230 protein-coding genes, 7 tRNA genes, 1 pseudogene, 1 riboswitch and 1 other annotated feature (2 of these 240 cut by a window edge) are annotated in these 225,773 nt (G+C 47.5%); of the genes and pseudogenes, 127 read left to right on the forward strand and 111 right to left on the reverse strand.

The window, feature by feature from the left end:
* Positions 1-536, reverse strand: partial view of a beta-ketoacyl-ACP synthase III gene (locus tag NIES2104_RS19365; protein ID WP_339375158.1) — the 5' portion only. It extends 475 nt beyond the left edge of the window; the window shows 536 of its 1,011 coding nt (coding positions 1-536); the start codon lies at positions 534-536; its stop codon lies beyond the left edge, outside the window.
* A 15-nt stretch (positions 537-551) separates the two neighbouring features.
* Positions 552-1,583: a phosphate acyltransferase PlsX gene (gene plsX, locus NIES2104_RS19370; protein ID WP_058999899.1), complete on the reverse strand. Its 1,032-nt coding sequence runs from the start codon at positions 1,581-1,583 to the stop codon at positions 552-554.
* A gap of 668 nt (positions 1,584-2,251) precedes the next feature.
* Here plsX and NIES2104_RS19375 point away from each other — a divergent pair.
* On the forward strand, positions 2,252-2,797 hold the full coding sequence (locus NIES2104_RS19375) for an FHA domain-containing protein (RefSeq protein ID WP_059001912.1): 546 nt from the start codon (positions 2,252-2,254) through the stop codon (positions 2,795-2,797).
* Here NIES2104_RS19375 and NIES2104_RS19380 read toward each other — a convergent pair.
* On the reverse strand, positions 2,794-3,450 hold the full coding sequence (locus NIES2104_RS19380) for a Uma2 family endonuclease (protein ID WP_058999900.1): 657 nt from the start codon (positions 3,448-3,450) through the stop codon (positions 2,794-2,796). The genes NIES2104_RS19375 and NIES2104_RS19380 overlap by 4 nt on opposite strands.
* A 66-nt stretch (positions 3,451-3,516) precedes the next feature.
* Positions 3,517-4,479 carry a tetratricopeptide repeat protein gene (locus NIES2104_RS19385; protein WP_058999901.1) on the reverse strand — a complete coding sequence of 321 codons (963 nt, stop codon included), beginning with the start codon at positions 4,477-4,479 and terminating at the stop codon, positions 3,517-3,519.
* 166 nt (positions 4,480-4,645) lie between these two features.
* Here NIES2104_RS19385 and NIES2104_RS19390 point away from each other — a divergent pair, with 166 nt between their 5' ends.
* The 7 genes from NIES2104_RS19390 (at position 4,646) to NIES2104_RS19420 (ending at position 9,068) form a co-directional block, all read left to right on the forward strand.
* Positions 4,646-5,086: a cobalamin biosynthesis protein gene (locus NIES2104_RS19390; protein WP_058999902.1), complete on the forward strand. Its 441-nt coding sequence runs from the start codon at positions 4,646-4,648 to the stop codon at positions 5,084-5,086.
* The gene (locus NIES2104_RS19395) at positions 5,046-5,564 is read left to right on the forward strand and encodes a pentapeptide repeat-containing protein (protein ID WP_058999903.1); all 519 of its coding nucleotides are present in this window, start codon (positions 5,046-5,048) and stop codon (positions 5,562-5,564) included. Before NIES2104_RS19390 ends, NIES2104_RS19395 begins: the two co-directional genes overlap by 41 nt.
* A gap of 9 nt (positions 5,565-5,573) precedes the next feature.
* The gene (locus NIES2104_RS19400; protein WP_058999904.1) at positions 5,574-6,674 is read left to right on the forward strand and encodes a 5-(carboxyamino)imidazole ribonucleotide synthase; all 1,101 of its coding nucleotides are present in this window, start codon (positions 5,574-5,576) and stop codon (positions 6,672-6,674) included.
* Between the two features lie 13 nt (positions 6,675-6,687).
* Complete coding sequence (locus NIES2104_RS19405) at positions 6,688-6,951, forward strand: hypothetical protein (protein WP_058999905.1); 264 nt, start codon at positions 6,688-6,690, stop codon at positions 6,949-6,951.
* Positions 6,935-7,291: a type II toxin-antitoxin system RelE/ParE family toxin gene (locus NIES2104_RS19410; RefSeq protein ID WP_058999906.1), complete on the forward strand. Its 357-nt coding sequence runs from the start codon at positions 6,935-6,937 to the stop codon at positions 7,289-7,291. The genes NIES2104_RS19405 and NIES2104_RS19410 overlap by 17 nt, the downstream gene beginning before the upstream one ends.
* A gap of 290 nt (positions 7,292-7,581) precedes the next feature.
* Positions 7,582-8,061, forward strand: coding sequence for an N-acetyltransferase (locus NIES2104_RS19415; RefSeq protein WP_058999907.1), 480 nt, complete (start codon positions 7,582-7,584; stop codon positions 8,059-8,061).
* A 236-nt stretch (positions 8,062-8,297) separates the two neighbouring features.
* Positions 8,298-9,068: an Rpn family recombination-promoting nuclease/putative transposase gene (locus NIES2104_RS19420; RefSeq protein ID WP_058999908.1), complete on the forward strand. Its 771-nt coding sequence runs from the start codon at positions 8,298-8,300 to the stop codon at positions 9,066-9,068.
* A gap of 53 nt (positions 9,069-9,121) precedes the next feature.
* Here NIES2104_RS19420 and NIES2104_RS19425 read toward each other — a convergent pair whose 3' ends face one another.
* Complete coding sequence (locus tag NIES2104_RS19425) at positions 9,122-10,708, reverse strand: NAD(P)H-quinone oxidoreductase subunit N (RefSeq protein WP_058999909.1); 1,587 nt, start codon at positions 10,706-10,708, stop codon at positions 9,122-9,124.
* Between the two features lie 489 nt (positions 10,709-11,197).
* On the opposite strand from NIES2104_RS19425, the gene topA reads away from it, so the two are divergent.
* Both topA and NIES2104_RS19435 read left to right on the forward strand, forming a co-directional pair.
* Positions 11,198-13,918 carry a type I DNA topoisomerase gene (gene topA / locus NIES2104_RS19430; protein ID WP_058999910.1) on the forward strand — a complete coding sequence of 907 codons (2,721 nt, stop codon included), beginning with the start codon at positions 11,198-11,200 and terminating at the stop codon, positions 13,916-13,918.
* Positions 13,919-13,933: 15 nt separating this feature from the next.
* Positions 13,934-14,164: an addiction module protein gene (locus NIES2104_RS19435; RefSeq protein ID WP_058999911.1), complete on the forward strand. Its 231-nt coding sequence runs from the start codon at positions 13,934-13,936 to the stop codon at positions 14,162-14,164.
* Positions 14,165-14,174: 10 nt separating this feature from the next.
* Here NIES2104_RS19435 and NIES2104_RS19440 read toward each other — a convergent pair whose 3' ends face one another.
* On the reverse strand, positions 14,175-15,086 hold the full coding sequence (locus NIES2104_RS19440; protein WP_058999912.1) for a YihY/virulence factor BrkB family protein: 912 nt from the start codon (positions 15,084-15,086) through the stop codon (positions 14,175-14,177).
* Between the two features lie 127 nt (positions 15,087-15,213).
* Between NIES2104_RS19440 and NIES2104_RS19445 the strand changes: the two genes are divergently transcribed.
* Positions 15,214-15,867, forward strand: a complete 654-nt coding sequence (locus NIES2104_RS19445) for a Uma2 family endonuclease (protein ID WP_058999913.1) — start codon at positions 15,214-15,216, stop codon at positions 15,865-15,867.
* Here the strand turns inward: NIES2104_RS19445 and NIES2104_RS19450 are convergent.
* Positions 15,844-17,373, reverse strand: a complete 1,530-nt coding sequence (locus NIES2104_RS19450) for a CPBP family intramembrane glutamic endopeptidase (protein WP_263970996.1) — start codon at positions 17,371-17,373, stop codon at positions 15,844-15,846. The genes NIES2104_RS19445 and NIES2104_RS19450 overlap by 24 nt on opposite strands.
* 135 nt (positions 17,374-17,508) lie before the next feature.
* Here NIES2104_RS19450 and NIES2104_RS19455 point away from each other — a divergent pair, with 135 nt between their 5' ends.
* Positions 17,509-18,834 carry a histidine phosphatase family protein gene (locus tag NIES2104_RS19455; protein ID WP_058999914.1) on the forward strand — a complete coding sequence of 442 codons (1,326 nt, stop codon included), beginning with the start codon at positions 17,509-17,511 and terminating at the stop codon, positions 18,832-18,834.
* 39 nt (positions 18,835-18,873) lie between these two features.
* Here the strand turns inward: NIES2104_RS19455 and NIES2104_RS19460 are convergent, their stop codons facing one another.
* Both NIES2104_RS19460 and NIES2104_RS19465 read right to left on the reverse strand, forming a co-directional pair.
* Positions 18,874-19,938, reverse strand: a complete 1,065-nt coding sequence (locus tag NIES2104_RS19460; RefSeq protein ID WP_058999915.1) for an anthranilate phosphoribosyltransferase family protein — start codon at positions 19,936-19,938, stop codon at positions 18,874-18,876.
* A 60-nt stretch (positions 19,939-19,998) separates the two neighbouring features.
* Entirely contained in the window at positions 19,999-20,925 is a 927-nt protein-coding gene (locus tag NIES2104_RS19465) for a LysR family transcriptional regulator (protein ID WP_058999916.1), read from the reverse strand.
* Positions 20,926-21,153: 228 nt separating this feature from the next.
* On the opposite strand from NIES2104_RS19465, the gene acnB reads away from it, so the two are divergent.
* The 4 genes from acnB (at position 21,154) to argJ (ending at position 25,989) form a co-directional block, all read left to right on the forward strand.
* Positions 21,154-23,748: a bifunctional aconitate hydratase 2/2-methylisocitrate dehydratase gene (gene acnB, locus NIES2104_RS19470; protein ID WP_058999917.1), complete on the forward strand. Its 2,595-nt coding sequence runs from the start codon at positions 21,154-21,156 to the stop codon at positions 23,746-23,748.
* 56 nt (positions 23,749-23,804) lie between these two features.
* The gene (locus tag NIES2104_RS19475; RefSeq protein WP_058999918.1) at positions 23,805-24,065 is read left to right on the forward strand and encodes a DUF4258 domain-containing protein; all 261 of its coding nucleotides are present in this window, start codon (positions 23,805-23,807) and stop codon (positions 24,063-24,065) included.
* A complete protein-coding gene (locus NIES2104_RS19480) occupies positions 24,062-24,274 on the forward strand; it encodes a DUF2283 domain-containing protein (protein WP_058999919.1) in 213 nt (70 codons plus the stop codon). Before NIES2104_RS19475 ends, NIES2104_RS19480 begins: the two co-directional genes overlap by 4 nt.
* A 458-nt stretch (positions 24,275-24,732) precedes the next feature.
* The gene (gene argJ, locus NIES2104_RS19485; protein ID WP_058999920.1) at positions 24,733-25,989 is read left to right on the forward strand and encodes a bifunctional ornithine acetyltransferase/N-acetylglutamate synthase; all 1,257 of its coding nucleotides are present in this window, start codon (positions 24,733-24,735) and stop codon (positions 25,987-25,989) included.
* 21 nt (positions 25,990-26,010) lie between these two features.
* Here the strand turns inward: argJ and NIES2104_RS19490 are convergent, their stop codons facing one another.
* The 3 genes from NIES2104_RS19490 to NIES2104_RS19500 all read right to left on the reverse strand — a co-directional run bounded on the left by NIES2104_RS19490 (position 26,011) and on the right by NIES2104_RS19500 (position 31,899).
* The gene (locus NIES2104_RS19490; RefSeq protein ID WP_058999921.1) at positions 26,011-26,628 is read right to left on the reverse strand and encodes a Uma2 family endonuclease; all 618 of its coding nucleotides are present in this window, start codon (positions 26,626-26,628) and stop codon (positions 26,011-26,013) included.
* Between the two features lie 5 nt (positions 26,629-26,633).
* Positions 26,634-29,381, reverse strand: coding sequence for a zinc-dependent metalloprotease (locus NIES2104_RS19495; protein ID WP_225895266.1), 2,748 nt, complete (start codon positions 29,379-29,381; stop codon positions 26,634-26,636).
* Positions 29,382-29,544: 163 nt separating this feature from the next.
* Complete coding sequence (locus NIES2104_RS19500; protein WP_058999922.1) at positions 29,545-31,899, reverse strand: GH116 family glycosyl hydrolase; 2,355 nt, start codon at positions 31,897-31,899, stop codon at positions 29,545-29,547.
* An 86-nt stretch (positions 31,900-31,985) separates the two neighbouring features.
* Between NIES2104_RS19500 and NIES2104_RS19505 the strand changes: the two genes are divergently transcribed.
* Positions 31,986-32,501, forward strand: coding sequence for a GIY-YIG nuclease family protein (locus tag NIES2104_RS19505; RefSeq protein WP_202815093.1), 516 nt, complete (start codon positions 31,986-31,988; stop codon positions 32,499-32,501).
* 1 nt (position 32,502) lies between these two features.
* On the opposite strand, the gene NIES2104_RS19510 is transcribed toward NIES2104_RS19505, so the two are convergent.
* The 4 genes from NIES2104_RS19510 to NIES2104_RS19525 all read right to left on the reverse strand — a co-directional run bounded on the left by NIES2104_RS19510 (position 32,503) and on the right by NIES2104_RS19525 (position 37,383).
* Complete coding sequence (locus NIES2104_RS19510; protein WP_058999923.1) at positions 32,503-33,144, reverse strand: Uma2 family endonuclease; 642 nt, start codon at positions 33,142-33,144, stop codon at positions 32,503-32,505.
* A gap of 78 nt (positions 33,145-33,222) precedes the next feature.
* Positions 33,223-33,639 (reverse strand): hypothetical protein, encoded by a 417-nt coding sequence (locus NIES2104_RS19515; protein WP_156427001.1) that lies wholly within the window; start codon positions 33,637-33,639, stop codon positions 33,223-33,225.
* 114 nt (positions 33,640-33,753) lie between these two features.
* Positions 33,754-34,062 (reverse strand): DUF6679 family protein, encoded by a 309-nt coding sequence (locus NIES2104_RS19520; RefSeq protein ID WP_058999925.1) that lies wholly within the window; start codon positions 34,060-34,062, stop codon positions 33,754-33,756.
* A gap of 558 nt (positions 34,063-34,620) precedes the next feature.
* Complete coding sequence (locus NIES2104_RS19525) at positions 34,621-37,383, reverse strand: pitrilysin family protein (protein WP_058999926.1); 2,763 nt, start codon at positions 37,381-37,383, stop codon at positions 34,621-34,623.
* A gap of 166 nt (positions 37,384-37,549) precedes the next feature.
* Here NIES2104_RS19525 and NIES2104_RS19530 point away from each other — a divergent pair, with 166 nt between their 5' ends.
* Complete coding sequence (locus tag NIES2104_RS19530) at positions 37,550-38,044, forward strand: glutathione peroxidase (protein ID WP_058999927.1); 495 nt, start codon at positions 37,550-37,552, stop codon at positions 38,042-38,044.
* A 132-nt stretch (positions 38,045-38,176) separates the two neighbouring features.
* On the opposite strand, the gene NIES2104_RS19535 is transcribed toward NIES2104_RS19530, so the two are convergent.
* From NIES2104_RS19535 to cbiM, 4 genes are read right to left on the reverse strand one after another with little or no spacing between them, the layout of a single operon-like run.
* Positions 38,177-38,938, reverse strand: coding sequence for an energy-coupling factor ABC transporter ATP-binding protein (locus NIES2104_RS19535; protein WP_058999928.1), 762 nt, complete (start codon positions 38,936-38,938; stop codon positions 38,177-38,179).
* Positions 38,928-39,713 carry a cobalt ECF transporter T component CbiQ gene (gene cbiQ, locus NIES2104_RS19540; protein WP_058999929.1) on the reverse strand — a complete coding sequence of 262 codons (786 nt, stop codon included), beginning with the start codon at positions 39,711-39,713 and terminating at the stop codon, positions 38,928-38,930. The genes NIES2104_RS19535 and cbiQ overlap by 11 nt, the downstream gene beginning before the upstream one ends.
* Complete coding sequence (locus NIES2104_RS19545) at positions 39,710-40,039, reverse strand: PDGLE domain-containing protein (protein WP_058999930.1); 330 nt, start codon at positions 40,037-40,039, stop codon at positions 39,710-39,712. The genes cbiQ and NIES2104_RS19545 overlap by 4 nt, the downstream gene beginning before the upstream one ends.
* Before the next feature lie 12 nt (positions 40,040-40,051).
* Complete coding sequence (gene cbiM, locus NIES2104_RS19550; RefSeq protein WP_058999931.1) at positions 40,052-40,759, reverse strand: cobalt transporter CbiM; 708 nt, start codon at positions 40,757-40,759, stop codon at positions 40,052-40,054.
* A 227-nt stretch (positions 40,760-40,986) separates the two neighbouring features.
* Here cbiM and rplS point away from each other — a divergent pair, with 227 nt between their 5' ends.
* The 8 genes from rplS to rplL all read left to right on the forward strand — a co-directional run bounded on the left by rplS (position 40,987) and on the right by rplL (position 44,827).
* The gene (rplS, locus tag NIES2104_RS19555) at positions 40,987-41,352 is read left to right on the forward strand and encodes a 50S ribosomal protein L19 (RefSeq protein WP_058999932.1); all 366 of its coding nucleotides are present in this window, start codon (positions 40,987-40,989) and stop codon (positions 41,350-41,352) included.
* A 77-nt stretch (positions 41,353-41,429) separates the two neighbouring features.
* Positions 41,430-41,502 (forward strand) — tRNA-Trp (locus NIES2104_RS19560).
* Positions 41,503-41,616: 114 nt separating this feature from the next.
* Positions 41,617-41,829 (forward strand): preprotein translocase subunit SecE, encoded by a 213-nt coding sequence (secE, locus tag NIES2104_RS19565; RefSeq protein WP_058999933.1) that lies wholly within the window; start codon positions 41,617-41,619, stop codon positions 41,827-41,829.
* Complete coding sequence (gene nusG / locus NIES2104_RS19570) at positions 41,826-42,452, forward strand: transcription termination/antitermination protein NusG (RefSeq protein ID WP_058999934.1); 627 nt, start codon at positions 41,826-41,828, stop codon at positions 42,450-42,452. Before secE ends, nusG begins: the two co-directional genes overlap by 4 nt.
* A 26-nt stretch (positions 42,453-42,478) precedes the next feature.
* A complete protein-coding gene (gene rplK, locus NIES2104_RS19575; protein WP_058999935.1) occupies positions 42,479-42,904 on the forward strand; it encodes a 50S ribosomal protein L11 in 426 nt (141 codons plus the stop codon).
* Between the two features lie 47 nt (positions 42,905-42,951).
* On the forward strand, positions 42,952-43,668 hold the full coding sequence (gene rplA / locus NIES2104_RS19580; protein ID WP_058999936.1) for a 50S ribosomal protein L1: 717 nt from the start codon (positions 42,952-42,954) through the stop codon (positions 43,666-43,668).
* Positions 43,669-43,678: 10 nt separating this feature from the next.
* Positions 43,679-43,829, forward strand: a sequence feature (ribosomal protein L10 leader region).
* A gap of 35 nt (positions 43,830-43,864) precedes the next feature.
* Positions 43,865-44,398: a 50S ribosomal protein L10 gene (rplJ, locus tag NIES2104_RS19585; RefSeq protein WP_058999937.1), complete on the forward strand. Its 534-nt coding sequence runs from the start codon at positions 43,865-43,867 to the stop codon at positions 44,396-44,398.
* Between the two features lie 33 nt (positions 44,399-44,431).
* Positions 44,432-44,827: a 50S ribosomal protein L7/L12 gene (gene rplL / locus NIES2104_RS19590; protein ID WP_058999938.1), complete on the forward strand. Its 396-nt coding sequence runs from the start codon at positions 44,432-44,434 to the stop codon at positions 44,825-44,827.
* A gap of 53 nt (positions 44,828-44,880) precedes the next feature.
* Here the strand turns inward: rplL and NIES2104_RS19595 are convergent, their stop codons facing one another.
* From NIES2104_RS19595 to NIES2104_RS19610, 4 genes are all read right to left on the reverse strand, one after another.
* Positions 44,881-45,165 carry a hypothetical protein gene (locus NIES2104_RS19595; RefSeq protein WP_058999939.1) on the reverse strand — a complete coding sequence of 95 codons (285 nt, stop codon included), beginning with the start codon at positions 45,163-45,165 and terminating at the stop codon, positions 44,881-44,883.
* Positions 45,162-45,704, reverse strand: a complete 543-nt coding sequence (locus NIES2104_RS31325; RefSeq protein WP_058999940.1) for a hypothetical protein — start codon at positions 45,702-45,704, stop codon at positions 45,162-45,164. Before NIES2104_RS31325 ends, NIES2104_RS19595 begins: the two co-directional genes overlap by 4 nt.
* Complete coding sequence (locus tag NIES2104_RS19605; RefSeq protein WP_058999941.1) at positions 45,701-48,643, reverse strand: tetratricopeptide repeat protein; 2,943 nt, start codon at positions 48,641-48,643, stop codon at positions 45,701-45,703. The genes NIES2104_RS31325 and NIES2104_RS19605 overlap by 4 nt, the downstream gene beginning before the upstream one ends.
* 71 nt (positions 48,644-48,714) lie before the next feature.
* A complete protein-coding gene (locus NIES2104_RS19610) occupies positions 48,715-48,984 on the reverse strand; it encodes a UPF0175 family protein (RefSeq protein ID WP_058999942.1) in 270 nt (89 codons plus the stop codon).
* A gap of 178 nt (positions 48,985-49,162) precedes the next feature.
* Between NIES2104_RS19610 and NIES2104_RS19615 the strand changes: the two genes are divergently transcribed.
* The 4 genes from NIES2104_RS19615 (at position 49,163) to NIES2104_RS19630 (ending at position 51,760) form a co-directional block, all read left to right on the forward strand.
* Positions 49,163-49,414 carry a DUF433 domain-containing protein gene (locus NIES2104_RS19615; RefSeq protein ID WP_058999943.1) on the forward strand — a complete coding sequence of 84 codons (252 nt, stop codon included), beginning with the start codon at positions 49,163-49,165 and terminating at the stop codon, positions 49,412-49,414.
* A complete protein-coding gene (locus NIES2104_RS19620; RefSeq protein ID WP_058999944.1) occupies positions 49,398-49,757 on the forward strand; it encodes a DUF5615 family PIN-like protein in 360 nt (119 codons plus the stop codon). The genes NIES2104_RS19615 and NIES2104_RS19620 overlap by 17 nt, the downstream gene beginning before the upstream one ends.
* 93 nt (positions 49,758-49,850) lie before the next feature.
* Positions 49,851-50,609: a tetratricopeptide repeat protein gene (locus tag NIES2104_RS19625; protein ID WP_058999945.1), complete on the forward strand. Its 759-nt coding sequence runs from the start codon at positions 49,851-49,853 to the stop codon at positions 50,607-50,609.
* Complete coding sequence (locus tag NIES2104_RS19630) at positions 50,582-51,760, forward strand: saccharopine dehydrogenase family protein (protein ID WP_225895320.1); 1,179 nt, start codon at positions 50,582-50,584, stop codon at positions 51,758-51,760. The genes NIES2104_RS19625 and NIES2104_RS19630 overlap by 28 nt, the downstream gene beginning before the upstream one ends.
* Here NIES2104_RS19630 and NIES2104_RS19635 read toward each other — a convergent pair.
* The 3 genes from NIES2104_RS19635 to NIES2104_RS19645 are packed head-to-tail and all read right to left on the reverse strand — an operon-like array spanning position 51,749 to position 53,428.
* Positions 51,749-52,564 carry a TlyA family RNA methyltransferase gene (locus tag NIES2104_RS19635; RefSeq protein ID WP_058999947.1) on the reverse strand — a complete coding sequence of 272 codons (816 nt, stop codon included), beginning with the start codon at positions 52,562-52,564 and terminating at the stop codon, positions 51,749-51,751. The genes NIES2104_RS19630 and NIES2104_RS19635 overlap by 12 nt on opposite strands.
* Positions 52,565-52,566: 2 nt before the next feature.
* Complete coding sequence (locus NIES2104_RS19640) at positions 52,567-53,244, reverse strand: class I SAM-dependent methyltransferase (RefSeq protein ID WP_058999948.1); 678 nt, start codon at positions 53,242-53,244, stop codon at positions 52,567-52,569.
* Between the two features lie 4 nt (positions 53,245-53,248).
* Positions 53,249-53,428: a hypothetical protein gene (locus NIES2104_RS19645; RefSeq protein ID WP_058999949.1), complete on the reverse strand. Its 180-nt coding sequence runs from the start codon at positions 53,426-53,428 to the stop codon at positions 53,249-53,251.
* A 165-nt stretch (positions 53,429-53,593) separates the two neighbouring features.
* Between NIES2104_RS19645 and NIES2104_RS19650 the strand changes: the two genes are divergently transcribed.
* The 3 genes from NIES2104_RS19650 (at position 53,594) to NIES2104_RS19660 (ending at position 57,867) form a co-directional block, all read left to right on the forward strand.
* Complete coding sequence (locus NIES2104_RS19650) at positions 53,594-56,137, forward strand: mannose-1-phosphate guanyltransferase (RefSeq protein WP_058999950.1); 2,544 nt, start codon at positions 53,594-53,596, stop codon at positions 56,135-56,137.
* A 76-nt stretch (positions 56,138-56,213) separates the two neighbouring features.
* Positions 56,214-56,672 (forward strand): single-stranded DNA-binding protein, encoded by a 459-nt coding sequence (locus NIES2104_RS19655; protein WP_058999951.1) that lies wholly within the window; start codon positions 56,214-56,216, stop codon positions 56,670-56,672.
* Between the two features lie 31 nt (positions 56,673-56,703).
* A complete protein-coding gene (locus NIES2104_RS19660) occupies positions 56,704-57,867 on the forward strand; it encodes an AGE family epimerase/isomerase (protein WP_058999952.1) in 1,164 nt (387 codons plus the stop codon).
* Between the two features lie 4 nt (positions 57,868-57,871).
* Here the strand turns inward: NIES2104_RS19660 and NIES2104_RS19665 are convergent, their stop codons facing one another.
* From NIES2104_RS19665 to NIES2104_RS19675, 3 genes are read right to left on the reverse strand one after another with little or no spacing between them, the layout of a single operon-like run.
* Positions 57,872-58,318, reverse strand: a complete 447-nt coding sequence (locus NIES2104_RS19665; RefSeq protein WP_072218101.1) for a hypothetical protein — start codon at positions 58,316-58,318, stop codon at positions 57,872-57,874.
* Positions 58,319-58,364: 46 nt separating this feature from the next.
* On the reverse strand, positions 58,365-59,480 hold the full coding sequence (locus NIES2104_RS19670; RefSeq protein WP_058999954.1) for an anhydro-N-acetylmuramic acid kinase: 1,116 nt from the start codon (positions 59,478-59,480) through the stop codon (positions 58,365-58,367).
* Positions 59,481-59,484: 4 nt separating this feature from the next.
* The gene (locus NIES2104_RS19675; protein ID WP_072218102.1) at positions 59,485-60,480 is read right to left on the reverse strand and encodes an aspartate carbamoyltransferase catalytic subunit; all 996 of its coding nucleotides are present in this window, start codon (positions 60,478-60,480) and stop codon (positions 59,485-59,487) included.
* Between the two features lie 170 nt (positions 60,481-60,650).
* Here NIES2104_RS19675 and NIES2104_RS19680 point away from each other — a divergent pair.
* Positions 60,651-60,737, forward strand: a tRNA-Ser gene (locus NIES2104_RS19680).
* A 176-nt stretch (positions 60,738-60,913) separates the two neighbouring features.
* Here NIES2104_RS19680 and NIES2104_RS19685 read toward each other — a convergent pair.
* Positions 60,914-60,986 (reverse strand) — tRNA-Val (locus NIES2104_RS19685).
* A 69-nt stretch (positions 60,987-61,055) separates the two neighbouring features.
* On the opposite strand from NIES2104_RS19685, the gene NIES2104_RS19690 reads away from it, so the two are divergent.
* The 3 genes from NIES2104_RS19690 (at position 61,056) to NIES2104_RS19700 (ending at position 63,323) form a co-directional block, all read left to right on the forward strand.
* A complete protein-coding gene (locus NIES2104_RS19690) occupies positions 61,056-61,604 on the forward strand; it encodes a metal-binding protein (RefSeq protein ID WP_058999956.1) in 549 nt (182 codons plus the stop codon).
* Between the two features lie 29 nt (positions 61,605-61,633).
* Complete coding sequence (gene mazG / locus NIES2104_RS19695) at positions 61,634-62,443, forward strand: nucleoside triphosphate pyrophosphohydrolase (protein WP_058999957.1); 810 nt, start codon at positions 61,634-61,636, stop codon at positions 62,441-62,443.
* Between the two features lie 232 nt (positions 62,444-62,675).
* Complete coding sequence (locus NIES2104_RS19700; RefSeq protein WP_058999958.1) at positions 62,676-63,323, forward strand: TMEM165/GDT1 family protein; 648 nt, start codon at positions 62,676-62,678, stop codon at positions 63,321-63,323.
* Between the two features lie 9 nt (positions 63,324-63,332).
* Here NIES2104_RS19700 and NIES2104_RS19705 read toward each other — a convergent pair.
* From NIES2104_RS19705 to clpS, 6 genes are all read right to left on the reverse strand, one after another.
* A tRNA-Val gene (locus NIES2104_RS19705) sits at positions 63,333-63,404 on the reverse strand.
* Between the two features lie 82 nt (positions 63,405-63,486).
* Entirely contained in the window at positions 63,487-63,888 is a 402-nt protein-coding gene (locus NIES2104_RS19710; protein WP_058999959.1) for a hypothetical protein, read from the reverse strand.
* A gap of 23 nt (positions 63,889-63,911) precedes the next feature.
* The gene (locus tag NIES2104_RS19715; protein WP_058999960.1) at positions 63,912-64,262 is read right to left on the reverse strand and encodes a DUF86 domain-containing protein; all 351 of its coding nucleotides are present in this window, start codon (positions 64,260-64,262) and stop codon (positions 63,912-63,914) included.
* Positions 64,252-64,542: a nucleotidyltransferase family protein gene (locus NIES2104_RS19720; protein WP_058999961.1), complete on the reverse strand. Its 291-nt coding sequence runs from the start codon at positions 64,540-64,542 to the stop codon at positions 64,252-64,254. The genes NIES2104_RS19715 and NIES2104_RS19720 overlap by 11 nt, the downstream gene beginning before the upstream one ends.
* A gap of 1 nt (position 64,543) precedes the next feature.
* Complete coding sequence (locus tag NIES2104_RS19725; protein ID WP_058999962.1) at positions 64,544-65,383, reverse strand: CPBP family intramembrane glutamic endopeptidase; 840 nt, start codon at positions 65,381-65,383, stop codon at positions 64,544-64,546.
* A 14-nt stretch (positions 65,384-65,397) separates the two neighbouring features.
* Entirely contained in the window at positions 65,398-65,679 is a 282-nt protein-coding gene (clpS, locus tag NIES2104_RS19730) for an ATP-dependent Clp protease adapter ClpS (protein ID WP_058999963.1), read from the reverse strand.
* Between the two features lie 276 nt (positions 65,680-65,955).
* On the opposite strand from clpS, the gene NIES2104_RS19735 reads away from it, so the two are divergent.
* The 7 genes from NIES2104_RS19735 (at position 65,956) to NIES2104_RS19765 (ending at position 73,224) form a co-directional block, all read left to right on the forward strand.
* Positions 65,956-66,339, forward strand: a complete 384-nt coding sequence (locus tag NIES2104_RS19735) for a hypothetical protein (RefSeq protein WP_058999964.1) — start codon at positions 65,956-65,958, stop codon at positions 66,337-66,339.
* A gap of 235 nt (positions 66,340-66,574) precedes the next feature.
* Positions 66,575-66,910 carry an STAS domain-containing protein gene (locus NIES2104_RS19740; RefSeq protein WP_058999965.1) on the forward strand — a complete coding sequence of 112 codons (336 nt, stop codon included), beginning with the start codon at positions 66,575-66,577 and terminating at the stop codon, positions 66,908-66,910.
* Between the two features lie 82 nt (positions 66,911-66,992).
* Complete coding sequence (locus tag NIES2104_RS19745; RefSeq protein ID WP_058999966.1) at positions 66,993-69,554, forward strand: TIGR03960 family B12-binding radical SAM protein; 2,562 nt, start codon at positions 66,993-66,995, stop codon at positions 69,552-69,554.
* Between the two features lie 405 nt (positions 69,555-69,959).
* Positions 69,960-72,086: an Rne/Rng family ribonuclease gene (locus NIES2104_RS19750; RefSeq protein WP_058999967.1), complete on the forward strand. Its 2,127-nt coding sequence runs from the start codon at positions 69,960-69,962 to the stop codon at positions 72,084-72,086.
* A 1-nt stretch (position 72,087) separates the two neighbouring features.
* Positions 72,088-72,723 carry a ribonuclease HII gene (locus NIES2104_RS19755; RefSeq protein ID WP_058999968.1) on the forward strand — a complete coding sequence of 212 codons (636 nt, stop codon included), beginning with the start codon at positions 72,088-72,090 and terminating at the stop codon, positions 72,721-72,723.
* A 40-nt stretch (positions 72,724-72,763) separates the two neighbouring features.
* Entirely contained in the window at positions 72,764-72,952 is a 189-nt protein-coding gene (locus NIES2104_RS19760; protein ID WP_058999969.1) for a hypothetical protein, read from the forward strand.
* The gene (locus tag NIES2104_RS19765; protein WP_058999970.1) at positions 72,949-73,224 is read left to right on the forward strand and encodes a type II toxin-antitoxin system RelE/ParE family toxin; all 276 of its coding nucleotides are present in this window, start codon (positions 72,949-72,951) and stop codon (positions 73,222-73,224) included. The genes NIES2104_RS19760 and NIES2104_RS19765 overlap by 4 nt, the downstream gene beginning before the upstream one ends.
* 4 nt (positions 73,225-73,228) lie before the next feature.
* On the opposite strand, the gene NIES2104_RS19770 is transcribed toward NIES2104_RS19765, so the two are convergent.
* Complete coding sequence (locus NIES2104_RS19770) at positions 73,229-73,807, reverse strand: DUF1997 domain-containing protein (RefSeq protein WP_058999971.1); 579 nt, start codon at positions 73,805-73,807, stop codon at positions 73,229-73,231.
* A 175-nt stretch (positions 73,808-73,982) separates the two neighbouring features.
* On the opposite strand from NIES2104_RS19770, the gene pheA reads away from it, so the two are divergent.
* Positions 73,983-74,837 (forward strand): prephenate dehydratase, encoded by an 855-nt coding sequence (gene pheA / locus NIES2104_RS19775; protein WP_058999972.1) that lies wholly within the window; start codon positions 73,983-73,985, stop codon positions 74,835-74,837.
* Here the strand turns inward: pheA and NIES2104_RS19780 are convergent.
* The 3 genes from NIES2104_RS19780 to NIES2104_RS19790 all read right to left on the reverse strand — a co-directional run bounded on the left by NIES2104_RS19780 (position 74,801) and on the right by NIES2104_RS19790 (position 78,858).
* Entirely contained in the window at positions 74,801-76,417 is a 1,617-nt protein-coding gene (locus NIES2104_RS19780; RefSeq protein ID WP_058999973.1) for a DUF697 domain-containing protein, read from the reverse strand. The genes pheA and NIES2104_RS19780 overlap by 37 nt on opposite strands.
* Before the next feature lie 134 nt (positions 76,418-76,551).
* Complete coding sequence (psbA, locus tag NIES2104_RS19785; RefSeq protein WP_058999974.1) at positions 76,552-77,634, reverse strand: photosystem II q(b) protein; 1,083 nt, start codon at positions 77,632-77,634, stop codon at positions 76,552-76,554.
* A 186-nt stretch (positions 77,635-77,820) separates the two neighbouring features.
* A complete protein-coding gene (locus tag NIES2104_RS19790; RefSeq protein ID WP_058999975.1) occupies positions 77,821-78,858 on the reverse strand; it encodes a hypothetical protein in 1,038 nt (345 codons plus the stop codon).
* 400 nt (positions 78,859-79,258) lie between these two features.
* Between NIES2104_RS19790 and NIES2104_RS19795 the strand changes: the two genes are divergently transcribed.
* On the forward strand, positions 79,259-79,939 hold the full coding sequence (locus tag NIES2104_RS19795; RefSeq protein WP_058999976.1) for a helix-turn-helix transcriptional regulator: 681 nt from the start codon (positions 79,259-79,261) through the stop codon (positions 79,937-79,939).
* Positions 79,940-79,960: 21 nt separating this feature from the next.
* The gene (cofG, locus tag NIES2104_RS19800; RefSeq protein ID WP_058999977.1) at positions 79,961-80,920 is read left to right on the forward strand and encodes a 7,8-didemethyl-8-hydroxy-5-deazariboflavin synthase subunit CofG; all 960 of its coding nucleotides are present in this window, start codon (positions 79,961-79,963) and stop codon (positions 80,918-80,920) included.
* Here the strand turns inward: cofG and NIES2104_RS19805 are convergent.
* The 7 genes from NIES2104_RS19805 to NIES2104_RS19835 all read right to left on the reverse strand — a co-directional run bounded on the left by NIES2104_RS19805 (position 80,872) and on the right by NIES2104_RS19835 (position 87,590).
* Positions 80,872-81,726: an alpha/beta fold hydrolase gene (locus NIES2104_RS19805; RefSeq protein ID WP_058999978.1), complete on the reverse strand. Its 855-nt coding sequence runs from the start codon at positions 81,724-81,726 to the stop codon at positions 80,872-80,874. The genes cofG and NIES2104_RS19805 overlap by 49 nt on opposite strands.
* 65 nt (positions 81,727-81,791) lie before the next feature.
* Positions 81,792-83,129 carry an ATP-dependent protease ATP-binding subunit ClpX gene (clpX, locus tag NIES2104_RS19810; RefSeq protein ID WP_058999979.1) on the reverse strand — a complete coding sequence of 446 codons (1,338 nt, stop codon included), beginning with the start codon at positions 83,127-83,129 and terminating at the stop codon, positions 81,792-81,794.
* 9 nt (positions 83,130-83,138) lie between these two features.
* Entirely contained in the window at positions 83,139-83,834 is a 696-nt protein-coding gene (gene clpP, locus NIES2104_RS19815; RefSeq protein ID WP_058999980.1) for an ATP-dependent Clp endopeptidase proteolytic subunit ClpP, read from the reverse strand.
* A gap of 142 nt (positions 83,835-83,976) precedes the next feature.
* Positions 83,977-85,380: a trigger factor gene (gene tig, locus NIES2104_RS19820; protein WP_058999981.1), complete on the reverse strand. Its 1,404-nt coding sequence runs from the start codon at positions 85,378-85,380 to the stop codon at positions 83,977-83,979.
* Between the two features lie 188 nt (positions 85,381-85,568).
* On the reverse strand, positions 85,569-86,012 hold the full coding sequence (locus NIES2104_RS19825; protein WP_058999982.1) for a type II toxin-antitoxin system VapC family toxin: 444 nt from the start codon (positions 86,010-86,012) through the stop codon (positions 85,569-85,571).
* Entirely contained in the window at positions 86,009-87,226 is a 1,218-nt protein-coding gene (locus NIES2104_RS19830) for a HigA family addiction module antitoxin (RefSeq protein WP_072218103.1), read from the reverse strand. The genes NIES2104_RS19825 and NIES2104_RS19830 overlap by 4 nt, the downstream gene beginning before the upstream one ends.
* A 19-nt stretch (positions 87,227-87,245) precedes the next feature.
* Positions 87,246-87,590 carry a type II toxin-antitoxin system RelE/ParE family toxin gene (locus tag NIES2104_RS19835; protein WP_156427002.1) on the reverse strand — a complete coding sequence of 115 codons (345 nt, stop codon included), beginning with the start codon at positions 87,588-87,590 and terminating at the stop codon, positions 87,246-87,248.
* 569 nt (positions 87,591-88,159) lie between these two features.
* On the opposite strand from NIES2104_RS19835, the gene NIES2104_RS19840 reads away from it, so the two are divergent.
* From NIES2104_RS19840 to NIES2104_RS19875, 8 genes are all read left to right on the forward strand, one after another.
* Positions 88,160-89,200 carry an aspartate-semialdehyde dehydrogenase gene (locus NIES2104_RS19840; RefSeq protein WP_059001922.1) on the forward strand — a complete coding sequence of 347 codons (1,041 nt, stop codon included), beginning with the start codon at positions 88,160-88,162 and terminating at the stop codon, positions 89,198-89,200.
* A 45-nt stretch (positions 89,201-89,245) separates the two neighbouring features.
* The gene (gene dapA, locus NIES2104_RS19845; RefSeq protein ID WP_339375160.1) at positions 89,246-90,121 is read left to right on the forward strand and encodes a 4-hydroxy-tetrahydrodipicolinate synthase; all 876 of its coding nucleotides are present in this window, start codon (positions 89,246-89,248) and stop codon (positions 90,119-90,121) included.
* An 89-nt stretch (positions 90,122-90,210) separates the two neighbouring features.
* On the forward strand, positions 90,211-91,971 hold the full coding sequence (locus NIES2104_RS19850; protein WP_058999985.1) for a ribonuclease J: 1,761 nt from the start codon (positions 90,211-90,213) through the stop codon (positions 91,969-91,971).
* Positions 91,972-92,100: 129 nt separating this feature from the next.
* Positions 92,101-92,173 (forward strand) — tRNA-Arg (locus NIES2104_RS19855).
* Positions 92,174-92,237: 64 nt separating this feature from the next.
* The gene (locus tag NIES2104_RS19860; protein ID WP_058999986.1) at positions 92,238-92,423 is read left to right on the forward strand and encodes a type II toxin-antitoxin system HicB family antitoxin; all 186 of its coding nucleotides are present in this window, start codon (positions 92,238-92,240) and stop codon (positions 92,421-92,423) included.
* 52 nt (positions 92,424-92,475) lie between these two features.
* Positions 92,476-93,192: an abortive infection family protein gene (locus NIES2104_RS19865; RefSeq protein ID WP_202815095.1), complete on the forward strand. Its 717-nt coding sequence runs from the start codon at positions 92,476-92,478 to the stop codon at positions 93,190-93,192.
* 345 nt (positions 93,193-93,537) lie between these two features.
* Entirely contained in the window at positions 93,538-93,765 is a 228-nt protein-coding gene (locus tag NIES2104_RS19870) for a hypothetical protein (protein WP_059001923.1), read from the forward strand.
* Positions 93,755-94,144: a type II toxin-antitoxin system VapC family toxin gene (locus NIES2104_RS19875; RefSeq protein WP_058999987.1), complete on the forward strand. Its 390-nt coding sequence runs from the start codon at positions 93,755-93,757 to the stop codon at positions 94,142-94,144. The genes NIES2104_RS19870 and NIES2104_RS19875 overlap by 11 nt, the downstream gene beginning before the upstream one ends.
* 12 nt (positions 94,145-94,156) lie before the next feature.
* Here NIES2104_RS19875 and NIES2104_RS19880 read toward each other — a convergent pair whose 3' ends face one another.
* Positions 94,157-94,648, reverse strand: coding sequence for a DUF29 domain-containing protein (locus NIES2104_RS19880; protein WP_058999988.1), 492 nt, complete (start codon positions 94,646-94,648; stop codon positions 94,157-94,159).
* Positions 94,649-94,753: 105 nt separating this feature from the next.
* Complete coding sequence (gene gltB, locus NIES2104_RS19885) at positions 94,754-99,382, reverse strand: glutamate synthase large subunit (protein WP_156427003.1); 4,629 nt, start codon at positions 99,380-99,382, stop codon at positions 94,754-94,756.
* Between the two features lie 573 nt (positions 99,383-99,955).
* Between gltB and NIES2104_RS19890 the strand changes: the two genes are divergently transcribed.
* The 9 genes from NIES2104_RS19890 to NIES2104_RS19930 all read left to right on the forward strand — a co-directional run bounded on the left by NIES2104_RS19890 (position 99,956) and on the right by NIES2104_RS19930 (position 108,953).
* Positions 99,956-101,743, forward strand: coding sequence for a phosphodiester glycosidase family protein (locus tag NIES2104_RS19890; RefSeq protein WP_058999989.1), 1,788 nt, complete (start codon positions 99,956-99,958; stop codon positions 101,741-101,743).
* A gap of 161 nt (positions 101,744-101,904) precedes the next feature.
* Entirely contained in the window at positions 101,905-102,315 is a 411-nt protein-coding gene (locus NIES2104_RS19895) for a phosphomannose isomerase type II C-terminal cupin domain (RefSeq protein ID WP_059001926.1), read from the forward strand.
* A gap of 105 nt (positions 102,316-102,420) precedes the next feature.
* Positions 102,421-103,560 (forward strand): acyltransferase, encoded by a 1,140-nt coding sequence (locus tag NIES2104_RS19900; RefSeq protein WP_082690039.1) that lies wholly within the window; start codon positions 102,421-102,423, stop codon positions 103,558-103,560.
* A gap of 34 nt (positions 103,561-103,594) precedes the next feature.
* Positions 103,595-103,927 (forward strand): iron-sulfur cluster assembly accessory protein, encoded by a 333-nt coding sequence (locus tag NIES2104_RS19905; protein ID WP_058999991.1) that lies wholly within the window; start codon positions 103,595-103,597, stop codon positions 103,925-103,927.
* Between the two features lie 135 nt (positions 103,928-104,062).
* Entirely contained in the window at positions 104,063-104,449 is a 387-nt protein-coding gene (gene rpsL, locus NIES2104_RS19910) for a 30S ribosomal protein S12 (RefSeq protein ID WP_058999992.1), read from the forward strand.
* A gap of 179 nt (positions 104,450-104,628) precedes the next feature.
* Positions 104,629-105,099, forward strand: coding sequence for a 30S ribosomal protein S7 (gene rpsG, locus NIES2104_RS19915; protein ID WP_058999993.1), 471 nt, complete (start codon positions 104,629-104,631; stop codon positions 105,097-105,099).
* A gap of 67 nt (positions 105,100-105,166) precedes the next feature.
* Complete coding sequence (gene fusA, locus NIES2104_RS19920) at positions 105,167-107,302, forward strand: elongation factor G (RefSeq protein WP_058999994.1); 2,136 nt, start codon at positions 105,167-105,169, stop codon at positions 107,300-107,302.
* A 21-nt stretch (positions 107,303-107,323) separates the two neighbouring features.
* A complete protein-coding gene (gene tuf, locus NIES2104_RS19925) occupies positions 107,324-108,553 on the forward strand; it encodes an elongation factor Tu (protein ID WP_058999995.1) in 1,230 nt (409 codons plus the stop codon).
* A 148-nt stretch (positions 108,554-108,701) separates the two neighbouring features.
* Positions 108,702-108,953, forward strand: a complete 252-nt coding sequence (locus NIES2104_RS19930; RefSeq protein ID WP_058999996.1) for a DnaJ domain-containing protein — start codon at positions 108,702-108,704, stop codon at positions 108,951-108,953.
* Between the two features lie 8 nt (positions 108,954-108,961).
* Here the strand turns inward: NIES2104_RS19930 and NIES2104_RS19935 are convergent, their stop codons facing one another.
* The 4 genes from NIES2104_RS19935 to NIES2104_RS32445 form a co-directional block, all read right to left on the reverse strand.
* Positions 108,962-110,104 carry an IS4 family transposase gene (locus NIES2104_RS19935; protein WP_058995868.1) on the reverse strand — a complete coding sequence of 381 codons (1,143 nt, stop codon included), beginning with the start codon at positions 110,102-110,104 and terminating at the stop codon, positions 108,962-108,964.
* A 269-nt stretch (positions 110,105-110,373) separates the two neighbouring features.
* A complete protein-coding gene (locus NIES2104_RS19940; protein ID WP_058999997.1) occupies positions 110,374-110,766 on the reverse strand; it encodes a clan AA aspartic protease in 393 nt (130 codons plus the stop codon).
* 3 nt (positions 110,767-110,769) lie between these two features.
* Positions 110,770-111,036 carry a hypothetical protein gene (locus tag NIES2104_RS19945; protein ID WP_058999998.1) on the reverse strand — a complete coding sequence of 89 codons (267 nt, stop codon included), beginning with the start codon at positions 111,034-111,036 and terminating at the stop codon, positions 110,770-110,772.
* 28 nt (positions 111,037-111,064) lie between these two features.
* Positions 111,065-111,238 (reverse strand): hypothetical protein, encoded by a 174-nt coding sequence (locus NIES2104_RS32445; RefSeq protein ID WP_192843610.1) that lies wholly within the window; start codon positions 111,236-111,238, stop codon positions 111,065-111,067.
* A 115-nt stretch (positions 111,239-111,353) separates the two neighbouring features.
* Between NIES2104_RS32445 and NIES2104_RS19950 the strand changes: the two genes are divergently transcribed.
* From NIES2104_RS19950 to NIES2104_RS19970, 5 genes are all read left to right on the forward strand, one after another.
* Entirely contained in the window at positions 111,354-111,578 is a 225-nt protein-coding gene (locus NIES2104_RS19950) for a type II toxin-antitoxin system HicB family antitoxin (protein ID WP_058999999.1), read from the forward strand.
* 130 nt (positions 111,579-111,708) lie between these two features.
* Entirely contained in the window at positions 111,709-112,017 is a 309-nt protein-coding gene (gene rpsJ, locus NIES2104_RS19955; protein WP_239741349.1) for a 30S ribosomal protein S10, read from the forward strand.
* Between the two features lie 104 nt (positions 112,018-112,121).
* The gene (locus tag NIES2104_RS19960; protein WP_059000000.1) at positions 112,122-112,769 is read left to right on the forward strand and encodes an LON peptidase substrate-binding domain-containing protein; all 648 of its coding nucleotides are present in this window, start codon (positions 112,122-112,124) and stop codon (positions 112,767-112,769) included.
* A 105-nt stretch (positions 112,770-112,874) separates the two neighbouring features.
* Positions 112,875-113,111 carry a DUF4160 domain-containing protein gene (locus NIES2104_RS19965; RefSeq protein WP_059000001.1) on the forward strand — a complete coding sequence of 79 codons (237 nt, stop codon included), beginning with the start codon at positions 112,875-112,877 and terminating at the stop codon, positions 113,109-113,111.
* The gene (locus tag NIES2104_RS19970; RefSeq protein WP_059000002.1) at positions 113,092-113,397 is read left to right on the forward strand and encodes a DUF2442 domain-containing protein; all 306 of its coding nucleotides are present in this window, start codon (positions 113,092-113,094) and stop codon (positions 113,395-113,397) included. Before NIES2104_RS19965 ends, NIES2104_RS19970 begins: the two co-directional genes overlap by 20 nt.
* 18 nt (positions 113,398-113,415) lie before the next feature.
* Here the strand turns inward: NIES2104_RS19970 and NIES2104_RS19975 are convergent, their stop codons facing one another.
* The 3 genes from NIES2104_RS19975 to rpmG all read right to left on the reverse strand — a co-directional run bounded on the left by NIES2104_RS19975 (position 113,416) and on the right by rpmG (position 116,031).
* Complete coding sequence (locus NIES2104_RS19975; protein ID WP_059000003.1) at positions 113,416-115,434, reverse strand: ribonuclease catalytic domain-containing protein; 2,019 nt, start codon at positions 115,432-115,434, stop codon at positions 113,416-113,418.
* A gap of 106 nt (positions 115,435-115,540) precedes the next feature.
* Positions 115,541-115,756 carry a 30S ribosomal protein S18 gene (rpsR, locus tag NIES2104_RS19980; RefSeq protein WP_059000004.1) on the reverse strand — a complete coding sequence of 72 codons (216 nt, stop codon included), beginning with the start codon at positions 115,754-115,756 and terminating at the stop codon, positions 115,541-115,543.
* 80 nt (positions 115,757-115,836) lie between these two features.
* The gene (gene rpmG / locus NIES2104_RS30930) at positions 115,837-116,031 is read right to left on the reverse strand and encodes a 50S ribosomal protein L33 (protein WP_072218104.1); all 195 of its coding nucleotides are present in this window, start codon (positions 116,029-116,031) and stop codon (positions 115,837-115,839) included.
* Positions 116,032-116,271: 240 nt separating this feature from the next.
* Here rpmG and NIES2104_RS19985 point away from each other — a divergent pair, with 240 nt between their 5' ends.
* The 7 genes from NIES2104_RS19985 to nadC all read left to right on the forward strand — a co-directional run bounded on the left by NIES2104_RS19985 (position 116,272) and on the right by nadC (position 120,204).
* Complete coding sequence (locus NIES2104_RS19985; protein ID WP_202815096.1) at positions 116,272-116,556, forward strand: BrnT family toxin; 285 nt, start codon at positions 116,272-116,274, stop codon at positions 116,554-116,556.
* On the forward strand, positions 116,553-116,771 hold the full coding sequence (locus NIES2104_RS19990; protein ID WP_059000006.1) for a BrnA antitoxin family protein: 219 nt from the start codon (positions 116,553-116,555) through the stop codon (positions 116,769-116,771). The genes NIES2104_RS19985 and NIES2104_RS19990 overlap by 4 nt, the downstream gene beginning before the upstream one ends.
* Positions 116,772-116,929: 158 nt before the next feature.
* Positions 116,930-117,490, forward strand: a complete 561-nt coding sequence (locus NIES2104_RS19995; protein ID WP_059000007.1) for a histidine phosphatase family protein — start codon at positions 116,930-116,932, stop codon at positions 117,488-117,490.
* A 150-nt stretch (positions 117,491-117,640) separates the two neighbouring features.
* A complete protein-coding gene (locus NIES2104_RS33510) occupies positions 117,641-117,895 on the forward strand; it encodes a hypothetical protein (protein ID WP_059000008.1) in 255 nt (84 codons plus the stop codon).
* A gap of 68 nt (positions 117,896-117,963) precedes the next feature.
* Positions 117,964-118,287: a helix-turn-helix transcriptional regulator gene (locus NIES2104_RS20005; RefSeq protein WP_059000009.1), complete on the forward strand. Its 324-nt coding sequence runs from the start codon at positions 117,964-117,966 to the stop codon at positions 118,285-118,287.
* On the forward strand, positions 118,284-119,219 hold the full coding sequence (locus tag NIES2104_RS31330; protein WP_082690040.1) for an SRPBCC domain-containing protein: 936 nt from the start codon (positions 118,284-118,286) through the stop codon (positions 119,217-119,219). The genes NIES2104_RS20005 and NIES2104_RS31330 overlap by 4 nt, the downstream gene beginning before the upstream one ends.
* Positions 119,220-119,343: 124 nt before the next feature.
* Positions 119,344-120,204 carry a carboxylating nicotinate-nucleotide diphosphorylase gene (nadC, locus tag NIES2104_RS20015; protein WP_202815097.1) on the forward strand — a complete coding sequence of 287 codons (861 nt, stop codon included), beginning with the start codon at positions 119,344-119,346 and terminating at the stop codon, positions 120,202-120,204.
* 77 nt (positions 120,205-120,281) lie between these two features.
* On the opposite strand, the gene NIES2104_RS33515 is transcribed toward nadC, so the two are convergent.
* From NIES2104_RS33515 to NIES2104_RS20045, 7 genes are read right to left on the reverse strand one after another with little or no spacing between them, the layout of a single operon-like run.
* The gene (locus NIES2104_RS33515; RefSeq protein ID WP_263970997.1) at positions 120,282-120,416 is read right to left on the reverse strand and encodes a hypothetical protein; all 135 of its coding nucleotides are present in this window, start codon (positions 120,414-120,416) and stop codon (positions 120,282-120,284) included.
* A gap of 7 nt (positions 120,417-120,423) precedes the next feature.
* On the reverse strand, positions 120,424-120,693 hold the full coding sequence (locus NIES2104_RS20020; RefSeq protein WP_263970998.1) for a type II toxin-antitoxin system VapC family toxin: 270 nt from the start codon (positions 120,691-120,693) through the stop codon (positions 120,424-120,426).
* Positions 120,690-120,950: a hypothetical protein gene (locus NIES2104_RS20025; RefSeq protein WP_059000011.1), complete on the reverse strand. Its 261-nt coding sequence runs from the start codon at positions 120,948-120,950 to the stop codon at positions 120,690-120,692. Before NIES2104_RS20025 ends, NIES2104_RS20020 begins: the two co-directional genes overlap by 4 nt.
* A gap of 32 nt (positions 120,951-120,982) precedes the next feature.
* The gene (locus tag NIES2104_RS20030) at positions 120,983-122,710 is read right to left on the reverse strand and encodes a succinate dehydrogenase/fumarate reductase flavoprotein subunit (protein ID WP_059000012.1); all 1,728 of its coding nucleotides are present in this window, start codon (positions 122,708-122,710) and stop codon (positions 120,983-120,985) included.
* A gap of 56 nt (positions 122,711-122,766) precedes the next feature.
* On the reverse strand, positions 122,767-123,288 hold the full coding sequence (locus tag NIES2104_RS20035; RefSeq protein WP_225895267.1) for a hypothetical protein: 522 nt from the start codon (positions 123,286-123,288) through the stop codon (positions 122,767-122,769).
* A 22-nt stretch (positions 123,289-123,310) separates the two neighbouring features.
* Positions 123,311-124,519: a sulfite exporter TauE/SafE family protein gene (locus NIES2104_RS20040; protein WP_059000014.1), complete on the reverse strand. Its 1,209-nt coding sequence runs from the start codon at positions 124,517-124,519 to the stop codon at positions 123,311-123,313.
* 2 nt (positions 124,520-124,521) lie between these two features.
* Positions 124,522-125,295: a class II glutamine amidotransferase gene (locus NIES2104_RS20045; protein WP_059000015.1), complete on the reverse strand. Its 774-nt coding sequence runs from the start codon at positions 125,293-125,295 to the stop codon at positions 124,522-124,524.
* An 87-nt stretch (positions 125,296-125,382) separates the two neighbouring features.
* Between NIES2104_RS20045 and NIES2104_RS20050 the strand changes: the two genes are divergently transcribed.
* The 4 genes from NIES2104_RS20050 (at position 125,383) to NIES2104_RS20065 (ending at position 128,727) form a co-directional block, all read left to right on the forward strand.
* Positions 125,383-126,459 (forward strand): sensor histidine kinase KdpD, encoded by a 1,077-nt coding sequence (locus NIES2104_RS20050; RefSeq protein ID WP_059000016.1) that lies wholly within the window; start codon positions 125,383-125,385, stop codon positions 126,457-126,459.
* Positions 126,460-126,467: 8 nt separating this feature from the next.
* Entirely contained in the window at positions 126,468-127,127 is a 660-nt protein-coding gene (locus NIES2104_RS20055) for a response regulator transcription factor (RefSeq protein WP_059000017.1), read from the forward strand.
* Between the two features lie 80 nt (positions 127,128-127,207).
* A complete protein-coding gene (crtA, locus tag NIES2104_RS20060; RefSeq protein WP_059000018.1) occupies positions 127,208-128,047 on the forward strand; it encodes a cyanoexosortase A in 840 nt (279 codons plus the stop codon).
* Positions 128,044-128,727, forward strand: a complete 684-nt coding sequence (locus tag NIES2104_RS20065; RefSeq protein WP_059000019.1) for a cyanoexosortase A system-associated protein — start codon at positions 128,044-128,046, stop codon at positions 128,725-128,727. The genes crtA and NIES2104_RS20065 overlap by 4 nt, the downstream gene beginning before the upstream one ends.
* A 44-nt stretch (positions 128,728-128,771) precedes the next feature.
* Here the strand turns inward: NIES2104_RS20065 and NIES2104_RS20070 are convergent, their stop codons facing one another.
* A complete protein-coding gene (locus NIES2104_RS20070) occupies positions 128,772-129,809 on the reverse strand; it encodes a PEP-CTERM sorting domain-containing protein (protein WP_059000020.1) in 1,038 nt (345 codons plus the stop codon).
* Positions 129,810-130,347: 538 nt separating this feature from the next.
* Between NIES2104_RS20070 and NIES2104_RS20075 the strand changes: the two genes are divergently transcribed.
* From NIES2104_RS20075 to NIES2104_RS20085, 3 genes are read left to right on the forward strand one after another with little or no spacing between them, the layout of a single operon-like run.
* The gene (locus NIES2104_RS20075) at positions 130,348-131,313 is read left to right on the forward strand and encodes an ABC transporter ATP-binding protein (RefSeq protein WP_059000021.1); all 966 of its coding nucleotides are present in this window, start codon (positions 130,348-130,350) and stop codon (positions 131,311-131,313) included.
* Positions 131,310-132,110, forward strand: a complete 801-nt coding sequence (locus tag NIES2104_RS20080; RefSeq protein WP_059000022.1) for an ABC transporter permease — start codon at positions 131,310-131,312, stop codon at positions 132,108-132,110. The genes NIES2104_RS20075 and NIES2104_RS20080 overlap by 4 nt, the downstream gene beginning before the upstream one ends.
* Before the next feature lie 4 nt (positions 132,111-132,114).
* On the forward strand, positions 132,115-133,728 hold the full coding sequence (locus NIES2104_RS20085) for a Gldg family protein (RefSeq protein ID WP_059000023.1): 1,614 nt from the start codon (positions 132,115-132,117) through the stop codon (positions 133,726-133,728).
* A gap of 55 nt (positions 133,729-133,783) precedes the next feature.
* Here the strand turns inward: NIES2104_RS20085 and NIES2104_RS20090 are convergent, their stop codons facing one another.
* Positions 133,784-133,924, reverse strand: coding sequence for a hypothetical protein (locus NIES2104_RS20090; protein ID WP_059000024.1), 141 nt, complete (start codon positions 133,922-133,924; stop codon positions 133,784-133,786).
* 150 nt (positions 133,925-134,074) lie between these two features.
* Here NIES2104_RS20090 and NIES2104_RS20095 point away from each other — a divergent pair, with 150 nt between their 5' ends.
* Entirely contained in the window at positions 134,075-134,683 is a 609-nt protein-coding gene (locus tag NIES2104_RS20095; protein ID WP_059000025.1) for a Uma2 family endonuclease, read from the forward strand.
* A 60-nt stretch (positions 134,684-134,743) separates the two neighbouring features.
* Here the strand turns inward: NIES2104_RS20095 and trxB are convergent, their stop codons facing one another.
* Complete coding sequence (trxB, locus tag NIES2104_RS20100; protein ID WP_059000026.1) at positions 134,744-136,111, reverse strand: thioredoxin-disulfide reductase; 1,368 nt, start codon at positions 136,109-136,111, stop codon at positions 134,744-134,746.
* A 103-nt stretch (positions 136,112-136,214) separates the two neighbouring features.
* On the opposite strand from trxB, the gene NIES2104_RS20105 reads away from it, so the two are divergent.
* From NIES2104_RS20105 to NIES2104_RS20135, 7 genes are all read left to right on the forward strand, one after another.
* Positions 136,215-136,793 (forward strand): Uma2 family endonuclease, encoded by a 579-nt coding sequence (locus tag NIES2104_RS20105; RefSeq protein WP_059000027.1) that lies wholly within the window; start codon positions 136,215-136,217, stop codon positions 136,791-136,793.
* A gap of 87 nt (positions 136,794-136,880) precedes the next feature.
* Positions 136,881-137,393, forward strand: coding sequence for a pentapeptide repeat-containing protein (locus NIES2104_RS20110; protein ID WP_059000028.1), 513 nt, complete (start codon positions 136,881-136,883; stop codon positions 137,391-137,393).
* Positions 137,394-137,547: 154 nt separating this feature from the next.
* Positions 137,548-138,318 carry an Rpn family recombination-promoting nuclease/putative transposase gene (locus NIES2104_RS20115; RefSeq protein ID WP_059000029.1) on the forward strand — a complete coding sequence of 257 codons (771 nt, stop codon included), beginning with the start codon at positions 137,548-137,550 and terminating at the stop codon, positions 138,316-138,318.
* Positions 138,319-138,500: 182 nt separating this feature from the next.
* Positions 138,501-139,010, forward strand: a complete 510-nt coding sequence (locus NIES2104_RS20120) for an Hsp20/alpha crystallin family protein (RefSeq protein ID WP_072218105.1) — start codon at positions 138,501-138,503, stop codon at positions 139,008-139,010.
* Positions 139,011-139,256: 246 nt separating this feature from the next.
* Positions 139,257-141,170 carry a molecular chaperone DnaK gene (gene dnaK, locus NIES2104_RS20125; RefSeq protein WP_059000030.1) on the forward strand — a complete coding sequence of 638 codons (1,914 nt, stop codon included), beginning with the start codon at positions 139,257-139,259 and terminating at the stop codon, positions 141,168-141,170.
* Positions 141,171-141,335: 165 nt separating this feature from the next.
* Positions 141,336-142,349, forward strand: a complete 1,014-nt coding sequence (locus NIES2104_RS20130; protein ID WP_059000031.1) for a phosphotransferase enzyme family protein — start codon at positions 141,336-141,338, stop codon at positions 142,347-142,349.
* A 229-nt stretch (positions 142,350-142,578) separates the two neighbouring features.
* The gene (locus tag NIES2104_RS20135; protein WP_059000032.1) at positions 142,579-143,553 is read left to right on the forward strand and encodes an AMIN domain-containing protein; all 975 of its coding nucleotides are present in this window, start codon (positions 142,579-142,581) and stop codon (positions 143,551-143,553) included.
* Between the two features lie 13 nt (positions 143,554-143,566).
* On the opposite strand, the gene NIES2104_RS20140 is transcribed toward NIES2104_RS20135, so the two are convergent.
* The 5 genes from NIES2104_RS20140 to NIES2104_RS20160 form a co-directional block, all read right to left on the reverse strand.
* Complete coding sequence (locus NIES2104_RS20140) at positions 143,567-145,798, reverse strand: heavy metal translocating P-type ATPase (RefSeq protein WP_059000033.1); 2,232 nt, start codon at positions 145,796-145,798, stop codon at positions 143,567-143,569.
* 7 nt (positions 145,799-145,805) lie between these two features.
* Positions 145,806-146,000: a heavy-metal-associated domain-containing protein gene (locus NIES2104_RS20145; RefSeq protein ID WP_059000034.1), complete on the reverse strand. Its 195-nt coding sequence runs from the start codon at positions 145,998-146,000 to the stop codon at positions 145,806-145,808.
* A gap of 474 nt (positions 146,001-146,474) precedes the next feature.
* Positions 146,475-146,711: a hypothetical protein gene (locus tag NIES2104_RS20150; protein ID WP_156427004.1), complete on the reverse strand. Its 237-nt coding sequence runs from the start codon at positions 146,709-146,711 to the stop codon at positions 146,475-146,477.
* A gap of 13 nt (positions 146,712-146,724) precedes the next feature.
* Complete coding sequence (locus NIES2104_RS20155; protein WP_059000036.1) at positions 146,725-147,792, reverse strand: tocopherol cyclase family protein; 1,068 nt, start codon at positions 147,790-147,792, stop codon at positions 146,725-146,727.
* Positions 147,776-148,075, reverse strand: coding sequence for a DUF6464 family protein (locus NIES2104_RS20160; protein ID WP_059000037.1), 300 nt, complete (start codon positions 148,073-148,075; stop codon positions 147,776-147,778). Before NIES2104_RS20160 ends, NIES2104_RS20155 begins: the two co-directional genes overlap by 17 nt.
* Before the next feature lie 161 nt (positions 148,076-148,236).
* Between NIES2104_RS20160 and NIES2104_RS20165 the strand changes: the two genes are divergently transcribed.
* Both NIES2104_RS20165 and NIES2104_RS20170 read left to right on the forward strand, forming a co-directional pair.
* Positions 148,237-149,124 (forward strand): MbnP family copper-binding protein, encoded by an 888-nt coding sequence (locus NIES2104_RS20165; RefSeq protein ID WP_059000038.1) that lies wholly within the window; start codon positions 148,237-148,239, stop codon positions 149,122-149,124.
* Positions 149,121-150,290 carry a methanobactin export MATE transporter MbnM gene (locus NIES2104_RS20170; protein WP_059000039.1) on the forward strand — a complete coding sequence of 390 codons (1,170 nt, stop codon included), beginning with the start codon at positions 149,121-149,123 and terminating at the stop codon, positions 150,288-150,290. Before NIES2104_RS20165 ends, NIES2104_RS20170 begins: the two co-directional genes overlap by 4 nt.
* Here the strand turns inward: NIES2104_RS20170 and NIES2104_RS20175 are convergent.
* The 7 genes from NIES2104_RS20175 to NIES2104_RS20205 form a co-directional block, all read right to left on the reverse strand.
* On the reverse strand, positions 150,274-150,519 hold the full coding sequence (locus tag NIES2104_RS20175) for a hypothetical protein (RefSeq protein ID WP_059000040.1): 246 nt from the start codon (positions 150,517-150,519) through the stop codon (positions 150,274-150,276). The genes NIES2104_RS20170 and NIES2104_RS20175 overlap by 17 nt on opposite strands.
* Before the next feature lie 104 nt (positions 150,520-150,623).
* The gene (locus NIES2104_RS20180; protein WP_059000041.1) at positions 150,624-150,830 is read right to left on the reverse strand and encodes a hypothetical protein; all 207 of its coding nucleotides are present in this window, start codon (positions 150,828-150,830) and stop codon (positions 150,624-150,626) included.
* Positions 150,831-151,451: 621 nt separating this feature from the next.
* Positions 151,452-151,874: a M48 family metallopeptidase gene (locus NIES2104_RS20185; RefSeq protein WP_059000042.1), complete on the reverse strand. Its 423-nt coding sequence runs from the start codon at positions 151,872-151,874 to the stop codon at positions 151,452-151,454.
* A gap of 27 nt (positions 151,875-151,901) precedes the next feature.
* Positions 151,902-152,279 (reverse strand): hypothetical protein, encoded by a 378-nt coding sequence (locus NIES2104_RS20190; RefSeq protein WP_059000043.1) that lies wholly within the window; start codon positions 152,277-152,279, stop codon positions 151,902-151,904.
* A gap of 45 nt (positions 152,280-152,324) precedes the next feature.
* Positions 152,325-153,134, reverse strand: a complete 810-nt coding sequence (locus tag NIES2104_RS20195; RefSeq protein ID WP_059000044.1) for a RodZ family helix-turn-helix domain-containing protein — start codon at positions 153,132-153,134, stop codon at positions 152,325-152,327.
* A 143-nt stretch (positions 153,135-153,277) separates the two neighbouring features.
* Entirely contained in the window at positions 153,278-153,556 is a 279-nt protein-coding gene (locus NIES2104_RS20200) for a 4a-hydroxytetrahydrobiopterin dehydratase (RefSeq protein WP_059001931.1), read from the reverse strand.
* Positions 153,557-153,693: 137 nt separating this feature from the next.
* Positions 153,694-154,977, reverse strand: a complete 1,284-nt coding sequence (locus NIES2104_RS20205; RefSeq protein WP_059000045.1) for a glycosyltransferase — start codon at positions 154,975-154,977, stop codon at positions 153,694-153,696.
* Between the two features lie 385 nt (positions 154,978-155,362).
* Between NIES2104_RS20205 and NIES2104_RS20210 the strand changes: the two genes are divergently transcribed.
* Together NIES2104_RS20210 and NIES2104_RS20215 are read left to right on the forward strand one after the other, a co-directional pair.
* Positions 155,363-157,744 carry a glycoside hydrolase family 9 protein gene (locus tag NIES2104_RS20210; protein WP_059000046.1) on the forward strand — a complete coding sequence of 794 codons (2,382 nt, stop codon included), beginning with the start codon at positions 155,363-155,365 and terminating at the stop codon, positions 157,742-157,744.
* A gap of 1 nt (position 157,745) precedes the next feature.
* On the forward strand, positions 157,746-159,128 hold the full coding sequence (locus NIES2104_RS20215; RefSeq protein ID WP_059000047.1) for an oligosaccharide flippase family protein: 1,383 nt from the start codon (positions 157,746-157,748) through the stop codon (positions 159,126-159,128).
* Between the two features lie 3 nt (positions 159,129-159,131).
* Here the strand turns inward: NIES2104_RS20215 and NIES2104_RS20220 are convergent, their stop codons facing one another.
* On the reverse strand, positions 159,132-160,319 hold the full coding sequence (locus NIES2104_RS20220) for a glycosyltransferase family 4 protein (RefSeq protein ID WP_059000048.1): 1,188 nt from the start codon (positions 160,317-160,319) through the stop codon (positions 159,132-159,134).
* A gap of 348 nt (positions 160,320-160,667) precedes the next feature.
* On the opposite strand from NIES2104_RS20220, the gene NIES2104_RS20225 reads away from it, so the two are divergent.
* Entirely contained in the window at positions 160,668-161,213 is a 546-nt protein-coding gene (locus tag NIES2104_RS20225) for a late competence development ComFB family protein (RefSeq protein ID WP_059000049.1), read from the forward strand.
* A gap of 349 nt (positions 161,214-161,562) precedes the next feature.
* Here the strand turns inward: NIES2104_RS20225 and ilvB are convergent, their stop codons facing one another.
* Positions 161,563-163,401, reverse strand: coding sequence for a biosynthetic-type acetolactate synthase large subunit (gene ilvB, locus NIES2104_RS20230; protein ID WP_059000050.1), 1,839 nt, complete (start codon positions 163,399-163,401; stop codon positions 161,563-161,565).
* 287 nt (positions 163,402-163,688) lie between these two features.
* On the reverse strand, positions 163,689-164,192 hold the full coding sequence (locus tag NIES2104_RS20235) for a hypothetical protein (protein WP_059000051.1): 504 nt from the start codon (positions 164,190-164,192) through the stop codon (positions 163,689-163,691).
* Between the two features lie 97 nt (positions 164,193-164,289).
* Between NIES2104_RS20235 and NIES2104_RS20240 the strand changes: the two genes are divergently transcribed.
* The 4 genes from NIES2104_RS20240 (at position 164,290) to NIES2104_RS20255 (ending at position 167,184) form a co-directional block, all read left to right on the forward strand.
* A complete protein-coding gene (locus NIES2104_RS20240; protein ID WP_059000052.1) occupies positions 164,290-165,447 on the forward strand; it encodes a ferrochelatase in 1,158 nt (385 codons plus the stop codon).
* A gap of 92 nt (positions 165,448-165,539) precedes the next feature.
* Positions 165,540-166,439 (forward strand): ADP-ribosylglycohydrolase family protein, encoded by a 900-nt coding sequence (locus NIES2104_RS20245; RefSeq protein WP_059000053.1) that lies wholly within the window; start codon positions 165,540-165,542, stop codon positions 166,437-166,439.
* 70 nt (positions 166,440-166,509) lie between these two features.
* Positions 166,510-166,583 (forward strand) — tRNA-Pro (locus NIES2104_RS20250).
* 61 nt (positions 166,584-166,644) lie between these two features.
* A complete protein-coding gene (locus NIES2104_RS20255) occupies positions 166,645-167,184 on the forward strand; it encodes a CAP domain-containing protein (RefSeq protein WP_072218106.1) in 540 nt (179 codons plus the stop codon).
* Between the two features lies 1 nt (position 167,185).
* On the opposite strand, the gene NIES2104_RS20260 is transcribed toward NIES2104_RS20255, so the two are convergent.
* The 4 genes from NIES2104_RS20260 to NIES2104_RS20270 form a co-directional block, all read right to left on the reverse strand.
* On the reverse strand, positions 167,186-168,571 hold the full coding sequence (locus NIES2104_RS20260) for a serine/threonine-protein kinase (RefSeq protein WP_059000054.1): 1,386 nt from the start codon (positions 168,569-168,571) through the stop codon (positions 167,186-167,188).
* A gap of 71 nt (positions 168,572-168,642) precedes the next feature.
* Positions 168,643-168,786, reverse strand: a complete 144-nt coding sequence (locus NIES2104_RS31900) for a hypothetical protein (protein ID WP_156427005.1) — start codon at positions 168,784-168,786, stop codon at positions 168,643-168,645.
* Between the two features lie 260 nt (positions 168,787-169,046).
* Entirely contained in the window at positions 169,047-170,171 is a 1,125-nt protein-coding gene (locus NIES2104_RS20265; protein WP_059000055.1) for a cell wall metabolism sensor histidine kinase WalK, read from the reverse strand.
* On the reverse strand, positions 170,168-170,872 hold the full coding sequence (locus NIES2104_RS20270) for a response regulator transcription factor (protein ID WP_059000056.1): 705 nt from the start codon (positions 170,870-170,872) through the stop codon (positions 170,168-170,170). Before NIES2104_RS20270 ends, NIES2104_RS20265 begins: the two co-directional genes overlap by 4 nt.
* A gap of 222 nt (positions 170,873-171,094) precedes the next feature.
* Here NIES2104_RS20270 and psb30 point away from each other — a divergent pair, with 222 nt between their 5' ends.
* Positions 171,095-171,223 (forward strand): photosystem II reaction center protein Ycf12/Psb30, encoded by a 129-nt coding sequence (gene psb30, locus NIES2104_RS20275; protein WP_059000057.1) that lies wholly within the window; start codon positions 171,095-171,097, stop codon positions 171,221-171,223.
* 148 nt (positions 171,224-171,371) lie between these two features.
* Positions 171,372-171,968: a Uma2 family endonuclease gene (locus NIES2104_RS20280; RefSeq protein WP_059000058.1), complete on the forward strand. Its 597-nt coding sequence runs from the start codon at positions 171,372-171,374 to the stop codon at positions 171,966-171,968.
* 105 nt (positions 171,969-172,073) lie between these two features.
* On the opposite strand, the gene NIES2104_RS20285 is transcribed toward NIES2104_RS20280, so the two are convergent.
* On the reverse strand, positions 172,074-172,730 hold the full coding sequence (locus NIES2104_RS20285; protein ID WP_059000059.1) for a DUF4230 domain-containing protein: 657 nt from the start codon (positions 172,728-172,730) through the stop codon (positions 172,074-172,076).
* Between the two features lie 148 nt (positions 172,731-172,878).
* Here NIES2104_RS20285 and NIES2104_RS20290 point away from each other — a divergent pair, with 148 nt between their 5' ends.
* Positions 172,879-173,847 carry a TIGR03885 family FMN-dependent LLM class oxidoreductase gene (locus NIES2104_RS20290; protein ID WP_059001934.1) on the forward strand — a complete coding sequence of 323 codons (969 nt, stop codon included), beginning with the start codon at positions 172,879-172,881 and terminating at the stop codon, positions 173,845-173,847.
* Positions 173,848-173,889: 42 nt separating this feature from the next.
* Here NIES2104_RS20290 and NIES2104_RS20295 read toward each other — a convergent pair whose 3' ends face one another.
* From NIES2104_RS20295 to NIES2104_RS20305, 3 genes are read right to left on the reverse strand one after another with little or no spacing between them, the layout of a single operon-like run.
* A complete protein-coding gene (locus NIES2104_RS20295) occupies positions 173,890-174,378 on the reverse strand; it encodes a Spy/CpxP family protein refolding chaperone (protein WP_059000060.1) in 489 nt (162 codons plus the stop codon).
* Positions 174,379-174,390: 12 nt separating this feature from the next.
* On the reverse strand, positions 174,391-174,717 hold the full coding sequence (locus NIES2104_RS20300) for a hypothetical protein (RefSeq protein ID WP_059000061.1): 327 nt from the start codon (positions 174,715-174,717) through the stop codon (positions 174,391-174,393).
* Positions 174,714-175,325 (reverse strand): sigma-70 family RNA polymerase sigma factor, encoded by a 612-nt coding sequence (locus NIES2104_RS20305; protein WP_263970999.1) that lies wholly within the window; start codon positions 175,323-175,325, stop codon positions 174,714-174,716. The genes NIES2104_RS20300 and NIES2104_RS20305 overlap by 4 nt, the downstream gene beginning before the upstream one ends.
* Before the next feature lie 115 nt (positions 175,326-175,440).
* On the opposite strand from NIES2104_RS20305, the gene NIES2104_RS20310 reads away from it, so the two are divergent.
* The 6 genes and pseudogenes from NIES2104_RS20310 (at position 175,441) to NIES2104_RS20335 (ending at position 180,044) form a co-directional block, all read left to right on the forward strand.
* Positions 175,441-175,695 (forward strand): type II toxin-antitoxin system Phd/YefM family antitoxin, encoded by a 255-nt coding sequence (locus NIES2104_RS20310; RefSeq protein ID WP_059000062.1) that lies wholly within the window; start codon positions 175,441-175,443, stop codon positions 175,693-175,695.
* On the forward strand, positions 175,688-175,954 hold the full coding sequence (locus NIES2104_RS20315) for a Txe/YoeB family addiction module toxin (protein ID WP_059000063.1): 267 nt from the start codon (positions 175,688-175,690) through the stop codon (positions 175,952-175,954). The genes NIES2104_RS20310 and NIES2104_RS20315 overlap by 8 nt, the downstream gene beginning before the upstream one ends.
* Before the next feature lie 114 nt (positions 175,955-176,068).
* Positions 176,069-176,412, forward strand: a pseudogene (locus NIES2104_RS33830) (DUF6334 family protein).
* 63 nt (positions 176,413-176,475) lie between these two features.
* A complete protein-coding gene (locus NIES2104_RS20325) occupies positions 176,476-177,372 on the forward strand; it encodes an SDR family oxidoreductase (RefSeq protein WP_059000065.1) in 897 nt (298 codons plus the stop codon).
* Positions 177,288-178,553, forward strand: coding sequence for a succinate--CoA ligase subunit beta (locus NIES2104_RS20330; protein WP_263971000.1), 1,266 nt, complete (start codon positions 177,288-177,290; stop codon positions 178,551-178,553). The genes NIES2104_RS20325 and NIES2104_RS20330 overlap by 85 nt, the downstream gene beginning before the upstream one ends.
* A gap of 582 nt (positions 178,554-179,135) precedes the next feature.
* The gene (locus NIES2104_RS20335; protein WP_059000067.1) at positions 179,136-180,044 is read left to right on the forward strand and encodes a succinate--CoA ligase subunit alpha; all 909 of its coding nucleotides are present in this window, start codon (positions 179,136-179,138) and stop codon (positions 180,042-180,044) included.
* A 33-nt stretch (positions 180,045-180,077) separates the two neighbouring features.
* Here the strand turns inward: NIES2104_RS20335 and NIES2104_RS20340 are convergent, their stop codons facing one another.
* Positions 180,078-180,560 carry a DUF4383 domain-containing protein gene (locus NIES2104_RS20340; RefSeq protein ID WP_059000068.1) on the reverse strand — a complete coding sequence of 161 codons (483 nt, stop codon included), beginning with the start codon at positions 180,558-180,560 and terminating at the stop codon, positions 180,078-180,080.
* 193 nt (positions 180,561-180,753) lie between these two features.
* On the opposite strand from NIES2104_RS20340, the gene NIES2104_RS20345 reads away from it, so the two are divergent.
* Complete coding sequence (locus NIES2104_RS20345; RefSeq protein ID WP_059000069.1) at positions 180,754-181,797, forward strand: bifunctional heptose 7-phosphate kinase/heptose 1-phosphate adenyltransferase; 1,044 nt, start codon at positions 180,754-180,756, stop codon at positions 181,795-181,797.
* Positions 181,798-182,098: 301 nt separating this feature from the next.
* On the opposite strand, the gene NIES2104_RS20350 is transcribed toward NIES2104_RS20345, so the two are convergent.
* From NIES2104_RS20350 to NIES2104_RS20365, 5 genes are all read right to left on the reverse strand, one after another.
* Entirely contained in the window at positions 182,099-182,644 is a 546-nt protein-coding gene (locus tag NIES2104_RS20350) for a DoxX family protein (RefSeq protein WP_059000070.1), read from the reverse strand.
* Positions 182,645-183,034: 390 nt separating this feature from the next.
* Positions 183,035-184,636 (reverse strand): TROVE domain-containing protein, encoded by a 1,602-nt coding sequence (locus tag NIES2104_RS20355; RefSeq protein WP_059000071.1) that lies wholly within the window; start codon positions 184,634-184,636, stop codon positions 183,035-183,037.
* 168 nt (positions 184,637-184,804) lie between these two features.
* Positions 184,805-184,933 (reverse strand) — tRNA-OTHER (locus tag NIES2104_RS31905).
* A gap of 87 nt (positions 184,934-185,020) precedes the next feature.
* Positions 185,021-186,202, reverse strand: a complete 1,182-nt coding sequence (locus tag NIES2104_RS20360; RefSeq protein WP_059000072.1) for an RtcB family protein — start codon at positions 186,200-186,202, stop codon at positions 185,021-185,023.
* Positions 186,203-186,406: 204 nt separating this feature from the next.
* Positions 186,407-186,790 carry a DUF4278 domain-containing protein gene (locus tag NIES2104_RS20365; protein WP_059000073.1) on the reverse strand — a complete coding sequence of 128 codons (384 nt, stop codon included), beginning with the start codon at positions 186,788-186,790 and terminating at the stop codon, positions 186,407-186,409.
* A gap of 35 nt (positions 186,791-186,825) precedes the next feature.
* Positions 186,826-186,886: riboswitch (Glutamine riboswitch) on the reverse strand.
* Positions 186,887-186,998: 112 nt separating this feature from the next.
* Here NIES2104_RS20365 and NIES2104_RS20370 point away from each other — a divergent pair.
* Both NIES2104_RS20370 and NIES2104_RS20375 read left to right on the forward strand, forming a co-directional pair.
* Positions 186,999-188,432 (forward strand): glycoside hydrolase family 13 protein, encoded by a 1,434-nt coding sequence (locus NIES2104_RS20370; RefSeq protein WP_059000074.1) that lies wholly within the window; start codon positions 186,999-187,001, stop codon positions 188,430-188,432.
* Between the two features lie 142 nt (positions 188,433-188,574).
* The gene (locus NIES2104_RS20375) at positions 188,575-189,486 is read left to right on the forward strand and encodes a histone deacetylase (protein WP_059000075.1); all 912 of its coding nucleotides are present in this window, start codon (positions 188,575-188,577) and stop codon (positions 189,484-189,486) included.
* Between the two features lie 215 nt (positions 189,487-189,701).
* On the opposite strand, the gene NIES2104_RS20380 is transcribed toward NIES2104_RS20375, so the two are convergent.
* Positions 189,702-191,618 carry a cyanophycin synthetase gene (locus tag NIES2104_RS20380; protein ID WP_059000076.1) on the reverse strand — a complete coding sequence of 639 codons (1,917 nt, stop codon included), beginning with the start codon at positions 191,616-191,618 and terminating at the stop codon, positions 189,702-189,704.
* A 164-nt stretch (positions 191,619-191,782) separates the two neighbouring features.
* Here NIES2104_RS20380 and NIES2104_RS20385 point away from each other — a divergent pair, with 164 nt between their 5' ends.
* A complete protein-coding gene (locus NIES2104_RS20385; RefSeq protein ID WP_059000077.1) occupies positions 191,783-192,058 on the forward strand; it encodes a hypothetical protein in 276 nt (91 codons plus the stop codon).
* A gap of 115 nt (positions 192,059-192,173) precedes the next feature.
* The gene (locus NIES2104_RS20390; RefSeq protein ID WP_082690044.1) at positions 192,174-193,034 is read left to right on the forward strand and encodes a cyanophycinase; all 861 of its coding nucleotides are present in this window, start codon (positions 192,174-192,176) and stop codon (positions 193,032-193,034) included.
* A 17-nt stretch (positions 193,035-193,051) separates the two neighbouring features.
* On the opposite strand, the gene NIES2104_RS20395 is transcribed toward NIES2104_RS20390, so the two are convergent.
* Entirely contained in the window at positions 193,052-193,486 is a 435-nt protein-coding gene (locus NIES2104_RS20395; protein ID WP_059000078.1) for a protein tyrosine phosphatase family protein, read from the reverse strand.
* 1 nt (position 193,487) lies between these two features.
* Complete coding sequence (gloB, locus tag NIES2104_RS20400; protein WP_059000079.1) at positions 193,488-194,252, reverse strand: hydroxyacylglutathione hydrolase; 765 nt, start codon at positions 194,250-194,252, stop codon at positions 193,488-193,490.
* A 192-nt stretch (positions 194,253-194,444) separates the two neighbouring features.
* Between gloB and NIES2104_RS20405 the strand changes: the two genes are divergently transcribed.
* From NIES2104_RS20405 to NIES2104_RS20440, 8 genes are all read left to right on the forward strand, one after another.
* Positions 194,445-194,711 (forward strand): hypothetical protein, encoded by a 267-nt coding sequence (locus NIES2104_RS20405; protein ID WP_225895268.1) that lies wholly within the window; start codon positions 194,445-194,447, stop codon positions 194,709-194,711.
* Positions 194,708-195,991 carry a glycosyltransferase gene (locus tag NIES2104_RS20410; protein WP_059000080.1) on the forward strand — a complete coding sequence of 428 codons (1,284 nt, stop codon included), beginning with the start codon at positions 194,708-194,710 and terminating at the stop codon, positions 195,989-195,991. Before NIES2104_RS20405 ends, NIES2104_RS20410 begins: the two co-directional genes overlap by 4 nt.
* Positions 195,992-196,047: 56 nt before the next feature.
* Positions 196,048-197,223: a glycosyltransferase family 4 protein gene (locus tag NIES2104_RS20415; RefSeq protein ID WP_059001941.1), complete on the forward strand. Its 1,176-nt coding sequence runs from the start codon at positions 196,048-196,050 to the stop codon at positions 197,221-197,223.
* Between the two features lie 70 nt (positions 197,224-197,293).
* Positions 197,294-199,096 carry an ABC transporter ATP-binding protein gene (locus tag NIES2104_RS20420; RefSeq protein WP_059000081.1) on the forward strand — a complete coding sequence of 601 codons (1,803 nt, stop codon included), beginning with the start codon at positions 197,294-197,296 and terminating at the stop codon, positions 199,094-199,096.
* A 12-nt stretch (positions 199,097-199,108) separates the two neighbouring features.
* The gene (locus tag NIES2104_RS20425; RefSeq protein WP_059000082.1) at positions 199,109-200,056 is read left to right on the forward strand and encodes an Npun_R2821/Npun_R2822 family protein; all 948 of its coding nucleotides are present in this window, start codon (positions 199,109-199,111) and stop codon (positions 200,054-200,056) included.
* The gene (locus NIES2104_RS20430) at positions 200,053-200,928 is read left to right on the forward strand and encodes an Npun_R2821/Npun_R2822 family protein (protein WP_059000083.1); all 876 of its coding nucleotides are present in this window, start codon (positions 200,053-200,055) and stop codon (positions 200,926-200,928) included. The genes NIES2104_RS20425 and NIES2104_RS20430 overlap by 4 nt, the downstream gene beginning before the upstream one ends.
* Positions 200,929-200,943: 15 nt before the next feature.
* Positions 200,944-201,975 carry an Npun_R2821/Npun_R2822 family protein gene (locus NIES2104_RS20435; RefSeq protein ID WP_059000084.1) on the forward strand — a complete coding sequence of 344 codons (1,032 nt, stop codon included), beginning with the start codon at positions 200,944-200,946 and terminating at the stop codon, positions 201,973-201,975.
* A gap of 72 nt (positions 201,976-202,047) precedes the next feature.
* Positions 202,048-202,998, forward strand: coding sequence for an NAD-dependent epimerase/dehydratase family protein (locus NIES2104_RS20440; RefSeq protein WP_059000085.1), 951 nt, complete (start codon positions 202,048-202,050; stop codon positions 202,996-202,998).
* A 98-nt stretch (positions 202,999-203,096) separates the two neighbouring features.
* Here the strand turns inward: NIES2104_RS20440 and NIES2104_RS20445 are convergent, their stop codons facing one another.
* Both NIES2104_RS20445 and NIES2104_RS20450 read right to left on the reverse strand, forming a co-directional pair.
* Positions 203,097-203,690, reverse strand: coding sequence for a hypothetical protein (locus NIES2104_RS20445; RefSeq protein WP_059000086.1), 594 nt, complete (start codon positions 203,688-203,690; stop codon positions 203,097-203,099).
* Positions 203,691-203,952: 262 nt separating this feature from the next.
* Positions 203,953-205,005, reverse strand: a complete 1,053-nt coding sequence (locus NIES2104_RS20450) for an ABC transporter ATP-binding protein (RefSeq protein WP_059000087.1) — start codon at positions 205,003-205,005, stop codon at positions 203,953-203,955.
* Positions 205,006-205,125: 120 nt separating this feature from the next.
* Here NIES2104_RS20450 and NIES2104_RS20455 point away from each other — a divergent pair, with 120 nt between their 5' ends.
* Positions 205,126-205,530, forward strand: a complete 405-nt coding sequence (locus NIES2104_RS20455) for a response regulator (protein WP_059000088.1) — start codon at positions 205,126-205,128, stop codon at positions 205,528-205,530.
* Position 205,531: 1 nt separating this feature from the next.
* On the opposite strand, the gene panB is transcribed toward NIES2104_RS20455, so the two are convergent.
* On the reverse strand, positions 205,532-206,311 hold the full coding sequence (panB, locus tag NIES2104_RS20460) for a 3-methyl-2-oxobutanoate hydroxymethyltransferase (RefSeq protein ID WP_059000089.1): 780 nt from the start codon (positions 206,309-206,311) through the stop codon (positions 205,532-205,534).
* Positions 206,312-206,353: 42 nt separating this feature from the next.
* Positions 206,354-207,313 (reverse strand): two-component regulator propeller domain-containing protein, encoded by a 960-nt coding sequence (locus NIES2104_RS20465; RefSeq protein WP_059001943.1) that lies wholly within the window; start codon positions 207,311-207,313, stop codon positions 206,354-206,356.
* Between the two features lie 228 nt (positions 207,314-207,541).
* On the opposite strand from NIES2104_RS20465, the gene NIES2104_RS20470 reads away from it, so the two are divergent.
* The 3 genes from NIES2104_RS20470 to NIES2104_RS20480 all read left to right on the forward strand — a co-directional run bounded on the left by NIES2104_RS20470 (position 207,542) and on the right by NIES2104_RS20480 (position 212,056).
* Positions 207,542-209,620, forward strand: a complete 2,079-nt coding sequence (locus tag NIES2104_RS20470) for a PP2C family serine/threonine-protein phosphatase (RefSeq protein ID WP_059000090.1) — start codon at positions 207,542-207,544, stop codon at positions 209,618-209,620.
* Between the two features lie 40 nt (positions 209,621-209,660).
* A complete protein-coding gene (locus NIES2104_RS20475; RefSeq protein WP_059000091.1) occupies positions 209,661-211,286 on the forward strand; it encodes a CHAT domain-containing protein in 1,626 nt (541 codons plus the stop codon).
* A 146-nt stretch (positions 211,287-211,432) separates the two neighbouring features.
* Entirely contained in the window at positions 211,433-212,056 is a 624-nt protein-coding gene (locus tag NIES2104_RS20480; protein WP_082690046.1) for a hypothetical protein, read from the forward strand.
* A 175-nt stretch (positions 212,057-212,231) separates the two neighbouring features.
* Here the strand turns inward: NIES2104_RS20480 and NIES2104_RS20485 are convergent, their stop codons facing one another.
* From NIES2104_RS20485 to NIES2104_RS20495, 3 genes are all read right to left on the reverse strand, one after another.
* Positions 212,232-212,996 carry a hypothetical protein gene (locus tag NIES2104_RS20485; protein WP_059000092.1) on the reverse strand — a complete coding sequence of 255 codons (765 nt, stop codon included), beginning with the start codon at positions 212,994-212,996 and terminating at the stop codon, positions 212,232-212,234.
* Between the two features lie 499 nt (positions 212,997-213,495).
* Positions 213,496-213,867 carry a Mo-dependent nitrogenase C-terminal domain-containing protein gene (locus tag NIES2104_RS20490; protein ID WP_059000093.1) on the reverse strand — a complete coding sequence of 124 codons (372 nt, stop codon included), beginning with the start codon at positions 213,865-213,867 and terminating at the stop codon, positions 213,496-213,498.
* Positions 213,868-214,318: 451 nt separating this feature from the next.
* Entirely contained in the window at positions 214,319-214,801 is a 483-nt protein-coding gene (locus NIES2104_RS20495) for a hypothetical protein (protein WP_059000094.1), read from the reverse strand.
* A 163-nt stretch (positions 214,802-214,964) separates the two neighbouring features.
* Here NIES2104_RS20495 and NIES2104_RS20500 point away from each other — a divergent pair, with 163 nt between their 5' ends.
* Positions 214,965-216,617 (forward strand): AarF/ABC1/UbiB kinase family protein, encoded by a 1,653-nt coding sequence (locus NIES2104_RS20500; RefSeq protein WP_059000095.1) that lies wholly within the window; start codon positions 214,965-214,967, stop codon positions 216,615-216,617.
* Between the two features lie 638 nt (positions 216,618-217,255).
* On the opposite strand, the gene NIES2104_RS20505 is transcribed toward NIES2104_RS20500, so the two are convergent.
* The 5 genes from NIES2104_RS20505 to NIES2104_RS20525 form a co-directional block, all read right to left on the reverse strand.
* Entirely contained in the window at positions 217,256-219,232 is a 1,977-nt protein-coding gene (locus tag NIES2104_RS20505; protein ID WP_059000096.1) for a TnsD family Tn7-like transposition protein, read from the reverse strand.
* 96 nt (positions 219,233-219,328) lie between these two features.
* The gene (locus NIES2104_RS20510; RefSeq protein WP_059000097.1) at positions 219,329-220,849 is read right to left on the reverse strand and encodes an ATP-binding protein; all 1,521 of its coding nucleotides are present in this window, start codon (positions 220,847-220,849) and stop codon (positions 219,329-219,331) included.
* Positions 220,850-220,851: 2 nt separating this feature from the next.
* A complete protein-coding gene (locus NIES2104_RS20515; RefSeq protein WP_059000098.1) occupies positions 220,852-223,056 on the reverse strand; it encodes a hypothetical protein in 2,205 nt (734 codons plus the stop codon).
* Positions 223,057-223,061: 5 nt separating this feature from the next.
* Entirely contained in the window at positions 223,062-223,874 is an 813-nt protein-coding gene (locus NIES2104_RS20520) for a heteromeric transposase endonuclease subunit TnsA (RefSeq protein WP_059000099.1), read from the reverse strand.
* Positions 223,875-224,127: 253 nt separating this feature from the next.
* Positions 224,128-225,773, reverse strand: partial view of a TnsD family Tn7-like transposition protein gene (locus NIES2104_RS20525; protein WP_059000100.1) — the 3' portion only. The gene runs 361 nt beyond the window's last position; 1,646 of the gene's 2,007 nt are visible here — the last part of the coding sequence; its start codon lies beyond the right edge, outside the window — the gene reads right to left on this strand; it ends in the stop codon at positions 224,128-224,130.

Below are 225,773 nucleotides of genomic sequence, written 5' to 3' on the forward strand. Positions count from 1 at the left end.
ACTTCATTTGCCTGAATCACCACCGCACCCGCGCCATCTCCAAACAAGACACAAGTTCTACGATCGCTCCAATCCACCCACCGCGACAAGATATCTGCCCCAATCAGCAACACATTCCGGTAAGTCCCTGTGCGAATATACTGCGCTGCGGTCACCATTCCGAACACAAAGCCTGAACAAGCCGCCGTTAGATCAAACGCTACCGCTTGAGAAGCTCCTAATGCGGCTTGAACTTTACATGCACTGCCGAACATATCATCGGGGGTCGAAGTCGCCAGCAGGATTAAATCAATCTCGATCGCATCGAGTCCCGACATCTCGATCGCTTTCTTTGCCGCCTCAGTCGCAAGCTGTACCAGCGAACCATCTGGATCACTTAATCGCCGCTGTCGAATACCTGTTCGAGACGCAATCCACTCATCGGAAGTGTCCATCACCTCACTAAGTCGATCATTGTCGATCGCTTTTTGCGGTGCGGCTGATCCGCATCCAGTGACAGCGATTCCGATCCCTGAGTAATCCACCAAAATCTTCAACTCCGTGGTATTGGGTTAGCTATTCGATCGAACTGCCACTGTTGGATCGTAGCTAGAGCGAATCCGGTCTAAAACGTTGTTGTCGATCGCGTCTTTTGCCAATCGAGCCGCATTAAAGATCGTCGGAGCCTGAGAACTTCCATGACTGATGATGCACACACCATCCACCCCAAGCAGCAATCCGCCACCATGTTCCGCGTGATCCATCCGCTGCTTGATCCGCTTCAGATTCGGTTTGAGTAAAGTCACACCTGCTTTACCATGCAATCCACGCGGTAATTCTTCGCGCAAGATTTGGAGCGCCACTTCTCCGACCGCTTCCGCAAATTTCAGCAAGACATTCCCCGAAAATCCATCGCAAACAATCACATCAAAGTCACCCGACAGCACATCGCGCCCTTCTGCATTGCCAATGAATGGAATTAATGAATTCTCAGTCAGCAATTGATGCGTCTGAATCGCTAATTCATTGCCCTTATTCGGCTCTTCTCCGATGTTGAGCAAGCCGACTTTCGGTTCAGAATTGCCCAAAACATACTGAGAATAGATTGTTCCCATCAAAGCAAATTGCTCCAGGAACTTCGGGCGACAATCTACGTTTGCGCCAACATCTAGGATTAACACAGGCTTGCCCGCGATCATCGTCGGAAGAACAGCCCCGATCGCAGGTCGATCGATTCCCTTCAACCGTCCTAATCGCAACAACGCCGCCGCCATCGCAGCCCCAGAGTGACCCGCCGAGACGACCGCATCCGCCTCTTTTTTCTTCACCAAATCCATCGCCACATTAATCGAGGCTTTCGGCTTGCGGCGCAGTCCCACCAGCGGTTCTTCTTCCATTTCGACCGTGCCTTCCGACGGCACAATCTCGATATCTGCCGATTGCGAATGCTGTTTTAGGGCAGTTTCCACCTGTTGCGGATCACCCACCAAGACGACATCGACATCGAGTTCAGCCTGTGCCCGTACTGCACCCGCGACGATTTCATCGGGAGCATTGTCTCCACCCATTGCATCAATAGCAATTCGTACCCGCGTTGATCCCATTGGCTCTTAAAGTTGAAAAACCTTCCAAATTTTATCAGAAGCGGATGATGCCCTCACCCCGTCTTTTGATTGCTCTATTCTGCCTTAGAAGGGGGACATCTTGAGAAGTCTAGAACAATACCTTTGCGGGAAACATCGCTTCGTATTGTTAGATTCACTGGGATTGTGCAAGTTTCTGAACCGCTGAAAATTTTGTTGATGTGTTTTCCTAGAACATTTATACTCTATCGCTCGGTAGAGATTGACCCACAATTTCAAAAACCGTCCTGATCCGCTCTGATGCTCGGTGTAGAGGAAGGCAGTGTTCCCAGATTGTATCGTTATATCCGTAAATACCGAAACATCGATATCAATACTGGATGCGAAATGATGCTGAGAGTTCACAAAAGTTTAAAGAACCCTTTCCGTAGCCGAATCCGTATAAAGGTTGTAAGAAGAGCGATCCCAAACCATTGCACCTGGTGGAAATGTAGTGTTTATTCTACGTAGTTCCGTGCATCTCACCCCTAGGGGTGATTGTTTATTTCCAAACTTCTGAATTCACCCGCACTGGCGAATTGCAGTTAATTTGCGACCCGTTGTGGCTGAGTCGGAGTTTCGAGAAGCGTCAAATCGTCACAGATAATTTCCACATCCTTCAACGGTTTATTGCTCGGACACCAGTGACTATGCTAAATTTTCCGCCATCAAATAACAGTGGCGATCGTGCACTCCAATTTTTGAAAAGCTATCCTGCGATTTCTCGATCGCTGCTGCTCGATTGCGGTCACGACATAGACAAAATTTCTACCCTCGTTGAGCCGATTCTGGATGCTCCGAAGCGTTGTGCTGCGTCCTACTATATTCAAGCGGTGACAACCGGACGAACTGCCTTTCTCACCACGAATCTACCGAACCCAAATCAGTCACAATTAACCGCGATCGCGTCTACTTGGTTAATCGGCAGAAGTCGAAATTGCGCGATCGAGTTTCCCCATCCTTCTGTGTCGCGCTGTCATGCGGTGATCGGTCACAGTCCGGCTGAAGGCTTCTATTTGATGGATGTGGGCAGTAGTAATGGAACTTTCTTAAACGGTGAGCAGTTGCCTGTTTTGGAACGTCGATCGCTCTGTGATGGAGACTCGATCGCGCTGAGCCATCTGCCTGTCGAATTTTTCGTAGTCAGCATGAAAGATGGCTTTACCGATTGGGGTGAGCCGACTTGTGCGGGTTAATCCGGGAGTTCACCGAAGCGCTCTCGGTATCGTGCCAGTTCTGCTGCAAGTTCTTCAGCCCGTTGGCGTTCGGTTTCTAGCGCAACCACTAACTCATCGGGAATGAGAAGTTTTTCGCCCGTGTCTAAACGGTAGAACGCAATGAGTTTTTCTTCTACGGTCAGTCGCAGCTTTAAGGGTTCGCTTTGACAGTCCATAATTGGCTCATAGATTTCACCTTGCAGTCTGTATCCGCGTAGTTTCTCTGGTATCCATTCGCCTCTAGGGTCGAACTGCCAGTATTCTTGGACTCCTAACTGTTCGTACAGCGTTTTCTTAAAGCCTTCATCCTGGCTTCTGGTTCCGGGTGAAGTCATTTCAAAAATCACCGCTGGAACTTGTCCTTCTTCCCAGATTTTGTAGTTGTCGCGTCCGCCCGGTTCGACATCGAAAATCACCATGACATCTGGGGCAGTTCTCAGTTTTGGAAAGCCCTGAGCGTAGTAGAGAAATTGATTGCCTAAAACGGTTGCTTGCTGACCGGATAGATATTGTCGTAAGACTTCGATCGCGATCAAAATCGCATAAAAATGATCAAACGTTTCCGCCACGGGTTCACCGTCACCAGTCGGGTAGAAGATTTCTGCGGTTTGCGAAGGAGAACAGGTAGTCACGATCGTTACTCCAGTGCATCTGTTCTGAAATTATCGCAGTCAGAGCAGAAATCTTCAAGTCTGGGATTATCTCAGGGCGATTCTTTGACTGGATTTTTGAGCGAGTTGTTTTGCCCGCTGTAAATTTCTCTGAGCGGCTTCATAGTTGAGGTCAGCATCTACGGCTTTCTCAAATTGAGCGATCGCTTCTTTCATTTTCCCCTGACGTTGCAAGACTGCTCCCAATCCGTTGAGCGCGATCGCATGACTATTTCCTAGGTTGCTTCTCCGTTCACTCGGCTGGCTCAAAACTTGTCGATAGGCTGCGATCGCGTCTTCTAACTGATTCTGATTCGCCAACGCATGACCGAGAAAAATCTGCGCCCACGTATTTTCTGGTGCGACTTCGGTGGCTTTACGGAAAAGCTGAAGAGCTTCGTCATCGCGTCCCTGAGTCTGAAGTGCTCGACCTAATCCGACGTAAGCGATCGCTTGTGCGGTTTCGGTCTGTTCTGGAGCATTCAAGGCTTTTTGATAAGATTCGATCGCTTCAGGAGTTTTCCTTTGCTGTGCCAAGACGTTCCCTAATCCAGCATAGGCGTTCATCTGTTGAGGATTGATTCGGATTGAACGGCGGTAGGCAGCGATCGCTTCTTCGAGTCGTCTGCGATCGGCAAGTGCGTTTCCGAGTCCGGTATAGGCTTTGGCGTTTTGAGGATTGATTTCGATCGAGCGGCGATAGGATGCGATCGCTTCTTCGGTGCGGCGTTGGGCGGCGAGAACTTCACCCATTCCGGTATACGCATCGGAATTTTCTAAATCGAGCACGATCGCTTTTCGGTAAACGGCGATCGCTTCGTCATATTTGCGACTCTGTTGCAGTTCGTTCCCTAGATTTACGTAAAAGGCTGGATCGCCCAGTGCAAGATCAGTTTTAATTTCAGGTGTTGAAGCGCGAACGGCATCGTAACCATCATCACATCCCGTGGTGAGTGCCGCAGCAGCTAGAGTCAGAAGAATTGGAAGAACTGAGTGCTTGGATACTTGCATACTTGGGTGCCTTAATACGTGGATGACAAGTCGTAATTCGGTATCTACCGCACCCTGATCTGTTTCATTCTGTACTAACTGAGTGCCAGTACGGAAGAGTATTCTCTAAATTGCTGATTAACTCCTAAGTTTTATCATGTTTTTGTAAAGAGTTCATTTTTGATCAGTGCAATTACTTTGGGTAGGCATTGGATGTCGTCGTGGAACTTCAAGAGAACTGATCGAAAGTGCGATCGCTCAAGTTCTCAATCAATACGGACTTTGTGAAAATCAAATCGTTGGAGTCGCTACGGTCGATCGTAAGTCTGACGAAACCGGACTATTAGAATACTGTGAAGCGCATCAGTTCCCGTTATCGCTGTTTTCCGTAGAAGAACTTTCTGCGATCGTGGTTCCAAATCCTTCTATCGATCGCATCGGAACACCGAGTGTGGCGGAAGCAGCGGCGATTTTGGCAACCGGATCAAATCGATTAATCGTTCCAAAACTGGTGATTGAGAATCGAGTAACGATTGCGATCGCTCCAATTCTCGATAAGCTGAAAAGTATTGATTTGGCGGCAGAGCATGAAGCGAATTGCGATCGGTTTACTGACTTTAATCTGTAGCGTTTGGATGATGTCGAGTGCGATGGCTGATCCGATCACCGGAAAACGCTACGACCAGCAGTATCGTCCACCACTGTCTTACAGTAATGCAGATGTGCGTGGACAAGATTTTTCGGGTCAACCGTTGAGATTTGCCGAATTTACAAACGCGAATCTGACCGATGCGAATTTCTCGAATGCAGATTTGTCCGGGGCGGCGATGAGTGCCTCGAATATGACCGAGACGAATCTACACGGTGCGAACTTACAGCAGGCGATGGTCGATCAAGTTCCGATGGTGCGCGTGGATTTGAGCGATGCCAATCTCACCGATGCGATGCTGCTAAGAAGTGCGTTTTTGGATGTTAATATCACGGGGGCAGATTTTACTGGGGCGATTCTCGATCGCGCTCAGATCCGCGAATTGTGTCAGGTGGCGCAAGGCACAAATTCCAAAACGGGAGCAGACACGCGGAAATCGCTCGGATGTCCTTCTTAGGAGAAAGGTATGCGGGTTGGGGTCATTGGGGGCGGACAATTAGCCTGGATGATGGTCGATGCGGCGAAAAAATTGGGGATTGAGTTGGTGATTCAAACGCCGAATTCAGATGATCCAGCAGTGTCGATCGCGAAAGAAACCCTCTTTGCTCCGGTCAATGATGCGAATGCTACTCAGGAATTGAGCGATCGCGTCGATGTGATCACGTTTGAAAACGAATTCGTTGATCTTGATGCGCTGTCAAAAATTCAAGCTTGCTTTCGTCCAAGTCTGTCCGCGCTCAAACCGCTTTTAGATAAATACGATCAGCGATCGTTTCTCAAAGCGAACCATCTCCCCACTCCGAATTTTTGGCTTCCCGGAGAGCAACCTGTTTCATTTCCGATCGTCGTTAAAACTCGTCGCTTAGGTTATGACGGTCAGGGAACTTTGATTATTCGAGATCAAGCGAGTTGGAATGAGGCGATCGCAAAACTCGAATCAGTTCCGATCGTGATTGAAGAATTCGTTCCGTTCGATCGCGAATTAGCAGTTATGGTAGCCCGATCAACGAAGGGCGAAATCGTCGTTTATCCGGTAGTCGAAACTCAGCAAGAAAATCAGGTTTGTCGTCGAGTGATTGCGCCTGCTGAAGTTTCAGAATCGGTTGAGCGAGAAATTTCTGCGATCGCTCATACGCTTCTCGATCGTTTAGAAGTGGTTGGAATCTACGGCATTGAGTTCTTTTTAACGAAAGACGATCGCGTTTTAGTCAATGAGATTGCACCTCGGACTCATAATTCGGGACATTACACGATCGAAGCTTGCGAAACTTCTCAATTTGAACAACAGCTTCGAGCCGTGAGCGGTTTGCTGTTAGGAAGTTCAGCATTGCTCAGTCATGGAGCGTTGATGGTGAATCTGTTGGGATTTGAGCGGGCGGAGAGTGATTATTTGGAGAAGCGGGAAGCGATCGCGAAACTACCCAATTCTTTCGTTCACTGGTACGGCAAATCAGAATCGCGTCCGGGTCGCAAGTTAGGGCACGTTACGGCTTTACTAGATTCGGGCGATTCGGCTTTGGAATTAGCGAATACGATAGAATCCATCTGGTATCCAGAAAACATTTAACTCTAATAAATTTATGCTTAAAACGATCGAAGGCATTTATCAAAATGGTCGGATTGAAATCACTGACCTGCCGCAAGACGTTAGCGATCGCACTCAAGTTCTGATTACTTTTCTAGATCCTGATAAGGTTGACCCAGTTAAACTTCGCCAATTAATTGATCAATTAGAAACCATTGCAGGGATTCAGCAAGGTTTTGAAGAAGTGAATGCTGGACAAACGCGCCCAATTGAGGATTTTGTCCAAGAGATGCAGCAAAAGTATGACATTTCAGGTTGAAATTACGTCGATCGCGGAAGCTCAAATCGAGCAAGCTTATCAGTGGTATCGCGATCGTAATTCTGAGTTTGCCGATCGCTGGTTTCGGGGGTTAATGAATGCGATCGCAACGCTACAAGAGAAACCTCAACGCTGTAGTTTAGCCGTCGAACATGAAATTTTCTCAAAGGAAGTACGGCAGCTTCTTTACGGGAAAACAAAAAACATACACCGAGTGCTTTTCACAGTTCGCGGTACAACTGTTTACGTGCTGTATGTTCGCCATAGTGCCCAAGCACCACTGACAGTGGATGATTTGGAGAGCCAGACGGTCGAGAGTAAGTTAAAAAATTCAACTTGAGGAGCAATTGCGAAATTACCCAATTCGTTTGTTCGCTGGTAGGGCAAATCGAATCGTGAGTTTTACTGAATTCGGGCGACTCGGCTTTGGAAGTGGGAAATGCGATCGGATCTATTTGGTATCCGTAAATCGGCTGCATTAACTCTCTGGTAAAGACATGAAGAATGTCTGTCAGTCTAATAGATTGTTAGCTGGCTTCGGTTACGGGTTGTGGCAGTAGTTTGAAACTTACTCGTTGGTGTTCAAGATACTGTTGTAATATTGTGTCTTTTACACGTAGGGAGTTCACAATGATCCGACCAATCACGCCAGACGACACAGTTGATCTGATTAACTTAGCTAAGTCGATCGGGTTTTTCTCGCCTGATGAACTAGAAGGGTTGCGTCAGATGTTGGTTGATTCGTTGGGTGAAAAGGGCGATACTTACCCGTTTTGGATTACAGACGACGATGATGATGGGCTTGTGGGATTAGCGTATTGCGAACCGGAACGCATGACCAGTGGAACCTGGAACCTGCAACTGATCGCAGTTCATCCAACTCATCAAAAGCAAGGACGTGGTAGGAAGCTGCTACATTTTGTAGAGGAGACTTTGGCGGATCGGGGCGCACGGGTCTTGTTAGTTGAGACGATGGGTACGTCAGATTTTGAGTATGTGCGGGCATTCTACCGAAAAAATGGGTATGACGAGGAAGCACGGATACGTGAGTTCTATGCAGAAGGAGCAGACAAGGTTGTTTTTCGCAAGGCGCTATCTAAGCAAAAGTAATTGAGTTTCACAGTTGTTCAATTGAATTCGCTACTGCCAGCCAGCTAACAACTGCGCTGCACCGGAACGTATCAATGTGGTTAGTTGATTTGAACACCTAGCGATCGCTGCATAACAATCCGTTTGTAACCCGACTGTAAGCGCTTTAAAGCAGGTGAAGCGAGTCGCCATACCGCAAAATTTAACTCTTCTAAAATTAAATCGATCGCGCAGGACGTACAATTCTACTATTTCTCATGTACGACGATACCTGCCGCTTCCTCGCTGAACACTTCTCCTCAGACTTTGCCAGTTGGCTCCTAGGAGAACCTATCGAACTGACAGAACTTAAACCCTCGGAACTCTCCCTTGACCCGATTCGCACCGATGCCCTGATTCTGCTGCAATCGGCTGCCTCTTTTCTGCATCTAGAATTCCAAACCCTACCCAAGGATAACGTTCCATTCCGGATGCTGGATTATCGCGTTCGTGCGTATCGTAAAGACTCAACTAAACCGATGCGGCAAGTGGTGATCTACCTGAAGCAAACGGCATCGGAGCGCGTCCATCAGACCTATTTTGAGATGGAACACACGCGCCACGAGTTTGAAGTGGTCAGAGTTTGGGAGCAACCTGCCTCACGATTTCTGCAATATCCAGGATTGATTCCCTTTGCAACATTGGGTCAAAGCGCGGATGCAGAGGAAATATTGCGGCAAGCGGCGCAACGAATCGATCAAATTGCAGACCCTGGAGCACAAGCGAATCTGGTTGCAGCGTCAGGCATTTTAGCTGGGCTAAGATTAGAAGATGAAGTCGTATATCGCATTCTACGGAGAGACATTATGCAAGAGTCTACAGTTTATCGTTCAATTCAAAGAGAAACTCAAGCAGAAAATTCGCGTACGATCGCATTAAATCTGTTGCGTCGAGGAGTCGCGATGAATATCATTGCCCCTTCCACGGGCTTATCGATCGAAGAAGTTCAACAACTCCAACAGCAACTGAACGAATCCGCACAAGGCTAAAAAAAACCGACCAATCAAACGATCAGTCGGCTCTTCAAAAATTTCAATCAGTCTTAGCCGCGAATTTCGATTCGAGGAGCGATCGCAGTTTCTTGACTCGGTTTTTTCGCAATCGGTTGTGGTTTGACGATCGCTTGCTGTAACACTGGCGATTTCATTACTGAATCATTCGCTAGCGTAAACAGCGGATTCGAGAGAATTCCAGCGATCGAGGTTGCAATCAAGGTCAGAATTAAGCCCACCTGCAACGGACGCAAACCGGGAAGATTCCACACGATCGGCGGATAGTTTTTCACCACATCCGACATTTCTTGTGGCTCTTTCACGACCATCATCTTCACTACTCGGATGTAGTAGTAAATCGAAATCACGCTCGTCACCAAGCCGAGAATGACCAGAACGTAGGCACCCGATTGCCAAGCTGCCCAGAATAGATACAGTTTTCCGAAGAAGCCTGCTAGGGGCGGAATACCACCGAGTGACAACAAACAAATGCTCAAAGCTAAAGTTAAGAGCGGGTCTTTCTGATACAAGCCAGAGTATTCGCTGATTTGATCGGTTCCGGTTCTGAGTGAGAACAGAATAATGCAGGTAAACGCACCCAAGTTCATGAATAGGTAAATCATCAGGTAGAACAGCATACTGGCATATCCAGCATCCGAGCCGATGACCAACCCGATCATCACAAAGCCTGCTTGACCGATCGACGAATACGCTAGAAGTCGCTTCATGCTGGTTTGTGCCAGTGCAACCACGTTACCCAGCACCATGCTCAGAATCGCCAGCGTCGTCATCACGAGATGCCACTGATCCGTGACTTGGGGGAACGCCGTGACCAAAAGACGAATTGCTAAACCAAATCCAGCCGCTTTTGAACCGACTGAAAGGAAAGCGACAACCGGAGTCGGAGAACCTTCGTATACGTCGGGTGTCCACTGGTGGAAGGGAACCGCTGCGATTTTGAAGGCAATTCCGGCAATCACAAACACGAGCGCAATCACAAGACCGATCGATTGATCCAAACCAGCGATCGAGATTTTTTGAGCGATCGTGCTCAGTTGCGTTTCACCACCAGACAATCCGTACAGCAGCGACGCGCCGTAGAGGAAAATTGCCGAACTCGATGCGCCGATTAATAGATATTTCAGAGCGGCTTCATTCGATCGAGGATCGCGCTTCGTGTAGCCCGTCAATAAATAAGACGAGATACTGAGGGTTTCTAGCGAAACATAGACCGCGACGAACTCATCTGAGCCACAGAGAAACATCCCGCCCAACGTCGCCGTGAGTAGAATCGTGAGAAACTCAGCGAGTGCGGTTCCTGACTGCTCGACGTAGCGCACCGACATTAGAATCGTCACGGCTGCGGAGAGCGCGACGATCCCCCGAAGCACGATACTCAAATCATCGCTATTGAACTCACCCAAAAACCCGATCGGGCTTGAGCTATCCCATAGCGTCACCAGGGCACCCACCGCCGTGAGCAACCCCCCGATCGCGAAATAAGGAGTCCATTTCGCAGAATTTTGTCGCCCCACAATCAAATCGCCTACCATGACGACGAGTAGGGTGGTGATGACGATCACCTCTGGCAGAATCGTCCCAGCATTCAACTGAGTTACGAGAGAAGCAAAATCCATAGCGCGAAGTCCGTAGGAGCAGGATTAACAAAAATTTATGCTAGGCGCACGTTTATTGGAGGCGATCGTATACTTCGCCTTTTAGGGATTCTAACGCGGGATGCAGACCTGTTCTCGTCAAATCTGCCTTCTTAGGGTGAAACCTCCGATTGGGATCGTTATGATTCATTCATCAAGTCTGATCTATATTGATCAAACAACGCTTGGAAGACGGAAGTTAAAACGAAAAGATAGACGATTGTGATTTGATCGTCTACAGTCTAAAACTTAGACTGATTTGCCTGACTTCTGGATTTGGATCATTTCCTTGTGAATCAACTTGGACAGTTGGGTATGGTTATAAGTTAGAAGCGGGTGACATAACGATGACCACGCGCCTCAGATTGGTTTTCCGTACTCGCCAGATCAAACCACGATCGAACGAATTGAGTGATATTGATAGTCAGTACTTCCCGTTTCCTTGTTGAATAGCGATTTCTAGACAGACTCATGCCAACTCTTGTCATTGTCGAATCTCCGACGAAAGCCCGTACCATTCGTAACTACCTGCCCCGCAATTTCCGCGTTGAGGCATCAATGGGTCATGTGCGCGATTTGCCGCAGTCCACCAGCGATGTGCCCGATTCGGTAAAGGATAAACGGGTGCGCGAATTAGGCGTGGATGTGGAAGCGGGCTTTGAACCGATCTATTTGATCCCCAAAGATAAGTCGAAAATCGTTAAGACTTTAAAAGATGCTTTGAAAGAAGCGGATGAGTTGGTACTGGCGACTGACGAAGACCGCGAAGGGGAAAGTATTAGTTGGCATTTACTTCAGCTTCTGAAGCCGAAAGTGCCCGTGAAACGAATGGTGTTTCACGAAATTACGGAAGATGCGATTCGAGAAGCGATCGACAATTGCCGCGATATTGATGTGCGACTGGTTCGCGCTCAGGAAACCAGACGGATTCTCGATCGCTTAGTCGGTTACACGCTTTCACCGCTACTTTGGAAAAAGATCGCCTATGGTCTGTCTGCGGGGCGGGTTCAATCCGTTGCAGTGCGGCTTTTAGTGAATCGAGAGCGAGAACGTCGCGCCTTCAAAAAAGGGACGTACTGGGATTTGAAAGCGCTCTTAGCGGTCGATGCGGCTCCCAAACAAGAATTTGAAGCGAAACTGACCACGTTGGCAGGTCGGAAAGTCGCGACAGGTGCGGATTTTGATGAATCGACTGGACGAATTACCGCAGGTCGAAACGTCGTTCTGTTGAGCGAAGAAGAAGCGCGATCGCTTCAAGCTCGATTAGATGGTAAAACCTGGACTGTGACCGACCTCGAAGAACGTCCGGTGACTCGCAAACCTTCACCTCCGTTCACGACTTCGACCCTGCAACAGGAGTCGAACCGGAAATTGGGCTTATCGGCGCGGGATACGATGCGAACGGCTCAGAGTTTGTACGAGCAAGGGTACATCACCTATATGCGGACGGACTCGGTGCATTTGTCGCAGCAAGCGATCACTGCGACTCGGAGCTGTGTTGAGGCGATGTATGGGACGGAATACCTCAGCCCTCAGCCGCGCCAATACAACACGAAGAGTAAAGGCGCACAGGAAGCACACGAGGCGATTCGTCCCGCAGGTAGTACGTTCCGAACTCCAAGAGAAACTGGACTGCGCGATCGTGAATTGAAACTCTACGACTTGATCTGGAAGCGCACCGTTGCGACTCAGATGGCAGAAGCGCGTCAAACTCAAGTCACAGTGCAAATTCAGGTTGAAGATGCAGGCTTTAGAGCAAGTGGCAAGCGGATTGATTTTCCGGGATTCTTCCGGGCGTATGTGGAAGGATCAGACGATCCGAACGCAGCGATCGAGAATCAAGAAGTGATTTTGCCGCCGATGCGAAGCGGGGATCATCCAAAGTGCAATCATCTTGAAGCGATCGGGCACGAAACCCAGCCCCCCGCCCGTTTCACCGAAGCTTCTCTGGTCAAAACGTTGGAAAGCGAAGGAATCGGGCGACCATCTACCTATGCCAGCATCATCGGCACGATCACCGACGAGCGGAAGGGATACGCTCAACTCGTTGGCAATACTCTGGTTCCGACCTTTACCGCGTTTGCGGTCGTGGACTTGCTAGAGAAGCATTTCCCCGACATTGTGGATTTGAGCTTCACCTCAAAGATGGAGCAAACTTTAGACGACATTGCTACAGGTGAAGTCGATTGGTTGCCGTATCTGAAAGCGTTTTATCTAGGGGATCAAGGGCTAGAAACTCAAGTTAAAGAGCGAGACAGCAACATTGATCCGAAGGAAGCTCGAACGATTCATCTTGAGGATCTGGGTACCAAGATTCGCATCAGTCGCACTGGAGCTTACATCGAATCGGAAAACGGCAATATCAACTTACCGAAAGATATGCCGCCTGCGGATCTCAATCCTGAACAGGTGGAAGTCCTGCTCCAAGGACCTAAACAGCTTGGAACGCATCCTGAAACTGGAGAACCGATTTACGTCAAATTAGGACCTTATGGGCATTATCTCCAGCTTGGAGACAAGACCGACGAAAACCCGAAGCCCAAAAATGTCTCGATCCCGCCAAAGGTCAAGCCTGAACAGGTGACGCTTGATATGGCAGTTGGCTTATTAGCGCTGCCAAGAACGTTAGGCGTTCATCCAGAAACGGGGCGGAAGATTCAAGCCGCGATCGGTCGATTTGGTCCTTATATCGTCCACGACTTGGGTAAAGGCGAAGACGGAAAAGCGGCGAAAGATTATCGATCGCTTAAAGCGGGTGATGATGTTACGACGATTACGCTCGATCGCGCTTTGGAACTCTTTGCTGAACCGAAAGCCGCCCGTGGCAAACGAGGGACTGCTACCCCGATTCGAGAATTGGGCGCACATCCGAGTGACGGCGAACCCGTGAATATTTACAACGGACCTTACGGCGCTTATATCAAGCATGGCAAAGTCAACGCCTCACTACCCGAAGGTCAAACCGTTGAAGAGATTACGATGGATGTTGCAGTTCAAGCGTTAGAAGCGAAAGCAGGCACGAAGAAAGCGACCAAATCGAAGAAGGCGACCACAACCGCGAAGAAAACGACTGCGAAGAAGACCAGCACGAAGACTGCGACTAAAACGACTGCTAAGCGATCGACAACCACGAAAGCTGCCGCCGCCAAAAAATCGACAGGTACGAGCAAGCGGGTCAAAACTAACGATTAACTCCGGAGAAAATGGATGAAATCGATCGAGCAACTGACCGAGGAAGTTCTATCTCTACCGAGTACTTCACGGGCACTGCTGGCTGAAAAGCTAGTAGAGAGCTTGGAATTTGACACTGACTCAGCGATTCAAGCGACTTGGACAACTGAGGCGAAACGGCGACGAGATGAAGTACGAACGGGTGAGATTCAGCCTAGTCCAGGCGAAGAGGCTCTCGCTCAGGTGCGCCAACTTCTTAATCCATGAAGTTCGTATTTCATTCTCGATCGATTTTCTTCTGCATTGCTTCTCCAACAACAGAATTGAACAATCCACCTAAGAGCATCGAAAAGGCACTGAAATAGAGCCATAGCAGCAACACGATTACAGCCCCGATCGCGCCATACACTTGATTGAAATTGCTAACTCGTGCTACATAAAACCGCAGCAGTCCAGAGAGAATCGCCCAGAGTATTGCCGCCAAAATCGCACCGGGCATAATCGGTCTACCGTGTTTCCAGTGGCTTGTGCCGTGTCGGTAGATGAAGCCGAGCGCCAATGCCACGATCGATAATGCGATCGGTAAACTCAAATGATGCCAAAGCTGGAATAGAACATGAGCAAAACTTCCACTCTGAAACGCCACAATCTGAACGGTGATATCGCTGAGAACTACGATTAGTAGAGCAGCAACGAGTAGAAGAACGGTTCCTAATGCAAGCGCGATCGCGATTAATTTCATTTGCCAAAACGGTCGAACGCGATCGCGTGGAATTCGATAAATCTGATCCAAAGCTGCCATTGTTGCACCCGTCACGCTCGAAGACACCCAGATTGCAGCAACGAAACTCAGCGAAAATAAGCTCTGACTGCTCCTCGATCGCAAGTATTGAAGGGCATCGCTAGTCAGAATCAGAGCCTGTTCTGGAATCACTTGGCTGACTTGATTGGTGAGTGTTCTGAAGTTGTTTTCTGAAAGCTCGAAAAGCCCGATCGCGCTTAAAACTGCCAACGCTGCCGGGAATAGCGCAAATATTGCATTGAAAGCAATCTCAGCCGAAAGTCCAGGAAGCCGATGATATGCTGCTCGTCGAACAATCTTGATTAGTGTTTTGAAGTTGAGATATTTGAAGACTTGAAAGAAACGGATGAGCAGATCAAACCCTGAGTGGCTGAGGCGTTTCAGCATTGTGAACAAGTATGAAGACTATCTGAATTTTAGAACAATCCTGCTGAAATTCATGCCCCTGAAGAGCGATCGAGGGCTATCCGCAGAGGAACTGTTACACTAAACCCATACTATTTCTTGAGCGGTTATGGTTGCGATTCAGCTTCGGCAACTCATCGTTTATCCTGGTCAGCGGATTCAGCTTCAAGAGGTAGATTGGCAAAAATTTGAAGCTATTCTAGATGAGCTTGGAGAAAAGCGTGCTTGTCGGATCGCTTACAGTGGTGGCGTGTTAGAAATTCGGATGCCGCTACCAGAACATGAAAAAGCGAAAGGTTTGATCGGGGATATGGTCAAAATTTTGCTAGAGGAGCTTGATATTGAGAATGAATGTTTTGGCTCTACCACATTCAAGCGACAAGAGATGGCAAAAGGAATTGAACCAGATCAATGCTTTTACATCGAAAACGCTGCGGTGATGATTGGTAAGAGGCGGGTTGATTTAACCATCGACCCACCTCCGGATCTCGCGATCGAAGTCGATGTGACTTCCAAAACTGGACTCGATGCGTATCAGGGTTTAGGAGTTCCAGAACTGTGGCGATTTGAAGAAGGGCGTTTGCGGATTAGCGTTTTAGACGATGGGCAATATCGCGATTCAAACGTTAGTCCGCACTTTCCAAACTTAGCGATCATGGATCTCATCTCTGAGTTTGTCGATCGCGCCCAAGCAGAAGGGCGCAGTCGGGCACTCAAAGCATTTCGTCAAACGGTTCGATCAACCCCCTGCACTTCCCAGTAAGAACAATGTTAACAACATTCCACTGTTCCAAAGGGCATGAAGTAGCACTGAAGCCATCAGATTTTGAGTTCGGGTGTACACAAAGCCTAAGATAATTCCGAGAACAGTTAAAGGTAAGACTTCGGATAAGCTCAGGTGAACGATTGCGAAAATTAAAGCACTAATCAAAATCGCTTGCCAAGTGCTGAAATAGCGAGTGAGTGAAGGTAACAGGAATCCACGAAAGAACGTTTCTTCAAAGAAGGGAGCCGCGATCGCTGCCGTGACAAAGAAGAGAATAATCGCGATCGAATCTCGACCTTCAAGTGCGATCGATAAAAGTGGATTACTTCCCCCTCGACCTTGCCAAATCCGTTCATTGATCCAAGAAATTCCAGCAACTAATGGATAAGCTGCGGCATATCCGCCAATTCCCCAAAGTAGCCAGCGACCTTTGAGACTGAAGCGAAACCAATTATTCTCAAGCGGTAGATATCTGCGGATTGAATAATACAGAACGCCTAATCCGCCCGCTGCTAAGAGAATGTAAGTGAAGAGTGCAAAAACAGCGCGATCGCGAGTTGTAAACATGGCGGGATCAACTTGGAAGGCAGATTTGACAATCAACAGCGACAGCGGCACAACAATCTGACCGAGTAAAAGCTGTCCAACTGCAAAAAATCCGACCACTAAAACTTGCCAAGTGATTTCATAGTCCCAAGGCACTGTCCACCGAATCGAATTTGTCCCAACCAATAAAGCATTCTTTCGATTGAATAGCCATTGTCCGCCTAAGAATAGCAACACTCCAAAACCAAGCAGAATTGCAACGGTTGGAACTGCATTTGCGCTGATCCATTTTACTAATGCTTGTTGTGCGGCTTGCTGTTCTGCGGTGCGAAGTTCGGTTAACGCATCCGATCGCTGTTCTAAGGTATAAAGCTTTTCTAATCCTCGATTGCGAAACCAGCCTGTGAGATTTTGTTTTAAAATCGGTTCGGCTCTAGGTGGTAATGTATTTTGCCAAAGTGCGCTTAAGGTATCCGCCGTTAGTTTTAGATTGCGACTAGTCTGAGTTTGGGGAGCAGTTAAATTTGCCCAACTTTTCAAAGCAGCATCGACTTGATTCTGCTGAGCCTGAAGAATCCCAATTCGCACATCAAGTTCATCGCGTAAGGTGACTTGTTTTGCCAGTTCCACAGTTAGCGGTTTAGCACTATCCGGAGCGGGACTTGCCTCGATTTGGGTTTGGGCTGAGGAAATTGCTTTTTCGACCGACGATCGCGTTTTTTGATATGCCTCTAATGCGGTTTTTTGAGGATTGCGATCGGTTAATGCTGCGGTGTTTGAATCGCCTTGATACTGGGCTGCTTGCAGAAGCAGATCGGTTTGCGAAAGTTCTAATCGGCTTTGGAATTGGGGCTGATTCCAACTATTGATCAGATCGAGCGCGATCGCAAAAATCGCCACTAAGGTCAGTCCCCACAATAAAATCCGCTTCGGTGTCATGCCAGTTTTACAAATCATCTCTTCGTTATTGTAGGAAACGAAGCCACGATCGCACTGCCTTTCTCACCCCCTACTCCCCACTCCCTACTCTTTTAAAATTTCGCAACCCGAACACGATAGAATCAGGCTGACTTTTCGCCCTAAACAATTTCTATGACGACTCGTGTAATTCTTGTGCGCCACGGTGAGAGCAGCTACAACGTTGAAAAACGGGCACAGGGACATTGTGATCTCTCCACGCTGACCGAGAAGGGCGAAAAGATGGCAGCCCAAGTTGCAACCGCTCTGAAAGATTTGAAGTTCGATGCGGTCTATAGCAGTCCACTCCAACGGGCTAAACGAACGGCTGAAATTATTTTGAATGGGTCAGACAATCCGCCAGCACTCCAAACCACCGATGATTTGAAAGAAATCAATATCTTGCTTTGGGAAGGGATGCTCTTTAGTGAAGTGGCTGAGAAGTATCCAGAAATGTATGCTCACTGGCATTCTGAGCCGCATAAGGTGAGAATGACTTTGCCGGATGGGAGTGAACTGGTTCCAGTGTTGGATTTGTATGAGCAGGCGGAACGACTTTGGCGATCGCTCATTCCCCAACACAAAAATCAAACGATTCTAATCGTCGCACATAGCGGGATTAATCGAGCACTGATCAATACTGCGATCGGACTTGAACCCGCTGATTACCAACGCTTCCATATTTCTAATTGCGGCATTAGTGTGCTGAATTTCTCCGGTGATTTTGGCGATCAAGTGCAAATCGAATCGCTGAATGTCACCTCTCATTTAGGCGAAACGATTCCCAAGATCAGACCGAATCATAAAGGCGCACGTCTTCTACTAGTGCGACATGGTGAAACCGAATGGAATCGGCAGGGACGGTTTCAAGGTCAGATTGATGTGCCGTTGAATGACAATGGACGAGTGCAAGCTGGACAAGCCGCAGAATTTCTAAAATCGGTGCAGATTGATTCCGCTGTGAGTAGTTCGATGGCGCGACCGAAAGAAACCGCAGAAATTATTCTCAAATATCATCCTGAAATTGAACTGAAATTGCGGGACGACTTGCGCGAAATCAGTCACGGACTTTGGGAAGGGAAATTTGAATCTGAAATTGAGGCAGGCTATCCAGGTTTGCTGCATCAATGGCAAAGTCAACCGGAAACCGTACAGATGCCGGAAGGTGAGAATTTGCAGCAGGTGTGGGATCGGGCGGTTGCGGGATGGAATGCGATCGTACAATCCGCCCGACCCGGAGAAACCATTCTCGTCGTCGCTCACGATGCCATTAACAAAGCGATTCTCTGTTATGTTTCGGGTTTAACCTCTGCTGCATTCTGGAATTTCAAACAGGGCAATGGTGCGGTGAGCGTGATTGATTACGTAAATGGAGCCGATCAACCTCCGATGTTGATGGCGATGAATATCACGACGCATTTGGGCGGCGTATTGGATAAGACGGCAGCGGGTGCACTTTAATTTACAACTTTAAGACCTGGTGACATTGACGCGCCAGGTTTATCCAATTCGGGCAACCGATCGCACATTCTCGATCGCGCTCACCACCTGCTGCAATTTCCGCTCCGCCTGTCCCAATTCCAAAATCGCCTTAGCTTGCGAAAATCCCGCCTCAATACTTGTACAAGCCCCCGCCCGCCACAGATAAAATCCACTATTCCAAACGATCGCCTGCAACAATTCCGAAGGTTCACCCTTCAACGCTGATTTCATTTCATCGGCAAATTGATCGAGAGGCACTAACGGCAGTTCTTTCGCTGCAAACCCGTAATCACGCGGGACTAAGGTTAATCGATCGAACTTTTCCCCCTGACCCATGCCAATAATCGCAGTGCGATCGCGGGGTAAATCACAACTCCCTTCCAACCCTTTGACACTAGTAAAATTCGTAGTCCCCCGGAGCGCAAACGCATCTCGGAACATCCCTTCGGTCGGTGGATGCACATAGCCACAGACTAGATGTGATTCGCCTGCATACGGATTCCACATCAGTTCTAAAGTCGCAAACGGCGGACGCTTACCGATTTGGTCGCGATAGGGAACTAAGCCTTGAGCTAAGGGAAAATGAGTCGGGAGATAAACAAAGCCTAAACCTGTACTTTCTAGAACTTGATGAACTTGGGAAATGGATAAGGGTTTCCAATTTACGCCCAATCCATCCCAGAGTTCGATCAGCGGAACACCATCTTTTGTCGGCATTCGATCGCCTCCATGCAGCACTACTGGAACTCCTGCCGCAGAGAGTACCAGCGCAATTAATGGACTAAATGGAGCCGTACGCGATCGACCATCGTAAGGATTGCACATCACAGTTACGGGAATTTTTGATGCGATCGCTGGTAGTTTCTCGCTCAACGCATCATACGCATCTAACATTCCTGCCAGTTCTTCCCCGGTCGGACGTTTGATCCGGTGAGAAATCATAAAGGCTCCAATCTGTGCGGGAGTTGCTTCTTGGAGCAGCATTAATCGAGTCGCGGTTTCTGCTTCTTCGCGGGTTAAATCCTCGCTCGTATGAGGTCCGCTTCCAACTTTTCTTAGCAACTCCCGAAACTCGATGCTCATAGCTCTTAACCTAGAATGAATAGTTGCACAGGGCAAAGTGTTTTATCATATCAAATCAATTTAGACGATCGCTTTTGGCAACCGTGTGAGAAATGCAGGGTGCATCACCTCTCGGACTAACTCTCGGAATCGCTGAATCGGCGGAATCTGCAATCGATCTTGAGTCGTCACAAGCACAACCTGGCGAACGAGTGTCGGATCAGCCGTCGATCGCACAACTAAAGTCGGATCAAGATGAATGTCATGAATTGCACCTTGAGGCAGTAGTGCAATCAATTCTCCTTGCCTAACCACTCCTCGAAACGCATCTAATGTGTTTAGTTCTAGTGCAGCTTTGAGAATAGCTCCTTGGCGTTGGAATTGTTCTTGCACCAATCGCTGCATTCCGTAGCCATCTTTGAATACCACTTGCGGATAGTGAACCAGTTCCGACCACGGCACAGATTCAAATTGAGTTAATGGATGATCGGCTGACATTAAGATGCGAACTGGCTCATCGTAAAGCACATCAACAACCATTTCTGATCCAGCGGTGAGAAAACGATTGTTCATCACGATCGCAATATCTACCAGTCCATCTTTGAGCACTTTCAAAGCGCGATCGCTGCCCAATGAAGTCACCCGCAACTGAACTTCCGGATAGTCCTGACAAAATTGCTGCAATACGGGCGGTAAATGAAACGCACAGACGGAATGAATTGCAGCAATACACAACTCTGGCTGTTTGCCTAATCGAAGTTCTTCGAGTTCAGCGATCGCATTTTTCCACTCTTGGCAAATCTTTCGAGCGCGAGGTAAAAATTGCTCACCCGCGACCGTTAATTTTGCTTGTGCGGTTCGGTGGAAAAGCTGCATTCCCAAATCCGTCTCCAACGATTGAAGCTGGCGGCTAATCGTTGATTGGGTCACATCACATTTTCGGGCAGCTTGTTGAAAACTTCCGGTTTCTGCGATCGCTAAAAATGCCTGCAATTGCTCTAGGCGCATGAATTGTGGTCTGAGTCACATTCTAGTGACGGTAGCGGATCTGCAAAACAAGTTTCGTAAGAGTTGATACAGGAAAATTATCGCGGTTGAAAAGATTTTGAAGTACAGACATTTTACCTTGAGAGGGTTGTCAAGTTCTCCAGATTACTTTTCTTTGAAAAGACGTAGATTCAAAGTTCGCGATAGAGTGATAAAGCTGCTGAATCTACACACTCAATACCTCCGAATATGCTTGAATCTTACCGTCAACACGTCGCGCAACGGGCTGAATTAGGAATTCCACCGCTTCCCCTGAGTCCGCAGCAAACTTCGGAACTGTGCGAATTGCTCAAGGCTCCGCCTGCGGGTGAAGAAGCGTTTTTATTGTCTCTGTTACGCGATCGTGTTCCGCCTGGAGTTGATCAAGCCGCTTATGTGAAAGCGAGTTTCTTAAGCGCGATCGCAAAAGGTGAAACGACTAGCCCGCTGATTTCGCCTCAGGAAGCCGTCGAACTGCTCGGTACGATGATGGGCGGCTACAACGTGCATTCTTTGATCGAATTGCTCAAGTCATCGAATCCTGAAATTGCAGAAACGGCAACAGCGGCTCTAAGTAAAACGCTGCTCGTGTATGATGCCTTTCACGATGTGCAAGAACTGGCAGAGAGCGGAAATTCTTACGCTCAGAATGTGCTGAATTCTTGGGCAAATGCGGACTGGTTTACCAATCGCGCTCCGTTGCCTGAAATGATTACGGTGACGGTGTTCAAAGTTCCGGGTGAAACAAATACAGATGATTTATCACCCGCTACTCATGCCACGACACGCCCAGACATTCCCCTTCACGCGCTGGCAATGTTGGAAACGCGACAACCGGGATCGCTCGAAACGATCGCGCAATTAAAACAGAAAGGTCATCCGCTGGCGTATGTGGGCGATGTCGTGGGAACGGGATCTTCTCGAAAATCCGCGATTAACTCGGTACTATGGCACATTGGCGAGGATATTCCGTTTGTGCCGAATAAGCGATCGAGCGGTTACATTCTCGGTGGCAAGATTGCGCCGATCTTCTTCAACACGGCGGAAGATTCGGGTGCTTTACCGATCGAATGTGATGTCACGAATCTCAATACAGGTGATGTAATCACGATTTACCCCTACAAAGGTGAGATCACGAATGGATCGGGCGAAGTGGTTTCGACCTTCACCTTAAAACCAGACACGATTCTAGATGAAGTTCGTGCGGGTGGACGGATTCCATTACTGATTGGGCGAACGCTGACCGATAAAATTCGATCGGCAATGGGCTTACCGATTTCCGATCTGTTTGTGCGTCCCAAAATGCCGACCGATACCGGAAAAGGATTCACCCTCGCTCAAAAGATGGTGGGTAAAGCCTGTGGACTTCCCGGCGTTCGTCCCGGAACTTCTTGTGAGCCGATCATGACCACGGTTGGATCGCAGGACACAACCGGACCCATGACCCGCGACGAACTCAAAGAACTCGCTTGCCTCGGATTCAGTGCCGATCTAGTGATGCAAAGTTTCTGTCATACGGCAGCTTATCCGAAACCCGTAGACATCAAAACGCATAACGAACTTCCAGACTTTATCAATTCTCGCGGCGGCGTTTCTCTGCGTCCAGGTGATGGCATTATTCACTCCTGGCTGAACCGAATGCTGCTACCTGACACGGTTGGAACAGGCGGCGATTCGCACACTCGCTTCCCGCTTGGGATCTCGTTTCCGGCGGGATCGGGTTTAGTCGCGTTTGCGGCGGCGCTCGGTGCAATGCCACTTGATATGCCGGAATCCGTTCTAGTTCGATTCAAAGGTAAATTGCAGCCCGGTGTCACTCTACGTGATGTAGTGAATGCGATTCCTTATGTTGCGATGCAGCAAGGAAAACTCACGGTTTCTAAAGAAAACAAGAAAAACGTTTACTCTGGCAAAATTATCGAGATGGAAGGATTGCCAGATTTGCAGTTAGAGCAAGCGTTTGAATTGACGGATGCCACGGCTGAACGATCGGCGGCGGGATGTACGATCGCGCTTTCGGTTGAGACCGTTTCCGAATATCTGCGATCGAATGTGGCTCTACTGAAAAACATGGTTGCCCGTGGATACGGCGATGCTCGTACGATTCTGCGTCGCGTTCGTCAGATGGAAGACTGGCTCGCTGATCCCCATTTGTTACAAGCGGATTCCGATGCCGAATATGCGGACATTATCGAGGTCGATTTGGATCAGCTTAAAGAACCGATCGTCGCCGCTCCGAATGATCCCGATAACATCAAGCTCATGACCGAATGTGCAGGCGATCCGATCCACGAAGTCTTCATCGGTTCCTGCATGACCAACATTGGACATTACCGCGCCGCTGCCAAAATCCTCGAAGGTGCAGGAGTCGCCAAAGCCAGACTTTGGATCGCTCCCCCGACTCGCATGGATGAACAGCAGCTAAGAGCCGAAGGCGTTTACGACATCTTCCAGGCGACCGGAGCTAGAACCGAGATGCCGGGATGTTCGCTCTGTATGGGCAACCAAGCACGAGTTGATGACGGTGTAACGGTGTTCTCAACTTCGACCCGGAACTTTAACAATCGGATGGGCAAAGGAGCACAGGTCTATCTGGGTTCTGCGGAACTTGCAGCAGTGTGTGCCCTTCTCGGTAAGATTCCAACCCTTGAGGAATACATGAGCGTCGTGCAAGCGAAGATCGATCCATTTGCGGCAGATCTGTATCAGTACTTGAACTTCGATCGTATTTCCGGCTTTGAAGATGAAGGTCGCGTCTTGTCGAAAGAAGAAGAAGCCAAACTGGTTTCGTCGATCGGCGCTTAGTGTGCAAAGTAAATGAAGGGTGAACAAGGCTTCGCCCTTCTTTATTAATCAACTTCATGAGTTTCTATATTTCTCGACACGCCGCAGAGAAATTGCAGCAGCGAAGAATTCCAGAAGATTTACTAGACGCAGTACTACAAAATCCTCAGCAAATTATTGACGATAGTGATGGAGCAAAAATCTATCAGTCGCAAGTCTTGTTTCCTAACGGTAAGCTTTATCTACTTAGAGCAGTAGTGTATGAGCGAACGCAGCCCTTGATTGTATCCATGGTTTACAAAACGACTCAAATTTCTCGATATTGGAGGTCAGAATGAAAGTTACCTATGATTCAGAAGTCGATATTCTGACGATTCTGTTATCAGATGCTGCTTCTGAGGATAGTCGTGAGGACAGTCCTGGTGTGATCTTGGACTATGACATTGAGGGAAATTTAATTGGTTTGGAGATTCTTAATGCCTCGAAGCGCGTCGAGAATCCACTCCACCTAGAACACGTCATTACTGGAATTTCCGCACAGATTTGAGAAGAAAGCTTTATTTTGACTGGTTTAAGTGAAGGTTGATTTGTATCGGTACTTGAACTTCGATCGCATTTCCGGTTTCGAGGACGAAGGACGAGTGTTATTGAAAGAAGAAACTGATTGTCAGTGTTTGAATTTTACAGTAGCGATGTCAATAACACTGCGATCGTGTCTCCTTCTCTAGTATTCTCAGAGTAGTCAAGACTTCAGAATTGCTTTAATCACCGCAAAAATACTGACTTTTGTGAAGCTCTGTCAAAAAATCGATGTAAGTTTTACGAAGTTCAGCGAAGGGGGTTACACCCCTCACCCTATCAATGGCATACTGTGATAAGTAGATGCACCCTGATGACAGGGGGGAATCGCCCAGCGCGACCCTCCTTTTTTCTTGTTTAAACCCCTAGCTCCAAATCGCGACTCTCGATATAATCGCTGTTTCAGGAACTTAGGAAGGGCATATCATGGCAGACTGGCAGCAAATCGAAGGTGGAGTGACCGCCCCCAAAGGCTTCAAGGCAGCAGGAATTACCGCTGGACTCAAACCATCTGGTTTACCGGATTTAGCCTTAATCGTCTCTGAAGTCGATGCGATCGCGGCTGGAGTCTTTACCGTATCTCAAGTTCGCGCTGCCTGCGTCGATTACTGCCGCGAACGCCTTCAAACGAAATCGAATACCCGTGCGATTCTCTGTAATGCCGGACAAGCCAACGCTGCCACAGGCGCACAAGGCATGATTGACGCGCTCGAATCGGCTCAACTAGTCGCCCAAGCGTTGAATCTTGCCTCAGACACGATTTTGCTGGCTTCAACTGGAGTGATCGGTCAGCGGATCAAAATGGATGTATTGCGATCGGCAATTCCAAATTTGGTCGCAAGTCTAAGCGACACCGGAAATGCCGCGGCTTCCAAAGCAATTACGACTACCGATTTAGTCACGAAATCGATCGCGCTCGAAACCGCGATCGGCGATCGCCCGGTTCGTGTCGGCGGCATTGCCAAAGGTTCCGGCATGATTCACCCAAACATGGCGACGATGTTAGCGTTCGTTACTTGTGATGCAGCAGTTTCTTCACACCTCTGGCAGGAAATGTTAAGTCGGGCTGCCGATCGTAGTTTTAACCAAATCACCGTTGATGGCGATACCAGCACGAATGACAGTTTGATTGCATTAGCAAATGGACAATCAAGAACGCCAGCGATTACGGAATCCGGAGCTGAAGCGGACAAACTCGAAGCGATGCTAACTGAGGTGTGTATTTATTTAGCGAAAGCGATCGCACGAGATGGCGAGGGAGCAACCTGTTTAATCGAAGTTCAGGTCACAGGTGCCGTAGATGATGAATCGGCGCGAAAAGTGGCACGAACGATCGCAGGTTCGTCTTTAGTCAAATCTGCGATCTTTGGACGCGATCCGAACTGGGGGAGAATTGCTGGAGCCGCAGGACGAGCTGATGTGACATTCGACCAGGAAGAATTGCAGATCAAGCTCGGTGAGTTTGTTTTGATGCAGAATGGACAGCCGCAGCCGTTCGATCGAGCAGGCGCGAGTGAGTATTTGAAGCAACAAGCGGCGAAAAGTTTAGACGGCGATCGACAAGTGCTGGATCATCCTGTAATTATTGCCGTCAGTATTGGAAACGGGACAGGAAGTGGAAAAGCTTGGGGCTGTGATTTGAGCTATGACTATGTGAAAATCAACGCTGAATATACAACTTGAGGATAAGAGATGAGCAGTATGCTATGAATTGATGCGCTCTAGAATTTGATTGAGACTGAGCTGTAATTCGGGGAAGACTTTTGATGCGATCGCTTGCTCTCCCCGAAATTGTCTCAGTTCGTACTCCCCTTCTTTGTTTAATTGATAGACCGAGAACGTGGGCTGCTTGGGTGAACCGATGTAGCGCTTTCCGCCTAATCCAAGATAGTCACAAATCCAGTATTCCTGAATGCCTAAAGCCTCGTAATCTTCCAGCTTTAAAGCATAATCATCACTCCAGTTTGTACTTGTCACTTCGATTACAAGTTTGGCGGATTTACCCTGAGTGATAGTAGATTCTTTTTCCCATCGCGGGTCATCTTCAAGTGCCTGCTCGTCGAGAACAATGGCATCTGGTTCATATCCAGACTCACGGTACTTCACGACGCAATCTTTCGGTACAAAGTAAGGGATCTGCAATCGTTCAATCTCATTCCCTAGCTTCAGAGCAATGTAGCCGCCCAAATTTGAGTGTTTACCAGTTGGTTTAGTCATTTGAACGACATCGCCGTTACGCAATTCATAACGATGCTCTGACTGTTCTGGATACCAAACGATAAATTCATCAAAGGTAATTTGCTTGGGAAGAGATTGAAACATGCAACTTACTGCGATTGCAATTGAGCATCTAGAGCTTTTGCAATACGATCGCGAGCTTCTTCTAGATGTGCCTTTGTATAAATCTCCTTTTCATTAACGCGGCGCATGGCTCGATCGATTGCCTGATGAAGCTGTTTTAATTCGTACCTTGCAACTGTTCGCGCATCATCAGGAGCATCCGCCTGCCGCAACATCATTGCAATCATGGCTTCCATGTATTGTCGCTGCAAGGCACGACGTAACCCGGATAGTTTGAGATTGTCTTGCGGCTTGATCACATCGCCCCAAATGCTCGATTGCAGCGTATCGAATAGATCAGGAATCGTCATTCCTTGTCCGGCTTGGGTTCTGAGTTCCGAATCTCTTAGACGGGCTAAGCGATCGTAGTCCAACAGCGAATACAACACAAAGCTTTGGAGAAACAGAATGTTGTCGTGAATTGGATAATCTAAGTTCGAGGTTGGCTCAGTTCCCCAGTGTGACCAGCGAGAAGGTGCTAACTTGTTGAGGAAATCAGGTGAGAACCGGAAGGGATCTTCACTAAAGACGTACTGCTGAATTAGGGCGAGGGCGCGACGTTGTTGATCGATCGGCACTGATTCAAACGGCAATCGTCCCTGAGCATCTCCCGCTTTGAATCGATTAAAGTACTGTCCTCCGATGTACTCGCTCAAGAAAGTGGAGAACTGGAAGTAGTAGTCAAACACCGAATTGAATGCGACTCGAACTTCGTTGAAGCTATCCCCTTGGAATGGGAAGCGTTGATCGACGCGATTCCACATTTCACGGGCATTCTTTAGTTGCCATTCGCTGTAGGTGAGCAAATCGTCGCTCATATCGAAGACATTCGTTTTCGGATCAAGATAAGTGAGATCTTCATCAGTCGCGTAGGTGAGTTCAGGCTGGGGGGCGCGTTGAGCAATTTTATCGAGTTCGCGGCGTTCAGCTTGTGGAACTCTGGCATCTAAGAGCGTGTAACCGTATTCGATCGCCCATTCGTCATAAGGTCCGATCGTGTGTGAGAAATAGTCTCCCTGCTTGGTTCCTTGCGGTGCTAAGTTCACAGGTGCATAGTCCATCACTGATCCGGTTAGTCCTTTGCTCTGGGTGATGGCTGTGTTATTTAGCTCTTCTGGTTTGAGCATTGCGCTCGATCGGAAGTTGTGCCGCAGTCCCAAAGTATGACCGACTTCATGAGCAATCAAATTCCGCATGAATTCCTGAGCAAAGGCTTTCATCTCAGGACTACTTGGTAAAACGTTTTGCATCAGAGATAAAGACATATTTCCGACTGCAAACTGTTTCGCGGTATCGACTCCAAAGCAAAGGTCTTGATAGTTGCCGAGATGCGAACCAAACCGTAATCGAGGAGCTTGCTTTTTCGCGTCGGTTTTTGCTTGTTTGCGGATTGCTTGAGCAGCCATTCCATAGCTACAGAGGTTCGGATTGCTCGTTAGTTGAGCAACAAATGGAGCCGATCGCATTTGATTCTGTTCAACCAGGGTGCGATAGTCTTCTTTCATTGCTCTAGCAAAGTCAGCCGAAACAATGATATCTGCATCGAGAATTTCACCTGTGAGTGGATTGACGCGGGAGGGTCCCATCGCGAAAATCGCGTCGTTGGTATTGAACCAGCGAATCGTGTTGTAACGGACATCTGCCGGGTCCCAATCGGCTTTATCGGGCATTTGTTTGACTTCGATCGCATTTTTGAATCCAATCTTTTCAAAGGCGCGATTCCACAATAAAGCACCTTCACGCACCGCATCGCGATACTCTAGCGGAACACTGTTTTCGATCCAAAAAACGATCGGTTTTACAGGTTCAGACAATGGAGCGTTTGGATCTTTCTTTTGTAAGTTCCAGCGGTTGATGTATCGGACAAACGGTCGTCTGGACGTATCAGTCGTATAGTCTTTGTAGGCAGTGATAAAGTAACCAATTCGATCGTCTGCTAATCTTGGACGATAGCTATTGTTTTCGGGCAGTTGAGAGAGGCTGTATCGCACTTTTAGGCTAAACGCTCGACTGTCCGGAAGGGTTTCGATATAGGTCGGAAAATTGTCACCGTTGCCGCTTCCACTAAAAGCAAAGACGGATTCAACTTCGATATTTTCTGGAAAGGCTTTGATCCGATCGAAGTAAGAATTTCCAGACTCCAGATTGTATGATCCTTGCAGCGAAGCCGATAAGAAAGGCATCAATCCAGGTAAATCTGATAATAATAATGGATTGAGTTCAACCAGAAAGCTTTTCCGTTCTGCGTGAATGCTGCGAATCGGCAAGGTTTCTAGCACAGAATCACTGAACGATCGCTGAATCGATCGCTCGATCGGAATGCCTTGATCCGCTCGGAAATAAAAATTTGGAACTACAAACTGAATGCTATTATTGACGCGGCGGAACGTGAAGAGAAAATCGCCGAGTGGTAAACCGCTATAGATTCCGCGTTCTCCGACTCCGGTTTCGAGCGTCATCGCTGCAAAGAAATTGCGATCAAGTTGATTCGGCGAAATCTCTAGTAGAACTCTTCCTATTTTTTCGTTCTGATACAGCGTGAACAATCCTTTGAGGGGTTTAGTGTCTTTAATGACTTCATCAAAGGGGCGAAGCTGTGATCGATCGACTTCGGCATTGGGTCGCTGAGCGGGTTTTGATTGAGCCACTCCGGGCATCACCCAATTGGTGCTAATCGGCAATATAACTAGCAGGAACCCCAACAGAAAGGCTAGGAAGCGCGATATTCGTTTCATTCGTGTCGTTCTACTCAGTGAGATTGTGGGAGCGTAACGCTTGGAACACAAGGGAATCGATCGATACTATCTTGCCAATAGCACTCTGATCGGAATTTAAGATATTTTTAATCCGTTTGTTGAGTGTACACGCATTGCCCGATCTTGACATGGCGGTTTTATGTCAACGTCGATCGAACATCAGAAGCACCGCCCAGATTGCCATTGCTCTTAAATAGTGGCTGGCTCGAAAGGTTCCTGCTGCTGTGATCGCTTCTGGTGTTCTAAATTGCAGTCCGTTGTTGTAAATTTGTTGCACAACGGATTCTGTTAGCGTCCAAGCTTGCGTTTTCATTTCCATTTGCATTAAAAATGCTGCGATTCCAAAGTTAATGCCTGTCCAAACTTCTAACGGATGAGTGGCATTCGGATTTTCAGGGGAACCGTCAGGTAAAACGCCGTTTGCGGCTCCGATTTGTACGCCCATTTTCTGGCTAAATCGTACAAAACAAGCATCGTAAACGGTGTGAAGTGCGGATTGTAAACATTCGATCGGTACAATGTCGGGTAAGTTCAACAATCTGGCATAGAACTGTCCGCAGAGTTGATCTGCCATGACGACCTCGGAACCGCTACCACTGTCTAATCGATAGTAGGTTCCATTCCAGAGCTTGTCTTGATAAATTGTGCGAGATTGAGCTAACCAGGATTGATAAAGATCAACAGGTCGATCGAGAATTTTACCAATTGCGATCGCACTTTCGAGTGCAGCAATCCACAAGCCGCCACAATAAGCGCTTACTCCCTGTAACCGCCAGTCATCAAAGGTTTGATCCGGTGCGCCTGAGTTTTCTGGAATGCCATCATTATCGAGATCGAACTGTTTGAGATAGAGGAGTGTTTCTACGATCGCATCCCAACATTCTTCTAAAAATGCTTTATCCGTTGCACCTGTGAGTAGATAGTCCCGATAAACTTGCAAAACAAAATCAGAGCCTAAATCTTTCCACAGATTGCAATCTTGATACGCGGTATAGTTCGTTTTCTCCCAAACGTGTTCATTCGGTGCACCTAGATCGTGTGGAGTTGCACCTTTAGCTTTTCTCAGCGCCATCGGAATATCCGCGCCGATCGTATAGTAATAACCGATGACACGAGTGCGATCGTCTTGTTGAGGAATGGCACGAGCAAACGATCGCATGACTGATTTTTCAAGTTCTGCCCACAGCATCAACAATCCAAACGATCCATACAATCGCACATCTAAGCTTTCATACCAGCGATAATCGATGCACTCTAGCACCGCAAATTGTCCCACCGGATCGCGCTCATCGGCAGCACTCCACACGGTTCCACCTTGAGTGAGATCATAGAGTTCGTTGAACAATGCCATCTTGAACCAATCGGGAAGATCCGATCGATCGAGAATCGGAGCTTGCCAAGTCTGAATTTTTTCCTGCCACGATCGATGATACTTCAAAGCAGTTCGAGCGATCGACACAGCATTTTGACCGTTGCGACCAAAGAAATCGGTATAGCGGCGAAAATACTCGACACCTTCTGCAAATTCGGTGATCGGAAAGTCCCAACTGAGGACGAATGGGATTTGCAATGTTTGACCGGGCTTTAAAGTGAAACGAACTGCGATCGCGCTTCCGATTCGTTCTCCGGTCGATCGTGTTTCATCATCTCGATCGCTTAATGATCCATCGCGTGAAAAGCTTTCCCATAGTTCCGAACCGTCTTCGGGATTCCAACGAGTGTGATAGAAAACTTCCCAAAGGTACGGATTGAGCGAAGTTGCGATCGCCCATTGTCCGTCACCTTCTTTCGGTTGATCTACATCGCGGGACATGACGATCGCTAATTGTTGCTCATTTCCCGTTAGCTGATTAAAGTTACCCGCACTTTGATACATTCGGGGCTGGTATTCATACACGGGGCTACCGTCATCCCTGATCCGAATTTCCGGCGATTTGAGCGTATTTGTAAACCATCCCACCATATTTTCCCAAGTCAGCATAATGCTGAGCGTGATGGGCTGATTTGTAGGATTGTGTGCTGTCCATTGAAACACTGCAACTGGATAGCTCGTTTCTTGATAGTTATTAGCAATGATTGGTGAAAGCTGCTCACAAGTTAATTGAGCTTGAAAGACATTCTCATATTTGAACCAACTGCGCGGATACAATGCGGCATAAGTTCCAGAATTTTGAGGATACGATCGCCAATTTGCCAACGTTTGATCCGTCGTGAGTGCACACGCTTGTGATTGTTCTCCCACCTGTTCAAACACACTGAACTGACAAGCGCTCATCGATTCAAAGATATGTTCTCCGCCATCAATGTGCCACAGATTAAAATCACCTTTTGACGATCGACCAATACATCCTGCGCCAAATCCGCCCAACGGTGCACCATGCCACGCGCCATCATCTAAATTACTCGCGTAGCGGACGGTATAAGGCTTTTCCCACCCTTGCCCGATCGGGCGTGTCCAAGCACAAGCGGGAATCTGAACAGAATTAGATTGACTCATCGTTAAGTTTGGCGAACGCGAAGCGCGGTGCAAGCATCGGCATTGCCCAATATACTACGATCGATCAACCTCAATTACTGATTTCCATGACTGAAATTCCCGCGCTAACCGATTTAGAATTCCTACCGTTCATCGATTCAAACGGTCAACTTTTGGAACAGTTTCAAGGCAAAGTTGGCATTTATGCAATTTTTGATCAAACGAAGACATTAAAGTATGTTGGTTTTTCTAGAGATGTTTTCTTGAGCTTGAGACAGCATTTAGTTCGATGCGTTTCTGAATGCTATTGGGTGAAAGTTCAAGTTATCGATCGACCCAATCGCACCATTCTCGAAACGATTCGTGCTGCTTGGTTGGAAGGGACAGCGATCAGCGATGAAGCGAAATGGACGCAGCCGATTCAGGTTAAAGAATTCATGACTGATGAAGAGCGATCGACTTACGAAAAAGCGATCGACGAACTTGGACAAATCAAAGCACTGAAAAATGCTGCTCGGCGTGTGGAATCTGAAATCATGACGCAACTCAAAGCGCGAAATGTTCAAGCCGAAATTCGATTTAATCCAAAATTGAAAGAAGAAGGATTGCTAGATTTGAAGTGAATTAAAGTTGTTCTCTGATCCCAGATCTAAGCGATCGTTTTGCTGCTGTTTCTCCTTTCTGAGCGCAATTTCTAAGAAACTGGTACAGACGCTCTTTCTGTACCCAAGAGAAGGTTGGACTTGCTGCTACCTCAACATATTGACCTTCTTGCAGTTGATAAATTGTTAGGATTCTTCCGTTGTAGCGCCAGAATTCACCAACTCCCATTTCTGCGTATAGTGCGTTCTTGTTAATGTCAGTGTGAGTGATATCGACTTCAATCACTAGATCAGGCGGCGGATCAATATTGAGGTCAACTCTCCTACCCCGCACTAATGGTTCATTTGCAATGTAAAAAGCACTATCTGGCTCTGCTCCTACGGCTAGATCCTTTCGATTTAGCGTTGTCGATGCCATACTCTTAAGATTCTGATCGAGTTCCTCAACCAGAATTTTGATGAAATCGCTAACTAAGGCGTTTCCATTTTCGTGTTCTTCGCGTGGAGACATGATCTCTAACGTACCGTGATAATAAGCAAGGCGCGGTACAGAACGCTCTCCAAATGCCGCTAACAAAGCTTCATAGGTGTCCCATTCTACGTTATGAAGCACGACCCGATTTTCACCGAGTTGAATTTGAGACACTTCTGGTGTGCTGACCATAAGAATCCTCCGCTTTGCCTTGCCCTAATCATAACGATAGAAGTAGCGATCGAAGTTTTCACCCCGATCGCCCTTCTATCAATGTCGATCGCGCTGCAAATCGTACTTCACTTTCTCAATACACCACTGCCGCGATCGTTCGGGGTGTTTGCGCTGCATTTGATCCACGAGCCGTTCCGCCGCTGCCCGATCTTGGTGCATCAGGAGCAACAGTTGTCGATCGATTTGACCGTAATGGACTCGAGAACCAGACGGCTTTCTCGATTGCACCCAACCGTAACCAACAGCGCCCAGACCTAAAGCTGTAAGCACGAAAGCAGCCGTCGATCGAGTGTCAGCGTCTGGAGCTTCGACTTGAATCGATCGAGGTTCAGAAAATTGAGCCGTGGTCACTGGACGTGAAGCGAGTCCAAAAAATCCTTGAGCGGTCACCACACTCCCGACCAGTGCCGCCATCCAAACTGAGGAACGTTTAGCGATAGAGAATTGAAACATCGTAGAGAAGATGAATCAGAAACGATATTTTTATGATGATGAAGATTTATGACACCAGAATGACAAAAAAAGAAGGGTGTGCTGCCCTTCTTTCGTTTCTAAATTCAATGCTGATTAATCTTCGCGTTTGTCAAACGGATTGGAAATCTGTTCCGCTTCGGGGCAATCGTCCGACACCAGCGGATCAACACATCCTTTCGGCACAGAGGACAACTTTTGAGTCACAGCCCCAATACTTTCGAGGCGAACCATTTCTTCCCAAGAGCAGTTTTCGTCTTCCTCATCGGTTTCATAGCGCAACGTGACCAAATCTCCTTCGATGTCGAGAATTTTGGCGCGTTCGATCCAGCGCTGTTGATCCCGCAAGAAGATCCAGACTTCGCGACCATCACAACAGAGTTGATAGATCTTGCGGTGTAGCATTATGCTTCTCCTGAGCGAATTACTCGAATATCACTAAATTAGACCGCAGCTTGGCATCTGCCACAGTCTTCCATCAAACAGAATCGATCGCACTTTCACGGATTAGAAGAAAAGCGATCACGAAACAACAGGTCTGATCCAAAGTTAGTAGATTCATGGCATTAAGCGTAACGTTGGATCAGGAAAAAACTCTCTCGCCAAGGACGGGATCTGAAGCGCAACACGGTCGCAGTTTGGGAGTTGGGACTGAGGAGACACTTTTAAAGTCATTGTTGAGGCAGTAAAGGGACTTGGCGCAACGCTTGAAGGGAGCATAGAGCTTCGATTCAAGTGGGTAGAGAACACAGGGGATTGGGATCAATCCGATGTCCGAAACGTTTCCATAGGCAATCTGCCCATTGGGTATTCGATTCTACTCTCATTTTAGCGAACCCATCGCTGTTTGAATAGAACATTTTTACTATATTTCAATTGTTCTGCGCGTTCCTATCAACAAAATAAAAGGATGTGGCAGAAACGTCACATCCTTTAAGAAATCTTAATTTTTGTCGCAAGGAATTACGCTTTTGGCGGTCCGGCAGTCACAATAATCAGATTTTCAGGTCGGATCAATTCTTGAGCCGATTCGTTGACTTGCGCGGGTGTGACGGAATTGATCTGAGTCGGATACTGACGGAGTTCGGTCGGATTCAATCCATATAACTCGTTCATCAGTACGACTGAGGCAAGCTGATCGGGATTCGCTAAATCGACCGGGTAGCCGCTGGTAATTGATCGCTGTGCAGTCGTGACTTCAGTTGGACTCACGCCTTTTGTGCGAACTTGATCTAGAAGTTTAACGGTGCTGGCGATCGCTTTATCGGCATCTTCAGGTGCGGTTTGCATTGAGATTACAAACGGACCCGGACGATTTCCAGCTTGGAAATAGCTGTAGATGCCGTAGGTTAATCCTTGTCGATCGCGCACTTCTGCCCCCAATCGACTCGATAACGTATCGCCTCCAAGGATTTGATTCATCACCGAGGCGTTATAGAAGCGTTGATCGCGTCGATCGATACCCGCTGATCCGATCAGTGTCACCGATTGCGTCTTTCCAGGAATGGGAGCATAGCGACGAACGGTCGAAGTCGGAGCGGAAACGGGCGGGAAGGTCAAACTCGGTGCTCTACCTGTCGCTTTCCAGCCGCCCAGTTCTTTTTCGATCAGCGCTTTTACCTGAGTTGGATCAAAATCGCCCACGAGAGAAACGATCGTGGTATCTGGTCGGTAATGCGTTTGATAGAAATTGAGCAAATCCTGACGCTGAATTGCTTTTAAGCTAGATTCAGTCGGGAAACTGTGGAACGGGTGATTTTCGGGGTAAACCGTTTGCTGAAAGACGCGACGAGCCAGAACCGCTGGATTATCTAATTGGATTTTGAGAGCGGTTAGCGATCGAGCACGAGACAGTTCTAATTCTCGTTCTGGAAATGCTGCATTTTGCGCCACATCTGCCAGCGTTTGCACCAGAATCGGAAGGTGTTCAGAAAGCGCGTTCCCGTTCACCAAAACGCTTTCGCGATTCGTATCAATCCCGAAATTAATACCGCGATCTTCCAACGTTTTCGCCAAAGTCAGCGCATCTTTGGTCTTTGTTCCGTTGGTTAAATTATCTGCGGTGAGTTTTGCGATTCCAGCTTTTGCAGTTGAATCGAATTCTGAACCTGCTTGCATTGCGGCAGTGAGCGACACCGTTGGGGTACTGGTATCACGCATCAGTAGCACTTTCAAGCCGTTCGGTAACACGTATCGTTCTGGTAGCGCTTGCGTGGTTCGATCGCCCGATTGCACCGCAGGCAGATATTTTGCCACTTGAGCCGGATCAACTGGAGGACCTGCATTAAATTTCTCAGCAGTTTGACCTGCATTCACAGAACCGCCCGCTTTTCCATCGATCGTCGTCGGTTGGAAAAATCCGATCGTGGCTTTATCTGGCGCAAAGTACGTTTTCGCGACTCGCTGTAAATCGGCGGAAGTGACTCGATCGACATTTGCCAAAAAGCGATCGGTAAACTTGTAATCGCCTGTGACGGTTTGATCATCTCCAAGTTGAAATGCTTGGCTTGTGATGTCGCGATTTCTGAGCAGAACCGAGGATTTTAGCTGAGTTTTAGCGCGATCGAGTTCTTCTTGGGTCACACCTTTCGATCGAACATCTGCTAGGACTGCTTGAACTGTTTCATTGACTTTGTTCAAATCTTGATTCGGGGCAGCGGTTGCAGACAGGTCATACCAGCCACCAGAGATCATATTGGCAGGATAGCCGCTAAATCCGCTGACTAATCCCGTTTCAACCAACGCTTGATACAGTCGAGAACTCCGCCCCTCAGTCAGAACGAGATCTAAAACGTGCAGTGCTGGAACATCTGGATTAGTTGCTTTTGGTAATGGGTACACCACATTCAGCAAGGGAGCGCTACCCGCTTCGCGAAGCACGATCGGTTGAGTTGGCTTTGCAGGTGTTGCACTCGTTGAAGTCGGTTTCTCGGTGGTCGGTTTTGCCTTTTCTCGCTTCGGCACTTTGCCAAAGAGTTCTTTCACCGTTTGCAAAGTCGGCTCTGTTTTAAAGTCGCCCACCAGAATCAAAGTTGCATTGTCGGGGCTGTAATAGTTGCGGTAATAGTTGCGAACTTGCTCAACTTCAAACTTTTCGACATCGGCTTTCGTTCCGCCCACAGGCAAACCGTAGGGAGAGTTTGGAAAAGCGGCTTTCATCACTGCTCGATCGAGTCGATAATCGGGGCTATTCTCATACCCTTGCAGCTCTGAAATGACGACGCGCTTTTCGCTGGTCAATGAATCGGAATTAATCAGTGCACTTTGCATTCGATCGGCTTCGAGTGCTAGAAGCGCAGATAATTTCTCCCGCGCAACGGTGCCATAATAAGCGGTCTGATCGTAGCTAGTAAAGGCATTCGATTGACTACCGAGCGCATTAAATAAGCGACCGAATTGAATGGGCCGATCGCTCGTTCCTTTGAACATCAAATGTTCTAATTGGTGTGCGATGCCGTTCACGCCTTGCGCTTCATCTCGTGATCCAATGCGGTACCAAACTTGTACCGTTACTACCGGAGCCGTCGGAACTTCTTTCGTCAGAACGGTTAACCCATTTTCGAGCACTGTTTTACGAACGCTATCGGTCGTGGTCATCGAAGCCATCGGAACAGCAGACGCGGATTGCAAGAAAGGAACAGAGTTCGAGAGCAGTACCGCGCCTAGACAGAGCACGAACAGAATGCTGGCAAAGCGATGTTGCCGAAGAAATTTCAGAAAAAACATAGGAATAATGGAAAGCACCTATGGAAGAAAATACTCGGTCTGTGAAGGGTTGACCCCAGAATTTCGAGCAAGTTCCACTCTAGCTTTTTGATGAGCGATCGAGAGAACGATCAATACAATGCTGTCAAGAAATGTAAACTAGAGAAGTAGTTTCACATCAATGGTTATGACTACACAAACATCGCCATCTATCTATGACTTTTCGGTGAATACGATCGAAGGTCAGTCTGTTTCACTCAGCACCTATCAAGATAAAGTGCTGTTGATTGTGAATACTGCAAGTCAATGTGGTTTTACGCCTCAGTATCAAGGTCTACAATCGGTTTATAACAAGTACAAAGATCAAGGCTTGGAAGTTTTAGGATTTCCTTGTAATCAGTTTGGACAACAAGAACCTGGAAGCGCAAATGACATTCAATCCTTCTGTGAAATGCGCTTTGGTGTGACGTTTCCTCTGTTTGAAAAAATCGATGTGAACGGTGCAAATGCACATCCGTTGTTCAAGTATTTGACCAAAGCGGCACCCGGAATTTTTGGAACGGAAGGAATTAAGTGGAATTTCACGAAATTTTTAGTCGATCGTTCTGGAAAAGTGGTGAAACGCTATCCTTCGACGACTAAGCCTGAAGATATTGAGAGAGACATTCAGGCTCTGTTGTAGGACGATGTTCGAGGATTGTTGTTATTAGAGGATTGTTGTTATTTGAGGTTTGTCGTTCATTGCATTCACCCGCCCCGGAATAGAATTCGGGGCGGACTGAGAACGGAGCCGACAAACCCAATCAAGTTCCCCTCAAGCATCCTCAATCTGACAGTAAGGGCGACTGTAACTTAAAGGCGGCTCTAATGCATGTTCCGTTAATAACTCTGGATCGCTCATAATCCGCTCAGTCGCTCCATCGAACACAATTTCCCCTTTGCTAAGCACGATCGTTCGACTACACAATTCCAAAGCCAAATCCAAATCATGCGTTGCAATCAACTGTGTGAGCGGCAACGTATCGAGTAACTCAATCAACTGACGACGCGATCGCGGATCTAACTGTGCTGACGGTTCATCGAGTACGAGAACTTGAGGCTGCATTGCGAGAACTCCCGCGATCGCAACTCTTTTCTTTTCTCCTCCTGATAAACCGTTTGCGCTTCTTGGTCCATATGCCTCAGGATCAAGCCCCACACAGCGCATCGCATGAACACATCGATCGATTAATGCCTGTCCGGTCACGCTTTGATTGAGTGGACCAAAAGTAATATCCTCCCAAACCGTCGGCATAAACAATTGATCATCTGGATTTTGAAACACAATTCCCACAAAATCACGAATCTGTTTTAAGTACTGTGTTTCGACTGGATATTCACCCACAATCACTTGACCCACTTGCGGTGTAATTAATCCATTAAAGTGCATCAATAACGTGGATTTTCCAGAACCGTTTGCGCCCACGATCGCGACTCGTTCAGTAGCGCGAACTGAGACAGTCATACCGTTTAAGGCTTGAGTGCCATCAGGATAAGAGTATGAGAGATTGTAAATCTCGATCGGATTATGGTGCATGAAACAAATACAGTGCCTGACCGAACAATAAAACTGCAACCGTTAAAGTCAACGCTAGAATATCGCGCCGTCCTCCTTTCTGAACCTCTGCTAATGGAGGTAAACCTTGATACCCTCTAGATAACATGGCTTGGTGCACTCGTTCACCCCGCTCATACGTGCGGATGAACAACGAGCCGAACATGTTACCGATGATAATTCTCTGCCGTTTGGGATTTCGCATGAGATTTCTCGATCGAGCTGCTTTCTGCATCGATGCAAATTCTTCACCCAACACCGAAATATACCGATACATCGACGCAAGAATCGCTACGAGCAACGGCGGCATTTTCAAAGCGGCTAACGCATGAAGCAATGCCGGAATCGAAGTCGTTAAAACTAATGTATTCAGAATCAGTAACGATAAAAATGCTTTAAGCGCAACACTACCGAGAACAGTTAAGCCCTCAGTCGTAATTTGTATCCAACCCCATTGAAATAAAACATCACCGCCTCCTCGAAACAACGTGCCAAGAATGACGACACCAATAAAAACAAATTCAACAGCAACCCGCTTTAACAGAACCGATAATTGAACGCGACTCGCGAGAATAATTAGCGCGATCGCGCTTCCATAAATTGCCCAAGTCCACCACCGACCATTCGGAGTCAGCGCGATCGCAAAAACTAATAGCAACACACACAATACCCGCGATCGAGGGGTCAACCGATGCCAAGGAGTTTTCTTTTCCTCAGCATCAGCTAAATGAAGTGCGCCAATGTGCAGCAAGATCATTGATGCTCACGATTCCGTATAAGAACTTTGCCAGCACCCCAAGCTAAGCCAAAGGTGGCTAATGTTCCAAGTAAACCTGCTGCGGGAGTGGCAATCTGCTCTGGAACACCCCGCAATTGGTATTCTTCAAAAATTTGATAAAACGGCAGCTTGTGCGCGATCGGTTCCTCAGTCGCTTTGTTCTCAAAGCCCTGATCTTGAGCAACCCGATCAAGTCCATCTGGATTAGAACTCGCAAACGGGGATAAAAACACTGCAACGAGTAAGGCAATTCCTAATCCAGAGATAACAAAAGCACGATTTCGAGTTTGTGAAGCTTGAGACATAATCAGTTTCCTTTAGCGTGAAGAGTACGATCGCGACATGTCCTCTCTAGCAGCGCGAGGTGCTCGGTGAATCAAATCCGGGCGAGTTTTCAAGATGTAGCTCAAAGCAATCACTGTGATGACTGCCTCACCAATCCCGATCATCAAATGCCAGAACGTCATTGCAGACAAAGCAACCGGAAGCGGCACCGCACCTGAAATGGCAAGCTGAAATGCACACACGATCGCCGCAATCATCACACTGACCCAAGCCGCGATCGCTGCCCCAGTCAAAATTGCCTTGGAGTCATCACGTCCCATTGCATTCCGAATCGATCGGTACAAGTAATAGCCGCCAAACGTTCCGATCAATCCCATATTAAAAATATTGGCTCCCAGTGCAGTCACGCCGCCATCCTGAAACAAAAACGCCTGCACGATAAACACAACCGTCATCACCAGCGATCCCGCCCAAGGACCCAGCAGCACACCTGCCAGCGTTCCACCCAGCAAATGTCCCGAAGTTCCACCCGGAATCGGAAAATTAATCATTTGAGCTGCAAAAATAAACGCAGCACACACTCCCATCAGCGGTACAGTGCGCTCTTGATACTCCGCTTGAACGCGATTCAAACTCACTGCAATGAGCACGATCGCAAATATCCAAGTCAGCAACGTTACGGGCACATTCAAGAAACCATCTGGAATGTGCAGCGCCAAATGATGTGGAAAAAAAACCATAGATTCATCCTTGAGAGAGACAATCTTGAAGCGGATCAAGTCGTGAGTTCTAAACGTTCAGTAGAGTTGATCCATCTCTCAGAATTCAATCCCAGGTAGGGGGATAATCGGCGGAATTTAAGCCTGACTTAAGATTCAAGCCTTTCTGCAAAAGAAACTTCAGAGTCTCTATAGACGAAGTGGCAGTTCATACGTTAAGATACGCGATTGTGAGTTTTGTTACCCCTATGAACGCGCAAGAAATCATCCGCTCGATCGAAGCGGAGCAGCTAAAAGACAATATCCCCACGATCTATATCGGGGATACGGTTCGTGTCGGCGTGATCATTCAAGAGGGCGACAAGGAACGGACGCAGCCCTATGAAGGTGTCGTGATTGCAAAAGGTAGTGCTGGCATCACGAAAAACATCACAGTGCGACGTGTGTTTCAGGGCGTTGGAGTGGAGCGGGTTTTCCTGATTCATTCTCCGCGCATCGAAAGCATCAAAGTGATTCGTCGGGCAAAAGTGCGTCGGGCGAAACTGTACTACCTACGCGATCGTGTGGGCAAGGCAACTCGCTTGAAACAGCGTTTCGATCGTCCTTTGACCTAGTTTTTTCAGGTTTTAGACGCAAGTGTCCATTCCCTGATAAACTAGATACAGAACGCAATCAGAGTCGTTCAGCATATGCGCTCTTAGTTCAGTTGGTAGAACGCAGGTCTCCAAAACCTGATGTCGGGGGTTCAAGTCCTCCAGGGCGCGCTGAATTACTCTGATTTTGTGTGTGAGTGCGATTTTGATCGGATCGTGTGCCGCGATCGAGAAAAGTCTTTATGATAGGAATTCGGTCGAGCGCAAATTTGGGAGTCAAGAGCGGTGGCAAAGACAGAAGAGGTCAAAAAATCAGGATTCAACCCCAACGAGTTCGCTAAGGAAACGAAAGAAGAACTCGACAAAGTGGTGTGGCCCAGCCGACAGCAACTGATCGGTGAATCCATTTCAGTAATTTTGATGGTCACGCTCTCCGCAACCACAATCTATTTCGTTGATCAACTCTTTCATTGGGCACAAGTGAAGGTGTTCGGATGACATACACTTCAGACGAAACTCAGAACGATCGCACTGATGACAACCCGGATGATCAGTTGACGAGAAGTGCCCGTTGGTACGCCGTCCAGGTAGCATCGGGCTGTGAAAAGCGCGTCAAAATGAATTTAGAACAGCGCATCGAAACGCTCGATGTCGCGAATCGAATTTTGGATGTTCAGATTCCTGAAACGCCGATTCTGAGGCACCAAAAAGACGGACGACCCAAGGAAGCCGCTGAGAAAGTATTCCCTGGATACGTCCTTGTGAAAATGGTGATGGACGATGAAACGTGGCAGGTAATTAAGAATACTCCCAACGTGATCAACTTCGTCGGAGCCGAACAAAAGCGGCGTTATGGGCGGGGGCGTGGTCACGTCAAACCAATGCCATTGGGACATGGAGAAGTCGAACGCATCTTCAAACAATCCCAAGAGCAGGAGCCAGTCAGAAAAATCGACATGGCAACAGGCGACAAGATTACGGTGCTTTCGGGTCCGTTTAAGGACTTTGAAGGGGAAGTGATCGAAGTTAGCCCAGAGCGGAACAAGCTCAAAGCACTTCTGTCTATCTTTGGGCGAGAAACCCCGGTAGAACTCGAAGTAAACCAAGTAGAGAAAATTTAACCGACTTTCACTAAAGTCAAGAATCGATGGCAAAAAAAGTAACCGCAGTGATCAAGCTGGCGATTAATGCTGGCAAGGCGAACCCTGCGCCGCCGATCGGACCTGCGCTCGGTCAGCACGGGGTCAATATCATGATGTTCTGCAAGGAATACAACGCCAGAACCGCAGACCAAGCGGGAATGGTCGTTCCTGTAGAAATCTCAGTTTACGAAGACCGCAGTTTCACATTTATCCTCAAAACCCCGCCTGCATCGAAACTGATCGCAAAAGCGGCTGGAATTGAGACCGGTTCTGGTGAGCCAAACAAGAAGAAAGTGGGCAAAATTTCCCGCACTCAATTAGAAGACATCGCCAAGACCAAATTGCCTGACCTCAATGCAAATGACATCGAGGCAGCAATGAAAATCATCGAAGGAACCGCTCGTAACATGGGCGTGACCATCGCCGACTAAACCTTTATTCGGGGGAGAGACTTTCTCGCGATTACCCCAGGAGACACATGGTAAAGAAACTATCCAAGCGCACGAGAGAACTTCGTGCCAAAGTCGAAGATAAGGCTTACACTCCTTTAGAAGCCTTAGAACTGCTAAAAGAGACTGCAACGGCGAAATTTCCCGAATCCGCAGAAGCTCACATCCGTCTCGGCATTGATCCGAAGTACAGTGACCAACAGTTAAGAACTACCGTTGCACTACCGAAGGGAACCGGGCAAGAAGTCCGAGTTGCGGTGATTGCACGAGGCGAGAAAGTCACTGAGGCAACAAATGCAGGTGCTGACATTGCAGGTTCGGAAGAACTGATCGACGAAATCCAAAAAGGGCGGATGGATTTCGATCTGTTGATTGCAACCCCGGATGTGATGCCGCAGGTGGCGAAATTGGGTCGGGTATTGGGTCCGCGTGGTTTGATGCCATCCCCGAAAGGCGGCACTGTGACCTTTGACCTACCGCAAGCGATCGCTGAATTCAAAGCAGGGAAACTCGAATTCCGGGCAGATCGTACCGGAATCGTTCACGTCCTGTTTGGCAAAGCAACCTTCTCGGCTGACGATTTGCTCACCAACTTGAAAGCGCTGCAAGAAACGATCGACAGAAACAGACCATCCGGCGCAAAAGGACGCTATTGGCGTACAATGTATGTGTCGTCAACGATGGGACCTTCGATCGAGGTCGATATCAACAGTTTGCGCGACCTCAAGGTTGGAGATGCTGCCTAGACAAAAGTTTTTCAACTGAATATCCAAACCAAAGACAGCGGGTGTGAGTTTTTCACTTAATGTCCTGCCGAGGTTTGATTTTTGCAAGACACAGCTTTTTGTGTTCTCAAGAAATCATGCGAACTCGGCTTTTCACAAGGTCGAGTTTTTTGTTTTTGGATATTCTCATTCGTCCCAAATCAGGAGGTGAGAAAGAGTGGGAAGAACGTTAGCGAGCAAAAAGGAAATCGTTGCGGATCTGAAAGAAACGCTAAGTGAAACACAGTTGGTGTTTATCATCGGCTACAGTGGCTTGTCGGTCGCAGAAATCACAGATTTACGGAATCGCTTGCGTCCAAAAGGTGCCATTTGCCGCGTGGCGAAAAACACCTTTATGGAGAAAGCAACCGAAGGCGACGATCGCTGGCAAGCGGTGAGCGAATTACTCAAAGGTGATTCCGCGTTTGTCATGGTCAAAGACGATCTGGGTGGTGCAATCAAGGCATACCAAGAGTTCCAAAAGGCTGCCAAGAAGACCGAGATTCGCGGCGGTGTGATGGATGGCAGAGTGCTCAAAGAAGCGGATTTGAAAGCGATCGCTGATCTACCGTCGAAAGAGCAACTCATTGCCCAAATCGCCGGAGCAATCAACGGAGTCGCGACCCAGTTGGCAGTCGGTATCAACGAAGTGCCGTCTGGATTGGCAAGAGCGCTTCAACAACTGTCCGAAAAAGACCAAGAAGCAGCGTAAGCTGAACATCATTCAATTTAGGGAGTTAGTTCCATGTCTGCTGTAACCGATGAAATTGTAGAAAAGTTAAAGGGTTTGACCCTGCTCGAAGCGTCTGAACTCGTCAAACAAATTGAAGAAACGTTTGGCGTGAGTGCTGCGGCTCCGGCTGGTGGCATGATGATGATGGCTCCTGGCGGCGGCGGTGCTGCTGCGGCTGAAGAAGTCGAAGAGAAGACCGAATTCGATGCAGTCCTCGAAGAAGTTCCGGCTGATAAGAAGATCGCGGTTCTTAAAGTCGTTCGGGGTATCACAGGTCTGGGTCTGAAAGAAGCGAAAGACCTGGTGGAAGCTGCACCGAAAGCGGTCAAAGAAGGTGTCGCGAAGGCTGAAGCTGAAGATATCAAGAAACAGATCGAAGAAGCTGGCGGTAAGGTTTCGGTCAAATAGTTTCGTTTGATTCTGATGATGTTGGGAGTCTCTAGTTTGAGGCTCCTTTTTTATTAGACAAATTTATTCCAGATTGACCGAAATCCTAACCAAACCGCGCAAAATCCGCCAACTGCAAAAGCAATCAGACCATCCCAACCTAAGCATTCCTGTACTTTCTGAAGTGTGAATGCTTGATGGAGTGATTGAAATCCAATAATCGTACTTCCAACTCCAAAAGCTAAATCTGCAACTTCTCCAAAAGGTGGAATCTGCTGACCTCGAAGTGTTTTGACGGTTGCAAGTATTGCGATGAATATGGCGGTGCAAATTCCCCAAACTGTAAATAGCAAATTCATCGACGCATTCCATCTGGTCTAAATTTGGCGGAGCTAGTATACCATCCGTAAATTGCAGCTAGAACACTGCCGATGATGGCTCCTGGGACTTGTCCGATCGTTCCTCCCAAGAAGGCTCCCCCTGCAATGATGGTAACGATTCGATCGCCTTTTTCCCAAAAATCAGATTTAGCAGAATCGCGTTTTGAAGGATCGGTAAATAGTTCACGAGTTCGATCGCTGAATCGAGTGAGCAACAGAATTGCGTCTTGTTCGAGATCAGTACCCGTTTTTTCGAGCGTGGCGATCGCGCTTTTTGATCGTTCTTGTGCTTTGTATTGGCGTTTGAGATCGAGCCGAGCGGTATCGTAGCGTTCTTGCAAGTGTGGGTTACTTTGGGTTAGTTCGTGAATGATGGCGATCGCTTGGTCGAAGTGTTGTTGTGCGATCGCAATTCCGATTTGATTGATTTTGGCATAATCTTCAGCGGCTAAAGGCGGATCGAGACGGTCGATCGCGAGGAGAAAGGCTTTTAACGTGGTTTCGTCGTTTGCTTTCATTGGTGTGTACCTGTGAGCGTGAAGGCTGCCCAATGATAGGGATCAGAATAGGGAGTGTCTTGTAGCTCTATCTTACGTGCGTTGAGGTTTTCTTGAATCAGTGTAATTTCATCTTGAATGTCTTGGTGATAATCGTGATTTGGAGAAAGTTGAGTGAGCCAACGATCGAGCCATTCGAGCAGGGCTTGATAGGTCAGCGATCGTAACCAGGTTTGAGCAGTTTTGAGGGCTTGGGCGGCGGGAATTTCGGGATAGAGTTCGTAGAACTTGAGAATGAGCCAAGTGTTTGAGATTTCGTTGACGTTCCAGAGGGTGCTAAGGACAGCGGTGGCTCCAGCTTGTAAGAAAGCGCTAACGAGTCCGACAAATTCGGTGTCGATCGATTGGTTTCCAGTGAGTGCAGTTTCGCAGGCTGAAAGGGTGATGAGTTCATAAGCAGTCAGATTGAGATGACGAATCGTTTTAGCGGTGAGAGGTTCGTCATCGGTGAGGATGAGGGCAGAGTGTTCGGGTGGAGTGTTGTAACCTGCGTGTCCGGTGAAGTGGAAATGCGTATGCTGATCGCTCAATGCGTGAATGACGTTTTCTGCGGTTGCTTTAGTTTCGTCGAGTCGCGTGTGGTGTGGAAAGAGATAGCAAGCTAGGGCGGATTCAAGTTGTGCGTAGGGCATCTGAGCGCGATCTGTTTTCGGGTCTTCGACGCTGAGTAAGTTGAGATGTGTCGATCGGGGTTTCTTTTGCAAAGTTAAGCCGATTTGAAGGCTCGGAAGGTAGCTAACTGCGAGGGTTTCTGAGAATAGAGCGTGAAGGGGAAAGCGATGTAGATCGCGATGGGGTAAAAGGATCAGGTTTTGGATATTGGAGAGATGGGATTCGATCGCGCTAATTTGCAGAATTTCTTTTAGCTTTGCAAGTTGCGTCTTTAAACTTCTACGCCAAGGATGATCAGATTGATTTGCTTTTTTGTTTCGATAATCGTTGTATTGAGTATTCCAGGATTTGATCCAGGACTGGAGTTTTTGACATCGATCGTAAGGCAAAGCATTCTCTAAAAGGATTGGATCTTCTGAAGTTGGGGTGAGAATGAAGGTGGCGAGGGAATCATCGCTGAAATGCCAGTAAACGATCGCGGTTTGCGGGTTGAGCAGTTGGCGCATTTCTGCATAGCTTGGACTGACGACTTGTTCTTTCCATTCGTCGAGAATCCAAGTGAGACAGCGATTTTTATAGCGTTCTGCGGTTTCGAGAGCGGTGATGGTTTCGTCTTGGGCGATTAAGCGATCGACAGCGATCTGGCTAAAGCCTGAGAATTTTGCTTCGAGGTTGCGTTTCTGTAAGGGTGTCGATTGAGCATTAATCAATTGCCGAAACACTTCTAATCCTGTGACGTGCCATTTATCAGCAGCTTTGGGATTGCCTAAGCCAAGATAGGCTTTAATGAGGTTTTGAATGAGTTCTAAATAATGCTTCGGGAATGATTCTAATGTCTGTCTTGCGGTGTTGTAACTCGTGATTACTCGACCGTAGTAAATTTTGGCAGCTTGAATATTTTGTTCGCGTTGTGCTTGGTAAAAATAGGTATTGCCTTTGCCACGATGAAGATTTCCCCATCCTTCAGGGTCAGCTTCTTTTAGAACATGGGTAAGTCCTTGATTGTAATTCGCGATTGCCCCTTCGTATCGTCCTAAATTATCGAGTGAAATGCCGCGATTGTACCAAGCTGCGTGAAAATCCGGTTTGATTTTGATCGCTTTGTCACAACTTACGATTGCGTCTTCGTACTGTCCTAGATTATGGAGTGAATTGCCACGATTCGTCCAAGCTGAATGGTTATCTGGTTTAATATCGAGCGCTTTGTCGCAACTTACGATCGCATCTTCGTACTGTCCTAGATTATGGAGTGAAATACTACGATTGTTCCAAGCTTCATTCTTACCTGGTTTAATGTGGAGCGCTTTGTCAAAGCTTGCAATCGCATCTTCGTACCGATCTAGATCATTGAGTAAAATGCCGCGATTGTACCAAGCTTCATCAAGATCTGGTTTGATGTCGAGCGCTTTATCAAAGCTTGCAATCGCATCTTCGTCCCGTCCTAAATTGTGGAGTGAACTGCCACGATTGCACCAAGCTGCATGAGAATCCGATTCGATGTCGAGTGCTTTATCAAAGCTTGCGACCGCATCTTCGCACCGTCCTAAATTGTGAAGTGAAATACCGCGATTGTACAAAGCTTGATAATTTGGTTCGATGTCGAGTGCTTTATCAAAGCTTGCGACCGCATCTTCGTCCCGTCCTAAATTGTGGAGTGAATCGCCGCGAATGATCCATACTTCTGGAAGATCCGATGTGATGCCGAGCGCTTTATCGTAGCTTGCAATCGCATCTTCGTATCTTCCTAGATTATCAAGTGAAATGCCACGAATGATCCGTACTCCTGGGAGATCCGGTTTGATGTCGAGCACTTTGTCATAGCTTACGATCGCCCCCTCAAAATTCCCTGCACGGTAACATTCATTTCCCCGCTCAAACCAAGCCTCCGCTTCATCGTTCGGAGCCTGCGATCGATTCTCTCGCTCTAACCGTTGCCCGATCGACTCCGCCACCCAACACAACTCCCCCTCCTGCAACCGCCCCAACCTCAACAACCGTTCCCCTAACTCCCGATGCTCCTCCCCACCCTGCAACCGCTCTCCAAACCCACGCAACCACTCTGCCAAACCCTCCCGCGTCACCCCTCGCTGTTGCAAAAATCCCCGAATCCATCCGCGATTAAACTCCGATCGCCGTTCCACTTCATTCAGCAACGCAAAAAATACCGCTTCATACTCAGCAGCAGAAAGCGTCTGTTGAACCGGAGAAATAGCAGGTTCAACTTGAGAACGAGTACCAAACCAGTGACGAAACGATTGCTTTAACCAGCGCCAGAGCTTTGCAAACATCGATCAATCTTGACACGACATCTCATTCTACAGAACGAAAATTTGGAGTCTGCAAAATTTATCGATCGATTTTATACTTGTTGTCGCAATCGTTCTAGTGTTTGTCGATCGTCTTCCAGATCCGATTCATCGTAATGTAGATATACGTTAGACTGCTTTAGAAAGGTATCAACGGCAAAGCGCGATCGTAATCCTAAAATTTGTCTGACTTGAAACCGAGTGATAATATCATTTCGATAGGCTTCAATCACCAAAGCCTCTAAAGCTTTGCGCGACAAATCATCACCGTTACGTTGCAGAGTTTCGGCAAAGTCATCAGGAATATTGATCGTTACTTGCATAAAGATACAGGATGATGCTTTGACTCTAGTTTACTGGTAGATGTTCGATCATGTCGGTAAAGACATTGCGATCGCACTTCCAAATAACTCATTCCACAACTCGAAGAAAAGTACGATCGCTTAAAACATCCGCTTTCCTTCTATGTCAAAATAGCCTTAGCAGGAAAAGTTGCATTTTATGACCGTTCAAGAAACCCTACAACGCTATCATCTTGTTCACTCTGATCCAGAAATCATGAGTGGGATGCCTGTTTTTGTAGGAACCCGTGTACCCGTTCAGACCTTTTTCGATTATTTGGAAGGCGAAAATGGGTTGAACGAATTCATTGACGATTTTCCACACTTACAGCATCAAGCGATCCAAGTGCTAGAAGCGATCGCGAAATCCACAATCGAACAAGAACGGAAGGCGCGTGCAGGTTCTACTTGACGAAAATCTCTTGAGTAAAAAACTCAAACGCCCTTTGATAGAAGCTGGCTATTCGGTCAGTAATGTAGACGACATGGGTTGGCGAGGCTTCAAAGATCGCGAAATCCTGAATCTGGCAGAAGCACATCCTTTCGATATTTTCATCACGGCTGATAAAAATTTGGTCTATCAGCAAAATCTTGTGCAGCGATCGCTTAGACTCGTTATTCTAGATTCCAGCAGTACTCGCCCTGATCATTTACTGCCGCTCATTGTGCAATTGAGTACGGTTCTTTCGCAACTCTCAAGCGGAACTGCAATCTCAATTAATGACGCGGCTGAAATTGCTCAAATTTATCCTTAACATCAGCGACGATTGATCGATTGAGTCTTTTATCAGGTTTGGACAGTCTGAAGTGAAATGCTAGATTGGATTCACCGTTGTGAGTCTGCCCGTATGTCGAACAATCTCTTCACGACTTCAGAGCCATCTTCTACGCCGATCGTCATTTCTCCGAATTCGCCCATCGTCGGTTGGGGCATTGTTTTAATTGCATTTGGAATTGCTCTAGGGAGTCAAGCATTGCGAAAAGATCGATCGCAGCCCGAACTCGATCCTTATCAACCGTTACCGTTTACTCAACCGCTGCAATGGCTCGGATACGGCAAACAATTGGAAAATGCGAAGAATCTCGAAGGCGCGATCGCAGTTTACGAACAAGGCTTAAAACAGCACCCGAATGATTTTCGACTGTGGCACGAACGGGGGTTGGCATTGGCGAAACATCAGCGATTTGAAGCAGCATTAGAGAGTTACGATCGCGCTTATGAACTGCGTCCAGACTGTCGGGATTTGGCACATGAGCGGGGAGATGCACTCTTGCAGCTTAGACGATATGAAGAAGCGATCACATCACTGGAATTTTATTTGCGGTATGTGCGGGAAAGTGCTCATATCTCAAGTGATATTGGTATGGCGCAGTATCGGTTAGGACGGTATGAAGACGCATTACGATCGCTCAATGCTGCCATTAACAGCGCTCAGCGTGATCCTTATTCTCTGACTCAGGCAAGATACTATCAAATTGAAAGTTTGCGGCAGTTGGGGCGATTGGATGAGGCGATTCAGGCGGCGGTATTGGGAATGAAGGAAAGTGCTGACCCGTACTTTAAGGCGCAATATGAAGCATTGCAAAGTCAGATGGGGATTCACTAGCAGCGTACCTCTACAATGAGAATCAGAAACGTAACGCGCAGATTCTCATGACACAGCAAGTTCTTATTCTCGGTGGCAGTGGACGCATCGGGAGCAAAGTTGCCGCTGATTTGATTGCTCACACTTCAGCCGAGATTACGATCGCAGGACGCAATTTAGTCACGGGAGCAGAAGCTAGTCAGCGACTGGGAGAACGGGTGAAGTTTAGCGCGATCGATTTGTCTACAGGTTCGGGATTGAGAGCCGCGATCGATCAGGCTGATTTAGTGATTCACTGTGCGGGACCGTTTCACTATCGGGATGCGAGTGTGTTGCAGGTGTGCATTGATCAAGGTGTGAACTATGTTGATGTCAGCGATCATCCTTCGTTTACTCGGAAGGCGTTAGCTTTTCGATCGAATGCTGAATCTGTTGGTGTTACTGCAATTATTAACACTGGCATTTTTCCTGGTATTTCTAATAGCATGGTGCGGCGTGATGTCGAACAGTTAGACCATGCGGAGAAAATTCATTTAAGTTATGTGGTGGCAGGTTCGGGTGGTGCGGGTGTGACGGTGATGCGGACGACGTTTTTAGGGTTACAGCGACCGTTTGAGGCTTGGATTGATGGCGACTGGAAGAGTGTGAAGCCGTATAGCGATCGAGAAGTCGTGGAGTTTCCCCAATACGGTAAAGTCGGCGTTTACTGGTTTGATATGCCCGAAGCGTTTACCCTGCCTGATACGTTTCCGGTCAAGACTGTCGTGACTAAGTTTGCAACAGTTCCCACTTTTTATAACTATCTCACTTGGAGTGTGGCGCGTTGGTGGCATCCGCGATTGTTGCAGACCAAAGCGGTGATTGAGTTTCTATCGCACGTCAGTCACTCGATGACGGATGTCAGCGATCGCTTTAGTGGCATTGGAGTTGCAATTCGATCGGAAGTGATTGGCGAAAAAAATGGTCGATCGATGCGCTGTATTTCAACATTGACGCACCCAGATACGGCAGTTTCAGCGGGAATTGGAACGGGAACGGTCGCGGAAATGTTGCTGTCTGGAGAATTGAAAAAACCGGGAGTTTGGGCGATCGAGCAAGCGTTACCGACTGCATTGTTTGATCAAGCGATGCAAAGTCGAGGAATTGAAATTCAACAGCAGTTAGTGGAGTAAAGTTTTCTGGGCTGATCGCACCAATTGTTTAATGTGGTCAAAATCCGGTGATATTGTTTCAGAGTCCGATCGCATCCACAGCAAAAATTCAATGTTTCCCGCTGGACCCAAGAGCGGCGACCATGTAAGACCTTGATAGTACCAACCAATCGATCGAGCCGATTCCAGAACCTGCACGATCGCATCCGTCTGATCTTTCACATCGCGCACTACGCCTTTTTTTCCAATGCGATCGCGTCCCACTTCAAACTGAGGTTTGACGAGCAAAACAGCTTCTTTCGGTGACTGCAACAGTTCCCAGAGTGCAGGCAAAATCTTAGTTAATGAAATAAACGAAACATCAACTACCGCCAAATCGGGAATTGGTTGATCAGGAGCATATAACTCTTCAGGTTTAAGATGCCGAATATTCGTCCGTTCTCTCAAAATCACACGCGGATCTTGGCGCAAACTCCAGGCAACTTGTCCATACCCAACATCAATTCCATAGACCAGTTTTGCACCCGATTGCAGCAAACAATCGGTAAAGCCACCTGTTGAAATGCCACCATCAAGACAAACGCGATCGCGAATCTCGATCGGGAATTCCTCCAAAGCCTTACTCAGCTTTTCACCGCCACGAGAAACAAACGGCGATCGCGCTTTAATCTCGATCGTGGCATCGATCTCAACTTCAGTTCCTGGTTTATCAACTAACTGCTGATCGACCCGAACTTCACCCGCCTGAATCAGTCGCTGAGCTTGTTGGCGAGACGTGCAAAGATCACGATCGACGAGAAGCGTATCAAGCCGCTGTTTAGGCATTGTTAAAATGTCACCTTGTATAACTGAAACAATTCTCCAGGCTGTGTTTTTACAAGTTTACCGCCTTCAGATTGAATCAGTTTTTTCCAGTCTTCTAAAGATTCGAGAAACACTTCTGTACCTGAATAGGTTTCAAGAATTGCCCAACTTTCCGCTAGAGGTGCATCTGGGTCAAGCACATCGAAAATGAAGACTCCACCAGGTTTAAGGACTCGTTTTGTTTCGGACAACACTTGTGACCAGTAATCGATCGACGAATAGCAACTCACTCCCGTCGAAACCACATAATCAAACTGGTCTGCATCGTATTGCAACTGATGAGCGGCTTCGAGTTTCACGCCCTTGAACAGTTTGGAATTGAGTTGAGGCGCACGAGCATTCATCGCATCACAGGCAACTTTGCTGACATCCTGACCGAAATAGTAAGCATTCCAATCGCGCCAGTTGTAAATCAAAAAACCAACGCCGCAACCGATATCGAGACAGCGTTGATTCTTTTGAGGTTGCGCGAGTTTCCAAAATGGAGATGTCACTTTCTCCTGAAGTTGTCCAGAAACCCGATCGCGGAAAATTGGCATCGATTCGACTTCTTCGGGCAGCGCGATCGCTTCACCGCGATATTCTCGGTTAAAGCGATCGGCAATTGCCGCAATGTGCGGAGTCCAGTCTTGTACAGTCAATGATTTAGCCTTTGAGTGCGCGAGTGAAGTTTTGACGGTAAGAACGATTAAACATCAAAGCGGGCCAAAGTAATGCTAAATACATCCGACCTTGACTAAAGTTTGTGCGTCGAAAGCCTTTCCAAAAACGATAAGCGCCGACGACATAAACCGCTAAAGCAATAATCAGCAATAGATTGCCCATACCAAACTTCCTCGATCGATATAGTTCAAATTTTAGCAATCCAGATTCAGAGTCGGGGGAATTTTTCGATTGCTAATAATTGTGAGGTTCCTTGTCCGAAAAAAGCGAGCACTGTCACATTAAGTGAAGAGCGATCTAATATCGAGAAAGTAAGAGGGAGACTGTATGCGTGCGGTGTTAATGGCAGGGGGGTCAGGAACTCGACTTAGACCGCTGACCTGTGATCTACCTAAGCCAATGGTTCCGATTCTCAATCGCCCGATCGCGGAACATATTATCGATCTGCTCAAACGTCACCAAATTCGAGAAGTGATCGCAACGCTGCATTATTTACCCGATGTGATGCGCGATCATTTCCAGGATGGAAGCGAGTTCGGGGTGCAGATGACCTATGCCGTTGAAGAAGATCAACCGCTCGGAACGGCGGGCTGTGTCAAAAATATCGCGGAATTGCTAGACGATACATTTTTAGTGATTAGCGGCGATAGTGTCACGGATTTTGATTTGAGTGCAGCGATCGAGTTTCATTACCGCAAAGGTTCAAAAGCAACCTTGGTTTTAACTCGTGTGCAAAATCCGATCGAATTTGGTGTGGTCATCACCGATGAAGAATATCGAATTCGTCGCTTTCTAGAGAAACCTTCAAGCAGCGAGATTTTTTCGGATACCGTCAACACCGGAATTTATATTCTCGATCCAGATGTTCTGAAGTACTTGCCCGAAAACGAAGAAGCGGATTTCTCGAAAGATCTTTTTCCGCTGCTGCTCGAAAAAGGTGAACCGATGTATGGCTATGTTGCAGAAGGCTATTGGTGCGATGTGGGTCACTTGGATGCGTACCGAGAAGCGCAGTATGCAGGACTCTCGCGCCGAGTTAAGTTAGAGTTCGATTACACGGAGCGATCGCCCGGAATCTGGGTAGGAGACAACACTTATATCGATTCGTCGGCTCGCATCGAAACGCCTGTGATCATTGGCAACAATTGCCGAATTGGATCGCGAGTGACGATCGAGGCTGGAACCGCGATCGGGGATAACGTGACGATCGGAGCCGAAGCCGATTTGAAGCGTCCGATCATTTGGAATGGGGCGATGATCGGGGAAGAGGTGCATTTGAGAGCCTGTGTGATTGCGCGGGGGGCAAGGATCGATCGACGATCGCACGTTTTAGAAGGCGCAGTCGTCGGACCGCTTTCGACCGTGGGCGAGGAAGCGCTGATTAGTCCGAATGTAAGGGTGTGGCCCAGTAAGAACGTGGAAGCTGGGGCAACTCTAAACACGAATTTGATTTGGGGATACACTGCCCATCGAAATTTATTCGGGCAGCGGGGTGTTTCGGGACTTGCGAACGTCGATATCATTCCAGAATTTGCGGTGAAACTAGGGGCGGCTTATGGCTCGACTTTGAAACCTGGATCGCAAGTGACGGTTTCACGAGATCAAAGAACGATTTCGCGGATGGTTTCTCGATCGATGATTGCTGGCTTGATGTCCGTTGGTATTAATATTCAAAACCTTGAAGCAACCGCAATTCCGGTTTCGCGATCGGTGGTTCCTACGCTCGGTGTCGCGGGTGGGTTACACATTCGGATTCACCCGGATAAGTCGGATCATATTTTGATTGAATTCTTCGATCGTAATGGGATTAACGTCTCGAAGGCGATCGAGAAAAAGATCGAAGGCGCATTTTTCAAAGAAGATTTTCGTCGTGCTCCGATTCAAGAAATTGGCGGCGTGATCAATGTGCATCAAGCAACGGAAATGTACAGCCGTGGATTTGAGCGGCATTTGAACATTCAAGCAGTTCAGCACAGTAGCTCGAAAGTCATCATCGATTATGCTTATGCGGTTTCGGGTGCAGTTTTGCCGCAGTTACTTGCGAAATTCGGCTGTGATGCGGTTGTGCTCAATGCGAGTCTGACGCAAACGGCTCCATCGGTCAACGATCGAGAAACGCTTCTCAACCAACTCGGTCACGTCGTCGAAGCCCTCAAAGCGACGTTTGGCGTACAAGTTTCGGCAAACGGTGAGCAGTTTATCCTAGTAGACGAAACAGGCAGCCCGATTCGCGGTGAAACTTTAACTGCGCTCATGGTCGATATGATTTTAACCTCAAATCCACGTGGGACGGTTGTAGTTCCGGTTCATGCGTCGAGTGCGATCGAACAAATCGCTCGCCGCCACGATGGAAAAGTCGTCCGCACAAAAGCAAATCCAACTTCATTGATGGAAGCGTGTCATGCTCATGCTAGTACGGTCTTGGGAGGCAGTGGCGAAATGGGCTTTATTTTCCCACAGTTGCATCCTGGATTCGATGCGATGTTCTGTATCGCGAAACTGATCGAGATGCTGACATTGCAAGATCGCACCTTGGGTCAAATTCGGGCAGAGTGTCCGCGTGTGTCTCACAAAACTTATTCGGTGCGCTGTCCTTGGACGGTGAAAGGGGCACTGATGCGGCATTTAGTCGAAAGTCATCCCGCCGAAATGTTAGAAACGTTTGACGGCGTGAAGATTTTTAACCCCGATCGTAATGATAGCTGGGTGCTGATTTTGCCGGATGCGACTGAACCGCTGATTCATGTGTATGCAAACAGTCCGAATCGCGGCTGGGTCGATGAGATTTTGCGCGAATATCGACTGAAAGTGCAAGAGTTTGTTTATCAGGAGCAGGGCATTGAAGAGACGAGAATAGAGCAAGTGTACTAAAATAAAAATAGAAACTCGCTCGAAACAAATCAGCGATCGGCAGTAGAATAACGTTCACTCACTTCTCAATAAGCTCATGAATAGCATTATTTTGTTAGCGGACATCGTACAAGAACCGCAGCTTCGATTCACTTCAGACAACCAAACCCCGATCGCAGAATTACGAGTCGAGTTTGCTGGACTGCGCCCTGAAGATCCCACGACTCAACTCAAAGCGGTCGGCTGGGGCAATTTGGCTCAAGAAATTCAGGCAAATTATCATGAAGGCGATCGTGTCATTCTCGAAGGTCGGCTGACGATGAACACCGTCGATCGTCCTGAAGGCTTCAAAGAAAAGCAAGCCGAACTCACGATTCAAAGAATTCATTCGCTCAATGGCGCGACGATTTCGAGTTCGGTCACGACTCCAACAGCAGTTCCCACTCGCGCTCCGAGTACTCCTCCACCTGCCGCATCCACGCCAAAACGAACCACGAAAGCGCCTGCCGCTCCCGCACTCGAATCGCAGCCTGAATTAGACGACATTCCGTTCTAGAATCAAGGTCTGATTTTAAGAGAGACACGGTATGGAGCGCGATTTTCGGCAATTGGCAGACCAGTACAGAACTGCGCTCCTCGATAACGTGTTGCCGTTTTGGGAGAATCACTCGATCGATGTCCAAGGCGGGTATTTCACCTGTCTCGATCGAACAGGCAAGGTTTACGACACCGATAAATTCATTTGGTTGCAAAACCGTCAGGTCTGGACGTTTTCAATGTTGTGTAACCGATTGGAAAAGCGATCAGATTGGATGTCGATCGCTGAACACGGTGCGAAATTTTTAGCCCAACACGGACGAGATGCCGAGGGAAACTGGTATTTTTCGCTCGATCGTTCGGGTCAACCGCTGATCCAGCCGTACAATATTTTCTCGGATTGTTTTGCTGCGATGGCGTTTAGTCAGTTTGCACTTGCTTCAGGGCAAGATTGGGCGCGAGAGGTGGCACTTCAGGCATATCAGAACGTATTGCGTCGCCAGGATAATCCGAAAGGAAGTTATAACAAGGCTTATCCTGGAACGCGATCGATGAAAGGCTTATCCGTTCCAATGATTCTGGCAAATCTCACTCTAGAGATGGAATGGTTATTGCCAAAGGAAACTCTCGATCGCGTTCTAGCCGCAACCGTTCAGGAAGTCACAACCGATTTTCTAGACGAGAACTTACTTTATGAAAACGTTGCTCCAGATGGTTCACACATTGATAGTTTTGAAGGGCGATTAATCAATCCAGGTCACGGGATCGAAGCAATGTGGTTCATGATGGACATTGCAAGCCGCACCAATAATCTCGGTCTGATCAATCAATGCGTTGATGTGGTGTTGAACACTTTGGAATTCGCTTGGGATCAGAAGTACGGCGGGATTTACTATTTTCTAGATATCAAAGGCTATCCCACTCAACAGCTAGAGTGGGATCAAAAACTCTGGTGGGTGCATGTTGAAACCTTGGTCGCGCTTTTAATGGGATATCGACTGACTGGGCGCGAAGAATGCTGGAACTGGTATGAGAAAGTGCATCACTATACCTGGTCACACTTTGCGGATTCGGAATATGGCGAATGGTTTGGGTATCTCGATCGACGTGGAGAAGTCTTGCTCAATCTCAAGGGCGGCAAATGGAAAGGCTGTTTTCATGTGCCGCGATCGCTCTATCTCTGTTGGCAAGAGTTCGAGAAACTGGCGATGTGATCTTCTATTCCGGCTGTCGTTCTAACGTCGCCTCCATTACGCTCGTTAACGCATGTCCCGTTAGCATCGTACTCGCTAAATAATATCGATCGTCATTCAACCGATAAATCGTCTCAAATCCGCTGCGCCGCTGTCGATCGCCTAACACCCAATGTCGCTGCACTAATGATTCTGGCGCGATCCAGCCTTCTCCTTCAATTCGCCCTAACACACTGTGCTGCATCACAAAGGCATAGCGCTGATCACCCGAATCTAACCGCCCTCGATATTGCATCGTGATTTCTTCGCGATCGTCATTGAGAAACGTCAGTTTGGTGATCAGCGTAAACCAATTATCTCGGCTCCAAGCGACGAGTAATTTTCCTTTGACTGGGCGCGGGAGACTCTCCCGATCTAGCCAATTTCCCTGGAGCGTCCAACGTCCTGATTCCATTAAAAACGTGTGGTTCACGGCAAGTTCTCGGCTCAGTGGCTCCCCATGCTATCACGGGGATCTTTTAGCCTACGTGGTAGATTTCCCCTAAAAGTACAGATTTGGGTGCGCCTGTCACCTCCGGGAGATTACCAGGCAAATCGTGATATCGCCAATACGCGAGAATTGCGAACGCGATCGCTTCTTTAAAGTCCGCATTCAATCCCGCTTCATCCGTTGTTGTGACAATACTATTGGGTAGTAATGCTTGAATTCGAGATTTGAGATAAGTGTTTCGACTGCCACCCCCGCATAGGAAAACGCGATCGGGCAACTGTGGCAAAAATGTTTGATAACTTTGAGCGATCGAAGCTGCCGTAAATTCCGTCAGCGTTGCCAAAATATCCGCAGGACTGAGATTTATAGCATCACTCAAGCAAGATTCTAAATACGCTGCTCCAAACTGTTCTCGCCCCGTAGATTTAGGTGGTGGCTGTTGGAAAAAGTCTTGTTCTAACCAGCGATCGACTAATCTTTGATTCGGAGTTCCACTCGCTGCCCAAGCTCCGTCGCGATCGTATTTTTGGTCTGAAAATCGTGCCACCGCCAAATCAATCAGCATATTTCCAGGTCCCGTGTCCCAGCCTCGAATCGCCAATCCCGATTTCACAGACGGCAAATCAGTGACGTTTCCAATTCCCCCAATGTTTTGCACACAGCGATGCTCGATCGAATCTCTCAGCAATGCCGCATCGATCGGCGGAACCAGTGGTGCACCTTGTCCCCCGATCGCGATATCTGCGGCTCGGAAATTACTAATTGTTGCAATTTTGGTTCGCTGTGAGATTGCTGCTCCGCGTCCAAGCTGCAAACTGTAGCCCAACTGATTCGCAGGCGGACGATGAAACACGGTTTGCCCATGTGATCCAATCAGAACGGCTGAAGTTTGATTCGCCTGAATTTGAAGCGCCGCTTGCGCGAATTGTTCTGCAATCTCGTCATCGAGTGCTGCGAGTTCTGCGATCGACAATGCGGCTCCGCTACAAACTGCAAGAATGCGATCGCGCAATTCTGCCGGGTATGCGTACGTTTCACCTGCAATTAACGTCGCTTGTAAATCATCAGTAGACCCTGTAATCTCAACTAACGCCGCATCGATTCCATCGATCGAAGTCCCGCTCATTAAGCCAATGACACGCATAGATTTAACCTACCTTACCGCCGCCCATCAAATATAACAGCGCCATCCTAACCGCCACGCCGCTTGTGACTTGTTGAGAAATCAAACTTACCACTGGATCATCCATCAAATCCGAACTAATCTCCACCCCCCGATTCACCGGACCGGGATGTAAGACTCTCACATCCGGCTGACACAACTTTAAGCGATCGCGGGTAATGCCAAACTGCTGATGATACTCCCGCAAACTCGGCAGTAGATAACTCGTCATCCGTTCTTTCTGCAATCTCAGAGTCATGACAAAATCTGCATCGATCAAAGCAGGTTCCAGCGTCCAATGAATGAATAGTTGACGAGGAATCTCTGGGTCGCTCTCTTTAACGAATGCCGCGAATTCTTTGGGCAACAAGGTCGGCGGTGCAGCTAAATGAACTTCTGCCCCACTTGCGGTCAAACTCCAAATATTCGATCGCGCCACTCGCGAATGCAAAATATCACCGACGATCGCGATTTTTTTGCCTTTTAGTAATGTCGATCGAGGTTTCTCCGCATCCATCAGCGAACAAATCGTAAACAAATCTAACAACGCTTGCGACGGATGTTCATGCTGTCCATCTCCCGCATTGAGAACGCCCACTTTCACATTTAAACGATCCATCTCATCTGCGATCGCTTGTGGCACTCCGGCTTCTTTGTGCCGAATCACCATCATGTCCGTCCCCATCGCCAAATACGTTTTCGCCGTGTCGAGAATCGTTTCACCTTTAGTAATCGAAGACGTACTCGCCGCAAAATTTAGTGTATCCGCAGACAATCGTTTTGCTGCTAGCTCGAAACTACTCCGCGTTCTCGTCGAAGGCTCAAAAAACAGATTTGCAACCACTTGCCCTTGCAGCGTCGGCACTTTCTTAGTGCGGCGCGTCAAGACTTCTTGAAAGCTACTTGCTGTTTGCAGAACCGTGTCGTATTCCGCAGGTGTAAAATCCGCAAGTGACAGAACGTGGCGACGATTCCAACTCATATCTCGCGTCAACTAGGGACAGGACTCACTATTCATACCGCAAAATGGCGCAGTGTCAATCATCTGTTCTGCACTGCGGTGCTGTTTAAGCAAGGAATTTGAAAAAGGTTCAAATTGCACCGAGTTCTGCTATGATATGATTCCTGTGGCTTGTGAAAGTCGCGCATGTTGGAGAGATGGCCGAGCGGTTTAAGGCGCAGCACTGGAAATGCTGTGATGGGGTGACTTATCCGAGGGTTCGAATCCCTCTCTCTCCGTTTTAAAGCATTGACATAACAAGGCTTTCAAAGAACCCCCGAAGTTTCGGGGGTTCTTTTTTGCGCGATCGATCGGGTATTTTTAGAGGTCTTTGGACACCTTTTGACTATCAATTGACTGCTTTCGACTCGGAAAAAACTGGGGAAGCGTCTTTCTCTTAAAGCCTGAAACCGAATGGGCGATGAGGGACTCGAACCCCCGGCATCCTCCTTGTAAGGGAGGCGCTCTACCAACTGAGCTAATCGCCCGGATTTGATTAATATAGCAGATAATTCAGAATCGATTACGATTTGATCCAGATTCTTTTTTTATCTGCAATGCCTTCTGGTCGTACTCATGACAGCATTACCTTGTGGAGTTTGCCGATCGTGGCTCTCTCCACATTCGGACTCACCCAAAGCAGCAATCTGACTTTGCTTGTTTCGGGTGGATTTCTTTTTGCTGGCTTAATGTTTGGACCGGATTTAGACATTTATTCGCAACAGTACAAGCGATGGGGAATTCTGCGCTGGATTTGGCTGCCGTATCGTCGGAGTTTGCGACATCGATCGATCTTTTCTCACGGCGCAATCATCGGCACAATCGGACGAATTCTTTACCTCGGAATTTGGATTGCCTTGTTCGGAATGACCGGAATTTTAATGAGTTCGATCGCTCAACAGCTTCTTGGCATGACTGCTCAATGGCAAACAGTTGCACAATCGACGATCGCAACAACCTTTCAGCAGACTGTGAATTTCGCTCAGAAAGCCTCGATCGAATGTTTCACGCTCATCATCGGATTAGAACTTGGTGCGATGAGTCACAGTTTGAGTGATTGGATTGGCTCTACGATCAAACGCTGGAACAAGCGACGAAAGCGCTAAAGTGTTGAGTGGAATTTCCAGAACAATCTATGAATGCTTCACTGTCTGAAACCCTGAAGGCACTACAAGAATTGATCGAGGTCGTTGCTCAACTGAGAAATCCAGAAGGGGGCTGTCCTTGGGATTTAGCGCAAACTCCACAAAGTTTGATGCCTTACGTGATTGAGGAAGCGTATGAGGTCGTAGATGCGCTTCGGAGTGGGGATGAAACCGCGATCGCAGATGAACTCGGTGATCTACTACTTCAAGTCGTCTTACAAGCTCAAGTTGCAAAAGATCAAGACCAATTCGATCTATCTACAGTTGCCCAAAATATCACCGCCAAACTGATTCGTCGCCATCCGCACGTTTTCGACAATCTCGAAGTTCAGAGCGTGGATGAAGTGCATCAGAACTGGGAAAAAATTAAAGCGACCGAGAATGGTGCAGAGCCGAAATTAAGCGACAAACTGAGAAAATATGCTCGATCGCTGCCTCCATTGATGGCGGGAATGAAAATTTCTCAGAAAGCGGCGAAAGCTGGCTTTGAATGGGACTCGATCGACGGAGTTTGGGACAAGTTTCACGAAGAATTAGCTGAATTCCAACACGCACTCCAACACGAGAGCAAAGAAAATCAACAAGCAGAACTCGGAGACTTATTATTCACAATCATCAATTTGGCGAGATGGACGGATCTTGATCCAGCGGAAGCACTTCAAGGAACCAACGATCGCTTTATCCAGCGATTAGTGCAAATGGAAAATGTCGTCGATCGACCTTTATCCGAATATTCGTTAGAAGAACTAGAGCAATTCTGGCAGCAGGCGAAAGCAAAATTGGCAAAAGAGCGATCGTAAACCGTCTCTTTCTCCGGTATGATAAACACAGTTTGAAGGGGAGTAGCTGCTGACTGGTTCAGCCCGCTTGAATCAACATACTGGCGATGAGCCTGGTTCAAGCGACAAAGACACATCTTTGTAAGCGAGACTTTCACGAAGTTCACGAATTGGCGTGAGCTTGGTGGAGTCTTTTAACTCTCCAACATCAAGCTCACCTCAGTTCATCTCTATACCGATCTGAGGAGAGCATATGTTAGCAGCATTTACGGCAGGTTTGTTACTAATCACTGTGTCAGAGTTGGGCGATAAAACGTTCTTTATCGCCATGTGTCTGGCAATGCGTCATTCACGCCGATATGTTTTCCTCGGATCGATCTTAGCCTTGGCAGCGATGACCCTTCTTTCTGTCGTCATTGGGCAGTTCGCAACGTTTTTGCCAAAACAGGTGATTCACTATGGAACGATTCTGCTGTTCATCGTGTTCGGTTTCAAAATGCTCTACGATGCCAGCAAAATGTCGATCGCATGCCGAGAAAAATCTTTAGTTACAAGTACAGATTGTGCTTCTGATGCGGAACGAGAAGCCCTCGAAGCCGTTTCGCAAGCGGAAGGGAATCTGCGGAAAAAGACACCGTTTGCGATTTCCTTGGAGGCTTTTACGCTGACCTTTATCGCGGAATGGGGCGATCGGACTCAAATTAATACCATGGTTCTCGCTGCGTCTAATCATGCGATCGGGGTTACGATCGGCTCAATTGTGGGTCATGCGATTTGTTGTGCGATCGCGGTCTTCGGAGGTCGCCTCATCGCGTCTCACATCTCAGAACGAACGGTCACACTCTTAGGCGGAATCCTATTCTTCGTGTTCGCGCTCGTTACCTGGTTTGAGAAGGTATAGCGTAAGAAATGGGCGATACAAGATTCGAACTTGTGGCTTCATCCCTGTCAAGGATGCACTCTACCACTGAGTTAATCGCCCGTAGATACTTAGAGTATCAAACCTGGGAGAAATTGTCTAGTCTATTGAGAACTCCGAGATCGATCGAAGTTCTCAAATTTTTCTAATCCGGCTTTCGTACTCGTTCTTCAATTTCTTGCAAAGTTTGCAGAACCAGTCGTTTTGCTTGAAGTCGCCAGCCTGTTTTCTGAATCTGAAATGCGATCGCGCCTCCTGCGATCGTGGCGATAAAATCCAACGACTGCGACATCGAAATGCCAAAGAGTAACCCCAATCCCGCAATTCCCCAGAACGGTAGAGCAACGGTCTGACGCTGTTCGGTGATTAGTTTGTTAATCGGATCAGTCGGCATCTCTGCTAAAAGTTGCTCTTTGACTTGTTTTTGTTCTGCTGCTGAGACGGACAATCCAATTTTTTGCCGCAATTTCTCGATTTTTCGAGCATCAGTGCTGTACTGCGTCAGTTCATCCTCTGCCATTAGAATTAAGCGATCGTACTGTCCCATGCTTTTTCAATAACTCGCCTCTTCTATTGTTCATCAAATTCCTGCGCTAACAAATTCTCAATTTGGATTTTTAACGGCTGTATTTTGTTCTGTACCGTATCCCAAATGATTTCATCTCTAATTTGAAAATATGCGTGGGCAATAATATCTCGCAAACCTGCAATATTTCGCCATTCTGTTTCTGGAGAACGATTTCGTAAATCTTGCGGAACTTTCTTCGCCGCCTCACCTAAAATTTCCAAGTTCCGAATCACTGCATCATACCGAAGTTCGTCTGAGAGAAATTCTTCAAAGGTCATTGCGTTCGTATACCTCAGAATCTTCTCACAGCTTTTCACCATATCTTCCAAGTACAGACGGATGTTACGAGACATAGATTGCCTCTCGTTCAACCGTTTCTCGGATTTGAGGTCTTAAGCCATCTTGCATCACCAAATCAACCGAAACTCCTAAGTTATCCTCAAGAAAAAATTTTACATCCATGTAGCGATCGAGCGTGTAAGGCGGTTCCAAATCCACGAGAAGATCGACATCGCTATCAGGACGCGCCTCATCTCGTGCCACCGATCCAAAAATGGCAAGCGATCGCACTCCCATTTCTCTCAAAGTTGCCTCATGTTCCTTTAATGTTGCCAAGACCTGATCACGCTTCATCTCAATGCCTCAACTCAGTGCTTCTATTGTGCAACGCCCTTGATCGCATGAAGAACGCGATCGCACTCAGCGCCGAAATTCCCACGATCCCCGCTAATGGATTGCGATCGATCCCCGTCACCCAAGCCGGAACTTGATTTGTAAATGTGACCAGTTGCCCCACGTTTACCAGGTAATAGCCCCAAACAACACCCGCATGAAAGCCGATCGACAATCCCAATCGTCCCCGTGTTGCTCGTTTCGCCCACACCAAAATCGATCCCAAGATAACGAGCGCAAAAAATTGCGGACGAAATCCATGTACAGCGGCGTAAACGACACTACTAACAAGCAGCGAAATTTGAGGAGAATAGTCGCGATCGAGTTCGTTCAACAACCATCCGCGAAACAGCAATTCCTCAACAAATCCAACCGCGATCGCCATTAGCCCCCCTTCTAAAGCGATTCGCGCAAACGTGCTCGACGGAATTTGCCACTGTACCCAACCGAAAACGCCCTGTAGCGCAAACATCAGAAGCAAACTTCCAAGACCGATCGCTAACCCTTGCAGAAAATTCCGAAAACTTTGGCGCGGCTGGCTTAATCCATAAACTCTAAACAGCGGCTCATGGTAAACGAATCGTCCCCAGAACTTCACAAGAATGATGAATTCTAGATACAAGACGATGTAAGTGAAAATCGAAGCCAAGTTTCGAGCCGCATCGTTTACGCCATAGATCACGCTGATCGCCCATTCGATCGGAATCTTCAGCGGTAACCACATCAGAAACAGCATCAACACAAATAGCCCAATCCGGATCGGAGTTGGGCGGTGGGAAATTGCAGCAAAATTGAATTTCAAGCGGATTTTGGGGGTTATTCGTCAGGCTCGATCGTACTCTCCAAGCCCTTCATTTTCAGAGTTTCGCTATAAAACTCTGCGTGTTCCTGAGCACAAGTAATGACCAGCCCAACCCCACTATTGTGAGTCTCCATCATGATGTCGACGGCTTGAGGCTGAGTCAGACTCGGAACGGTTTCAATCAACGCCTGCACCACGTATTCCATTGTGTTGTAGTCGTCGTTATGAAGCAAAACACGGTAACGCGGTGCAAGTTTTCGGGTTGTTGAACGCTTTTCAATAGTTTCAACAGACACAGTTCTATCCTCTCCGTTAGCGATTAGGGGACAATTTAGGGATTTTCCACCCCATTGATTGTAATGATGATCGATCGTGAACTGAGAGTTTCAGTCCAACCCTTCGTCCGGGTAGAAAATCAGGGTGGCACATCGCGTCTTAGCGTTTCTTCACGATGCACGTCATTGTCATTCTAGCCAAACCCTGAAAAATCGATCAATCCGAACGGACAGTAGCAGGTTATTGCAACCGAATTTTAGAATAGAAAATGCTTTGATAAAACCTTCATAAAGTCTATGGCTGCCGAATTTCAGCAGTTTCACTCTTCCCAAATCGTCTTTCTTGAACACAACGGCGTTCGTCTTTACGCTGAGGTGGTGCAATTCGTGGAATCCAGGCGACTGTGCTGGGTTCGTCCGATCGCACTTGTGACTTCCGAAGGCGACTGGACTGATGGCGATCGTCTAACGCTACAGGATTTGCAGGACGGCTCTGATCTGATGTGTCCTGCTGTGCTCTTTCGAGAAGCCTTGGATGTTGAAGTGTTGCCGATCTTGGCTCGACTGGGAGCCGAATCAAAAGAGAAAAATCCGCTTTCTCATCGTCATCTACACCAATTTATTCAGCAGATTTGGCAAGCGCGTCCAGAAGTCTTCGAGAATCGATCGACCCAACATTAGTGTTTTGAATGTTACATAAGGAAGAAGCTGATTCTATGGTTTGATGAAGCTGCGCCGGATGCGATTATGTATATTTGCATACATTATTCGTAGATCTACTTACTGAAAACTTTAAACAAAGCTCTGAATCGAATAAAGTTTCTGCGAACCCACGAGCCTGCCCTAGGCGTTCTTTAGTCAGTCCAGTTATCGTCAAAACGTCCACCAGAAAACCTTGTTTGAGATCGGTACATTTATGCAGAGTTTGCTCATTCGTTCACAAGCTGCCATCCTTCGCCCGTGCGGTGCTCTCAATGCTGCAACTGCCGCAGAATTTCAATCCCAATTTCATTCTGCGATTCTCTCCGAACAAAACAGCGCTCTCCTCATTGATATGAGCCAGGTTGAATCATTAGACAGCGCAGGTTTAATGGCTCTGGTTTCGACGTTGAACTTGGCACAAGCGAACGGAAAACGATTAAGCCTCTGTGCAGTTTCGGTATCGATCCGAATCGTATTTGAACTGACGCAGCTCGATCGAGTCTTCGAGATTTTCGACAGTATGACCGCGTTTGAACTCGCGATCGCTTGAATTCATTGATTCACCTTGCTTTTCAATCCGCCATCGTCGCTATACTGGAAAGTCGATCGCGCTCAAAAAGGCAAGGTGAACTGTGACAATTGCAGTTGAAAATCTCTTAAATACTGATATTCTGCGTCCGGCTCGATATCTTGGTAACGAACTCGGAGCCGTTCACAAGCCTTGGACTGATGCGAGTGTTCGATGGGTGTTGACCTATCCCGAAATCTACGAAGTAGGAGCCTCGAACCTCGGTCACATCATTCTTTACAGCATTCTGAATACCCAGCCTCGGCAGTTATGCGATCGAGCTTATCTCCCTGCACCCGATCTCGCCGCCAAACTCCGAGAAACGAACACGCCTCTATTTGCGGTGGAGTCCCGTCGTCCGCTGACTGATTTCGATATTCTCGGATTCAGCTTGAGTTACGAACTCGGCGCGACGAACATTCTCGAAATGCTCGATCTTGCGGGAATTCCCTTGACTTGGAAAGCGCGATCGGAGTCTGATCCCCTCATTTTTGCAGGCGGACAAACCGCAACCTCAAACCCTGAGCCGTATGCTGATTTCTTCGATTTCGTGGCACTGGGTGACGGAGAAGAACTTCTCCCCGAAATCGGCTTAGTCGTCGAAGAAGGCAAAGCCGCAGGATTGAGCCGTGAGGAATTATTGCTTGATCTAGCTCAAGTTCCGGGCGTTTATGTGCCCAGATTCTACGATATGGCTCCAGATGGTTCCGTCCATCCGAATCGTCCAGACGTGCCACAACGGATTCTCAGACGGGTAGCAACTCCGATTCCGGCATATTCGATCGGGCTAGTTCCGTATGTGCAAACAGTACACGATCGATTAACGATCGAAATCCGTCGCGGTTGCACTAGAGGGTGTCGATTCTGCCAGCCGGGAATGTTGACTCGTCCCGCTCGCGATGTCGAACCGGAAGAGGTTGTAGACGCGATCGAGGCGGGTATGAGAGCGACCGGATACAACGAATTTTCGCTGCTGTCCCTCAGTTGCTCGGATTATCTTGCTTTGCCTGCGGTTGGAGTCGAGATCAAAAATCGGCTGAAAGGTGAAAATATTTCGCTCTCCTTACCGAGTCAGAGAGTAGATCGCTTTGATGAAAATATCGCCAATATCATCGGTGGCACTCGTCAAACCGGACTCACGTTCGCGCCCGAAGCTGGAACCCAGAGAATGCGCGACATTATCAATAAAGGTCTGACGAATGAAGAACTACTGCGAGGCGTGAAAACCGCTTTTGAACAAGGTTGGGACAAAATTAAGCTGTATTTCATGATTGGGCTTCCGGGTGAAACCGATCCGGACGTGTTGGGAATTGCAGACACGATTCGCTGGTTGCGTCGGGAATGTACGAAACAAGGACGCAGACGGTTAGATTTCAATGTGACGATTTCTAATTTCACGCCGAAACCTCATACGCCGTTTCAGTGGCACTCGGTTTCGACGACGGAATTTAAGCGGAAACAGGCATTACTCAGAGAAGCATTTCGATCGATCAAAGGCGTGAAAATCAATTTCACCGACACCCGAATCTCAGCAATGGAAGATTTTGTCGGTAGAGGCGATCGACGTTTAGCCCCGGTCGTTCAACGCGCTTGGGAACTTGGTGCAGGAATGGACTCTTGGTGGGAGAGTTTAGAAAAAGCGTTTGGAGCGTGGACGCAAGCGATCGAGGAAGCGGGTGTTACTTGGAAATACCGCCAAGTCGAAAATGGTGAATGGAATATTTTCGAGGCGGATGAATCCAGTACACTCGATGCCCCGTTGCCTTGGGATCACTTGGATACAGGAATTGATAAGAAATGGCTGAAAGAAGATTTACAGAAAGCTCTAGAAGCCGCAATCGTTCCCGATTGTTCGTTTGAAGGCTGTTCTCACTGCGGTGTCTGTGGAGTCGATTTTGGTCACAATATCGTGATTCCGCCGCCTGAAATTCCTGGATTTACAGGACATTTCGAGCCGAACCAGACACGGGCGCAACGCTTACGGGTACGAATGGGGAAAGAAGGGGAAATGGCACTGTTAAGCCATTTAGACATTATGCGATTGTTCGATCGTGCGGTTCGTCGCGCTTCGATTCCAGTCGCATTTACGGGTGGATTTCATCCCTCGCCCCGAATTGTCCCCGCGAGTGCGTTACCGCTTGGGGTCAGTAGCTCCGGAGAACTGGTGGATTTTGAACTGACACGATCGATGAATGTCGAAGAGTTTCGCGATCAGCTTTCTGCCCAACTTCCCGCAGAGATTCCGATTTACTCGATCGAGGAAATTGACCCACAACAACCCGCGACCGCCGTTCTCCTGCAAAAAGCAGAATACCGAATCGAAGTCGAGTCTGAAACCGAAGCAGCCTGGGAGACTTGGATCGAGGAAACTTTGGCAAAATCTGAGATTTGGTTAGAGCAAACCACGAAGAAGGGTAAAACCTACCCGCTCGATGTACGCGATCGCTTATTTGATCTGCAAGTCATTGAGTCAACCGTGCAGAAAGCAACTCTGCAATACATCGGTAGCTGTCAGAATGATGGAACGCTATTACGTCCAGAGCAAATGATTACGATTCTTGAACAAGTTTCTGGACAAGAATTACATCTATTAACGATTCATCGCAATCAGCTATTTTTGGCGTAATTAAACTTTCCTTTCTGACCCTACACAAAATCAAATCGTCAAAATTGGTACGGATGCAAATTCGCACGTTATAATGCTTTGCATCACAGACTGTGGTGAGCTAGGGAAACCCGTAGATGCGTCGGGTGTTGGTCTTAGAAACTCACTCAGGCTGTTAGCCAGATTTTCGCAATTCTTCATCCAGATGCAGCGGACGAAATATCTCCGATCGCTGCCTGCTTGATCGAAGTTCACTCATTGACTGTCCAAAGTCAGAGTGAGGATCGGTTTGAGGTCGTTTTTCCAAACCTCTCACGTCGAGCACTACTCAGACTTCATCGTGATAGAGCGTTCACGTTTTTGTGTTATCTGCGAAAGAAGCAAAACTTCAAAGGCTTCGATCGCGCCCCGTTTTGAGGAAATTGAATGCCAAAGCAAATTGTGATTGCTGAGCAGCATAGAATCGCTGCTGTATTTTCAGAAGATCAGATCCAAGAATTAATTGTTGCTACCGGAAGTCATCAGGTCAGCGACATTTATCTAGGAATCGTCGAAAACGTTCTCCCCGGAATTGATGCCGCATTTGTCAACATCGGTGATTCTGAACGAAATGGATTTATCCACGTTTCAGATTTAGGTCCACTAAGACTAAAGCGATCGGCAGGTTCGATCACAGAACTGCTTGCCCCCCAGCAAAAAGTTCTTGTGCAGGTGATGAAGGAGCCGACCGGAAATAAAGGTCCGCGCCTCACCGGAAATATTTCGATGCCGGGTCGCTATTTAGTGCTGATGCCGTACGGTCGGGGAGTTAATCTCTCCCGCCGAATTCGCAACGAAAATGAGCGAAACCGTCTCAGAGCCTTAGCGATTTTGATTAAACCCGCTGGTATGGGAATTGTGATCCGTACCGAAGCCGAAGGAATGCCCGAAGAGGCAATCATGGAGGACTTAGAAGCCCTTCAGCGGCAGTGGGAAGCGATTTTACAAGAAGCAGGTTCGACTCGTGCACCTGCACTTTTAAATCGCGATGACGACTTTATTCAAAAAGTTCTACGGGATGTTTACAGTTCTGATGTCAATCGAATCGTTGTAGATTCTCACACCGGATTAAAGCGAGTTAAACAACAGTTATTAAACTGGGGTGGGGGGAAATCTCCGCAAGGAATTCTGACCGAGCATCACCGCGATCGTATTTCCATTCTCGATTACTTCCGCGTTAATGCCGCGATTCGAGAAGCCCTCAAACCGAGAGTTGACTTACCTTCTGGCGGTTATATCATCATCGAGCGAACCGAGGCGCTGACTGTAATTGATGTCAACTCTGGATCATTTACGCGATCGGCAACCGCGAGAGAAACGGTACTTTGGACAAACTGCGAAGCGGCAACCGAAATCGCTCGACAGCTTCGTTTAAGAAATATTGCCGGGGTGATCATCGTAGACTTCATCGACATGGAGTCGCGCCGCGATCAGTTGCAAGTTCTGGAGCATTTCAATAAAGCACTGCGATCGGACAAAGCGAAACCGCAAATTTCCCAGCTTTCCGAACTCGGTTTAGTCGAACTCACCCGGAAACGTCAAGGAAAAAACATTTACGAATTGTTCGGTCGTCCCTGTCCAACCTGTGGCGGTTTGGGTCACGTCGTTCATCTGCCAGGTGAAACTGAACCCGAAGAAGGCAGTGAAAGTCTCGATTCCCGTCCTGCCGCTCGATACGAGAGCACTCCCCGACGCGCTGAACCTCGCCGCGATCTGACTCCTTCCCCCGCAGCAGAAGCCTTCTGGGAAGGCGATGATTTAGAAGGGGAGGCAGGCGAAAACGATCTCGAATTGCTGCATCATCCGAGCTATCAAGAACGCGGTCGATCGGCAAGAAATCGTCGTCAACGTCGTCCTCGCATCGGTGAAGAAGCTCCACGCGCTGAGTTTCCGCGCAGTGATGCTCCAGTCCGGGAAGCACCCCCCAGACCGAGCCGTTGGGAAGAGTCCGGCACACGTCCGAATGGCTCAACTCCTGCACCAACGCTAGTGAACCGATCGCTGCCCGAATTCGCACCCGAACCCGCGATCGATGCTGCCCCCGTCGAGGAAGCTCCTCGCGAAAATCGGTACGAAGATCGGCGCAATAATCGCAATCAAAGACGCGATCGGTTCAACAAAACCCCGGCTGAACCCCCAGAAGTGGTTTATGTCGAAATGACTCCAGACGAGCAAGATGTTTACGCTTGGATGGGAATTTCGCCGCTGATCCTGTCGGGTCAGGAAGTGAAGAATCCGAAATCTGCGATCGTGTCGATTCTCCTTCCCGGTGAGGCTCCCCCACCTGAGGCGGCTCAATCTGCACCGACTGAGGAACTAACAACGATCGACGTTTCCTCACTCGAAGAACCCGTCGAAGTGCCCGTCGAAGCGGATTTCCCTGAACTTGCTGCACCTGAAATTGTCGCAGCAGTGGAAACACCAGAACCGGAAGCCGCATCCGCCGAAGAACCAGAGGAAGAAGCCCCGGTCAGAAGAAGAAGAAGACGATCGTCTGCAACCGCAGGCGAGTAACGTGCCTCAGAATCCGACTTTAGAAATGGAGCAGTCCTTGTGGAAACAGGGACTGCTTCGTGTTGCAGGTGTGGATGAAGCGGGTTTAGGTTGCCTTGCAGGTCCGCTCGTTGCCGCAGCCGTCCTTTTACCGTCTTACTGTGAGATGATCGAAGGTGTTCGAGATTCTAAACTTCTATCTGCGTCCGCTCGATCGCGTCTTTTCAATCCAGTCAAAGAGAACGCGATCGCAGTCGGAGTCGGAATCGCAACTGTCCAAGAGATTGAACAGATCAACGTTCTTCGCGCTTCCTATCTCGCAATGCAACGGGCACTGAAGCGAATTGCACCTTACGATCATGCTTTGATCGATGGTCGCCCGATTAAACAGGCCGATTTAGGTTCACACACTGCAATCATTGATGGTGACGCGACTTGTTACGCGATCGCGTGTGCCTCGATTATTGCGAAAGTGAGACGCGATCGATTTATGCAGCGACTTGCAATGCGATATCCTCACTACGGATGGGAACGCAATGCAGGCTACGGAACGAAACAGCATTTGGAAGCGATCGACCAATTCGGCATCACTCCTTATCACCGTCGAACTTACGCACCGATTCAGAAAGCGATCGAGCAATTAGAGCTTTTTCGCTAGATCATTTAAGCTATGTTTATCTAAATCTAGGAGCCTAAATATGAAGGCGAATTCGATTAAACAAGAAGCGCAGCGGCTGATCGACGAACTCGACGAAACCGCAACTTGGGAAGACTTGATGTACAAAATTTACGTTCGACAAGCGATCGAAAAGGGCATCAAAGACAGCGACGAGGGAAAAACGCTAGATGTCGAGCAAGTTCGCGCTAGATTTGGGCTGAATCCGTGAGAGTTGTCTGGACAGAAATAGCCATAAATCAGTTACAAGGCATTTACGATTACATTGCTCAGACCTCAATCGCTTATGCAGATCAGACTGTCGATCGACTAACTCGACGCTCTCAACAAATTGCAAGCTTTCCGCGCTCAGGAAGAATGGTTCCAGAATTTCAAGATGATAGTATCCGCGAAGTGATTGAGAATCCGTACAGGCTGATCTATCGGATTCTGCCGGAGCAAATCGACGTGATTGCAGTCGTACACGGCTCACAGATTCTATAACGGGTCAATTCAAAGGATTAACAGCGATCGAATCAGTTGGCGCATTATTTTCCATCTGCACAGCCACCCAGTTTCGATAATCGTCTAACAATTGCTGCATCAAGCGCTGTTTAATCGTTGATAACACACTCATCAGCAAGCCATTTCCAGCAGTTTCGAGCAGCGGACGCGGCATAAATGTAAATGGTGGCGGAAGTTCAACCTGCACAACCAAATCAGCTTTTCCCTTCAAATAGGTGATTCCATGTTGCTGACACGGAGCAAGTTTTCCGTTCAAGTCTAATGAAAACTTGTCTCGGTTGTACTCAATCCCGCGCACATCACAAGCGATCGACTTTAAATTAATCGTTGCAGGTTCCGTTAACCAAACCTGCATATCCACCACAGGTTGAATACACAACGTCATGAAGTTAAGTTGACGCATTTTCAGTCGGTAAACATCTTCGCCCATCGGTTCAATCTGGCTAGATGCGGCAAGTGCATTCACGACTCGTTGCGGCTGTCGTAAATAATTTGTGATATGAATGGGCTGTTCTGGAACAACCAGATCGACTCCCAGCGAGGCAGAAAACCGAATATCCATCAGGGAAGGTTTGTGAGAAGGTTCTTACTAATTATGAACTGATTTTAAGGAGCTTATTCTGATTGCACGTTCACCTTTTGAAATATAAACATATTTAGTTGAGCAAAAGATTACGGTTTTACAAAATGCAGCAGATTATAGAAATGACGGGAGTTTGAAAGCTGGGGACTTGACGATGACACAGACGATCGCACATTTAGGACCACACGGAACGTATACAGAATCTGCGGCACTAAAGTATCTAACTTGGCTGTCACAGACTCAACATGATACGGCGTTTCTTTGTCCTTATCCCAGCATTACCCAGACAATTGAAGCTGCCGCCAAAGGTCAAGCACAGTTTGCCGTCGTTCCGGTCGAAAACTCGATCGAAGGAAGTGTAACGATGACGCTCGATGCCCTCTGGCGATTGGACACTCTGAGAATTCAACACGCGATCGTACTTCCGATTCATCATGCGTTGTTATCGATCGCAGAACGTTTAGACGAAATTCAAACCGTTTATTCTCATCCTCAAGCGCTGTCTCAGTGTCAAAATTGGCTCGATCGTAATCTTCCAAACGTTCAGTTAATCGCTGCGAATTCAACCACTGAAGCACTACAGCACTTGGGAGAAGATCAAACGATCGCAGCAATTTCCTCACAAAGAGCCGCACAACTCTACAGCTTGCCGATTCTCGCTTCACCGATTAATGATCATCCAGAAAACTGCACTCGCTTTCTCGTTCTGAGTCTAAACGCTTCGTCGGGTGGAAGTCGGACTTCTCTAGCCTTCAGTGTCAGCGCAAATCAGCCTGGAGTCTTAGTGAAACCACTCCAGATTTTTGCAGAACGAGGAATTAATTTAAGTCGAATTGAATCACGACCGACAAAGCGATCGCTGGGAGATTACGTCTTTTTCATGGATTTAGAAGCAGACAGCCGTGAAACTGCAATGCAATCTGCACTAGCAGAATTAGCAACTTGCACAGAAACATTAAAGATCTTTGGAAGTTATAACGTTCTTCCTTCGATTAATTCAGGTTCTTGATGAGTCACCAAGACAGGCTCAGGAACCGCTAAAGGTGGAAGCGGTTTTGCATCTTCAAGTTTTGCACCAATTTCTAAAGGCGCTTCTTGAGGAGCAGGTAAACCGTCCAGCGGCTTAGATACTTCTGGAGCAGGAGTGGAACTTGCTTGAATCGTGGGTTTCACCAACTGATCGACTGCCTGCTTTACAAACGCTTGCAGGAAGGGCAAACGCCGATTTTGCTCGAAGACTTTCTGCATTACTTGTTGCAGCACGTCCTGTTTAATCTCTCCGCTCGGCTGCCCTTCAAAGTATTCAATCAGCGTCAATCCAGCCATCCGCGTCAGATAAGCGGCACTCACCCCTTGCATCAATCCACCTGCAACAAACGTAATCGCGTTCGTTTTGAGAATCGATGCGATCGCTTGTGTGGAAACTTCCACCAGTCCCAATTTCACCATCACACTCGCCATCGTTGCCGCAACCGTTTTCGCCTGCTCTACTGTGAATTTGCGCTGATATAAACTGCTCAGGTCGTAAACCATTTGTCCATTAATCGCTGCGGTCGCTAACAAATCCAAGGCTGGAAACGGATTTGCAAACGCGGTTCCCGCCACAATCCACTGAGCTTGATCGATTTTCGGCGTTGCTCGATCGCGTCTCACTCGATTCAATGCCATTTTCGCTTCAGCTTGAACCGCCGTTACATTGCTGAGCGAACTGCTTAAAACGAGTTGCTGTCCCTCATTTAACAGAATTTGATTTAAGCGATCGAGCAATGGCAAAATCTGCGGATCTGGTTTTTCGAGCCATTCTTTAACTGTGCCATCCGATCGATGTTGTCTGATTTTTAATGATTTTGGATTTGTTGCGATCGCAATCACATCTTGAGGCGCAAGAATTCCCGTCATCCGTTCCCGCAAATGATTCAAAATCGTTTGCTGAACTTCAGGCAAATATTGATCTTGCTTGTTGAATACAAGAACTAATCGCTTTCCAACTGAGGTGATTTTTTGAATTGCTTGAAATTCAGTGGCAGTTAAATCGCCATTTGTCACGAACAGAACGACATCCGACGATCGCGCTAATTTCCAAGCATCTCTTTCTGCAATAATCCCACCATCGGTCGCTGCAAATAATTCTGGCGTATCTTGCAAAACTAATTTCTGTGAAATGCCTTCCGCCCAGCGATGTTGTAAGAGATTCACGAGCATCGTTTTACCAACGGACTTTCCACCCATGACCGCAAAGCGAATTTCATCACGATTAAGATCTGAAGTGATGGATTGAATCTGCGATCGTAGATCGGACAATTGTTGAGCGCTACCATCGATCGTTAAATCCTGAGACTCGATCGCCAGCAGATCTAATAAACTTTTTGCCTCAACTAATTCGGTTTGAACCCGATTTAATGTCACTGGCTCAACTTTAATTTTCGGCGTGTCGTCTTTCTGAAATTTCAACGCCACCCAAGCAATCCCGCTTCCAATGACGATCGCGGGAAGCCAATCGCCCAGAGTATGCGTCAAATTCTCTAAAAACCACAGGGAAAGGGACGCACCAATACCACCGAAAATTAACGATCGCTGCCAGCTAGACATTTCTGATCCATTTTGCAAGTCACTGATTCCCAGGATAAGCGATAGTTCTTCAGTTGACTTGCCCCAAACGAATCAAATTTAAACGCGAAAAAGCCCCCCAGTCGTGGAGGGCTTTGTGCTAGCTCTGTTGAGAATTAGCCGTGGATTGCAGGTGCACTCAGTGCAACCGGTGCCGCTTCACCTGCCGCCAAGTCGAGCGGGAAGTTGTGAGCGTTCCGCTCGTGCATCACTTCCATACCCAAGTTCGCACGGTTGATCACGTCAGACCAGGTGCTGACCACACGACCTTGCGAGTCGATGATCGATTGGTTGAAGTTGAATCCGTTCAGGTTGAATGCCATCGTGGACACACCCAAGGCGGTCATCCAGATACCAACCACGGGCCATGCTCCCAAGAAGAAGTGCAATGCGCGTGAGTTGTTGAACGATGCGTATTGGAAGATCAACCGACCGAAATAGCCGTGTGCTGCAACGATGTTGTAGGTCTCTTCTTCTTGTCCGAACTTGTAGCCGTAGTTTTGGCTTTCTGCTTCGGTGGTTTCACGAACCAACGAGGAGGTGACCAACGAACCGTGCATTGCACTGAACAAGCTGCCGCCGAATACACCTGCTACGCCGAGCATGTGGAAGGGGTGCATCAAGATGTTGTGCTCTGCTTGGAACACCAACATGAAGTTGAAGGTTCCAGAGATTCCGAGGGGCATACCATCGGAGAACGAGCCTTGTCCGATCGGGTAGATCAAGAAGACTGCGGTTGCGGCTGCAACAGGGGCAGAGTAAGCAACGCAGATCCAAGGACGCATGCCGAGACGGTAGGAGAGTTCCCATTCACGTCCCATGTAGCAGAAGACTCCGATGAGGAAGTGGAACACGACCAGTTGGTAAGGTCCACCGTTGTACAGCCACTCGTCGAGTGATGCTGCTTCCCAGATCGGGTAGAAGTGCAAGCCAATTGCGTTCGATGAAGGAACGACTGCACCGGAGATGATGTTGTTACCGAACATCAACGAACCTGCAACGGGTTCGCGGATGCCGTCGATGTCCACGGGGGGTGCTGCGATGAAGGCAACGATGTAGCAGATGGTAGCAGCGAGCAAGGTGGGGATCATCAACACGCCGAACCAGCCTACGTACAGGCGGTTTTCGGTGGAGGTGACCCAGTTGCAGAACTGCGCCCACAGGTTGGCGCTTTCGCGTCTCTGTAAGGTGGTTGTCATGGTTCTGTATGAGTGCTTAATTGGTTTACTCAAAGATTAGATTGACGAATCAATCTATGAAACTAGATTAAGCGAGTTATTTCGTTTTGTAAAGGGGTGAATTAAGTTTCTGCTCATTTTCTGTAACAGTGAATTTACTGTTGCACAGGTCGATCGTTAGAACTCGTGCCGTTTGGGGTTCAAATTTCAGGAATGAGAAGCATCTCCAATCCTGAGATTCGCCAGTGCTTGCTTCATATCGGTTTCTAAGAATCGATCGACAGAGCCATGAATCCAAGCAAACGACTTCTGATGGTCTTCACAAATTCGCTCAAATCCAAGAACATGCCGCAACCTCTCATAAATCGGATGAACGATTAGCGAATACAAGTCACAGATTTCTGGATAGTCGTTCCGAATCTTTAGTAAAGTCTGCTGTGCGTCTTCTAGAAGCTGGCACAACGTCGCGACGGTCAGATAAGGCTGATCGATGACCCAGGCTCGAATGTGAATTGATAGGCAAGTTCGATCGCCTGGAACCGCCATAATGAACGGATCGACTGGATTATCAGTGGTGAGGTAGAAACTTTTACTTGGCTGCTGGAAGAAGTAACCTTCCGATTCTGATGCCACCGGGAAAAGCACAGAGGCGGCGACGACTGTGTGATTGTCAGACCGTCGTAAAACTCGCATTCCAGTCGCGTACTGTTGCGACCAAATTCTTAAAACTTTCGCAACCTTCGACATGGCAGCACCATCGCGGATCATCGGTGCGTAGTTGCGGGTATACAGATTTGCGATCGAGATTGCATCAGTCCGTGGATTAAACGCGTCGGCAAAAAGTTCGATCGATTTTTCCGGTTTGGGCAGTTCCAAATCAGGCAGAGAACGAACTTGTAAACAGAGCGAATTTCCGTCGTACTCTTTATCGAGGAGTCCGAGGGAAACTAAGCGATCGATCATCATTCCAGCGGCTCGATCGCTGCCTCGATCTTGACCTTGGTAAAACAGTTCAGCCGCTTCGCGATGAGTGCAGCTAATCAGACCGTCTGGAGCCTGAAGCTCTTTTAGATTCGTGGGAAGCCGCCCATGTAATTCTTCCTGCTGCTTTAGAAGAAGATAAGCCCACAACCGCACAAAATATTCTGCTTTGCGTCGTGTGAGTCCGCCTCGACGCTGAATCATTGATACATACGGACGTTGGATCTCGATCGGGAACAAGCGATCTACGAGTTCTGGAAGCATGACAGGTGGGGGCTTTTGAAGATTTAGGAAAACAACCCAATTGGGTGATAGTCAAGCGAATGCTAAATCAACGACAATCTGAGATAAGAAATTACGGATGCTTTTATTTAGTTCGATTTGCAATAGGAATATGCACATTCGATTGCGATCGAATGACTGAACACGCACCTTCTAATTGATATCGCTCTGTCTTAACCAAAGTTATGCACCATCAATGGTTTCAGAGCTGTGCTCTTATTATGATGAGTTCTTCCTTTCAGACTGATAAAATTCCTAAAACTTCAAATTACTTCAGTCTCGTTCGCTGTTGTTCAGGTTAATTCAGTATGCTTCAGTGCGCTCATTGTGTGTTCAGAAGGACAGTTCGCACAATGAGGCAGTGCTTAACAATTCCGAAGCTATGACTGTTCCCTTCTTCTCTGTGCCTCCTGCACGCCATGTCGCCTGGGTCAATGTATACGCTCAACAGCGATCGAATCGTCGCTCTCGCCGCAATCACTCAAACGAAGGAAATCAGGGGGATTTTTCGAGTTTGTCTTCTTCAGAGGGTGATTTTGTGAGTCAAGACGCGCTTTGGGGAGTGTTGCTAGAAGCGATGCCCCTCGGTGTAATGGTATTGGCTTCATCGCTGCAAATGGTTTACTGCAATGAGAAAGCGAAAGATTTGTGCGATCGTTTACGAAATGAAGCGAATGAATTACCAATCAGCATTTGTCAGCTTTGCCAGCGATTGATTCAAGAAGATTCGCCAGAGCCGCTGATTATGGAGTATCAAGAACAAGAGCAGTTCTTGCGCTTACAAGCTCGATGGATGAATTTGTCAACGCCACAGCCGTTACTTCTGGTTTTGATCGAGGATTGTCATGAATCGATGCGGAATGAATTAGCGATCGAGCAAGATAAATATGATTTAACCGATCGAGAAGCCGAAATCTGGTTCTTACTGCGTCAAAAATATCCGTATCAAGATATTTCTGCGTTGCTCAATATCAGCTTGAATACGGTAAAAACGCACGTTAAGAACATCTATGCAAAGCGGAAGAACTTAGCAAAAGAGCGCAAAATTTGGTATTCCAGATAGTATGTCTATTCTGGTGCGCTGATGCGATCGATTACTTACAGTCCGGCTTATACGATCGTTCCAACTTACGAATGCTTTAATCGCTGTACGTATTGCAATTTTCGGGTTGATCGAGATGAATGGCTGAGTTTGTCCAAGGCAGAAAAGACTCTAAAACAGCTTCAATCTCAGAACGTGATTGAAATTCTAGTTTTAAGTGGCGAAGTTCATCCGCAAAGTTCGAGAAGAGCGGCTTGGTTCGATCGCATTTTCGATCTTTGCGAACTTGCGCTTTCAATGGGATTTCTACCTCATACTAATGCTGGAATTCTCAGCTTTGATGAGATGTCGAAACTGAAAACGGTGAATGTTTCAATGGGGTTAATGTTGGAACAAATGACGTTTTTAGAAGAAGTTCATCGCCATGCACCGAGTAAAATTCCAGAAGTACGATCGCAACAATTAACCTGGTCAGGAGAATTACAGATTCCATTTACAACCGGATTGCTGCTAGGAATTGGGGAAAGTGAGCGCGATCGTATCGACACATTAGAGAAAATTGCTCAGATTCACGATCGCTTTGGTCATATTCAAGAAGTAATTCTACAGCCCTACAGTCCAGGTCACAAAGACAGCCTCTCTCAAGCTGCTTTCAGCCCACAGCAATTAATCGAATTAATCAAAATCGCGCGTCAGACTTTACCAAAATCAATTTCGATTCAAATCCCCCCAAATCTCGTTTCAAACGATTTAATTGCTTGCTTAGAAGCAGGTGCAACTGATTTAGGTGGAATTAGTCCACATGATGAAGTAAATCCTGATTATCCGCATCCCAAAGCTTCAGAATTAGAAAAATTCTTGCGACCTCACGGATTTGATTTAGTTCAGCGATTGCCTGTTTATCCACAGTACGATTGCTGGCTTTCTAATCGATTGAGAAGCGCTGTCCAACGTTATAGAACTGCGGGACTTGCCACACCTAAAAACTCTGTGACGTGTTGAAGATACGTTTCTGGATCTTCCAACATTGGAAAATGTGCGGTGTTTGGAATCGTGACGTGCTGAACTCGATCACTTAATACCGCAGCATTTTTTCCCAATTCAGGAGGAATAATCTTGTCGTATTCACCCGAAATTAACAACGTTGGAACCGAGATTCGAGCAAATTCACCGGGCATCGTTTTCGCTGCTTCTTCACTCACAGCGGAATACATTGTGCCGAGTGCAGCCGCTTCATCTGCTAGTAAGAAATCCGCTAAAAATGCGCGACTTTCTTCACGCGGGACAGGCTGATGAAGAAATCGCTGCATAAATAAGCGATCGGTAAACGGCAAACTATAAAGCCACGGCAGACGGAATTTCACCACATAGCCACCAAACTGATGAAAGGCTTTGAATGCTCTTTCTTGATATTCAAAAATGCCACTACAGGTGAGAACAGCTCGATCGACGAATTCCCCGTATCGATTAAGGAATAAAACCGCGATCGATGCCCCAGTCGAATGAGCATTCAGACAAACTTTCTGAAGCCCTAGTGCAACTAACAGCCCCGCCAAATCTCTGACGTAGATATCTAATTGATAAGTAGACTCAGGCGCTTTATCCATCTTTGAGCGACCGAATCCGCGCATATCGTACAGCAAACAATCGAAATGATGAGACAGCGATCGAGCCGTACTTTCCCAATATCGAGCAGAACCACCCCAACCATGAATAAATACTAAAACTGGCTTACCGCTCGGTTCATTCCCCGATTCAGTAATCCATTCGTAATAGTGATTAAATCCGTTCACTGAAATGTAAGCCATGCCGTTTAGCAGATTGATGTCTAATGCTTAGGGTATCATCGGACTTTCAATCTGCTAATCAAGCTTTATGCTGATTCCGGTTTTGGAATCGAGGACGGATGTAGGAGCAGTTCAGCCGTCGATCGCTTCTCAACCATTTCGCGAGTAATCGTACAGCGAGTCACATCCTTACGGGAAGGCAACTCGTACATGATATCGAGCATCATTTCTTCGACAATGCTCCGAAGCGCCCGCGCTCCGGTCTTCCGACGGTATGCCTCTTGTGCGATCGCTCTTACCGCATCAGGCTTAAATTCAAGCTGTACATTGTCCATCTTCAGCAATTTCTGGAACTGCTTCACCAGCGCATTCTTCGGCTCTGTGAGAATCTCAGCGAGTGCATCTTCATCAAGTGGATCGACCACTGCCATCACTGGAATCCGTCCGATAAATTCAGGAATCAGACCGAATTTCACTAAGTCGTCCGGTTCTAAGTGTTGCAATACATCAGCAGTGCGCTTTTCTTTCGATTGTTCGCCGGATTGGACAAATCCCATCGCTCGTTTGCCCATCCGCTGTTCGACCGCTTTATCGAGTCCCACAAACGCACCACCGCAAATAAATAAGATGTTGCTGGTATCGATTTGAATGCAGTCTTGATAAGGATGTTTGCGACCGCCTTGAGGAGGGACATTCGCGATCGTGCCTTCCAACATTTTCAATAGTGCTTGCTGAACGCCTTCGCCCGATACATCACGGGTAATCGAAGGATTCTCGCTCTTCCGCGCAATTTTATCGATTTCGTCAATATAGATAATTCCGCGTTGCGCCTCTTCGACATCGAGATCAGCAACTTGAAGCAACCGGAGCAGGATGTTTTCGACATCTTCACCGACATATCCCGCTTCAGTTAATGTTGTCGCGTCAGCTACCGCGAACGGAACATCAAGAATTTCAGCTAAAGTCTGAGCGAGAAGCGTTTTACCGCATCCAGTCGGACCAATCAATAAGATATTCGACTTCTGAAGTTCAACGACATCGTCTGGGGACGACTTGCCGTTGCTCTTCGCCTGTAGAAAGCTCAGACGCTTGTAATGGTTATAAACCGCGACCGAGAGGACTTTTTTCGCCTCATCTTGACCGATGACGTGTTCATCCAAATACTTCTTGATCTCTCGCGGTTTGGGCAATTGATTGAGGGAAATATTTGCAGAACGCGATCGACGTTTTTCTGGGGCTTGCTCTCGGCGCGGGACAGGTTGCGGGGCAGCACTGGAGTCAAACAACTCCTCATCCAAAATCTCATTGCACAAATCGACACACTCATCGCAGATGTAAACACCTGGACCAGCGATTAGTTTACGGACTTGTTCTTGAGACTTGCCACAAAAAGAACATTTTAGATGGGAGTCGTACTTTGACATAGCTGCCTCTTATCTTGCTGCGGCGACAGGTTCGTTTGCTTTAGGGAGATTTTGCCGAGTGATCACTTGGTCAATCAATCCATAAGCCTTTGCTTCTTCGGCAGACATAAAGAAGTCGCGTTCTGTGTCTGCTTCGAGGCGATCGAGCGGTTGTCCGGTGTGCTGAGCGAGTAACTCATTCAGCTTGCGCTTATGATAAAGGATTTCTTTCGCTTGGATCTCGATGTCCACGGCTTGCCCTTGAGCGCCACCCAACGGCTGGTGAATCATAATTCGAGAACTCGGCAAGGACATCCGTTTTCCAGGAGTTCCACCGGACAGAAGGAACGCTCCCATACTAGCAGCGAGTCCAAAACAAATGGTCACGACATCACAGCTGACTTGCTGCATCGTGTCATAGATTGCCATTCCCGCTGTGACAGAGCCACCCGGAGAATTGATATAGATTTGGATATCTTTTTCAGGATCTTCGGCTTCGAGAAACAGAAGTTGAGCCACGATCGAATCGGCAACCGTGTCATCGATCGCGCTTCCGAGGAAGATGATTCGTTCGCGCAACAGACGCGAGTAAATATCAAAGGCACGTTCACCGCGCCCAGACTGCTCAACCACCATCGGGACGACATTGGTTGGAGCGGCTTGGGAGACGACATCCAGCGTGCTGAGATTTTGAATGATGTAGTCGTGAGATTGGGAGTTATACATGAGGCAAGCGGCTACGTTCCACAAGTTCAATTCTAGCCAACAAACGATAAGTTATCAGGCTTACATCTGAATGCTTAATGATTTGCTGGATTTATAAATCACTTGGGCAGGTGAGACACCTACCCCACAGCCATTTATAGCCCTACTCTACAACCTCAACTTCGACTGCTTCCGCTTCGGTATCGTCGGATTCCTCTACTTCTTCAGGTTCGTCTTTTTTCAAAGTTCCTTCGGGGACAAGCTCGATCGTTGAGTTCGCAGTTAGCCAATCCATGATCTTTTCTTTGAGCAAGTCTTCTTCGACGGCACTTCTGAGCCGATCCATGTCAATGTCGCGTCCCGCCAATTCGGTCAGCAGTTCTTGAATTTTGTTATTGAGTTCGTCTTCTTCGACTTTGATCGATTCTTGTTTGGCGACTTCACCGAGGGCGAGAGTGCGCTTGATTCGCTCGATCGCATCAGGGCGTGATCGCTCTTTCAACATCGGAATCGTGTCCTTATTTAAGAGCTTTTTGATATCAATGCCTTGTTGCTGAAGCTGCATCGCGGTCTGCGTCACCATATATTCGACTTCACGTTCGATCATGGTTTCGGGCAAGTCCGCCTCAACTTGATTCAGCAATTCGTTTAGAAGCGCTTCTTCTTTATTCGATTTGGTTTGCTCTTCAGCTTCTTCAGCAAAACGCTTTTCTAAGGATTCACGCATTTGGGCGATCGTTTCAAATTCATCACCGCTCGCTTCTTTCGCAAAGTCATCATCGACTTCCGGAAGTTCTTTGCCCTTCAGTTCTTTGAGGGTAATTTCAAACGTCGCAGGTCGTCCGGCAAGCTGCTCTTGGGGATAATCTTCTGGGAACGTGACCGAAATTTCTTTCGTTTCACCCGCATTCATGCCGATAATTCCTTCGATAAATCCCGGAATAAAGCGACCTTCTTCGAGTTCAAGCTGGAAATCAGCGGCATCACCGCCCGGAACTTCGATTTCTTCCTCACCATCCACAGGCGTAAACCGACCTTTGAAATCAACAACCGAAACATCACCTTTTTGAGCGGGGCGATCTTCGATCGGAATCAAAGTTGCCATTTGTGTCCGGTAGTTTTCGATCACCGAATCGACTTTTTCTGGATCGGGCTTCACTTCTTCTGCTTGAAGCGTGAAATCTTTGTACTGCTTTAGGGTCACTTCAGGCGACACATCCACTGACGCTGAGAATGTCAGCGCTTGACCCGGCGTATACTGAGCAATTAAGTCATCGAACGACGATCGCAGTTGGAAATTTCCCAATGCTTCGATCTTTTCTTGCTCGATCGCTTGTTTTAGCGCAGCATCAACTAATTCTTCGATCACCGTGGCTTTGATTCGCGCCATTCCGAAGCGCTGAATCAAGACTTGGCGCGGTACTTTGCCTTTACGGAACCCCGGAACATTCAACGATCGCGTAAAATCCTGCAACACGCGATCGTAGGTTTTCTGAGACATCTCTGGCGTAATTTCAATTTCCAGCCCGATTTGACTGGCGGGAAGTTTTTCCTGGGTAACTTTCATCGGCGTAAGTGACAAAGAATGCGAATTTCTATCAAGCAGTAAGCTATACTAACCGATTCTAGTCACGGTTGCGCGATCCGTTTGGGGGAATCTTAAGGATCAAACTGTGAAGAGTATTGAAATCCATTTGAAAAATCTCTTTCTTAAGAGCAAGTTATAGTGAAACGAAGCTTTCCAGGAAAGATAATTTAGGCGAACTTTTCTCCGCTAAAATCACGCACATCGTAAGCTGTGGCTGACAACTTATTCACTAATTTCAGATCTAACGTCAGCATTGGTGCAGAAGCTTGCTGCGATAGAGCAACATAGCAAGCATCATAGGCACTAATCCCCTGAGCTACTGCGATGTTAATCGCATCGCTCATCAAATCTGGCGCAGAAACCGCTAAAAATGGAAGCGATCGTAGCTCCACCATATCATCTGCCAAATCAGCAAGATCATACTGCCCAGCTCGAATATACTTCCACAATACGTTTGTACATTCAATGTAGAAAAGATCAGGAACAAATAACGCTGTACCCGATTGCGGTATGTAGGAAAGCAATTCATCTACCTGGTTAGACAATGGATCAGGAATCAGATGCTTCATGTAAACACTGCTGTCTATCACGTATCTCAGAGATAAGCTCATCGGTTGCGATCATCCTGAATCATTCGGGTACTATCTAACTCTGGTGGCGGCGCGGAGCGCTTCTTTCGCCTACTCTGACTGCGCTGCAAAATCTCCGCTACAGATTTAGATGGATCTCGTTGAGCTACATCTAGCCAATCCTGAAGCTCGTTTTTGACCGGAAGAATGTGCTTATTTAGCTGACTGTAAGAAAGTCTGCCTTCCCAGCGTAATCGTCCTACGACTATTCCAGGGTGGCGCATTTGATGAGTGGCAAAGCTGATAATTTTGGATTCAGAAAAAGAGGGTTGAGCCTGTTCAAGAAATTGATTGTATGCGATCGGATCTAATAACCAATTCCGACCCATTTCATTTGCCGCAACTTCGTTTTCATCCACATCTTCTTCATCCAAGTTATCCAGAATCAGTCCTTCATGACCTAATACGATGTGGGCAAGTTCGTGCATTAACACAAACCAGAAATTATCGTTGCGGTTGTGGCGCAACGTCAGCGCGATTACGGGTTGAGCTATTTGATTGTCGAGATGTAATGCTGCACCATCTAAATAGGTTTTAGAGAGGTGTGGAACAATCACAAATCTCACTCCATGATCCATCAGAAATTCAGGAACCCGTGCAACATTCGCAAGCTGAAGACTCATCTTGGCGAGTTCTGGAATCGCTTGAATTAGATTTTGTCGATCGTAAACCGCAACCCTTTGCTGACGAGCCAAATTTTCTACTCTCTTTGCCCATGCCGTCTGAGCGCTTATTTTAGGTTGACGCTGTTCGGAGCGGCGCATACCCATTGCAACTTGAGGAGTTTCATCAATATTAGAAATTCCGTAAAACGTACAAACTTGCTGCTCTAACTCATCAATTAATTTCGTCTCTTGCAACCAACCCAACTTCGTCATCTCAGAAACTGGGGCACGATTATAAATTTTGCTTTTCCGTGCGATCGGCTTCTCTACCTGCGTTTGTCTTGCTAGGAAAAGTTGATAGTTTGCTTCAAGATTAATCCAAAATTCCGCAGATGTTCCAAACGCCGCGGAGAGTTCTAGAGCTGTCTCTGGCGTTATTTGTTTTGTTCCTTTAATAATTTCGTTAATTGTTTGAGGTGGGCGACTCATGATTTCTGCGAGATCTTTTTGTGTCCAATCTCGCGCCTCCAGTTCTTCGCTAATTACCCGCCCAGGTGCAAATACCTTAGCGGGCTGCAATGGTTGAGTCATAAGCCTACTTCCCCGTGTATCAGTTATGTTCTTCGATACCCATAATCTGGAGATACTCTCCTAGCAGATCCCTTGTCAGTACTAACAGTAAGCACCATTGACCATTCAACCTTATCGAATACTGCCCATCACGCTCACCCGTTAGTGCTGCCAAACGACAGCTTGAGAGTTGCCGAAGATCCCGTTCGTCGGCAGCAGCATCAATTCGAGCCATGATGTCAAAGAACGCATCGACCACAGTGGCTCCATATCGGGTCGAGCCTTTCTTCTTCTCGTAAAGAAGTTTGAGTTCTTTAGACTTAAATCCCCAACGCATTAAAATCTTCTCACTGTAGCGATCGGGCAAACCTACCAAGATGGGCAAGATTGATTGGATCTTACAATACGAAATTCGGCTTTGGGGTGAATCAGTGAATTCATTCTATCTGAATGTGAGAGTTACTGTCTATACACTTTGTAAGGTCTTGTAAGCGTAGAGAAGGAGGGATGATTCAATACGCTAGATCAAGCGTTCTAGAAGTTTTTGGGTCAGATGAACTACCATATATAAATCATTAAGATTTATGAAGTTCGATCTGAAGACTTGTGGCTTCCTGCTCAAATAAACGGAGGATTACAGTCCTAGCAGGTGTTTAGTCTCTTCTATGAATTTTTATCTATTGACTTTAAGTTCCGAGCTAATAAGAATGACAGTGTTTTCAAATATTGCCGCTGTATGAGAATAGTTATTCTGACGTATCGCTAATCTGCGATAATTTGGGGAATATGTACGACGAAACGGTTTCCGTCTGAATACTTGAATTCATGCCCAAAGCGCGTTAGTCTCTGAAGGAACCGAACAAGAGCAAAATCTTTATTATTTTTACTAAGTTTCGCGTAGACGAAATCCTATTGATGCTTTTCTAACTTGAAGCCTGTGTGGAGGAATTTATTTTGGGTCAATCCTATCGAGTAGCGATTTTAGGGGCGACAGGAGCAGTCGGAACTGAACTATTAGAACTGTTGGATCAGCGTAATTTCCCGGTTTCTGAATTGAAGCTGTTAGCCTCTCCACGATCGGCAGGTTCAACGCTGACCTTTCAGGGCGAGAGTTTAGCGATCGAAGCCGTAAACGAAAATTCGTTTAACAATGTTGATATCGTGCTGGCTTCAGCAGGCGGATCAATCTCGAAACAATGGGTGAAAGATATCGTGGCAGCGGGAGCCGTGATGATCGATAACTCCAGCGCGTTTCGGATGCAGCCTGATGTGCCACTAGTTGTGCCTGAAGTGAACCCAGAGGCAGCCGCAAAACATCGAGGCGTGATTGCCAATCCGAACTGCACGACGATCTTAATGTCGATCGCGGTTTATCCCTTGCATCAAGTGATGCCGATTCGTCGAATTGTGGCAGCGACGTATCAATCGGCTTCGGGTGCGGGGGCGCGAGCGATGGAAGAGGTGAAGCATCAATCGATCGACATTCTTGAAGGCAAATCTCCGAAAGCCGAAATTTTGCCGTATCCCTTGGCGTTCAACTTATTTCCGCACAATTCAAAGCTCGATGAATCCGGGTACTGCGAAGAAGAGTTGAAGATGGTAAATGAGACTCGCAAAATCTTCGGAGCGCCAGATCTGAGAATTACTGCAACTTGTGTACGGGTTCCCGTCTTACGGGCACACTCAGAAGCGATTAACCTGGAGTTTGATAGTCCGTTTGCAGTTGAAAAAGCGCGAGAAATCTTACAGCAAGCACCGGGCGTGAAGCTGGTCGAGGATTGGAACGCAAATTATTTTCCAATGCCGATCGATGCCAGCGGCAAGGACGAAGTTTTAGTCGGACGGATTCGCCGAGATCTTTCTAATCCCAACGGTCTTGAACTGTGGCTGTGTGGGGATCAGATCCGCAAAGGAGCCGCCCTGAACGCGATTCAAATTGCAGAATTACTAATCGAGAAAAACTTGCTCAAACCAGCTTTAGCAACGCAATCGTGATCATTAGAGGAGTTTAAATAGAGTGTGGTAAATTTTGGAACTGTTTTGACTGCCATGGTCACGCCATTTACAGCGGATGGAGCAGTCGATTATGCCGTTACAGAAAAATTAGCAGATCATCTCGTCGAGACGGGCACCAATACGATCGTGGTTTGTGGCACGACCGGAGAATCGCCCACGATATCTTGGGATGAAGAGTTTGAATTGTTCCGAGTCGTGAGAAGTGCGGTTTCGGGTCGGGCGAAGGTGATGGCGGGAACTGGATCGAATTCGACATCAGAAGCGATCGCAGCAACGAAAAAAGCGGCTAAAATAGGGTTAGATGGCTCTTTGCAGGTTGTACCCTATTACAACAAGCCACCCCAATCTGGACTGTATGAACATTTTAGAGCGATCGCTGAATCTTCGGATTTCCCTGTGATGCTCTATAACGTCCCAGGACGCACCAGCCAGAATCTCCAGGCAGAAACGGTAGCACGACTCTCAGAAGTTCCAAATATTGTTGCAATTAAGGAAGCGAGTGGCAATCTAGATCAAGTGAGCCAAATTCGACGGATGACCCCGCCCGAATTTGAGATTTATTCTGGAGATGATTCTTTGACTCTGCCGATGTTAGCGATCGGTGCCAGAGGGGTTGTCAGCGTCGCCAGCCATTTAGTCGGAACGCGATTGCAGCAGATGATCCAAGCATTCGAGAAGGGTCAAGTTCAGAAAGCAACCCAAATCCATTTAGAGTTATTGCCGTTGTTTAAAGCCCTATTCATTACGACGAATCCGATTCCTGTCAAAGCTGCATTGAGCCTGCAAGGGTGGCAAGTTGGCGCAGTTCGCCTGCCGCTGTGCTCACCGGATGAAGAGGTGAAACACCAAGTCAAGCAAGTCCTAGCTGAACTGAACTTGCTGCAAACGGTACACGCCTAAAGTTTTCTGCACAACTAAATATTTCCATGTTCACAGGAATTCTTTACCTGCTGAACTCCCAATTTTTCTCTTAAATCTGAAGGATACTGATGACTCAAAGTAACTCGTCTAATGCTCTCAAAATTATTCCGCTCGGCGGACTACACGAAATTGGTAAGAATACCTGCGTGTTTGAATACGGCGATGAAATTATTCTGCTTGATGCAGGACTCGCCTTTCCGACTGACGGAATGCATGGCGTAAATATTGTGCTGCCGGACATGACTTATCTGCGCGAGAACCGCGAAAAGATCAAGGGCATGATCATCACTCACGGTCACGAAGACCATATCGGCGGTATCGCTTTTCACTTGAAACAGCTAGACATTCCGGTGATGTATGGTCCGCGTCTAGCTCTTGCACTTCTCGAAGGCAAGCTTGAAGAAGCAGGCGTTTCGGATCGCACTGAACTTCGCACCGTTCGCCCTCGTGACATTGTTCGGCTCGGTACGCATTTCTTTGTCGAGTTTATTCGCAACACGCACTCGATCGCAGATAGTTTCACCGTTGCAATTCACACTCCGGTTGGCGTTGTGATTCACACTGGAGACTTCAAGTTCGACCATACTCCGGTTGATGGTGAAAAGTTCGACATTCAGCGCTTAGCCGAATACGGTGAAAAAGGCGTTCAATGTTTGATCAGTGATTCAACGAACTCCGAGATTCCGGGCTTTACTCCGTCAGAACGATCGGTGTTTCCGAATCTCGATCGCGTTTTCACCCAAGCTAAAGGACGCTTACTGATCACGACGTTCGCTTCTTCTGTTCACCGGATCAATATGATTCTGGAACTTGCTGAGAAGCATGGTCGCGTGGTTTCGGTGTTAGGTCGATCGATGCTCAACGTAATCGCCCACGCTCGAAATCTTGGCTATGTCAAGTGTCGGGATGATTTACTTCAACCGCTGCACGTCGCTCAGAAGACACCGGATGAGAATGTTCTGATTCTGACTACCGGATCGCAAGGTGAACCGATGTCAGCGATGACCCGAATTGCCAACGGCGAACATCGTCAAGTGAAGATCCGCGAAGGTGACACGGTTGTATTCTCCGCGAATCCAATTCCTGGAAATACGATCGCCGTAGTGAATACGATCGACAAACTGATGATGAACGGCGCAAAAGTCGTTTACGGCAAAGATCAAGGCATTCACGTTTCTGGTCACGGTTGCCAAGAAGACCAAAAGTTGATGTTAGCTCTGACTCGTCCGAAGTTCTTCCTACCTGTCCACGGCGAACATCGGATGCTAGTCAAACATTCCCAAACCGCTCAAAGCACGGGTGTTCCGGCTGAGAATATGGTGATCATTGATAACGGTGATGTGGTCGAATTGACAAAAGATTCGATCGCTAAAGCTGGCAAAGTTAAGGCAGGCATCGAACTGGTGGATACTTCTCGGTCGGGTATGGTTGACGATCGCGTTCTGAAAGAGCGTCAACAGTTGGCAGGTGATGGAGTTGTTACAGTTGCAGCGACTGTTACAAACGAAGGGCGATTGTTCGCAAAACCTGATGTGCATTTGCGTGGTGTCGTGACTTCGGTGAATCCGGAGCAGTTGAGAGGCAGAATTCAGGATTCGATCGAGACGGTGTTAAGCGATCGTTGGAATGAGTTCTACAGCACGTTCAACGGTCAAATTGAGATCGATTGGGCAGGTTTACAAGTTCAGATCGAGCGCGAAATTCATCGCTTGCTGCGTCGTGAACTTCAGAGCAATCCGCTGCTGGTGTTTCTGATGCAGAATCCTGACCCTGCTGCGGTGAAAGCCGCTCCGACTCGTCAACGGGCGACCGCGAAAGTGGCTTCGTGAAAAAGTAGGGAGTGGGGAGACGCAAAATCTATTCTCCCTACTCCCTACCTCCGAGGCGCAAATCTTAAAACGTTAGGTTGTGATGACTACGATCGGCGCGATTCTTGCTATACTCACAGAGTAACGAGTGGGCATGTAGCTCAGGGGATAGAGCACCAGATTCCGGTTCTGGGTGTCGCAGGTTCGATTCCTGCCATGCTCGTTTAGTCGAACCTCTTGAAAGTTAATGACTTTTGAGGGGTTTTATTGTTTCTAAGGAGGTCAAAATGAAAGGCAGAGAATTTTATGTGGTCATTGAACGCGACGAAGATGGAATGTATGTCGGTGAGGTTCCGCAATTGAAGGCTTGTTATAGCCAAGAGGAAACGATCGACGAACTGATGCAGAACATTCAAGAAGTAATTGAGATGTGTCTTGAGAAACTAGATATTCCAGAAAAATTACGTAGCTAGTTTGCCTTGAGTAGTTAAAATAAGTTCTGAAGCAATACGTTCATAGTTATTAATGGCTAACCTGTCAAGCATTGATAAAATTAAGCTCGAAAGATTGTTCGGTATGGAGAGCGGTTATATTCTTGACTTTTCAAATAAAAGCTTCCAAGAATTTGTGATTGAAAATACGAGAATTGATATTTACGATAGCAAGTATGACTATGCTAGTGGGTCTAAAGCTAACCGATTAAGAGCTTTCTGGAATAAGGAACCTAACAATATTGTTGGAGAATTGCTTTTAGACTTACTGGAGTATTGGAGAACTCAAAAACTTATAAATGGTAAAGAAATTGATTTAGCAGAACAAACTTTATTTGATGAATGCTATGCAATAGCAGAGAGGCTAAAACAAGATAGTTTTGTCGAAAATATCGATGCAATTCAATCCTACTCTAGTGAAAAAGACTTTTCTGTACTAGCAAAGTCTATAAGAGAAAGTATTGAGAATAATGAGCCAGAAGTAGCCCTAGATAGATTACATACCTTTGCAGTGAAGTATACAAGAAAGCTATGTGACAGACACGAAATTATTTACAATAGAAGCAAACCACTACATAGTCTTTACGGAGAATACGTTAAATATCTGAAACAGAATGGCTTCATCGAATCACAGATGACAGAGAGAATTCTGAAGTCTTCAATTTCAATTTTAGAGTCTTTCAATGAGGTTAGAAATAATAGAAGCCTCGCTCACGATAATTCTGTCTTGAACTACCATGAGAGGTTCTAATATTCAACAACGTTTCAAGTGCAATCAAATTTATAGAATCCATTGAGAAGGAAATCTCAGGAATTAAAGAACAAGAAGAGATAGAACCAGAGTGGGAAGATGTTCCATTTTGAGAAATTTGTTTAGGCTACAAAATCGGTGGATGACGCTAATAGTTAAATGTAAGAATTGTTGCTGCTTTCTTCAACGATCTCTACTTCAGTAAATAAGCTGGCTTTCAGGTTCTGTTAAAATAGCGCGTACTGGTTGAATGCTGTAGGAAGAAGCTGATGTCGATCGAGATTACGCGAATGCCAGCACTAGAGAAGCCAGGCAAGAGGGCAATCGCACTTAATGGAGGGTCAAATGAATTCATCGATTCTTGACGAGGTAATTGAGCAATTACGCAGGATGCCAAAGAATTCCCAGAAGAGAGTTTTAGAGTTTGCTAAGTCTCTAAATCATTCAACGGTTCAAGGCGTTCCTGGATCTCAACTTCTACGCTTTGCAGGCGTGATCGCACCAGATGATATTGCGCTGATGCGGAAAGCGATCGAGCAAGACTGCGAACAGGTTGATATGAATGAGTGGTAGATATTTGTTGGATACGAACATTATCATTGCCCTGTTCGCAAATGAAGAAAGTGTGAGAAGTCGCTTTGAACAAGCGGATGAGGTATTTATTTCGAGTATTGCGATCGGAGAGTTGTGCTACGGTGCAAGAAAATCAACCCGAACAACGGAAAATTTAGAACGAATCGATGAATTTGTTGCTGAAAATGTTGTATTGCACTGCGATATAGAAACAGCTCAGTACTACGGAGATATTAAAAATGTATTGCGGCTCAAGGGGCGACCACTCCCAGAAAATGATATTTGGATTGCCGCGATCGCGCTTCAACACAATCTGATACTAGTGACACGCGATGCTCACTTTCAAGAAGTTGAGAATTTACAGACAGTTGCCTGGTAATCAATGTAGATTTCAGTCTTCCAATAATTCGCTTGGCTCACCCGGATAAAAACGATCGCTGAATATTTCTTCCAAACTGTAAGGACAGTCGGTCGGAAACATAGAATTCGGTAAATCTGTCTCTCTAATCGCAAGTTCCACGCCTCGAAGATATGCTTTCCGAAGCGCTTCTTCGATGTAAGGCTTTAAACTTGGATTCTCTTCAAGCAGATCATTGATATCTAGTCGTTGAATCCGAAGGGTCGATAACCAGCTACGACTCCGCTGTTGAGGTTGATACTGCCATTTCAGCAAATGCCCAATCAAAACACTCAAGCGATTCCGAAGTTCTTGACGCTGCTGTTTCCCCAATGACTCAATCTCTTCGATAATGTTTGGCAAATCAATTTGATTCCATCGTCGATCGTGAAGCAGCTTTGCTTGTTCTTGTGTCCAAGCATAGAAGTCAGATTCGTAAAGATTAGAGATTGCTACGGTGTCTAGATTCGCTTCTGGCAGGTTCATCGTCTTGCTCCATTCGTAATGATGTAAATGGCGCTCTTTTGCGATCGCGCTAAACTCAATCTGAAAAGGGAGCGATCGTAAGATGTGCGATCGCTCCCTTCCTCATCAAGCCGAAACCGCTACTTTCTCAACATCCGGATTCGCTTCAGGTGTATCCTTCTCAGACGGTGGAACAACCTGCCAGAACTTCGGCAACGACTCTGACCAGTTCGCCAAAATCGCTTTCGCTTTCGGGCTACCCGTATGTTCTACGTGCGCCTCAAGCAGTTCTCTTAGCTGTTGTTCACCCGCAGGGGCACTGACTCGCTGAACTTTGACGATCTCAGCATTGACTTTCTCTTGGAAGCTACCATCTTCATCGAAGAAGTAAGCCAATCCACCCGTCATACCTGCGCCCACGTTCCGACCTGCACGCCCAAGAACGACCACCACGCCGCCTGTCATGTATTCGCAACAGTGATCGCCAACACCTTCGACAACCGCTTCAGCAAGTGAGTTTCGGACGGCAAAGCGTTCTCCGGCTTGTCCATTTGCGAAGAGTCGTCCACCTGTTGCGCCATAGAGGCAAGTATTACCGATGATCACGTTTTGAGATGGATCATAGGTTGCTTCAGATGAGGGTTTGATCGCGATCGTACCTCCGTGCATTCCTTTACCTACATAGTCGTTCGCTTCACCGACTAAGTTCAGCGTCATACAAGGCAGGTTAAAGGCTCCGAAGCTTTGTCCAACGCTTCCGGCAAAGTTCAAGGTAATTTGACCACCGAAACCGGAGTTACCGTATTGTTTTGCGATCGCTCCTGCAATTCGAGTTCCAACCGTTCGATCCGTGTTGATCACATCGATCGACTGACTCGCCTCACCTTGATCCTGGATTGCAGCTTGAACATCCGCATCACTCAGAATTTGATCATCGAGAACAACGCCGTTACTGTGAACTGCTTCGTGATTCAGCCAAGAGCGATCGCTGCGCGTATCTGGTAGCTGAGTCAAACAATCGAGGTTCAACATCTGAGTCTTGGTTAAACTCACACCTTCACGCATCTTCAGCAGATCAGCACGTCCAATGATCTCATTCAGGGACTTGTAGCCTAAACGAGCTAAGAGCGATCGCACTTCTTCCGCAACAAATAAGAAGAAGTTCACCACATGATCCGGCGTTCCAGGGAAGCGCTTACGCAGTTCTTCTTTCTGGCTTGCGACTCCGACCGGACAGCTATTCGTGTGACAGATCCGCGCCATGATGCAACCTTCGGCAATCATTGCGATCGAGCCAAATCCAAATTCTTCGCCGCCCATTAATGCCGCCATCAAAACATCCCATCCAGCTTTGATGCCGCCATCGACTCGAAGAATCACGCGATCGCGCAATTGGTTCTGCATCAAGACCCGATGAACTTCAGTTAAGCCCAATTCCCACGGACTACCCGCGTGTTTGATCGAACTTAGTGGAGATGCACCTGTACCGCCATCGTGACCGGAGATTTGAATAATATCTGCGTTTGCTTTGGCGACTCCAGCCGCGATCGTACCAATTCCTACTTCTGCCACCAATTTCACTGAAACTTGAGCCGTTGGATTGATTTGGTGCAGGTCGAAGATTAGCTGGGCGAGATCTTCGATCGAGTAAATGTCATGATGCGGCGGCGGAGAAATCAAAGTTACTCCAGGCTTCGATCGACGCAGCATCGCAATATAAGGACTCACTTTCGGTCCTGGCAATTGTCCGCCTTCACCCGGTTTCGCGCCTTGAGCCATCTTGATTTCGATTTGCTTCGCGCTCATTAGATACTCAGGTGTCACACCAAAGCGACCAGACGCGACTTGTTTGATAGCAGAGTTCGCGGTATCTCCGACCTTCAGACCTTTCAGATGAGGTAAGAGCGGCGAAATTCCTCCTTCTACTCTGTCGAGAACTTTGTACCGGACAGGATCTTCACCACCTTCACCAGAGTTCGATCGACCCCCCAAACGGTTCATTGCGATCGCTAACACTTCATGCGCTTCACGGGACAATGCACCAAGCGACATTCCACCCGTACAGAAGCGCTTCACGATTTCGGTTGCGGATTCGACTTCATCGATTGAGATAGATTCTCGATCGCTCTTGAAGTCGAGCAAATCCCGTAAAGCCGTAATCGGGCGATTCGCGAGATGCTGTTGATACAGTTCGTAGTGATCAAAACTCTTGGTTCTGACAGCTTGGTGTAAATGTTTTGCCAGTTCCGGGCTGTTCATGTGGTACTCGCCACCTGGACGGTACTGAACAAAGCCAAAGTTTTCGAGTTTCTTGGTCGTTAACTCTGGGAAAGCGCGGCTGTGGAACGAGAGAATTTCTTGGGCAAGTTCTGCGATCGTCAATCCACCTAATCGCGATGCAGTTCCAAAAAATCCTAAGTTGAGCAAATCGCCACCGATGCCTATCGCTTCAAAGATTTGAGCGGCTTGATAGCTTGACAGCAAGGAAATGCCCATCTTCGAGAGGATTTTGAGCAATCCATCCTCGATCGCTTTACGGAAGTTCGCTTGCACTGCGGTTAAACTTGCCGCTTTGATCTTTCCACGCTCCATCAAGCTTTGAGTCTTAGAATCTGACCACCATTGGCGCACCGATTCTAAGGCGAGATAAGGACAAACTGCACTTGCGCCGTAGCCCATTAAGCAAGCGAAGTGATGAGTACTCCAAGCTTGAGCGGTATCCACAATCAGAGAAGCTTTCATCCGCAATCCTTGACGGATCAGATGATGGTGAACGGCTCCAACGGCTAAGAGCGGCGGAATGTAGCTTTGGTCAGGGTTTAATCGAGTGAAATTGCCGGAATGATCTAAGCGATCGCTTAACACCAAGATCTTTTTACCCGACCGAACCGCTTCTGCTGCTTGTTCACATAGAGTTTTAACCGCAGCTTTTAGCCCTTCAGGTCCAGCAGCAATCTCAAACAAGGTCGAAAGGTTTGCGGTTTCAAGACCAGAATTACGAACTTGATCCAATTCCGGTTCTGTTAAAACAGGCGACTCTAGCAAGAACAGATTCGCGCCTTCAGACTTGGTTTCAAGCAGATTTCCACGCGCTCCGAGTTGCATCGTCAAAGACATAACGAGTTTTTCGCGGAGTGGGTCGATCGGGGGATTCGTCACCTGAGCAAACCGCTGTTTGAAATAGTCGTACAGCAGGTGAGGACGCTCAGACAGTACCGCTAGTGGAATATCATCACCCATACAGAAGGTCGGCTCTTTTCCTTGTGCCGCCATATCTTGGATGACCATTTCCACATCTTCCAAGGTGTAGCCGAATGCGGTTTGGTGGGTCAGAAGCGCTTGCTGATCCATTTCAGTCGCTTCTAGATAGTCCTGAGAGTGCAACGTCTTCCGATTTTGCTTTAGCCACTCTCCATAAGGGTGAGCATTTGCGACACGTTGCTTGATTTCCCAGTTCTTCAGCACTTCTAGCTTCTGCAAATCAAACGCAATCATCTGTCCAGGACCTAAGCGACCTTTCTCAAGCACTTCGGATTCTGGAATATCAACGACACCTGCTTCTGATGCAACGACCAAGTAGCCATCGCGAGTGACCGTGTAACGAGCGGGACGAAGACCATTTCGATCGAGCGTTGCCCCGACAACTTTTCCATCACAGAACGCCAGCAAAGCCGGACCATCCCAAGCTTCCTGAATACCGCTGTGATACTCATAGAAGTCCACAATTTCAGGGTGATCGGTAAGCTCTGGCTGATTCTTATACGCTTCTGGAACCATCATCATCAACGCTTCAACCGGGCTACGTCCAGATCGAACGAGCAGTTCCATCACGTTGTCTAAGTTAGCAGAATCGCTATTGTTCGAGTTCACGGTAGGCTTCAGGGCAGTGATGCGATCGCCCCAAAATTCGTGTGCCAAGTCCGCTTCCCGCGCTTTCATCCAGTTGACGTTTCCAAGCAGCGTATTGATTTCGCCATTGTGACCCAAAAGCCGCATCGGTTGGGCAAGGGGCCATTTTGGCATTGTATTCGTGCTGAAACGACGGTGATACAGGGCGAATGAAGTCTTATAGTTCGGATTTTGCAAGTCTTGGTAAAACTCGCCCAAAATTGCCGATCGCACCATGCCCTTATAAACGATCGTGCGAGTCGAAAACGAACACACATACAGTTCATCAAATCCAGGTTTCGCCTGTTCTGCCAAAATTCGATGAATCTGTTTGCGAGTCAGATACAGTTTGCGCTCTAACTCTTCGCCACTCAGCGTGTCAGATTTCACTAACAATTGCTCAATTTGCGGCTGATTTTCCCGCGCTTGAACGCCAAGAATTTCAGGTTTAACCGGGACAACTCGCCAGCCCAAGAACGTTAAACCTTCTTCAGCAACGATTTTCTCTGCGATGTCTTTTACAGATGCTGCGATCGCGCTATCTTGCGGCAAAAATACCATTCCCACACCGACTTGATCGGGGGTTAAGGTAACTCCTCGCTCACCCGCCCACTGATTCAAGATCTCCCACGGAATCGCCGCCATCAGACCCGCGCCATCTCCGGAGTCCTGATCCGCGCTACATCCGCCCCGATGTTCCAAGCAAGCGAGTGCAGATAACGCCTTTTCCATCAAATCGTGGCTATTTCGACCTTTTTGATCTGCGATAAAACCGACACCGCAGGCATCCCGTTCTTCGACGAGCCAGCGCTGACCTGCATATCCATTAAATTCATGACACTCTGACGGAACACTTGCTTGACTCATGGAAGGACTCATTCGATTCATTTCAAGAAGAGATTTTGGGGGTAGACCGGAAAACAAGCTGGGCTAAAGGGAAAGTTAGCGGGAGATCTCGGAGAAGCTTTTGTGAAGAAAAGAGACTAATGCTCACATAAATTTAACAATCAAGTAAAAAATTCTGTGCGTCAAGCGATTTGGTCATCGTAGAAGATGCTCGGAGACAAAACCGCCAACTCTGTTGCAAAATCTCAAACCTGGGAAACAATTTGCCCGCGATCGCTTCAGGTTCAACAGAGTGACATCGCTCCCCGATACTTGCAGGGAGATCTAGCTTAACTGAATTTTTACAAAGACTGGGATAAGAATAGTATAGAAAATTTTGCGCTCTGGCAATCCCCATAACATTGCGGAGATTCTCTGATCGTAAAACCCTTTAATCCTTTCCGTCGCTGCTTTCGAGTGCGTTAGACAGGCGCGAATCTGTCAAAATGAGAAAGTTACGATTTCTTGATAGACTGCGGCTTTTTCTATCTAGATTTAGCGATCGCAGTAAAATAACCTGCGGATTTTCCCCTAAGCTTCGTAAATTCTTGTCAGATGGCTTCTCTTAAATTCGGTTTCTACGGACTTGCTTTACTGTTGATGTCATCTCCTGCGTTGGCGGATGCTCCAGCAGCTCTCGATTTCAATCTCGCTCAACAAAGTCCACCTTCTAGCCCTGCTCCTTTGAATTTCAATCCAATTACTCAAGGAACCCAAATCGTTCTCAACGGACAAACCTTCGGCGGTAACTGGAGTCAATGGCAAGCAGATGGAGCGACGCGAATCGGATTAAGTGATGCACTCTTGACACAGCAATTTGGGGCAGAGCTTCTCAGTACAAACGATGCAAGCCGTCAACCGATTCAATGGTTTTCCGAAGCAGTTTTCCCAACTCGATTAACGCCGCCACTACGATATTTAGATGTCACCGAATTCGTCCAGAAAAACGGTTGGCGAACTCAAATCAGTGGAAATACGCTACAAATCACGACTCCGATCGCAAACCTGACTGCAATTCAGCAAGAACAGCCCACACCGAATATCGATCTCATTTCGATTTCTTTCGATCGCCCTGTCACCTGGCAAGCTGATCCACAACTTAATGAGCTTGTTCTAACGCTTGATGCTCAGGTGGATCAAGCTCAGCTAGAAAAATTTAAGCCCACTGCCGCAAGTCGAATCCGATCGCTAAAAGTCGAACGGAATGGCAATCGAACGATCGTCAGAATTGGCGTTCCGTTGAGTCTACGATCGCGAATTACAACGGCATCGAGTCCCGATCGCATCGTGATCGAAGTCGGCGCGAATTTCCTTGCTGATAAAGAAATCTTGTGGGCAAATGGTTTGTTTTGGAGACAGCGATCGTTAACCGTAGGAACGAACCAATTTCCGATCGTTTGGCTTGAAGTGAATCCTCGCCAACCTGGATTAAGCATTCGTCCAATTTTGCCTAATTCCACAACGCTAGTCGGAACTCTACCGCTATTTACTACGGCTCAACAATCTTTAGCAACGGCTGCCATTAACGGAGGTTATTTCAATCGGAATAATCAATTACCGCTTGGGGCAATCAAGCTAGAGAATCGATTCGCATCCGGTCCGATTTTGAGTCGGGGTGTCGCTGGATGGGACGCAGCGGGAAATTGGAAGTTCGATCGCTTAACTCTTCAAGAAACGATCGTTCTCGGTTCCGGTCAACGTTTCCCCCTAACCACGTTGAATTCTGCCTACGTTCAAGCCGGAATTGCTCGCTACACCGCCGATTGGGGCAGCACTTACACGACTCTGACCGATAACGAAATCCTGCTTCCTGTTCAAAATAATCAAACGGGCACACAGCAACTTGTTCCAACCGCAGGAACAGCAGTGACAGTCCCAACCACAGGCTATTTATTGGCATTTCGATCGAACCGTACCGCCGCTGCTTCCTTCACTCCAGCTATTCCCGTTCAGCTTCAAAGCACCTTCAATTTGCCCGATTTAGCGGCATTTCCAAATTTAATCGGAGGGGGACCGCTTCTAATTCGTAACGGTCAAATCGTTTTAGACGGTCGCCTAGAGCAATTCAGTACAGCGTTTATTCAAGAAAGAGCGGCGCGAAGTGCGATCGGACAAACCGCAGACGGCAGAATCCTCATCGTCACGGCTCAAAATAACGTCTCTGGTGTCGGTGCAACCCTGAGCGATATGGCGGTCATTATGCAGCAGTTAGGAGCCGTTAACGCTCTTAATCTCGATGGTGGGAGTTCGACGACGCTTTATTTAGGAGGGCAAATTCTCGATCGACCTCTCCGATCGTCCGCACGAGTTCACAATGGGATTGGCGTTTTTCTTCAGCCGTAACATTGGCTACCACTTCTTCACTGATTTTGCAATTCAAATCAAGACTTCGTAAATTCTTCAGAAATCGTCCACCATAAGCAAGCGTGTCCTGGATTGGTTTGTTAGTCTTTTTGGTTGGGAATCCAATCTGCGAAATCTATTACTTATTGAGGAGAGAAACGGTGGCTCAGGCTCAAGAAAAAACTCAAACTCCCGCTCTAGTGCTGTCTCCGACCCCTGGTAAAGCGGCTGCAACTGAACTTCGTCCCTGGGGTTCGTTCACGATTCTCGAAGAAGGTCGCGGCTACAAAATCAAACGGATCGAGGTCAAACCCGGTCATCGTCTCAGCTTACAGATGCACCACCACCGCAGCGAACACTGGATCGTAGTCTCTGGCACTGCGAAAGTCGAATGCGGCGATGCCCAAATTACCCTCGGCAGCAATCAGTCTACCTATGTGCCTCAGTGCACCACGCATCGTCTAGAAAATCCTGGTGTGATTCCGCTGATTTTAATCGAAGTTCAGAACGGCGAATATCTCGGAGAAGATGACATCGTACGCTTCCAAGACGACTACTCTCGCGCTAACTAAATATTTCTAACTCGATTTTCAGATGAGGCAGTTCTTACGGAATTGCCTCATTTTGTTTTTCAGCAGGGGCACTCTTGAGCCATATTCAGTCACCTTGCTGCGCTTATGCCAGACTCTACCTATTCCCGTTTTAGTCAAACCTTGCCGCGCCTCAAAGGTTTGGCGATTCTCATGGTCGTTACTTATCACCTGTGGGGCTACACCCGCGGTTATCTCAACTGGGCGCAAATTTTAGAACAGGCTCAACGGCAGGGAGTCAAAGGCTGGCTCGAAGCGATCGCGAATTTCGCCTGTCTACTCGGTGAACAAGGTGTTCATTTTTTCCTGATCGCAAGTGGATTTGGTCTAGCGGCTTCCTGGTGGCGGCAGAATCAAGCCGGAAAGCCGTTTCGAGCCGTAACATTTTGGCGACGACGAGTGCTTCGATTACTCCCGCTCTACTGGGTCGCGCATGGGTTAGCGATCGCTCTCTTTTTCCTCAATCCCGCCTGGATTCCATTCGGCAGCGAAATCTGGACTCAAGGAACTGGCTCGATCGCATTCGCAATATTCGCCAGCCTCACAACGCTCCGAAATTTTCTCATTCAGAACTACTCGTTTTTGAATGGTGCTTGGTGGTATGTCGGGCTTTCGATCCAGCTTTATTTGATTTTTCCGGTGTTGATTTGGATCGGTCGGCGTTGGAGTTGGTCGGTTTTGTTATCCGGTGCGTTAGGTGTTTCGCTGATTTACCGGAGTTTAGTCGTACTAAGCAGCGGAATGTTAGAGCCGCGAATCGTCGAAGTTCTGTTGAAAGGTGCGTTTTTTCCTTCGCGATTATTTGAGTTTGTGTTTGGGATGATTTTGGCGGTTTCGCTTCTCGAATCCCGTCCAGTTTTTCTACTCAAATCTCGGTGGCTCCCGTTCACTGCTGGTTTGTGGATCTTCGGTCTTGTTTGTGACGGACTCGCAAGCACTGGACAACTCGCATTTTCAATTCCTGCGGATGCACTGATTGGAGTTGGAGAACTGTGTGTCTTCTATCAGCTTTTAAGTTTCAAACTTCCTTCGCTGAATTTCTTAGGCGATTACTCTTACGGGATTTTCTTAACGCACATGAATTTCTATGTGCCTGCATGGATGATCACGACTCGAATCATTCCCAATTATTGGATTCGCTTTGTCGCTGTAACCCTAGTGACATGCGGTTTAGGGTATTTATTCGAGTGGAGTTATCGACGACTGCAACGGAAGGGGACGGCTTAGACGTACGATCTAGCTTGAAGATTTTTACAAGCGCATGATCGAACTCAGTCCTTCTGCGATCGCAGAAATCCAACGCCTGCACCACCGTCATCCTAACCCGTCCGCTTTTTTTCGGTTGCAAATCGAATCTGGCGGATGTGCAGGACTGTCATACATCACCAGATTTGAAACTGAATTAAATTCGAGCGATCGCATTCAACAGTGCCACGGCATTCAAATCGCGATCGATCCACACAGCGCTCAATATCTGGAAAATTTAACGATCGACTTTTCAGAAGACTTGATGGGTGGGAGTTTCCGCTTCCACAATCCGAATGCGAAAAAAAGTTGTGATTGTGGTGTCTCATTCTCGATCAACGAGAGCTAGAATAGGTAGGCTTTACATTCACAAAGATCGATCGACTTGTCAAACAATTTGACAGGGGTATCGATCCATTGGTATGTTTAGTGATCGTTGAAAGTCGGAGCAGCCCAAAAGCTGCATTCTCTTATACATTAGAAAATGCCCACCATCCAGCAACTCATCCGTAGTGAGCGCAATAAAGCTAAGAAGAAAACCAAATCCCCGGCTCTGAAGAGTTGCCCTCAGCGTCGTGGAGTTTGCACACGGGTTTATACCACTACGCCTAAAAAACCGAACTCCGCTCTTCGTAAAGTGGCACGGGTGCGCTTAACTTCAGGCTTTGAAGTCACAGCTTACATTCCCGGCATCGGTCACAACTTACAAGAACACTCCGTCGTGATGATTCGGGGCGGACGGGTAAAAGACTTACCTGGTGTTCGCTACCACATCATTCGCGGAACACTCGACACCGCTGGCGTGAAAGACCGCAAGCAAGGTCGTTCCAAGTACGGTGCGAAACGTCCGAAACCCGCAGCCGCGAAATGACGACTGCTCGTTAGAATTAATTTGCCAAATGAACCTCGTCGCTCAAGTACTTGAGTCAATGAGGTTCGTTTGTTAGCGATCGAATAGTATTTTAGAGAATCTTCTCACGACACTCTTTTGAACTCCACGATCGCGCCTCGGTTGTCTGATTTACTGTTCTTTTTTCCTTAAGGCTAATTATGTCTCGTCGCGTCGTCATCAAAAAGCGTCCCATTCCCGCCGACTCTGTTCATAACTCGCGTCTTGTCACAATGATGGTGCGGCGGATTATGGAGAGCGGTAAAAAATCTCTGGCAACCCGTATCGTCTACGATGCGTTTGAGATCATCAAAGAGCGCACTGGATCTGATCCGCTGGAGACTTTTGAGCGGGCAGTCAAGAATGCGACTCCTTTGGTTGAAGTGAAAGCGCGTCGGGTTGGGGGTGCAACTTACCAAGTGCCGATGGAAGTCCGTACCGATCGTGGAATTGCTTTAGCGTTGAGATGGTTAATTCAGTTTTCTCGCTCTCGTGCAGGCAAGTCAATGTCAGCAAAACTGGCAAACGAATTGATGGATGCTGCCAACGAAACGGGAAGCGCGATTCGGAAGCGCGAAGAAACGCACCGGATGGCAGAAGCTAATAAAGCATTCGCGCACTATCGCTATTAAAAAGTATAGAATCTTAATAGACGCAGTAGTGTGATTTAAACCATGCACAGATGCTAAGGAGGTAGCTGTGGCTCGTACCGTCCCGCTCGAAAGAGTAAGAAATATCGGGATCGCCGCGCATATTGATGCGGGCAAGACAACAACAACAGAACGGATTCTATTTTACTCCGGCATCGTCCACAAGATTGGCGAAGTGCATGAGGGGACAGCCACAACGGACTGGATGGAACAAGAGCGGGAGCGGGGCATTACGATCACCGCTGCTGCGATCAGTACTCAATGGACTCGTCGCGATGCCGACAAGCCGAACCAGCCCGCTGAAGGCGAACTCGAACACAAGATCAACATTATTGACACTCCAGGGCACGTAGACTTCACGATCGAAGTTGAACGCTCGATGCGAGTGCTCGACGGTGTGATCGCGGTGTTTTGTTCCGTCGGTGGCGTTCAGCCTCAATCCGAAACCGTGTGGAAGCAAGCGAACCGTTACAAGGTTCCTCGCATGGTGTTCGTGAACAAGATGGACAGAACTGGCGCGGACTTCTTTAAGGTCTATGCTCAGATTCGCGATCGACTTCAAGCGAATGCTGTCCCAATTCAAATTCCGATCGGCGCTGAAGATCAGTTCAAAGGCATCGTTGACCTCGTTCGCATGAAGGCTTACATCCACAAGGATGATTTAGGTCGCGAAATCGAAGTCACCGACATCCCCGAAGATCTGAAAGACAAAGCTGAAGAGTTTCGCACCAAATTGGTTGAAGCGGTCGCTGAAACCGATGAAGCTTTGTTAGAGAAGTACTTCGCGGGTGAAGAACTGACCGAAGACGAAATCAAAGCCGGGATTCGGAAAGCAACGATCGAAGGAATTGATGGCGAATTTTTCGTTCCTCTCCTTTGCGGCTCTGCCTTCAAAAATAAAGGCGTTCAGCAAATGCTCGATGCGGTGTTGGATTATTTACCTTCCCCGATCGACATTCCGCCGATTCAAGGCATGATGCCGGATGGAACAACCGCTGAGCGTCCGCCGCAAGACACGGCTCCGATGTCTGCTTTGGCGTTCAAGGTCATGACTGACAAGTTCGTTGGTCGTTTAACTTTCGTGCGAGTTTATTCGGGTGTGCTTTCAAAAGGAAGCTACATCTACAACTCCACCAAAGACAAGAAAGAGCGCGTCTCTCGTCTGATCATCTTGAAAGCGGATGAACGGATCGATGTAGACGAACTCAGAGCAGGCGACTTGGGAGCTATTCCCGGACTGTCTGACACGCTGACCGGCGATACGCTTTGTCCTGAAGGCGACAACATTGTGCTGGAATCGCTGTTTATTCCTGAGCCTGTAATCTCGGTTGCAGTAGAACCGAAGACTAAGAGCGACATGGAAAAACTCTCCAAAGCGCTCAAGGCACTGTCTGAAGAAGATCCGACTTTCCGCGTCAGCATTGATCAAGAAACCAACCAAACTGTGATCGCTGGAATGGGCGAATTGCACTTGGAAATCTTGGTCGATCGAATGCTTCGCGAATTCAAAGTCGAAGCGAACGTCGGTGCGCCTCAAGTGGCTTATCGTGAAACCATTCGCAAAGCCGTCAAAGCGGAAGGTAGATTCGTCCGTCAAAGCGGTGGTAAAGGTCAATACGGTCACGTTGTGATCCAGCTTGAACCGGGCGAAGTGGGCACTGGATTCGAGTTCGTCTCGAAAATTGTCGGGGGTACTGTTCCGAGAGAATATGTCGGACCTGCTGAGCAAGGCATGAAAGAAGCTTGCGAAACGGGGATCGTCGCGGGATATCCATTGATTGACGTGAAAGCCACACTCGTCGATGGTTCGTATCACGATGTAGACTCTTCTGAAATGGCGTTTAAGATTGCTGGATCGATGGCGATCAAGGATGGCGTAATGAAAGCCAACCCGGTACTCTTAGAGCCGATGATGAAGGTTGAGGTCGAAGTGCCAGAAGACTTTCTTGGTAGCGTCATGGGCAACCTGATCTCGAAACGTGGGCAGATTGAAGCTCAAGGTGTCGAGCGCGGAATTGCCAAGGTCACAACCAAGGTTCCACTGGCAGAAATGTTTGGATATGCTACGGATATCCGATCGATGACTCAGGGACGCGGTACTTTTACAATGGAATTCAGCCATTACGAAGAAGTACCCAAGAACGTCGCTGAAACCATCATTGCGAAAAACAAAGGGAACGCTTAATCAGGAGAGGAATTGTAATTCATGGCACGCGCAAAGTTTGAACGGAATAAACCCCACGTCAACATCGGCACGATCGGTCACGTTGACCACGGCAAGACCACGCTGACGGCTGCAATCACGATGACCCTTTCAGCTCTGGGTCAAGCGGCAGCCCGGAAGTATGAAGACATCGACGCAGCTCCGGAAGAAAAAGCACGGGGTATCACGATCAACACCGCTCACGTGGAGTATGAAACCGAATCCCGTCACTATGCTCACGTGGACTGTCCCGGACATGCTGACTATGTGAAGAACATGATCACGGGTGCAGCTCAGATGGACGGTGCGATCCTCGTCGTTTCGGCGGCTGACGGTCCCATGCCCCAAACTCGTGAGCACATCCTGTTGGCTCGTCAGGTGGGCGTTCCCCGTCTGGTTGTCTTCTTGAACAAGAAAGACATGGTAGACGACGAAGAACTGCTCGAACTGGTTGAACTCGAAGTTCGTGAACTGTTGGATTCCTACGAATTCCCCGGCGACGAAATTCCGATCACTGCTGGTTCTGCACTGAGAGCGGTTGAGAAGATGACCGCAAGCCCCAAAACCAAGAAGGGCGAAGACGAGTGGGTTGACTGCATTTACGCTCTGATGGATTCGGTTGACGAATACATTCCGACTCCTGAGCGTGATGTTGACAAACCGTTCTTGATGGCAGTTGAAGACGTGTTCTCGATCACAGGTCGGGGTACGGTTGCAACAGGTCGGATTGAACGGGGTGAAGTCAAGGTTCAAGACGAAGTTGAACTCGTTGGAATTCGTGACACTCGTAAGAGTACTGTCACCGGAATCGAGATGTTCAAGAAGAGTCTCGATAAAGGGATGGCAGGCGACAACGCGGGTATCTTGCTTCGGGGTATTCAAAAGGCTGATATTGAGCGCGGTATGGTGCTGGCGAAGCCCGGTTCTATCAAACCTCACACTCAATTCGAGTCTGAAGTGTACATCCTGAAGAAGGAAGAAGGCGGTCGTCACACTCCGTTTTTCCCTGGCTATCGTCCTCAGTTCTATGTGCGGACAACCGACGTAACCGGAACCATCAGCAACTTCACGACTGACGAAGGCGGCGAAGCTGAAATGGTGATGCCCGGTGACCGGATCAAGATGACTGTGGAACTGATCAACCCGATCGCTATTGAACAAGGAATGCGCTTTGCAATCCGTGAAGGCGGTCGTACTGTTGGTGCAGGTGTGGTCTCGAAGATCCTCAAGTAAGCACCTAGCTAATTGAGATGGAGCGATCAGTAGATAAGTCTGCTGATCGCTCCATTTTTTATGAATTTTGAGTAAACAATTGTTCTGTTAAAAGTGAATAGCGCCACGGGAATTCTTAGGTAAAGCCAAGAACCTGAGAACTGTAATCATGCTAGATGCCAACAGGTGTTACGCAATTCTAGAACTTAAGCCAGGCGCATCCCGTGACGAAATCAAACGAAGTTATAAAGAGTTAGTTCAAGTTTGGCATCCTGACCGATTTGCACATAATCCTCAACTACAACAAAAAGCACAAGAAAAGCTTAAAGAAATAAATGCAGCTCATGATTTTCTGATGCAATACAGGCAACACTCTTTAACTCAGAAACACTACCAAGAAGTGAAGAATCTTAAGGGGTGACAACGAAGCTAGAGAGCAGACTGAATCAGGGAAATGGCGTTGAGACCTCGCTGAAAGAAAAGGCGTTTTTGCGGCTTGAGTGCCATCAGTTGACCTGCCAAGGTTGACCACAAATTCAAGGGTTCAATCCATAACTTGCCATACAAGCCAATCCAGAAAGCACTGTGACGCTTTGTTGTCCGCTTTGGCTCAGTCACACGAGCGACGTAACGCTGCACTTGTTTTTTGCGAATGCGCCGCCCTTGTAGGGTCGAGATCGAGTAGGCAATGGCAATCAGGACCAGCAGGGCAGTAAAACGCCCGAAATCGGCATGACAATCTTCGAGGTGATAGCCGCCGGATTTGTAGTCTTTGAACAGGGGTTCAATCGAGAAGCGAGTGGCATAAGCGTTGAGCGTTTGTTCGGCATCGACGAGATTAGTCAGAAGATACCAAGCATCCGAACTCGATTGACGGTAGGCACGCTTTTGGCGCAAGACTAAATTGTGCTTGCCGAACCCGCGATTTTGCGTCACTTGAATTTGCAGATATTGCTCGGTGATTCCGGGCGTTTGCGGCAAGTCATCAAGGCGCGTAAACCTGCTGCTGTCGTCTGGTTTGACGGTCGTACTCTTCGGTAAACGGAACACGAATTTGACTCGCTTTTCTACACACCAAGCCGCCAGTTCAATGCTGTGAAACTCACGGTCTCCGAGCAGAATGAAGCGATGCTTTTTCAACAGATGAAACACAGGGCGTAACACTCTTCGTTGTTCAACAAGTGAACTCTGTCCTTGCTTGTTCAGCCACATCCAGTGCAATGGAATCGCTCGCTTATTGTACACAAGACTCACCATGATCAAGTTATGGTCTTGCCATTGGGTACGGTCAATCACCAGATGAAGTGGTTTGCTCCGGGGATGATGTCGCTTGACCCACTGCTTGACAATCGGAAACCAGATCGCTTGCGGAGTCAGTTGCGGCAAGCTCAAGAATCGTTGAATGTTTCGTCGTCTGCTCTCAAATAGAATCGGTTGCGGAAATAGAGTGGCTAAGCGTTCAATCGTAATTCTGCGCTCTTTGTGCAACAGTTCGACCAAGATTTCTAGCGTCACAAATTGCGTCTGGGTTAATTGCGATTGTAAACAGGTTTGATAGAATGAGGGCAACATATTTTAGATCGATGAGGTGAAACAATTGGAATCACCTCATTTTTTCTGTCTCTCGATACTGCTATCCGGCATCTTCTCTACGGTTCAGCTGCGTTGTCACCCCCTAAGGTGAAGAATACAAGCCCAAACAATCATCAACAGATTGATAGTGAAATGCTTGGATGCCTAATTTATATGGCGTTCTTCATGCTTGTGATTGCAGTTGTGTTACTGATAAAATTTCCGGGTCCAGCCATTATGGCTGTGTGCTGCACCCTTTTTGCTTTGTCTCAAATGCCGAGTAAGCAATGAGATGCACTACAAAATTTCATCCACAATGCTGTACCGCTGTCGCAAAAATCAATGCCAAGATGACAATCTTCAAGTAGAGCAGTTCCAATTAGGGGACGGCGACCAATGCCTAACACAGCAACTTCCCGCTCTACACCATTCCAAACAATCCTGATTAGATAAGCGTACGCTGCAACACTGGAGTCATCCGCAAGATTTGCATCAATTCGAGCAACGTAGGGCAACTTTAACTCACGGATCATCGCAGGCGGCAAAGTTAAGAACCCCTCGAATCCTGTATCTACGACACATTCAACTTCAAGCTCTAAACCTGGAAGTCGAAGAATCACATTCATCTGAGCTTGTAGCCCAATCACCGTTCCATGAATCACGCTCTAAACCGTCCTAATTAACGTTCCGCCGATCGCATAAACCGCATTAAATCCAATTCGCCCCGCCCAGATTGGTGCATCAGGCTGTTTCGCTTGTAATTGACGACTGAGAACAATTAAATCATCTCCAATCTCATAATCACCAGTTTCGACATTGATTGAGACCAGTTTGCCAATGTTCTCTTGTGTCTCGATCTTGGAACGAAGTCGATCGTAAAGTGCTTTCCCTTTCTGGGTAATCTCTTCACCGCTTAGCTTGGGGTAAGTCATATTCGTTAAGCTTCAAAACCAGAGTCTATTAGTATTGTAGGTCAGTTGTTTCGCCTTCCTCGATCGCTCTTTCCATCGCAATATCTTCGATGATTTCGGCTAGAAGATCAGAAATTTCTTGACGGTTTTCGTGGAGCAATTCGACGATCGCGCTTTTCAAAACGGCTTTCAATTGTTCTGAATCAAGAATCATCTCGGACATCGTAATTTCCTTTGATAAGGTCTATCGATATTGTAGTTCGCATGATTTCTTCCACCTCGATCGACTGCCGGAGAAATGCAGTTAAAATCTAGACATCTTCTTAGACAAGGTTTGAATGCTGGCGAACTATTTTGATCAAGCGATGGAGATCGCCATCTACGAAATTATTGAAGACGATCGAACATACTGGGGAGAAATTCCCGGTTTACAAGGCGTTTGGGCACAAAATAAGACACTAGAAGGCTGTCGTCGAGAACTGCGTGAAGCATTAAGTGACTGGATTGCATTGCGCTTACGATTGAGATTGCACGTTCCAGAGGTAGCAGGTGTCTCAAATTAAGTTCTCTACTCGATCGATAGTTTTCGCAAACGGATCGAGAGTAAAACAGTTTTAGCGCTACAATAAGTGACTGGCGCACAGAGCGCACCTTACCGAACCACTGACAACTTGGGAACTTGATATGGCAACGATTCAACAGCAAAAAATTCGCATTCGCCTCAAAGCTTTCGATCGACGTTTACTCGATACGTCTTGCGAAAAGATCGTCGATACTGCAAATCGCACCAATGCCACCGCGATCGGTCCGATTCCGCTCCCGACTCGCCGCCGGATCTATTGCGTTCTGCGCTCTCCCCACGTTGACAAAGACTCGCGTGAGCATTTTGAAACTCGAACCCATCATCGCTTGATTGATATCTATCAGCCTTCCTCTAAGACGATCGATGCTCTGATGAAGCTTGATCTTCCCGCTGGTGTGGATATCGAAGTCAAATTGTAGGATTTTAAAGGGTGCGATCGCATCCTTTATTTTTTGGATTTGCTTACATGTCTTAACAGTAGATCCGTTACAGTAGAGGAAAGCACCCTCAACGTTTTCAGAGAATGACTTCATCGATCGCGGTTCGTGAACTCCCCCTATTTCCTTTGCCTGACCTCGTTTTATTTCCAGGTCGTCCTTTGCCATTGCACATCTTCGAGTTTCGTTATCGAATGATGATGAACACGATTTTAGAAGGCGATCGACGATTTGGCGTGTTGATGTGGGATCAAGCAAAAGGACAGCCTGCACCTGTGGGATGCTGCGCGGAGATTGTGCAGTTTCAGCGATTGCCTGACGATCGGATGAAGATTCTGACGCTGGGACAGCAACGCTTTCGAGTGTTGGAATACACCCGCGAAAAGCCGTATCGCGTGGGTTTGGTGGAATGGATAGAAGACCATCCGCCGACGCAAGATTTAAGACCGCTGGCGAAAGATGTAAATCAGCTTTTACACGATGTCGTGCGGCTCTCGGAAAAGCTGTCGGGTCAAGACATTGAACTGCCTGAAGAAATTCCAAGCTTGCCGACTGAGCTTTCGTACTGGATTGCCAGCAACTTACATAACGTGCCGGATGAGCAGCAATCACTTTTGGAATTGCAGGATACGCAAGCGCGATTAGAGCGAGAAGCTGAGATTTTGACTTCGACTCGAAATCACTTAGCGGCGCGAACTGTTCTGAAAGACACCTTGAAGGATGTTGCAGAATAAGCTCGGCTGAAGTGAATGTGAGAACTGCTAACCGACGCTTAGTCGCACAGTTGCTCCTCGATCGCGAGTCAGCTATAGTCTGAGAACTCGCACCATTGCTTGTGAATGCCTACACTGCTAAATATTGGTCCTTATCGGTTTTTCTGCTATGCAGGCGATCGAGATGAGCCACCTCATGTGCACGTTGAACGGGATAAAGATGAAGCTAAGTTTTGGCTTGATCCAGTCCGCCTTCAAAATAATAGAGGGTTTAGCCGTACAGAGATGAATCGCATTCAGAAACTGGTTGAGGAACATCAAGATCAACTGCTGGAGGGTTGGAATGACTTCTTTAACGATTGAAATTCTTGAAGTTCCGAAGATTCAAAATGTAACCATCACAGAGGATACTTTAGCGGCTGATTTATCAGATGGGCGTACAATCTCTGTTCCGTTAGCCTGGTATCCCCGCTTGCTGAACGGTTCAATCGAGGAGCGGAATGATTGGCGCTTTATTTCTGATGGACAGGGAATCCATTGGAATCAATTGGATGAGGATATTAGTATTAAAAATCTAATTCTTGGGCAGCCATCTGGAGAAAGTCAGCGATCGCTTCAACGCTGGTTAAATAATCGAGCAGCAGGATAAAAAAATCTAAGCGTAAATCTACCCTACTGCTTGCTGGGCTTCTTGTTGAGTGACTTCTTGGAAGCGGATTTCGTCTCGACGTGGATCGACTAGGCTGACTTTGAGGCGTAACTGATCGCCTGGACGTGCTAACCGCTGAAACACCATCGGCAATTCTAAACCCAATTCTTCGAGCAGCACTAAGCCTAATCCTTCATGTTCTCGCAACCATCGCAACATCAGCGCATCCCAAATTTCGCCTGAGTGTCGCCGTAAGTACTCTAGACTCCAGTAGCGATTCGTTTGACGCTCGACAAAGACAGCTTCTTGGACGGCTAGACCAATATTGATCATTAGTTCTTTGACTTCCTCAACTGAGAAAGGTAGAACATCGCCGCGTAAGTGCGCCTTGATTTGGAAGTGAGCGACTAAATCACTGTAGCGGCGAATCGGAGAAGTGACTTGAGTGTAAGTGTCGAGTCCTAAACTGGCGTGACGGGCAGGCGTGATTGTGAGTTCACTGCGAGGCATACAGCGACGAATCGCACACGATCGAACAGGTCCCGCTGGAAGCTGCAAGAGTTCCTCATCGGAAGGTAATTCGGGTTGTGGCTGACCCCGAAACGGTAACGGGACATTGTGGATTTGAGCGTAACGGGCGGCGACTTCTCCCGTTAGAATCATCATCTCAGCGACTAACTGACGGGAAAGCGAATCATCGAGAACTTCGATCGTAACTTCCCCATCGCTTTTTACTTTAATCGAAGACTCCGGCATATGAATGCTGATTGCTCCTTGAGACTGTCTCCATGCAGTCCGAAGCTTTGCCCACTTTGATAACGCTTCGATTTCGGGTTCACCTTGAACGCCTAAATGCAGCATTTCATCGACATCTTCATAAGTCAGGCGATAGGTCGATCGAATCGAACTCGCGTGAATGCTGAAATCTTCGACTGCGCCTTCTGCGGTCAGAATTACAGCGAAGCTTAAAGCACAACAAGTTTTACCCGGATTCAAGCTCATCGGTCCCGTTGCCAACTCAGACGGGAACATGGGAATCATCCCGGTCGGTAGATAAATTGTTGTAATCCGTTTGCGGGCATCAAGGTCTAATTCGTCACCGGGAACAACCCAGCGAGTGGGATCAGCGATATGAATCCAGATTTTCTCGCGTCCGTCGGGTAGCACTTCGACGCTCAGACCGTCATCGATTTCGCGGGTGCTTTCGTCGTCGATCGTATAAACCTTCAGGTGCGTCAAATCGAGGCGATTGACATCGAGATCTTCGGGGGGGAATTCCAAACGGTGGTGCGACACTTCCAGAACCTTATTAGAGAATTGAATCGGAATCTGAGCACGCCGCAGGAACATATTTTCATGTGGACTCCAGATTCCCAGATCGACGAGAAGCTGAAAAGCGGCTTGGGACGTTTCAGGGCGTTTTAGAGCAGCAAGGATCTCGATCGCGCTTGATCGAGTCGGCGCTTCTTCCACAGTAGCAAATCGCTCCAGTGCATCCAGTCGAGTTCGATCGCTCGGTTGCCATTCCACTGAATTTCCCTGCAACACGGATTCGATTCGCTCTAAGAAGCTCTGCCAGTCGCGCTGACGTTGAGCCTCCATCTCGATTTGATGTTTGAGATCTGCCACTTGCGTCGCGGATCTTGGCTCATAGCGATCGCCTTTCTGCTTAAAGTAAAGCTTATCTTCCGACAATAAGTAGTAAGCGGCGTAACACATCACCGGACTCTGATCCGAGAACAGCAGCATCGCTAATTCTTTCGGGTCGGTGCTGTCTCCGCCTTCGATCAGGATTTCCCAGGCAACTTCTAAGCTCGAAGGATCAAGAAAGGGTTTGACTTCTTTGAAAAAGTTTGGAATGTCGGACGGTTTGAACGTCTCGTTTGCGACTTCGTAGGTGATTTGACGGGGGTGAAGGGTGTGCGACTGAGAACGGTCGTCGATCGCGATCCAGTGTCTTTTTCCTTCTGGACGATCGGCGACGGCAAGCCTGCGCTCTCCGTTGATGCGAAATTCGACGAGGGTTCCCTTCTCCATTGAAGTCTGCGGGGTGCGATGGGTGATGAAAAATAGAGCAAATGGCGGGGGTTTTCGCCCAGGATTGCTCACACCCTACACTAGCACCCCCACAGCGTTGAAGGGGTTAGCCTTCTTGATTGACGAACGGTAGTAAAGCGATGACACGAGCACGTTTGATCGCGACGGTTAAATCACGCTGCTGTTTTGCAGTTAGTCCGGTAATCCGACGCGGCAGAATTTTACCGCGCTCGGTGATAAATTTGCGGAGCAGATCGACATCTTTGTAATCGATCGGATCACCTGGTTTAATCGGGGAAACTCGACGGCGAAAATAGGTCATGAGTGTATTTGGTAAAGGGTCAATGGGCGGTAGTTGTGTGAAACTACGGGCAAAAACTTACCAGCTTTTGCTGACAAAGATTATTTGATTTCTTTGTGGGGAGTGTGTCTGTTGCAGTGCGTGCAGAACTTTTTGAGTTCTAGACGTGCGGTGGTGTTCCGGCGGTTTTTCGAGGTGGTATATCGAGAAACTCCGTTAGAACGCTTTGCCGGGTTGGTGCGGCATTCGGTACATTCCAGCGTAATGATCAGCCTTACGCCTTTATTCTTTGCCATAGTTTTGACGCAAACAAATAAGAGGGATAAACGTGTGAAGACACGAAGATCTATTATTTCACACTTGTTGGGAGATGGGCAAAAAATTGTCGGGGAAGTGCGATCGCAATGTCTAAGTGAATCAGTTGTTAGTTGTTGATATGTTGAGTTGGACTCTTGGCAAGGGCTTAACATTTTGCTCCCCAATGTGTCCAACTTGATTATGATATACATTGTATTTACACTGTAGGTGTAGACGAGTTGAGATTTGAATGGGGTGAGCGTAAAGCACAATCAAACGAGAAAAAGCATGGCATCTCGTTTAGTGAGGCAGAAACTGTCTTTTACGACGAGAATGCACGTTTGCTTTATGATGCAGAGCATTCTTCAGAGGAAGATCGATACATTTTGTTAGGCATGAGCGATTCGCTAACTCTATTGGTGGTTTGCCATGTGTACCAAGAAGATGAAGAAACCATTCGGATCTTCTCTGCTCGTAGGGCAACTAAGCGAGAGCAACAACAATACCAGGGGTTTCTTTTATGAAAGATGAGTACGATTTCTCCCAATCTGTGAAAAATCCCTATATCAAGAAGCTGAAGAAGCAAGTTACGATCCGACTGGAAGAAGAGGTCGTTGACTACTTCAAGGGTTTAGCTGAGGAAACGGGGATTTCTTACCAAAGCTTGATCAATTTGTATTTACAGGACTGTGTAAAATCACAACGCAAGCCAACATTGGAATGGGTTGGTGAAGTCTAACTAACAACGCAGTGGAACATAGCGCAGAGTCTTCGCGCTATGTTCCAGTTCTTTCGCCACCGCTCACTTTCGCCGTTGTAGGGCTTCGTTTTTCGGTTGTGGAAGTCCAGCAACATTATCTGTTTGTGTTCTAAGTTGAGTAAGCGAAACAATTGTCTATGAACCAAATTGTTTACCTTGTAAGGCATTGCCAAGCAACAGGGCAAGAACCGGATGCACCATTGACTGAAATTGGCAAACAACAAGCGATCGCATTAGCCGATTGGCTGAGTGAAGTACCGATTGAACGCATTATCTCCAGCCCATTTAGTAGAGCATTGCAATCTATTACGCTGCTATCAGAACGTCTTGGATTAGCGGTTGAGGCAGATGAACGATTAGTTGAGCGTATGTTGAGTCCAGTACCATTAGACGACTGGCGTGAAAGCTTGGCGAAGACATTTATAGATTTAGACCTGAGTTTTGAAGGGGGTGAGTCAAGTCGGACAGCAATGATGCGAGGTGTTGCTGTCGTTCATCAGGCAATACAGCAAACGACCCATCCTGTTGTCATCGTCACCCACGGCAATTTAATGACATTGATTCTCAAACACTTTGATGAACAGATTGGGTATGCGGAGTGGGAGAGGTTGCAAAATCCTGACGTATATTGCATTGAGTTCAGGAGCAAGGGAGACGGTGTTGAGCGAGTAGAGCGAGTTCCGCTGCCAGCCGTATAACGGTCGCAATCACCGGAACAGGGCAATCTGATCGGTTGGTTGCAAAAGATACGGGTTCCAGGGATTGCGGTCGTTAGCCTGCAAGTTATCTGTTGAGGTCATTAGCTAAGAGATGATATCAGATTCAGTTTTAGATTCAAGAGCGCTGCTATGGAAAGTACGAATCTTCTCACCCTGCCCGACGATCGACAATTAGCCTACGCAGAGTACGGCGACCCAAACGGGCATCCTGTTTTCTACTTTCATGGTGGCGGAACTTCTCGGTTAGAGCCATTGTTGTTAGGCGATGATGTCTTTATCCGATTAGGCTTACGACTGATTGCGCCAGATCAAGTATTTTCCGTGGCTGTATCGAGCCTCAATGAAATTGATGCAGCGATCGCCAAAGCGCTTCTAAGTGAATAAGAACTTTGCATTGACAATTAAGCAAATGCTAAAGTATCCTTCAGTTAAGCATTTGCTTAATTGTTTTTATGAGTCGATCAACCGTCAGCACCGACATTTTTCATGCGATCGCCGATCCCACTCGTCGAGCGATTCTGGATCATTTGCAGCGAGGTGAACAGCCTGTCAAGCACCTTGCTGAACCCTTTGCCATGTCTTTACCCGCCATTTCACAACACTTGCAAGTCTTGTGCGAAGCGGGATTAGTCACCCAGCAACGCCGTGGACGACAGCGCATCTACCGACTCAATCCAGCGTCTCTTAAGCCAGTATCGGACTGGGTCAGCCAGTATGAACAGTTTTGGACAGCAAAACTAGATGCTCTAGGAGAGTATCTGGAGGAACAACCATGAGCCAGGAGATTGTGCTGGAAACGTTTTATCCTCATCCACCTGAGCGCGTTTGGCAAGCGTTGACCGATCGCCGTGCTCTGAGTATCTGGATGATGAACAACGATTTTGAAGCTCGCTTGGGGCATCGGTTTCGGTTTCAGAGTTGTCCGCTACCAGGGTTAGAAGTCACAATTTACTGCGAAGTGCTAGAGGTGGAAGCACCAAAACGTCTAGTTTATAGCTGGAAAGAGCATCTCTTAGATACAGCGTCACGAGTGACATGGACACTATTTCCAGTAGAAGGCGGCACTCAAATCCGACTTCAGCATCGATCGACAGGTTCTGCGTCGATTCCTGTATTCGGGCTTCCAATCTTCGATCGATCAGTGCGTCGGACAATTGACTCTCAACTCACCTCTACGACAGCGATCATCCATTCCTTACAGACAGCCTCTTCTGCCTCAAAAGACGGCTCATATCGATATTCAGAATTCCTGAACTACCAAACCAAGTGGCATTACTGGCTGCAACAAAAATTACCTGGAGTATTAACGATGAGTTCAAATCAGCAGTTTCTGCAAAATTTATACGAAGCCTTCAATAAAGGCGATTTGGAAACCATCATCTCGGTGATGCACCCAGACGTGAAATGGGCGAATGGGGTAGAAGGCGGTTTCGTTTATGGGCGCGACGCGGTGCGCGAGTACTGGACGAATCAATACAAGGTGATTCAAGTGCAGCTTGAAACCCTAAAATTCGAGACGGATGAAAACAATCGAAATGTCGTGACCGTTCATCAAATCGTCAGGGATTTGCAAGGCAATTTGCTCGTGGATGTAACCATTCAGCAAATCTTTACCATTGAGAATGGTTTAATCAGTCTTTATGAAATTGGCGAAACTGAAACAATCCAAGAGATGATTCAAAAGACAAGAACTTCCAACGAGCAATGATGTTTCGGCTATCAATGTTTCGGTTGTAATTGGTAGGGTGTGTTATCCCATAAAGGTAACGCACCCTACCTTCTGTCTAACAATCTCGTTGTACACCGACCGTAGCAAATTAGGTTAGAACATTGTGAATAAGACTGCTGTACTGCCACCGTTTCTACTGCTCGATCGCTTACTTCAAGATTGGCTGCTTGAAGATATTGGGCGGGGCGATCGCACGACGCAAGCGTTGATTTCGCCGGGAACTCGTCAAGCGGTTTGGATTGCGAAAGAAGCAGGCGTGATTGCGGGATTACCGATCGCGGCTAGAGTGTTTCAATTGCTCAATGCTGCTACGGAATTTACGCCGCTGGTTAAGGAAGGGGAAGCAGTTGAAAAAGGACAAACGATCGCACAAATTCAAGGGGCTTACGATGCGCTACTCACAGGCGAAAGAGTTGCATTGAATTTAGCCATGCGTCTGAGCGGAATTGCCACGATGACGCGGCAGTATGTGGAAAAGATCGAGGATTTGCCTGCTCAGTTAGTGGATACGCGCAAGACAACGCCTGGATTGCGATTGCTAGAAAAGTATGCAACACAGGTCGGCGGCGCAATCAATCATCGAATGGGATTAGATGATGCGGTGATGATTAAGGACAATCACATTGTTGCAGCGGGGGGAATTGGGAATGCGATCGCCCAAATTCGCGCTCAGATTCCCTATCCGTTAACGATCGAAGTCGAAACCGAGAATTTAGACATGGTGAAAGAAGCGATCGAGCATAAAGCCGATATCATCATGCTCGATAATATGCTGCCAGAGTTGATGATTGACGCGGTTCAGTTGATTCGGACTGCAAACGATCGCATTAAGATCGAGGCTTCGGGAAATGTGACTTTGCAAACTTTGAGAGCGATCGCCCAAACGGGAGTCGATTACATTTCGAGTAGTGCGCCGATTACGCGATCGACCTGGTTGGATTTAAGTATGAGAATTAAGCTTTAGCGATTCATGCTGTCTAGTGGATCATTTTGAATGAGGTCAGCAATCGTGGGACAAGAAAATCCGTGAAGTTGATTGAGTCACAGAATTAAGTTTTCAAAGAATTGTGTATCATTCCATCGGTAGACTGAAAAATCACGTCGATCGACTGTCAGGACTCGTCCATGTCCGAGATGCTCTGCTAACACAACGAGGGAAGCATCAGCAAAATCCATTGGAAGATCAGCGTCGTTCCATGAGCGTAATCATTCGATCTAGTTGAGTCGATTCTAAATTGAAAACATGGATGGTGCCGTTTACAACTTGGCGAAGAAAGCGAACTGGCGTAGTCTGACTGCTACGAGCAAGCAGAAAGTAACAGGTTTCTGTTAGCACTGGATAGGTTGTAATCAGGGGTTCTTGAATCGAGCGTAATGCAGTTTGAATCGCTTGGTGATTTGGATCGCGTTGATTAAAAAGTGCAAGAAAGGCTCCTGTATCAATGATGATCATGCCTGACCTTGCTGATGTTTCTGCGATAGATACTCTTGAATAACAGATTGATAGGGTTCAGTCGGATCAGCATCGATAAAACCGACTAATCCCGCATCTTCAAATGCTTGCAAGGCATTCGTAGAGGTAGGCTTTAGCTGTTCGTAATACAGATCGATCGCTTGTCCCAAAATTTCAGCAATATTCTGCTGAGTTTGCTGCTGAATGAATGTCAGTTTTGCAGCGTGGTTTGGGTCGATTCGTGTTGTGATTTCCATATTGTAATCTTTTGCTCCATGTTGGCAGGACGCTAGTACTTCCGCTCTTGAGGCTGAAATTGATTGATCATTACAGGCATGTAGTTGATATCAATTCCAGCCGCAGAATAGTATGCCAAGGTATGTTTTAGGAATGCAGCATCATCGCGTTGGGCATAGTCTTCTCGGAAATGTGACCCTCGGCTTTCTTTGCGGTTGATCGCGGAAAAAAGAATCATTTCACCGACGACAAAAAGCGATCGCAGTTCCAATGCTTCAATTAGTTCTGTGTTCCAACTCGTTCCGCGATCGTCGAGTCGAACCTGAGTATATTTCTGCTGCAATTCGCGCAGCTTAGCAAGTCCTGTTTGCATCACTTCTTCGGTACGGAACACGCCACAATGTTCAGTCATGCAGTCTTGATAAGCTTGACGAATTTCTTGGATGCGGTACTGTCCGGGTTGATCGAATAACGCTTGGATTTGTTCTTTCGCGTCTTGGATATAGCGATCGGCATTTAATTCTGGGAGTTTTCGATTTTGGACATATTGCGCGATCGATGCTCCCGTTCTCCGCCCGTACACAACACATTCCAACAGCGAATTACTACCCAAACGATTCGCGCCATGCACCGAGACACAAGAGGTTTCACCCGCTGCAAAGAAGCCATCGACGAACTCATCGGCTCCCGCTCGAACTCGTCCATCGGTGTTGACTGGAATGCCGCCCATACAGTAATGCACTGTAGGACGAACGGGCATCGGTTGAGTGACCGCATCGACTCCCACTAAGCGATGGGCTTCTTCCCAACAGAAGGGAACACGGCTCATGATTTTTTCTTTGCCCATGTGCCGCAGGTCGAGGTAGACGTGATTGCCGCCAGCACTACCATCGGGATTGATACCGCGTCCGGCTCGAATTTCGGAGACGATCGCACGAGAGGTAATATCACGCGGTGCAAGTTCCATTCGACTCGGAGCATACCGCTCCATAAATCGCTCTCCCTCGCTGTTAATTAAATACGCTCCCTCACCTCGAACGGCTTCCGAAATCAGCACACCGACCGGATATAAGCCTGTGGGATGAAACTGCACAAATTCCATATCTTCGAGCGGTAAGCCTGCCATTGCAGTCATCGCGAGTCCGTCACCGGTCGAGGCGTAATCATTAGAAGTGGTGTTATAAACGCGCCCATATCCGCCTGTTGCGAACATCACCGCTTTGGCGCGTACCACTTCGATGTGTCCATCAAGCAAGTGATACATCACAACGCCTTTCGCCTGTCCGTCTTCGAGAATCAGACGCATCACGTACCATTCTTCGTAGATCTTGACTCCGTACTTCATCAAGTTACAGATTAGTTCGTGCAGAATCGCGTGTCCGGTTTTGTCTGCGGCGTAACAGGTGCGATTGTGCGAATGTCCGCCGAAAGCGCGTTGGGCAATTCGACCATCAGGAAGGCGCGAGAATAATACGCCCATGTGTTCGAGATCGATCACGACATCGGGCGCTTCTTGGGTCAAAATGGCGACTGCATCTTGATCCGCAAGATAGTCTGAGCCTTTCACGGTATCGAAGGCGTGGGCTTCCCAAGAATCGGTTTCATCGACGTTTTTAAGCGATGCTGCCATGCCACCTTGAGCGGCGACAGAATGCGATCGAATGGGGTGAGTCTTTGCTACAACGGCGATACTGAGACTCGGATTCGCGCGGGCGATTTCTAGCGCGGCACGCGATCCGGCTAGTCCACCACCCACAATAATGACATCGTAATCAATCATGGTCGCTCATCGGGAATGTTTCGCATCTCCCATTTTCACCTGATTTCGCCATTCTGTTAGTTTTTCGTGGTTCTTTTTACAATCCAAGCGCCAGCACTGAGCGCGATCGCACCGAAAGCGATCGGTAAAATCCATCCAGCTTGATTCTGCTCAGGTTGGGTAGCGGTGGGAACTTGAGCGACGGGACTCGGTTGTGAAGTGGTTCCGCCCTGAACGGTGACATCGTAGGCGAATTTGAAGGTGTTAAAGTCGTTTTCAGCTTTGGGAGCGCCGCTAATTTCGAGCGTGTAGATTCCAGCTTTGGAGAAAGTAATTTCTGCGCCCGGAATTCCCTTGTATTGTTCGGCTGAGATCGCTTTTAGTTCGGGTTGTTTGATTGTTTGATTGTTTGATTTAACGGTGAGCTGACAGTTACATCGATCGAGCGAAATGACTTCGCCGCCTGCTTTGGTCAGAGCAAACCAAGCTTGTGAAGGTTCTCCAGCTTTCGGATTGTGATTCGGTTCGATGTGAAAAGTCGATGCGACGTTGCCTTCGGTCTTGACGTTGTGAGCCAGAACAGGCGAGGCAATGAGCAAAAACGGAATGAGATAGAAGGATCTATTTTTTAGCAGGAACATAGAGTTTTTCTAACGACAACAGCGACCAGAAAAAGCGCGATCGAACTAACAATACGCTAATCACCAGAAAAATAAGAATCCCCACTCTAAAACGATTATTAAAATCAACACTAATTTCACCCAAGTAATTCGATCCAGAAAAACTTGTATGAATTGCTGCAAGAATCAAAGCTGGAATACTAAATAAATGAATTTTTCGCCAAACCGTACCAAGTTTAGAAACCGCTTGATCAAAACTGGTCAACGCTGCGGGAATCATCAAACCAAATGCTGAAATTCCTGCCCACATTCCAAATTGTTGAGCGGGAAGCAGAAAGACGATCGCGCCTAAATTCCAATTAAACGTGTGATCGAGATAATGTCCGATGTGCGCCACAGATAAGACAAACGCCCCCACACCTAATGCCCGTCGATACCGCAGCGGAGATGCCCAAATTCGGCTAATCGGTCGCGCAATCAGCGCTAACATCAGGCAAATCAGGGCAGCATGTCCGGTGTAATCGACCATATCGCTGCTTCTGAGCAAAGTCAAAAGACCGATCGTCAAAGTTACCCAGCCGCCTAATTTGAACAATTGGCTTCGTCGATCGCGACTCAATGCTGACGCAAATAATCCCGTACTAATCATCATCGGAGCCGTTCCCAACCCAAACGCCAACATCGTGATTGCGCCGTGTGCCGTGTTTCCGGTTTCTGCTGCTTTAATCTGTGCAGTGTAGAGAAATCCACAGGGAATCAAACCCCAGATCATTCCGAGTAAAGCAGGCGTTCCCCAATGGTGCGATCGCGATAATTCCGCCATCCACGCACTAAAGCGATCGTGCAATTTTCCCTGAATCGGATGCAAAATCGGAACACGCGGTAGCCAGCTTGCATTAATGTTCGATAGACCAAACCAGATTAAAAGCAATCCGGTGACGATCGCTAAGGTTCGACGCAACCCGCTATCGATTCCGGCAAGCTGTCCGCCTGCGATGAGAACTGAACCTAAAGCACCGATCGCGGCTCCTACGATCGCATAACTGAGAATCCGCCCTAGATTCAGCAGAACATTAAATCGAACTTGCTGCCACTTAGAGCGATTGTGATGCGACAAGGAAAACGCCACGGTCAGAGGGCTACACATTCCCAAACAGTGCCCGAAGCTTCCCAAAAATCCGACGCTTGCAATCAACAATAAATCAAGCATTCTCAACCAAACCGCATAGGTAAGCCATCTTGAAATGCTAACAATTCTCCTGGCTCAATCGTTGTCCAAGTTTCATTATCAGTTAAGGGTGTTGTCGCAATTACTGCTACTCGATCGTTTGGTGTCGTTAATTCTTGAAAATCCACAGTCAAATCTGCATCAATCAAATGCGCTGCTGCAAATGGAGCTTGTCGCACAATGTAGCAAAGCTTTGTCGAACAATGCACAAAAAAGGTTTCACCATCGGAAAATAAATAGTTAAACGTGCCATAATTCGCGATCGCGCTAGTCACCGATTTCAACACCGGATACAATTCAGCCGCACTCGGTTTCTCGATCGGAAATGCTTGTCGCATTGTATTCAATATCAAGCAAAAGGCTCGTTCACTATCGGTCTGACCCACAGGGCGGTAGATTCCTTCTGGTTCTGGCTCAAAGTTCGGCAAATCTCCATTGTGAGCAAACACCCAATACCGCCCCCAGAGTTCTCGCTGAAACGGGTGACAGTTCTCTAATGCCACTTTGCCAAAAGTCGCTTTACGAATGTGTGCGATCACATGCGTCGAATGAATCGGATACTTGCGAACCAGTTCCGCCACCGGAGACGCGATCGCCGCTTGAATATCGATAAACGATCGACATCCCGCCCCTTCAAAAAAAGCAATGCCCCATCCGTCTTGATGCTCATCGGTTCGACCGCCCCGCGCCGAAAACCCCTCAAACGAGAAGCAAATATCCGTGGGCACGTTGCAATTCATTCCTAGTAATTGACACATTTCTCACGCTTCAATCCCTGCCTTATTCTGAGTGTAATTGGTCGATTTTGGGCTAGTTTGGCTGAAGAGACTGCCACGGGAACACCAATGCGCCAACCGCCCGCCCCAAATTTTGCCCGATCGCTGATCTTGATGCTGTTTGCAATCGTGATTCTGCTCGAATACACCACACCCTCAAATTATGTGTTTGGGTATCTCTACACCGGAGCTATCTTAATCGCGAGTTCGCGACTGAGCCGTCGTGCCACCTTTTACATTACGCTGATCGCATCCCTTCTGACTTTGGCAAATCTTTGGTTTCCGAGCGGGGAAATCAGTTCACTGGCAACGATCGCGAATCGAATGATCGCGGTGATTGCCCTGATCGTGACGGGAATCTTAGGCGATCGCAATCGGCTGTATCAAACCGCATTGCTTCAACAACAGAGTCAACTGCGATCGCAAGAACAACTTGCCCGACTGCGCGAAGATTTCATCTCAACCCTAACGCACGATCTGAAAACACCCCTGTTGGGCGCGATCGAGACTTTGAATTCGCTCGATCGGGCTGAATTTGGCACGATTACACCCGCACAAAAGACCGTGTTCAATTTAATGAAACGCAGCCATCAAACGACCTTGAAAATGGTTGAAATGCTGCTCGATGTGTATCGCAACGATGCGGAAGGATTGCAACTGAATCTAGAGCCTATTAATCTGGCAAATTTGGCAGAGGAAGTGCTGTTAATGCTGCGGGAATTGGCAACGACTCGCCGCGTTTATCTCAACGTCAGATATGGAGACTCTGAATTTCGACAGGATCTATGGGTGAAGGGCGATCGCTTACAGCTTCAACGAGTTTTCACAAACTTAGTCACCAACAGCATCAATCATTCACCTCGTGGAGAACGAGTCTCGATCGTGCTTGACTCGAATTCGTCTTATCAAACCGTGAAAGTGATTGATGCGGGATTCGGCATTCCCGCTGATGTCTTGGCGCATTTATTCGAGCGATTTTATCAGGGACAAAGCGATCGACAAGCGACCGGATCAGGACTCGGCTTATATTTGAGTCGGCAGATTATCGAAGCACATCACGGTACAATCTGGGCAGAAAACCTTTCTCCACACGGTGCGATGTTTGCCTTTCGACTAGCAGCCATTCCACCCGAACGCATGTCATAGTTTTCCTCATGCCCTCTCCCTCGATCAAACTTCTCCTTGCTGAAGACGATGAACTGTTTCGCCTGGGTTTACGAATGCGACTCCAACAAGAATCCGATCTCGATATCGTCGCCGAAGCCGAAGACGGTGAAACCGCAGTCGAACTGATCAAACAATCGGAAATCGATCTGGTTCTACTCGATATCGGACTGCCCGGAATCGGAGGCATCGAAGCCTGTCGCCAAATCAAAGCCGCGATACCTGACTTGCCCATTTTGATTCTCACTTCGCATTCAGAACAAAGTTTAATTGCTCGACTAATTGGTGCGGGCGCACACGGATATTGTCTCAAAGGAATTCCCGCTGAAAAGCTGATTCTTGCCCTGCGATCGGTGGCTTCTGGAGCTTCTTGGTGGGATCAAACCGCAACCAGCATGATTCAAACCCAATTCCAGCATCCAGCTCCCGCTCAATCCGAAAATCCCTTAACCAAACGCGAACAGGAAATTCTCAAGCTTGTCGCCCTTGGCAAATCGAACCCCGAAATCGCTGACGAACTCTACATTACACCGGGAACTGTCCGCGTTCATATCCATGCCATTTTGCACAAACTGAACGTCCGAGATCGGACTCAAGCCGCCATTCTCGCGCTGCAAAAACATTATGTTGAGCCGGATGATTCTGAGTGAAAATCTATCCTGAGCTGCTCGAAATCTCACGCAAAACTAAGTAACCTAAGCCACAACTTTTCTTGTTGAATTCGTCCTCGATGAAAGAGTTCTTCAAAACGCCCTATCTTCTTCTTGCGATCGCGGTTGCCCTCACCACGATTCATCTTCAACTGATCGATCGAGTCAATCACAAGGGACCCTTTCTCGAAGCTGCTTTAATGTGTTGGGCAGCGGCTTGGTTTCTCGGCTGGCGCAAGCGTCAAGATCTCATGCTCAAGAGTAATGCGACCGCTAGCACGATCGGATTGGGGCTAATCGCTTGGCTCCTTTTTCGCAGTCTTAATCTGGTCGAGTATGATGCCTTTCTGCGATTCTTTCCGGTGCTGTCTGGTGTGAGCCTTGCCCTCCTAGCGTCAGGATTTGTGCTCAAACCGTATTGGCGAGAATTGGCTGTGCTGGGATTTATGACGATTCCTACGACGACGATATTGGGGCTGATTGATATTTCACCGCTCACCGCCGAATTTAGCGGCAGCTTGCTTTGGTATACGGGCTTTCGAGTCGTTCAAGAAGGCGTGATGCTGCACCTGCCGACGGGAAGCGTTGAAGTGTACCGAGGGTGTTCAGGGATTCAACTCATTTGGCAACACATTTCGCTGGGATTTCTATTTGTTCTGCTGTTTCCGATCGGATGGATACGATCGCTGATTGTTTTCGTTGCTGGAGTCCTGATCGCCTTTATCGTGAATTGTCTCCGAGTCGGATTAATGGCGATTCTTGTGGCTCAGAACAATCGAGAAGCATTTGACTATTGGCATTTGGGAACGGGATCGCTAATTTTTTCGATGATTTCCGTCTCGCTGTTTGGATTGCTCTGCTATGTTCTGCTCGAAAACGCCGATCGTGCAGCCGAAGAAGAAGAGGAGGCACAAGCTTGAAACCCTGGGAAAATGTTCGGAATCTTTGGTTAGCAACTGCGCTTGTGAGCAGTAGTTTAGTCGTGTTCAGATTGGCAGTCACTCCCGCTCAAAAGCCATCTCCGCCGAGCTATACGTTTCCTGAATCGGTGCCTTTGTCGCGCTGGGAATTCATCAAAGCGACTCCGATCGGCGTTCAAAAACTCTATACACCCTCGCTGGCAACGAGTGCCGATGATTTAACGATTTCCGGTCAATCGTATCGCTATCTTCGCAACGGTCAGCCGCTTGAAGTTGAAATGCGCTATTTCAATACACTCAATCATGTGCCGGATATTTTGCGAGAAACAACGATTCGGCTCGATCGGATCGATATCACCTCGCAGCGTTCAGACTTAGGAACTTATGCCGTGTATGGGCGATCGGATCGGCTATATCTCACTGCCTGTATTTCTGCGACTGGAGAGACCACGGTAGATCGTAGTGAACTTCACAGCGTTCAGCTTCAACCCGCGATCGTAGCGCGTCGAGTTGTGCCTTGGTTTCTCGGTCAAGCGCCTCTTAGAGATATGCGCTGTCTTTGGACGCGACTCTCGATGCCAATGAATTCCGCTGCACCACAAGCGACTCAACAAGAACTAGAGCAAGCTTGGGGCGAATGGGTGAACTGGTGGAGAAATCACTATCCGCCCGAACCATAAAAAAATCGCGAGACTCAGGGATTGAATCTCGCGATCAAATGGTATTACTTGCGTTTGCGCCGTCGTTGCATTAGGGTTGCGAACGCGATCGCGCTTCCTGACCCCAGAATCGTTAAAGGTTCTGGGATGGGTTGGCAATTGCCGCTTGGACAAGACGGGGGCACAGGCGGAATCACAGGCGGAATCACAGACGGATTACCACCACCGCCACCGCCGCGAAACAAAAAGGGCAGCAAGGCGAGTGGGGCTGCCCAAAGCAGACTGCTATTTCTGCCTCCGGGTGCAACGACCGCGGGCGATTCCGGTGCTGCAACCTGCACCGATGGAGGTTCCCCACCGCCAACGCCGCAGCTTAAGCTCTTCATCTGCACAATAAAGTCATCGAAATCGCGGTCTTGCTGTTGGCGATCCCGCACGATTTTCGAGCCGGTATCGTCCCATCCCACGGTCACTCCACCGCTACACAGGTCGGTGAGTCCGCCTGCAAATTGAACTTGCTGTTCTCGATTGGGGTTGAGCACATCGGTCGAGTAGATGATCCCGGTCGGACGACCGTTATAGGTAGATTCTAGATAAAGCACATATCGTTGATTCGCTTGAAATCGAAACTGAGCCGTAGGTTGAGGCACTGCATTGCCGGGGGTGCCTTTGAAGTCAGTATTCGTACCGATGTGACTGCGACGGGTCGAGGGTTTGAAAATGGATTCGGGGCTGTCTGAAGCTCTGGTCTCGGTAATTAAAGGCGTTTTCTCTTTGGTTTCTAAATTGATTACGCCGAAGGTCGATTGATAGGCTCCGTGGGATTCAACGAAATTTGATTCGATCGTTGTCTCTTGGTCAAATTGCACACCTGAATTGTTAATGAGGCTCACAGCGTAGGCTGGTAAGGCAATGTGACTCAAAAGCCACCCACCTGTAATAGCGAACGTGAGCCGTACGAACGCGGCGCGTCGAGAGGAATCACGCGATCGCGATTCCGGTTTTTGTGCGAACACAGATTCAGCCTCAGCTAAATTTGAATGATTCGCTGAGACGGAATGCGGCTTTGGGAGAATCCAAACACCACGAGAATGAGTTGCCATACAAGAAGACCTTACAGTTGAACGGAGAGTAATTGGTTGATGCCCCCGTAATCCTGCTTGGTCGCAGAATTGTCAAACTCACTGTAAGAAAGTTAAGTATTTCTATCAGAATTTTGCCGTATTTTCTAGATATCGATGCGTTATTTTACACAAGCTTAAATATGTAGCCCACAAGTTCACGTAATTCTGCGGGGTTCCTCATTGAGGCTTCACGTAATTCACGGCAAAACCTCAGAGAATTTCCTATATACCGTTTAAAAAATAAGATGGGGAGCATGAATTGCTCCCCGATTTGACATATTTGAGTCTGTATAAGTGTTTAACTTTATGATTTAAGAATACGCGGTGGGTGGACTCGATCGTGCCCCTCGTGAGATTGAATGTTTCCTCTATCGGTCGATCAGTCTAACGGCATCAAAAGACGGATATTAGTGTTACTTATCAGGGAGCAAAGCGCTACAATTTGCGTCTGATTAAGAGCAGTCGGGGCAAAACTTTGCTACTCTACGAGACTGCGACATTAGTTCCCTGAATTTTTATGATCGAAGTCGAACAACTCAGCAAAGTGTACGGCTCAACGGCAGCGATCGAGGATGTGACGTTTTCGGTTGAGCCGGGTGAAATTCTTGGTTTTTTGGGTCCGAACGGGGCTGGCAAAACCACGACGATGCGAATTTTGTCGGGCTATCTTCCTGCCAGTCGTGGAACTGCAAAAATTGCTGGGTTTGAGGTGCATGAGAATTTAATGCAGGTGCGGCAAAAGATCGGATATTTGCCGGAGTCGCCGCCGCTTTACCCGGAAATGACGGTGCAGGGATTTCTCAACTTCGTGGCGCAGATTAAAGGAGTGAGTGCGGGCGATCGCGCTTCCCGAATTCAAACGGCATTAGAGAAAACTGGCTTGGTCGAGAAGCGCAAAACGATCATTCGCAAGCTGTCGAAAGGATATCGGCAACGGGTGGGAATCGCTCAAGCGATCGTGCATGATCCGCCTGTGATTATTCTGGATGAACCGACGGTCGGACTTGATCCGCGCCAAATTATCGAAGTGCGGAACTTGATTAAGCAATTGGCGAACGATCATACGGTGATTCTTTCAACTCACATTTTGCCGGAAGTGAGTATGACCTGCGATCGCGTCACCATTATCAATCGTGGTCGAGTCGTGGCAACGAATACTCCTAATCAATTGATGGCGCAACTCAATCGCAGGACGGGCTATGAATTGGAAGTTGAGGGGAACTGGAACGCGATCGAACAGTGTTTGAATCTGATTCAAAATGTGCAATCGATCGAACAACTTGCAAGAACCGAAAATCGCTATCGGGTTCGCGTCGTGTCAGAATCGGGAACGGAACCCGGACGAGAGATCTCAATGGCACTCGCGAGCTATGGGATTGAATTGTACGAAATGCGGCGAGTGCAAGCCAGTTTAGAAGATGTGTTCTTGGAATTGACGACCGAAGAGAAACCTGTTGAAGATCACGCTGAGGAAGAGTCATGAAGACGGTTTTGTATAACATCTTGGCAATCTATCGACGGGAGCTTCTGAGTTATTTCACGTCTCCGTTGATGTATGCGATCGCGGCTGTCTTCTGGCTGGTTTCTGGCTTTCTATTCACAGTGACGCTCGACGGTGTGATTCAACAAGCCGCACAGTATGATCAGGCAACGGCAGCCGGAATTTCAACCGCTCCGATCGATATTCCTTACGAATTCATTCGGACAATCTTAGGTGTGATTGGTTCGCTATCACTTTTTGTATTACCAATTCTATCAATGGGACTGTACGCGGAAGAACGTAAACGCGGCACATTAGAATTGTTAGCGACATCACCTGTTACAAATTGGGCGGTAGCAGTCGGTAAATTACTCGGTGTGATGACATTCTTCTTTACGATGTCGTTACCGTTGTTGTTGTACGAAGCGATCGCGCTTTCTAACGTCAATCCACCGATTCAGATTAATGTTCTATTACTCGGTCATTTAGGATTACTGTTACTTGCTGGATCAGTGTTATCGCTCGGAATGTTTATGTCGTCGCTGACCGATAGTACGATCGTTGCTGCAATTTTCACGTTTACGTTAGTTCTTGCATTGTGGGTTGTGGATCTCATTGCTAGAAATTTTGGCGGTGTGGTGGGAGAAGCGATCGGGCATTTATCACTGTTAAAGCACTATACAAATTTGATTCAAGGCATTGTAGATACGAGTAGCCTTGTTGTGTTTGCAAGCTATATCTTTCTTGGGATTTTCTTGACGGCTCAATCGATCGACGCATTCCGTTTCCAGCGTTCTTAATCTTATGAAAAGACGTTTTAGCTTTGTAAAATTTCTCATTCTGCCGGGTGCGATGCTGATTCTAGCAGGCATTTCCGCTGGCATTGTCTCTGGAACTTGGGGATCGATTCCGTTCGGATTGATTATCGCTGGAATTGTGTTGATCGGACTGTGGATGGTTTTGATCGGGCGATTTGAAGATCCGTTAGCTCCGACGTTTTGGAAACGACGATCGACGCAAGCCAGCACGAATGCGTTAGTGAGTACGATCGCAGTTCTAGTCATTCTCGGATTGATTAATTTCTTAGCCGTCCGAGCGGCGCAACGCATTGATTTAACTGAATCTCGATTGTTCACGCTCTCGCCTGAATCGCAGCAAGTTCTACAAGAAATGCAGCAAGGCGTGAAAATTTGGGTGTTTTCTAGCGATCGTAATCCTCAAGATGTCGATCTACTCGAAAACTATCAGCGTAGAACGCCAAAATTTAGCTTTGAATTCGTTGATCCTCAAGCCAATCCTGGACTCGCTCAAGCCTTCGGAGTGAAGAATGCAGGCGATGTCTTTATCGAACTGCAATCGAGCAAACGGCGACAATTTTTGCAAAGCATTTCTCCGCAAGCCCGACTGTCTGAGAGTCGAGTCACGAATGGAATTTTGCAAATAACCAGCGATCGACGTTCTAAAGCCTATTTCCTTCAGGGTCACGGCGAAAAGTCGCTCACTGAAGGCGAAGGTGCAATCTCCAATTCCGTCAAAGCTTTAGAAGATAAGAATTTCACAAACGAGCCGCTGAATCTCGCTCAACTCGGAAGAGTTCCTTCTGATGCTTCCGCTGTTTTGGTAATTGGACCCACTCGCACATTACCAGAAGGTGAAGTGAAAGCGCTCCAAGACTATTCCAATCAAGGCGGAAATCTGTTGATTGCCGTTGACCCGAATGTCAAAGCTGGACTCGATCCGTTTCTAAACACTTGGGGTGTGAAACTTGACGATCGCATTGCCATCAACGCACCCGATCAACAGTTAACGAATGCAGGTCCAGCGGTGGCAGTCGTGACTCAATACGGTGCACATCCGATCACGAAAGATTTTGGTAACGGGATTTCGTTTTATCCGATCGCCCGCCCGATCGACATTACTCAAATCTCCGGCGTTCAAGCCACTCCGCTCCTTCTAACCGATCCAAACAGTTGGGCAGAAAGCAACATCAAACAGCAACCGCTCAAACTAGATGGCGGCGATCGACCGGGACCTTTAGCGATCAGTGTTGCCCTCGATCGTACCGTTACCCCAACGCCTTCTCCGTCTCCAACCGCTTCTCCCAGTCCGAATGCTTCTCCAAGTCCTTCACCCAGCCCGCTCGCTTCCAAACCCGCTCGCCTAGTCGTCTTTGGCAATTCCACTTTTATTGTGAATGGCTTTTCTAATCAACAGCTTAACGGTGATGTCTTTCTCAACTCCGTTACTTGGGTGAGCCAAGATCCATTGCAACCCCTTTCGATTCGTCCAAAAGACGTGAAGAATCGCCGCATCGTGCTGAATAATGAGCAAGCCTTGTTAATTGGATTTCTAGCATTAGGAATTGTGCCGCTCTTTGGTTTTATCACCGCTGGAGTCGTTTGGTGGCAACGTCGCTAAAAAACCTGGAAGTAACATGACTTCCAGGCGCATAACGATAAACCCAAAGAGAGAATTACATCAAGCCCAACTGAGCCAAGATGCCTTTTCCAGTCATCAATTCAGTTGCAAGACCGATCGCTAAACCGAGCATCGCTAAGCGACCGTTCCAGTTTTCAGCAAAATCGGTAAAGCCGAACGTTCCTTTCTTTTCCATGTCGCTACCTCTGTCAAAAGATAGAATGTTATAGCTTAAGTTAACATTTCTTAACGGAATTGACCATAGTAAAACGCTCGCTCAAGGAATTGAAGTCGATCGATCTCCGAATCCTCCTAAAATTGAAGCAATCGATCGAGTGACTTTTCCATGTCTTATACCCCGCTTAGACTACTGACGGTTGAAGAATTCGTTCAACAGTATGGCGATCAAATCCGCTACGAACTTGCGAATGGAGAGTTGATTGATATGGAGCCAACCGGACCTCATGAAGCGGTGGCGGGAAAAGTCGCAAGTCGGATTAGTCTAGAAATCGATCGACAAAACTTGCCCTTCGTCATTCCTAAAAGCTGTATTCTGCGTCCGTCTGGAGATGAAGCAACGGCTCGCCGCCCGGATGTGATAGTGCTTGATGAAGCTGCATTGATCGATGAACCCTACTGGCAGCAAGAACCTGTGATTGTTCAGGGTCGATCGATCAAATTGGTCGTTGAAGTCGTCAGTACCAACTGGGAAAATGACTATGCGCGAAAAGTGGAAGAATATGCGCTGATGGGAATTTCTGAGTACTGGATTATTGATTTTCGTGGATTGGGTGGCATTCGATTCATTGGCGATCCAAAGCAACCGACCATTACAGTCAATCGGCGAGTCGGGAGACTTTACGAACAACAACTATTTCGACTAGGAGAAAACCTTAATTCATCGCTATTTCCTGAATTGAAATTGAAGTTAGACGATGTGATGCCGCGTCAATAAGAAACAGCGGACAAGGAAACCCTCATCCGCTGCGACCTGAACAGAGCGAAACTTCAAAGTTTAGATATGAGCCGAAAGCACTTCGCGGTAGTGGCTCTTTTGCTTCACGCCTTTTAATTCCGCCACCTTATCTTTGTTCTTAAAGAGATGAACGGTCGGCGTTCCCATCACACCCGCTGCTTCTGCAATATCTGGATCTTCTTCGATGTCAATCTCGACAAAGTGAATCTGACCATCAAACTCATCCACAACTTTGCTGAGAATCGGTTTCAGCGTGTGACAAGGACCGCAACTCGGAGACGCATATTTTACCAAGATAGGTCGATCGCTTTCGTGATACAACTTCCGCAACGCCAATCCGCCCCGATGCCGGGTATGCTCCAAGCTAAATTCCACAACTTCACTTTCACTTGCAGCATGAGCCGTATTCTCTTCATTCGGCACATCGGCTTCAATTCGAGCAAACTCCTGCACCAAGCCATTCACCGACAACCAGCGTTCCGCTAACATTGCCGCCATACATCCGGTTCCCGCTGCGGTGATCGCCTGCCGGAATTCGTGATCCTGCACGTCTCCCGCTGCAAATACGCCTTCTAAGCTGGTTTCCACTGATCCATGCTTCGTCTTGATGTAGCCCACTTCATCGAGTTCGAGCTGACCTTTGAATAGAGAAGTATTTGGCGTGTGCCCGATCGCGTAAAACAATCCTTTCGCTTCTACGACGGTTTCTTCTCCCGTCTTACGATCGCGAAGTCTCACGCCCGTCATGTGCTTTTCATCGCCTACCACATCAGCAGCTTCCGAGTTCCAATGCACTGTAATCCGAGGATTACTCAACACCCGATCTTGCATTGCTTTCGAGGCACGCATCACATCACCCCGCACGACCATGTGCACATGATCGCCATACTTCGTGAGATAAATCGCTTCTTCGGCTGCGGTATCTCCCCCACCAATCACAACCAGCGGCACTCCTCTAAAAATCGGAGTCGCTCCATCACAGATCGCACAAGCGGAAATCCCACGGCTCCAGAATTCATGCTCACTCGGTAAACCTAACCGTTTCGCGGTCGCTCCAGTGGCAATCACAACACTGTGCGCTTGCACCTCGCGAGTCTCTCCTCGAATCGTAAACGGACGCTGGGAAAAATCAACTTCCAGCACATCTTCTGTCACCAATTCCGCACCCCAGCGTTCAGCCTGCGCTTTCATCTGCGTCATCAACTGAGGTCCAGTAATCCCTTGAGGAAAGCCCGGAAAATTCTCGACTTCGGTCGTGGTCATGAGTTGTCCACCGGGTAGCCCTCCTGCCTGAAAGCCCTCAAACACCAGCGGTTTGAGATTGGCACGTCCTGCATAAATCGCCGCCGTATAGCCAGCCGGACCCGACCCAATGATGACCACATTTTCTACAGTTGGGTTTGTCATAAGACCTGTATTACAAACTCATAACGACTATGAGTAGTATAACCCAAATCTAAAAGAAAAAGGAAGTCGGTAAAATACGGATTGTAATTCTGCGATCGATTCTATGACCCTCGCTTCAAACCCAATGACGCTTGCCGAATATTTGACGTATGATGCCGGGACGGAGCAGCGCTATGAGTTAGTGGATGGACTGTTGGTTGAGATGCCGCCGGAAAGTACTCGGAATAGCCGAATCGCGCTGTTTTTGTTGTCTGAATTTCTCAAGCTGCTGCCGTTTCAGAAAATTAGCCACAAAGATTATGAATTGGTCGTTAGTGGGGCACGGGCAAGAGTTCGCTTTCCCGATTTGATGGTATTTACAGACGAATTAGTTGAAGCGTTGAGTGGTGCAACGCGAGGCACAATTTTGCTGGAGATGCCGCCGCCTGCGATCGCGATCGAGATTGTGTCTCCGGGTAAAACGAATCGCGATCGTGACTATCGATATAAGCGATCGGAGTATGCGGCACGAGGCATTGCAGAATGTTGGATTGTTGATCCAGACGAAGCGCAGATTACTCTTCTGACATTAGTAGATGGATTTTATGAAGCGGTAATACTGCGAGACGACGATCGAATTCAATCCGCTCAACTTCCTCAATTGCAATTCACTGTAAATCAAGTCATGCAAGCGGGAGAATAGACTGTCATTCCACAAACTTAAGATGAAAATTGCGCTTTGAATGGGCAATCTGGATCAATCAATTGTTGCTTTAGAGCCATTGTGTAAATGAACTTATCCAAAAAAGAGTTACTAAAAAGGTACGCTTCTGGAGAACGCGACTTTTCGGACGCATCCATATATGATGAAGATCTTGAAGAAGAAGAGTTAGGTGGTCTTAACTTGAAGAACGTGGTTTTTCGCAACGCGGAACTACTATGTAATTTGCATGGAGCAAATCTTAGGGAGGCTGATCTCAGCGGTGCAACCTTGTCAGGAGACTTGAGAGGAATTAGTCTACGGGCAGCTAATCTCAGCAATGCCGATTTATCGGAAAATGACATGGCAGGTGCTGATCTTAGAAATGCTGATTTAAGCAATGCTCGGTTAGCACAATCAACTCTGAATGGAGCAGATTTAGTAAATGCCAATTTGAGTAGTGCATATCTAGGCGAAGCTTCTTTTCGTGGAGCCACTCTCAGAAATGCCAACCTAAAAGATGCAGTGAAATTCGACTCATACATGGCAATTCTCTGCAACACCGTCATGCCAGATGGCAGTGTTGCGAGTACTGAGAGGTAGAAATTCAACGTTACAAAGAAGCGATCAAACTGATACAAAAATCGCCCTTCAGCAAAATGAATGATTATTAGCGATCGCTTCGCAACAATCATCAAACTTTATATTTGCTCAAAACTAAATCTGGCGTACAGGGCGTACAATTTTACTATTTCTCATGTACGACGATACCTGCCGCTTCCTCGCTGAGCACTTCTCCTCAGACTTTGCCAGTTGGCTCCTAGGAGAACCTATCGAACTGACTGAACTTAAACCCTCGGAACTCTCCCTTGACCCGATTCGCACCGATGCGCTCATTCTGCTGCAATCGGCTGCCTCTTTCCTGCATCTAGAATTCCAAACCCTGCCCAAGAATAACGTTCCATTCCGAATGCTGGATTATCGCGTTCGTGCGTATCGTAAAGACTCAACTAAACCGATGCGGCAAGTGGTAATTTACCTGAAGCAAACGGCATCGGAGCGCGTCCATCAGACCTATTTTGAGATGGAACACACGCGCCACGAGTTTGAGGTGGTCAGAATTTGGGAAGAACCTGCTTCACGATTTCTGCAATATCCAGGATTGATTCCCTTTGCAACATTGGGTCAAAGCGCGGATGCAGAGGAAACGTTGCGGCAAGTGGCGCAACGAATTGATCAAATTGCAGATTCTGAAGCACAAGCGAATCTGATCGCAGCGTCAGGCATTTTAGCTGGGTTACGATTAGAAGACGAAGTGATTTATCGCATTCTACGGAGAGACATCATGCAGGAATCGACGGTTTATCGTTCAATCTGGAGAGAGGCTGAGGAAGAGAAGACACGAGCGATCGCACTCAACTTCCTACGCGAAGGCTTGTCGGTTGAGATGGTTGCTCGTGGAACTGGGCTATCGATCGATGAAGTCCAACAGCTTCAACAGCAACTCAACAATCTTCCACAGAGCTAAATTTCGGGAAACCCACTCACATTATCGGAACACCGAACAGAGGGCAGTTTTACCCATCGGCAACTACACCCACACCGTTACGGTTCGCCTCAATGCGATCGCACTCCATTCTTCTTACAGTAGATACATCAAGAGCGGACGAAACAAGCCGCTAATCACTCCTCTCTCTTCAAGCACTGATTATGATGACTACTCGTTTGAATCCTTGGCAAGAAATGGAAATGGCTCGTCGTCAGTTCAATCAACTCTTTAATGAAGTGATGCCGACCCGCGAAGCACTATGGTCGCCTGCGATCGAATTTCATGGCACTGACGAAGCCTTCACTCTGCGCGTTCAACTTCCGGGCGTGAAAGCAGAAGATGTCGAAGTGCAAGTCTCGCAAGATGCGATCGCAATCTCCGGTGAGCGCAAGTTTGAGCAAACCGATGCAAAAGGATTCCGCTCAGAGTTCCGCTATGGCAAGTTCCGCCGCGTGATGTCGCTGCCTGCTGCCGTTCAGAACGATCAAGTTAAGGCTGAATTCGTGGACGGTATCTTGACGCTGACTCTGCCCCGTTTGCAAGCGGTGAAGCCTGCCGTGGTCAAGTTGAACTTGGCAGGTACGACTCAGGAAGCCATTGCGCCTCAAGCTGAGACTGCTCCTGAAGCGCCTCAGACCGAAGCTGAAACCGCTGATCTCTGGAACAGCTAAATTATATTGAGGGGAAGAATTGAAATCTTCCCCCAACCGTCCCCCGATCGGTTCGGTAGGTACGGTAAATACCCCTTCATGTAACCTCTGAAGCCGAACAGTATATAAGGTAGGGGATTGAAGGATGCTTTGGTGGCACTGAACTGATACCCGTTTGAGTCCCGCCGCCCCGAACTGATTCTGGCACTGATGCCAGTCCCCTACCCCTGATAAAGCATTTGATAGTGATGGAGCCGAAGCACCAATATGGCAAAAGTTGTTGGAATTGATTTAGGAACGACGAACTCGTGTGTCGCCGTGATGGAAGGTGGTAAGCCCACTGTGATTGCAAATGCAGAAGGGTTTCGGACAACTCCTTCCGTGGTTGGATACGCGAAAAATGGCGATCGCTTAGTCGGTCAAATCGCCAAGCGCCAAGCCGTGATGAACCCAGAGAATACGTTTTATTCCGTGAAGCGGTTCATCGGTCGTCGATTTGATGAAGTGACGCACGAAGCGACTGAAGTGGCTTATAAAGTCCTGAATGTCGGTGGCAATGTGAAACTCGATTGCACCGCTCAAGGCAAGCAGTTTGCACCGGAAGAAATTTCGGCTCAAGTCCTCCGCAAGCTGAAAGAAGATGCAAGTAAGTATCTGGGCGAAGATGTCACCCAAGCGGTGATCACAGTTCCGGCTTACTTTAATGACTCTCAGCGCCAAGCGACTAAGGACGCGGGTAAGATTGCAGGTCTCGAAGTTCTCCGGATTATTAACGAGCCGACTGCGGCATCGCTGGCATACGGTCTCGATAAGAAGAGCAATGAAACGATTCTCGTCTTTGACTTAGGTGGTGGTACGTTCGATGTCTCGATCCTAGAAGTAGGCGATGGCGTGTTTGAAGTACTCGCGACTTCGGGCGACACTCACCTAGGTGGAGACGACTTCGACAAGAAGATCGTAGACTTTCTCGCGGATGGTTTCGCTCGTGCAGAGGGCATTGACCTTCGTAAGGATAAGCAAGCCCTCCAGCGTTTAACCGAAGCGGCTGAGAAAGCGAAGATCGAACTTTCTAACGTGACGCAAGCGGATATTAACTTACCGTTTATCACTGCAACTCAAGACGGTCCGAAGCACCTAGATACAACTCTGACCCGTCAGAAGTTCGAGGAATTGTGTGCAGATTTAATCGATCGCTGTCGCATTCCCGTCGAATCCGCGCTGCGTGACTCGAAACTCGACAAGAGCAAGATCGATGAAGTCGTTCTCGTGGGTGGTTCGACCCGAATCCCTGCGGTGAAAGAAGTCGTGAAGCGCGTTCTTGGCAAAGACCCGAACCAAACGGTGAACCCGGATGAAGTGGTTGCGGTCGGTGCTGCGATTCAAGCGGGCGTGTTGGCGGGTGAAGTCAAAGATATTCTCTTGCTCGACGTGACCCCGCTTTCCCTTGGTGTTGAAACCTTGGGTGGTGTGATGACGAAGATCATTCCTCGTAACACCACGATTCCGACCAAGAAATCTGAAGTGTTCTCGACTGCGGTAGATGGACAAAGCAATGTAGAAATCCATGTGCTGCAAGGTGAGCGCGAAATGTCGAACGATAACAAGAGCCTCGGAACCTTCCGCTTGGATGGAATTCCTCCCGCTCCCCGTGGCGTTCCTCAAATCGAAGTGACCTTTGACATCGACGCGAATGGTATCTTGACCGTTTCTGCAAAAGATAAGGGCACAGGTAAGGAACAGTCGATCAGCATCACGGGTGCATCGACCTTGCCGAAGGATGATGTCGAACGCATGGTTCGCGATGCTGAAGTCAACGCAGCAACCGATAAAGAACGCCGTGAGCGGATTGATCTGAAGAACCAGGCAGATTCGCTGGCATACCAAGCTGAGAAGCAAATCAGTGAATTGGGCGATAAAGTGCCTGAAGCGGATAAGACGAAGGTGGAAGGCTTGGTCAAGGATCTTAGAGATGCGATCGCGGCGGAAGACTTCGATCGGATCAAGACCTTACAAACCGATCTGCAACAATCGCTCTACGGCATTAGCCAAAACCTCTATCAGCAAGCGGGCGGCGGTGCTGACCCAGGTGCTGGTGCTGATCCAGGTGCAAGTGCTGGCGGTTCGACGGGTTCGACGGGTGGCGATGATGTGATTGATGCTGACTTCACCGAGTCGAAGTAAGTTCTAGTGGATTGTGATTGAGGCTGGTAGATTCCTTTGCTGAATCTGCCAGCTTTTTTATTAGTGCGATTGCGAATGTGACAAACCTTTTGTAGGCACAAACACATTATTCTGCCACTCACGCTATCGTAAAGAGCAGTTGTTTGGAAATTGTAAGAACGACCGATGAGCTTACCAGAACCAATCAAGCGCGTCATTATTGAGCAATGGTCATTTCTAGCTGAGGCGACTCTTGAGCCAACAGCACAGGGTTCAAGTAATACAACCTACTTTGTTCACGTACCACCAGACAAGCAGTTTGTCTTAAAGCTTCATTCGGCAACAACCAAGACTGCTCAAATTTACTACGAACATTCGCTTCTCACTTTTCTCCAGCACACTGAACTGCCTTTTTCGATTCCGGTTCCGATTCATGCAGCTTGCGGAGAGACTCTTATTCCAGTTGAAGTTCATGGGCAATTTCTCATGATTGCCTTACTGCCCCGTCTCGTTGGACAAATAATGGATCGACGAAATCTTAATCAGATTCAGTCGGCGGGTTCTGCCTTAGCGAAATTGCATGACCAGCTTGCTAAATTTGATCCCCAAGGGCAATTAGCACAATTACCATTTTGGGGAGAGTTGGCTCAGATTCATCCGAGAGTGAGCGATCCTTTGGCAATTCCACAAATGCTGAATTTGGGATTAGAAGAACAGCAGCAGCTTGCTCAACTGTTGAATGAAACAATTGAAGTTGCTCCTCATCTTTACAAAACGCTCCCCATTCAAACGATTCATGCAGACTATATTGCTCCGAATATTCTTGTTGAAAGCGATCGCGTCGTTGGAATTTTAGATTTTGAGTACGCCACGCGAGATCTGCGGTTGTTGGATTATTTGAGTAGCTTGGATCAGTTTGCGTCTTTTCCTTGGAAAGAAGTTCGATTTGGTGACATCGTTCGAGCCTTCAGTATGGGCTACCAGGTCTATTCTTCGTTGACTAAAGCAGAAATGGAAAGTGCAATTTCAGTTTGGCAGTTGCAACGAGCTAGTTCGCTAATTTATTGGACAGGTTGGATGATTGAAGGAAAGGGAAATCGTCAGAAGGTTACTGATGCGGTGTTGGAGACACTGAGATTTGAACCATGGCTCAAATTCAATCAGGAGGCATTGCTTATTAATACTTTGGGCTTTATTTGAAGTCTAAATTCTTGAGCTTTTGCAATTCAACAAGGAGCTACGCCTATTGTGAACGAAGCACGATCGACGGGGATGAAAAAGTTAGGGCTATGACCAGGTTTTCAAATTTGTTTGTGTGTTGCTGCGATCGCGTTCCTGAATTAGCAAACTTCATTTTTTACCTCGATCGTGTATCCAATCCCAGAAATCTCGCCTATAATCCAGCCAATTCTCTCGCTTTGTCCTTCTCATGCTGAACGCTCACAAACTCGAATTGACGGTCTCGATCGCGCTTCTTCTTGCCGCTCCTGCCACCGCTGCCCCACTGGAAAACTGGCGCTTCGATCCAAATACCAATCAACTCGAAGTTACCGTTCCCGCAGGTATTAAGCCGCGCTATACCCTTCTGGCACAACCGACCCGCATCGTTCTCGATTTGCCAGAGACGCAGATTGGAGCCGTCGCACCGAGAGGCAGTTATTCGGGAGCCGTGCGAGAAATTCGAGTGTCACAGTTTCAGCCAAATGTTGCGAGAATTGTCATCGAACTGGCTCCGAATGCGGTTCTAGACCGTCAGCAAGCACAACTTCAGCAAGTTCAGGATTCAGATCAAACCAGCGATCGCTGGATTCTTCGCCCCCTTCTTGCCGCGAGTGCCCCTTCTCCTACCACTCAAGCGGTGTTTAATCAGCTTCGTCCGATTCAGACTGCACCTGTTCAAGCCCCACAAGTGGCACAAACTCAGACCAACTCCGCGAATGATTTCGGATTGCCGCCTGCGCCGCCCACGATTGAAGCCACTCCCTCTACTCCCGTAGCCGTTCCCCCACCTACCGAATCTCGTCCTTTACCGACGGCTCCAGCGGTGATGCCTCCTTTGCAACCTGCACCGTTACCCGCTGCTGGATCAGGCAATTCTCCGGGTAGTAGTTTGTTGTTTCCTGATGCTGTTCGACCCGCCACACCCTCGAATCCGCTGCAACTGCCCGAAGTGAATCCGAGCTTAGCAATTCCGAATTCGTTCCCACCAATCAATGCTCCAACGGCTCAGCCGACAGTGACGGTTCCACCGCTCGATCGCAGTTCTACCCCGTCACAACCGACTGAACCGCGATCGATTCCCGCAGAACCTCGCACAACTGCCCAACCGATCGAAAATACTCCAGTTCCCGCACGAGCAAGAACGATTCAATTTGGTCAACCTCTTCCAACCTTGACGAATTAAGCACCAAGCGTGTTCATGATGGTTTGGGGCGAAAGTTACGAAGGCGTAGCGCATTGGTCACGACTGAAACGGAACTAAATGCCATTGCTGCGCCAGCAACGATCGGGTTGAGTAGCCAGCCGAACAATGGATAGAGAACTCCAGCCGCGATCGGGATTCCTACAATGTTGTAGATGAAGGCAAAGAATAGATTTTCTCGGATGTTGCGAATGGTGGCTCGGCTGAGTTGAATTGCTGTTACGATGCTGTTTAAGTCACCGGAAATCAGAGTAATATCACTCGCTGCGATCGCAATATCAGTTCCTGTGCCAATCGCCATTCCCACATCGGATTGGGCGAGTGCAGGCGCGTCATTGATTCCATCACCGACCATTGCAACAATCTTTCCTTCGCGTTGGAGAGATTCAACGATCGCAGCTTTTTGATCCGGTCGAACTTCGGCAAAGACTCTATCAATGTTGACTTCTCGTGCGATTACTTGTGCAGTCCGGCGATTGTCTCCGGTGAGCATCACGACTTCTAAACCCATTTTTTGTAGCGATCGAATTGCAGCGATCGAGGATGGTTTTACTGCATCTGCAATTCCCATGATCGCCTCGATCGAGCGATCCACAGCAATCCAAATCACAGTTTTACCTAAAGTTTCTAACTGCTGTGATTGTTGTAGGGCGTGAGTATCAATGTTTAGTTCAGTCATCCAGCGATCGGTGCCGATTTGGATAAGCTGCCCGGAAACATAGCCTTGTACACCGCTTCCAGCGATCGCTTCAAAGTCTTGAACTTCAGCAATGTCCACGCCTTGAGACTGAGCATATTGAACAACGGCTTCTGCTAATGGATGTTCAGACTGATGTTCGATCGATGCTGCAAATTTTAATAGCTCGAATTCGTTTTGATCTATTGTTCCTCGAACGGTGAAAAAGTCTGTAACCGTTGGCTTTCCTTTTGTGATTGTTCCCGTCTTATCTAAAACAATGGTTTGCAGTTTGTGTGCGAGTTCTAAACTCTCGGCACTTTTGATCAAGATACCGTTTTCTGCACCTTTTCCAGTACCAACCATGATCGATGTCGGTGTTGCTAATCCTAATGCACAAGGACAAGCAATGATTAAGACACCAACCGTTGTGATTAATGCGATCGATACATTGCCTGTGAAGGTGTACCAGACAATGAAGGTGAGAATCGCGATCGCAAGCACCGCAGGCACAAACCAACCTGTGATCTGATCTGCTAATCGTTGAATCGGTGCTTTTGATCCTTGAGCTTGCTGCACCAGTTTCACAATCTGAGCGAGAAAAGTATCTTTTCCGACTCGCGTTGCCCGAAATTTGAAGCTTCCAGTTTGATTTAATGTTGCTCCGATCACTTCATCGCCCGCTTGTTTCGTCACAGGTAAACTTTCGCCCGTCACCATTGCTTCGTCGATCGTCGATCGACCTTCTAAAATCTCGCCATCCACCGGAATCTTTTCACCCGGACGCACTAAGATCACGTCACCGACGATCACTTGGGCGATTGGTAAATCTATCTCTCGCCCCTGACGAATCACTCGCGCTGTCTTCGCTTGTAGCCCAATCAATCTCTGAATTGCTTCTGAAGTTTGCCCTCTTGCTCGTTGCTCTAACAATCGACCCAGTAACAACAGTGCAATGATGACCGATGCTGCTTCAAAGTAAACATCCGGGCTGAGTCCCTGTGCAATGAACCACTGCGGAAAGAAGGTGGGAAACAAAGAATAAAGGTATGCCGAGCCAGTCCCGATCGACACTAAAGTATCCATCGTAGCAGTGCGCCGTTTCAGAGACTTCCAAGCATTCACGAAAAACTTTGCACCACACCAGAACAATACCGGGGTTGTGAGTAGCCATTGTACGATCGCAGAATGCAGCCACATCGGAATCAGTGGAATTGATAGTCCCGTCATGGCTGGCAGTGAGCCAAGGACTAACACTGCACTAATCACACCCGCTGTCCAAACTTTGCGGTGTAATGTCCGATTTCGAGCGGGTTTAACCTCTACCAACACATTTTCTGGCAGAGGTTCGGCAGAATAGCCCGCATCACTGACGGCTTGTTGAATTTTAGCGATCGATGTTTTCCGCACATCGTACGAAACCGTTGCCTGCTCTGCACCAAAATTAACCGCGCAGGTTTTCACACCTTCAACGGCTTGAATTGCATTTTCAATATTCTTGGCGCAGGCAGCACAACTCATGCCCTGAAGCTTCAGAGTTGTCGTGTCCATAGGAATGTTAGGCAACGGTATAGCCCGCGTCGGTAATGGCTTGTTTGATCGAATCTTCTGAAGCTTGCGTCTCGATGTCCACCCGCTTTGTTTTTGGGTCAGCGGTAACGGTTGCAGCAGGATCGATCGACTTAATTGCAGTGGTAATCGTATCTCCACAAGCAGAACAAGCCATGTTTGGCACTGTGAGTTGTAGCGTCATGGGGGAACTCCTGAAGCGAATCATGAATCTCTACAACTTTATTGTGAACCCTCCAGTTAGCAGGAGAGTCAAGCAATGGTCTGGGAATCTGCTTTTGGGCATAGACAAAAGCGACCGATTTGTCGATCGCTTGATGACTTGACATTCTCGATTGAACGGGACTGGCGGGACTTGAACCCTCGACCTACCGCTTCAGATTTGTGTGAGTTTCCCCACTCTCTGGACTATACCTTCACCTTAAGCAAGTCTGCTTGTAGGTGGTGATCGTCTAGTCTCTACACCTTCCTAAATTGATTTAGGCTTGGCTCGGTATTCCCGTGACTGGCAAAATATGCTTTAGGGTTCACCGACTTTGACCACATTCACACGTAAAGTTTCCCTTACGGTGCCCGATATTTCAGGAGGCGGTTGCTCTATCCAACTGAGCTACAGCCCCGGATGAGTCGCATTATAGCAAGTCGATTTCAAACGGAATCAGTGATGAAAGAAATGTCCAAAAAAGTGCACAATGTGGGAGCCGATCGAGCCAAAGAAATGTGAAGTGTCACTCGGTTCAAATCCAGACAAACCGCTACCAATCGCGTCTCCCACTCCGTCATAATTTAGCGGTTCAGAACTGCGGGTTTTAAGCGATCGTACAATCATTTCCCCGACCGAAATCACGCCCAAACTGATTAACGACATGACCCCAAACGCCAATAATATCTCCATTGTTTTGACCTCCTCAAAAATTAAGTCCACATCCAGATGCCCAAGTTTCGTTCCAGGGAGCACCACCCGTTTCTAAACCGCATAAATCGCTCGTGGCGCAAACGATTAGACGTTCAGCCCGATCCCACAGTTCCACGGTGACAGAACCGCGCATCGTATCTTGGCAAACAAACTGCATTCCATCGATCGTGGGTGCACGTAAAGAGGTACCTGGTAACTCAGTCGTTCCCGTAACTGTCACGCGATAGTGTTGGTTTCGAGCATCCATCCGCCAATATCCCCAAGGACGAATCACCCAATTCACTTCAGCATTCCAGGGCACGAATTCGTAAAATTGACCCCGATAATGAATCCCGATCATGGCAACCGATTCCATCCACCAGAGAACGCCTCGTCTTCCGCCCCCTGCCGTAAGAGCGAAATCAGGCTCATTATCGAATGCGTTGCAGTTGAGCCAAAACCATTTACTCGGAAATGCTCCGCCCCAGTTCTTTTCACCGTATGCGGGAGCATTGACGAATTCGTATCTTTTTCCATTCCAATTGATGTAACCTGTGGCGTGTCCATGAGCCATCAGGACTTGCCAACCGGGTTCAAAGATTTGAAGTGATGAAAGAATTCCAGCAGTCGATTGTCGATCGCCCCATCCATACACAGGCGCGATCGAGTATTGCCACTCGGCATCATTTCCATTCGGCTCTTTCAATCGGCCCTGATGCCAAGTATTTGTGGCTTGATAGCCTTCGACGATCGTTTGATCGAATCGTTTTGGATCTAACAATTTCGGAGTTCCTGATTGTCGCCAATGTCCGAGAGCAAGCTGATCCGAATCTGCCCAAAACCGATCGACATTCGGAAACGTTCGACACAGGTATTCATCATCAGGACCCAAAATCTGAGCCATGCCGCCGCTGGTCGGTTGACCGCCTTGAGGATCTTCGATCGAATACATAAACGCGAACGTTTGCCGAACGTCTGGCAACGTCACACGGTAGTACCATCCCTCAAAAAATCGTCTCGGAATGCGATTCCAGTGATAGCCACTGTGGGGAGTCGGAAGCGGACTAGTATTTTGATTCATACGATCGACAAGTTTCACAAGGACCCGAAGGATTGACCGCGCATCGAACATAAGGCGATCGAGCATTATAGACGCAGGTAAAATCGCCAATCAGAGCGCCAACACCTTCGACATATTGATAATCAGGAGGAAGACGGAGCAGGGTTTGGAGTTGTCTTCGTTCTGCGGCTGCCATTGCCGCCTGAAGTCGTTCCTGAGCTTGAAGCTCCAGTCGATGCCGGAGCAGAAACGCCAGGAGCGAGGGAAGAAGCGCGATCGCAAGAATCAAAAGGACTGAAAACATGATTCTATTTTGAGCGATCGTTAAGGAATTGGGTATTGATTTCTGCTTAAGTTCAGCGAAATTTTCTTAGCCTGTTCTCGTTCAAGTTTTACAGCCTGTCGTTTGAATTCAAATTTAGCTTGTCCTAGAGTGAAAAGGACTTTGACTGAACAGGCTGTTTTATGAAGTTGCAACTCTCTTTGATGGGTAGTGCCATTGCTACACTGCTTTCGTCTGCGATCGCAATGGCACAATCGACTCAACCTGTAGCGATTCAATTTCGTGGAGTTGTGGGCGATCGATCCTTTCAATGTACTTCGACGTATTCCCTTGGTACGTCTGCAACCTCAGTCGCTCCTTCTGATTTTCGCTTCTATGTTTCAGAAGTTGCGCTGATCGATGCTCAAGGAAAAGCCGTTCCAGTTACCCTCACGCAAGACGATCGCTGGCAGTATCAAAACGTTGCGCTGATTGATTTTGAGAATAAAACGGGAAGCTGCACCAATGGAACCGTTGAAACCAACGATCGCATTGTTGGCACTGTTCCCCAAGGCAGCTACAAAGGAATTCGGTTTACGTTAGGCGTTCCGTTCAATTTGAATCATGAAGATGCCACGATCGCGCCTTCTCCGCTGAATCTGACTTCGCTTTGGTGGAACTGGCGAGGCGGCTACAAGTTTGCTCGAATTGATTTCGTTCCGCCGATGTCCGGGATGAAACATGAGGGTGCTCATTCACCCGGTAAGCAACCGCGTGAAAGTTTTGCGATTCATCTAGGAAGTACTGGATGCAACGCAAATAACAATCGTCAGAAACCAGAAAGTTGTACGAATCCGAATACGTCAACCATTACACTAGATAACTTCAATCCACAAACGAATGTGATCGTGGCAGATATTCGGTCGTTAGTCAGCAACACCAACATGAGTAAAAATCAGCCCGAAACTGGAATCGGCTGTATGTCTGAACCAAAAGACGGTGACTGTGCTGGAATCATGACGAGCTTCGGACTACCCTGGAATAATCAACCTGCTCGTCAATCTTTCTTCCGCGTCGCACAGCAACGATGAAACGCTGGTTCAATCTCGCCGTTCTCACGGTTCTCTCATTTTGCCTCGCGATCGCTCTAAGCGCTGCATTTTCCAGAAGTGATGCAGCTTCACCTTACACTTGGCAGCTACCCGCCTGGACACCGCCACCAAATGTACCGACGAACAATCCGATGAGTGCTGCCAAAGTGGAACTCGGACGGCATTTGTTTTATGAAAAGCGGCTGTCAGTCATGGGTGAATTCTCCTGTGCGACTTGTCATGATCAAGCGCGGGCGTTTACGGAAAAGAAATCAGTGTCGATCGGCGTAACCGGAGAAGCTCATCCCCGCAATGCGATGAGTTTAGCGAATATTGCTTACAATTCAGTTCTCACTTGGGCAAACCCATTGATGACTGATTTGGAAACTCAGTTGTTGGTGCCAATTTTTGGTGAGCACCCGATCGAGATGGGCATGGCAGGCAAAGAAACCGAACTGATTGCCATGCTGAAGGGTGATCCGAACTATCAGAAGTTGTTTACAGAAGCATTCGGGAATGAGGAAATTAGTATCAATACGATGGCGAAAGCGATCGCAGCTTTTGAGCGTTCCTTAGTTTCATTCAATTCGCCCTACGATCAATATCGCTACGGCGGCAACGATCGAGCAATCTCTGAAGCTGCAAAACGCGGTGAAGCTCTTTTTGAAAGTGAGCGGCTCGAATGTTTCCATTGTCACGGCGGCATTAATTTCTCTGATTCGATTACTCATTCTCGATTAGCATTCAAAGAAATCGCTTTTCACAATACCGGACTCTACAATTTAGATGGCAAAGGCGCTTATCCTCCGAACAATACAGGCATCAAAGAAATTACGCTGAAACCGTCTGATATGGGACGCTTCAAAGCTCCGACCCTGAGAAATATTGCGTTAACGGCTCCTTATATGCACGATGGCAGCATTCCAACGTTAGAGAAAGTAATCGAGCATTACTCAGAAGGTGGAAGAACAATTCATGCCGGAAAATGGGCGGGAGTGGGCAATCAGAACCCGTTAAAAAGTTCGTTTATCAAAGGATTCAAACTCAGCGACCAAGAAAAACAAGATCTGCTAGAGTTTCTTCGCAGTCTCACCGATGAATCCTTTATTCAAAACCCTGCATTTCGCGATCCGAATGTCGATCGAGCACTTACTCGGTCGGACTAAGGCGTTTCATGACCCAGCTACTTGCCCCACTAATCAGCGCACCTGCCATCAAAATCCCCAATGCAGGCTGCATCACAGGTGTCCAGAGTGAAAGCCAAACCTCTAATCCGAGTGGCACTTTAGCCGCACGACCGAGAAGCGCGATCGCAAACCACCCAAAGCACAGCAGCACAAAAAATAAATTCCACATCAAAGCCGTATTTAGCCACTTAAAAAACGTTTCTTTCATCGAATCAATTAAAAGATTTACAGTACTAACTTAGCAAAAAGCGGGCTGCAACTAAAGTCAGTGCAACCCGATCGTGAATGATTGAAATCTAAGGCAAAATCGTTCTAAAGTTCATGAACCGATGGAAAGTCTTTTTCGCGGGCGAATTGTAGATTTTCAGGATCAACATAGTGGCAAACAGCATCATTAAGACAAATCACTGCCCAGCCCGAATGGTGCATCTCAACGAGTTGATAGCCCGATGCGTGTTGCACAAAATAGCCTTTGTGATTGCGAGTTCCAGGTTTGACTCCGACACGATCCATAGACATAATCATCCGCTCCTTAAGCTACAAAAAATAGTCGATCGACACTGTTCCAAGCAAGCTAGAATTGTCCATGAAAACTCAGGACTTCGCTTGTTGAATTCAACAAACTCGATTGAATGCAAGCTCGTTTCTTGCTGTTGTGAAGTGACGAAAAGACTGTTAAATAATGGGGAATGTATCCCAGTTATCAAATAGTATCATTCCCTTTCTAAGACGATGGTTAAATTATTTGATTTTGTATTGCAGTTTATAAATGAGTTTGATTGTTTTACCCTCTAAATTGCAACAATTTTGTAGTGTGAATAGATAATTTGATTACGTACACTTCATACGGCGAAATTCTGAATAAAAAAGAGCCAGAAACCTCTTCTAGCTCTTAAAAAATGTGAACAAAAATGTAGCGATCCTGAGAGGATATTTGAAACATAATCGTTGGTTGCATCGCCCGCCCCGGAATGGAATTCGGGGCTAATGGTGCGAAGTCAGTTGAAACTGACTAAAGACTCAAAATCTAGGCTCTTCAGTCCCCTTCAGTGGACTTCGTTCTACTAGCCCCGAATTCCATTCCGGGGCGGGTTGCAATCTTGCAATCGAAGCGAAGAAACTTCTTACACTTCCATCCTCTTAGGATTCAAAGAGCCAAGCTTTCACTTTTTGCAGACTTTTCCAATCCGGTTTTCTAGCTAGTCCATCTTCGATGTTTTGTTGCACTTCATCGCGCAATTCTTCGACCGCAAACGTAAGCTGCTGTGCCATTTCAATGTGCGATCGAACTCCCGGTTTCGACAAATCCAACATTGCCAGCACGAGATTGATTCGAGCTTGGGCATCTTGAGGCACGAGTTTCACCGCTTTTTGAGCCGCAGGAAGTGCCAGTGCAGGCTTACCCGCCAGCAAATAGAGCCACGCTAAACAAGTCCAAGCCGCACCCGTTTTGCGCGATCGATCACAGATTTCTTTAAACACTGGAATTAAAGTTTCTGGGTCTTCTCCCGCTTTATAGCGCTCTAATCCCTCTTCAAAAAGAGTTTCAACCGTTTGAGTCATGACATTGATTACGATGCGAACAGCTTTTCATTTTAACCTGTTGTAGCGAGTCACTTGATTGACTTGCGATCGCGATAATCCCAAAACTTGTGCGATCGCTTTTTCAAGCTGGTCGCGTTCAGTGTACGGAAACCGAAACTCTAATCTGCTCAAGGGCTGATTGCGCGTGAAAACGGTGACGATCGAAAACTGTTCCTGAATCACCACCTCAACCGATCGCACCAAAATAACCGGGGAATCTGAGGCGGATTCGAGAATGAAGGCTTTATCTGAAACGCTCGATCGCGTCAAAATCCAATCGGTCGCCCAACCGCTGACCATCCAAGCCAATCCACTTAAGACAGGCAGCAAGAGCCAGAATCGAAGACCCAGCGATCGAATGAATTTAAGCGATCGAGGTTGCATTTTTTTCAATCACTTGAGAAGACAACCTCAAGCATACTCTGTCTTTTACAATCTTTCTGGCGCTGCAACCTGCATTCCTGCACTCATTTTTGCAGTGGGTTGAACCTCAGATTTTGCAGCAGGCGAAACTTGAGGCGCATTCAATTCACTCGACGAAGTCGGAGCCGATTGATGCTGAGCCAGCCAAACCAATCCACCGCTCAACACTGCCGCATATCCGAGATACAAATGGACAGGCTTGAGATCGACTCCTCCAAGTCCGATCGTGCTTTTCCGTGGATGATACCAAGTTGGCAAAACGGCTTTCACCGGATCAACGGCAGGCAGTAAATCCAACAATTGAACACTATCGAGATTGAGCACCTTGGCGATCCGCTGAATAAATCCGCGCAAGTAAACATCTTCGGGTAAGTGCGCTCCGTGACCTGCTTCGATCGCCTGGAGTTGATGAACCGGAACGAGCGTTTTGCTGTGCAGTTCTGCGATCGACATCGATCGAGCGTGTCGAGCGGCTCGAATCTGAGCACCTAATCGGGCTAAACATTCTTGACGACGTTGTTCCGTTTCGGAAATGGGCTTTCTAGGGCGAACAGGTTCCGCAGGTTTCGGTTCCGGTGCGGGTTGAGGCAGCATTTCTCGCAGCGCTAATCGAATCGCTTCGCGTCCGACTGCTTTGAGGCAGAACTGTGTAGAAGTGCCTTCGGGAGCCGTTTCTTCTAAGCTTTCTAGAGCACGACGAAACACTTCACTCCGATAGAGTTCTGCTTCGAGTTGAGACAGCAGAGCGCGGAATCCTTCGGAAGATTCTGCACCTGCTCCGGTAACACTGACCATCATCGAGTCTTGCGCTAACATTTCCAGTCCTCGCCAAAATCAAAAATTGCGATCGACTCCGTAAAAAGTTCGAGCGATGTTTTTTAAGGTACGTACGAACAATTTACGCACGATTGTTTCGTTCTTCCGGATTGACGTAGGAAATCTGGATGATTTTACGGAAATTATCCCAATTGATTTGCTTTAGTTGCCCACGCTATGTCTTTTGAGGTAATCCCTCCCGCGTCATGAGTCGTCAAATCGATCGTGACACGATTGTATACATTGAACCACTCCGGGTGATGTCCGAGCGCTTCGGAAACGAGTGCCAAACTTGACATGAATCCGAAGGCTTCAACAAATGAAGGAAATTTGTATTCGCGATGCAGTTTGCCGTTCTCGATCGTCCATCCGTCTAACTGTTTCAATTGGGTTTCAAGTTCTTGCAGGGAAAGTGGAGACATGATGACACCTCGAAAATGTGCTGCTTTTCTCATTGTCTAGAAAGGCATTTGAAAAGTATAGAAGGTCTTCTCCGCTGCGTTCCGCTCCCGCCCCGAAATTCATTTCAGGGCGGGATGTCGCAACGAACGAAAAGCCTCTAACTCACTGCCATGATCGCAGGTTTCTCACTGCTTGATTTCGGAATCACACATCCTTTGATCAAGTCGCTCAGCTTTTGAAACACCGATTCTTCATCGAATCCGCGACCTGTCTCCGCCGCTTGACGAACGAGAGTTGTAAGTTTATCGCGATCGCGATCTAGTGCCTCAATTTGATCGGCTAATGCAGCCTTATCATCCAACGGTACAAACACGCCGCCCCCTTGTTGCGCGACTAATGTTTTCGGGTACGAACTCTCATATCCAACGAGCGGCAACCCGCAAACCAAGGATTCAATCAGACATCTCGCGGATTCTGGCGTTTTGTGGCAGAACATGAACACGTCTTGTTGCTGCATCAGATCGAGCGTCGATCGATGATCGCTCATAAATCCAGCAAAGTGAATCAAATCAGCAACCCCAAGCGTTTGAGCTAATTGCTTCATGTCGTTGAGCAAATTGCCTTCCCCGATCCAGGTCGCTGTGAAATTCATGCCGCGCTGCTTCAGGTCGTGAATCACTTCAATCCAATCGATCGCACCCTTCATTTCGGTGGCGCGTCCGGTGTAACACAGTCTCAGCGGTTCACCCTGCCGAATACGATCGAGCTTGGTCGCCAACCGTTCTGGACTGATTTGATCCGATTTCTGCGAATGCACGTAATAGATTAGGCGCGGATTCCGACTCGCTGGCGCATAGGCGTTGTAGCAGTCTTGTCCCTGAAACAGTCCCAGATCTGCTTGACGCATGAAGTTCATGATGTAGCGTTCAATGATTGGAACTGTCAGCGTGTCTTTGATTCGGGTTTTTAGCTTCAGCGATTTATCTTCTTTCAACATCCGTCGAATCACTTCATGTTCAACGCGATCGGCACGAATCGCATAAGAGCGGTTTAATCGAATCGCTTCTGAACACGCGACCCCCGCCCACTCTCCGATCCAGACGCAAGGCATTAAACAAAGATATTCACACTCCTGAATCTTTTGGCTCAGCAGTTTGCGAACGCGCTGATAGTGTCGCAGATAGATCAAAGGCTTGAACGCATACGGCAGGGGAACCAATTCAATGCGATCGAATCCGGGTAATTGCTCGATCGATTTCCAGGTTTCCAGTTTGGCAAAGTCGTGAGGCTCATTGTCTGGGAGAACTGGAGCAGCGACCACAATGCGATCGAAATGTTCTAGCCACCGCATTAAGCCATCACACGCTTGATAATCACAGCCATATTCTCCGTTCACAATGCGAAATGGAACGGGTACGACAAGAAACAAACTGGTATCCATGTTCAGATAATCCCTGCTCTACAAATGGCGATCCGATCGGGTAGAAGAAGCTTACGTCAGTATGTTCCACGATTACCACTGAAGAGGAGGATCAACGATCGGTAAAGCGTTCAGGCACACTTTTTATCAAACTCACATGAAAAAGCAAGATTTTTGAAGTTTTTTGTGATTATTATTTGATCGGCGTTGTGCGATTTGCCCGTATTGGTACGGAGCCACCATTTACTTGATTGCGCGATTGCAATACTGAAAGTTCCTGTTTTTGTGTGGAAGAAAGCGGTTTCTTTAAATACTCGATCGAATTTCGCAAGAATTTCGTGAACTTACGGACAAGACCCCCGCTTCCAGGCAGAATGAGTTAGGAAATTTACGGAAATCTGACGTGATGCGGCTGCAATCTCTCTTTCCGGTCGGTCTTGGACTGTTGCTCACAGGCTGTAATGTCTCTGGGGTCGATGCAGGAAATACGCCTCAAATCAAGGCAAATCAGGCTTATCTCGTCAAGCCTGATATTCTGGCAGTTCAAATCAACACGGGTGAAATCATTCACGCCAAGCAGTCCCCGTACAAACCGCAGTCAGGCGATCAAATTCAGCAGCCCCGCCCGCTTGAGGAAGATTGGGTGATTCGCAACGGAAAAGCGATCGGCTCACTCGTAGGCAAGCAGCGCAATATTTTCTATCCTCTCGATCAATTTGTCGCCTCGCCCTTTGATCCTCAGTGGGCAGATCGCAATACCAGCTATCGAATCACGTCTTCGGAAGATTCGACTTATTCATCGATGCTGAATCCGACATCGGTTTATCGCAAATCCAAACCGACGGACATGGCACGAGTCGGACAGTGGAAGTTTGAGTTTCCAATGGCACACACCCTGTACCTCAAGCTGCCCAGCCCGCTCAAGCCTGGAAAAACCTATCAAATCAATTTTCCCAATAGCAAAGTTGCACCGCTGAGCTTCAAATATCAGCCAAATGTGACCCGAACCGAAGCGATTCATGTGTCTCACATTGGTTTCGCGCCTCAAGATCCAGCGAAAGTTGCCTTCCTTTCAACTTGGATGGGCAATGGTGGACGAGTCGAATATGGAGCGGGGCTTGGATTTTCGGTGATTGATGAGAAAACGAATCAGAAAGTATTCACCGGAAAAACGCAGCTCTCGCGAACCAGTCAGGAAAACGAAGACCTGCGGGAACGAAACTACTCGCACACGAACGTTTACTGGATGGATTTCACGAACCTTCAAACTCCTGGAAAATATCGAGTTTGTATTGACACGATCGGTTGTTCATTTGCGTTTGAAATCCGCCCAGATGTATGGCGAAATGCGTTCTACACCTCAGCACGCGGACTTTATCACCAGCGTAGCGGCATTGAACTAAAAGAACCGTATACGAAATGGACACGCCCTCGACCCTTTCATCCCGATGATGGAACTGTGGTTTATGAATCGACCGCACCCCTTTCGAGCGTCGATCAAGGGATTGGGTCAGCCGAATTCGTCAAGAAACTATCTGAATCGGAAACGAAGCGCGTCGTTCCGAATGCTTGGGGCGGCTACTTCGACGCGGGAGATTGGGATCGGCGGATTCAGCACGTCGAAGTATCGCGCCAAATGCTCGAACTAGCGGAATTATTCCCGCAGTATTTCGATCGCGTTTCTCTCAACCTCCCCGAATCCAAAGACAGCTTACCCGATGTGATTAACGAAGCCCTTTGGACGCTCGATTTCTTTCGTCGGCTCCAAACGGCTGACGGTGGCATTCGAGGTGGCATTCAATCACAGCGTGATCCGCGACTCGGTGAAGCCAGTTGGCAAGAATCTTTTCGGGCATACGCTTATGCTCCCGATATGTGGTCGAGTTACATGTATGCTGGAGCCGCCGCACGAGCCGCAAATGCGCTGAAATCTAGAGATCCAAAACTAGCGCAAACTTATCAAGAGAGCGCATTGCGAGCGATGGCTTATGCCGAACGAGAAGCCGCCCAAAAGTCGATCGGCAAGTTTGAGCGCGATAGTCGAAATCTTGCCGCCCTAGAACTGTATCGACTGACGGGCGATTCTTCCTGGCATCGACTCTTTTTGCAAACGACCGTGTTCATCAATCCGCAGAAAGATGTCTTTGTCTGGGACGAACACGATCAGCGAGATGCAGCGTTTCTCTACGCCAGACTGCCGAAAAATCAGATTGATTCCACCGTGCAGCAAAATGCAATTAACGCACTGATTCGGGATGCTGATGTTGCCAAATCGGTTGGTGAACAAACCGCGTTCAAGTGGTCGAAAGAATTGCCGTATATGCCGCTGGGCTGGGGAACCGGACTCGGAGCACCCAAGGCGATGTCGATGGTTCGTGCTCATTACTTGACGCAGAACGGTAAATATCTACGATCGGGCGTTTTAGCGACTCAGTTTGCGTTAGGAGCAAACCCGGATAATATGACTTACACCACGGGAATCGGCTACCGCAGCCCTAAAAATCCGCTCGTTTTCGATCAGCGGGTTCAGGGCATTGAACCGCCACCCGGAATTACGGTGTACGGTCCCTATGATCCGACGTTTTACAGTGATGTTTGGACGATCGAGTTATTTAAAGATGTGATTTTTCCAGCCCCGATCGAGTGGCCCGCCACCGAATCGTATCTGGATATTTTCCTGTTCCCAATGGCGGCAGAGTTTACCGTGATGCAGTCGATTTCGCCGACCGCTTATCTCTGGGGCTATCTCGCCGCTACCAATACAACGCCAGCCAGAACCAACAAATAATATGACCAGTTCGCTCAAACAGTTAGCCATCCGGGGTGCATTTTGGACGATCGCAGGTTACGGCGGCAGACAAATTCTCAGACTCGGTAGCAATCTCATCATGACGCGCCTGCTCCGCCCAGAATTTTTCGGGCTGATGGCGCTTGTCACCACGATCAAAATCGGGATCGAGCTTTTCTCGGATTACGGCATTTCCCAAAGCGTGGTCAATAACAAGCAGGGAGATGATCCGGTGTTTCTTGACACTGCCTGGTCGTTGAAAGTAATTCGCGGCTTTCAAATCTGGGTCTTGAGTTTTGTCTTGGCATATCCGTTCGCGCAATTTTATCGCGGACAAGATCCCCAAGGTGAACTGCTGTATCTCCTGCCGCTTGTCGGATTTACGGCGGTGTTAGATGGATTTAGCTCGACGGCATTACTCAGTTGGGAGCGTCATCTCGAAGTTCGTAAATTAATGATTTATGACCTTGCGGTGACGGGAGCTTCTCTGGTTGGCTTTGTGCTGTTGTGCTGGTGGAGTCCGACGGTCTGGGCACTTGCGATCGGGAATGTACTCAGTGGCGGCATCAACATGGTCGCGAGTCATTTTGTCGATTCACGGTATCGCAACCGATTTCGCCTCGATCGAGAAGTTTTAAGGGAAATTCAAAACTTCGGGAAATGGGTAGCGGTCGCCTCTGCGATCATGTTTATGGCGGATCAAGCCGATCGCTTTATTTTGGCGAAGCTGCTGTCGTTTGAAAAATTAGGGGTTTATACGATCGCGTATACGCTGGCAAGTATTCCACGCGATCTGATTCGAGAATTAAGTAGCAAAGTTATCTACCCAACGATTTCCAAGCAGTTAGACATACCTCGCTTGCATCTGCGCGAAAAGATTGTGAAACAGCGCTGGCTATTATTGATCGGTTTAGCGGTTTCGCTGGCGCTCTTAACGACCTGCGGCGATTGGGTGATTATGCTGCTGTATCAAGGCAGAAATAAGCACTGGGATCAATATCAGCACGCGACTTGGATGATGCCGATTCTGTGTTCTGGAATTTGGTTTTCTGTGCTGTTTTACACAACCAGTCCTGCATTGATGGCGATTAGTAAGCCTGTCTACTCAGCGCAGAGTAACTTCGTACGGTTCGCGATGGTCGGGATTGGGATGCCGCTGGCGTTTTCGCAATTTGGGGAAGTCGGCGCGATCGTCATGGTTGCCTTAAGCGATTTTCCCCTGTATGCGGTGAACCTCTACGGACTCAAGCAAGAAAAACTATCTTGTACAATGCAGGATTTGTACTGTACCGCGTTCTTTGTCGCGATTTTGGTGTTCTGTTTACTCACTCGTTATTCATTAGGATTCGGGGTTCCGATTCATGTCTTGCTGCAACACGCTTGAAGTCTACCAATCGACGTTTTCCCGCTCGTGTAAAACGCGCCCATAAACGGCTTCGGTTTGTTGTGCCAATTTGAACCAGTCGAAGCGACGGGAAAGATCTTCATAGGCATTGTTGACTAGCGATCGCGCAAAATCCGGGCGTTTCAGAACTTCCAAAATGCCCCAAGCGATCGACTCTGAATTATTCACCCAAGTCACAATCCCAGTTCTGTTGTGCCGCACAACTTCGGGAAATCCACCCGCATCAGAAACGACCACCGGAACTTTTGCCGCAAAGCTCTCAAGTGCAACGATTCCAAACGGCTCGTAGAGGCTGGGGAAAACGGCGCAATCGGCGATCGTTTGAAAGCGATCGAGATCTCGATCGGGCATAAATCCCGCAAAGAAACAGCGATCCCAAATTCCTGCCTCTCTTGCCTGCTGTTTGAGATGTTCCGTATGCCCGCCGCCAATAAAGACGAATTTCACCCGCTGCTTCATCTCGTGCAGAATTCTTGGAGCGGCTTGAATCAAACCTGCAACGCCTTTTTCATAAGTCATTCTGCCTACGTAGTACACAATTTTTTCGTTGTCAAGCGCAAACCGACGGCGAAACTCCCAATAATCGAACTCTGGGTCAAGCTGCTTCTTCTCGCGACGAATCCCGTTGTACACGACATCGATCTTGTCCCAAGGTGTACTCAACGTATGCTCCACCTCGCGCCGCATAAAGTTTGTACACACAATCACGCGCCAAGCTTCGTGTGTTAACACCCGTTCTTTGCCGTGAATATACTGCTGTACCGGATTAAAAATTCCGCCATGTCGCCCGTGTTCTGTCGCGTGAATCGTTGCCACCAAAGGCACTTTGAAATGATGTTTTAGCGCGATCGCAGCATCCCCAACGAGCCAATCGTGCGCGTGAATCACATCGAATTCGCCTTCTTCTAGCATCAACTTGCCGCCATGCTGTCCCATGCTGTCATTCATCGCCGAAACCCACTGGAAAAAATCCTCATGTTTCGGCACCGACACGCGATGAACTTCTACGCCGTCAACCACTTCAAACCGCGGAGCCTGCCCAAACTCCACTGTGATTAATTGAATCTGATGCCCCAGTTTGACCAACTCCGAGTAAAGCTCCCCAACGTGGCGAGCGATCCCGCCCACGATTCGCGGTGGAAATTCCCAAGTCAGCACCAAAATCTTCATCGCTCCCAATGCCCTTTTACCATGCGGTATGTTTCACTGTACTCGCTTTACGTCCCTACATTCACCCTTGTCCAAAGTTGCCAAATTGAACGAACTCAAAACAGAATTTTTATCTAAATTTGAAATCTGTGAGATCTGATGCTACAAAACAAACTCCGTGTGATACAACATTGACGCGAATCGACATTTGTCCCAAATTGTTACAAACAAAGGACAGAATGAATCTTCTCTACTGTCGTTGTGCATTAACAAAGGTTTAATCAAAGTGTTCTTGGACACCCAAACTAGGGCAAAATGATGTCGGGGTTATCTATAAACTATCTGCTGCGATGGAGTTAAAGAGGCGATATGAGCATTGAAAAGATCGTTGATCAAGCCCTTCAGGATGGCTATTTGACACCAGCGATGGAAGCCGAAGTAGGGCGCATCTGCGATACTGCCTCGGAGTTATCGATCGAGGAATATATGGCGCTCGATCGATTAATGGGGGCACTACTGACGGGTGAAGTCGTCGCCGTTCCCCGGAAGCAGTTTATCAACGTCATGGAAGAACTGGTCTTGACCGAGGCGATCGCACGAGTGGCAGAAATCGAAGCCACCAGCGATCGCACTTTAGATCTAGGTGATATCGCTGCGTATGCGTTGAACCGTCTACCGCCGCTGTATGCGACAACCGAGGAAGGAGCAAACTACCAGCGCCAGCACGCGAAAGAAGGATTGCAGGGTGTGATTTCACAACGAGTCGGAGAAGCGATCGCGAAGAACCTTGACAAACCCGATTTTTTTCCAGAACGACAAATTCTTGGAAAAAGCTCGAAAGACGAAATTCTTACCCAGGTCAGCAGTCTCTTGCAGGCGTATGCACCCAGCTTCGAGCCAGAACCACGTCGATAAGATTTTGATGATTCAAATCGATTCAGGGGCAAAATGCCCCTTTTTTCTTGGGAATGAATGCTGACGAATTCTGAATTCGATTCGGCTCAATGGGTCACAAAAACCCCAGGATTAATTCGCCTACCATGTACACACAAGCCGATTGATCGGTCGTCGCCGAAATCTTTCGCCCCCTAAATCCCCCACGAGTGGGGGACTAAGAGTAGAGCAGATCCTTCCAGTTGAGAGAATCGCTTCGATTCAAAGTCCCCCAGAATGGGGGATTTAGGGGGCACAAGCCGCCCAAAACGAAGCAAAATACGGATGTATGTACACGGTAGAGATTGATTCACTGGGGTTTTCTGTTCATTTAGATTTTCGTGCCACAGTGCGGACAGAACTTATTGCTTGGAATGTTCTCAGCGCCGCAGTGACGACAGTTGATCGTTTCTGCTGCCCGTTCTAACAATTTCCGCTCCGGTAAACCAATCATCTGAGCATTGCTCTTACCCGTTGGCACCATCGGATAGCAGTTCTCATTTTTCTTCACCCGCACATCCATCAAGACTGGACCGGGATGAGCGATCATTTGGGCGATCGCGCTTTTCAATTCCTCGCGGGTTTCTACAATCATGCCTTTGATGCCAAACGCCTCCGCCAATTTGACAAAATCAGGTGTGCCGACCTGCATGTTTGAATTGGAGTAGCGCTCATCATAGAAAGCTTCTTGCCATTGGCGCACCATGCCCTGCCAACCGTTGTTAATAATCACGGTTTTGACATTGATTCCGTACTGCGCCAGAGTTCCAAGCTCCTGAATGTTCATCTGAATGCTGGAATCACCACTGATACAGATGACTTCTTCGTCTGGAACTGCGACTTTTGCCCCCATTGCAGCGGGCATTCCAAAGCCCATCGTTCCGAGTCCCGCGCTCGAAATCCAGCGACGCGGACCGTTTTTGAGGAATTGAGCCGCCCACATTTGGTGCTGACCTACATCGGTTGTGTAGTAAGCGTTCGGGGCTTGCCGTCCGACTTCTGCAATCACTTCTTGAGGAGACAACACACCTGGATACTCAGGCACAACCAGCGGATAATCTTCACGCCAGCGATCGATTCTTGCAAGCCATGCTTCAGTTTGATCCGGGTTCGCGGGATCGCCTTCTTCGGTGCTGCGCTCTAACAAATCAGTCAGAACTTGCTTCACATCTCCCACGATCGGCACATCCGGCAAGCGAACTTTACCCACTTCCGCTGGATCGATATCGATGTGAATCACTTTAGCGCGGGAGGCGAATTCGTCGAGTTTCCCGGTGACTCGATCGTCAAATCGTGCCCCGACTGCAATCAACAAATCACACTCGGTCACAGCAAAATTCGCATACGCCGTTCCGTGCATTCCGAGCATGCCAACCGATAACGGATGATGCTCATCGAATGCGCCGATTCCCATTAGCGTTGTCGTGACAGGCAGCTTAAAGCGTTCTGCAAGTTCTTTCACTTCCGAGTGTGCGCCTGCTGCGATCGCGCCTCCCCCGACGTAAAGCAGCGGTTTTTGAGCCTGACGAATCAGTTTCAATGCCTGTCCAATTTGGCGCGGATTGCCTTTTACCGTCGGGCGATATCCAGTCAATCGGACAGAACCTGGATCAACCGGAACATAATCAAATTGTTCAACACCGACATCTTTAGGCACGTCGATCAAAACAGGTCCCGGTCGTCCAGTGCTGGCGATATAGAACGCTTCAGCAACAATTTTCGCCATGTCACGCGGATCGCGGACGACATAGGAATGTTTCACGATCGGTAAGGTAATGCCGTAAATATCAGTTTCCTGGAACGCATCACTTCCGATCGCAGGACGCGGAACCTGTCCCGTCACAATCACCATCGGAATCGAATCCATGTGTGCGGTCGCGATCCCCGTTACCAAGTTTGTCGCACCCGGTCCCGAAGTCGCGAAACAAACGCCGACTTTTCCGGTGGCGCGAGCGTATCCATCGGCGGCGTGGGCAGCTCCTTGTTCATGGCGCACAAGAATGTGCTTGAGGATTCCAGCTTGTTCAGCCCGATAGAGTTCATCATAGATCGGCAGAATTGCACCGCCGGGATAGCCGAAAATGTGTTGGACGCCGTGGCGACTGAGACTATCGATTAAAGCAAAAGCACCCGTCACCTGTTGGACTGCTGATCGTTGCTGCAACTGCACTGGAGTAACCTCTTCGAGTATGCGCGATTTGGATAGTTTAGAAGATTTTTGTATCGTAGGATGCAAGCGATAAGAATATAGTGTAAAACTGATCCCTATTTGTGTCGAGAGACTGTCTCACGGATTTTTTCAAGATACCTACGATACAAAGCATTTGAAATGAAATCTGGAAATAAGTGTGTCAGAGAACCTTGATATTGCTTTAGATTCCGCAACTTAACTAGAAGAATCCTAATCAATCGAAACCGTTTCTGAAGCTAGACCGAGGAATGATTTGTGTCTTGACTTCATGACGTTGAGCAATGAACTAACTCAGAAATAAACACGGCGGCGGTCACGGTACGATTTGAAGATTCAATTACACCTTGGACTGCTCCGGGAGAATGCCAGAGTGTGAGGTGGTCAACAGCAGGATCAGCATAAAAGTGAGTTGCATTTCCACCCAGCATCAGAGAACTCCAATGAGTAAAGCGATCGTGGCTCACTCGATGAATCGGAAATTCTCCAAACAACGGAACGCCCCAACCATCGATTGCGATAAATCGATCGATCCGAATTCCTTGACGCTGCCAGATTCTTGCTGCTGCGATCGTGCCCACAACCCCGGCACTAAACGCAACAATTAAAACAGATTTGTCCGGCTGGAAGAACTCTAGAATATGCTGAGACGAATAAGCGGGCTGTCGATCGGACGGGAAAACTGCACACTGATTCTCAGAAAGATTCACCTGAGCGATGAAAGCTTCTGTCAACTCAGCGGAGTGCATTCCTGGGCAAATCAAAATCTTCATTACTTAGGTAACGATATTTCACTCATCGATCCTTTCCCCCGGTAGGGGATGTTAGCCTGAAACTAAACCGAAAAATTGATAAAGGGGTTTTTACACTGTGGTTGCGACTCCAGACAAGCTCGAACACACTCACCATCATCATCACACTTCTTCAAACTCAGAACGAATCGCCGTTCTTCTCATGGGATACGGCGAGGTCGAGAGCTATGAAGACTTCGCCAATTACAACGAACAAGCGCTGAATCTCCTCACGGCAAAATTTGCGCCCGTTCCAACCTGGGTTTATCCACCCTTGGCAAAACTATTAGCGATCTTCGATCTGCACGAGTGGGGACACCAACACGGACAGTTCATCTCGCCGCACAATGAAATTTTTGAAAAACAGCGTGCAGGTGTGGAAGCCGCATTACAAGAAAAGTGGGGCGATCGCATTCAAGTCTTCAAAGCCTTCAACTTCTGCAAACCATTCCTACCTGAACAAGTCCTAGCTGAGGTTAAAGACCAAGGCTTTACCAAAATTCTGATTTATCCCTTGCTGGTGGTCGATTCCATCTTCACGAGTGGAATTGCGGTTGAACAAGTGAACAAAGCCTTGGCAACCCTAGCCGATGAGGGCGAACACTGGCTAAAGGGAACGCGCTATATTCCTTCGTTCTTCGATCGACCTGAATACATCAATTTGATGGCGCATTTAGTCGAAGCTGAGATTCAATCTAATCTAGCTGAGAACTATCTCCCCTCTCAGGTCGGAATCGTTTTGATGAATCACGGCTGTCCACACAAAGCAAAAGGCTTCACGTCTGGAATTACCGAGAGCCAACTGCTTTACGACAAGGTGCGCGATCGCTTAATTGATCGTTATCCCTTGATTTCTGTCGGCTGGCTCAATCATCAGACCCCGCTAATTGATTGGACGCAACCGAATGCCGATCTTGCAGCGAGAAACTTGATCGAACTCGGAGCAAAAGCGATCGTGTTTATGCCGATCGGTTTCGCGACTGAAAACCATGAGACGCTGCTGGATGTCGAACACATCATCGAAAAGCTTCACCGCAAGTATTCTGATGTGAAATACGTCAGAATGCCCTGTGTGAATGACCATTCTGAGTTTCTAAAAATGGTTGCAGACTGGGCAACTCCACAAATTGAATCGCTTCTATCTGAGCAAGCTTTGGCGGTTGTTCCAGTGCATGGAGAAGTGCACCATCATCATGATCACGGACATCACCACGACCACGGACATCATCACCATTAATTGGTAAAACTTTGAGAGGGAGGCACTTCTGAGCCTCCCTTTTAATTTTGGTAAATTGGGTGAGTCACGCTGTGTCAGAACGGGATCACTGCATGGATACATTAGAACGCTTTCGAGGATGCCTGTTAGGACTTGCGACAGGGGATGCGATCGGTACAACCGTTGAATTTCAGCAACGCGGTTCATTCTCGCCGCTCACGGACATGGTAGGCGGAGGTCCATTTAACCTCAAGCCGGGTCAGTGGACTGACGATACCTCTATGGCATTGTGCCTCGCCACAAGCCTCGTCACTATGGGCACATTTGATGCCGCTGATCAAATGAATCGATACTGCGATTGGTACGAACAGGGATACCTTAGCAGTACAGGTAAGTGCTTTGATATCGGTAACACAGTGCGGCAAGCGTTGCAGCACTACAAGCACTCTGGCAATCCATTTAGCGGTTCCACTGATCCAAAATCTGCTGGTAACGGATGTTTGATGCGGCTGGCACCTGTTCCGATGTTTTACTTTCCAGAACGCGATCGCATTTTACATTTCTCGGCTGAAAGTGCTCGGACAACGCATGGTGCATCAGAATGTATCGATGCCAGTTGTTTATTTGGAGAAATGTTATTCCGCGCTTTGTCGGGAATGAGCAAAACTGAGATTCTTTTTAGCAGCAGTCCAGAGACGATCGCATCGCCATCAATTCAAGCGATCGCTTGTGGCGAGTATCAACGCAAGCAAAGTCGTGAAATTCGTGGTACCGGATACGTCGTCGCAAGCCTAGAGGCTGCGCTTTGGTGCTTTTGGACGACAGAAAGTTATGAGCAAGCCATTCTTAGCGCTGCAAATCTTGGTGATGATGCAGACACGACTGCGGCAATTTGTGGTCAAGTTGCTGGCGCATATTACGGAGAATCTGGTATTCCGGCGCATTGGCTGGAGAAGCTGACGATGCGAGATGAGATCACCAAGCTTGCTGAGCAACTCTATGTTGAACGCTAATTCACAATCAGTTCAAGCAAGATGGGTTTGCAAATTGACGAAACTTCGCTACAATATCAGAGCTTAGTTACGGGATGTAGCGCAGCTTGGTAGCGCGCCTGCTTTGGGAGCAGGATGCCGCAGGTTCAAATCCTGTCATCCCGATTGGTTTCGGAACAAAATATTAATAGAAACGATTTATCATAAGTCGTTGGAATTTTCTGCAATGCGTCACGTCAAAATTGTAAACATCATCAGTTGCCTCTTGATCGGAGCAATGACCGGATGTAAAGAGATTCGAGAACAGTTTCCTGAATTACCCACCTTTGAGCGTCCTGCTCCACTACCCCCCAAACCCGCACAATCGCCGACCGCCGCAAAAATTGAGACCACCATCTATCAGCAAATCAATCAGGTGCGGCAACAAGACGGACTCAAAGGACTGAAAAAGAACGATCGATTAGCAGAAGTGGCGCGACGATATAGTCAGCAAATGGCAGAAAAAGAGTTCTTCAGTCATACCGGAGCCGATGGAACAAACGTTGCCGATCGCGTTGAGGCAGGACAAATTTCTTTTCAAATTGTGGGCGAGAATTTGTACATGGGAACGAACATTAGACAGCCTGCGGATAATGCGGTCGAAGGCTGGATGAATAGTCCCGGACACCGAGAAAATCTTCTTCGTCCTGTCTATGCGGAGACTGGAATTGGAGTTTGGAAAAAGGGCAATACCTATTACATTACGCAACTTTTTCTCAGGCAGTAGATTAGTTTCGATCGACAGGGAGACCGAGCCATTGACTTAACTGTTCTGCTAACCAATCAATTTCTGGAGGGGTCAAAGATTCATAATTGTTCGTGCCGCCCCCTAAAGTAAATTTTCTCGTTCCTGCCCAAATGTTAAGGTGTGCAGGAATTCTGACGTGACCCCCTTCGGAATCGTGCTTGTAAGTATCTTGAGTCCTATCAATTCGGCAAATCGATCGACGATCGGCAGTTAACGGAAAAATTCCGATGCCAAAGAGTTCATTCGCGCGAAAAATTTTGGATTCAGTGATTTCTAATCTGACTTGCCCGAAGAGATCGAACAGAATTCCCCAAGTCATCCATAAACCCGCAGCCAAGTGCCCGATCGCGAATAAAGCCATAAACCAACCGCCAGAACTCCAACTGATCAGCGCCATGCCGTACCACATGATGAGAAAGGAATTCCAGAAGAGCGCGAATCCAAGCAGGGGAATCAATCCAAGATGAAATCCTCGTGACGGAATGACGATCTCTAGAGTTTGGCGCGATCGTGCAAATTGAACCTTGCTACCAACGGGTTGCCCTTTTGCTAAAGTTCGAGGTGCATCTAGAGCTTCTAGAGCTTGTTTAGCGGATTGCAATCGTAAATCTAAACTGGGTTCTGTCAGCCACTTGAGCCAGTCGATTAGATCCGGACTGAGATTGACGTGTTTATCGAACAAAATCCGCATTTCCCGCTGTGGCAGTTGATCGGGATTCTGTCCGGTTGCTATGCAGATTAAAGTCGCACCTAACGCATAGAGATCCGAAGCTGGAACGGTTTGCCCTCCAAATTGCTCCGGAGGCATATAACCGTAAGTTCCGACGATCGTTCGAGTGCCATGATGTAGTGCAGTTTGAACAGAACCGAAATCAATTAAATAGATCCGACCGGGATGATTACCTGTTCGATTTCCGAGCAGAATATTACTCGGCTTCAAATCGCGATGAACGACTGGAGGCTGGCGACTGTGAAGATAGTCAAGAATGGAGAGTAAATCTTTTGCGATCGCTCTAAGTTCTTCTTCGCTAAAGGTTCGCCCGGATTGTATCCAGTCTTGCAGCGATCGCGCTTCGATGTGAGTTTGAACAAGTGCAAATCCTTTACCGAGGTCAGTTTCGACTTCAAAATCATCAAGGTATTGAGGAATTGCACGGTGATTGAGCGATCGTAAAACTGCTGCTTCTCGCTCAAACAGTTTGAGATCCTCCCAGGTAAACTCTGGTGCAAACAGGAGTAGCTTCACCACCACGATCGCGTCAGACTGTAAATCCTTTGCCAGAAATGTTCTTCGTCCGGTTTGACGACCGAGTAGCGATTGGATCTGATAACGATCGCGCAAAACTTTCCCAATGAGTTGATCCATGATGCCTCAAGTGATTCATCGGATGACACCATTATCTCTTTAGGATTTTGCGATCGTCACTGATGCAGTCGCTACATTTTTTTACCGACTAGCCAGAGCAGTCCCGCATCAATGAAGGTAAAAGGACTATCCAGGGTGCCTGCCAACAGACTGAGGAGAAGAAAGTAACCGAGCGAAGCGATCGCGACAAATTTGATTAAAACGAGCGTTGCCATAGCCAATGTAGAGAAAACTAGGTTGGTGTAGAATAGTACGCCAAACACGACGTGTCAAATCCTTGGCTCTAACTTGTGAGGATAGAGCAATATTTATAAGTTTTATAAAGATACACTACATTTTTTGGATTTTCATAGAGTCATTCTGCCTATTGCTAGGAACTGCCCAATCTGCCCAGAGGAATACATAGGCAGATTTCATACCTTCCTTACTGATAGAAGTTCGATGAGTTTCTCGATCAGATTCAGATTTTCACGACTCAATCCCGCAAAGAAAGCAGCTTGGATTTTTCTGGCACGATCGGTAAACAAAATCGAAACGTACTTCCCTTACCGAATTCGCTTTCGACCTCGATCGTACCTTTTTGCAGCTCGACTAAGCGACGAGAAATGGCAAGCCCGATTCCAGTTCCGCCAGAATGCCGATCGCGCGATCGATCTGATCGCCAAAATCGCTCGAATACATGCGGCAGATCTTCAGCTTTGATTCCCCGCCCCGTGTCTTTGACTGCGATCCATAACTTATCCGATTCTGTCCAAGCCTGTAGGGTAATACTGCCTGCTGATGTATAACGTAGGGCGTTTCCCACTAGGTTCACTAAAACCTGTTCTACTCGTTCGGAATCCGCCATCGCAGACGGGAGCGATTCAGGACAGTCCACTTTTAAGGTCGGACTATCATCGAGTAATTGATCGGAAAATTTTTCCACGATCGACACTAGTAAAGGTCGAATTTGTAGCGGTTGGAGATGAATCGGTAAATAACCTGCTTCTGCTTTCGAGAGTTCTTGCAGGTCGTTGACCAATCGACGTAAGCGAACGGTTTCCCTTGCAAGGCGTTGATACACATCTGGAGTTGACTCGATCGTGCCATCTGCCAATCCTTCTAGATAGCCTTCGATCACGGTTAAAGGGGTGCGTAGTTCATGAGTCAGATCGCCGACTAAATCGCGTCTGCGCTGTTCTACTCCTTCGAGATCTTGAGCCATTCGATTAAAACTTTCTGCCAATTGATTGAGTTCAGGAATCTCGTTTTCAGGCACCCGTTCTTCTAAGTGTCCGGCTGCAAACCGCTGAGTGATTTCTTCCATCTGAATCAAAGGCTGCATAATGCGTTTCGACACCCAATAGCTAAGCCCGATCGCAGTGGTTCCCCCGACAATCACCGACCAAAACGCGCCCCGACTCCAAGCCGATTCAAACCCATCGATCAGCCGACTTTTTACCCGAACTACACTAAAATCGATGCCCTGCAACTGTTCGAGATGCACCAGAAACAATCGCGGTGTGTAAACCTTTCCTACAGTCAGCAGCGTACTAATCCCAACCACCATGACGATCATGTGGGACAAAAACAATCGGGTGCGGAGGTTGGGTTTACTCATGCGGCAGTGTCTTCAAATTTGTAGCCGACTCCGATCACCGTTTTAACAAAGGTTGGATTTGCCGGATCGGGTTCGATTTTCTTTCTCAACCGGGCGACGTGTGTATCGACGACTCGTTCATCTCCGAAAAAGTTACTGCCCCAAAGTTTGTCGATCAATTGCGTTCGGTTCCAAACGCGTCCCGGATAGCTCATAAAAGTCGAGAGCAAATCAAATTCGAGCGTCGTTAAATCTAAAGGTTCTGTGCGATCGCCGTTTTGTCGAGCTGCCGATCGCTGATCTACATCCAAGACAAAATTCTGTGTCCGGTACACCTGAGACTGTCCGCCCTGTCGCATCGTTCGTCGCAATAACGCCCGGACTCGCGCTACTAATTCCTTCGGGCTAAAGGGTTTCACCATATAATCATCTGCGCCCGTTGACAGTCCGATAATGCGATCGATTTCTTCGCCTTTGGCGGTCAGCATCAGAATAAATGGATCTTTCGCTCCGGGTTTTTGGCGCACACGGGCACAAACTTCTAGCCCATCGAGTCCCGGAATCATCAGATCGAGAATCATCAGGTCAGGTTTTTGCTCTTGGAAGACTTGTAAAGCAGAAATACCATCGCGACAAGTTCGACAAGAAAAGCCTTCTTTTTCAAGGTAAAGTTGAATCAGTTGAGCGATTTCGGCTTCGTCTTCGACAATCAAGATTTCCATAACACCGGGGGTCTAGAAGGTCACAACCTGTATAGCTCTGAGTGTATCAATTTGACAACTCGAAGAACGTCGAATTTTCAACTGACAAACTTTTATCGCGATCGTTTTGCGGATTGTGGAGTTTTGTAAACTTCCTTAAGAATGCAGCGATCGACCGATAAAATAACTTGTATCGAAGCTTCACGAATTTCTATATAGGGCTAAGCGCACACGGGGGGACAGATGGAGTTTTTAAGTTTTCTGAACGACGTTAATTTTGAAGCGATCGTTCAATTGACTTTGGTTGCCATGATCATGTTGGCAGGTCCAATCGTGATTTTCTTGTTGGCGTTCCGAGGCGGCGATTTGTAAGCTTCCGATTGGTGTGACATCAAAGTTTTATCAGGTTTAAGAGAGAGTAGCTCCAAGGCTCGATCGTGTTTCGCGATCGGGCTTTTTCATTTAGGTTGAATTCCTAGCAGCGGTTAGAATTAAAATCATTCGCTAGGCTCTTACACCTATGATTGCAGCAAAAGAAAACGTCCCAAAGCTTACTCCCGAAGAATACTTCGCTTGGGAAGAAAAGCAGCTAGAAAAGCACGAGTACATTGATGGTGAAGTTTACGCCATGAGCGGCGGCAGCAAAAACCATAGCTTAATCTCTGTCAGATTCATTACCTTGTTTTCCAATCACCTAGAAGATAGTAGCTGTGAAACTGGTAATTCAGATCTAAGAGTTAACATTGTTGAGACAAACGACTACACCTATCCAGATGTCAGCGTGACTTGTGACGATCGAGATAAAGCTACAACTCAGTACATTACCTATCCCTGCCTAATCGTCGAAGTTCTCTCACCCAGTACAGAGGCATACGATCGAGGCGGCAAATTTAGAATGTACCGCAATAATCCGAATTTTCAAGACTATCTATTAGTCAGTTCTACCAGTATCGAAATAGATTTGTATCACAAGAACGAAGCAGGAGATTGGCTAATCATCAACTACAAAGAAGGCGACACTGTAGAACTAAAAAGCATTAACTTAAAATTCTCGATCGAGCACGTCTATCGTGGTCTTGTTCTCACCCCAGAATCTGAAAACTCACAAACCGCTTAAAACCACACCCCCACTATCGCCAAGTCTGATGAAAATGGGGGTGAATTTGAAAAAGATTAATGCTCGTGGTGTCTGCCGCCGACCGTTGAAAAAATAGAGCTAACATCATTCCGCACAAGTTCTATCTGTTGGAAGCTGAGTCTCAATTTCTATCGTGGTGTATTTCAGCTTTGTCAGGATTTCTGTTAACAATTGCTTGGCGCTCGTGTTAGCGGCTTCGAGAATGTTACTGTCACAGGCTTCTTGTCGGATTGCTGCGATCGCTTTGAGTTGAGCTTCTTCTTGGAGTTCAGGAGTCGCTTTTGGTGCAATCCACTCCTTGTAGTTTGCTAAAATTGTCGATCGTCCAACATTCAAACCGATATCTCGAATGTAAGGAGCAGGCAGAACCAGGTGAACTTTACCGGGACTGACTGATTTGACTTGTAGCTGTTTGAGGTTGATGCCTGCTTGGATTTGACTTACGCCTTCATACACAAAGTTGGTTTGTCCGATTTTGACTCCGAAGACTTCGCTTGGTTTTTCGACGCGGATAGTTGCCTTCGCATCGATCGTGACTGCGGTGAGTTGATCCGCGTTCTTTAATCCTGAGAAGATTAGGTTTCTCACCTCGATCGTGCTTGAACTAGTGTGATGCAAGAGCATGAACACAATGAGAAGTAGCGGTGCGATCGCGCTTAAAACTTGCCACTTATGTTTCTTGGCTGATAAACTGATTGTAGATTGAACACCTTGTTCAAGTAACGTTCCCCAAAATGCCATCCGGTTTCTCCTAAAATCGCTCTCTGTCGTTAGAATAACAATTCTAAAATTATCCCTCCACAGCATGAAGCAACAAACGCTTCGGTTTGCTACGTTGCAGTAGTTTATTGCTGATTTAGATGCTTGATGAGTGCGTGGAGGAACAACCGTGGTAAAAATTGGCTATCACGCTTCCCATGAGCAGTTTAAGCCAAGTGCATTACTGCAATACGTGCAACTGGCAGAACAAGCAGGATTCAATGCGGCTTTGTCTTCGGATCATTTTCATCCTTGGAGCGAAATGCAGGGACAGAGCGGGTTCGCTTGGTCATGGTTAGGAGCAGCAATGTACGCGACTCCAACACTTGACTATCGAATTGTGAATGCACCCGGTCAGCGGTACCATCCCGCGATCGTCGCTCAAGCGGCTGCAACTCTAGCAGAAATGTTTCCGAATCGATTTTGGATCACTGTGGGAAGTGGTCAAGACTTGAATGAACACATCACGGGCGATCGCTGGTTGGCAAAACGCGATCGCAATACGCGACTCAAAGAATGTGTGGATATCATTCGAGCACTCTGGGCAGGGGAAACCGTGACGCATCATGGTTTAGTGACGGTTGAAGAGGCGAAATTGTACAGCCGTCCCGAAGTGCAACCGTTGATCATTGGAGCCGCAGTCACGCCAGAAACAGCAGAATGGGTAGGAAGTTGGGCAGATGGATTAATTACTACCTCGCGTCCTCATGATGAACTGAAGCAAGTCGTCGAGGCATTTCGACGGGGCGGCGGTGACGGAAAACCGATGCTCTTGAAGGTTCAACTAGCATACGATCGTGATGATGAAACCGCGCTACACAAAGCACATGAGCAGTGGCGCAATAATGTCTTTAAGAATACGGTCATGACCGAACTGAGAACACCGCAGCAGTTTGATGCAGTTGGGGAATTGGTGCAGCCCGAAGCATTACTTCAGCATGTGCGTGTTTCATCTGAGCCACAGCAGCATATCGAATGGTTGCAGCAAGATATCGAGCTTGGATTTGATGAGCTACTGCTTCATCATGTAAGTCGTGAGCAAGAGCAATTCATTGAAGTCTTTGGTGAGAAAGTTCTTCCTGCATTTACCAAAACCTAACAATTAATGCTCAAACACCATCTTTGATCTTAAGCTGTAGTGCTAAATTCCCGGAGTTCTTTCTGGTAAGCGATCGCGCCCTCTCCCTCGACGCTGCTCCATCCGCTGGGCAAATTTTTGTCTTTGCTCTGGACTTAGCACATTGCGAATCTCTAACATACTGTTGAACTGAGCATCTGCAATCTTTGTTCTCAGTTCTTTAACTTGGCGAAACTTCTCCCGGATTTGGTCATCCGATGCAGTGCCCGCCATCAGAGTTCGGAGGTCTTGTTGAGCTTGACGGGCAGCATCTCGATCGCTCTTCATCTGATCCCGATAGCGCGATCGAATTTGCTGAATCCGACTCATCTGATCCGCTGACAAATTCAACTCTCGCAACAATCCCATTTCACCCCTTCCAGGACGATCACCCGCTGGTGGAACTTGCGCGATCGAATCGGAGTAGCGAAAATCGATCGCTCTTAAAACCGCTGCACTTCCAAATAGCACCAGAACCGATGAAGCCACCACGATCGCAACACGCCGCAACATACAATCAAACTCCTAAGGGGTAGTAGAATCAACAAACGCAAAATAATCGCTAGTACTGTCACTCGTGCCATCGACGACCGTTGACCAGTTACTTTCCAGATAAGCCTCCAAAGTTGCTGGATCAGCAGAAGGAGATCGAACAGGCTGAGCAATCAGAATCCCGATAAACGAAGCTGCGATTCCCGACATCAAAAACACGATCGGACGCGACATCCGCGATCGTCTTGGCAAAGATTGAATAATTCGATCTTCTAAATCGGGTGATGCACTGGGTGGATGAGAACGATACTGACGCAGAAAGCTTGTAAGCTCCTCGTCCTCTTCGGGAGGTCGATTCATAACTGGACTCCTTGACGATCGAGAAATTGACGCATTGCCCCGCGTGCATGAAATAATCTTGACTTCACTGTGCCGATCGGGATTTCTAAAATCTCAGCGACTTCTTTTTGCGGCATTCCTTCAAGATCATGTAGTACAAGAATTGTGCGGTGATCAAAGCTCAGTTCTTTTAATCCTCGCATGACAATATCTTCGTAGTGTAGCTGGATTAGATCAGGGGCTTCTTGCTGTTTCGGTGCGTGTTGGGTGAGAATTTCGAGCCGCGATCGACGCACTGCCGCTGCTTGCCGATAGTCTGATGCCACATTCCATACAATCCGATACAGCCAAGTCGAAAACTGGGCATTCTGCCGGAATTTGGGCAATCCTTTCCAGACGCGGAGAAACACTTCTTGAACGAGATCATCGATCGCGTCCGCATCACAGAGTTGAAAGAGCAATGCTCGGACACGGTTTTGGTAGCGCCTGTAAAGACGGCGAAAGCTCTGAGTATCTCCAGCAACGCAAGCCGTGATCAAGTCGCGTTCCGACTGATCCGGAGAATTCGATGAGGGATTCACTTGCACCGAGAATGTAGAACCAATCCAAGAAATCGCTGCCGTTGTCACTGTTGGGAGTGCCCTTCAATTCAAGATACTGCTTAGACCATGACTCACTCAAAAAGGTTCAACCGCTGTGGAAAGAAGTTAAACTTGTACAACAAGCTGTACAAACGAGAAGCAAATGGATATTGTCTCTTTTAGCGAAGCGAGAAGTAATCTTAAGGCTGTTTTGGATCGTGTGGTCGAAGATGCAGACTTTACGGTGATTACGCGACGAGATGCAGAGGATGTTGTGGTGATGTCGCTGGAATTGTTTAATCGCTTGATGGAAACCGATTACTTGCTCAAATCTCCAGCAAATGCAGCCCATTTAGAACGGTCGATCGCTCAATTTAAGCAGGGAAAAGTGGTAGAGCGGAATCTGTTGGATGAGTAGAAAGCTTGTTTGGACAGAGGAAGCTTGGAGCGATTATGTATATTGGCAAGGTCAAGATAAAAAGACGCTAAAGCGCATTAATAAGTTGATTGATGCAACGATGCGATCGCCCCTTGAAGGAATCGGAAAACCAGAAGCGCTTAGTGGAAATTTGACCGGATTCTGGTCGCGTCGCATTGATGAAACCAATCGATTAATTTACGCCGTTGATGATGACTATTTGACGATCATTGCTTGTCGCTACCACTACTCCGATTGACATTAAGATGAGATTAGCAACCCGGTAAGCCAAGGAAGCGAGATAAATATGGTGGAAAATGATTTCCCGATCGGTGCGCCACTTTTGAATATCGCCGCGATCGAAGATCAAGTAATGACTTCTCTAGAATTGTGCCTTGATCAGGTGCAGTTCATCTTCGAGACGCAAACGCTAACGGTAAATGTCATTGCTGACACCGATGAGGTGGAATTAGTCCAAACGGAAACGGTTTCTACGTTTGATGTGACTCCGCCAGAATGGAGTCGATCATCGGAAAAAAACTGCAAACCGTTTGGCAGTGTGAAAATGCTCAGGGGTATCAAGACCAAATCATTTTTGCGTTCGGTCAATTGCAGCCGAGTGTGACGTTTTTAGCAGAAGGATCGGTGCTAAAAGTGTTTCAAAGTCAATCGCTGACAAAATCGCGATCGACTCGGCTTAAACAAACTTCTGTTTAGGGATTCGTGGATTCTGGTATCGTATCTGGGCGCTTTGAAATAACATCATTTTCCTCTTTTGATATGTCTTCTCAAGTGATTTTAATTACGGGTGCTTCGGCAGGAATCGGAGCCGCACTTGCCCAAACCCTCGCCGATCGCTTTCCCAATATCAAACTCATTCTTGCGGCTCGAAGCATCGATAAATTAGAACGCATTGCCGATCGCGCTCGTCAATCTGGTGCAGAAGTTCTCGTCGTTGCAACCGATATGGGAGAGCCGGATCAGGTGCAAGCGCTGGCAAAAACCGCGATCGACAAATTTGGGCGAGTCGATGTCTTGGTGAATAACGCCGGATATGGACAGATGGGACCCGTGGAACTCATCCCGATCGAATCGGTACAGCGTCAGTTTCAGGTGAATGTGATTGGTGCGATCGGGCTGATTCAGGCATTTATTCCAGTCATGCGCGATCAAGGTGGCGGAAAAATTATTAATGTCAGTTCGCTGGGGGGTCGAATTGCGTTTCCCTTCTGCGGCATGTATAGCGCTTCTAAGTTTGCCTTGGAATCTCTCAGCGATAGTTTACGACGAGAATTAGCCCCGTTCAATATTCGGGTGAGCGTGATCGAACCGGGTCCTGTGAGTACGGAATTTTTCGAGGTGGTTGAACGTGAAGTGGATACCACGATGCCCAACGGGAAGAATACACCGTATCGCGCCGCATTTGAGAATCTAGAAAACTTAGATAAACTAACAAAACGTCAGGCTTGGAGTTCGGAGCGGGTAGCAGATGTGATCGTAAAAGCGATCGTTGCCAAGCGACCCCAGCCCCGATACATTGCAGCCACGGCTGGAGGCTTGACTGTGTTCATGATGACAAAGGTACTGCCAACATGGATCGTCGATCTTTTCTGGCAAAAATTCTACGCGATCGACCGCGTTGCCAAAGATTGGAAAACTCGCCAACCCTCCCTGTAATGGATCTCCTGGAATATCAAGCTAAAGATTTGTTTCGAGAAGTCGGGATTCCGGTTCTGCCTTCTCAATGTATTCAGCGTCCAACCGATTTGAAAGCTCTGAAAATCCCGTATCCGATCGCGCTCAAATCCCAGGTTTATATGGGTGAGCGCGGTCGAGTTGGAGGAGTGCGATTTGTCTCGAATACAATCGATGCGATCGCTGCTGCTCACTCGATTTTTAATCTGCCGATTATGGGCGAATATCCGAAAGTGCTCTTAGCAGAAGCGAAATACGAGGCGCAACAAGAACTCTATTTAGCGATCGCGCTGAATCAATCGATTCGCCGCCCGGTGATTCTGGGATCGGCAAAGGGCGGGATCGATGTGCAAACTGCGATCGATGAAATGCAGCACGTCGTAATTGATCAAGAATTCTCTTCGTTCTATGCTCGTCGTTTAGCGCTGAAGATGGGACTACAAGGGAATTTGATCAATTCGTTTAGCGATATCGTTGAGCGAATGTACCGATTGTTTACTGATAAAGATTTAGATTTGGTTGAGATCAATCCTTTGGGAGTCAATGCCAGAGGGGAAGTCATGGCACTCGATGGCAAGATCACCGTTAACGATGCGGCGTTAGGACGACATCCAGCTTTAGCGGCATTGGACAATCGACCTCAGAAATTTGTGCTCGATCGCTTACCGGATTCCTTAACCACAATCGATCCCCAAGGACAGATTGCCGTTTTGTGTAACGGTGCTGCGCTGACGATGGCAACGATGGATTTGATCAGTCAATCGGGCGGAAAACTGTTGCATTACCTCAATATTGGCAGCGAGACGCATCACACTTGGCAACCGGAAATTTTGTGCGATCGTCTAGAGCAAGGCTTGACGATGTTGGCGAAAAATAAGCAAGTCAAAACAATTCTGGTCAATATTGTGGGGGGAGCGGTTCCGAGCGATCAGATTGCCAATGCGATCGTGCGATTCCTCCGTCCGCCTGCTCCCACAAGAGCCGTCAGCCAAGAACTGAAAATTAGTCGGGGCGCTCCTTTGCCCAAAATCGTTGTTCGCTTGTTAGGAGCGAATATAGAAGCCGCAAAAGAGCACCTCTCGGTTACTCCAGCTCTAGTGATGGAAGACTTGGATAGTGCGATCGCGCAGTTGCTGATTTTGACAAAGAAGCGGGAGTCTTAAAGAATGTTTGAAAAGTTGTCGTTTATTGCAGTTTCCCGCCCTGAAATGAATTTCGGGCTAATCGACGAAAGTCCATTGAAATGGACTAAAAACCTAAAACTGCCTCCGAGTCTACTTCAGTAGACTTTCCACGGTTAGCCCGAAATTTCATTTCAGGGCGGGAAGCAATCGAAGCGAGAAGACTTTTTCTACCTTTCAAACATTCCCTTAACCTGGTATTAACCCGATGTTAATTAAAATATAATCAAGTACTTCTACGGATCTTTTTCAGAGCGCTTAAGTTACGTTTATTGACTTTGGCAAATCTGGGGATTTGTGTTCTGGCTAACACCCCTATAATTTGGGAATGACCCGGACTTCACCTGTTTAGGACTTGGCAGACTAATCCGTCTGAGTCCAGATTGTTCATGGTTCCGTAACTTGTACGATCGTCTGAATACTTAGTAGCCCTTCCCACTGTTTGATCGTGGGTTGCAGTGCTTAGATTCACCGTTTATAGTCCTAGCAAAAAGCTCACCTTGAACAGTACCGAGCATCATTCCTCGGAATGATTTTCACTTAATACGTGCTTACCTATTTCTTATGAATTTTACGCCAGCCAGCAAAGTCATTGTGCAGGGCATTCTAGAGCCATTGGGAAAACTTTATGCACCGCTCATGCAGGATTATGGCACACAAATTGTCGCCGGAGTCAGTCCGGGACAGGGGGGTCAGGTGCTTGCCGGAATTCCTGTGTTTGACATGCTTGAACAGGCGTTACCGAAAGTAGGCGCAGTGGATACGACAGTGATTTTTTCGCCTCCTTATGCGGCGTTGGATGCAGCACTCGAAGCGATCGCGGTTGGCATTCGTCAAATCGTCCTGATTAGTCAGGGAATTCCCCCTCTTGATATGGTACACCTGATCCGTAAAGCTGAGGCAACCGATACGTTGATTGTCGGTCCGAACAGTCCGGGCGTGATTGTTCCCGGACAGATGTTACTCGGAATTCATCCACCGGAATTTTATAGACCGGGATCGGTCGGGCTGTTGAGCCGAAATGGAACGCTCACGTATGAGGTAGCTTGGACACTCACACAAGCGGGGTTTGGTCAGTCGATCGCGGTGAGTATGGGCGGCGACCAGATCACGGGTTCGACTTTTCCGCAGTGGCTCCAGATTTTAGATGAAGACGATCAGACGGATGTGATTGTGTTGGTCGGTGAGATTGGCGGCGATTATGAAGAAACAGCAGCCCACTATATTGCAGAAGCGATCGATAAACCTGTGATTGCGTATGTTGCGGGTCGGAGTGCACCTCGAAATCGCAGAATGGGACATGCAGGAGCGATTATCGAATCACAAGCTGCGAATCTAGGACCTGATTTGGGCACCGCAGAAAGTAAAGTATCGGCATTTAAACGGGCAGGAATCCCAGTAGCCGATCGACCCTCTGAGATTCCTGAGATTGTAAAACGAATTTTGAAAACGCCTGCGAGAAGAGCGATTTAAGACTTATCCAAGAGAGGGTGAAGTCTTTAGAATCTACGCCTCGGTTGCTTTTGCAATTTCCGCAGGCTTGACGAATCCGGCGTATGCTGCCAACACTGCGGTCAGGGCATTGAACCAGATATTATTGCCATAAATCGGCATCAGTCCAAACGTGGTATTCGTTGCGGGGATCAAACCGAACAAGACGATCGCAGTGTATACGATCGCGAATCCTTGGTTGTACACCAATGAACCACTAAAGCTGGTAGCGGCTGCAATTCCAAGCAGTCCAACCACGATGTGCAGTGCATCATGCACATAGTTAGTGGGGAACAGTCCGAACAAATGACCGTAACCATCAGACGAAGAAAGGCGAGGAATATACACACCCGTCACAGGCGCGTCTCCTGGAAATGCCATGAACGCGGGAATAAAACCAGCAATACCAATGGTCAAGAAGATGACACCGAGAATCAGCGCGATCGCTCTTTCGGTGTCGGCTAAGCTCTTAAAGGAAAGTTTGAATTTGTCTTGCATGATGTGAGTGTGGGTTCATTAACAGTCGCATACTCCTCATTCAACTAACTTTCACTCACTAAACATCTATCGAAGGACAATGCTGTTAGCAGAACTTTTTAGGTAGCAATAGTCTCGGTTCATCTGTCTTAAGCCGCATTCTGATTTTTTTTAGCTCCGACATAATAGAACGCAAATTCTTATAAGTTGAACTATGACGGATGGAATAGAGTTACTCAGAGCGAATCGCGATCGCTTAGTCGAGTTAATCGATCGGTTTGCCCAAGCAACGGTGCTAGTCGTGGGAGATTTGACGCTAGATGAATTTCTCAATGGAGAAGTCGAACGAGTTTCGCGTGAAGCTCCGGTGTTGATTCTGCGACACGAGGAAACCCAACAGATTCCCGGTGGTGGCGCGAATGCGGTTTATAACTTTGCTCAATTAGGAGCCAAAGTGAAAGCGGTTGGACTACTCGGTAAAGATATTCAAGGAGAAGCCCTAGCGCGATTGTTTAGCGCCGCAGAGATTGATACGGATGGAATTTTTTGGGATGTCGATCGACCCACTGTAACGAAGACTCGAATTTCAGGACATTCCCGCCAATCGGTGATGCAGCAGATTGTGAGAGTCGATCGTAAATCGAATGAGCTACCTGCACTAGAACTTCAACAACAGTTAGCTGCTTATATTCGCGACCAGATTGATCAAGTCGATGCTGTGGTTTGTTCTGACTATGGGGATGGAACATTGACACAACCGGTGATCGAAGCCGCGTTAGAACATCCAAGAACGATCGTTGATTCTCAGAAGCAGATTCCGCGCTATCAAGATGCAATGATTTTCACCCCGAATCTACCCGAAGCGGAATTAGCCGTGGGATATGCGATCGAGAATGCTGAATCCTTGTCGAGAGCAGGACGGGATTTGCTGCGGCTCACTCATGCTCAGTATATTTTGATCACTCGCGGCGAACAGGGGATGGCATTGTTCGATCGATTGGGAAATGAACAGCATGTTCCTGCTTTTAATCGAACGAAAGTGTTTGATGTGACGGGTGCAGGGGATACCGTTGTTGCAGCATTAACTTTGGGATTGATCGCGGATGCAACGGTTTGGGAAGCAGTGGTTTTGGGGAATTTGGCGGCGAGTATTGTGGTGAGGCGATTTGGAACGACAACGACGACAGCAGCGGAAATGAAAGCGGAATTGGAGAAAATGATTGAGCGATCGGAGTTAAGCGCAGTTCCGAATCGTTAGGGCTTGAGAATTGACTTAGCGTTAGTCGATCGATTTGTTCGCTTCGTTGTTTGCCCGCCCCGGAATAGAATTCGGGGCTAACGGTGCGAAGTCAGTTGAAACTGACTAAAGAAGCTGAATCTAGTCTCTTCAGTCCCCTTTAGTGGACTTCGTTCAATTAGCCCCGAATTCTATTCCGGGGCGAGTCAGCAACGAAGCGAAGAGGCTTGTCGAACTGATACCAAATCAACGCTAAGTGCAGACACAACAAACGGGAAGACGATCAAATCATCTTCCCATCCGTTTTAATCAATTAGAAATCTTACGGTTGAGCTACGTCAGCTTGCTTTTGCTCGGCGCTAGATGCTTGATACGCTTTCTCTAAACGCATCAGTCGCTTCGCCTGAATCGATAAAGAACTTGCATCTAACCAGTTTGCAATCAAAGCATCGGTTGAGAACAAACCTCCGCCATTCACAGCAAAGACGAGGAAGCAGGCTGCATAGATTGCGGATAGCTCCAGATAAGGCAGATTCAAGCCAGCGACGAGAATGTGGTGATACATTGCAACACACATCGTGCTGAACAATCCGAGAGCCGCCGGACGAGTCAAAAAGCCGATCGCGACTAATGGCGCAGCGACCGTTTCAGTTAGTGCAGCGAGATAACTGAAAAAGATCGGGAAGGGCAGACCGATGACTTCAACATAACCTTGTGCAAAACTTTGGATGTCTCCGAACTTGTCGAGTCCATTGTGAACCATCATGATGCCAAGAACGGCGCGCAGAATCGCCCAAGTTGTTTGTGACCAGAAGTTGGGAGCGACAGTTGGCTTCAGTAGCTTTATCAGGAGGGAAGAGGTCGCCATATTAAGAATCTGCAATGTGAGCAGGGTGAAGTATTAAGATATCTAAATTATAGCATTAATAAATGTGAAGCATTACCCATGAATTCATCTATTTTTCACGGCTTGAGAAGATGATCGGACTTCTATTTCTTCAGGAAGAGTCGTGTCATTATCCCGCTCCAACCCTTAAAAATCGGTATTTCAAACGTTTTTTAATCGATGCTGTTGTCATGAAACTTTCATTTCGGACAGCGTAAGCTATATCTTTAAGCGGAAAATGTAATCATCTTCTTTACTGTTCTTAACGTTAAGAACAGTAAAGAAATTCAGCTAACAGAATGAGAGAAAGCCGAAACGCTGTGATCTTAAACAGTGTGGTATCTGCTCAGGACAGTTCTCGACTTCCTCGATCTAACGAACTTCCCCGGTTGCCAGCATTTGAATCAATCGGGGTGTACCCGGATCGAATCCTGCAATATCCCAAGAAAGCGGATCTTGAGGATCAACCAGCGAAATATTGTACGGAGCTAGCGAAATGTAGATTGCTTTTGCATTCGGATTCACCTTACGGCGATAGAGTGCTAAAGCTTGACTCGGATGTTGTCTTCCTGCCCAGCTTTCACAATCTGTCCAGAAGCAGAAGAGATCGGCTTTGAATCGCTGCTTGATTGCCCACTCATAAGCAACTGAAGCATCCGTTCCACCAAAGTTTTGATCAGTCGCTTTCGCGATCGCTTCACCAAAACTATCTCGCGATGTGATCTTCAAGTCGCGGAACTCCGTTGCAAATCCACGAATCTTAGAGTATTTCTCTGCTTTCGCGGTTGCGAGTGCCATCACGGTCGCAATCTCACAGCAAGTTAATCCGATCGAATCGACGCTGTAGTAAGACATTGATCCAGAAACATCGATCGCATGTAAAAACACTTGCTCAGTTGCAGATAGAACATTGAATGAGAGTTCTAACGCTTGCTCTAAGATGTGGTTCACACGAGAAACTGGTGTCCAAGTTTTTTGGCTGCGTCCGAGTTGTCCACCAGATTTGTAGGTTTTCAGCGCTTTGAGAACATCGATCGGGTGAATTCGACCTTTTCGCAAGTGTTCTGCATTGTTCAACACAGAAGCGACTCGCTCTAAGTTCTTTTTGTGGTCTGCGTTTAATACACCTAATTGAGTCAATGATCCTAAGTTTCGCAACATTGCCCCGATCGGCATTTCTTCAAATAGAAGTTGCCAAGCTTTTTGATCCATGTTGCCCACTGGAGCAACCATCTCATGAGTTAAACGCCCTTGCTGAATAGCTCGGTGTGTTTGATTGGGATTGCGCTTGAGCCATTCGTACCACCAAATCTGAGCTAAGACATCAGAATCGATTTGCTTCGGTAAGTTGTCCCAGCCCTGAGTGACCCATTGAAATAAGCGATCGTGGTTTTCAGTTGGTGGCTTCACATGAAACAATCGCAGCGCGTCTCGATGTGAAAATCCTTGACGCTGTTGGTATTTCAACAATTGATACGTCAAGCCTTTCACATCATCGCGAGACAGCCAAGCTTTCCCCGCTTCGCGCACGACTTTACCAAATCCGCGCATCGATTTTGTATAGCTCATCCACTCGTAGAAATGGCTTCCAGTCCGAACGACTTGCGGAAAGATTTCGGTAAAGGCGCGTTTTGCTTCGGGAGTTTCACCCATTGAAAGTAAGACCAAAGCGAGAATTGGAGCGCTGTTGTTAATCGATCGACCATCGCTGGCGTAGAGAATTTCTTGGGCAACCTGAGCGGAATTTTGCTCGATCGCGCTTCTCACCACATCAATAAATTCGCTCGTTAGTTCATGCTTACCCGCATAGTAAGTACTTTGAGCGGTTCCAAGGAGTAAGCATCGACGTAGAACTGTCCAAATATCAGTTTTGAACATCCAGCCACCTGATCGACCTTGGATCATTTCGGTTTCGCGACCTGGAATCGATCGAGTTTGAGGCGTTTTGTTTTGGGTATAAAACTTGTATGACATGGCAACCTCCAGCCTGATCTAGGCAACATTCGGTTAATTGGCAGAGTGGGAGTTGCACCCACATCACCCGCGTTACAAGCGATAACCCTCATTCTTCGTCCCCGAAAGGCAAGGTGTGAACAAGGATGTTTTAGGTGTCCTACTGTTAGACGATCTGCCAGAATTCTTTGGTGTAGCGGAGCGGGAGTTGCACCCGCACCTCCAGCGACAAAGGGATGATTCGATTACAACGATAACCCTCGGTCTGCGTCCCTTTCGGGCAATAATTTGGTGCTCTACTGTTGAGCTACCCGCCACATAGAAATTTTAGATTTTAGATTGAGGATTTTAGATTGAGAAGCATGAGAGCAATCTCAAATCTAAAATCTCAAATCTAAAATTGTTTCACCCTTTCACACACAACACTTGTTTCAAGGTTGCGACGACTTCAACTAAATCGGCTTGGTTTGCCATGACTTGCTCGATCGACTTATAAGCTCCCGGAATTTCATCGAGAACACCTTCATCTTTGCGACACTCAACGCCTTGAGTCTGCTCGATGAGGTCATCGAGCGTGTAGGTTTTCTTCGCTAAGTTCCGAGACATCAAGCGACCTGCGCCGTGAGAACAAGAGCAATAGCTTTCGAGATTGCCTTTTCCACGCACAATGTAGGACTTTGCACCCATGCTGCCGGGAATGATGCCGAGGTCTTCGGAACGGGCGCGAACGGCTCCTTTTCGAGTCACGAACACGTCTTCGCCAAAATGCACCTCTTTTTCTGCATAGTTATGGTGACAGTTCACTTCGAGCAGCGGCTTCATCGGTTTTCCACCTGCAAGATGCTTTTCGACGACGCGCTTAAACCGAGTCATCATCACTACCCGATTGAATCGAGCATAGTCCTGTGCCCATTGGAGATCGTGCCAGTACTGGTTGAACTCCTCAGTGCCTTGAACAAAGTGAGCTAAATCCGGATCAGGTAGCTTCGTATCCGTCATTTTTGCTAGCGTTTTCGCGGTATCAATATGACGTTGAGCCAGAATGTTTCCGATGTGTCGAGAACCAGAGTGCAGCATCAACCAAACGACGTTATTTTCATCCAAACAGAGTTCTAAGAAGTGATTTCCACCACCGAGCGAACCCATTTGGCGTAGTGCTTTGGTTTCAAGATCTTTTACACCCGGATGGAGCGTTTTGAACTGTTGCCAACCTTGCCAGTTGGAGACTTGTCGATCGCTTTCTTTGTTCTCATTAAATCCAGTCGGAACTACCGCTTCGAGGTCTAACCGAATTTGCTTCAGTTTGCCTTCTAGCTGATCTCCGGTGTAAGGCGTTTTGATTGCCGCCATTCCACACCCGATATCGACTCCCACGGCTGCCGGAATAATTGCATCTTTGGTGGCAATTACGGAACCCACAAGCGCCCCTTTTCCTAAATGCACATCTGGCATTAGAGAAACGTGCTTGAACACAAACGGCAGAGAGGCGACATTTTTCGCCATCTTGGTTTCAGCGCTTCCGAGTTCGTGATTTGCCCAGGATAAAACAGGTTTGTCAGTTGAAAGATTTAAGGGTTCGTAAGGCATGGTTTCTTGTCCTTTTGTTTCGATGTCCCTAGCTTATGGCGTGAGTCTTCCCCGAAGCGAATTGAGTTTTGATTGTCGAAAAGCTCTGTGATCGTTGAATTTTAAGCCTGGGGGAACGCGATCGACCTAGGGGATTCCCTCAGCTTTTCGCAAAAAAAAAGGAGCCTCAAAGAGACTCCCAGGCGTGAAGAGTAAGTAAGAAATTTAAGCAATCTGACGGCGTTCTGCCTCAAGCAGTGTCAGGAGTGCGTTATCGCCTTTCTGACGAGCAATCTCAATCCGACGCTGCAAATTCCGCTGCAAGTTCTCGCGATGCGTGCTGTTCAAGGTTGCGACTGGTTGCGATCGAGTTGCATTGGTCAACATTGGCTTGCCATCTGGATAACCCACCCAGTAGCGATTGCCACGATAAATCAATTCACGCGGCTGTAGTTCAACCGTTGATCGAGCGGGGCGGTTCGGATCGAGTTGATAGCGGTTGCCACGGTAGGTTAGAGTGATCGGCTCACGGAATTGGGAAAAGCGATCGTCGCGTGTGCCTTGAGTCGGGTCGTATTCGTATTCGACACCACGGTAAATCAGTCTCATAGTCGCCTCGAAAATCAAATGAAGTGAAAGAATGAGGCGCGTTCCTTCAGGAAATCTCCTTACTTCCGTCCTTGGCACATACCAAGGATGAACGTTCATATCTGTATTATACTATACGGTTTTGCAAATTTCCGAACTTCTATCGGGAGTTAGAGAGCGATCGACGTGGGGATCAGTACCGTTCTATTTGATGTGATTCTCAAACGCTATGGAGATTCAAACGCCAGATTGGGTAAAACACGCCGTTTTCTATCAAATTTTTCCCGACCGGTTCGCCCGCGCCAAACAACCTCATAAAAAACTTCTCAAATCGATGCGTTGGGAAGATTGGGATGCGACCCCGACGCTACAAGGCTACAAGGGTGGCGATCTCTGGGGCGTAATGGAAAAATTAGACTACATCCAGGATTTGGGCGTGAATGCAATTTACTTTACGCCGATCTTTCAGTCTGCGAGCAATCACCGCTATCACACCCACGATTATTATCAAGTCGATCCGATGTTGGGCGGAAACGAGGCGTTCCGGGATCTGCTCGAAGCAGCACACGCACGCGATATCAAAATCGTGCTCGATGGCGTGTTCAATCACTCTAGTCGTGGTTTCTTCTTTTTTCACGATGTTCTAGAAAACGGTAGTAATTCTCCTTGGGTGGATTGGTTTCGCATTCATGACTTTCCGCTACATCCGTATACTGGAGAATTTCCGGCAGGGTATGAAGGATGGGCGGGGAATCGTGCGCTGCCTGTGTTCAATCACGATAATCCAGAGGTGCGCGAGTACATTATGGAAATCGCTGAATATTGGATCAAGTTCGGGGCGGATGGCTGGCGGTTGGATGTGCCGTTTGAGGTGACGACTCCGGGATTTTGGCAGGAATTTCGCGATCGCGTCAAAGCCATTAATCCCGAAGCCTATATCGTCGGTGAAGTGTGGGGCGATTCGCGAGAGTGGCTCGATGGCACCCAGTTTGATGGCGTGATGAATTACTTGTTTGCGGGACCGACGATCGCATTTGCGGCAGGCGATCGAGTCGTTCTCGATCAAGTGCAAAATCGGGATTATCAACCCTATCCGCCTATGTTTGCGGGTGAATATGCCCGGAAAATGCAGGACTTGATAGAACTGTATCCCTGGGAAATTCAACTGACGCAATTAAATCTGTTAGCAAGTCATGACACGGCGCGATTGATGACGATTGCAGGCGGCGATCGTGCCAGCATTGAACTTTCTACTTTATTGCTGATGACGTTTCCGGGTGCGCCGAGCATTTACTATGGCGATGAAGTGGGATTACCGGGAGCGATCGATCCAGATTCTCGACGCGGTTTCCCACTTGAATCGAATTGGGATTACGAAATCTACGAGTGCCACCGTCAACTTGTAAAAGTCCGTCATGCTCATCCAGTCCTGAGAACGGGCGATTACAAAGTGATTTATGCCGAGGGAACCACTTATGCGTTTTCTCGAACCTTAGGAGATCAATCTGTAATCGTTGCCGTGAATGTGGGGACAGTTCCAGCGAAACTGTCGATCGATTGGTCAACGAATCTAAAACTCGTTTACGGCAAAGCAGGATTGCATCGACATGACAACAAGCTAGAGATTGAATTGTCAGAGCGATCGGGCTGCATTGCGATTTGAGGAGTTGTTATATTGAAGTGTGTTTTGAGAGTGTTTCACTCCGTTGCAAGTCCGCCCCGAATTCCATTCCGGGGCGGGAGCGAACGAAGCGAGTGGCTTCAAAACACACCCTAAAACTTTGCTCTTTTCTCGATCGCGCCCTATGTTCCCGGTGATCTACTCTGATGAATTTCTCCTACACGATACAGGTTACTTTCACCCCGAAAAACCGGGACGACTGACCGCGATTAAAACTGCACTCGAAGCCGCACCTTGGGCGAATCAGCTCGACTGGAGACTTCCCACTCCCGTAGAAGCGCGATCGCCTTTACCGCTCGTCGAAATGATTCACGATCGAGACTATCTCAACCAAATTCGACGGTTAGCCAATCGCGGCGGCGGCTTTATTGATGGCGAGACAGCCGTTTCTCCGCGTAGCTATGAAGTTGCACTCCTCGCAGTCAATGCTTGGATCGATGGAGTCGATTTTACAATGACATCCGGTCAGCCTTGTTTTGTTCTGGCGCGTCCACCAGGGCATCATGCGGTTGCTGATGAAGGAATGGGCTTTTGTCTTTTGAGTAATGCCGCGATCGCGGCTTACTACGCGCTAGAACAGGGACTCGATCGCGTCTGCATTCTCGATTGGGATGTGCATCACGGCAACGGTACACAAGCGATCGTTGAAACTCATCCCAACATTCGATTTTGCTCATTGCACGAATCACCGCAATATCCTGGTACCGGACATCCTGCGGAAACAGGCTTTCATCAGAATGTCTTGAATTTGCCAATGGCTCCAGGAAGTACGATCGAGGACTATCAGCCATTGTTTGAGAAAAAAGTGGTGCCTTTTCTAAATGAGTTTCAGCCTGATTTGCTGATCGTGAGTGCGGGCTATGATGCAAATCAAGCTGATCCGCTGGCAGGACTATCATTAAAGCCAGAAGATTACCGATTGTTCACCGAGTATTGTTTAGGCGTGACTCAGCGCATTGTGTTTGGATTAGAAGGCGGCTACGACTTCAAAGCTTTGGGAAACTCTGTTGTCGAGACGATCGCCGCCTGCCTGTAATCGGTGGTGAGCGATCTAGGGCGTGCTTTAAAGCCTTCTCACTGCGTTGCTCACCCGCCCCGGAATGGAATTCGGGGCTAATCAAACGAAGTCCACTGAAGGGGACTGACAGCCAATTTGAGTCTCTTTAGTCCGTTTCAACGGACTTCGCACCGATAGCCCCGAATTCCACTCCGGGGCGAAAGTGAACAAAGCGAGGGGTTCTAAAACACGCCCTAGGGAAGGATCATAGCAGCGATCGCTTCTAAATAAACCCGGCTAAATCCTTCCGCTTCACCGAGCGAATACTGTTCAATCAATCCTTGATATTGCGTTGAAACAGTACTACCTTGTTTGATCACGACTTTGGCATCTTCAAAGACATCTCGCGTTAACATCATTTCGGTTTCAGTCGGATCATGCAGAATCACTAGATTGCTTCCGGTGTAGAACATGCCAGAACGTTCCAGCACTGATTCAGGATATTCAGCAATTAATAGATCTAGCTTCGGATGCCGCAATAGATTCTGTACATTCGTGTTGTAGTCCGAATGTAAGGGCTTTTCAGAATGATTGATCAGAACCCCATCTTGACACACAGCCCCGATCGTCCAATGGGGATGATGCCGGAGAATATAAGCGATCGCTTCTTGTAGCTCTGGAATCGTAACGCGATTGAGGGTGATAATCGGAATCCGACCATTATCACCAGAATGAAAGAACGTTTTGAGAATGTGAGCCGTGACATCGACACTCTGACCGACAGCGGGTTTCATGTGCATGAACACACCCGGAGCCGCGTTAATTTCAATGATGGCAAAGTTGCCTTCTTTCCAAGAGCGACTCAGATCGCGAGTCATAATATCAATGCCTAAGCAAGTGAGTCGGAAATGTTGAGCAACATCCTGAGCTAAAACTACATTATCTGGGTGAATGACTGAAGTGGCATCAATGCTAAGACCCCCAGAAGACAGGTTTGCAACTTTGCGAAGAAAGACTTCTCGATCGCGTTCCAATACACTATCCATTGAGAGTGCTTGCTCTGCTAAATATCGCTCCATTGCATCGTCAATCTTGATTTTCCCCATCGGTGAGGTTGGTGTATCACTGCGATCGCTAGAACGATTGGCACGATCAATTAATTCTGCAACGGTTGAAGTGCCATCTCCGATCACCGAAGCAGGACGGCGTTCTGTCGCAGCCACAAACTTGCCATCAACACACAGCAATCGATAGTCACTGCCTTCGATGCTTTGTTCGACAATAATATCGATCGCATGATCTGGCTCAACCGCATCGACCGCCCGATTAAAGGCAGCTTCTAAATCATCATCGTTGCGAACATTGGCTGTCACCCCGATTCCTTTATGTCCAACAACGGGTTTTACGGCAACTGGATAGCTAATTCGATCGACCGCACTAAACGCTTCTTTCAAAGTGCCAACAATTCGACCTTTCGGGACTGGAAAGCCTAATGTACTCAAGAATGCTTTACAGTCATCTTTGCGTGTGGTGAAGTCCGAATCGATATGACTATCCCCATCGAATGTGGTTGCAATACCGCGAACTTGTTTGCGACCGTAGCCGTATTGCATTAAGCCTTCATCCCAAAGATAGAACGTCGGAATGTCCTGAGATTGAGCAGATTTTAGCAGCGCATAAACCGTCGGTCCACCATAAACCGATCGACGAAATTGAGCTTGTAGAACTTCGATATAATCGCCGATCGCAAAATTTCGCCCTTGAGTAATCGCTTCAAACCAATCCCATACTGCGAAAATAATCTCGCGACTGGTACGAGCGTGCAAAGTCTCGAATGCAATGCGATCGAACTTCGGATAAGGCTTCAAACTCCATTGATGTAGATGCAAATCCATGTCAAGCTGGCTGACTTGCGCTACTGTTTGAGCAAAGAGATCCGCGTGAGACTTGAAATCAATCTCATGAAAATGAGGATAGCGATCGCCGATCACCTCCACATAGTTTTTTAAGGGTAGCGGGTCTTGGTTTCCAAGCTGGGCGAAATCGAAAACGGTTGCTGCTGTGGGTAAATGTGGATTCGCGCCGGTGTAATAGCGGATGTTAAATACATCAAATACATCCGTTTTTCTCGCGTTCACGCGGCTCACTTCAGAGAATTGTTCGACCACCATAAGACGTTGTGCCCCTTTCTACGTTGCGACTGTACTGAAGGAAGCATCTCGATCGCGTCTATCTCTAGATGTTTCTTCGCATTCTCAAGACGTAGAACTCTGGCAGGGTGACAGAAGTGCCGAGAACGAATTAAAACCAAGCTAAATCAAGAAAAGCTAACATTATGAATACCTCTACAGAAAACCAACTGCGTGAAGAAGTCCATGCCCTAGCAGAAGAAGCCTTTCACCTGCATCTCATCTCTGGCTATGGCGATGGTGAATACGATGGCGAATATCAGATTGTTTACAAAGGCAAACCGAGACATTTACCCTTAGAACGCGCTAAAGCATTTTTGATCAATCTCATGCAGCCTGAAGTTAAGAGTTTTAATCAGTTCCGGCTCGGTTGGATGCTGCTATTAGAAAGCTATCGTCGTCGATCGAACACCTCAAGATAGATTCAATCTCGTTGCATTTCTTCATTCAAATTGTATTGAAATCTACCGTTTGGTTGTGATGTCCGTTTGATCAAATGTGGTTCAGTAGGTTGAATATAGCGACTGGAGCAAAGTTATGGTGAGTCAGATTGACACCCAAAGTCAGGACAGTACCCAAAATCAGGAGAGTGTAGCACTGCCTGAAACACATGGAGAGCTGGTGATTATTGGGGGTGCAGAGGACAAAGAAGGCGAGTGCCGAATTCTACGGGAATTTGTTCGGCGTGCTGGCGGATTACAATCGCGCGTTGTGGTGATGACCGTTGCAACCGGATTGCCTGGTGAAGTGGGCGAACAGTATATTGAGATTTTTAAGCGACTGGGTGCAGCAGATGTTCGAGTGGTGGATACGGCACACCGCGACGATGCGAGTGATCCAAAAGCGATCGAAAATGTTTCTCAAGCCACCGGGATCTTTTTTACTGGAGGCAACCAAGCCCGAATTACTGAATTTATCAAAGATACCGAACTTGATGCAGCACTCCACAAACGATTTGAGGAAGGGGCTGTCATTGCGGGAACGAGTGCAGGAGCCGCAATGATGCCAGATATGATGATCGTAGTCGGTGAAGGTGAAACAAATCCTCGGCGCGAGGTCGCACAGATGGATCGCGGCATGGGTTTCCTGCCGAACGTGATTATTGATCAACACTTTGCTCAACGGGGACGGTTAGGACGATTGCTTTCTGCTCTGGCACAACAACCTGCAAGTTTGGGATTTGGCATTGATGAAAATACGGCGATCGTTGTAAACGGCAAAATCCTTGAAGTTGTGGGTGAAGGTGCAGTAACGATCGTAGATGAATCGACTGTCACGCATAACAATATCAATGAACTTCTACAAGATGAGGCGTTAGCGCTGTGTAATGCAAAGCTGCATATCTTACCGCATGGGTACAAATTTGATTTAGAACAGCGATCGCCGATTTTTGAATAGTTCAGTTGCAGCCGAATTCAACTCAAGACTGTTTCCATAAACAATCGCCAAATCGGATTTGGTTGCCAAATTCTATTCAAATCTGCTCTCGCTGCCTCTTCACTAATCTTTTCATGCGATCGACGATACAAATAAACAAACGCGGACACCCGCATATTTTTCGCACAGTGCACAAAGATCGATTGATCTGCATGAGTCTGCATCACGTCTGCGAATTGGTTGAAATCGTCGATCGTTGGATTATCCCAAATCACCGGAATGTGAAAATACTGCATTCCTAAACTTTCTACGATTTCGCGTTCGTTTGCGATCGCACCTTCAGAACTGGGAACTGCGAGATTGATCACAACCGTATAGCCTGCGTCTCGAATCGCCTTGAATTGCTCGATCATGGGTTGTCCAGCGGTGGCGAGTCGATCGTGAATTTGAATAAAGTTTTGAATCGATTCCATGTTAGAAGTGGTTCCTTTTTTCACGAAGAGCGGCGAACGTTGCGATCTCGTCTCGCTTTCCGATCGCGCCTTGAATTTCAGGTTGATCCCACCGCAAGAAAGGATTAATTCGTTTCTCTAGCCCCAAATCTGCCGGAATTGTTGGCTGATTATTTGCGGCTTGCACTTGGGCGAATCTGGCTTGTAAATCAGGATTTTCAGCGTCGATCGTCAATGCAAATTTTAGATTCTTCAGCGTGTACTCATGAGCGCACCAAACCCGCGTATTGTCTGGTAAAGCGCGAATCTGACTCAGCGACTCTACCATCTGGGCGGGGGTTCCTTCTTTGAGTCGTCCACAGCCAACCGAGAACAATGTATCGCCGCAGAATAGTTCTCCTGGCTGATTAGCCACCGAAGGAAAGTAGTAGGCGATATGACCGCGAGTATGTCCAGGAACAAAGAGAACTTCAGCAGTCCGATCGCTAAACTGCACTTGATCGCCCGCATTCAATTCCACGGATTGTCCAGGAATACGACCACGATCGTGCACTCCGGCATACACGATCGCTTTCGGAAAGTGCTTCAGTAGTTCCGCATTCCCTCCTACGTGATCTCGATCGTGATGCGTAATGAAAATTGCGACTAAATCTGCACTCAGTTCTTCCAGCTTTTTCAAAACTGGATCAGCATCTCCGGGATCAATCACTGCCGCCACTCGCTGAGCCGCATCGAACAATAAAAAAATATAATTATCTGAAAGGGCAGAAATCCGATAAATTTGCATAGGGATTAAAATTCCTCAAGTTCCGTGTTTGTTCCGATCCTGAAGTCGTCAATACTGAATTTCGTAGAGAGAACTGCCTAAGATTTTACTGAGTCTTGATAAAGTTCTCATCTAACCTTTGTGTGTCTCCCGAAAAAACGCGCAACAGTAGAAGAAGTAAAAAGCCTGTGACTTTTTACTGAAATTTTACTTGTGTTTGACCAGCCCCCGTTAGACTACAAAGCGACGATTTTTATGGTAAGAGCAGCCCACAATCGATTCAATCTACCCACGCAGCGCATTCTCGATCGTATTCTCGAATTGCGCCAACTCAATCGCCACGAACATTTACACCTCGCCTCTCTGTTGCTTGCCAATCATCGCTTGTCCCCAGACGAGCGGCAACAGATTAACCAAATTTTTGATCAGATCCAATCGGGTCGGATCAAGCTCGTAGACGAAGGATTTTCGCCCACATGAACGTGATTCAAGCTAGTGCTTGGTTTCCACCCGATTCGTTTGGTGGGGTCGAAGTGTATCTCGATGGGTTGGTCGAAGATTTACGCACGATCGACTTAAATTGCAAAGTCGCAGCGGCTCGAAATCAAAGTCAGCCTACAGTCGAGCAATACAACGCAACCGAAGTGTTTCGCTATCCGAATCTAGAAACGTTTCAGGCTTGGTTGCGTGAGAATCAAAGCGACATCTATCATCAGCACACGTTGCGATCGAGTTGCGGTCTGCCTCATTTGCAGAGCGCGAAACAGTTGGGCATGAAAACGATCGTAACTGTTCACATGCCCGATGTTTCCTGCCTGCGTGGAACGATGATGCAAGGCGGCAATTCTGCCTGTGATGGCAAAATTGAAATCGATCGCTGTAGTGCCTGTTTGGGTGTGTCTAAGCGGGTTCCGAGTTGGGTCACGGAAACCTTGAGCGATTTGCCGAATTCGATCGCGGATTCAATGCGCGATCGTTTGCGTCACTCTTCAGATGTACGACTGCGGCAATTAGGAACAACGATCGCGACTCCGAGCCAGATTCGTCATCATCAGCGGCAATTTGATCAAATGGTGGAACTGAGCGATCGAATTGTGGTGGTCTGTCAATGGCTCTATGATGCGTTCGTTTTGAATGGTGTACCTGAATCAAAATTATTGCTAAGCCGTCATGGAGTCGTAAACTCAGCACAACCGATTCAGAAATCTGTAAATTTTCCAATCCGGATTGGGTTTCTCGGTCGCTGGCAGGAAACAAAAGGTGTCCAAATTCTCGCTCAAGCCCTGCAACAAATTCCGAATGTGCCCGTCGAACTGGTGATTCATGCGACTCATGCGGATCAACATGGAAATGAAAATCGCGAGAACGTGTTAGCCATTGCTCAAAATGATTCCCGGATTCAAATCAAGCCACCGTTAACCCGATCGCAAATTAGTGACGCGATCGCGCAATTCGATCTCCTTGCGGTGCCCTCACAGTGGATGGAAACCGGACCGCTCGTAGTGCTGGAATCGTTTGCAATGAGAACGCCTGTGATCGGTTCAGATTTGGGTGGAATTGCAGAATTGGTGAAGCACAAAGTGGATGGGTGGTTGGTGCCAGCGAAAGATGTGAACGAATGGGCGAAGGCGATCGCGTTTTTGGTGGAAAATCCAAGTACGATCGCGCAATTGAAACAAAATATTCAACCCGTAAAAACACGGGTAAGGGTCGCCGCAGAGATGTTTGAGCTTTATCAAAGCTTGATGCGGGAATCCTAAGAACATTGGGGAATTGCATCTTTTTGGTTGTGCCTCCGTTCCCCATTTCTTTTTCTATGAAAGTTTCTATTCTCACACCCAACTTTTCTAAAGGTGGAGTCGATCGCGCTTATCTCCTCGCCCAAGTCCTGAAGAAACTCGATCACGAAGTCGAAATTCTCGGTTTTCTGTTTGGTGAGAAGATTTATCCTGAGCCGCCTGCGGACTTACCGATCGTTTGTTTACCTGGTTGTCAGTTTCCGCAGTTCTTCAATTCTGTGGGTCAATTGCTCGATCGAATCGATGGTGATCTGATTTATGCCGTGAAGCCGAAACTATCGAGTTTTGGGGTCGGATTGTTGAAAAAGCTGCGATCGCGTGTCCCCGTTCTCTTGGATGTGGATGATTGGGAATTGAGCTGGTCAGGCGGTGATGAAACGCGCTACAGACCAGGATTGAAACAATTTGGACGGGACTTAGTTAAACCCGATGGAGCATTACGATCGCCGGATCATTTTCTCTACTTGCAATGGATGGAGCCGCTGACGGGCTACGCAGATGAGATCACGATCGATACGAACTTTCTCCAAAAACGCTTCGGCGGAACCTATCTTCCAAACGGCAAAGATACCGATATGTTTGATCCGAGTCAGTTCGATCCGGTCGAAAGTCGGCGCAAATATGGCTTATCGGATTATCGGGTGTTGATGTTTCCGGGGGCATCGCGTCCGCATAAAGGATTAGAAGATGTTTTAATCGCGCTCGATCGCTTAAATCAACCGGATCTTCGGCTCGTGATTGTGGGTGGTAGTCCTTATGATGACTACGATCGACATCTAATCGAAACTTGGGGCAAATGGGTGATCAAACTTCCGCCTGCTCCGTTTTGGCAGATGCCGGAAATCGTCGCTGCGGCTCATCTGGTGGTTGTTCCACAGCGAGATACTGTCACCGCTCAGGCGCAATTTCCGATCAAGCTGACCGAGGGGATGTCAATGGCGAAACCGATTCTGGCGACTCGTGTGGGTGACATTCCAGAAATTTTGGGTGAGTTCGGTTACTTAGTCGATCCAGAATCGCCCGAACAGTTGGCGAATGCGATCGAAGAGATTTTCCAAGATTGGAACCAAGCAGAACAGCGAGGGCGAGAACTGCGATCGCGTACGGTAAAACACTATAGCGTGACGGCAATGGCTCCCATTCTGGCGGATGTCCTCGATCGCGTGAGTTCAATTAGAAATCGGGATAACTAGAAGCAGTTCTTTATCAGAAATTCGTAATGTCCTGCGTATTTCTGCTTGGTCGTTTCCCCCTGCGTTCCGTATGTCCCCAAATCGATTGCTGCTTCAATTTGCTCTTCGTCGTCCGCTCTGGATTGGATTAACGATCGCGTTCGGATTTTCTGGCGCATTGTTCAATGGTGTTAGCACGATGCTGATTATCCCGGTTGTGCTCGGATTGTTAGGCGAAGAAGTCAACCTCAGCGGTGCTCCCCCAATTCTACGGAAAGTATTTTCGAGCTTGGCTCAGTCAGGTGGAGAAGCACAGTTTTTATGGATGATGGGATTCATTCTGCTGGCGATCTTGCTCAAGAATGTTACGAGCTATCTGAGTACGCTGACTTCGAGTTATTTGTCTCGATCGCTGGTCAAAGACATCCGTAAAGAAGGCTTACAGCTTTTGCTCGATGTCGATTTTGACTTTTACATCAAAACCAAAGCGGGTGATTTGATCAATCGATTAGGTGGTGAAGTCGGCTCAACCGCAACTGCAATTCGAGTCGCAGTCTTGATGCTGTGTACGATGATCACGGTTTTAGTGTTCACGGGTATTTTGCTCTCGATTTCTTGGCAGTTGACTTTGATTACAACGGTGCTGTTGGCGATCGTGTCTCTGTCGAATGGCTTTTTTGTGAAGCGGGCAAAGCACTTTGGACAGCAATTATCTGATCGATCGCGAGATTATTCGGTGGCTGTGCTAGAAGTGCTGACTGGAATTCGATTAGTCAAAGCAACGGGGAGTGAACCCTATGAGTATCAGCAAATTGCGCACTTGATTGATGCGCGAGAAAAAGCGGACTATGATTCTCAGACGAATTCTGCACTGATTACACCTGCAAACGAAATGGCAGGTCTAACAGTAGTTGTCGCGATCTTGTTGCTAGGTAGAGTGTTCTTCCGAGGTCAACTCGAATCGCTTTCGACTGTGTTATTAACTTATCTTTTGGTCTTGTTCCGAATGTTGCCATTGGTGGGACAGTTAAACAATGCTCGAAGTGTGTTTGCAAATCTAGCTCCGAGTGTGGCTGTCGTAACGGACTTTCTGCGGCGTGAGAACAAGCCGTTTATGTCTAAAGGGCACGTTCCTTATAGTGGACTGCGCGAAGGGATTCGATTTGAGAAATTAGAGTTTACTTATCCGGGGCACGATCGACAAGTTCTAAACCAGGTCGATCTCTGGCTTCCCAAAGGAACGACACTTGCATTAGTTGGATCATCTGGAGCCGGAAAGTCAACATTGGCGGACTTACTCCCGCGCTTTTATGATCCAATCGCGGGACGAATTTTGATCGACGATCGCGATCTCAAAGAGTTTGAAATCCGATCGCTGCGTCAATCAATGGGCATCGTTAGCCAAGACACATTTCTGTTCAATGATTCGGTGCGGAACAATCTCGCCTATGCTCGCAGAGATGCAACCGATGATCAAATCATTGAAGCAGCAAAACGAGCGAATGCTTATGAGTTCATTGTGAAATTGCCGGAAGGCTTTGAGACATTGATTGGCGATCGAGGTGTGATGCTATCGGGTGGACAGCGGCAACGACTCGCGATCGCACGAGCATTGTTACGTGATCCAGATATCTTGATTCTCGATGAAGCCACTTCCGCACTTGATACGGTTTCAGAACGATTAGTGCAAGGTGCGATCGAGGAATTGAGTCGCGATCGCACGACATTAGTGATTGCTCACCGACTCTCTACGATTCAGAGTGCAGATCAAATTGCAGTGCTAGATCAAGGGCGCGTTGTGGAAGTGGGAACACACACAGAACTATTGAGGCAGGGTGGCTTGTACGCTCAGCTTCATTCGATGCAGTTTTCAGAAGAACCTCAGACGGTCTAGGGGGCAAAGGCGATGAATGGGATTTGTACACTTGCAAACGATCGCGTATTTGATCAGTTAGTTGCTTTGCTCAATAGCATTGAGGTGAACATCGGGCGAGACACTCCGGTGTGTATCTATCCGTTTGATGACAAGCTCGATCGCATTCGGGCTGAGATTCAGAATCGTCCAAATGTCAGCATCTATGATGACCAAGACTCGATTCGCGCTTGGGATGGGTTCATGCAGCGAATTGCTCCAGAGCGATTAGATCAAAAACTGCGATTGTATGGGGCACATCGGCGGTTTTGTGCGTTTGATGCTCCGTTCGATCGCTTTATCTACATGGATGCGGATACCTTGGCAATCAGTCCGATGAACCACATCTTTGAACTGTTGAATGAACACGATTGGGCAGTTTACGATTTCCAGTTTCTTGATCCAAGCAAAATCTACAATCTCGATGCTCCAAAGCTGTACGAGGTTTTCTCAAAAGAGAGAATCGATCGAGAAATTTTCTGCTCTGGATTCTATGCAGCGAAGCGGGGATTGTTCGATCGACATCAGCGAGAAACAATGATTGCTCAGTTAGTAGCAGGCGATCGAGAAATCCTCTACGGGGGTGCAGGAGAACAGCCTGTTTTGAACTACATGGTGATGAAATCAGGCATTAAGTCCTGCAATCTCGCTCAGCTTTTACCGTTTGGACAATCGACGGGTTGTTCAGTCACAAGCAATCACTTTGAAGAGAAAGATCATGTTTTATACGATCGAGGACAGCGCCTGACTTACATTCACTACATTGGTGTAAAACCGCAGCGCATGGAAGAAGTTTGTCGTAGCGGAATGGGACATTTCCCGTATCGTGATTTGTTTTTGCACTACCGATTCTTACATGAGCCAGAAAAGCGCCCTGTGTTGAAAGAAGCACCGAAACCGACCTTTGTTCAGAAAGTTCTAACCAAATTGAGACGAGCATGAAACGCGGAATTTATATTGTTGCCAATGATAAAGTCATCGAGAATGCGATCGCGCTTCTCAACAGTATTCGCTTGTATGATCCGGAAGTTCTAGTCTATCTGATTCCGTTTAATGATGAGTATCAGACTGTGCTTGCAACGCTGAATCGGTTGCACAATGTTCAACTGTTCCCGGACTTAGAACTACTGGAGCGATTGACTGATCGAGTGGGGGAAATCTTCGATCGAGATTTTCTCAAGCTACCGAACAAGATGCGGAAGTTAGCAGTTTGGTTTGGTGTGCTGGATGAATTTCTCTACATTGATACAGACATTGTTGTATTTGAGAAAATTGCAGACACACTAAACCATTTATCAAACTGCGATTTTTTCTGCTGTGACTATCACTATTCGAGCGAAGGACTAAGAAACATCTTTTCGCCTGTGGTAAAGGACGCGATTTTTAGCAATGAACAGCTACAAGATGTATTTAACAGCGGGTTCTGGGGATCGCGTAAAGGTGTAATTACAGAAGAGAAGTTGTACGAAGTGCTAAGAGACTGTGCTCAGCATCGAGAATACTTCGACTTTACTCAAGGCGTAACCGATCAACCCGTTTTGAACTATCTGATCTTGAAGTGCTTTGAGCAGCGCATGAACTTAGTAAAACCGCCAGAGAATGCTCCGGGAAGTTGGGCAGGCTCGAAGCATTTTGAGAATCGACAGTATGTTTTATACGATCGAGGTCAAAAACTAAAATATCTCCACTGGGCGGGCATTTCCATTTGTCCGGGTGCACCGTATTGGGACTTGTGGGAACACTACCGATGTTTGCATGAACCGAGTTCTGCCTTCTGGCGTAAACTCTCGCGCCTCGTACCATTCAAAGCTTAATAGGAGATCTGATCGATGAAAGACGGAATCTATATCCTTGCAAATGATGTGGTGTTCGATCAGTTGGTCGCGCTCCTGAATAGCATTGAAACGAACATTAGTTCAGAGATTCCGATCTGCATCATTCCGTACAATGATCGACTTGATAAAGTGCGATCGGAGATTGCTCATCGTTCTCAAGTTTCATTGTTCGAGAACCAAGAATCGATCGATCGCTGGGAAACATTCGCCGCCCAAGTTTGGAAATCCCACGATCGCGCTCAGCAAGCATGGCGAGAGCGTCAACTTCCCGAAGTGTACCGGATTGAAATGCACCGGAAGCTTTGTTGCTTTGATGGGGAGTTCGATCGATTTGTCTATTTCGATGCGGATACTTTAGCACTTGGCTCACTTGATCCGATCTTTCAGAAGCTAGAAGAATATGATTGGGTGACAAATGACTATCAATACAGTTCAGATGTGAAGTATATCTTTGATGCACCAGAGCTATTTGAAGTGTTTGATGAGGAAACGCTGCGATCGAAGATTTTCTGTGCAGGTTGGTTTGCTTCAAAGAAGAATGTTTTTACTGATGAAATTCTACGATCGCTGCTCACTTCACTGCATTCTGGCGAAGTCGATCTACTGGCACTCTGGGGAACTGACCAATCTCTGATGAATTACATGGTGCTGCGGAGTGGAATCTCTTACTACAACTTTGCTGCAACTGGAACAGCACCCGGTTCACACTGGTCATCGACCTTTGAAGAACGCGATCGCATTCTCTACGACAAAGGGCGACCTTTAACCTACTTACACTACATGAGCATTCCTTCTTCTGCCTTTACACGCTTGTGTCAGGGTGAAGAAGCATCGATTCCGTATCGAGAATTATTTCTGCACTATCGCTATCTCAAATCCCCGCATGATCGACCGACAGAATTCAAATCGCCCGATCGCATTTCTCAAACTCGATCAATCATCGCTCAATTCCGCAAACAAAAGATTAGTAACCTGAATCATCGCTTTCGCAAGCTTCAACAACAATTGAACAAACTGCGCTCCTAAAACGTCATCGCAAACCGACACCCACGATCGAGTAAGATCAACCCTTTAAGGCGTGAGGAATCGGTTAGAAGTATGACTCTTAGCGTAGTGACCGGAGCGGCGGGATTTATTGGCTCTCATTTAGTTGAGGCACTATTAGAACGAGGCGATCGCGTCATCGGAGTTGATCAGTTCAACGACTATTACGATTCCGCCCTGAAATGGAAAAATCTCGCTCACAGCCTGTCACACCCAAATTTCAAACTGATCGAAGCAGATATTCAGACACTCGACTGGAACGCGCTTCTAACCGATGTCGAACTGATCTATCACCAAGCGGCTCAAGCGGGAGTGCGATCTAGTTGGGGCGCAGGATTTCGCACCTACACCGAGCAGAATATTAACGCGACTCAAATCCTTTTAGAAGCCGCAAAATCCGCCAAACATTTACAGCGATTCATTTACGCCTCTAGCTCCTCGATCTACGGCAACGCTGAAACACTCCCAACCGCTGAAACGCTTTGCCCTCAGCCTGTTTCGCCTTATGGCATTACCAAACTCGCCGCAGAGCAGTTGTGCGGACTGTATTATCAAAACTTCGGTGTACCAACCTGTTCGCTGCGATATTTCACCGTTTACGGTCAGCGACAACGCCCCGATATGGGATTTCACAAATTTCTCAAAGCGGCTCTACGCGATGAAGCGATCGTGATTTACGGCGACGGTCAACAAACTCGCGATTTTACCTTTGTCAGTGATGCGATCGCAGCAAATCTGGCAGCCGCAACCACTCCCGATGCTGTTGGACAAATCTTTAACATCGGTGGCGGTAGTCGAGTTGTATTAACAGACGTGATCGCAACAATGGAAACGATTATCGGTCGATCGATTCGCCAAGAAAGAATCGAAACTGCGATCGGCGATGCCCGTCATACCTCTGCTGATGTTTCCAAAGCGAAACGAATTTTGAACTATCAACCGGAAGTGTCGTTAAAAGAAGGACTCACACACGAATGGGAATGGATTCGATCGCTCTATCAGTAATCGCTCCTGTCTAAATCAGCGAAACTCAGGACGATTCTACGAGTGACGATAAAAAAAGCGCTCCAAATTAGAGCGCCGATACAAACTAAAAACTCAGTTTAACCAAGCCGTTTTTGCTTGAGTCGTCCCAGTGCGCCCACAGCAAATACTCCCAAAGCAGCAGCCATTCCAGGTTCAGGAACAGATTTTGGCGGAGGCGCATCTACGATCGCACGATAGATGGTGGCATGAGAAAGATCTTGAGCAATCCCTCGTTTATTAGTAGAGACTCCATCGGTTTCCCAGGTTCCACCAAATACAGCTAGAGCATCCGCATTCTCGAAGAAATAAGCGCTCCAGGAATTCGCCGCCTTTAAACTGAGCACAAACGGGCTGTTGATGCTAGTTGCAATGTTCCAAGTGCCAGAACTTCCTCCTGGGGCGTTAAATGCTCCTTCATCAGATTTGCCCACAAACTCCCAATTCGTCAAACCATTAAAAACACCTGTGGACAATTGGTTGAACAATGCTCCGGTTCCATTTCCTTGAGCATCATTTCCCTCAAATGCACCAATACAAGACGTTGATGCACCTAAACCAAAAGCAGTCACAGTTCCTGCTGTGCAGGACACTGCTGCATGAGCCGGTAAAGATGATACAGAAAGCAGACCCGCTGCCACTAGTGATGCGGGCAAGAATACCTTGGATTTCATCGTGATTCCTCTTCATCAAATCAAGCTAAAAAGATGTCTACCTCAGTGCTAGATACGTTTTTATACTGATGCTGGTAGACAACACTAGGATAACAAGCCCAAAGAGAAAAACATTGAATACCGAGTAAAGCTCATAAATCTCCGGCTTGGGATGAATTTTCCGTATTCATACGAAAGGCGATATTTACACTTACATTTTGATGTGCGAATCGCAAGCGTTTGTCAAGGTTTACACGTAGTAGATTTTGTGTGAGGTCGATCGCTAAGGATACAGACGCACCCCAGAAATCGAGTCAAAAAGAAACAATCGATCGACATCAAACCGCAACGGTAAGCGATCGCCCAATTTCAAGTTCATCGCTGGATCAGTCTGCAAATTAATCGATCGACCTTCCAACACCGCACGAACCAAAACTTCTCGCCCCAATGGTTCAATCACACTCACTTCAGCGACGCAATGCGGCTTTTGAGTATTAACTGAAAGATGTTCTGGACGAATGCCTAAATCGTATTGACCCGGTAAAAGATTGAGCGTCATCGGAAACGATTGATTGCCGATCTGAAGACTCGACCCGGTGAACGTCGCTGAAATTAGATTCATTGGAGGACTGCCGAGAAAAGACGCAACCATGCGATTTTTAGGTTGATCGTAGATTTCCTGGGGTGTACCGATTTGCTGAATCTTGCCGCGATCGAGCACGACAATTCGATCGGCTAACGTCATCGCCTCTACTTGATCGTGAGTCACGTAGATTGTCGTAATTCCGACTTGTTGATGCAATTGTTTTAATTCTGTTCGAGTGCCATCGCGCAACTGAGCATCGAGATTCGACAGCGGTTCATCAAGTAAGAAAACTTGAGGCTGACGTGCGATCGCTCTTCCGAGTGCAACTCGTTGCTGCTGTCCACCGGATAACTGTCTCGGCTTACGATCGAGTAAGTGCCCGATTTCGAGAATTCTTGCTACTGACTCGACCCGCTCTTGAATCGTTTTCAGTTCGCAAGAACGCATTTTTAGCCCGAATGCAATGTTTTCTGCCACGCTCATATGCGGATACAGTGCGTAATTCTGAAACACCATTGCCACATCGCGCTGACGTGCTGGAATCTGATTTACTAAGCGATCGCCAATATACAAATTTCCAGAAGTCGCGGTTTCGAGTCCTGCGATCGTTCTTAAAATCGTCGATTTTCCACAGCCAGACGGACCCACCAACACCCAAAATTCGCCATTGGGAATCTCGAAGGTGATGTCCTCAATCGCTGCGGATTTACTAAAACGTCGAGTAATGCGATCGAGTCGAACGGCTGCCATAAAAAAGCTGGATTCTTCCGTAAAACGGATGCGAGATTAGAGAAACGACTCTATCTTAAGGTGCATTATTTTAATACCATTGTAATTTAATGTTGTTTAGTGATATTCACCTGAATTGTTTTGGTTATCCCGACTTCTGTTCTTAATTCGTCAAAGGTTTTGATTGTAGAGGATGAAGCGGTCACGCGAACCGCATTAAGTGTGCTTCTAGAGTATCAAGGCGCGATCGTGGTTTCAGTCGGTTCAATTCAAGAAGGCATTCGAGCGATCGAGTCTGGATTTCAGCCGCATCTATTAGTGAGTAATATTCGGTTGCCCGATGGGAACGGGGCGCGAGTGCTCGAAGCGGTTCGACAGCAAGATGCAGCACTTAAACGGCAAACAGCCGCGATCGCACTGACTGGAGAAGCAATCGAAATGATTCGCACTGACCCGGATTCAGCCGGATTTGAGATTTATCTTTCTAAGCCTTACGATTCTGGAATTTTGTTGAATACAATCGCTCGATTGATGAGCACGAAATAAGCTACTCTCCGGGAAATTTGCCCGATCGCACATCTTCACAATATTCCTGTATCGATCGAGTAATCAACCCATTCAGGTCGAGATAAGTCTTAGCAAATTTTGGCTTCCAGGTTCCCAATCCCAACACATCCGAAGTCACCAGAACTTGACCGTCACAGTGAACCCCTGCACCGATGCCGATCGTCGGAATCGTTAACCGCTGAGTAATCGTTTGTGCCAGTTCAGCCGGAACGTGTTCAATCACGATCGCAAAAGCTCCCGCTTCTTCAAGTGCGATCGCTTCTGACAGAATTTTTTCTCCCGCTTCCGTCGATCGTCCTTGCTGACGGAATCCGGTTTGCCTCACCGATTGCGGCGTTAGTCCCACATGTCCCATCACTGGAATTCCTGCCTGCACTAATCGCGACACGGTTTCAGCGATCGCTGGATAGCCACCCTCTAATTTCACTGCACCTGCACCCGTTTCTTTTAGAATGCGTCCTGCCGAGTGCATCGCTTGTTGGATGCTTTCCTGGTACGTCAAAAACGGCAAATCCACAATGAGCAAAGCTTCTTTAACTCCGCGCCGGACGGCTTGGGCATGATGAATCACTTGATCGAGCGTGAGCGGCAGAGTCGTGTCATGTCCCAGCGCCACCATCGCCATCGAATCCCCGACTAGAATCGCATCGATTCCTGCACGATCAAGAATCGACGCGATCGCATAATCCCAAGCGGTCAGAACGGCAATCGATCGCTGTTGTTGTTTCCACTGAATTAATTGTTGCGGCGTGACGGGCATCGGACACCAAGAGTAGATAGGGTAAATCTATTCTACGGCTTCCTATTCCACCCTGCGGCTGAACAGAATATGCGGTCGCGTTTCATAACTGGTCATGCTCACCCAAGCGAGTCCTTCAGTCGTGCCAACCCAGAGTTTGTTTCCAGTGTCGGGAGCCAAAGACAAGACGCGATTTGAAGGCAAATTCGGCACTTGACCGACGATCGCACCATTGTAAGGATTCACCCGCAGCAGTCCGGTATTCGTTCCGACCCAAATACTACCCGCCGTATCGAAGCCTGTGGAAATCACTTCCTGACCTCGGAGCGAAGTCACCGATCGTAAACGGCGACGATTCAGCGGATCGATTTTGACCAGTCCGCTAGTCGTTCCTGCCCAGAGTGAACCATGTCGATCGAGCGAAAGCGACTGAACCGCTCCTTCATCTAAATTCGAGGTATGTAAAATTCTTGCGCTTGCGGTATCGACTTGCACTAATCCTTCGAGCGTTCCCACCCAAAGCTGACCCTCCGGATCTAACGAGAGCGCATTCGCACTCACGCCCGGTAGATTTTTCAAGGTGGTCATGCGTAACCCTTGATCAGGACTCACGAGCGCTAAACCCGAATCGGTTCCAACCCAGAGAAAGCCACGTCGATCGACTAACAGCGACAAGACGCGATTCGACGGTAGAAATAAATTTTGCGCCGTGACTTGGTTCGTTTTCGGATCGATTCTCCAGAGTCCTTCGCTCGTTCCAACCCAAATTCGACCCACTCGATCTTGAGCGATCGCAGAAATCGGTAGATTCGGCATTTGTGCTCGTGAAATCAATCGTCCGGTATTCGGGTCAATTCTCACCAATCCTTGTGGAGACGCGATCCAGAGATTGCCTTGAAAGTCGCGCTGAAGGGCTGCCACTCGAAAATCGGGTTGAACCTCTTGCGGTAACGGGGGAGCCACCGGAGGCGGAGCAGTCGGCGTAAAGGTAGGAGCCGCGATCGATCTGGGCGCAACGATCATAAGACTCAGGACGACAGAAGCAAACCCGAAGCGATGACACACGGAAGACATAGCCAATCTCGGTAAAAACTGGTTTATTGTGCCTCAGAAGAACGCGATCGCAACGGGGGTAAACGCGGAATTGCAGCCAAATCCACGCTCGATCGACAAAAATTGCTAGAGTGGGAAATGCTCAACCTCATGTGCAGCGACTTGGAACTGAGCCAACCGTAGAAACTCAATTTCTCAATGCAAACTGATCCGATCGTGCAATGCCCCAACTATTTCTGTCAGGCGCTCAATCCCGAAAGCCAGGAGTTTTGTCATCACTGCCAAACGCGGATTCCAAAGCGGTATCTCTGGGCAGTGGGAGCCACCGAGCCACCGGGGACATTGATCGACGATCGCTTTCTCCTCAAATCGGATCAGATTGCGCTTGACACTAAACCAGGACTTCCACCGACCGCGATCGAGATTCCGCCACCGCTTGAGCCTTATTTGCATCTGATGGGAGAACGTCCCGCCATTCCTCAACCGTATGCGGTGACAGGTGGAATTCTCTTTCTAGAATCGGCTCCAATTCATCCGAGTGGGGCGCGATCGCAGCGGGGAGAAGATTTATCCGGGCAATTGATGCCGCGATTAGTGCAAGTGTGGAATTCGAGCAGTGGATTTCGTCAGCTTCATTTTCTGCAACAACTCGCGCAACTTTGGCGATCGCTGGCGATTGAAAAAGCTGCCTCGACGCTGTTAGATCCCGATCTCATCTTTGTAGATGGCGATACCGTCAGAATTTTAGAACTCGATTTCAATTCGGCAACGCTGGCAGATTTAGGAAAATTCTGGTCAACTTGGCAAGCTCAACCTGCGATCGCGGATTTCTTCGAGCAGCTTTGTCAGAATTTGATCCAAGGAACGAGCATCGATGAATTGAATCAGGTGTTGGATGCTGCGATCGCGTCTCAGGCATCTCAACAATCGCGCCAGATTCAAATCGCTACATTGAGCGATCAAGGTCCAAGCCGCCAAACAAACGAAGATGCTTGCTATCCATCGAGCGGAACCAGCGGGAATCAGCCTCTAATCATTGTCTGTGATGGAATTGGGGGACACGAAGGCGGAGAAGTTGCCTCAAATTTAGCGATTCAAACGATCGTTGATGAACTGCGATCGATCGAGCCAAACCACTTGGAATCGAGATTAGAAGAGGCGGTCTGTGCAGCGAATGATGCGATCGCGCAAAAGAATGATGCTGAGCGGCGACAAGAACGGCAACGTATGGGAACGACCGTTGTGATGGGATTGGTTCAAGGACATGAACTATTTCTGACGCATGTGGGGGACAGTCGCGCTTACCGAATTACTCGCCAAGGCTGTTATCAGGTGACACTTGATGATGATGTTGCCTCGCGAGAAGCCCGATTAGGCTATACCTTTTACCGAGAAGCGTTACAGCATCCGTCAGCCGGATCACTCGTACAGGCTTTAGGAATGGGCAGTTCGAGCTATCTGCGCCCAACGGTGCAGCGATTTGTGCTCGATCAGGATTGTGTGTTCTTGCTGTGTTCGGATGGATTGAGCGATAACGATCGCGTTGAAGAATACTGGCAAAGCGAGATCGTACCCATTCTTGATGGAAAAACGAATCCGGCAACGGTAGCGCGACGACTGGTGGAAATTGCCAACACGCAGAACGGTCACGACAACGTAACGATCGGGTTAATCCACTGTCAAACTCGCGAAACTGGAAAATCAACCGTGGTGAAATCGGTCTTAGCAAAACCAACTCAAGTGGTTGTGCCTGCGACTTCTCCACCTGGACTGAGAACCGAACTGCAACCGCGTCGAACTCCTTGGCTAAGAGCCGGATTTGTTCTCCTAGTAATGTTCGGAATTGCAGGTGCGATCGTCGCTCTATTTGCGCCTGAATTAATCGCCCGACTCGGAACGCAAGCCCCAACCACGACTGCTCCAACCGTTCCTCCCGTTCCTGCTTCCCCAGAACCCCTCACCTCTGGAACAATTATCCGCATCGATCAAGCGGGAGCGAGACTCTTCCGTAAACCGGAGGCAACCGGAGCCTTTGTTTCGATTCCGCCTGGAACAGTCTTGCAGGTTGAGACACAACAGCGATCGACTTCTGATGCTGCTCCCTGGATTCGATTGAAGGTCTGTACGGTTCCGGTCAATTTACCCAATGGAGTCAGAATCGGGAATGCGGGGTGGCAACAAGAAGATACGCTTCCGTCTTTTACTCGTCCGACGCTTTCGGCTGAACAGCTTAGAGCCTGTGCCCCGACGAAACCGACCACCCCACCCGCACAATAGACTAAGATTAAAATTCCGGAGTTAACCCACCTGCTGATTCATGTCACCGTCTGAACTTCCCTGTTTAAGTCTCGCGATCGAACGGCTGCGTGCCTCTCAAGCTCAACATTTTGCGATTCATGTGATCGAAGCTCCGTATCGCGGTGGGTACTTATTACGAGATTGTTTGTGGACGGATGAATCAACGCATCATTGGCGATCGTGGCAGGAAATGTTTTCCTCACGCGGTCTTCCGAATGTACCGCACGTTTCGCAAGTAGTGGCTCCTCCAGTAGAAGCGCTCGAACCTCCGATCGGTCAGCCGCTCCCCCGTAGTACCCGGTTGATGCAAAATTTGGGGATTAATCTCTGGCAGTGGCTGTTTGATGGCGTGATTCAAGGAAGTCTCAATCGCAGTCAGGGAATCGCTCAGGGACAAAATAAAGCGCTGAGATTGCGGTTAGATGTGCGCGATCCTGAGCTAATTTCGCTTCCTTGGGAAATTATGCAGAGCGATGCTGGAAAACAGGCAATTTCTCTGAGTCAGCAGCTTTTATTTAGTCGGACTACGAGCGATGTGGACGGGTTGCCTGCTTTGCGATCGGAAACTAGCTTAAACGTGCTGCTCGTTCTCGGACAAGATGCGGCTCCGGATTTACCAAGCGGATTCGATAACCACAAGCGCGATGAATTGAAGCGGCTGAAATTAGAGCAAGAAGCGATCGCATTATCGAGAATTTTACGAGAGCGGCAAGGGGCGAATCGGTTGGCGGCTCCGTGTTTTGTCGATACGCTGTTGCAGCCGACTTCGGGAGAACTCATCGATCGATTAGAAAACGGTCATTATAATGTCTTGTTTTACGCGGGTCATGGGGTTCCCGCTGCGGATGGGGGGTTGCTGTTTCTGCGCCCAAATCAGCCGATGAATGGAACAGAACTCGCGCAAGTTTTAACCCGCTGTCGAGTGAAATTAGCGGTGTTTAATGCCTGTTGGGGAGCGCAGCCAGAAGATCAGGGCGGAAAATCGATTCCCCGGAGTAGTTTGGCTGAGGTGCTGCTGCATCACGGAGTTCCGGCAGTGTTAGCGATGCGGGATTCGATCACCGATGAAGAAGCGCTCAGTTTTATTGCAACGTTCGCGCAGGCGTTGACCGATCGAATGCCGATCGATCAAGCGGTCGCGGTCGCTCGTCAGCATTTACTGACTTTATTTCGGTTCAATCATCAGGCTTGGACGCTTCCCGTTCTATACATGCACCCGGAATTTAACGGGGAATTGATTAAGCCGATCGAGGAAGGCATGACCCAAATTCCGCACACTCCAAGCCAGTTGGGACTGCAAAATCCGGTGGCATCTTTGCGATCGCTAGAAAATTCCAAAGTATGGACGATTCGCGGCGGCATTATGAAAGTCGGCATGAGTGCAGAAAATGATTTGGTTTTAGCAAACGAACCTGGAGTTTCCCGTAGACACGCTGAAATTATTTATCGGAGCGCTGACCAGATGCAGCCGATGTACATTTTGCGGGATTTCTCGCGCTATGGGACTTGGGTTTCGACCGTGAATGGCTGGCAGAAAGTTCACAATTACGAAGTGCCACTTTATTCAGGGGCACAAATCAAGTTTGGCGGGTCGCAGAACTCGATTTTGGAATTTTTGGTATCGCCAGCGGATGGGCGAAATTAAGGATCTACCCTGAGAAATACGGATCTCGATCATAAAGATTTGGAAATTCTAGGCGATTTAGCGTAAATTGATAGGTCAGTTACGGAACTGGCAACAATCGGGTTGAAGCTATAGCCATCAAACACACCCACCCTAGTTCATTACAGATGCGGATTATTGTCATGGCACACGAAGCAGGTTCTTCTAACTCTCTTGAAATGCAGCAGGCGCTTTTAGATGCGTTGCTTGAATCGGAAGCGGTGTCGGTGCAGTCTGACAATGCTGACGTGGTAAAGGTCGAAGTGGCGGAAATTCCCGATAGCGCGATCGCTTATCCTTGGAATCCGGCTGACCGAGAATCGGAATCGTTTTTCAACACGTTAGAGCAGAAGTTTTCGATCGATTCACTTTCCGATGACGAAATTTCGGATCGGGCGGATGCGTTTTTTGCTCATCTCGATTCGCTGTTTGCGGCTCCTACCCTCGAATCGTCTTTGGCTCAGAAGTTCGCGACAGTACCGCAATCGATTCTAAATGCGATCGCTCGTCAAGCTCAGAAACTGGCAGATTCTTCAGCGAATTTGGCGGATCAACTCGTGCTCTGTGTGCAGGAAGCATTGCCGCAGTGGGCAGACGAGGATTTACAAGTATTGGCGCGTCCGTTGGCGTATTCGATGCGGGGCGAGCAACCGGCTGTAAAAGCAACCGATTGGGCGAAATTGTCGGAAACCGAACAGGCGAAATTGACATTAGCGATCGCTCGATATGCGTTGAGTGAAGTTCAGGATTAATCGATTCTTCAGACGTTTGGAAAGCTCCGGATCTTTGCAGAATCCGGAGCTTCTAATTTTTTGACAACTCACGGCAAATTAAAGTGAATTTGATGGATTTTTGCGCTTCGTTGCTCATTCGCCCCGAATTCCATTCCGGGGCGGGACTAAATCGAAGCGAGAAGACTTCTCAAACTCACAACAAATTAAACCGCTGCAACTGAGATTCGATCGCTTTCGGCAACGCTTTCCGCAACTGCGTTTTATCCTTGAACACTAATCGGTTCTGGCTCGGCATATCGAACGGAAATTGTCCCGGCATATCCGATCGTTCCATCTGCACTAGAAGGATTTGATCCGATCGCTTACTTTGTAGCGCGTACCCCATCTCGACACAGACTTTCGGGCTGGGAATTAATAACGGGGGCGTATCGGGAATTTGCGCGATCGTCGTTCCATCGCCGATAAATAAAAGACACTGACGAATCGATCGCATCAAAGAGCTATTTAACCGAATCGCGCCTTCACTCAATCGATGAGATTCTCGTAGCGTAATTGGGAGACGCGATCGACGATTTAGGCTATCAATTACCGATTCGAGTTCATCGCGCAGCAAATCGCCGGAATCTGTAAACTCGGTCTGATATGAAAAGAAGATTTCAGGCTCTAAATTCGCCATCACTTCTTGTTTTGAGAAATAGATTTCGTGGCTCGATAGATCAATATTAGAAATCGCGTAACCGCCACTTCCCTCGATGTAGAATTCAACCACTTCACCTTGAAGATAGCGTTGAAACCACGTTGATTTCTTCACTTCATCGCTATCTTCTAGAAAATCAGCCCTTAATCCCGATTTCAGCAGACTATTTTTGCTCAATCTCAAATCGTGGGGACGTTTTTCAAGTTCCCGAATGGGTTCATACTGTTCCAAATACCACGCCTTCAGCGCAATGATCGCCATGCTGAAATCTGCCTTTTCGTTTAAAAGTACAACAGCACCCAGTTGCCTAATCTCTGAGTGATTTCCTCAAGTAAATCCATTCTAGATAGAGTTGCACAAATTGAACACAAAATAATTTTTAGCGCCAATTTATTGCAGGACTCCCTGGTATGCCAGAAGAGGAAATATCAAATTTCGTGCGTTGGGTGCTGTTGCCGTCGAACGAGACAGATGTAGAGTAAAACAGCGTCTTGACCTCATTGAATTGAACTGGATTTGGCTGTTTGATCTGCCAGGGAAGCAGTTACTTGCTTCAATTTCAAACATACCACTTCGTCCCCAAGAGATCCGCGATCGAGATGAAAGTTTATCGATGTGAGAGTGGCATTCTGCTAGTTTTTCAGAATGTAAATTGATCGATTTAGAAACGTGAATTGCGGGTTTGTTACAAGCGCAATCGATCGCAATAAAAAAGCGGTTAGAGAAACCGCTGCTGTACAAGATTAAATTTAGGTAACTTCTAACAATATTGGCTGATATCTTCGCCACATTCATCCGCCAAATAACACAAAGCACGAAAGCGGAGTGCGACGACTTCATCGTAAAGCGGATTCAATTTGCACATCGGCGGAATGTGGAAAAGTGTCCGACCAAATAATTTTACATCGCGCTCAAACGGACACTGAGCGGGAATGCGTTCTGCTAGAAAATGAGCAAATTTTGAGTCGCGGACTTCAAGATTGTCAAGTTTGCGACGCAGGGGAGCGAGGGGAGCAAATTTAACACGAGTCTGGTGAGGTGTAGCGAGTGGGTGAGCTACCCAACTAGAAAAGGCAATTCTATCGTGACGATCGCGCTCTTGGGCGGAGCCGTCGAGTTTCCGAAAGCTCATGCTGAAACGTTCCTCGAACTGTGAAGTGAACTATGTCGGGAGGTCGTCCGTGAAGGGTACTACAACAATGAATGAAGCCATTACGGGCGATGTCTTTAGATTCTGGAGAGACAAATCCAGCTTCTACATTTATGTATCGGATTTGCTTCATATATTGTAACAAAGCTTACGGACTAACTACGATTTTTTGAAAATTTCTCGTAATTTTTTTAAGCTTCGTCGAACAGTTTTATGAAGTAAACTTGACACTCAATATTCTAATCTTTCTACCTAAAGATGGAAGTGCATTTAAATCACATTTACCCGATCTTTATTTGATCCCCGGATGCGATCAATGCAATTCAGGAATCGATAAAAATCGAGTTCAAAACTTTAATAAATAGTTTGAGATTTCTGTATCGAATATGACGAAAATATTTCTACTTTCCTAAAGCAAAGAAGTTGTCTTCAGCTAGAACGATCGCCAAATTTCTCTCACGACTTGCCGCGCAACTTCAAACGGTTGACTCGCAGGCGGCAGCGGAATTGCCTCATTTGAGAACACATAGTAAATTTCACCCGCGTCACTCACCTCGAAATTCGCATCATATTCACGCGCCCACAGATCAAGATGACGACGAGCGATTTCTGGCTCAAGTCGAGTGGCTCTGGAAAAATCAAGCAGCGAAATCCGTCCCTGCTTGAGATGGAGTAATTGAAAAAATCGATCGCGAATTGCGTGACGGTTCGCCTTAGAGCTGGCGTAGAGCAGTAAACCGCCGATCGCACTTGGAGTTAGCCCGAAAAATACGAGTAGAATCACAAGAATCGTGGAAGCCCAAACTGGAGGTTGCAGCGCTAAAATCGTCAGCGAAAGCGCGATCGACACTACGCCACCACCGCATAGAAAGACACTTCCCAAGGCTTTACTTGCCACGCTCCAGAATCGATTCATGCGCTACTCCACGGAAAAACTCTCGATCGCGATTAGTCATAGCCTAACTTGTTTTTTTACGATCGATTTGATCGGTTTTCCGACTCTCTTCCCTCTGAAAGTAGATAGCTGAATTTCCTTGCCGTACGTTACTTTAGAAATCAGCCCTGTTCCCATTTCTTCTATGTTTTCTAGACTTGTTCAAACTAGCTCTCGTCAAGGTGAAATCGTAGAAGTCGTTTTCCGAAATGGATGGGACTATATGCGGCGACTGCTCACAGGTGGTAAGGTCGATGAGCCGAAACTGCCCCCGCCCGCTGTCCTACGAAATATCCTGGTTGATCTCGGTCCGGTCTACGTCAAACTCGGACAACTTCTTAGCACTCGTCCCGATCTTTTACCTGCTGAGTATATTGAGGCGCTGTCTACTCTTCAAGCTGAAGTACCTCCGATAGATTGGGCTGAAGTCGAAGTGATGTTGCGAAAACAATTCAGCCAGCCGATCGAAGAAATTTTCGCCTCGATTAACTACAAGCCAGTTGCGGCAGGCTCGATCGCGCAAACGCACCGAGCCGTTTTAAAAGATGGTCGAGCCGTGGCGCTAAAAGTTCAGCGTCCGGGACTGAGTTCTGTTGTTGAGCAAGACATTTCTCTGATTCGTCTGGTTGCGCGGTTAGTCGCTCAGACGGAATTCGGGCAGTACTACGATATTGTGTCGATCGCTGAAGAATTCGCGGAAGCTCTGAGAAATGAACTCGATTTCACTCAAGAAGCGCGATATACCGATCAACTCCGGCAGAATTTAAGTAATACTCGTTGGTTTAATTCCAATCAGCTAGTTGTGCCGCAAATCTACTGGGAATACACCACTGATAAGCTGATCACAATGGAATGGTTGGATGGTGGGGCAATTCTGTCTGCTTTTCCGCCGATCAGCTTTGATGGCACCACAGATTTACAAGCGCGAGAAGAGATTTCAACCCTATTACTTAGAGCATTCTTCCAGCAGATTTGTTTAGATGGCTTTTTCCACGCCGATCCACATCCGGGAAATGTCTTTTATCTCAATGATGGTAGAGTTGCATTGCTTGATTGCGGCATGGTCGGGCGACTTGATCCGAGAACACAGCAGCTTATTTTGGAACTGGTGTTAGCGATCGTCAATCTCGATGCTCAAAGGTGTACTCAATTAGTGCTCCAACTTGCGCCACCTGTACAACCCATTAATCGCGTCAAGCTCGAAACAGAGTTCGATCGATTATTGCGCCGCTACTATAGTATGAACATTTCGCAAGTCAACTTTAGTAAGTTGGTGTATGAAGTGCTGCAAGTGGTTCGAGATAACAAAGTGCGCGTTCCTGGAAACTTAGGACTTTGTGCAAAAGCGATCGCGAATTTAGAAGGGATTGCTCGATCGCTTGATCCGAATTTCAACATTCCAAATAAAATTCGCCCAATGATGACCGAGGTATTTCAGCGGCAGATTGTTGGGGAAGCTCCGCTCATTGCACTATTACGAACCGCGTTAGATGTGAAAAATCTATCGCTGCAATCTCCGCGACAGGTGGAATTGTTGCTCGATCGCGTTACTTCTGAAACGTTGCAGTGGAATTTCTCGATTCGTGAAGCAGAACCTATCAGACGCACGATCGATTCTTCAGCGAATCGACTGTCCTTCAGTATCGTTGTTGGCTCGTTGATTATGGGAGCCGCAATCATCTCTTCCAATACTCAATCGAGTCAGGTGTATTGGGTCAGTGATGTACTGTTCGCAGCGGCGAGTTTTCTGGGTCTTTGGTTGATTCTGAGCATTCTGCGATCGGGTCCACTCCGTTAGAAGACTAACAGCGGTTTTTGTCCGTGATCAGGAATAATAATTACCTGGACTTACAATAATTACTTGGACTCATAATAATTATCTGGACTAGGTAATAGTTATCTGAACTAGTACTTTATGAGAAAACCTTTAAGATTTGTGAAGAACGAGTTAGAAAAGCTTCTCAGAATTATGGGTAATTAAAAAGTGTATAGTTCAGTAATACCCCGTACCAATTCCAAGCAGAATTGGGGCATAGCGAACGGCAACGGAGTGTCCTGAGTAGGTTAATTCTGCCTAAAGATCGCAAGTCCAATTCAGCCAATGGCAGAGTTAGACGACAGCTATTTTTAGTTGCCGTGACGATTGGAACAACAGTAGTCTGCTAGTGCCATAAGTATTACTGTTTGCTAAGTGGTTGTATGCCATCAGGGCAAAGCGCGACTTTGTAGGAAGTGCTTATTCATTTGCTTGATCCAAGAGAAGTGCAACGCGTGAATTATGAAGCAAGCGATCGCTTGTGCCTATGTTAATTTTGCTTTTGAAGCTGCGTAGGAGCTAATCATTAACCACCATAACCATGCTTGAAGCTTCAACCAGTACCACTGCAAGCAAGCTCACTAATGCTACCGCTTTACCGAAATCATTCCCAAGAAGCACTATTTTGCGCCGTTGGCTCCACTCCTCATTAAGCTAAGTGTAGAGAGTGCTGCTGCGATCGCCCCTTGAACTACATTTGACTGCTTAACTTTAGGATAAATGCCAGCCCGTCTCTCGAACTGATTTCTTGTCGGAAAAACGTTCTCCTCGCGATAACGCTCTGTGACCCAATGGATACGACGCACAGCTATCTGTTCAGGTGTTTCAACAACTTCAGCCAAAGCCTGTGTAGTAAGCGGTAGCTTGTCAAGATTACCTCTAATTTTTGTTAACTCTCCGATCTCCCGACCCAGCACAGATGCCGTAATTTGTTTAGGACGACTTGGGGAAAATAGAAGAAGATTTGCTGCCTCTAGAATAGCATTTGACCAATCAGCATCTCGCTCAGACCAATTAATCTGACCAGAAGTGCGAGGTGTGGCAACCCTTGTCGATGAAGGGCAATGCTCACTAAACCACTTTGCATCGTATCTACTTAATCGATTGTAGGCACGAGGAGCTAACATCCTCAGTTCCTTCAGCTCTGCCTCTGGACATTTTTCTCTAATAGCGAGCCACTCGTCTCGGTAAAGCTGTTGCTCATCTACTTTTGAAGGTTGGCATCGCCGACGAGTAATCTCTGCACCAATTCCAATTGGAAAGACTGCCTGTCTTGGCAGCGGTAAATTTAATCGAGCAGCTTGCCGCTTCACAGTCTTGTCATGAACACCTAATCTTCGCGCCATTTCATGTACGCTAATGTATGGATTCGCCCAAAATGTTTTTAGAGCTGTTTCCCAAACGATTCCATAGGACTCTACCCTACTAAAGCGAAATCCCGCCTCACTGCTGGAATCAGGACCCAGACGAGCATACGTAAATCCACATGCACACTGAAATCTACCCACTGGTCTATGACCAGGTGTTATGGAGTAATCTAACGAAAATTCTTTAATACAGATCTGCTTAAAATTTTCACATACAGGGTTTAGACAAGGCCAAGGTCCATAACCAAATGGACGAAATTCATGGGATAGCTGAAAAAACTCCTCAAGTGTATGGCCGAGAAACTGAATAAATAGTAAGTAATGTGTTATCGGCTGTAATTCCTGCTTGTTCCTGTAAGTTAACCTATGTACCCAAGAATGTCTATCCATTCCATCCTTTCCGACACGAATTTCGCAGTTGAGTAGCGTGAGTATTTCTGAAGGGTAATAGTTTAGAAATTCACTGCTTAACTCCTTACGACGGCTAGTTGTTCCTTGATAGGTTGCCCACCCTTTATCTACTAGTATTTTGATCCATCTTGCGTGGAGTTGTTCAGAACTAGAAACTAAACCCTTTTGATTGAGAAGCCACAAAGCATCACGAGAAATTTGTAGAAGGATTTTGTGAACTAGCTTGTTTAAGCTAAGAGGGCGCGGAGTAACATCATGAGTACCTTTTACTGCTGAAATGAATGTGTCAGCCTTTGCTGGGTTTTGAATAGATACATGACTTGCCTCTAAAAAAACAGCATGGATTGGACAGACTTTTACACCAAGAGCTTGATGAACACGATGCCAGTAGGGTTCGCCAAACAAATTTGTATCATCTTCTACACAGAGAGGACAAAATTGCAGGAATTTTAATTGTCGCATATATAAAATTCCTAAAAGGGAATGAACGCTACCTCTCTCTGAATGCTGCATTACTTCTCGAACACGTTGAATGCGCTCCTGAGGGCAAAATGGACTGTAGAAAGGCAACATCGTATGATTGTCAATAAGCTCGTCAACTGTGTAGCTGTGTCTAGGCGGTAGATTATTAACTAAGTACCCTAGTCGATTTGGCAGATCGTAAGTTGCATGTCCCCATTTAGAACCAAATAGCGCCTCCATTGTGTAATGAGGTCTAGGAAACTGCATATGGTCTTGAAAAGCTGCACACATGCTATACAGAAGCTCATCAGGACGACCTGTAGGGAAGTAGGGAATTACTGCGTTATGAGAATTCATGAGACCTCTTACTTGCACTTCTCAAAATCGGAATTCTGCATCTGAAAGCCCTGCTCTTAATTCACTACAAAACTTGCAATACACTGATTAAACGGTTTAGTAAACGTAGACATCAAGGTTTTGGATGTGATTGGCTTGGAGTAAAGATTCATAGGGAGTGACATCATTGGTTCGTCCAATCATGATTACTTCTAATATTCCCCCTTTGTAAATAACAGTCTTCTGCTTCTTTGCCTTCCTTGTTTTTTTTGGACTTCCACCTTCTTTACTTGTGGAGATGTTATTTCGCTGGTCACCAGTCTGCTGACCAGTTCTACTCAAGGATGTTTCTACTTTCACCGTTGAAACAGGAAGTTTGAGCAAAGCGTCATTTACATGTCCCTTAATATCAATTGCATCGTGAAGATCCTTGTAACGACTCAATGCACTCTCGTCTCCAGAGCGAAGTGCCTCCAACATGGGTTGAAGAAGTGAGAGTGATTCGCGAACCGAACGAATTGCTTGTAGAGATAGAACCTCTTGCATTGCCTCCTCTTCGGTTGTCATTGCCCTAATCTGAGCAAGTATGAAAACCTTGATCACTAGATCAGTAATACCCTGCGACTCATCATAAAGTGCATCCCGCAAGTCAGAAGTTAACTTAGTAAAGTTTTGTAAATACTGGTACTGCCACAGCTTTTGGACGAAGATCTCCCAGTCAAGCTCGTCTTGCTTCATTCTCTTGACTACACAGTCTCCTTGACCACTTACACGACGTGCATCACGAAAAGCCCTACTCAGGACTTCAATGGCTTCTGGAGTTCCCACTGGAACAATTGGTAGGCATAGTTCGTTTACGAATTCTACAAAGGTGTTAAGCATAATATCAGCATCGTTTGCCTTTGCGTCTATTAAATTCTGAATTTCATCAATGACTAAAACACCGATACCATGTAGCTGAACAACCGTATACATATGACCAATCATTTCACCTATTGCCGCTCTTCCATTACGGGTATAGATTCGGTAGTAGTTAGTTCCCAGAATCTCGTCCACTTTACGAAAGAATCGATGACAAAGGGCTACTAATCCTCCACCTGGTGGACACGGAACAACTAAATAAACAATTTGTTGACGGTTGAACGTTTGATCACTGTATTCACTGTGAAGGATAAGTTGAGGATAAAGTGACAATGCGCTTTTTACACCACAAGTTTTTCCAATACCACTATCACCGATTACAGCAAAAGAACTGGCGGTAGATTCCATTGTATCTGGTAAAGGGGTATCGTCAGTCAAGAATAGTCGACCTGCCCGCACGTTATTCCAAAAATCCCTATGTATCGGGTTACGTCCTCTATATCCAGGACGAATAATGCGATCGAAGAGATAGTACAAATCAATGTTAAATGTTAGAGGCCAACGCCATAGCAGTATTTCTTGTAGTGTTTGCAATCGCTCATGAACTGGTAGAGAACGATCTTCTGACTGAAAGTCAATAGCGTTTTTGAGCAGTTTGGCAACCACAGAATACTCAAGTGTAGGTGGCAGAGCTTCTATGAAAGGGTTTCCTTTATACTTTCTATTAATTGGCTGCGAATATGTGGCGTATTGAATCAATGGGGGGCGTTTTTGCATAATCAATCCTCCTCCTCAGCTAACTGACGTAATAACTGTGAATAAGTGGGGCGGGGAACAAAACTTTTCTGATTTGAGCTTGACTGTCCCCTCACATCAGAACTTTCCTGATTCGCATTCTCCGCTATAAGTTCGGCTTCATTGTTTTGGGCATCAATTACAGCATCTGAACTAGACTGCAACTGCTGAGCTTCAAATTCTTGTTCCGCCTTGGTATTTTCGCGTATGTTCTTCAGGCGCGCATGGGGACTCAGACCGCTGTCCCTAATTGCCTGCTCTGCAATTTTTGTCGAAGTCTCTACCTCGCTATCTCGATGTGCATGAAGTTCAGCGCGTCCCTGATGCTGTTGACCAATCTGAGCGTTTATTCTCTCTGTTTCTGAAATATTGTAATTATCTACCTCCTCAAATGAGAAACCAGGAAATACTTGAGTTTTAGGATTATTCGTTCGCTTACACAACGCCGTTTCTCCCTTACCTAAATGCAGGTAAATTTCATCTATTTTATCAAAAGGATGATGAGAAATAGACAGAGATTCGCGCTTTTTAGTAATTGCAATTCGATCAATCCTGCTTTGGATTTCGGGAATATCACACTCATAGTAAATGCCCTTAAAGTATATGCCGTCACGAGTTAAAGAAGCTTTACTTCTCGGTAATAGGTTCAGGATAAGGGCTTGATTGTCTATTCTTCTGAGTAACCCACCACGGTTAGCAATGCCCCAGTTCCAAAGCTTTATTGGAATCTTCGGTACCCCATCGCTAATCATGAATAGATCAACAGGATAGTTGCGTATGTATTGATACTGGTTGTAGTACAATATCGCTCGTAAAACAAGTCGTCTAAATGCCTTGATGTCAAGTCGAGCATTTAAACGGTAATCACTATCACCGCGAACTACTTCGTCAGGAATTGAGCCGGGCAACTCATCGATTAGAATCTCGTTCATGATATTCATGAGTTGTTCAATGATTCCTTTCATGTCTGCTCGATATGGGCTGGCATTTGAAAAGTTTACGTCTAATGCGGTTGTGATCGATCTGTTTTGCAAGTTATTACCTTCACCTCGATCAGTCAGGAGTTCATCAAAGAGATTGTTGCAGGGCCATTGGTTTGGAGTAATGTTAATGCCATGCTGCTTACAAAGCAAAACTTTGTCCGTTGCTGCACTTGAAAAAGCAACTTTAAAGCCTTCCCAACTCGCTTTTCTCAGACTGATTTCTACAGCCGCAATCATGTGGCTAAAGACATCGACTCCAAGATAAAGTGTTACTCGGCTGATGATTCGAGAAGGATCGATTTGGCTTGTAAGATAAACATCGACCGGAGTAGAATCGAACTGAGCTAAAGACCCTGTTGAAAAGGCCATAGTTGTAGAGTCGCCATGCATAGAGCGGCAATTGGATTGAAACCGTTTCTCGCCTATAGTGGCTTCTGTCATTTTGACGATATCTAATTCTTCGCGTAAGTAAGTTCTAAATTGGGAGATCTTGGGGCGCTCATGTTCAGGCGGCAATATGGCAACAGGTTGCCCTTCTTTTATCTCATATCCCAATTTAAAGAAGTTTTGATTTACTGCATCAAAAGCCGCCAGTTGAGTTTTAACTTCTCTTTTCTCAAGCAGTTGCTTTCCAAAATCGAAATACTGACGAATTTCGTCTGTTATGTTTACTCCTGTAGTTTCACCATTTTTATTTGGTCGTCCTCTTTTCTTTTCTCCAGCCGTCTTACGTTTACCTGGACCACCCCTGTTTTGAAAATCGGGAGCCAATGTATTAGGCGTTTGTCCACGCTGGAAATAAATACGCACCTGCGTGTACAGCGTTTGCTTTGACTTGTGAGTATTACGTGCCACCTCTTGAATCAGACTGCCTCGTTGGTGTGGATCAAAAATCTGAGGGATGCTATCAACTACTAGGGGTTTTATTAGCTCATATGCAGCATCTCTCTGTTGACGTGCTGCTTCAGAAAACATATCGTCAGGACGGCTATACAAGGCAAAAGGGTCGTGTTTAAGTAGACGAATTTGATGATTGTCAACTGCCTGCCTAAAATCTGAAACCTGAATCACTGAGGTTTCTAGCCGCTCAACCCAAAGCCGGATGATCGCCATTTGCGTCATTGATGGATTGAGCCATAGTATTCGGTAAGTTTCAGACTCGTCAGATAGAAGCCAATCAAAGAGACTATTGATGAGAAGATCCATGAGTTTTATAGATTTTGAACAATCAGAATGTTGCCAGGTTCAATAGGAGAGTGCATATCAATGATCCAGCGTCGATTAGCAATGAGGTGATAAGCAACCCTGAGACTAGTACCACATTCAAATCCCAAGCTTGTATCACACATAGTTGTCAGATGTCTCAATGCTGTGTCTCGCAATTGTATTCTTGGAGTCAGCCAAGCATTAATGGCTTCAACTTCATCGTAAATTAAGTTGAAGCCTGTCAAATCAAGCGATTTGTGGATAATCTCCACATTTTTGGCGAGTTGAATTGGTAACTGGCGCTCGGTAACAAGTGACCAAGGGCAATTTCTGACAGATTGCCAGTAGATGCGCTCAATCTCCAGTTTCTCTGCCGTACGCAAACCTTTAACATTCAAGTCTATAGAATATTTGAAAGACCACGGATGAAAAACCCTTTGATCGCCTTTCTGGACTGTTAATAGAAAATCAGTGGTCATGATAGTTGAATGCTTTGACGTTGGGTGTAAAGGATGTTTCACGCCCATCGACTCTGCAATCTCCAAAGTTGCCTCCAATGGAAGTGGATATTGCTCTCGAATGTCTACAACGTTTCTCGCCCACTCAAAGACATAGAAACAATGGAGTTCTCCGTCACTCAATAACTGGTGGTCACGCTTGTCTGTCTTCCAGCCAGCGGCTTGGTGGGCACGACCATCTGACGGTACCTCATGTATGGTCAGCCAGGGTAGATAACTATGTCCTTCTCCCTGTCCTCTTCCCTCCCTACGCTTTCTGTCGATCGCTTCTTGAGAGATTTCCCCCTTATATTTAGCCATGTTGCTGTTACCTCAAGAATCTGAATACAATCGTGAAGTGTGCAGTATTAACGCCAATTAGCTCTCCAGATGGATCAGAGCCTGCTCTAGTAACCATCACGCTCGTACTGAAGAAACTAAAATCAATTTTTTGATGCAATTTAGCTCTATTGCTTCTCCAACCAAGACAACGGTATGATTTGCTGCTGCATGGTACATGAGAGACGAATCGCCAAGATAACTTATCGAGGTTATGGTTTCTACTAGATACCATTTAGTTATCTCCTGAAGTGTGTGTCAGTTCAAACGATGACAGAACTGCAATGATAGCTGCTTGCACCTGCGGTATTTCTGCTATGTAAGGTTTGAGGTTTGCCTGTTTCACAATCTGCCAATGTTTGGGTTGAATGCCTTCTTGACGAAAATAATCGGCAACCCATTTGATTCGCCGTATCGCAAATTCTTCGGTTGTCTCAGTTATCTTGAATAAAATACTCGCCGTCACTGGTAGTCGATCAAGTTGCTTACAAATAAGAGATAAATATCCGCTATCGCTACCGATCGCTGTTTTTGTAATCCGCTGAGGTTTTCCGGGTAAGCTTCGTAATTTGTCTGCCGAGGCTCTCATGGCAGTTGCAATATCAATATCTCGTTGTTGCCAATCAATAAACGCTAACTGAGGGCTACGCTGCTTATAAAGCGGAAGGTGATTTTTTAGCCAGTCTTGATCATAGAAATTTAGCCAGCTATAAACGCGTTGATTATCTCTGGACAAATCTGCTCTACCAGCCTCTGGATTCTCTTCAAGGATGGCTAGCCAGCCAGCCCGATACTGCATCGTCTTGCTTGAAGCGACCGCTTTAGCTTCGTTTGACTGTAGTTGTGGCGTAGCTGTTCTTTGCAGTTGTTTAGCGGTTCGTCCTGGTCTAGGATAGACCAGATTGAGGCGAGCTGCTTGATACTTAACTGTTTCGGGATCTACGCCTAGATAAGCAGCCATTTCTTGCAAAGTGACGGTTGAATCACCCCATAGTGTTCTAAGATGCTCTTCCCAAACATTTCCCCAAGACTTGATTTTGCCAACCTGAAACAGATTCTCTCTCGAAGGATCAGGACCCATACGGGAGTAAGTGAAACCACATTCGCACTTAAACGTGGCAGTTAAGCGATTGCCATGAATTTTATCGTATTTAAGCTCGTACTCATTGATACAAAACTGCTTGTAGCATTTGCACACAGGATTCAAGCAAGGCCAAGCTCCAGAACCAAAAGGACGAAGCTCGTCTGAAACTTGGAAGAAGGTCTCCACTGTATGCCCAAGAAAATGAATTAACAAGAGGTGATGCAATGGTTGCTGTGAGTGTTTCGGAGGTCGCACTAATCGAAACAACCAGTTGCTAGTTCCTTTAAGTTCAGATTGAAGCGATCGTAGAAACTCAGGAGAATAGTAATTTTCAAAAGCATTGAGCAGTTCCCGATTGCGAATAATGCCTCGATAGTTTGCAAAATCGCGATCAATTAGTAGTGCTATGTATCGTCTATGGATTGATTCTAAACCTAGCGATAGATTTGGATGATTGAGTAACCACTCTGCATCTTCTGCAATCTGGATGTAATGTTGATGAGAATGATTCAGCAAATCAAGCGATCGAGGTAGCGTTGCTTGAATAGCTTCTTCAGCGGAGATTAACTGATAGCGCAACCGACGACTTTGTGCTTGAATCGTACTCTTTTCCAAAAAGACTTTATGCAGCGAGCATACTTCGTTGCCAGGTATCTGGTGTAGGCGATGCCAATAACATTCTCCATAACGCTTCTTGTCTTCAGTCACACATATCGGACAATAGCGCAGGAAACTGGGTAGACGAATACAACCACTTGCGATCGCAGAACGCAAATAGGCGTTTAGTCCTCGATCAC

The organism is Leptolyngbya sp. NIES-2104, from assembly GCF_001485215.1.
Classification (GTDB): domain Bacteria; phylum Cyanobacteriota; class Cyanobacteriia; order Leptolyngbyales; family Leptolyngbyaceae; genus Leptolyngbya.

Excerpts from the sequence above, each read along its gene's own strand:
- plsX (WP_058999899.1), bottom strand. The coding sequence starts at position 1,583 with ATGGGATCAACGCGGGTACGAATTGCTATTGATGCAATGGGTGGAGAC.
- NIES2104_RS19375 (WP_059001912.1), top strand. The coding sequence starts at position 2,252 with ATGCTAAATTTTCCGCCATCAAATAACAGTGGCGATCGTGCACTCCAA.
- NIES2104_RS19385 (WP_058999901.1), bottom strand. The coding sequence starts at position 4,479 with ATGCAAGTATCCAAGCACTCAGTTCTTCCAATTCTTCTGACTCTAGCT.
- NIES2104_RS19395 (WP_058999903.1), top strand. The coding sequence starts at position 5,046 with ATGAAGCGAATTGCGATCGGTTTACTGACTTTAATCTGTAGCGTTTGG.
- NIES2104_RS19400 (WP_058999904.1), top strand. The coding sequence starts at position 5,574 with ATGCGGGTTGGGGTCATTGGGGGCGGACAATTAGCCTGGATGATGGTC.
- NIES2104_RS19405 (WP_058999905.1), top strand. The coding sequence starts at position 6,688 with ATGCTTAAAACGATCGAAGGCATTTATCAAAATGGTCGGATTGAAATC.
- NIES2104_RS19410 (WP_058999906.1), top strand. The coding sequence starts at position 6,935 with ATGACATTTCAGGTTGAAATTACGTCGATCGCGGAAGCTCAAATCGAG.
- NIES2104_RS19415 (WP_058999907.1), top strand. The coding sequence starts at position 7,582 with ATGATCCGACCAATCACGCCAGACGACACAGTTGATCTGATTAACTTA.
- NIES2104_RS19420 (WP_058999908.1), top strand. The coding sequence starts at position 8,298 with ATGTACGACGATACCTGCCGCTTCCTCGCTGAACACTTCTCCTCAGAC.
- NIES2104_RS19425 (WP_058999909.1), bottom strand. The coding sequence starts at position 10,708 with ATGGATTTTGCTTCTCTCGTAACTCAGTTGAATGCTGGGACGATTCTG.
- topA (WP_058999910.1), top strand. The coding sequence starts at position 11,198 with ATGCCAACTCTTGTCATTGTCGAATCTCCGACGAAAGCCCGTACCATT.
- NIES2104_RS19435 (WP_058999911.1), top strand. The coding sequence starts at position 13,934 with ATGAAATCGATCGAGCAACTGACCGAGGAAGTTCTATCTCTACCGAGT.
- NIES2104_RS19440 (WP_058999912.1), bottom strand. The coding sequence starts at position 15,086 with ATGCTGAAACGCCTCAGCCACTCAGGGTTTGATCTGCTCATCCGTTTC.
- NIES2104_RS19445 (WP_058999913.1), top strand. The coding sequence starts at position 15,214 with ATGGTTGCGATTCAGCTTCGGCAACTCATCGTTTATCCTGGTCAGCGG.
- NIES2104_RS19450 (WP_263970996.1), bottom strand. The coding sequence starts at position 17,373 with ATGATTTGTAAAACTGGCATGACACCGAAGCGGATTTTATTGTGGGGA.
- NIES2104_RS19455 (WP_058999914.1), top strand. The coding sequence starts at position 17,509 with ATGACGACTCGTGTAATTCTTGTGCGCCACGGTGAGAGCAGCTACAAC.
- NIES2104_RS19460 (WP_058999915.1), bottom strand. The coding sequence starts at position 19,938 with ATGAGCATCGAGTTTCGGGAGTTGCTAAGAAAAGTTGGAAGCGGACCT.
- NIES2104_RS19465 (WP_058999916.1), bottom strand. The coding sequence starts at position 20,925 with ATGCGCCTAGAGCAATTGCAGGCATTTTTAGCGATCGCAGAAACCGGA.
- acnB (WP_058999917.1), top strand. The coding sequence starts at position 21,154 with ATGCTTGAATCTTACCGTCAACACGTCGCGCAACGGGCTGAATTAGGA.
- NIES2104_RS19475 (WP_058999918.1), top strand. The coding sequence starts at position 23,805 with ATGAGTTTCTATATTTCTCGACACGCCGCAGAGAAATTGCAGCAGCGA.
- NIES2104_RS19480 (WP_058999919.1), top strand. The coding sequence starts at position 24,062 with ATGAAAGTTACCTATGATTCAGAAGTCGATATTCTGACGATTCTGTTA.
- argJ (WP_058999920.1), top strand. The coding sequence starts at position 24,733 with ATGGCAGACTGGCAGCAAATCGAAGGTGGAGTGACCGCCCCCAAAGGC.
- NIES2104_RS19490 (WP_058999921.1), bottom strand. The coding sequence starts at position 26,628 with ATGTTTCAATCTCTTCCCAAGCAAATTACCTTTGATGAATTTATCGTT.
- NIES2104_RS19495 (WP_225895266.1), bottom strand. The coding sequence starts at position 29,381 with ATGAAACGAATATCGCGCTTCCTAGCCTTTCTGTTGGGGTTCCTGCTA.
- NIES2104_RS19500 (WP_058999922.1), bottom strand. The coding sequence starts at position 31,899 with ATGAGTCAATCTAATTCTGTTCAGATTCCCGCTTGTGCTTGGACACGC.
- NIES2104_RS19505 (WP_202815093.1), top strand. The coding sequence starts at position 31,986 with ATGACTGAAATTCCCGCGCTAACCGATTTAGAATTCCTACCGTTCATC.
- NIES2104_RS19510 (WP_058999923.1), bottom strand. The coding sequence starts at position 33,144 with ATGGTCAGCACACCAGAAGTGTCTCAAATTCAACTCGGTGAAAATCGG.
- NIES2104_RS19515 (WP_156427001.1), bottom strand. The coding sequence starts at position 33,639 with ATGTTTCAATTCTCTATCGCTAAACGTTCCTCAGTTTGGATGGCGGCA.
- NIES2104_RS19520 (WP_058999925.1), bottom strand. The coding sequence starts at position 34,062 with ATGCTACACCGCAAGATCTATCAACTCTGTTGTGATGGTCGCGAAGTC.
- NIES2104_RS19525 (WP_058999926.1), bottom strand. The coding sequence starts at position 37,383 with ATGTTTTTTCTGAAATTTCTTCGGCAACATCGCTTTGCCAGCATTCTG.
- NIES2104_RS19530 (WP_058999927.1), top strand. The coding sequence starts at position 37,550 with ATGACTACACAAACATCGCCATCTATCTATGACTTTTCGGTGAATACG.
- NIES2104_RS19535 (WP_058999928.1), bottom strand. The coding sequence starts at position 38,938 with ATGCACCATAATCCGATCGAGATTTACAATCTCTCATACTCTTATCCT.
- cbiQ (WP_058999929.1), bottom strand. The coding sequence starts at position 39,713 with ATGATCTTGCTGCACATTGGCGCACTTCATTTAGCTGATGCTGAGGAA.
- NIES2104_RS19545 (WP_058999930.1), bottom strand. The coding sequence starts at position 40,039 with ATGTCTCAAGCTTCACAAACTCGAAATCGTGCTTTTGTTATCTCTGGA.
- cbiM (WP_058999931.1), bottom strand. The coding sequence starts at position 40,759 with ATGGTTTTTTTTCCACATCATTTGGCGCTGCACATTCCAGATGGTTTC.
- rplS (WP_058999932.1), top strand. The coding sequence starts at position 40,987 with ATGAACGCGCAAGAAATCATCCGCTCGATCGAAGCGGAGCAGCTAAAA.
- nusG (WP_058999934.1), top strand. The coding sequence starts at position 41,826 with ATGACATACACTTCAGACGAAACTCAGAACGATCGCACTGATGACAAC.
- rplK (WP_058999935.1), top strand. The coding sequence starts at position 42,479 with ATGGCAAAAAAAGTAACCGCAGTGATCAAGCTGGCGATTAATGCTGGC.
- rplA (WP_058999936.1), top strand. The coding sequence starts at position 42,952 with ATGGTAAAGAAACTATCCAAGCGCACGAGAGAACTTCGTGCCAAAGTC.
- rplL (WP_058999938.1), top strand. The coding sequence starts at position 44,432 with ATGTCTGCTGTAACCGATGAAATTGTAGAAAAGTTAAAGGGTTTGACC.
- NIES2104_RS19595 (WP_058999939.1), bottom strand. The coding sequence starts at position 45,165 with ATGAATTTGCTATTTACAGTTTGGGGAATTTGCACCGCCATATTCATC.
- NIES2104_RS31325 (WP_058999940.1), bottom strand. The coding sequence starts at position 45,704 with ATGAAAGCAAACGACGAAACCACGTTAAAAGCCTTTCTCCTCGCGATC.
- NIES2104_RS19605 (WP_058999941.1), bottom strand. The coding sequence starts at position 48,643 with ATGTTTGCAAAGCTCTGGCGCTGGTTAAAGCAATCGTTTCGTCACTGG.
- NIES2104_RS19610 (WP_058999942.1), bottom strand. The coding sequence starts at position 48,984 with ATGCAAGTAACGATCAATATTCCTGATGACTTTGCCGAAACTCTGCAA.
- NIES2104_RS19615 (WP_058999943.1), top strand. The coding sequence starts at position 49,163 with ATGACCGTTCAAGAAACCCTACAACGCTATCATCTTGTTCACTCTGAT.
- NIES2104_RS19625 (WP_058999945.1), top strand. The coding sequence starts at position 49,851 with ATGTCGAACAATCTCTTCACGACTTCAGAGCCATCTTCTACGCCGATC.
- NIES2104_RS19635 (WP_058999947.1), bottom strand. The coding sequence starts at position 52,564 with ATGCCTAAACAGCGGCTTGATACGCTTCTCGTCGATCGTGATCTTTGC.
- NIES2104_RS19645 (WP_058999949.1), bottom strand. The coding sequence starts at position 53,428 with ATGGGCAATCTATTGCTGATTATTGCTTTAGCGGTTTATGTCGTCGGC.
- NIES2104_RS19650 (WP_058999950.1), top strand. The coding sequence starts at position 53,594 with ATGCGTGCGGTGTTAATGGCAGGGGGGTCAGGAACTCGACTTAGACCG.
- NIES2104_RS19655 (WP_058999951.1), top strand. The coding sequence starts at position 56,214 with ATGAATAGCATTATTTTGTTAGCGGACATCGTACAAGAACCGCAGCTT.
- NIES2104_RS19660 (WP_058999952.1), top strand. The coding sequence starts at position 56,704 with ATGGAGCGCGATTTTCGGCAATTGGCAGACCAGTACAGAACTGCGCTC.
- NIES2104_RS19670 (WP_058999954.1), bottom strand. The coding sequence starts at position 59,480 with ATGCGTGTCATTGGCTTAATGAGCGGGACTTCGATCGATGGAATCGAT.
- NIES2104_RS19675 (WP_072218102.1), bottom strand. The coding sequence starts at position 60,480 with ATGAGTTGGAATCGTCGCCACGTTCTGTCACTTGCGGATTTTACACCT.
- NIES2104_RS19690 (WP_058999956.1), top strand. The coding sequence starts at position 61,056 with ATGCCTTCTGGTCGTACTCATGACAGCATTACCTTGTGGAGTTTGCCG.
- mazG (WP_058999957.1), top strand. The coding sequence starts at position 61,634 with ATGAATGCTTCACTGTCTGAAACCCTGAAGGCACTACAAGAATTGATC.
- NIES2104_RS19700 (WP_058999958.1), top strand. The coding sequence starts at position 62,676 with ATGTTAGCAGCATTTACGGCAGGTTTGTTACTAATCACTGTGTCAGAG.
- NIES2104_RS19710 (WP_058999959.1), bottom strand. The coding sequence starts at position 63,888 with ATGGGACAGTACGATCGCTTAATTCTAATGGCAGAGGATGAACTGACG.
- NIES2104_RS19715 (WP_058999960.1), bottom strand. The coding sequence starts at position 64,262 with ATGTCTCGTAACATCCGTCTGTACTTGGAAGATATGGTGAAAAGCTGT.
- NIES2104_RS19720 (WP_058999961.1), bottom strand. The coding sequence starts at position 64,542 with ATGAAGCGTGATCAGGTCTTGGCAACATTAAAGGAACATGAGGCAACT.
- NIES2104_RS19735 (WP_058999964.1), top strand. The coding sequence starts at position 65,956 with ATGGCTGCCGAATTTCAGCAGTTTCACTCTTCCCAAATCGTCTTTCTT.
- NIES2104_RS19740 (WP_058999965.1), top strand. The coding sequence starts at position 66,575 with ATGCAGAGTTTGCTCATTCGTTCACAAGCTGCCATCCTTCGCCCGTGC.
- NIES2104_RS19750 (WP_058999967.1), top strand. The coding sequence starts at position 69,960 with ATGCCAAAGCAAATTGTGATTGCTGAGCAGCATAGAATCGCTGCTGTA.
- NIES2104_RS19760 (WP_058999969.1), top strand. The coding sequence starts at position 72,764 with ATGAAGGCGAATTCGATTAAACAAGAAGCGCAGCGGCTGATCGACGAA.
- NIES2104_RS19770 (WP_058999971.1), bottom strand. The coding sequence starts at position 73,807 with ATGGATATTCGGTTTTCTGCCTCGCTGGGAGTCGATCTGGTTGTTCCA.
- pheA (WP_058999972.1), top strand. The coding sequence starts at position 73,983 with ATGACACAGACGATCGCACATTTAGGACCACACGGAACGTATACAGAA.
- NIES2104_RS19780 (WP_058999973.1), bottom strand. The coding sequence starts at position 76,417 with ATGTCTAGCTGGCAGCGATCGTTAATTTTCGGTGGTATTGGTGCGTCC.
- psbA (WP_058999974.1), bottom strand. The coding sequence starts at position 77,634 with ATGACAACCACCTTACAGAGACGCGAAAGCGCCAACCTGTGGGCGCAG.
- NIES2104_RS19790 (WP_058999975.1), bottom strand. The coding sequence starts at position 78,858 with ATGCTTCCAGAACTCGTAGATCGCTTGTTCCCGATCGAGATCCAACGT.
- NIES2104_RS19795 (WP_058999976.1), top strand. The coding sequence starts at position 79,259 with ATGACTGTTCCCTTCTTCTCTGTGCCTCCTGCACGCCATGTCGCCTGG.
- cofG (WP_058999977.1), top strand. The coding sequence starts at position 79,961 with ATGCGATCGATTACTTACAGTCCGGCTTATACGATCGTTCCAACTTAC.
- NIES2104_RS19805 (WP_058999978.1), bottom strand. The coding sequence starts at position 81,726 with ATGGCTTACATTTCAGTGAACGGATTTAATCACTATTACGAATGGATT.
- clpX (WP_058999979.1), bottom strand. The coding sequence starts at position 83,129 with ATGTCAAAGTACGACTCCCATCTAAAATGTTCTTTTTGTGGCAAGTCT.
- clpP (WP_058999980.1), bottom strand. The coding sequence starts at position 83,834 with ATGTATAACTCCCAATCTCACGACTACATCATTCAAAATCTCAGCACG.
- tig (WP_058999981.1), bottom strand. The coding sequence starts at position 85,380 with ATGAAAGTTACCCAGGAAAAACTTCCCGCCAGTCAAATCGGGCTGGAA.
- NIES2104_RS19825 (WP_058999982.1), bottom strand. The coding sequence starts at position 86,012 with ATGAGCTTATCTCTGAGATACGTGATAGACAGCAGTGTTTACATGAAG.
- NIES2104_RS19830 (WP_072218103.1), bottom strand. The coding sequence starts at position 87,226 with ATGACTCAACCATTGCAGCCCGCTAAGGTATTTGCACCTGGGCGGGTA.
- NIES2104_RS19850 (WP_058999985.1), top strand. The coding sequence starts at position 90,211 with ATGACTCAAAGTAACTCGTCTAATGCTCTCAAAATTATTCCGCTCGGC.
- NIES2104_RS19860 (WP_058999986.1), top strand. The coding sequence starts at position 92,238 with ATGAAAGGCAGAGAATTTTATGTGGTCATTGAACGCGACGAAGATGGA.
- NIES2104_RS19865 (WP_202815095.1), top strand. The coding sequence starts at position 92,476 with ATGGCTAACCTGTCAAGCATTGATAAAATTAAGCTCGAAAGATTGTTC.
- NIES2104_RS19870 (WP_059001923.1), top strand. The coding sequence starts at position 93,538 with ATGAATTCATCGATTCTTGACGAGGTAATTGAGCAATTACGCAGGATG.
- NIES2104_RS19875 (WP_058999987.1), top strand. The coding sequence starts at position 93,755 with ATGAGTGGTAGATATTTGTTGGATACGAACATTATCATTGCCCTGTTC.
- NIES2104_RS19880 (WP_058999988.1), bottom strand. The coding sequence starts at position 94,648 with ATGAACCTGCCAGAAGCGAATCTAGACACCGTAGCAATCTCTAATCTT.
- gltB (WP_156427003.1), bottom strand. The coding sequence starts at position 99,382 with ATGAGTCAAGCAAGTGTTCCGTCAGAGTGTCATGAATTTAATGGATAT.
- NIES2104_RS19890 (WP_058999989.1), top strand. The coding sequence starts at position 99,956 with ATGGCTTCTCTTAAATTCGGTTTCTACGGACTTGCTTTACTGTTGATG.
- NIES2104_RS19900 (WP_082690039.1), top strand. The coding sequence starts at position 102,421 with ATGCCAGACTCTACCTATTCCCGTTTTAGTCAAACCTTGCCGCGCCTC.
- NIES2104_RS19905 (WP_058999991.1), top strand. The coding sequence starts at position 103,595 with ATGATCGAACTCAGTCCTTCTGCGATCGCAGAAATCCAACGCCTGCAC.
- rpsL (WP_058999992.1), top strand. The coding sequence starts at position 104,063 with ATGCCCACCATCCAGCAACTCATCCGTAGTGAGCGCAATAAAGCTAAG.
- rpsG (WP_058999993.1), top strand. The coding sequence starts at position 104,629 with ATGTCTCGTCGCGTCGTCATCAAAAAGCGTCCCATTCCCGCCGACTCT.
- tuf (WP_058999995.1), top strand. The coding sequence starts at position 107,324 with ATGGCACGCGCAAAGTTTGAACGGAATAAACCCCACGTCAACATCGGC.
- NIES2104_RS19930 (WP_058999996.1), top strand. The coding sequence starts at position 108,702 with ATGCTAGATGCCAACAGGTGTTACGCAATTCTAGAACTTAAGCCAGGC.
- NIES2104_RS19935 (WP_058995868.1), bottom strand. The coding sequence starts at position 110,104 with ATGTTGCCCTCATTCTATCAAACCTGTTTACAATCGCAATTAACCCAG.
- NIES2104_RS19945 (WP_058999998.1), bottom strand. The coding sequence starts at position 111,036 with ATGACTTACCCCAAGCTAAGCGGTGAAGAGATTACCCAGAAAGGGAAA.
- NIES2104_RS32445 (WP_192843610.1), bottom strand. The coding sequence starts at position 111,238 with ATGTCCGAGATGATTCTTGATTCAGAACAATTGAAAGCCGTTTTGAAA.
- NIES2104_RS19950 (WP_058999999.1), top strand. The coding sequence starts at position 111,354 with ATGCTGGCGAACTATTTTGATCAAGCGATGGAGATCGCCATCTACGAA.
- NIES2104_RS19960 (WP_059000000.1), top strand. The coding sequence starts at position 112,122 with ATGACTTCATCGATCGCGGTTCGTGAACTCCCCCTATTTCCTTTGCCT.
- NIES2104_RS19965 (WP_059000001.1), top strand. The coding sequence starts at position 112,875 with ATGCCTACACTGCTAAATATTGGTCCTTATCGGTTTTTCTGCTATGCA.
- NIES2104_RS19970 (WP_059000002.1), top strand. The coding sequence starts at position 113,092 with ATGACTTCTTTAACGATTGAAATTCTTGAAGTTCCGAAGATTCAAAAT.
- NIES2104_RS19975 (WP_059000003.1), bottom strand. The coding sequence starts at position 115,434 with ATGGAGAAGGGAACCCTCGTCGAATTTCGCATCAACGGAGAGCGCAGG.
- rpsR (WP_059000004.1), bottom strand. The coding sequence starts at position 115,756 with ATGACCTATTTTCGCCGTCGAGTTTCCCCGATTAAACCAGGTGATCCG.
- rpmG (WP_072218104.1), bottom strand. The coding sequence starts at position 116,031 with ATGGCAAAGAATAAAGGCGTAAGGCTGATCATTACGCTGGAATGTACC.
- NIES2104_RS19990 (WP_059000006.1), top strand. The coding sequence starts at position 116,553 with ATGAAAGATGAGTACGATTTCTCCCAATCTGTGAAAAATCCCTATATC.
- NIES2104_RS19995 (WP_059000007.1), top strand. The coding sequence starts at position 116,930 with ATGAACCAAATTGTTTACCTTGTAAGGCATTGCCAAGCAACAGGGCAA.
- NIES2104_RS33510 (WP_059000008.1), top strand. The coding sequence starts at position 117,641 with ATGGAAAGTACGAATCTTCTCACCCTGCCCGACGATCGACAATTAGCC.
- NIES2104_RS20005 (WP_059000009.1), top strand. The coding sequence starts at position 117,964 with ATGAGTCGATCAACCGTCAGCACCGACATTTTTCATGCGATCGCCGAT.
- NIES2104_RS31330 (WP_082690040.1), top strand. The coding sequence starts at position 118,284 with ATGAGCCAGGAGATTGTGCTGGAAACGTTTTATCCTCATCCACCTGAG.
- NIES2104_RS33515 (WP_263970997.1), bottom strand. The coding sequence starts at position 120,416 with ATGGATTTTGCTGATGCTTCCCTCGTTGTGTTAGCAGAGCATCTCGGA.
- NIES2104_RS20020 (WP_263970998.1), bottom strand. The coding sequence starts at position 120,693 with ATGATCATCATTGATACAGGAGCCTTTCTTGCACTTTTTAATCAACGC.
- NIES2104_RS20025 (WP_059000011.1), bottom strand. The coding sequence starts at position 120,950 with ATGGAAATCACAACACGAATCGACCCAAACCACGCTGCAAAACTGACA.
- NIES2104_RS20030 (WP_059000012.1), bottom strand. The coding sequence starts at position 122,710 with ATGATTGATTACGATGTCATTATTGTGGGTGGTGGACTAGCCGGATCG.
- NIES2104_RS20040 (WP_059000014.1), bottom strand. The coding sequence starts at position 124,519 with ATGCTTGATTTATTGTTGATTGCAAGCGTCGGATTTTTGGGAAGCTTC.
- NIES2104_RS20045 (WP_059000015.1), bottom strand. The coding sequence starts at position 125,295 with ATGTGTCAATTACTAGGAATGAATTGCAACGTGCCCACGGATATTTGC.
- NIES2104_RS20050 (WP_059000016.1), top strand. The coding sequence starts at position 125,383 with ATGCGCCAACCGCCCGCCCCAAATTTTGCCCGATCGCTGATCTTGATG.
- NIES2104_RS20055 (WP_059000017.1), top strand. The coding sequence starts at position 126,468 with ATGCCCTCTCCCTCGATCAAACTTCTCCTTGCTGAAGACGATGAACTG.
- crtA (WP_059000018.1), top strand. The coding sequence starts at position 127,208 with ATGAAAGAGTTCTTCAAAACGCCCTATCTTCTTCTTGCGATCGCGGTT.
- NIES2104_RS20070 (WP_059000020.1), bottom strand. The coding sequence starts at position 129,809 with ATGGCAACTCATTCTCGTGGTGTTTGGATTCTCCCAAAGCCGCATTCC.
- NIES2104_RS20075 (WP_059000021.1), top strand. The coding sequence starts at position 130,348 with ATGATCGAAGTCGAACAACTCAGCAAAGTGTACGGCTCAACGGCAGCG.
- NIES2104_RS20080 (WP_059000022.1), top strand. The coding sequence starts at position 131,310 with ATGAAGACGGTTTTGTATAACATCTTGGCAATCTATCGACGGGAGCTT.
- NIES2104_RS20085 (WP_059000023.1), top strand. The coding sequence starts at position 132,115 with ATGAAAAGACGTTTTAGCTTTGTAAAATTTCTCATTCTGCCGGGTGCG.
- NIES2104_RS20090 (WP_059000024.1), bottom strand. The coding sequence starts at position 133,924 with ATGGAAAAGAAAGGAACGTTCGGCTTTACCGATTTTGCTGAAAACTGG.
- NIES2104_RS20095 (WP_059000025.1), top strand. The coding sequence starts at position 134,075 with ATGTCTTATACCCCGCTTAGACTACTGACGGTTGAAGAATTCGTTCAA.
- trxB (WP_059000026.1), bottom strand. The coding sequence starts at position 136,111 with ATGACAAACCCAACTGTAGAAAATGTGGTCATCATTGGGTCGGGTCCG.
- NIES2104_RS20105 (WP_059000027.1), top strand. The coding sequence starts at position 136,215 with ATGACCCTCGCTTCAAACCCAATGACGCTTGCCGAATATTTGACGTAT.
- NIES2104_RS20110 (WP_059000028.1), top strand. The coding sequence starts at position 136,881 with ATGAACTTATCCAAAAAAGAGTTACTAAAAAGGTACGCTTCTGGAGAA.
- NIES2104_RS20115 (WP_059000029.1), top strand. The coding sequence starts at position 137,548 with ATGTACGACGATACCTGCCGCTTCCTCGCTGAGCACTTCTCCTCAGAC.
- NIES2104_RS20120 (WP_072218105.1), top strand. The coding sequence starts at position 138,501 with ATGATGACTACTCGTTTGAATCCTTGGCAAGAAATGGAAATGGCTCGT.
- dnaK (WP_059000030.1), top strand. The coding sequence starts at position 139,257 with ATGGCAAAAGTTGTTGGAATTGATTTAGGAACGACGAACTCGTGTGTC.
- NIES2104_RS20130 (WP_059000031.1), top strand. The coding sequence starts at position 141,336 with ATGAGCTTACCAGAACCAATCAAGCGCGTCATTATTGAGCAATGGTCA.
- NIES2104_RS20135 (WP_059000032.1), top strand. The coding sequence starts at position 142,579 with ATGCTGAACGCTCACAAACTCGAATTGACGGTCTCGATCGCGCTTCTT.
- NIES2104_RS20140 (WP_059000033.1), bottom strand. The coding sequence starts at position 145,798 with ATGGACACGACAACTCTGAAGCTTCAGGGCATGAGTTGTGCTGCCTGC.
- NIES2104_RS20145 (WP_059000034.1), bottom strand. The coding sequence starts at position 146,000 with ATGACGCTACAACTCACAGTGCCAAACATGGCTTGTTCTGCTTGTGGA.
- NIES2104_RS20150 (WP_156427004.1), bottom strand. The coding sequence starts at position 146,711 with ATGGAGATATTATTGGCGTTTGGGGTCATGTCGTTAATCAGTTTGGGC.
- NIES2104_RS20155 (WP_059000036.1), bottom strand. The coding sequence starts at position 147,792 with ATGAATCAAAATACTAGTCCGCTTCCGACTCCCCACAGTGGCTATCAC.
- NIES2104_RS20160 (WP_059000037.1), bottom strand. The coding sequence starts at position 148,075 with ATGTTTTCAGTCCTTTTGATTCTTGCGATCGCGCTTCTTCCCTCGCTC.
- NIES2104_RS20165 (WP_059000038.1), top strand. The coding sequence starts at position 148,237 with ATGAAGTTGCAACTCTCTTTGATGGGTAGTGCCATTGCTACACTGCTT.
- NIES2104_RS20170 (WP_059000039.1), top strand. The coding sequence starts at position 149,121 with ATGAAACGCTGGTTCAATCTCGCCGTTCTCACGGTTCTCTCATTTTGC.
- NIES2104_RS20175 (WP_059000040.1), bottom strand. The coding sequence starts at position 150,519 with ATGAAAGAAACGTTTTTTAAGTGGCTAAATACGGCTTTGATGTGGAAT.
- NIES2104_RS20180 (WP_059000041.1), bottom strand. The coding sequence starts at position 150,830 with ATGTCTATGGATCGTGTCGGAGTCAAACCTGGAACTCGCAATCACAAA.
- NIES2104_RS20185 (WP_059000042.1), bottom strand. The coding sequence starts at position 151,874 with ATGACTCAAACGGTTGAAACTCTTTTTGAAGAGGGATTAGAGCGCTAT.
- NIES2104_RS20190 (WP_059000043.1), bottom strand. The coding sequence starts at position 152,279 with ATGCAACCTCGATCGCTTAAATTCATTCGATCGCTGGGTCTTCGATTC.
- NIES2104_RS20195 (WP_059000044.1), bottom strand. The coding sequence starts at position 153,134 with ATGTTAGCGCAAGACTCGATGATGGTCAGTGTTACCGGAGCAGGTGCA.
- NIES2104_RS20200 (WP_059001931.1), bottom strand. The coding sequence starts at position 153,556 with ATGTCTCCACTTTCCCTGCAAGAACTTGAAACCCAATTGAAACAGTTA.
- NIES2104_RS20205 (WP_059000045.1), bottom strand. The coding sequence starts at position 154,977 with ATGGATACCAGTTTGTTTCTTGTCGTACCCGTTCCATTTCGCATTGTG.
- NIES2104_RS20210 (WP_059000046.1), top strand. The coding sequence starts at position 155,363 with ATGCGGCTGCAATCTCTCTTTCCGGTCGGTCTTGGACTGTTGCTCACA.
- NIES2104_RS20215 (WP_059000047.1), top strand. The coding sequence starts at position 157,746 with ATGACCAGTTCGCTCAAACAGTTAGCCATCCGGGGTGCATTTTGGACG.
- NIES2104_RS20220 (WP_059000048.1), bottom strand. The coding sequence starts at position 160,319 with ATGAAGATTTTGGTGCTGACTTGGGAATTTCCACCGCGAATCGTGGGC.
- NIES2104_RS20225 (WP_059000049.1), top strand. The coding sequence starts at position 160,668 with ATGAGCATTGAAAAGATCGTTGATCAAGCCCTTCAGGATGGCTATTTG.
- NIES2104_RS20235 (WP_059000051.1), bottom strand. The coding sequence starts at position 164,192 with ATGAAGATTTTGATTTGCCCAGGAATGCACTCCGCTGAGTTGACAGAA.
- NIES2104_RS20245 (WP_059000053.1), top strand. The coding sequence starts at position 165,540 with ATGGATACATTAGAACGCTTTCGAGGATGCCTGTTAGGACTTGCGACA.
- NIES2104_RS20255 (WP_072218106.1), top strand. The coding sequence starts at position 166,645 with ATGCGTCACGTCAAAATTGTAAACATCATCAGTTGCCTCTTGATCGGA.
- NIES2104_RS20260 (WP_059000054.1), bottom strand. The coding sequence starts at position 168,571 with ATGGATCAACTCATTGGGAAAGTTTTGCGCGATCGTTATCAGATCCAA.
- NIES2104_RS31900 (WP_156427005.1), bottom strand. The coding sequence starts at position 168,786 with ATGGCAACGCTCGTTTTAATCAAATTTGTCGCGATCGCTTCGCTCGGT.
- NIES2104_RS20265 (WP_059000055.1), bottom strand. The coding sequence starts at position 170,171 with ATGAGTAAACCCAACCTCCGCACCCGATTGTTTTTGTCCCACATGATC.
- NIES2104_RS20270 (WP_059000056.1), bottom strand. The coding sequence starts at position 170,872 with ATGGAAATCTTGATTGTCGAAGACGAAGCCGAAATCGCTCAACTGATT.
- psb30 (WP_059000057.1), top strand. The coding sequence starts at position 171,095 with ATGGAGTTTTTAAGTTTTCTGAACGACGTTAATTTTGAAGCGATCGTT.
- NIES2104_RS20280 (WP_059000058.1), top strand. The coding sequence starts at position 171,372 with ATGATTGCAGCAAAAGAAAACGTCCCAAAGCTTACTCCCGAAGAATAC.
- NIES2104_RS20285 (WP_059000059.1), bottom strand. The coding sequence starts at position 172,730 with ATGGCATTTTGGGGAACGTTACTTGAACAAGGTGTTCAATCTACAATC.
- NIES2104_RS20295 (WP_059000060.1), bottom strand. The coding sequence starts at position 174,378 with ATGTTGCGGCGTGTTGCGATCGTGGTGGCTTCATCGGTTCTGGTGCTA.
- NIES2104_RS20300 (WP_059000061.1), bottom strand. The coding sequence starts at position 174,717 with ATGAATCGACCTCCCGAAGAGGACGAGGAGCTTACAAGCTTTCTGCGT.
- NIES2104_RS20310 (WP_059000062.1), top strand. The coding sequence starts at position 175,441 with ATGGATATTGTCTCTTTTAGCGAAGCGAGAAGTAATCTTAAGGCTGTT.
- NIES2104_RS20315 (WP_059000063.1), top strand. The coding sequence starts at position 175,688 with ATGAGTAGAAAGCTTGTTTGGACAGAGGAAGCTTGGAGCGATTATGTA.
- NIES2104_RS20325 (WP_059000065.1), top strand. The coding sequence starts at position 176,476 with ATGTCTTCTCAAGTGATTTTAATTACGGGTGCTTCGGCAGGAATCGGA.
- NIES2104_RS20330 (WP_263971000.1), top strand. The coding sequence starts at position 177,288 with ATGGATCGTCGATCTTTTCTGGCAAAAATTCTACGCGATCGACCGCGT.
- NIES2104_RS20335 (WP_059000067.1), top strand. The coding sequence starts at position 179,136 with ATGAATTTTACGCCAGCCAGCAAAGTCATTGTGCAGGGCATTCTAGAG.
- NIES2104_RS20340 (WP_059000068.1), bottom strand. The coding sequence starts at position 180,560 with ATGCAAGACAAATTCAAACTTTCCTTTAAGAGCTTAGCCGACACCGAA.
- NIES2104_RS20345 (WP_059000069.1), top strand. The coding sequence starts at position 180,754 with ATGACGGATGGAATAGAGTTACTCAGAGCGAATCGCGATCGCTTAGTC.
- NIES2104_RS20350 (WP_059000070.1), bottom strand. The coding sequence starts at position 182,644 with ATGGCGACCTCTTCCCTCCTGATAAAGCTACTGAAGCCAACTGTCGCT.
- NIES2104_RS20355 (WP_059000071.1), bottom strand. The coding sequence starts at position 184,636 with ATGTCATACAAGTTTTATACCCAAAACAAAACGCCTCAAACTCGATCG.
- NIES2104_RS20360 (WP_059000072.1), bottom strand. The coding sequence starts at position 186,202 with ATGCCTTACGAACCCTTAAATCTTTCAACTGACAAACCTGTTTTATCC.
- NIES2104_RS20365 (WP_059000073.1), bottom strand. The coding sequence starts at position 186,790 with ATGAGACTGATTTACCGTGGTGTCGAATACGAATACGACCCGACTCAA.
- NIES2104_RS20370 (WP_059000074.1), top strand. The coding sequence starts at position 186,999 with ATGGAGATTCAAACGCCAGATTGGGTAAAACACGCCGTTTTCTATCAA.
- NIES2104_RS20375 (WP_059000075.1), top strand. The coding sequence starts at position 188,575 with ATGTTCCCGGTGATCTACTCTGATGAATTTCTCCTACACGATACAGGT.
- NIES2104_RS20380 (WP_059000076.1), bottom strand. The coding sequence starts at position 191,618 with ATGGTGGTCGAACAATTCTCTGAAGTGAGCCGCGTGAACGCGAGAAAA.
- NIES2104_RS20385 (WP_059000077.1), top strand. The coding sequence starts at position 191,783 with ATGAATACCTCTACAGAAAACCAACTGCGTGAAGAAGTCCATGCCCTA.
- NIES2104_RS20390 (WP_082690044.1), top strand. The coding sequence starts at position 192,174 with ATGGTGAGTCAGATTGACACCCAAAGTCAGGACAGTACCCAAAATCAG.
- NIES2104_RS20395 (WP_059000078.1), bottom strand. The coding sequence starts at position 193,486 with ATGGAATCGATTCAAAACTTTATTCAAATTCACGATCGACTCGCCACC.
- gloB (WP_059000079.1), bottom strand. The coding sequence starts at position 194,252 with ATGCAAATTTATCGGATTTCTGCCCTTTCAGATAATTATATTTTTTTA.
- NIES2104_RS20410 (WP_059000080.1), top strand. The coding sequence starts at position 194,708 with ATGAACGTGATTCAAGCTAGTGCTTGGTTTCCACCCGATTCGTTTGGT.
- NIES2104_RS20415 (WP_059001941.1), top strand. The coding sequence starts at position 196,048 with ATGAAAGTTTCTATTCTCACACCCAACTTTTCTAAAGGTGGAGTCGAT.
- NIES2104_RS20420 (WP_059000081.1), top strand. The coding sequence starts at position 197,294 with ATGTCCCCAAATCGATTGCTGCTTCAATTTGCTCTTCGTCGTCCGCTC.
- NIES2104_RS20425 (WP_059000082.1), top strand. The coding sequence starts at position 199,109 with ATGAATGGGATTTGTACACTTGCAAACGATCGCGTATTTGATCAGTTA.
- NIES2104_RS20430 (WP_059000083.1), top strand. The coding sequence starts at position 200,053 with ATGAAACGCGGAATTTATATTGTTGCCAATGATAAAGTCATCGAGAAT.
- NIES2104_RS20435 (WP_059000084.1), top strand. The coding sequence starts at position 200,944 with ATGAAAGACGGAATCTATATCCTTGCAAATGATGTGGTGTTCGATCAG.
- NIES2104_RS20440 (WP_059000085.1), top strand. The coding sequence starts at position 202,048 with ATGACTCTTAGCGTAGTGACCGGAGCGGCGGGATTTATTGGCTCTCAT.
- NIES2104_RS20445 (WP_059000086.1), bottom strand. The coding sequence starts at position 203,690 with ATGAAATCCAAGGTATTCTTGCCCGCATCACTAGTGGCAGCGGGTCTG.
- NIES2104_RS20450 (WP_059000087.1), bottom strand. The coding sequence starts at position 205,005 with ATGGCAGCCGTTCGACTCGATCGCATTACTCGACGTTTTAGTAAATCC.
- panB (WP_059000089.1), bottom strand. The coding sequence starts at position 206,311 with ATGCCCGTCACGCCGCAACAATTAATTCAGTGGAAACAACAACAGCGA.
- NIES2104_RS20465 (WP_059001943.1), bottom strand. The coding sequence starts at position 207,313 with ATGATCGTTGCGCCCAGATCGATCGCGGCTCCTACCTTTACGCCGACT.
- NIES2104_RS20470 (WP_059000090.1), top strand. The coding sequence starts at position 207,542 with ATGCAAACTGATCCGATCGTGCAATGCCCCAACTATTTCTGTCAGGCG.
- NIES2104_RS20475 (WP_059000091.1), top strand. The coding sequence starts at position 209,661 with ATGTCACCGTCTGAACTTCCCTGTTTAAGTCTCGCGATCGAACGGCTG.
- NIES2104_RS20480 (WP_082690046.1), top strand. The coding sequence starts at position 211,433 with ATGCGGATTATTGTCATGGCACACGAAGCAGGTTCTTCTAACTCTCTT.
- NIES2104_RS20485 (WP_059000092.1), bottom strand. The coding sequence starts at position 212,996 with ATGGCGATCATTGCGCTGAAGGCGTGGTATTTGGAACAGTATGAACCC.
- NIES2104_RS20490 (WP_059000093.1), bottom strand. The coding sequence starts at position 213,867 with ATGAGCTTTCGGAAACTCGACGGCTCCGCCCAAGAGCGCGATCGTCAC.
- NIES2104_RS20495 (WP_059000094.1), bottom strand. The coding sequence starts at position 214,801 with ATGAATCGATTCTGGAGCGTGGCAAGTAAAGCCTTGGGAAGTGTCTTT.
- NIES2104_RS20500 (WP_059000095.1), top strand. The coding sequence starts at position 214,965 with ATGTTTTCTAGACTTGTTCAAACTAGCTCTCGTCAAGGTGAAATCGTA.
- NIES2104_RS20505 (WP_059000096.1), bottom strand. The coding sequence starts at position 219,232 with ATGAATTCTCATAACGCAGTAATTCCCTACTTCCCTACAGGTCGTCCT.
- NIES2104_RS20510 (WP_059000097.1), bottom strand. The coding sequence starts at position 220,849 with ATGCAAAAACGCCCCCCATTGATTCAATACGCCACATATTCGCAGCCA.
- NIES2104_RS20515 (WP_059000098.1), bottom strand. The coding sequence starts at position 223,056 with ATGGATCTTCTCATCAATAGTCTCTTTGATTGGCTTCTATCTGACGAG.
- NIES2104_RS20520 (WP_059000099.1), bottom strand. The coding sequence starts at position 223,874 with ATGGCTAAATATAAGGGGGAAATCTCTCAAGAAGCGATCGACAGAAAG.